Origin of the sequence: Pseudomonas chlororaphis (assembly GCF_001921865.1) — a bacterium.
GTDB lineage: Bacteria > Pseudomonadota > Gammaproteobacteria > Pseudomonadales > Pseudomonadaceae > Aquipseudomonas > Aquipseudomonas chlororaphis_D.
Map to the genome: position 1 here is coordinate 57672 of NZ_MSCT01000019.1, position 228428 is coordinate 286099.

General features: G+C 61.2%; 214 protein-coding genes, 4 tRNA genes and 1 pseudogene (2 of these 219 cut by a window edge). 102 read left to right on the forward strand and 117 right to left on the reverse strand.

Annotated features, from left to right (window positions below):
- The 6 genes from atuC to BTN82_RS20405 all read left to right on the forward strand — a co-directional run.
- A protein-coding gene (atuC, locus tag BTN82_RS20380) for a geranyl-CoA carboxylase subunit beta (RefSeq protein ID WP_075120914.1) crosses the window boundary here: on the forward strand, positions 1-710 show its final stretch. 907 nt of this gene lie to the left of the window's left edge; only the last 710 of its 1617 coding nucleotides appear in the window; the start codon falls outside the window, past its left edge; it ends in the stop codon at positions 708-710.
- Positions 711-871: 161 nt separating this feature from the next.
- Positions 872-2029 carry a citronellyl-CoA dehydrogenase gene (atuD, locus tag BTN82_RS20385; protein ID WP_075120915.1) on the forward strand — a complete coding sequence of 386 codons (1158 nt, stop codon included), beginning with the start codon at positions 872-874 and terminating at the stop codon, positions 2027-2029.
- Positions 2026-2823 carry an enoyl-CoA hydratase/isomerase family protein gene (locus BTN82_RS20390; RefSeq protein ID WP_075120916.1) on the forward strand — a complete coding sequence of 266 codons (798 nt, stop codon included), beginning with the start codon at positions 2026-2028 and terminating at the stop codon, positions 2821-2823. The genes atuD and BTN82_RS20390 overlap by 4 nt, the downstream gene beginning before the upstream one ends.
- 73 nt (positions 2824-2896) lie before the next feature.
- Complete coding sequence (locus tag BTN82_RS20395; RefSeq protein ID WP_075120917.1) at positions 2897-4858, forward strand: acetyl/propionyl/methylcrotonyl-CoA carboxylase subunit alpha; 1962 nt, start codon at positions 2897-2899, stop codon at positions 4856-4858.
- Between the two features lie 69 nt (positions 4859-4927).
- The gene (locus BTN82_RS20400) at positions 4928-5470 is read left to right on the forward strand and encodes an exonuclease domain-containing protein (protein WP_075120918.1); all 543 of its coding nucleotides are present in this window, start codon (positions 4928-4930) and stop codon (positions 5468-5470) included.
- An 81-nt stretch (positions 5471-5551) separates the two neighbouring features.
- The gene (locus tag BTN82_RS20405; RefSeq protein WP_003226701.1) at positions 5552-5836 is read left to right on the forward strand and encodes a pyrimidine/purine nucleoside phosphorylase; all 285 of its coding nucleotides are present in this window, start codon (positions 5552-5554) and stop codon (positions 5834-5836) included.
- Between the two features lie 79 nt (positions 5837-5915).
- Here the strand turns inward: BTN82_RS20405 and BTN82_RS20410 are convergent, their stop codons facing one another.
- A complete protein-coding gene (locus tag BTN82_RS20410; protein WP_075120919.1) occupies positions 5916-6719 on the reverse strand; it encodes an MOSC domain-containing protein in 804 nt (267 codons plus the stop codon).
- Positions 6720-6805: 86 nt separating this feature from the next.
- Complete coding sequence (locus BTN82_RS20415) at positions 6806-7741, reverse strand: chemotaxis protein CheV (RefSeq protein WP_075120920.1); 936 nt, start codon at positions 7739-7741, stop codon at positions 6806-6808.
- A gap of 568 nt (positions 7742-8309) precedes the next feature.
- Between BTN82_RS20415 and BTN82_RS20420 the strand changes: the two genes are divergently transcribed.
- From BTN82_RS20420 to BTN82_RS20430, 3 genes are all read left to right on the forward strand, one after another.
- Positions 8310-8777, forward strand: a complete 468-nt coding sequence (locus tag BTN82_RS20420; RefSeq protein WP_075120921.1) for a hypothetical protein — start codon at positions 8310-8312, stop codon at positions 8775-8777.
- 497 nt (positions 8778-9274) lie between these two features.
- Complete coding sequence (locus BTN82_RS20425; RefSeq protein WP_075120922.1) at positions 9275-10168, forward strand: sensor histidine kinase; 894 nt, start codon at positions 9275-9277, stop codon at positions 10166-10168.
- Complete coding sequence (locus BTN82_RS20430) at positions 10165-10824, forward strand: response regulator transcription factor (protein WP_075120923.1); 660 nt, start codon at positions 10165-10167, stop codon at positions 10822-10824. Before BTN82_RS20425 ends, BTN82_RS20430 begins: the two co-directional genes overlap by 4 nt.
- On the opposite strand, the gene yegS is transcribed toward BTN82_RS20430, so the two are convergent.
- Positions 10821-11723, reverse strand: a complete 903-nt coding sequence (yegS, locus tag BTN82_RS20435; RefSeq protein ID WP_075120924.1) for a lipid kinase YegS — start codon at positions 11721-11723, stop codon at positions 10821-10823. The two genes, BTN82_RS20430 and yegS, sit on opposite strands and share 4 nt — an antisense overlap.
- A gap of 223 nt (positions 11724-11946) precedes the next feature.
- On the opposite strand from yegS, the gene BTN82_RS20440 reads away from it, so the two are divergent.
- Positions 11947-12210, forward strand: a complete 264-nt coding sequence (locus tag BTN82_RS20440; RefSeq protein ID WP_075120925.1) for a hypothetical protein — start codon at positions 11947-11949, stop codon at positions 12208-12210.
- A gap of 59 nt (positions 12211-12269) precedes the next feature.
- On the opposite strand, the gene glp is transcribed toward BTN82_RS20440, so the two are convergent.
- Positions 12270-13496: a gephyrin-like molybdotransferase Glp gene (gene glp, locus BTN82_RS20445; RefSeq protein ID WP_075120926.1), complete on the reverse strand. Its 1227-nt coding sequence runs from the start codon at positions 13494-13496 to the stop codon at positions 12270-12272.
- Positions 13480-14019, reverse strand: a complete 540-nt coding sequence (gene moaB / locus BTN82_RS20450) for a molybdenum cofactor biosynthesis protein B (RefSeq protein WP_075120927.1) — start codon at positions 14017-14019, stop codon at positions 13480-13482. The genes glp and moaB overlap by 17 nt, the downstream gene beginning before the upstream one ends.
- Positions 14020-14098: 79 nt before the next feature.
- On the opposite strand from moaB, the gene mobA reads away from it, so the two are divergent.
- Together mobA and BTN82_RS20460 are read left to right on the forward strand one after the other, a co-directional pair.
- Positions 14099-14707: a molybdenum cofactor guanylyltransferase MobA gene (gene mobA, locus BTN82_RS20455; protein ID WP_075120928.1), complete on the forward strand. Its 609-nt coding sequence runs from the start codon at positions 14099-14101 to the stop codon at positions 14705-14707.
- 71 nt (positions 14708-14778) lie between these two features.
- Complete coding sequence (locus BTN82_RS20460; protein WP_075120929.1) at positions 14779-15000, forward strand: YgdI/YgdR family lipoprotein; 222 nt, start codon at positions 14779-14781, stop codon at positions 14998-15000.
- 82 nt (positions 15001-15082) lie between these two features.
- Here BTN82_RS20460 and BTN82_RS20465 read toward each other — a convergent pair whose 3' ends face one another.
- The 4 genes from BTN82_RS20465 to BTN82_RS20480 all read right to left on the reverse strand — a co-directional run bounded on the left by BTN82_RS20465 (position 15083) and on the right by BTN82_RS20480 (position 17200).
- Complete coding sequence (locus tag BTN82_RS20465; RefSeq protein WP_075120930.1) at positions 15083-15973, reverse strand: pseudouridine synthase; 891 nt, start codon at positions 15971-15973, stop codon at positions 15083-15085.
- An 87-nt stretch (positions 15974-16060) separates the two neighbouring features.
- Positions 16061-16381, reverse strand: coding sequence for a transcriptional regulator (locus BTN82_RS20470; RefSeq protein ID WP_075120931.1), 321 nt, complete (start codon positions 16379-16381; stop codon positions 16061-16063).
- A gap of 56 nt (positions 16382-16437) precedes the next feature.
- Complete coding sequence (locus tag BTN82_RS20475) at positions 16438-16866, reverse strand: S24 family peptidase (protein WP_075120932.1); 429 nt, start codon at positions 16864-16866, stop codon at positions 16438-16440.
- A 97-nt stretch (positions 16867-16963) separates the two neighbouring features.
- Positions 16964-17200: a glutaredoxin family protein gene (locus tag BTN82_RS20480; RefSeq protein ID WP_075120933.1), complete on the reverse strand. Its 237-nt coding sequence runs from the start codon at positions 17198-17200 to the stop codon at positions 16964-16966.
- 216 nt (positions 17201-17416) lie between these two features.
- On the opposite strand from BTN82_RS20480, the gene BTN82_RS20485 reads away from it, so the two are divergent.
- A complete protein-coding gene (locus tag BTN82_RS20485; RefSeq protein ID WP_075120934.1) occupies positions 17417-19375 on the forward strand; it encodes a monovalent cation:proton antiporter family protein in 1959 nt (652 codons plus the stop codon).
- Positions 19376-19419: 44 nt separating this feature from the next.
- Here the strand turns inward: BTN82_RS20485 and BTN82_RS20490 are convergent, their stop codons facing one another.
- Positions 19420-20628, reverse strand: a complete 1209-nt coding sequence (locus BTN82_RS20490; RefSeq protein ID WP_075120935.1) for an ammonium transporter — start codon at positions 20626-20628, stop codon at positions 19420-19422.
- 328 nt (positions 20629-20956) lie between these two features.
- Between BTN82_RS20490 and BTN82_RS20495 the strand changes: the two genes are divergently transcribed.
- The 10 genes from BTN82_RS20495 to BTN82_RS20540 all read left to right on the forward strand — a co-directional run bounded on the left by BTN82_RS20495 (position 20957) and on the right by BTN82_RS20540 (position 38623).
- Positions 20957-21271 carry a YqjD family protein gene (locus tag BTN82_RS20495; protein ID WP_075120936.1) on the forward strand — a complete coding sequence of 105 codons (315 nt, stop codon included), beginning with the start codon at positions 20957-20959 and terminating at the stop codon, positions 21269-21271.
- A 1-nt stretch (position 21272) separates the two neighbouring features.
- Complete coding sequence (locus tag BTN82_RS20500) at positions 21273-21659, forward strand: phage holin family protein (protein WP_075120937.1); 387 nt, start codon at positions 21273-21275, stop codon at positions 21657-21659.
- Complete coding sequence (locus tag BTN82_RS20505) at positions 21656-21997, forward strand: hypothetical protein (protein ID WP_075120938.1); 342 nt, start codon at positions 21656-21658, stop codon at positions 21995-21997. Before BTN82_RS20500 ends, BTN82_RS20505 begins: the two co-directional genes overlap by 4 nt.
- 132 nt (positions 21998-22129) lie before the next feature.
- Complete coding sequence (locus BTN82_RS20510) at positions 22130-23293, forward strand: EAL domain-containing protein (protein WP_075120939.1); 1164 nt, start codon at positions 22130-22132, stop codon at positions 23291-23293.
- Between the two features lie 134 nt (positions 23294-23427).
- Positions 23428-24759: a deoxyguanosinetriphosphate triphosphohydrolase gene (locus tag BTN82_RS20515; RefSeq protein ID WP_075120940.1), complete on the forward strand. Its 1332-nt coding sequence runs from the start codon at positions 23428-23430 to the stop codon at positions 24757-24759.
- Positions 24760-25456: 697 nt separating this feature from the next.
- Positions 25457-27181: a ShlB/FhaC/HecB family hemolysin secretion/activation protein gene (locus tag BTN82_RS20520; RefSeq protein ID WP_410002835.1), complete on the forward strand. Its 1725-nt coding sequence runs from the start codon at positions 25457-25459 to the stop codon at positions 27179-27181.
- A gap of 108 nt (positions 27182-27289) precedes the next feature.
- Positions 27290-32335 carry a hemagglutinin repeat-containing protein gene (locus BTN82_RS20525; RefSeq protein ID WP_075120941.1) on the forward strand — a complete coding sequence of 1682 codons (5046 nt, stop codon included), beginning with the start codon at positions 27290-27292 and terminating at the stop codon, positions 32333-32335.
- 302 nt (positions 32336-32637) lie between these two features.
- Entirely contained in the window at positions 32638-33264 is a 627-nt protein-coding gene (locus BTN82_RS20530) for a response regulator transcription factor (protein WP_075120942.1), read from the forward strand.
- 8 nt (positions 33265-33272) lie between these two features.
- A complete protein-coding gene (locus tag BTN82_RS20535) occupies positions 33273-35468 on the forward strand; it encodes an ATP-binding protein (RefSeq protein WP_075120943.1) in 2196 nt (731 codons plus the stop codon).
- 206 nt (positions 35469-35674) lie between these two features.
- Entirely contained in the window at positions 35675-38623 is a 2949-nt protein-coding gene (locus BTN82_RS20540; protein WP_075120944.1) for an HD domain-containing phosphohydrolase, read from the forward strand.
- Between the two features lie 6 nt (positions 38624-38629).
- On the opposite strand, the gene BTN82_RS20545 is transcribed toward BTN82_RS20540, so the two are convergent.
- Entirely contained in the window at positions 38630-39112 is a 483-nt protein-coding gene (locus BTN82_RS20545; RefSeq protein WP_075120945.1) for a GAF domain-containing protein, read from the reverse strand.
- A complete protein-coding gene (locus BTN82_RS20550) occupies positions 39109-39999 on the reverse strand; it encodes an ATP-binding protein (RefSeq protein ID WP_075120946.1) in 891 nt (296 codons plus the stop codon). The genes BTN82_RS20545 and BTN82_RS20550 overlap by 4 nt, the downstream gene beginning before the upstream one ends.
- Before the next feature lie 164 nt (positions 40000-40163).
- On the opposite strand from BTN82_RS20550, the gene BTN82_RS20555 reads away from it, so the two are divergent.
- Positions 40164-42485 (forward strand): response regulator, encoded by a 2322-nt coding sequence (locus BTN82_RS20555; protein WP_075120947.1) that lies wholly within the window; start codon positions 40164-40166, stop codon positions 42483-42485.
- On the opposite strand, the gene BTN82_RS20560 is transcribed toward BTN82_RS20555, so the two are convergent.
- The 3 genes from BTN82_RS20560 to msrB all read right to left on the reverse strand — a co-directional run bounded on the left by BTN82_RS20560 (position 42469) and on the right by msrB (position 43914).
- Positions 42469-42930, reverse strand: coding sequence for a MarR family winged helix-turn-helix transcriptional regulator (locus tag BTN82_RS20560; protein ID WP_075120948.1), 462 nt, complete (start codon positions 42928-42930; stop codon positions 42469-42471). The two genes, BTN82_RS20555 and BTN82_RS20560, sit on opposite strands and share 17 nt — an antisense overlap.
- Entirely contained in the window at positions 42927-43412 is a 486-nt protein-coding gene (locus BTN82_RS20565; protein WP_075120949.1) for a glutathione peroxidase, read from the reverse strand. The genes BTN82_RS20560 and BTN82_RS20565 overlap by 4 nt, the downstream gene beginning before the upstream one ends.
- A 109-nt stretch (positions 43413-43521) precedes the next feature.
- A complete protein-coding gene (msrB, locus tag BTN82_RS20570; protein WP_075120950.1) occupies positions 43522-43914 on the reverse strand; it encodes a peptide-methionine (R)-S-oxide reductase MsrB in 393 nt (130 codons plus the stop codon).
- Positions 43915-44138: 224 nt separating this feature from the next.
- Between msrB and BTN82_RS20575 the strand changes: the two genes are divergently transcribed.
- Both BTN82_RS20575 and htpX read left to right on the forward strand, forming a co-directional pair.
- Entirely contained in the window at positions 44139-45350 is a 1212-nt protein-coding gene (locus tag BTN82_RS20575; protein ID WP_075120951.1) for a pyridoxal phosphate-dependent aminotransferase, read from the forward strand.
- 287 nt (positions 45351-45637) lie between these two features.
- Positions 45638-46525 carry a protease HtpX gene (gene htpX, locus BTN82_RS20580; RefSeq protein WP_075120952.1) on the forward strand — a complete coding sequence of 296 codons (888 nt, stop codon included), beginning with the start codon at positions 45638-45640 and terminating at the stop codon, positions 46523-46525.
- A gap of 70 nt (positions 46526-46595) precedes the next feature.
- Here the strand turns inward: htpX and BTN82_RS20585 are convergent, their stop codons facing one another.
- Complete coding sequence (locus BTN82_RS20585) at positions 46596-47252, reverse strand: thiopurine S-methyltransferase (protein ID WP_075120953.1); 657 nt, start codon at positions 47250-47252, stop codon at positions 46596-46598.
- A gap of 101 nt (positions 47253-47353) precedes the next feature.
- Between BTN82_RS20585 and BTN82_RS20590 the strand changes: the two genes are divergently transcribed.
- Positions 47354-48121 carry a DODA-type extradiol aromatic ring-opening family dioxygenase gene (locus BTN82_RS20590; protein ID WP_075120954.1) on the forward strand — a complete coding sequence of 256 codons (768 nt, stop codon included), beginning with the start codon at positions 47354-47356 and terminating at the stop codon, positions 48119-48121.
- 197 nt (positions 48122-48318) lie between these two features.
- Here BTN82_RS20590 and BTN82_RS20595 read toward each other — a convergent pair.
- Positions 48319-50026 (reverse strand): annotated as a pseudogene (locus BTN82_RS20595) (DEAD/DEAH box helicase).
- Positions 50027-50112: 86 nt separating this feature from the next.
- On the opposite strand from BTN82_RS20595, the gene BTN82_RS31620 reads away from it, so the two are divergent.
- Positions 50113-50448 (forward strand): hypothetical protein, encoded by a 336-nt coding sequence (locus BTN82_RS31620; protein WP_261793005.1) that lies wholly within the window; start codon positions 50113-50115, stop codon positions 50446-50448.
- Entirely contained in the window at positions 50414-51205 is a 792-nt protein-coding gene (locus BTN82_RS20600; RefSeq protein WP_075120956.1) for a crotonase/enoyl-CoA hydratase family protein, read from the forward strand. Before BTN82_RS31620 ends, BTN82_RS20600 begins: the two co-directional genes overlap by 35 nt.
- 169 nt (positions 51206-51374) lie before the next feature.
- Here the strand turns inward: BTN82_RS20600 and BTN82_RS20605 are convergent, their stop codons facing one another.
- Positions 51375-52130 carry a spermidine synthase gene (locus BTN82_RS20605; RefSeq protein ID WP_075120957.1) on the reverse strand — a complete coding sequence of 252 codons (756 nt, stop codon included), beginning with the start codon at positions 52128-52130 and terminating at the stop codon, positions 51375-51377.
- Between the two features lie 161 nt (positions 52131-52291).
- Between BTN82_RS20605 and BTN82_RS20610 the strand changes: the two genes are divergently transcribed.
- Positions 52292-53638 (forward strand): class II 3-deoxy-7-phosphoheptulonate synthase, encoded by a 1347-nt coding sequence (locus BTN82_RS20610; RefSeq protein ID WP_075120958.1) that lies wholly within the window; start codon positions 52292-52294, stop codon positions 53636-53638.
- A gap of 81 nt (positions 53639-53719) precedes the next feature.
- On the opposite strand, the gene BTN82_RS20615 is transcribed toward BTN82_RS20610, so the two are convergent.
- On the reverse strand, positions 53720-54931 hold the full coding sequence (locus BTN82_RS20615; protein WP_075120959.1) for a winged helix-turn-helix domain-containing protein: 1212 nt from the start codon (positions 54929-54931) through the stop codon (positions 53720-53722).
- A 64-nt stretch (positions 54932-54995) separates the two neighbouring features.
- The gene (locus tag BTN82_RS20620) at positions 54996-55217 is read right to left on the reverse strand and encodes a DUF1127 domain-containing protein (RefSeq protein WP_075121364.1); all 222 of its coding nucleotides are present in this window, start codon (positions 55215-55217) and stop codon (positions 54996-54998) included.
- 97 nt (positions 55218-55314) lie between these two features.
- On the opposite strand from BTN82_RS20620, the gene BTN82_RS20625 reads away from it, so the two are divergent.
- Positions 55315-56169, forward strand: a complete 855-nt coding sequence (locus tag BTN82_RS20625; protein WP_186828432.1) for a LysR substrate-binding domain-containing protein — start codon at positions 55315-55317, stop codon at positions 56167-56169.
- Here the strand turns inward: BTN82_RS20625 and BTN82_RS20630 are convergent.
- Entirely contained in the window at positions 56159-56908 is a 750-nt protein-coding gene (locus BTN82_RS20630) for a sulfite exporter TauE/SafE family protein (protein ID WP_075120961.1), read from the reverse strand. The two genes, BTN82_RS20625 and BTN82_RS20630, sit on opposite strands and share 11 nt — an antisense overlap.
- A gap of 108 nt (positions 56909-57016) precedes the next feature.
- Between BTN82_RS20630 and BTN82_RS20635 the strand changes: the two genes are divergently transcribed.
- The 4 genes from BTN82_RS20635 (at position 57017) to BTN82_RS20650 (ending at position 60247) form a co-directional block, all read left to right on the forward strand.
- Complete coding sequence (locus tag BTN82_RS20635; protein WP_075120962.1) at positions 57017-57967, forward strand: LysR family transcriptional regulator; 951 nt, start codon at positions 57017-57019, stop codon at positions 57965-57967.
- Positions 57968-58042: 75 nt separating this feature from the next.
- Positions 58043-58504: a MarR family winged helix-turn-helix transcriptional regulator gene (locus BTN82_RS20640; protein ID WP_075120963.1), complete on the forward strand. Its 462-nt coding sequence runs from the start codon at positions 58043-58045 to the stop codon at positions 58502-58504.
- Positions 58505-58773: 269 nt separating this feature from the next.
- Positions 58774-59193, forward strand: a complete 420-nt coding sequence (locus tag BTN82_RS20645) for an organic hydroperoxide resistance protein (protein ID WP_075120964.1) — start codon at positions 58774-58776, stop codon at positions 59191-59193.
- Positions 59194-59233: 40 nt separating this feature from the next.
- Positions 59234-60247: an alpha/beta hydrolase gene (locus BTN82_RS20650; protein WP_075120965.1), complete on the forward strand. Its 1014-nt coding sequence runs from the start codon at positions 59234-59236 to the stop codon at positions 60245-60247.
- 85 nt (positions 60248-60332) lie between these two features.
- Here BTN82_RS20650 and BTN82_RS20655 read toward each other — a convergent pair whose 3' ends face one another.
- Positions 60333-60905 (reverse strand): elongation factor P, encoded by a 573-nt coding sequence (locus tag BTN82_RS20655; RefSeq protein ID WP_007931398.1) that lies wholly within the window; start codon positions 60903-60905, stop codon positions 60333-60335.
- Positions 60906-60953: 48 nt separating this feature from the next.
- Positions 60954-62087 carry an elongation factor P maturation arginine rhamnosyltransferase EarP gene (gene earP / locus BTN82_RS20660; RefSeq protein ID WP_075120966.1) on the reverse strand — a complete coding sequence of 378 codons (1134 nt, stop codon included), beginning with the start codon at positions 62085-62087 and terminating at the stop codon, positions 60954-60956.
- Positions 62088-62210: 123 nt separating this feature from the next.
- Between earP and BTN82_RS20665 the strand changes: the two genes are divergently transcribed.
- Both BTN82_RS20665 and BTN82_RS20670 read left to right on the forward strand, forming a co-directional pair.
- Entirely contained in the window at positions 62211-62606 is a 396-nt protein-coding gene (locus BTN82_RS20665) for a hypothetical protein (RefSeq protein WP_075120967.1), read from the forward strand.
- 2 nt (positions 62607-62608) lie between these two features.
- Positions 62609-63091: a transcription elongation factor GreAB gene (locus BTN82_RS20670; RefSeq protein WP_075120968.1), complete on the forward strand. Its 483-nt coding sequence runs from the start codon at positions 62609-62611 to the stop codon at positions 63089-63091.
- Between the two features lie 13 nt (positions 63092-63104).
- On the opposite strand, the gene cysB is transcribed toward BTN82_RS20670, so the two are convergent.
- The 5 genes from cysB to BTN82_RS20695 form a co-directional block, all read right to left on the reverse strand.
- On the reverse strand, positions 63105-64079 hold the full coding sequence (cysB, locus tag BTN82_RS20675) for an HTH-type transcriptional regulator CysB (protein WP_007931387.1): 975 nt from the start codon (positions 64077-64079) through the stop codon (positions 63105-63107).
- A gap of 112 nt (positions 64080-64191) precedes the next feature.
- Positions 64192-64692 (reverse strand): universal stress protein, encoded by a 501-nt coding sequence (locus BTN82_RS20680; protein ID WP_075120969.1) that lies wholly within the window; start codon positions 64690-64692, stop codon positions 64192-64194.
- A 93-nt stretch (positions 64693-64785) separates the two neighbouring features.
- A complete protein-coding gene (locus tag BTN82_RS20685; protein ID WP_075120970.1) occupies positions 64786-65691 on the reverse strand; it encodes a 5'-nucleotidase in 906 nt (301 codons plus the stop codon).
- A gap of 23 nt (positions 65692-65714) precedes the next feature.
- Entirely contained in the window at positions 65715-66671 is a 957-nt protein-coding gene (locus tag BTN82_RS20690; protein WP_075120971.1) for a putative 2-dehydropantoate 2-reductase, read from the reverse strand.
- Entirely contained in the window at positions 66671-67057 is a 387-nt protein-coding gene (locus tag BTN82_RS20695; protein WP_075120972.1) for a thioredoxin family protein, read from the reverse strand. Before BTN82_RS20695 ends, BTN82_RS20690 begins: the two co-directional genes overlap by 1 nt.
- Here BTN82_RS20695 and BTN82_RS20700 point away from each other — a divergent pair.
- Both BTN82_RS20700 and BTN82_RS20705 read left to right on the forward strand, forming a co-directional pair.
- On the forward strand, positions 67056-67499 hold the full coding sequence (locus tag BTN82_RS20700) for a PilZ domain-containing protein (protein WP_075120973.1): 444 nt from the start codon (positions 67056-67058) through the stop codon (positions 67497-67499). The two genes, BTN82_RS20695 and BTN82_RS20700, sit on opposite strands and share 2 nt — an antisense overlap.
- A 131-nt stretch (positions 67500-67630) precedes the next feature.
- Positions 67631-68707, forward strand: coding sequence for a 3-deoxy-7-phosphoheptulonate synthase (locus tag BTN82_RS20705; RefSeq protein ID WP_075120974.1), 1077 nt, complete (start codon positions 67631-67633; stop codon positions 68705-68707).
- Positions 68708-68767: 60 nt separating this feature from the next.
- On the opposite strand, the gene BTN82_RS20710 is transcribed toward BTN82_RS20705, so the two are convergent.
- Positions 68768-69049 (reverse strand): GNAT family N-acetyltransferase, encoded by a 282-nt coding sequence (locus BTN82_RS20710; RefSeq protein WP_007931380.1) that lies wholly within the window; start codon positions 69047-69049, stop codon positions 68768-68770.
- Between the two features lie 667 nt (positions 69050-69716).
- On the opposite strand from BTN82_RS20710, the gene oprI reads away from it, so the two are divergent.
- Positions 69717-69968, forward strand: a complete 252-nt coding sequence (gene oprI, locus BTN82_RS20715) for an outer membrane lipoprotei OprI (protein WP_003172710.1) — start codon at positions 69717-69719, stop codon at positions 69966-69968.
- Between the two features lie 126 nt (positions 69969-70094).
- On the opposite strand, the gene BTN82_RS20720 is transcribed toward oprI, so the two are convergent.
- The 3 genes from BTN82_RS20720 to BTN82_RS20730 form a co-directional block, all read right to left on the reverse strand.
- Positions 70095-71063 carry a L,D-transpeptidase family protein gene (locus BTN82_RS20720; RefSeq protein WP_075120975.1) on the reverse strand — a complete coding sequence of 323 codons (969 nt, stop codon included), beginning with the start codon at positions 71061-71063 and terminating at the stop codon, positions 70095-70097.
- Between the two features lie 118 nt (positions 71064-71181).
- Positions 71182-71475 (reverse strand): hypothetical protein, encoded by a 294-nt coding sequence (locus BTN82_RS20725; protein WP_007931378.1) that lies wholly within the window; start codon positions 71473-71475, stop codon positions 71182-71184.
- A 56-nt stretch (positions 71476-71531) separates the two neighbouring features.
- Positions 71532-72137 carry an arylesterase gene (locus tag BTN82_RS20730; protein WP_075120976.1) on the reverse strand — a complete coding sequence of 202 codons (606 nt, stop codon included), beginning with the start codon at positions 72135-72137 and terminating at the stop codon, positions 71532-71534.
- A gap of 10 nt (positions 72138-72147) precedes the next feature.
- Between BTN82_RS20730 and BTN82_RS20735 the strand changes: the two genes are divergently transcribed.
- Positions 72148-72831 (forward strand): ABC transporter ATP-binding protein, encoded by a 684-nt coding sequence (locus tag BTN82_RS20735; RefSeq protein ID WP_075120977.1) that lies wholly within the window; start codon positions 72148-72150, stop codon positions 72829-72831.
- A complete protein-coding gene (locus BTN82_RS20740; RefSeq protein ID WP_075120978.1) occupies positions 72831-75335 on the forward strand; it encodes an ABC transporter permease in 2505 nt (834 codons plus the stop codon). The genes BTN82_RS20735 and BTN82_RS20740 overlap by 1 nt, the downstream gene beginning before the upstream one ends.
- Before the next feature lie 12 nt (positions 75336-75347).
- Here the strand turns inward: BTN82_RS20740 and greB are convergent, their stop codons facing one another.
- Positions 75348-75821: a transcription elongation factor GreB gene (gene greB, locus BTN82_RS20745; RefSeq protein ID WP_075120979.1), complete on the reverse strand. Its 474-nt coding sequence runs from the start codon at positions 75819-75821 to the stop codon at positions 75348-75350.
- Between the two features lie 563 nt (positions 75822-76384).
- Between greB and BTN82_RS20750 the strand changes: the two genes are divergently transcribed.
- Positions 76385-77014 (forward strand): response regulator transcription factor, encoded by a 630-nt coding sequence (locus BTN82_RS20750; RefSeq protein ID WP_007931372.1) that lies wholly within the window; start codon positions 76385-76387, stop codon positions 77012-77014.
- Between the two features lie 73 nt (positions 77015-77087).
- Here the strand turns inward: BTN82_RS20750 and BTN82_RS20755 are convergent, their stop codons facing one another.
- The 3 genes from BTN82_RS20755 to BTN82_RS20765 form a co-directional block, all read right to left on the reverse strand.
- A complete protein-coding gene (locus BTN82_RS20755) occupies positions 77088-77396 on the reverse strand; it encodes a hypothetical protein (protein ID WP_075120980.1) in 309 nt (102 codons plus the stop codon).
- Between the two features lie 260 nt (positions 77397-77656).
- Positions 77657-78091, reverse strand: coding sequence for a DoxX family protein (locus BTN82_RS20760; RefSeq protein WP_075120981.1), 435 nt, complete (start codon positions 78089-78091; stop codon positions 77657-77659).
- Positions 78092-78192: 101 nt separating this feature from the next.
- A complete protein-coding gene (locus BTN82_RS20765) occupies positions 78193-79614 on the reverse strand; it encodes a transglycosylase SLT domain-containing protein (RefSeq protein WP_075120982.1) in 1422 nt (473 codons plus the stop codon).
- Positions 79615-79849: 235 nt separating this feature from the next.
- Between BTN82_RS20765 and BTN82_RS20770 the strand changes: the two genes are divergently transcribed.
- From BTN82_RS20770 to BTN82_RS20780, 3 genes are all read left to right on the forward strand, one after another.
- Positions 79850-80656 (forward strand): TatD family hydrolase, encoded by an 807-nt coding sequence (locus BTN82_RS20770; RefSeq protein ID WP_075120983.1) that lies wholly within the window; start codon positions 79850-79852, stop codon positions 80654-80656.
- Between the two features lie 85 nt (positions 80657-80741).
- Positions 80742-82223: a methyl-accepting chemotaxis protein gene (locus BTN82_RS20775; RefSeq protein ID WP_075120984.1), complete on the forward strand. Its 1482-nt coding sequence runs from the start codon at positions 80742-80744 to the stop codon at positions 82221-82223.
- A gap of 152 nt (positions 82224-82375) precedes the next feature.
- On the forward strand, positions 82376-82738 hold the full coding sequence (locus BTN82_RS20780) for an Mpo1-like protein (protein WP_075120985.1): 363 nt from the start codon (positions 82376-82378) through the stop codon (positions 82736-82738).
- 8 nt (positions 82739-82746) lie between these two features.
- Here the strand turns inward: BTN82_RS20780 and BTN82_RS20785 are convergent, their stop codons facing one another.
- The 3 genes from BTN82_RS20785 to BTN82_RS20795 all read right to left on the reverse strand — a co-directional run bounded on the left by BTN82_RS20785 (position 82747) and on the right by BTN82_RS20795 (position 84842).
- Positions 82747-83544, reverse strand: coding sequence for an acyl-CoA thioesterase (locus tag BTN82_RS20785; protein WP_075120986.1), 798 nt, complete (start codon positions 83542-83544; stop codon positions 82747-82749).
- A 107-nt stretch (positions 83545-83651) separates the two neighbouring features.
- Positions 83652-84419, reverse strand: a complete 768-nt coding sequence (locus tag BTN82_RS20790) for a CHAD domain-containing protein (protein ID WP_075120987.1) — start codon at positions 84417-84419, stop codon at positions 83652-83654.
- A gap of 144 nt (positions 84420-84563) precedes the next feature.
- The gene (locus tag BTN82_RS20795; protein WP_075120988.1) at positions 84564-84842 is read right to left on the reverse strand and encodes a hypothetical protein; all 279 of its coding nucleotides are present in this window, start codon (positions 84840-84842) and stop codon (positions 84564-84566) included.
- A gap of 241 nt (positions 84843-85083) precedes the next feature.
- Between BTN82_RS20795 and BTN82_RS20800 the strand changes: the two genes are divergently transcribed.
- Positions 85084-86124: a patatin-like phospholipase family protein gene (locus tag BTN82_RS20800; protein WP_075120989.1), complete on the forward strand. Its 1041-nt coding sequence runs from the start codon at positions 85084-85086 to the stop codon at positions 86122-86124.
- A gap of 126 nt (positions 86125-86250) precedes the next feature.
- On the opposite strand, the gene BTN82_RS20805 is transcribed toward BTN82_RS20800, so the two are convergent.
- From BTN82_RS20805 to kdpF, 6 genes are all read right to left on the reverse strand, one after another.
- Entirely contained in the window at positions 86251-86946 is a 696-nt protein-coding gene (locus BTN82_RS20805) for a response regulator (protein WP_075120990.1), read from the reverse strand.
- A gap of 113 nt (positions 86947-87059) precedes the next feature.
- Positions 87060-89711, reverse strand: a complete 2652-nt coding sequence (locus BTN82_RS20810) for a sensor histidine kinase (protein WP_075120991.1) — start codon at positions 89709-89711, stop codon at positions 87060-87062.
- A gap of 154 nt (positions 89712-89865) precedes the next feature.
- Positions 89866-90420 (reverse strand): potassium-transporting ATPase subunit KdpC, encoded by a 555-nt coding sequence (gene kdpC, locus BTN82_RS20815; protein WP_075121365.1) that lies wholly within the window; start codon positions 90418-90420, stop codon positions 89866-89868.
- 128 nt (positions 90421-90548) lie between these two features.
- Positions 90549-92648, reverse strand: a complete 2100-nt coding sequence (kdpB, locus tag BTN82_RS20820; RefSeq protein ID WP_075121366.1) for a potassium-transporting ATPase subunit KdpB — start codon at positions 92646-92648, stop codon at positions 90549-90551.
- A 10-nt stretch (positions 92649-92658) separates the two neighbouring features.
- The gene (gene kdpA / locus BTN82_RS20825; RefSeq protein WP_075120992.1) at positions 92659-94368 is read right to left on the reverse strand and encodes a potassium-transporting ATPase subunit KdpA; all 1710 of its coding nucleotides are present in this window, start codon (positions 94366-94368) and stop codon (positions 92659-92661) included.
- Between the two features lie 8 nt (positions 94369-94376).
- A complete protein-coding gene (gene kdpF, locus BTN82_RS20830) occupies positions 94377-94466 on the reverse strand; it encodes a K(+)-transporting ATPase subunit F (RefSeq protein ID WP_007899818.1) in 90 nt (29 codons plus the stop codon).
- Between the two features lie 339 nt (positions 94467-94805).
- Between kdpF and eat the strand changes: the two genes are divergently transcribed.
- Together eat and BTN82_RS20840 are read left to right on the forward strand one after the other, a co-directional pair.
- Positions 94806-96194, forward strand: coding sequence for an ethanolamine permease (gene eat, locus BTN82_RS20835; RefSeq protein WP_075120993.1), 1389 nt, complete (start codon positions 94806-94808; stop codon positions 96192-96194).
- Positions 96195-96334: 140 nt separating this feature from the next.
- Positions 96335-96502, forward strand: a complete 168-nt coding sequence (locus BTN82_RS20840) for a DUF2897 family protein (protein ID WP_075120994.1) — start codon at positions 96335-96337, stop codon at positions 96500-96502.
- Positions 96503-96569: 67 nt separating this feature from the next.
- On the opposite strand, the gene BTN82_RS20845 is transcribed toward BTN82_RS20840, so the two are convergent.
- Both BTN82_RS20845 and BTN82_RS20850 read right to left on the reverse strand, forming a co-directional pair.
- Entirely contained in the window at positions 96570-97421 is an 852-nt protein-coding gene (locus BTN82_RS20845) for an urea carboxylase-associated family protein (protein WP_075120995.1), read from the reverse strand.
- Positions 97422-97436: 15 nt separating this feature from the next.
- Entirely contained in the window at positions 97437-98090 is a 654-nt protein-coding gene (locus BTN82_RS20850) for a GntR family transcriptional regulator (protein WP_075121367.1), read from the reverse strand.
- 181 nt (positions 98091-98271) lie between these two features.
- Here BTN82_RS20850 and BTN82_RS20855 point away from each other — a divergent pair, with 181 nt between their 5' ends.
- On the forward strand, positions 98272-98838 hold the full coding sequence (locus BTN82_RS20855; RefSeq protein ID WP_075120996.1) for a TetR/AcrR family transcriptional regulator: 567 nt from the start codon (positions 98272-98274) through the stop codon (positions 98836-98838).
- A gap of 28 nt (positions 98839-98866) precedes the next feature.
- Here BTN82_RS20855 and BTN82_RS20860 read toward each other — a convergent pair whose 3' ends face one another.
- The 32 genes from BTN82_RS20860 to mtnA all read right to left on the reverse strand — a co-directional run bounded on the left by BTN82_RS20860 (position 98867) and on the right by mtnA (position 138375).
- The gene (locus tag BTN82_RS20860) at positions 98867-99661 is read right to left on the reverse strand and encodes an SDR family NAD(P)-dependent oxidoreductase (RefSeq protein WP_075120997.1); all 795 of its coding nucleotides are present in this window, start codon (positions 99659-99661) and stop codon (positions 98867-98869) included.
- 223 nt (positions 99662-99884) lie between these two features.
- The gene (locus tag BTN82_RS20865) at positions 99885-100229 is read right to left on the reverse strand and encodes a ComEA family DNA-binding protein (protein ID WP_075120998.1); all 345 of its coding nucleotides are present in this window, start codon (positions 100227-100229) and stop codon (positions 99885-99887) included.
- Between the two features lie 123 nt (positions 100230-100352).
- Complete coding sequence (locus BTN82_RS20870; RefSeq protein WP_075120999.1) at positions 100353-101375, reverse strand: MraY family glycosyltransferase; 1023 nt, start codon at positions 101373-101375, stop codon at positions 100353-100355.
- A gap of 253 nt (positions 101376-101628) precedes the next feature.
- Positions 101629-103623 (reverse strand): polysaccharide biosynthesis protein, encoded by a 1995-nt coding sequence (locus tag BTN82_RS20875; protein ID WP_075121000.1) that lies wholly within the window; start codon positions 103621-103623, stop codon positions 101629-101631.
- 165 nt (positions 103624-103788) lie between these two features.
- On the reverse strand, positions 103789-104964 hold the full coding sequence (locus BTN82_RS20880; protein WP_075121368.1) for a DegT/DnrJ/EryC1/StrS family aminotransferase: 1176 nt from the start codon (positions 104962-104964) through the stop codon (positions 103789-103791).
- A gap of 164 nt (positions 104965-105128) precedes the next feature.
- Complete coding sequence (locus BTN82_RS20885; RefSeq protein ID WP_075121001.1) at positions 105129-105725, reverse strand: sugar transferase; 597 nt, start codon at positions 105723-105725, stop codon at positions 105129-105131.
- Positions 105722-106939 carry a glycosyltransferase family 4 protein gene (locus BTN82_RS20890; protein ID WP_075121002.1) on the reverse strand — a complete coding sequence of 406 codons (1218 nt, stop codon included), beginning with the start codon at positions 106937-106939 and terminating at the stop codon, positions 105722-105724. Before BTN82_RS20890 ends, BTN82_RS20885 begins: the two co-directional genes overlap by 4 nt.
- A gap of 2 nt (positions 106940-106941) precedes the next feature.
- Positions 106942-108597 (reverse strand): heparinase II/III family protein, encoded by a 1656-nt coding sequence (locus tag BTN82_RS20895; RefSeq protein WP_261793006.1) that lies wholly within the window; start codon positions 108595-108597, stop codon positions 106942-106944.
- 170 nt (positions 108598-108767) lie between these two features.
- The gene (locus BTN82_RS20900) at positions 108768-110906 is read right to left on the reverse strand and encodes a bi-domain-containing oxidoreductase (RefSeq protein ID WP_075121004.1); all 2139 of its coding nucleotides are present in this window, start codon (positions 110904-110906) and stop codon (positions 108768-108770) included.
- A gap of 10 nt (positions 110907-110916) precedes the next feature.
- Positions 110917-111687 carry a glycosyltransferase family 2 protein gene (locus BTN82_RS20905; protein WP_186828426.1) on the reverse strand — a complete coding sequence of 257 codons (771 nt, stop codon included), beginning with the start codon at positions 111685-111687 and terminating at the stop codon, positions 110917-110919.
- A 113-nt stretch (positions 111688-111800) separates the two neighbouring features.
- On the reverse strand, positions 111801-112580 hold the full coding sequence (locus tag BTN82_RS20910; RefSeq protein WP_075121006.1) for an AglZ/HisF2 family acetamidino modification protein: 780 nt from the start codon (positions 112578-112580) through the stop codon (positions 111801-111803).
- Positions 112581-113189: an imidazole glycerol phosphate synthase subunit HisH gene (hisH, locus tag BTN82_RS20915; RefSeq protein ID WP_075121007.1), complete on the reverse strand. Its 609-nt coding sequence runs from the start codon at positions 113187-113189 to the stop codon at positions 112581-112583. It lies immediately after the preceding gene.
- Complete coding sequence (locus tag BTN82_RS20920) at positions 113186-114325, reverse strand: N-acetyl sugar amidotransferase (RefSeq protein ID WP_075121008.1); 1140 nt, start codon at positions 114323-114325, stop codon at positions 113186-113188. The genes hisH and BTN82_RS20920 overlap by 4 nt, the downstream gene beginning before the upstream one ends.
- A 92-nt stretch (positions 114326-114417) precedes the next feature.
- The gene (locus BTN82_RS20925) at positions 114418-115671 is read right to left on the reverse strand and encodes a hypothetical protein (protein WP_148169601.1); all 1254 of its coding nucleotides are present in this window, start codon (positions 115669-115671) and stop codon (positions 114418-114420) included.
- Positions 115672-115848: 177 nt separating this feature from the next.
- Positions 115849-117117 (reverse strand): UDP-N-acetyl-D-mannosamine dehydrogenase, encoded by a 1269-nt coding sequence (gene wecC / locus BTN82_RS20930; RefSeq protein ID WP_075121010.1) that lies wholly within the window; start codon positions 117115-117117, stop codon positions 115849-115851.
- Positions 117118-117164: 47 nt separating this feature from the next.
- The gene (wecB, locus tag BTN82_RS20935) at positions 117165-118307 is read right to left on the reverse strand and encodes a non-hydrolyzing UDP-N-acetylglucosamine 2-epimerase (RefSeq protein WP_075121011.1); all 1143 of its coding nucleotides are present in this window, start codon (positions 118305-118307) and stop codon (positions 117165-117167) included.
- A gap of 197 nt (positions 118308-118504) precedes the next feature.
- A complete protein-coding gene (locus tag BTN82_RS20940) occupies positions 118505-119065 on the reverse strand; it encodes a transcriptional activator RfaH (RefSeq protein ID WP_410002836.1) in 561 nt (186 codons plus the stop codon).
- Positions 119066-119387: 322 nt separating this feature from the next.
- On the reverse strand, positions 119388-120287 hold the full coding sequence (rfbA, locus tag BTN82_RS20945; protein WP_075121369.1) for a glucose-1-phosphate thymidylyltransferase RfbA: 900 nt from the start codon (positions 120285-120287) through the stop codon (positions 119388-119390).
- Complete coding sequence (gene rfbD, locus BTN82_RS20950; protein WP_075121013.1) at positions 120287-121180, reverse strand: dTDP-4-dehydrorhamnose reductase; 894 nt, start codon at positions 121178-121180, stop codon at positions 120287-120289. The genes rfbA and rfbD overlap by 1 nt, the downstream gene beginning before the upstream one ends.
- Positions 121177-122253, reverse strand: a complete 1077-nt coding sequence (gene rfbB / locus BTN82_RS20955; RefSeq protein ID WP_075121014.1) for a dTDP-glucose 4,6-dehydratase — start codon at positions 122251-122253, stop codon at positions 121177-121179. Before rfbB ends, rfbD begins: the two co-directional genes overlap by 4 nt.
- Positions 122254-122518: 265 nt before the next feature.
- Positions 122519-122740 (reverse strand): lipopolysaccharide assembly protein LapA domain-containing protein, encoded by a 222-nt coding sequence (locus BTN82_RS20960; RefSeq protein ID WP_075121015.1) that lies wholly within the window; start codon positions 122738-122740, stop codon positions 122519-122521.
- Positions 122741-122770: 30 nt separating this feature from the next.
- A complete protein-coding gene (gene ihfB / locus BTN82_RS20965; protein WP_075121016.1) occupies positions 122771-123061 on the reverse strand; it encodes an integration host factor subunit beta in 291 nt (96 codons plus the stop codon).
- Between the two features lie 1042 nt (positions 123062-124103).
- The gene (locus BTN82_RS20970) at positions 124104-125141 is read right to left on the reverse strand and encodes an LPS O-antigen chain length determinant protein WzzB (protein ID WP_075121017.1); all 1038 of its coding nucleotides are present in this window, start codon (positions 125139-125141) and stop codon (positions 124104-124106) included.
- Positions 125142-125684: 543 nt separating this feature from the next.
- Entirely contained in the window at positions 125685-125966 is a 282-nt protein-coding gene (locus BTN82_RS20975) for a hypothetical protein (protein WP_075121018.1), read from the reverse strand.
- 203 nt (positions 125967-126169) lie between these two features.
- The gene (gene rpsA, locus BTN82_RS20980) at positions 126170-127864 is read right to left on the reverse strand and encodes a 30S ribosomal protein S1 (protein WP_044464348.1); all 1695 of its coding nucleotides are present in this window, start codon (positions 127862-127864) and stop codon (positions 126170-126172) included.
- A gap of 121 nt (positions 127865-127985) precedes the next feature.
- Positions 127986-128675, reverse strand: coding sequence for a (d)CMP kinase (cmk, locus tag BTN82_RS20985; RefSeq protein WP_075121019.1), 690 nt, complete (start codon positions 128673-128675; stop codon positions 127986-127988).
- The gene (locus BTN82_RS20990) at positions 128672-130879 is read right to left on the reverse strand and encodes a bifunctional prephenate dehydrogenase/3-phosphoshikimate 1-carboxyvinyltransferase (protein WP_075121020.1); all 2208 of its coding nucleotides are present in this window, start codon (positions 130877-130879) and stop codon (positions 128672-128674) included. Before BTN82_RS20990 ends, cmk begins: the two co-directional genes overlap by 4 nt.
- Positions 130880-130907: 28 nt before the next feature.
- The gene (hisC, locus tag BTN82_RS20995) at positions 130908-132020 is read right to left on the reverse strand and encodes a histidinol-phosphate transaminase (protein WP_075121021.1); all 1113 of its coding nucleotides are present in this window, start codon (positions 132018-132020) and stop codon (positions 130908-130910) included.
- 10 nt (positions 132021-132030) lie between these two features.
- The gene (gene pheA / locus BTN82_RS21000; protein WP_075121022.1) at positions 132031-133125 is read right to left on the reverse strand and encodes a prephenate dehydratase; all 1095 of its coding nucleotides are present in this window, start codon (positions 133123-133125) and stop codon (positions 132031-132033) included.
- Entirely contained in the window at positions 133125-134210 is a 1086-nt protein-coding gene (gene serC / locus BTN82_RS21005; protein ID WP_075121370.1) for a 3-phosphoserine/phosphohydroxythreonine transaminase, read from the reverse strand. The genes pheA and serC overlap by 1 nt, the downstream gene beginning before the upstream one ends.
- A gap of 64 nt (positions 134211-134274) precedes the next feature.
- Positions 134275-136944, reverse strand: a complete 2670-nt coding sequence (gene gyrA, locus BTN82_RS21010; protein WP_075121023.1) for a DNA gyrase subunit A — start codon at positions 136942-136944, stop codon at positions 134275-134277.
- Between the two features lie 354 nt (positions 136945-137298).
- Positions 137299-138375: an S-methyl-5-thioribose-1-phosphate isomerase gene (gene mtnA / locus BTN82_RS21015; protein WP_075121024.1), complete on the reverse strand. Its 1077-nt coding sequence runs from the start codon at positions 138373-138375 to the stop codon at positions 137299-137301.
- Between the two features lie 108 nt (positions 138376-138483).
- On the opposite strand from mtnA, the gene BTN82_RS21020 reads away from it, so the two are divergent.
- From BTN82_RS21020 to BTN82_RS21040, 5 genes are all read left to right on the forward strand, one after another.
- Positions 138484-139815, forward strand: a complete 1332-nt coding sequence (locus tag BTN82_RS21020; protein ID WP_075121025.1) for a TRZ/ATZ family hydrolase — start codon at positions 138484-138486, stop codon at positions 139813-139815.
- A gap of 63 nt (positions 139816-139878) precedes the next feature.
- Positions 139879-140577 (forward strand): bifunctional 2-polyprenyl-6-hydroxyphenol methylase/3-demethylubiquinol 3-O-methyltransferase UbiG, encoded by a 699-nt coding sequence (gene ubiG, locus BTN82_RS21025; protein ID WP_075121026.1) that lies wholly within the window; start codon positions 139879-139881, stop codon positions 140575-140577.
- A gap of 4 nt (positions 140578-140581) precedes the next feature.
- Positions 140582-141253 carry an N-acetylmuramic acid 6-phosphate phosphatase MupP gene (gene mupP, locus BTN82_RS21030; RefSeq protein WP_075121027.1) on the forward strand — a complete coding sequence of 224 codons (672 nt, stop codon included), beginning with the start codon at positions 140582-140584 and terminating at the stop codon, positions 141251-141253.
- Between the two features lie 38 nt (positions 141254-141291).
- Positions 141292-142032: a YciK family oxidoreductase gene (locus BTN82_RS21035; RefSeq protein ID WP_075121028.1), complete on the forward strand. Its 741-nt coding sequence runs from the start codon at positions 141292-141294 to the stop codon at positions 142030-142032.
- Positions 142033-142398: 366 nt separating this feature from the next.
- Positions 142399-143325, forward strand: a complete 927-nt coding sequence (locus tag BTN82_RS21040) for a GGDEF domain-containing protein (RefSeq protein WP_075121371.1) — start codon at positions 142399-142401, stop codon at positions 143323-143325.
- A 38-nt stretch (positions 143326-143363) separates the two neighbouring features.
- Here BTN82_RS21040 and BTN82_RS21045 read toward each other — a convergent pair whose 3' ends face one another.
- From BTN82_RS21045 to BTN82_RS21075, 7 genes are all read right to left on the reverse strand, one after another.
- Positions 143364-144116: a TenA family transcriptional regulator gene (locus BTN82_RS21045; RefSeq protein ID WP_410002838.1), complete on the reverse strand. Its 753-nt coding sequence runs from the start codon at positions 144114-144116 to the stop codon at positions 143364-143366.
- A 78-nt stretch (positions 144117-144194) separates the two neighbouring features.
- Positions 144195-146654: an EAL domain-containing protein gene (locus BTN82_RS21050; RefSeq protein ID WP_075121030.1), complete on the reverse strand. Its 2460-nt coding sequence runs from the start codon at positions 146652-146654 to the stop codon at positions 144195-144197.
- Between the two features lie 204 nt (positions 146655-146858).
- Positions 146859-148685: an ABC transporter ATP-binding protein gene (locus tag BTN82_RS21055; RefSeq protein WP_075121031.1), complete on the reverse strand. Its 1827-nt coding sequence runs from the start codon at positions 148683-148685 to the stop codon at positions 146859-146861.
- Positions 148678-149313 (reverse strand): DsbA family protein, encoded by a 636-nt coding sequence (locus tag BTN82_RS21060; protein WP_075121032.1) that lies wholly within the window; start codon positions 149311-149313, stop codon positions 148678-148680. The genes BTN82_RS21055 and BTN82_RS21060 overlap by 8 nt, the downstream gene beginning before the upstream one ends.
- Positions 149314-149316: 3 nt before the next feature.
- On the reverse strand, positions 149317-150258 hold the full coding sequence (locus BTN82_RS21065) for a rhodanese-related sulfurtransferase (RefSeq protein WP_075121033.1): 942 nt from the start codon (positions 150256-150258) through the stop codon (positions 149317-149319).
- Between the two features lie 101 nt (positions 150259-150359).
- Positions 150360-150659, reverse strand: a complete 300-nt coding sequence (locus BTN82_RS21070) for a BolA family protein (protein ID WP_075121034.1) — start codon at positions 150657-150659, stop codon at positions 150360-150362.
- 12 nt (positions 150660-150671) lie between these two features.
- Positions 150672-151187 (reverse strand): DUF2059 domain-containing protein, encoded by a 516-nt coding sequence (locus BTN82_RS21075; RefSeq protein WP_075121035.1) that lies wholly within the window; start codon positions 151185-151187, stop codon positions 150672-150674.
- A 192-nt stretch (positions 151188-151379) separates the two neighbouring features.
- On the opposite strand from BTN82_RS21075, the gene BTN82_RS21080 reads away from it, so the two are divergent.
- Positions 151380-152774 (forward strand): class II fumarate hydratase, encoded by a 1395-nt coding sequence (locus BTN82_RS21080; RefSeq protein ID WP_075121036.1) that lies wholly within the window; start codon positions 151380-151382, stop codon positions 152772-152774.
- Between the two features lie 79 nt (positions 152775-152853).
- Here the strand turns inward: BTN82_RS21080 and BTN82_RS21085 are convergent, their stop codons facing one another.
- From BTN82_RS21085 to pap, 3 genes are all read right to left on the reverse strand, one after another.
- Positions 152854-153813, reverse strand: a complete 960-nt coding sequence (locus BTN82_RS21085) for a DMT family transporter (protein WP_075121037.1) — start codon at positions 153811-153813, stop codon at positions 152854-152856.
- 162 nt (positions 153814-153975) lie between these two features.
- Positions 153976-155160 carry a thiolase family protein gene (locus BTN82_RS21090; RefSeq protein ID WP_075121038.1) on the reverse strand — a complete coding sequence of 395 codons (1185 nt, stop codon included), beginning with the start codon at positions 155158-155160 and terminating at the stop codon, positions 153976-153978.
- Between the two features lie 148 nt (positions 155161-155308).
- Positions 155309-156820: a polyphosphate:AMP phosphotransferase gene (gene pap, locus BTN82_RS21095; RefSeq protein WP_075121039.1), complete on the reverse strand. Its 1512-nt coding sequence runs from the start codon at positions 156818-156820 to the stop codon at positions 155309-155311.
- 140 nt (positions 156821-156960) lie between these two features.
- On the opposite strand from pap, the gene mnmC reads away from it, so the two are divergent.
- The 5 genes from mnmC to BTN82_RS21120 all read left to right on the forward strand — a co-directional run bounded on the left by mnmC (position 156961) and on the right by BTN82_RS21120 (position 164501).
- Complete coding sequence (gene mnmC / locus BTN82_RS21100; RefSeq protein WP_075121040.1) at positions 156961-158958, forward strand: bifunctional tRNA (5-methylaminomethyl-2-thiouridine)(34)-methyltransferase MnmD/FAD-dependent 5-carboxymethylaminomethyl-2-thiouridine(34) oxidoreductase MnmC; 1998 nt, start codon at positions 156961-156963, stop codon at positions 158956-158958.
- A gap of 251 nt (positions 158959-159209) precedes the next feature.
- On the forward strand, positions 159210-160982 hold the full coding sequence (locus BTN82_RS21105) for an N-acetylglutaminylglutamine amidotransferase (RefSeq protein WP_075121041.1): 1773 nt from the start codon (positions 159210-159212) through the stop codon (positions 160980-160982).
- 3 nt (positions 160983-160985) lie between these two features.
- Positions 160986-162731, forward strand: coding sequence for an N-acetylglutaminylglutamine synthetase (gene ngg / locus BTN82_RS21110; RefSeq protein ID WP_075121042.1), 1746 nt, complete (start codon positions 160986-160988; stop codon positions 162729-162731).
- Positions 162732-162843: 112 nt separating this feature from the next.
- The gene (locus BTN82_RS21115) at positions 162844-164028 is read left to right on the forward strand and encodes an osmoprotectant NAGGN system M42 family peptidase (RefSeq protein ID WP_075121043.1); all 1185 of its coding nucleotides are present in this window, start codon (positions 162844-162846) and stop codon (positions 164026-164028) included.
- A 245-nt stretch (positions 164029-164273) separates the two neighbouring features.
- On the forward strand, positions 164274-164501 hold the full coding sequence (locus tag BTN82_RS21120) for a YheU family protein (protein WP_007932245.1): 228 nt from the start codon (positions 164274-164276) through the stop codon (positions 164499-164501).
- A gap of 18 nt (positions 164502-164519) precedes the next feature.
- On the opposite strand, the gene BTN82_RS21125 is transcribed toward BTN82_RS21120, so the two are convergent.
- Both BTN82_RS21125 and BTN82_RS21130 read right to left on the reverse strand, forming a co-directional pair.
- The gene (locus BTN82_RS21125; RefSeq protein ID WP_075121044.1) at positions 164520-164852 is read right to left on the reverse strand and encodes a YnfA family protein; all 333 of its coding nucleotides are present in this window, start codon (positions 164850-164852) and stop codon (positions 164520-164522) included.
- A 64-nt stretch (positions 164853-164916) separates the two neighbouring features.
- Entirely contained in the window at positions 164917-165732 is an 816-nt protein-coding gene (locus tag BTN82_RS21130; RefSeq protein WP_075121045.1) for an SDR family oxidoreductase, read from the reverse strand.
- Between the two features lie 306 nt (positions 165733-166038).
- Between BTN82_RS21130 and BTN82_RS21135 the strand changes: the two genes are divergently transcribed.
- A complete protein-coding gene (locus tag BTN82_RS21135; protein ID WP_003226960.1) occupies positions 166039-166191 on the forward strand; it encodes a DUF3309 family protein in 153 nt (50 codons plus the stop codon).
- 79 nt (positions 166192-166270) lie between these two features.
- On the opposite strand, the gene BTN82_RS21140 is transcribed toward BTN82_RS21135, so the two are convergent.
- The 5 genes from BTN82_RS21140 to BTN82_RS21160 all read right to left on the reverse strand — a co-directional run bounded on the left by BTN82_RS21140 (position 166271) and on the right by BTN82_RS21160 (position 172088).
- Entirely contained in the window at positions 166271-168364 is a 2094-nt protein-coding gene (locus BTN82_RS21140; RefSeq protein ID WP_075121046.1) for an LTA synthase family protein, read from the reverse strand.
- A gap of 301 nt (positions 168365-168665) precedes the next feature.
- Entirely contained in the window at positions 168666-168857 is a 192-nt protein-coding gene (locus tag BTN82_RS21145; RefSeq protein WP_075121047.1) for a PLDc N-terminal domain-containing protein, read from the reverse strand.
- Between the two features lie 90 nt (positions 168858-168947).
- A complete protein-coding gene (locus BTN82_RS21150; RefSeq protein WP_075121048.1) occupies positions 168948-169478 on the reverse strand; it encodes a hypothetical protein in 531 nt (176 codons plus the stop codon).
- A gap of 161 nt (positions 169479-169639) precedes the next feature.
- Positions 169640-170158 carry an ankyrin repeat domain-containing protein gene (locus tag BTN82_RS21155; protein ID WP_075121049.1) on the reverse strand — a complete coding sequence of 173 codons (519 nt, stop codon included), beginning with the start codon at positions 170156-170158 and terminating at the stop codon, positions 169640-169642.
- 97 nt (positions 170159-170255) lie between these two features.
- Positions 170256-172088, reverse strand: coding sequence for a long-chain-acyl-CoA synthetase (locus BTN82_RS21160; protein ID WP_075121050.1), 1833 nt, complete (start codon positions 172086-172088; stop codon positions 170256-170258).
- A 616-nt stretch (positions 172089-172704) separates the two neighbouring features.
- On the opposite strand from BTN82_RS21160, the gene BTN82_RS21165 reads away from it, so the two are divergent.
- On the forward strand, positions 172705-172983 hold the full coding sequence (locus tag BTN82_RS21165; protein ID WP_075121051.1) for a DUF3509 domain-containing protein: 279 nt from the start codon (positions 172705-172707) through the stop codon (positions 172981-172983).
- A gap of 126 nt (positions 172984-173109) precedes the next feature.
- Here BTN82_RS21165 and BTN82_RS21170 read toward each other — a convergent pair whose 3' ends face one another.
- From BTN82_RS21170 to aroC, 3 genes are all read right to left on the reverse strand, one after another.
- Positions 173110-173655, reverse strand: coding sequence for a 1,2-dihydroxy-3-keto-5-methylthiopentene dioxygenase (locus BTN82_RS21170; protein WP_075121052.1), 546 nt, complete (start codon positions 173653-173655; stop codon positions 173110-173112).
- Between the two features lie 124 nt (positions 173656-173779).
- Positions 173780-174928: an MFS transporter gene (locus BTN82_RS21175; protein WP_075121053.1), complete on the reverse strand. Its 1149-nt coding sequence runs from the start codon at positions 174926-174928 to the stop codon at positions 173780-173782.
- Positions 174929-174962: 34 nt separating this feature from the next.
- Positions 174963-176054 (reverse strand): chorismate synthase, encoded by a 1092-nt coding sequence (gene aroC / locus BTN82_RS21180; protein WP_075121054.1) that lies wholly within the window; start codon positions 176052-176054, stop codon positions 174963-174965.
- A 142-nt stretch (positions 176055-176196) separates the two neighbouring features.
- Between aroC and BTN82_RS21185 the strand changes: the two genes are divergently transcribed.
- Together BTN82_RS21185 and BTN82_RS21190 are read left to right on the forward strand one after the other, a co-directional pair.
- A complete protein-coding gene (locus BTN82_RS21185) occupies positions 176197-177150 on the forward strand; it encodes an alpha/beta hydrolase (RefSeq protein ID WP_075121055.1) in 954 nt (317 codons plus the stop codon).
- 98 nt (positions 177151-177248) lie between these two features.
- Positions 177249-178037 (forward strand): hypothetical protein, encoded by a 789-nt coding sequence (locus BTN82_RS21190; RefSeq protein WP_075121056.1) that lies wholly within the window; start codon positions 177249-177251, stop codon positions 178035-178037.
- A gap of 53 nt (positions 178038-178090) precedes the next feature.
- Here the strand turns inward: BTN82_RS21190 and prmB are convergent, their stop codons facing one another.
- Positions 178091-178999, reverse strand: coding sequence for a 50S ribosomal protein L3 N(5)-glutamine methyltransferase (gene prmB / locus BTN82_RS21195; protein ID WP_075121057.1), 909 nt, complete (start codon positions 178997-178999; stop codon positions 178091-178093).
- A 237-nt stretch (positions 179000-179236) separates the two neighbouring features.
- Between prmB and BTN82_RS21200 the strand changes: the two genes are divergently transcribed.
- The 5 genes from BTN82_RS21200 (at position 179237) to BTN82_RS21220 (ending at position 182004) form a co-directional block, all read left to right on the forward strand.
- Complete coding sequence (locus BTN82_RS21200; protein ID WP_075121058.1) at positions 179237-179827, forward strand: cysteine hydrolase family protein; 591 nt, start codon at positions 179237-179239, stop codon at positions 179825-179827.
- A gap of 127 nt (positions 179828-179954) precedes the next feature.
- The gene (locus tag BTN82_RS21205) at positions 179955-180275 is read left to right on the forward strand and encodes a hypothetical protein (RefSeq protein WP_007932271.1); all 321 of its coding nucleotides are present in this window, start codon (positions 179955-179957) and stop codon (positions 180273-180275) included.
- A 75-nt stretch (positions 180276-180350) separates the two neighbouring features.
- Positions 180351-180908: a Smr/MutS family protein gene (locus BTN82_RS21210; RefSeq protein WP_075121059.1), complete on the forward strand. Its 558-nt coding sequence runs from the start codon at positions 180351-180353 to the stop codon at positions 180906-180908.
- Between the two features lie 77 nt (positions 180909-180985).
- Positions 180986-181531, forward strand: coding sequence for a GTP cyclohydrolase I FolE (gene folE, locus BTN82_RS21215; RefSeq protein WP_003204506.1), 546 nt, complete (start codon positions 180986-180988; stop codon positions 181529-181531).
- 101 nt (positions 181532-181632) lie between these two features.
- A complete protein-coding gene (locus tag BTN82_RS21220) occupies positions 181633-182004 on the forward strand; it encodes a glutathione S-transferase N-terminal domain-containing protein (RefSeq protein WP_075121060.1) in 372 nt (123 codons plus the stop codon).
- Between the two features lie 129 nt (positions 182005-182133).
- Here BTN82_RS21220 and BTN82_RS21225 read toward each other — a convergent pair whose 3' ends face one another.
- On the reverse strand, positions 182134-182736 hold the full coding sequence (locus tag BTN82_RS21225) for a glutathione S-transferase family protein (protein ID WP_075121061.1): 603 nt from the start codon (positions 182734-182736) through the stop codon (positions 182134-182136).
- Between the two features lie 12 nt (positions 182737-182748).
- On the reverse strand, positions 182749-183915 hold the full coding sequence (locus BTN82_RS21230; protein WP_075121062.1) for a PLP-dependent aminotransferase family protein: 1167 nt from the start codon (positions 183913-183915) through the stop codon (positions 182749-182751).
- An 83-nt stretch (positions 183916-183998) separates the two neighbouring features.
- Between BTN82_RS21230 and BTN82_RS21235 the strand changes: the two genes are divergently transcribed.
- From BTN82_RS21235 to BTN82_RS21245, 3 genes are all read left to right on the forward strand, one after another.
- On the forward strand, positions 183999-184433 hold the full coding sequence (locus tag BTN82_RS21235; RefSeq protein WP_075121063.1) for a MarR family transcriptional regulator: 435 nt from the start codon (positions 183999-184001) through the stop codon (positions 184431-184433).
- A gap of 324 nt (positions 184434-184757) precedes the next feature.
- Complete coding sequence (locus tag BTN82_RS21240; RefSeq protein ID WP_075121064.1) at positions 184758-186107, forward strand: NCS2 family permease; 1350 nt, start codon at positions 184758-184760, stop codon at positions 186105-186107.
- 63 nt (positions 186108-186170) lie between these two features.
- A complete protein-coding gene (locus BTN82_RS21245) occupies positions 186171-186797 on the forward strand; it encodes a LysE family translocator (protein WP_075121065.1) in 627 nt (208 codons plus the stop codon).
- A 174-nt stretch (positions 186798-186971) separates the two neighbouring features.
- On the opposite strand, the gene uraH is transcribed toward BTN82_RS21245, so the two are convergent.
- The gene (uraH, locus tag BTN82_RS21250; RefSeq protein WP_075121066.1) at positions 186972-187325 is read right to left on the reverse strand and encodes a hydroxyisourate hydrolase; all 354 of its coding nucleotides are present in this window, start codon (positions 187323-187325) and stop codon (positions 186972-186974) included.
- 423 nt (positions 187326-187748) lie between these two features.
- On the opposite strand from uraH, the gene puuE reads away from it, so the two are divergent.
- From puuE to BTN82_RS21295, 9 genes are all read left to right on the forward strand, one after another.
- Positions 187749-188678: an allantoinase PuuE gene (gene puuE / locus BTN82_RS21255; RefSeq protein ID WP_075121067.1), complete on the forward strand. Its 930-nt coding sequence runs from the start codon at positions 187749-187751 to the stop codon at positions 188676-188678.
- On the forward strand, positions 188675-189190 hold the full coding sequence (gene uraD, locus BTN82_RS21260; protein ID WP_075121068.1) for a 2-oxo-4-hydroxy-4-carboxy-5-ureidoimidazoline decarboxylase: 516 nt from the start codon (positions 188675-188677) through the stop codon (positions 189188-189190). Before puuE ends, uraD begins: the two co-directional genes overlap by 4 nt.
- Before the next feature lie 79 nt (positions 189191-189269).
- On the forward strand, positions 189270-190265 hold the full coding sequence (alc, locus tag BTN82_RS21265) for an allantoicase (RefSeq protein ID WP_075121069.1): 996 nt from the start codon (positions 189270-189272) through the stop codon (positions 190263-190265).
- A gap of 142 nt (positions 190266-190407) precedes the next feature.
- On the forward strand, positions 190408-190911 hold the full coding sequence (locus BTN82_RS21270; RefSeq protein WP_075121070.1) for an ureidoglycolate lyase: 504 nt from the start codon (positions 190408-190410) through the stop codon (positions 190909-190911).
- 51 nt (positions 190912-190962) lie between these two features.
- The gene (locus BTN82_RS21275) at positions 190963-192273 is read left to right on the forward strand and encodes a urate hydroxylase PuuD (protein WP_075121071.1); all 1311 of its coding nucleotides are present in this window, start codon (positions 190963-190965) and stop codon (positions 192271-192273) included.
- Positions 192274-192449: 176 nt separating this feature from the next.
- Positions 192450-193808: a nucleobase:cation symporter-2 family protein gene (locus tag BTN82_RS21280; protein ID WP_075121072.1), complete on the forward strand. Its 1359-nt coding sequence runs from the start codon at positions 192450-192452 to the stop codon at positions 193806-193808.
- A gap of 144 nt (positions 193809-193952) precedes the next feature.
- The gene (locus BTN82_RS21285) at positions 193953-194738 is read left to right on the forward strand and encodes an outer membrane protein OmpK (RefSeq protein WP_075121073.1); all 786 of its coding nucleotides are present in this window, start codon (positions 193953-193955) and stop codon (positions 194736-194738) included.
- A gap of 381 nt (positions 194739-195119) precedes the next feature.
- Positions 195120-195905: an outer membrane protein OmpK gene (locus BTN82_RS21290; protein WP_075121074.1), complete on the forward strand. Its 786-nt coding sequence runs from the start codon at positions 195120-195122 to the stop codon at positions 195903-195905.
- A 142-nt stretch (positions 195906-196047) separates the two neighbouring features.
- Complete coding sequence (locus BTN82_RS21295; RefSeq protein ID WP_075121075.1) at positions 196048-196902, forward strand: pirin family protein; 855 nt, start codon at positions 196048-196050, stop codon at positions 196900-196902.
- Positions 196903-196993: 91 nt separating this feature from the next.
- On the opposite strand, the gene BTN82_RS21300 is transcribed toward BTN82_RS21295, so the two are convergent.
- A complete protein-coding gene (locus BTN82_RS21300) occupies positions 196994-198160 on the reverse strand; it encodes a patatin-like phospholipase family protein (RefSeq protein ID WP_075121076.1) in 1167 nt (388 codons plus the stop codon).
- Positions 198161-198210: 50 nt separating this feature from the next.
- Positions 198211-199143, reverse strand: a complete 933-nt coding sequence (locus BTN82_RS21305; RefSeq protein ID WP_075121077.1) for a lipid A biosynthesis lauroyl acyltransferase — start codon at positions 199141-199143, stop codon at positions 198211-198213.
- Between the two features lie 121 nt (positions 199144-199264).
- Between BTN82_RS21305 and minC the strand changes: the two genes are divergently transcribed.
- From minC to BTN82_RS21340, 7 genes are all read left to right on the forward strand, one after another.
- Positions 199265-200002 carry a septum site-determining protein MinC gene (gene minC / locus BTN82_RS21310; RefSeq protein WP_075121372.1) on the forward strand — a complete coding sequence of 246 codons (738 nt, stop codon included), beginning with the start codon at positions 199265-199267 and terminating at the stop codon, positions 200000-200002.
- A 176-nt stretch (positions 200003-200178) separates the two neighbouring features.
- Positions 200179-200991 carry a septum site-determining protein MinD gene (minD, locus tag BTN82_RS21315; RefSeq protein ID WP_007928664.1) on the forward strand — a complete coding sequence of 271 codons (813 nt, stop codon included), beginning with the start codon at positions 200179-200181 and terminating at the stop codon, positions 200989-200991.
- Positions 200991-201245: a cell division topological specificity factor MinE gene (gene minE, locus BTN82_RS21320; protein ID WP_019693048.1), complete on the forward strand. Its 255-nt coding sequence runs from the start codon at positions 200991-200993 to the stop codon at positions 201243-201245. Before minD ends, minE begins: the two co-directional genes overlap by 1 nt.
- A gap of 170 nt (positions 201246-201415) precedes the next feature.
- The gene (locus BTN82_RS21325; protein WP_007940846.1) at positions 201416-202051 is read left to right on the forward strand and encodes an RluA family pseudouridine synthase; all 636 of its coding nucleotides are present in this window, start codon (positions 201416-201418) and stop codon (positions 202049-202051) included.
- Between the two features lie 103 nt (positions 202052-202154).
- The gene (locus tag BTN82_RS21330) at positions 202155-203444 is read left to right on the forward strand and encodes a M18 family aminopeptidase (protein WP_075121078.1); all 1290 of its coding nucleotides are present in this window, start codon (positions 202155-202157) and stop codon (positions 203442-203444) included.
- Between the two features lie 192 nt (positions 203445-203636).
- On the forward strand, positions 203637-203813 hold the full coding sequence (locus BTN82_RS31405; protein ID WP_175540165.1) for a hypothetical protein: 177 nt from the start codon (positions 203637-203639) through the stop codon (positions 203811-203813).
- A gap of 78 nt (positions 203814-203891) precedes the next feature.
- Complete coding sequence (locus BTN82_RS21340; RefSeq protein ID WP_075121080.1) at positions 203892-206060, forward strand: mechanosensitive ion channel family protein; 2169 nt, start codon at positions 203892-203894, stop codon at positions 206058-206060.
- Between the two features lie 89 nt (positions 206061-206149).
- Here the strand turns inward: BTN82_RS21340 and phnR are convergent, their stop codons facing one another.
- Positions 206150-206863 (reverse strand): phosphonate utilization transcriptional regulator PhnR, encoded by a 714-nt coding sequence (gene phnR / locus BTN82_RS21345; RefSeq protein ID WP_075121081.1) that lies wholly within the window; start codon positions 206861-206863, stop codon positions 206150-206152.
- Positions 206864-207213: 350 nt separating this feature from the next.
- Here phnR and BTN82_RS21350 point away from each other — a divergent pair, with 350 nt between their 5' ends.
- The 6 genes from BTN82_RS21350 (at position 207214) to BTN82_RS21375 (ending at position 212523) form a co-directional block, all read left to right on the forward strand.
- Positions 207214-208281 (forward strand): ABC transporter substrate-binding protein, encoded by a 1068-nt coding sequence (locus BTN82_RS21350; protein ID WP_075121082.1) that lies wholly within the window; start codon positions 207214-207216, stop codon positions 208279-208281.
- A gap of 114 nt (positions 208282-208395) precedes the next feature.
- Positions 208396-209202, forward strand: coding sequence for an alkaline phosphatase family protein (locus BTN82_RS21355; RefSeq protein WP_075121083.1), 807 nt, complete (start codon positions 208396-208398; stop codon positions 209200-209202).
- Complete coding sequence (locus BTN82_RS21360; RefSeq protein ID WP_186828427.1) at positions 209181-210044, forward strand: ABC transporter permease; 864 nt, start codon at positions 209181-209183, stop codon at positions 210042-210044. Before BTN82_RS21355 ends, BTN82_RS21360 begins: the two co-directional genes overlap by 22 nt.
- On the forward strand, positions 210031-210831 hold the full coding sequence (locus tag BTN82_RS21365) for an ABC transporter permease (protein ID WP_075121085.1): 801 nt from the start codon (positions 210031-210033) through the stop codon (positions 210829-210831). Before BTN82_RS21360 ends, BTN82_RS21365 begins: the two co-directional genes overlap by 14 nt.
- Positions 210828-211832: an ABC transporter ATP-binding protein gene (locus tag BTN82_RS21370; protein WP_075121086.1), complete on the forward strand. Its 1005-nt coding sequence runs from the start codon at positions 210828-210830 to the stop codon at positions 211830-211832. Before BTN82_RS21365 ends, BTN82_RS21370 begins: the two co-directional genes overlap by 4 nt.
- 37 nt (positions 211833-211869) lie before the next feature.
- A complete protein-coding gene (locus BTN82_RS21375; protein WP_075121087.1) occupies positions 211870-212523 on the forward strand; it encodes an HAD family hydrolase in 654 nt (217 codons plus the stop codon).
- A 94-nt stretch (positions 212524-212617) separates the two neighbouring features.
- Here the strand turns inward: BTN82_RS21375 and BTN82_RS21380 are convergent, their stop codons facing one another.
- Positions 212618-213580, reverse strand: coding sequence for a zinc-binding dehydrogenase (locus BTN82_RS21380; protein WP_075121088.1), 963 nt, complete (start codon positions 213578-213580; stop codon positions 212618-212620).
- 138 nt (positions 213581-213718) lie between these two features.
- Here BTN82_RS21380 and BTN82_RS21385 point away from each other — a divergent pair, with 138 nt between their 5' ends.
- Complete coding sequence (locus BTN82_RS21385; protein ID WP_186828428.1) at positions 213719-215803, forward strand: carboxy terminal-processing peptidase; 2085 nt, start codon at positions 213719-213721, stop codon at positions 215801-215803.
- Between the two features lie 132 nt (positions 215804-215935).
- Positions 215936-217747 carry a bifunctional diguanylate cyclase/phosphodiesterase gene (locus BTN82_RS21390; protein WP_075121090.1) on the forward strand — a complete coding sequence of 604 codons (1812 nt, stop codon included), beginning with the start codon at positions 215936-215938 and terminating at the stop codon, positions 217745-217747.
- On the opposite strand, the gene BTN82_RS21395 is transcribed toward BTN82_RS21390, so the two are convergent.
- From BTN82_RS21395 to BTN82_RS21415, 5 genes are all read right to left on the reverse strand, one after another.
- Positions 217692-218114 (reverse strand): SEL1-like repeat protein, encoded by a 423-nt coding sequence (locus BTN82_RS21395; protein ID WP_075121091.1) that lies wholly within the window; start codon positions 218112-218114, stop codon positions 217692-217694. The two genes, BTN82_RS21390 and BTN82_RS21395, sit on opposite strands and share 56 nt — an antisense overlap.
- Positions 218115-218486, reverse strand: coding sequence for a hypothetical protein (locus BTN82_RS21400; RefSeq protein ID WP_003179080.1), 372 nt, complete (start codon positions 218484-218486; stop codon positions 218115-218117).
- Positions 218483-218824, reverse strand: coding sequence for a multiprotein-bridging factor 1 family protein (locus BTN82_RS21405; RefSeq protein WP_075121373.1), 342 nt, complete (start codon positions 218822-218824; stop codon positions 218483-218485). The genes BTN82_RS21400 and BTN82_RS21405 overlap by 4 nt, the downstream gene beginning before the upstream one ends.
- A 111-nt stretch (positions 218825-218935) precedes the next feature.
- On the reverse strand, positions 218936-219391 hold the full coding sequence (locus BTN82_RS21410; protein ID WP_075121092.1) for a YkvA family protein: 456 nt from the start codon (positions 219389-219391) through the stop codon (positions 218936-218938).
- Positions 219392-219678: 287 nt separating this feature from the next.
- A complete protein-coding gene (locus BTN82_RS21415; protein WP_075121093.1) occupies positions 219679-220392 on the reverse strand; it encodes an FKBP-type peptidyl-prolyl cis-trans isomerase in 714 nt (237 codons plus the stop codon).
- 269 nt (positions 220393-220661) lie between these two features.
- Between BTN82_RS21415 and BTN82_RS21420 the strand changes: the two genes are divergently transcribed.
- Together BTN82_RS21420 and BTN82_RS21425 are read left to right on the forward strand one after the other, a co-directional pair.
- On the forward strand, positions 220662-222470 hold the full coding sequence (locus tag BTN82_RS21420) for a di-heme-cytochrome C peroxidase (RefSeq protein WP_075121374.1): 1809 nt from the start codon (positions 220662-220664) through the stop codon (positions 222468-222470).
- Between the two features lie 28 nt (positions 222471-222498).
- Positions 222499-223635, forward strand: coding sequence for a catalase family protein (locus BTN82_RS21425; RefSeq protein WP_075121094.1), 1137 nt, complete (start codon positions 222499-222501; stop codon positions 223633-223635).
- 129 nt (positions 223636-223764) lie between these two features.
- Here the strand turns inward: BTN82_RS21425 and BTN82_RS21430 are convergent.
- The 4 genes from BTN82_RS21430 to BTN82_RS21445 form a co-directional block, all read right to left on the reverse strand.
- Positions 223765-223841, reverse strand: a tRNA-Asp gene (locus BTN82_RS21430).
- 15 nt (positions 223842-223856) lie between these two features.
- Positions 223857-223932: transfer RNA gene (locus BTN82_RS21435), tRNA-Val, on the reverse strand.
- 187 nt (positions 223933-224119) lie between these two features.
- Positions 224120-224196 (reverse strand) — tRNA-Asp (locus tag BTN82_RS21440).
- Between the two features lie 19 nt (positions 224197-224215).
- Positions 224216-224291, reverse strand: a tRNA-Val gene (locus tag BTN82_RS21445).
- A gap of 160 nt (positions 224292-224451) precedes the next feature.
- On the opposite strand from BTN82_RS21445, the gene rdgC reads away from it, so the two are divergent.
- From rdgC to sugE, 3 genes are all read left to right on the forward strand, one after another.
- Entirely contained in the window at positions 224452-225372 is a 921-nt protein-coding gene (rdgC, locus tag BTN82_RS21450) for a recombination-associated protein RdgC (protein WP_075121095.1), read from the forward strand.
- Between the two features lie 119 nt (positions 225373-225491).
- Positions 225492-226457: a bile acid:sodium symporter family protein gene (locus BTN82_RS21455; RefSeq protein WP_075121096.1), complete on the forward strand. Its 966-nt coding sequence runs from the start codon at positions 225492-225494 to the stop codon at positions 226455-226457.
- 118 nt (positions 226458-226575) lie between these two features.
- Complete coding sequence (gene sugE, locus BTN82_RS21460; protein ID WP_075121097.1) at positions 226576-226893, forward strand: quaternary ammonium compound efflux SMR transporter SugE; 318 nt, start codon at positions 226576-226578, stop codon at positions 226891-226893.
- A gap of 68 nt (positions 226894-226961) precedes the next feature.
- On the opposite strand, the gene BTN82_RS21465 is transcribed toward sugE, so the two are convergent.
- On the reverse strand, positions 226962-228428 hold the 3' portion of the coding sequence (locus BTN82_RS21465; RefSeq protein WP_075121098.1) for an MFS transporter. The gene runs 408 nt beyond the window's last position; only the last 1467 of its 1875 coding nucleotides appear in the window; the start codon falls outside the window, past its right edge; its stop codon occupies positions 226962-226964.

The following is a 228428-nucleotide window of genomic DNA, read 5'->3' on the forward strand; positions in this document are numbered from 1 at the left end:
CCCGGGAAATTGTCGCGCGCATCGCCGACGGCTCGAACTTCCTCGAGTTCAAGGGCGAGTTCGACCAGCAGACCCTGTGCGGCCACCTGCATATCCAAGGGCGCGCCTGCGGTTTTATCGGCAACAACGGGCCGATCACGCCGAAAGGCGCGAGCAAGGCCGCGCAATTCATCCAGCTGTGCGACCAGAGCGGCACGCCGCTGCTGTTTTTCCACAACACCACCGGTTTCATGGTCGGCACCGAAGCGGAACAACACGGGGTGATCAAGCACGGCTCCAAGCTGATCCAGGCCGTGGCCAATGCCCGGGTGCCGAAACTGACTATCGTGGTCGGCGGCTCCTACGGCGCCGGCAACTATGCGATGTGCGGCCGCGGCCTGGACCCGCGCTTCATCTTCGCCTGGCCCAACAGCCGCACCGCGGTGATGGGCGGCGCCCAGGCCGGCAAGGTGCTGCGCATCGTCACCGAGGCCAAGCATGCCAAGCAGGGCCAGGCGGCCGACCCGCAGATGCTGGATATGCTGGAACAGGTCACCGCGCAGAAACTCGACAGCCAGTCCACGGCCTTGTACGGCAGCGCCAACCTGTGGGACGACGGGCTGATCGACCCGCGGGATACCCGGACGGTGCTGGGCTATCTATTGGATATCTGCCACGAGGCCGAGCTGCGCCAGCTACAACCCAACAGCTTCGGCGTCGCACGGTTTTGATGTAGCCGCTACCGAAGGCTGCGATTAAGAGGGCCTCAAGAGCACGTCCCCTTCGGGGCCGATCGCAGCCTGCGGCAGCGGCTACAGGGATCGAGTAGCCCCCGGGGGGCCAGCAGTGAAATCCGGAAATTGTGTCACCCAATTTGAGGAGAACAATAAAAATGATCTTCACCCAGGAACATGAGGAACTGCGGCGCACGGTGCGCAACTTCGTCGAGCGCGAGATCAACCCGCACGTCGACGAATGGGAAAAGGCCGGGCGCTTTCCAATCCACGAGATTTTCCGCAAGGCCGGCGAGCTGGGGCTGCTGGGCATCTCCAAGCCGGAGAAATTCGGCGGCATGGGCCTGGACTACAGCTATTCGATCGTCGCCGCCGAAGAGTTCGGCACCATCCATTGCGGCGGCATCCCGATGTCCATCGGCGTGCAGACCGACATGTGCACCCCAGCCCTGGCGCGCTTCGGCTCCGACGAGTTGCGCGATGAGTTCCTGCGGCCCGCCATCACGGGGGAAATGGTCGGCTGCATCGGCGTCTCCGAAGTCGGCGCCGGCTCCGACGTGGCCGGGCTCAAGACCACCGCGCGCAAGGACGGCGACGACTATGTGATCGACGGCAGCAAGATGTGGATCACCAACTCCCCCAGCGCCGACTTCATTTGCCTCTTGGCCAACACCTCGGACGACAAGCCCCACGTCAACAAGTCGCTGATCATGGTGCCGATGAACAGCCCCGGCATCAGCCTCAGCCCGCACCTGGACAAGCTCGGCATGCGCAGCTCGGAAACCGCCCAGGTGTTCTTCGACAACGTGCGCGTGCCCCAGCGTTATCGCATCGGCCATGAAGGCGCCGGTTTCATGATGCAGATGCTGCAATTCCAGGAAGAGCGGCTGTTCGGCGCGGCCAACATGATCAAGGGCCTGGAGTATTGCGTCGACAGCACCATCGAATACTGCAAGGAACGCAAGACCTTCGGTAGCGCGCTGATCGACAACCAAGTGATCCACTTCCGCCTGGCCGAGCTTTCGACCGAGATCGAATGCCTGCGGGCCCTGGTGTACCAGGCTACCGAACAGTACGTGCGCGGCCAGGACGTGACCCGCCTGGCGTCCATGGCCAAGCTCAAGGCCGGGCGCCTGGGCCGCGAAGTCAGCGACAGTTGCCTGCAATACTGGGGCGGCATGGGCTTCATGTGGGACAACCCCGTGGCCCGGGCCTACCGCGACGTGCGCCTGGTGTCGATCGGCGGCGGCGCCGACGAAATCATGCTGGGCATCATCTGCAAACTGATGGGCATCCTGCCGGGGAAACGCAAATGAATGCCCTGCCCGCCTGCGAAACCCTGCTGCTCGCGCCCCAGGGCGGCGTCTTGCATATCACCTTGAATCGCCCGGACAGCCGCAATGCCATGAGCCTGCAAATGGTCGCCGAACTGCGCGCGGTGCTGGCGGCGGTGCGCGACGACCGCGACATTCGCGCCCTGGTCCTGAGCGGCGCCGGCGGGCACTTCTGCGCCGGCGGCGACCTCAAGGACATGGCCAACGCCCGCGCCCATGGCGCCGTGGCCTACCGCGAATTGAACCGGGTCTTCGGCGAGTTGCTCGAAGAAGCCCAGCACATCCCGCAAGTGCTGATCGCGATGTTGCAAGGCGCGGTGCTGGGCGGCGGCTTCGGCCTGGCCTGCGTCAGCGATATCGCCATCGCCGACCCACAGGCGCAGTTCGGCCTGCCGGAAACCAGCCTCGGCCTGCTGCCGGCGCAAATCGCCCCGTTCGTGGTCAAGCGCATCGGCCTGACCCAGGCCCGCCGCCTGGCCTTGACCGCCGCGCGCTTCGACGGCCACGAAGCCGGGCGCCTGGGCCTGGTGCATTTTGTCGAAAACGGTCCGCAGGCCCAGGCCGAGCGCCTCGAAGAGGTGCTGGCCCACGTGCTGTGCTGCGCCCCCGAAGCCAATGCGGCGACCAAGGCGCTGCTGCTGGCCAGCGATGAAGAGCCGCTGGCGCCCCTGCTCGATCGTGCGGCGCAACAGTTCGGCGCCGCCGTCACCGGCGCGGAAGGCATCGAAGGCACCATGGCCTTTGTGCAAAAACGCAAACCGGCGTGGGCGTCATGATTAGCCTCTTTGTAGGAGCGAGCTTGCTCACGATAAATCCGCCCAGCCACCACCGATCTCAGGAAGCGTTCCCATGCCCGCCTTCAGCAAGATCCTGATCGCCAACCGCGGCGAAATCGCTTGCCGTATCCAGCGTACCGCCCAGGCCCTGGGGTATCGCACCGTGGCGGTGTTCAGCGATGCCGACGCCGATGCGCTACACGTGCGGATGGCCGACGAGGCGGTGCATATCGGCCCGGCGCCGGTGCAGCAGTCCTATTTGAATATCCCGGCGATCCTCGACGCGGCCCGGCGCACCGGCGCCGATGCGCTGCATCCCGGCTACGGTTTTCTGTCGGAGAACGCCGGGTTCGCCAGCGCCTGCGAGGCCGCCGGCATCACCTTTATCGGCCCCGGCGCCGAGGCCATCGAGCTGATGGGCAGCAAGCGCCTGTCCAAGCTGGCGATGCTCACGGCGGGCGTACCCTGCATCGCCGGTTACCAGGGCGCGGAACAAGACGACGCCACGCTGCACCGCGAAGCCGAACGCATCGGCTACCCGCTGATGATCAAGGCCAGCGCCGGCGGCGGCGGACGCGGCATGCGCCTGGTACACCAGGCCGACGAACTGCCGGCCCAACTGCGCACCGCGCGCTCGGAAGCCTTGCATGCCTTTGGCAGCGACGAGCTGATTCTGGAACAGGCGCTGCTCGCCCCGCGGCATGTGGAGATCCAGGTATTCGGCGACCGCCACGGGCAGTTGATCTACCTCGGCGAGCGCGACTGTTCGATCCAGCGCCGCCATCAGAAAGTCATCGAAGAAGCGCCCTGCCCGGTGATGACCGCCGAGCTGCGCCAAGCCATGGGCGAAGCGGCGCTCAAGGCGTGCCGGGCGGTGAACTACGTGGGTGCCGGTACCGTGGAGTTTCTCCTCGATGCGCGCGGGCAGTTCTACTTTCTGGAAATGAACACCCGGCTGCAGGTCGAACACCCAGTGACCGAAATGATCACCGGGCTGGACCTGGTGGCCCTGCAACTGCAAGTGGCCGCCGGGCAGCCGTTGCCCTTGCGCCAGGAACAGGTCGAACTCAAGGGGCATGCCATCGAAGTGCGCCTGTACGCCGAAGACCCGGCGCAAGGCTTCCTGCCGCAAACCGGCCAGGTACGGCGCTGGGAACCGGCGTCGGGCACGGATGTGCGTATCGATCACGGTCTGCTGGAAGGCCAGCCCATCAGCCCGTTCTACGACCCGATGCTGGGCAAGCTGATCGCCCATGGCGCCACCCGTGAAGAGGCGCGTCGCAAGCTGTTGCGCGCGGTCGAAGACACGGTGCTGACGGGCGTGGCGAGCAACCAGCGGCTGCTGGCGAACCTGCTGCGCCATCCCGGGTTTGCCGGCGGCGAATTCAGCACCGCTTTTATCGCCGAACATTTCGCCGACGACCCGAGCCTGCGCCCGCAACCGCCGAGCAGCACCGAACTGGCCCTGGCCGCGGCGCTGTTTTATCAACAGGCCGCCCGCGGCCATGGCACGGCGTTGGCCGGTTGGCGCAACAATGCCAACGTGCCGCTGCGCTATCGCCTGGGCACCCATGAAAGCGCCTGGGATCTTGAGGTGAATCCCCAGGACAGCAAGACGCTGCGGATCCAACACGCCGACCACTCCTTCGAGGTCCAGCTGCTGGCAGCGAACGGCCGCTGGGCCAGCGTCACTATCGACGGCATCCGCCGCCGCTACGCCTATGACCTGGAGGCCGGGCAACTCTGGCTCTTTACCGGCCCGGGCAACGTGCACCTGCACGACCTGAGCCACGCGCCGGCCGCCAGCCAGGCCGGTGCCCGGGACGGCACGCTCAAGGCGCCCATGGATGGGGCCATCGTCGACGTGCTGGTCAGCGAGGGCGCGACCGTCAGCAAGGGGCAATTGCTGCTGGTGCTGGAGGCCATGAAGATGGAGCACCCGCTGAAGGCCGGGATCGATGGCGTGATCAAACGCCTGCAGGTCAACCTGGGCGATCAGGTGAAAAACCGCCAGGTGCTGCTGGAGGTGGAATAAGCCGCTAGGCGGATACGCCGGGTTTGGCTACGCTCAAGCCTCATCGGGATGTTGAAGCTGGAGCCTGTGATGCCCCACTGGTTGGTAATTGATCTGGAAGCCACCACGGATGAAGGAGGCTGGCCGGTGACCGATATGGAAATCATCGAGATCGGCGCCACCCTGGTGAACCGCGAAGGGCGCGAGATGGACCATTTCCAACGCTTCGTGCGGCCGCTGCGGCGGCCGATGCTGACCCCCTTCTGTCGTGAACTGACCCACATCACCCAAGCCCAGATCGACGGCGCGCAGCCGTTGAGCGAAGTCTGGCCGCTGTTCGAGCGCTGGCTGGGCCAGCATCAGGCGCGCCTGGAGGGCTGGGCCAGTTGGGGCGACTACGATCGCAAGCAATTGCTGCAGGAATGGCAACGCGCGCAGTTGCACAGCCTCCTTGCCCAACTGCCGCACATGAACCTCAAACAACGCTTCGCCAAGGCGCGCCGCCTCGAACGGCCGTTGGGCCTGAACGGAGCCTTGCAGCTCGCCGGGCTGCAGTTCAGCGGCCAGCAGCATCGTGCCCTGGAGGACGCCCGCAATACGGCGCGTTTATTGCCTCTGATTCTTCCCGGCTGATCCTTGAGCGCGACAGGTGACGCACCTTTAGGCCTTGTGCATACTGGCCGGCCTTTTTGACCCCTTTTTGAGGAATCGCCCATGTTTAAAGTCAACGAGTACTTCGACGGCACCGTCAAGTCGATTGCCTTCGGCACGGCCGAAGGTCCCGCCACTATCGGCGTCATGGCCCCGGGCGAATACGAGTTTGGTACGGCTCAACGGGAAATCATGCACGTGGTTTCCGGCGCCCTGACCGTCAAGCTGCCCGACAGCAGCGACTGGGAAACCTTTGCCGCCGGCAGCCAGTTCAACGTCCCGGCCAACAGCAAGTTCCAGCTGAAAGTCGCTGTCGACACCGCCTACCTGTGCGAATACCGCGGTTGATCCAAGCCTTTTCGGGCTGATCCTCGGCAATAAAAAATGCCCGTATCCTGCGATACGGGCATTTTTCGTGAGGCCTGCGTTATTCCAGCACGGTGACCGGCATGCCGACTTCCAGCCGGCCATTGCCATCGTTCACCAGGTTCTGCCCGAACATCGCCCCGTCCTCTTGCGCCCGGTACTGCTGCAACGTGGCCAGCGGCTCTCGGTCGGCACTGCGCTCGCCGGTCTTCGGGTCGATGGTGGTGAGAATGCAGCGCGAGCAGGGCTTGACCACCCGGAACTCGATATCGCCGATGCGGATGCGTTTCCAGCCGTCCTCGGCAAACGCCGGGCTGCCTTCGATCACCAGGTTGGGTCGAAAGCGCAGCATCTCCAGCGGCCGACCGACGCGACCGGACAAGTCGTCCAGGGAAGACTCGCCAATCAGCAGCAGCGGAAAACCGTCGGCAAAAGCCACTTGATCGTCGTCCCTGCCGTAACCGGCCTGGGTGGTGCGCGCGCGGTCCACGGGGATCTGTACCAGGCGAGTCGGCTTGCCGATGAAGTCGCTCAGCCAGGCCTGGGCTTCGGCACCGGCGTCCGGCACGCGCAGGGTATCGCGCCAGATCGTCACGCCGCGCAACTCGGCGTCCGCACCGGGCAAAGGAACGTCGAGGGACGAATGGCCAGGAGCGCTGAGGGTCAACCCGCCTTCGGCGTTCCAAAGCGCCGAGAGCTGGCTCATTTGCGGGACCGCGCGCTGGGTCAGGAAACGTCCGCTGGGTTCATCGACCAGCATCCAGCGCCGATCCCCCTCCAGCCCCAGCCTGTCCAGCGCAACCTGTTGCAGGGGCTCGCCCTTGCCGGATTTCAAGGGGTATCGATAAAGCGCGCTGAGACGCATGGCCAGCTCCCTGGAGGCAAAAAAGCAACCTTATACGAGCCGGCCCGCGAATCAAAGAAACACCTGTCGTACAGGCCAGGTTCCTGTCAGACAGGAATCTCGTCCAGCATCAGACGCTGACGCACCACGTCGACCAGCTTGTCCGGCTGGAATTTGGACAGGAAGTTGTCGCACCCGACCTTCTTCACCATCGACTCGTTGAAGCTGCCGGACAGCGAGGTATGCAGCACCACGTAAAGGCCGCGCAGACGGGGGTCGTTGCGGATCTCGGTGGTCAGGCGGTAGCCGTCCATTTCCGGCATCTCCGCGTCCGTGAACACCATCAACAGCTTCTCGGTCATGTCGAGCCCGCTGTCGGCCCAGGCCTTGAGCATCTTCAGGCCTTTCAGGCCGTCGCTGGCAATGTGCATCTTCACGCCCAACTGCCCCAGGGTGTCGCGCAATTGCGACAGCGCCACGTTGGAGTCGTCCACCAATAGCACTTCACGGCCGCGAGCCCGTTCGAGCACCGGATCGGCGAGTTTGTCGCGTGACACCTTGGCGTTGTACGGAACAATTTCGGCGAGGACTTTTTCCACGTCGATGATCTCGACCAACTGATCGTCGACCTTGCTGATCGCCGTCAGGTAATGCTGGCGGCCGGCGCTGGTCGGCGGCGGCAGGATGGCTTCCCAGTTCATGTTGACGATGCGGTCGACGCCACCCACCAGGAACGCCTGCACCGAGCGGTTGTACTCGGTGACGATAATGGTGCTGTTGGGGCCCGGCACCAGCGGCCGCATGCCGATCGCCTGGGACAGGTCGATGACCGGCAGGGTCTGCCCCCGCAGATTGACCACGCCACAAACGAACGGGTGGCGCTGGGGCATCAGCGTCAACTTCGGCAATTGCAGGACTTCCTGCACCTTGAACACGTTGATTGCGAACAACTGTCGCCCGGCCAGACGAAACATGAGGATTTCCAGGCGATTCTCACCCACTAGCTGGGTGCGTTGGTCTACCGTGTCGAGAATGCCGGCCATGTAATGACTCCTGGGCTTGTTCTGATGAATTCACTAACGAGGGTTATCGGCGGAATTCGCCGAACCTTGACCCGCATACAAAATGCCATGCAAAGGCATTGATGTCACATTAACATCATGCTTTACTGGCCTCGCCATTTCATCTGTTCAGCTTCCCCGTCCGCGACCGTAATTTCAGTGTTGGGTTCCCCTATATAAGGGATTCCCCTATCAACAATCAGGACCAACCTGATATTCGCAATATCCAATAGCCATTAATGTGACGCCATTCTCATTGCATGAATGGAGTCAGGCTTTTGTTTGTGATCGCAGGAAGATGGCCTGGTGCCCTTTCGAGCCCTCCCGCCTCCGCTGTCCAAGCGTTGCTGCCGATATTCCGTAGCCGGCTCAATACCGACCGCAGCTCCAGCACTTTTTGGAAACCCGGGTTAAACACATACCTGCGGTCTTCGTCCGTTAAGAACCAATCAGATTTGTCCTATATCCCACGGCTTAACCGTCGTAATACCTTACAGCCGCTCACAAAACGCACCATTCCATCATCTGACGTGGCGTCGTGGAGACAAGCATGCTGATCGACGATAAAGAGTGGCATCCGTCACCTGACTTTCTGCTTGAGGCAGAAGCACTGCTGGCCAAGTCAGTGGAATGCCTGAACCATCTCAACCTGATCAAGAACGATCGGGATGCCATCGATTGCATGTTGTCCACGCTGCTCAAATTGGCCGAGAAAACCGACACGCTGGCGCTGCGCAGCACCGCCGAATTCTCCCGCCAGGTTCACGCATTGCTGGATTACTCCCACGCTCATCCGGACATGAACCAGCAGATCCTCGACACGCTCGGCGATTGCTTCACCCTGATGGCCTGGCAACTCGAACTGGTCGACCCCGTGACCGGCCAACTGAACCTCGACGACAACGAACAAGTCACGCTCATCGAATCCCTCGCCGTGCAGATCGACCCTCTGTCCGCCCCCCTGCCCTGCCAACAACAGCCGTCCAACGTCTTTTCAATCGCCAAGAGAAACGCATAAACGCTCCCTCATTAGTCTTTAACTTCGGACATTAGTTTTGCTGACGCTTTGATCAGCATCATGTCGTTATTCACGATTTCATGCCTGTTAACGACAAACCAACTAGCACAACTAAGTATGCCGACATCAACTGTCCGCCATGTCGCCTGCTCGTTAGCTCGAGGCGCAATATAGCGACTGTTTCAACCTGGCCAATTAAAAACAAGAAACCTGAACATAGGTCCCAACGGTCAATATTCCTGACCGACTGGACATATATAGAGGCGCGACCAACGGTAGCGGAAGTGATACTATGCCGAGCATTAGACAGCGTACTTAATGGCACAGTGACTCCAGAGCAATCCTGTTACACACCGAATCAGTGCAAGGCTTGCTCCCAACGGCATAGATCGCGTTAATTGAAGCCACCTATTCAAACAATACCGTTTTTCAAACCGGGGCCCGTCAGTTGCCTTGACCGGTCTCCCCGCAGCGAACACTCATTGGCTCCATCCGCTATGTACGCCAGCCTCAAGTCATCCGCCACCTGGCTTCTTTCTCGGAAAAACCTGCGCTGGCTCAGCCTTTTGTTGTGCTCATGCGCGGCGCTTGCAAGCCTGGCGGTCTATTGCCTGTCGAACACCTTTCCCCTGAGCCTGTTGATCCTGCACCTGCTGGCATTGGCCAGTGTCTGGGCCTATTACGCTGCCTCGCGTAAATCGATCAAGCTGCAACCCCATGAACTGGCGGACCGATTGCTGCAAGTACAAGAGAACGAGCGCCATCGTCTCAGTCGTGAACTGCACGACGATATCGGTCAGTTGCTCACCGCCGCCAAGTTGCAAAGCGACTGGTTGAAGCGCCGCCTACCCGAAGACCTGCAAGCGCATTGCACGACACTGCATGGCACCCTGGAAGAAACCCTGACCAAGGTCCGCGACGTCTCGGCCATTCTCAATCCGCGCCAACTGGCCAGCCTTGGCCTGGAGGCCAGCCTGCGGGCCCACTTGCTGAAAACCCTGGAAAACACCTCGGTGCACTGGAGCCTGGAATGCCGGCAAGGGCTGGCGGGCATCCCCGAGGAGATGGCGGTGGCGGCCTTTCGCATCACCCAGGAAGCCGTCACCAACATGCTGCGTCACGCCCAGGCGGTGAATCTGCTAGTACGGTTGCAGCGCATGCCCGAGGGGCTTTCGTTGTTTATCAGCGATGATGGCCGCGGTTTTTCCCCCGCCGCCAATCCGGGCGAACAAGGACAGCGCGGCATGGCAGGCATGGCGGAGCGAATTGCCCAACTGGGCGGCACCCTGAAGGTCTCCAGCCAGCCCGACCAGGGCACACAAATCGAAGCTCTCTTCCCCTGGGCTCCTCGCGCACTCGAACGGGCCAGCACGAATAAGGTTTTACATTGACCTGCAACTTACTTCTGGTGGATGACCACTCGCTCATCAGGGCTGGCGTGCGTGCCCTGGTCATGGACATTCCCGGCTATGCCGTGATCGGCGAAGCCAACGATGGCGCGCAGTTGCTGGAAATGGTCGAAAGTCTGTTTCCAGACATCATCCTGCTGGATATTTCCATGAAGAACATCGGTGGCCTCGAAGCCCTGAAGCGGCTCAAGGCTGTCCGCCCGCACTGCAAAGTGCTGATCCTCTCGATGCATACCGATCCGGCGCTGATCATGCAGGCCCTGGAGTCCGGGGCCCACGGTTATCTGCTCAAGGACACCACCGCCAACGAACTCGAGCATGCGCTCGACGCCTTGCGCAACAACGAGCGCTACCTCAGCCCGGCCATTGCCCACACCGTAATCAACCAGGCGCTGATCCGCGTACAGAAGCCGCATCCGGAGCCGGTTGAAACCCATAATCTGACTGCTCGCCAACTGGAGATCCTGCGTCTGATCGTGCGTGGCAAATCAACCCGCGAAATCGCTCACGGGCTGGGCCTGAGTATCAAGACCGTGGAAACCCATCGTTCGCAAATCATGAAGCGCCTGCAGATCTATGACGTGGCCGGCTTGGTCCTGTTTGCCGTTCGCGAACAGATCATCAGCCTCGACGACTAAGGTGCCGAGCCTCCCAGCAATGGGGAGTCCTCCGGCAAGTGAACCCGCAACGCCCCCGCGAGTGCGCGAAAACGCAGGTTTTCGCCTTGTAGCGGTTCGCCGTCGAGATTGATGTCCAACCCTTCGGACACCTTGATTTCAACCCAGGGCAGTCGAGTACGCACAAACAGGTTGTCGATCCCCCAGCCTCCGGCCAACAAATCCTTCAAGGTGCCTACCAGCTCCTGAGGGGCCGGCAGAATACTGATGTCCAGCATCCCGTCGTCGGCCAGGGCCTCAGGACACAGCAGGTGGCCGCCGCCGGCCTGACGCCCGTTGCCGATTCCCAGCGCCAGCAGTTCGCCGCGCCAATGGAAATCCGGCCCCTGCAGCTCGCCGTAGGCCGCATGCAGCTCGCTGAAGCGGGACAACCCCGTAAACAGGTACGCGGCGCCCCCCAGAATCTTTTTCAGGTCCTCAGAGGTATTGGCGGTCACCTGGCTGCCGAACCCGCCCGTGGCCATGTTCAGAAATACCTGACCACCGACTTCGCCCAGGTCGATTGCCTGCGCCGGCACATCGAGCAGGCTCAACGCCTCCTGAGGCGACAAGGGCACACCCGCCGCCCGGGCAAAATCGTTGGCCGTTCCCAGCGGCAGCAACACCAGGCTGGCATCGTTGGCCTGCGCCGCCATGGCCTCGGCAATATCCCGCAAGGTGCCGTCGCCGCCCCCCGCGATCAAACGGGTATGCCCCGCCGCCAGCGCCTCGTCCACCAGACGCCGGGCATCGCCCGCCTCCCAGGTCAGGCGAACCGCCAGCTCCCACCCCTCTTCACGCTTACGCTCGACAGCGGCGCGGACCTCGTCGTTGAGGGCCTGCTTGCCGTGCAGTATCAGCATCGCCTTGCGTTCGCTCATCGTTCATCACTCCTGTTATCAGAGGGTCGTTGCAGAATGTTGACCCTCACCGGACGAGAAAAAGTCCGGCGCGCCACGATCAATTTGCCCTCGCAGGGCCGACTGTGGGCTGGTCGGTAACTTTTCTGACCGCAGATTGAGAATCACCTGAATTGACCCGAAACAGACAATCGGGGAATGTTCATCGCAGGCGAACAACGCCTTGAACAGGGAGCGAAACACCATGGATGACAAGAAATGCTTTGAACGTTCGAACGCCGCACTCAATCGGCTTGAGGGAAGCATCCTGCTCAACGCGGGCAAGCACCCGGAACTGAGTGCTCATCAAGGGCATACTCATGATCGCGAGCCACAGCCCGACAGCCGCTTGCATGGCTGGCTCAAAAAACTGGGGTGGGCATTGGCCTATGCCGGGTTTGTATCGGCCCTGCTGTCCTGGGGGCTGAACAGCCGTTTTGGCTTGCTGATCCTTTTACTGCTGCGTTGATGGACAGGGCCTCGGAGGATGGACCCGGCCGTTGCCGACCAGGTTCGCCTCCCCTGGAGTCAACCCAGGACTTCGCTCAATGGAATGAAGTTGACCCAGTCGCCTTCAACCAGCGTGCGATCCTCCAGCACCTCGACCAGGCCTTCTGCCCAGGCGGCACTGCGCAGGACACCGGAGCTCTGATTGCGATAGATAATGGCCTTGCCCTGCTCCAGGCGACCACGCAGGTACTCTCGCCGATTCCCGGGCTTCGGCCAGGCGAACCCGGCAGGAACCTGGAACTGCAAAGGCTGCAACTCCTTTACCCCCTGGCGCCGCAAAATATACGGCCGAGCCAGCAAGGCAAAAGTCACCAGTGTGGAAGCCGGGTTACCGGGCAAGCCGATGACTGGCACACCGCGAAAATGTCCGAAGGTCAGCGGTTTGCCTGGCTTGATCGCCAGCTTCCAGAGGGCCAGCTCACCCTCTTCCCTCAAGGCGACCCCCAGGAAGTCCGCCTCGCCCACCGACACACCGCCTGTGGAGAGGATCAGGTCCACATCCGCCAGTTCGGCAAGGCGTTGCCGGGTCATGGGCAGGTCGTCCGGCAGGATGCCGCCATCGACCACCTCGCAGCCCAGGCGCTGCAACCAGCTGCACAGCAGCACGCGGTTGCTGTTGTAGATCTGCCCGGGACCGAGTGCTTGCCCGGGCTCTATCAGTTCGTCGCCGGTGGAGAGCACGGCAACGCGCACCCGGCGCACGACATCCAGCTCCGCGCGGCCCAGCGAAGCCGCCAGCCCCAGTTCGATCGGCCCCAGTTGCGTACCAGCTACCAGCACACATTCGCCAACCGTGGTTTCCTGGCCTTGCGGACGAATATTCTGCCCGGCGCTGAGAGGCTCGGTAAAAGACACTCGCTCGTCAGCCTGGACGTGCGTGTTTTCCTGCATTTCCACGCAGTCCGCCCCTGCTGGAACCGGCGCGCCGGTAAAGATGCGGGCACAGGTGCCTGGCGCCAATGGCTCGGGCGCTTGCCCGGCGAAGATGCGCTGACTGACGACGAGGGGCTCGCCCGTCCAATCCGCGACGCGCAAGGCATAACCGTCCATGGCGCTATTGGGCCAAGGCGGAAGATCCAGGGTCGAAACCAGGTCCGCGGCCAATACCCGACCTTGGGCAGCCGCCAGCGACAGGCGCTCGCGTTCAAGGATGGGAGCAGCCCCGGCCATCTCCAGCAAACGGCCCAGCGCAACCTCGACCGGCATCAGGGCACCGGTCTTGCCTGGCTTACCCACGGGTTTCACACGCCTCGGCCTGCTTCAGATGAGCGACGAAATTGCACGGGCGGTGCCGCGAATCCAATTGCTCGGCCAGGATACCGTCCCAACCGGTCCGCACTGCGTTGGTCGAGCCCGGCAGACAGCACACCAGCGTGCCGTTGGACAAGCCGGCCAGGGCCCGGGACTGTACGGTGGAGGTGCCGATGTCGGCCACCGAGATCTGGCGGAACAACTCGCCAAAACCGTCGACCTGTTTGTCGAGCAGGCACGACACGGCTTCCGGGGTGCTGTCACGGCCGGTGAAACCGGTGCCGCCGGTGATCAGTACCACCTGGACCAGATCGTCGGCGATCCAGGTCGCCACCTGTGCACGAATCTTGTAGAGATCGTCCTTGAGCAGGACTCGCGCGGCCAGGTGATGGCCGGCTGCGCTCAGACGGTCGACGAAGACCTGGCCGGACGTATCGGTCTCCAGGGTCCGGGTATCACTGACAGTCAGCACCGCAATGTTCAAAGGTGCGAAAGGTACATCAGCCTTGGCTTTCATCGGCTCGATCCAGTTGTAGGAGAAACAGCCCGGTGTTATATCACAGCACTCTCTTTGACCGCCCCTGTGGAGACGTACCGTGACCTCGCACACCGATTTGCCCCCTTGCTCCATTCTGCTCCTGGCCGGCGGACGCGGCCAACGCATGGGCGGAAGGGACAAAGGGCTGATCGAGTGGCAAGGCCAGCCATTGATCGCCCACCTGCATCGGCTGACCCGCGACCTGAGCGATGACCTGATCATTTCCTGCAACCGTAATCGGGAACAATACGCCCCTTACGCCGACCAGTTGGTACAGGACGAAAGTACCGATTTCCCGGGACCGCTGGCCGGCATCCGCGCCGGCCTTGCCGCAGCCCGGCATAGCCATCTGCTGGTATTGCCCTGCGACGTGCCGCGCCTCGATAGCCAACTGCTCGACGCCATGCGCCAGGCCTCTCGCCAGCACCCGGACAAACCGCTGATGCTGCGCCATGGCGAGCACTGGGAACCGTTGCTGTGCATCATTCCGCGCGCCTTGCTCGGTGCCTTCGAGGATGCCTGGCAGAACGGTGAGCGCAGCCCGGGACGTATCATGCGCGGGCTGGGCGCCCAGGCCCTGCAATGCCCGGCCGACGATCCCCGATTGGCTAACCTGAATACGCCAGAGCTGTTAAGCCAGCACCATGGCGTGTCAGAATGCCCCTAATTCAAGGAACTTGCAGGCGTGGCATACGTCTCAAGAACAGCAATTAAAAGTATTCATCTCGGAGACACACAATGATTCAGCGGACTCTCGCCCCTCTCATGCTTGCACTGGGCCTTGCCACTCTCGCCGGCTGCGCATCGCCTACTGTGATCACCCTGAATGACGGTCGCGAAATCCAGGCCGTCGATACCCCAAAATATGATCGCGACTCCGGTTTCTACGAGTTCGAACAACTGGACGGCAAACAGACTCGCATCAACAAGGATCAGGTCCGTACCGTCAAAGAGCTGTAAGCCATAGCGTTACAGCCTTGAATGCATAAAGCCCGCTTTCGCGGGCTTTATCGTTTCTGGAGGCGGCCACAGGTTGCCGGGATTACCACTGCAAGGTGATCCGACTCTCGAACTCACGCTCTTCCCCTGTCAGCGGATCGCTGAAACGCAACCCCTGGGCCAGCAGCTTGAGGGGATTGGCGTAATCGTCCTCGGCATCCTTGAGCACCTCGGGATAAAACGGGTCGTTACAGATCGCCGCCCCCAATGCACTCATGTGCACGCGCAACTGGTGCTTTTTACCGGTCACCGGATACAGCCCATAACGCCAGAGCCCGCCGTTTTTTTCCCGAACGTCCAGCGCCGTTTCCGTGTTGCTGGTACCGGGCCCTTCCTGCATGCGGAAAAAGGGTTCGCCATCGACCAGACGGCTTTTATGCACGCGCGGAAACTCAAGATCAGGCAGGGCCGGCGCAATGGCTTCGTAGCGTTTGTCGATCCTGCGCGTCGGAAACAGCGACTGATACGCCGAACGGCTGTGGGGATTGGCCGAAAACAGCACCAGGCCCGCCGTATGCCGGTCGATGCGATGCAAAGGCACCAAGTGCGGGTTGTCCAGGCGGCGGATCAGGCGCCGCAGCAGGGTTTGCTCGACATACTCACCCGCTGGGGTCACCGGCAGGAAGTGCGGTTTGTCCGCTACCACCAGGTGCTCGTCGGCGTAGAGGATCGACTCCTGCACCGGGATGATCTTTTCGTCGGGCACTTCGCGGAAATAATGGATGCGCAGGCCTTCGCGATACGCCAGGTCGATATCGATCGGCTGTCCCTGGGCGTCGAGCACTCGCCCGCGAGCGATCCGGCTCAGCCACTGCTCACGGCTGATGGTACTGAAGTGTTCGCACAGACAGTCCAGCACGGTGGGCCATGAACCGGGGGGCAGATACAGGGTACTGGCCTGCTGCTGTGCGGCGGAAAAAGGTACGGAGGACATACAAAAGCTCAAGCGGACAATGCAGAGCGGCATTATCCAACATGGGGTCCCAAGGAGCCTAGGAGAGTTTCCCGAAGGCCCCGACAACTACGCGCGGGCGACCCCGGCTTGCGCCGCGGCGTCGGTAAACTCCTTCAGCCAGCGCAAGACATCCACCGCTTCCCAGCGGGTCGGGTCATACAGGGCATACAACAGCCCCTGATAGCCCACCACGTCCAGTTGCCGGTGATAACCCGCACGCTGGAACAGGGCTTCGATTTCCGCAAAGCAGGTATTGAAATGCAGTTTGTTGAACGGCGTCTTGCCTTCCGTAACCAGGCCATCCAGGCGCAGTTCGAGCACCGCTTCGCGTACCACATCGGCGGACATGCGGTTCACACTGCTTTTCAATTGTTCGACATTGACCATCATCCGTCCTTCTACCCTCTCGTTCATCCACTGAGCAGCTGCCCTGCGCATCGATATCAACCACGGCCGACATAACTGACGACCCACAACACCACGCCCCATATCTGCATCGCGTCCCTGTCATTCAAGGGGATAGGGGCAATCGAAGGTCGCGCCGCCTTGAGCAGCAGCCCACCCTTGGGATCGGGCGCCAGCAGGCGCACGCCATAGGTTTCTTCGCCATCGAGATGGACCATCACGTATTGATCCACGGCCGGGGCCGCCGAGCGGTCGACGATCAGCCGGTCGCCGGGATAGATACCGAAGCCCAGCAGGCTGTCGTCATCCACCAGCACCGCACGGATCTGCGGCGCTCCGAGCCCCACCGTGCGGTCCAGCGAAAAACCGCTTTCGCACTCGAGCCCGGCAGCCAATCCGTCGTGCCCTGCATGTTCGGGCGACAGATGCTGCAAACGCTCGGCGCGCGCGAGGATTGTGAGAGACATGACGGCCCTTCCTGATTGCTGTATGCATATACAGTAACCGAATAATCGGGAATGCGCCAAGGGAGTTGCAACGAAGGTCGACCAACGGAAAGCCGGGTCAGCGCAGAAAAGCCACCACCTGCTCGGCATCGAACGGCCAGCCCAGCTCGGCGCCGCTATCCACCCGGCGCAGCACCGGAATACGCAGGCCATAGGCCTCGAACAGGGTTTCGTCTTCCGCGATATCCACCAGCTCGACCATCAGCCCATGCTCCACCAGCGGCATCAATTCCGCCTCGGCGAGTTCGCACAGGTGGCAACCCAGGGTGCCGAACAACTGACATTCAGGAGGCATGAGATACAGACCGAAAAGAGACAGGCGCTTATTCTAGGCCCGCTGGAAAAAGCCGTCGACCGATGAGCAGCGCCCTTGGTCACCCTCGACGATCGTCGTCGAACATTCTGCCAGGCAGCTGACTCAGGTCAGCGCCGCGAAGCGTTGATTGCGCGATTCTCGCGGCTTTTTTTGCCTCTACGCTCTGTACACCCCATCCGCCGACCGGAGATATCTGTGTTCGCCAATCTGTTGATCATCCTCGCCTCGTCCCTGGTGGTGATTGCCCTGTTCCGGCGCCTGCGCCTGCCGCCGGTGCTGGGCTACCTGTGCGTGGGCCTGCTGGTGGGGCCGACCGCTTTCGGCTGGGTCAACGACAACGAAAACCTGCCTGACCTCGCGGAGCTGGGGGTGGTGTTCCTGCTGTTTTCCCTGGGCCTGGAGTTTTCCGTCTCGAAGATGCTGGCCCTGCGCCGGGTGGTGTTTGGCCTGGGCAGCCTGCAAGTGCTGTGCAGCGGCGCGGTCCTCGGCAGCCTGCTGATCCTGGCCGGCGTACCGTCGATCCCGGCCCTGCTGCTGGGCGCCGGGTTGGCGCTGTCGTCCACGGCCATCGTCAGCAAGGAGCTGGGCAGCCTCGGGGAAATCTTCAGCAGCCACGGGCAGAATGCGATCGGCGTGTTGCTGTTCCAGGATGTGGTGGCCGTGCTGTTGCTGACCCTGGTCCCGGTGTTTGCCGGCAGTACCGAACAGGCCTGGTACTGGGCGCTGCCCCTGACACTGGGCAAGACCGCCCTGCTGTTCGTCGGCCTGGCTCTGGCCAGCCGCTGGTTGCTGCCACGGCTGTTCCACGAAGTGGCGGCCTCGCACTCCGCCGAGCTGTTCGTGCTGCTGGCGCTGGTCATCGTCCTGCTGACCGCCTGGCTGACCCACCTGCTCGGCCTATCCCCGGCGCTCGGTGCCTTCCTCGCCGGCATGTTGCTGGGGGAAAGCCGCTACCGGCACCAGATCGAGGCCGATATCCGGCCGTTCCGCGACATCCTGCTGGGGTTGTTTTTCGTCAGCATCGGCATGCTGATCGACCTGCAACTGTTCGCCAGCGACGGCCTGCTGATCCTCGGCCTGACCCTGGCCCTGATGCTGATCAAGGGCGCCGTGGTGGCGCTGTTGCTCAAGCTGCGCGGCAGCGACGGCGAAACGGCCTGGCGCAGTGGCCTGGCCCTGGCCCAGGGCGGCGAGTTCTGTTTTGCGCTGATGGCGCAGATGCAGCAGAGCCAGTTGATGCCGGCCGAGCTGAGCGGCCTGCTGCTGGCCGCAACGTTCTGCTCGATGCTGCTGACGCCCCTGCTGCTGCGCGCCGCCCCAGGCATTGCCGCGCGCCTGCACCGCAAGCCGAACCAAGAGGCGCACCTGGAAGAAATCAGCGCCCTCAACGCCGGCCTGCAAGGGCATGTGGTGATCTGCGGTTACGGCCGCGTCGGCCAGTCGATCGGCCGCTTCCTGCGCCGCGAACAGCAGCGTTTCATTGCCCTGGACGATGACCCTGTGCGCGTCCAGGAAGCCGCGGCCGGCGAAAGCTGCGTGCATTACGGCGACTCCCGTCGCGCCGAGCTACTCGCCGCCGTCGGGCTCGAACGCGCGCGGCTGCTGGTGATTGCAGTCGACAAGACCGAAATCGCCCTCAACGTGCTGCACGGCGCCCGCCGGATCAACCCCAGGGTACCGATCCTGGTGCGTACTCGGGACGACAGCCAGCTGGCCGAACTGAAGGCCGCCGGCGCCAGCGAGGTGGTGCCGGAGCTGCTGGAGTCGAGCCTGATGCTGGCGTCCCACGCCCTGGTGATGCTCGGGCTGCCCGAGCACCAGGTACAGGCCAAGGTCGATGAAGTGCGGCACAACCGCTATCGCCTGCTACACGGTTTCTACCATGGCGCGCAGACCGACCTGCTGGACAATCGCGGCCAACCGCGGGTGCTGATGCACGCGGTGAACCTGGGTGCCGCCGCCCATGCCTGCAACCTGGCCCTGGGCGAGCTGGGGCTGGATCAGCTGGGCGTCGATGTGCAAGGCGTGCAGCGCGACGGCAACGACCTGGAGTTGGCCGACGGCACCCTGCTGCAGGCCGGCGATACGGTGTTGATGTCCGGCCCGCTGGCGGCCATCGAGGCGTCGGAGGCGCGCCTGCTCGGCGGCCAATGATCGACCGGGCCGCGGCTGGAGACGCCGGCCGCGGCCGCCTCGTTTCAGTCCTGGCTGACCGCGCCGATCTTGTGCAGCGACAGGTCGGCGCCGTAGTACTCCTGCTCCTGGGTCAGGCGCAGGCCGCAGCACGCCTTGAGCGCCCCGTACACCAGCAACCCACCCGCCAGCGCCACCACGACGCCCAGGCCGGTGCCGATCAACTGGCTGATCAGGCTGACGCCGCCCAGGCCGCCCAAGGCGCTCTGGCCGAAGATCCCGCAGGCGATGCCGCCCCACACGCCGCACAGCCCGTGCAGCGGCCAGACACCCAGCACGTCGTCGATCTTCCAGCGGCTCTGGGCCGCGATAAAGCACCAGACGAACAGCGCGCCGGCAATCGCCCCGGTGATCAATGCCCCCACCGGATGCATCAGGTCGGAGCCGGCACAGATCGCCACCAGCCCGGCCAACGGGCCGTTGTGCAGGAAGCCCGGGTCGTTGCGTCCGACGATCAGCGCCGCCACCGTGCCGCCGACCATAGCCATCAGCGAGTTCACCGCCACCAGCCCGCTGACCGCCTGCAACGTCTGCGCGCTCATGACGTTGAAGCCGAACCAGCCGACGATCAGGATCCACGACCCCAACGCCAGGAACGGAATGCTCGACGGCGCGAACGCCACCAGCTTGCCGTCGCGGTAGCGGCCGTTGCGCGGCCCGAGCAGCAGCACCGCCGCCAGCGCCAGCCAGCCGCCCATGGCATGCACCACCACGGACCCGGCGAAATCATGGAAGCTCGCGCCGAAGCTCTTCTGCAACCAGGCTTGCAGACCGTAGTTGCCGTTCCACACCAGGCCCTCGAAGAACGGGTAGACGAACGCCACGATCAGCGCCGTGGCGCAGAGCTGCGGGACGAACCGCGCCCGCTCGGCGATGCCGCCGGAGATGATCGCCGGAATGGCCGCGGCGAACGTCAGCAGGAAGAAGAACTTCACCAGCCCGTAACCGTGATCGGCACTGATCACCGCCGCCGGTTGCAGGAAGCTGACGCCGTAGGAAATCCAATAGCCTATAAAGAAATAGGCCAGGGTCGAGACGGCGAAGTCGCTGAGGATCTTCGACAACGCATTGACCTGGTTTTTCTGGCGTACCGTGCCGACCTCGAGGAACGCGAAGCCGGCATGCATGGCCAGGACCATGACCGCGCCGATCAGGATGAACAGAGTGTTGGAACCATGGACCAGAGTGTCCACAGCGCTTTGCAGATTTTCCATGGAATGGGCAGACCTGATATCAGGAACCTTCCTCGAGCCGCTCTAGCGTTTTTGCACCAATTTGGTCCCGCAGGCGTTCTCGGCCCGCGGATTTCGACCTGTTTTGGCGCAGCGCTTTTTCGAGTCGGTGCAGCGCTCGAGGGTGTTTCCATAAGTGTTGATTTTTTAGGGTAAGGTTTTACCGGCCATGCGCTGCGTCCTGCGCGCTTTCGGCGCAACCACCCGCGTTTACGCACCAGTACAAAGCAAAAGCTGTACCAGACAATTGCACTGAACCTTCGCGCAAGGCTCATACTCGAAACATTCGAACGCCACTACGGAGATAACCATGACCAGCAAAACCACCAAGACGGCTCAAGAAACACTGATGGCGGACTTTCAGGCACTGGTCAGTGACACGGAGCGTCTGCTGGAACACACCGCGACCCTGGCCGGCGATCAGGCGGACGAATTGCGCACGCAGATTCACGACAGCCTTTTGCGTGCCCGCGAGACCCTGCAACTGACCGAGCAATCCCTGCGCGAACGCGGCCAGGCAGCGGTCACCGCCACCGAAGACTATGTCCAGAGCAACCCCTGGCAAGCGGTGGGCATCGCCGCGGGCGTGGGCTTCCTGATCGGCCTGCTGGCGACCCGGCGCTGATATGGCTATCGACGAATCCGCCTCGTCCACGGCTCAAGGCTCCTCTCCACGGCGCCTGGGCGCTGCGTTCCTGGGCTTGCTGCACAGCCATGTGGAACTGTTCGGCATCGAGTTGCAGGAACAGAAAGCCCGCACCGTCAGCCTGCTGCTGTTCGCCGGGCTGGCCCTGGTGTTCGCCCTGCTGCTATTGGTAGGCCTGTCGGCCCTGGTGCTGATCCTGTTCTGGGACACCTATCGCCTGGCCGCCATCATCGGTTTGTGCGTCTTCTATACGCTGGCCGCGCTGTTCTGCGCCATGCGCCTGAAGGCCGCGATTTTCGATGAGTCCTCGCCCTTCCACGCCACCCTCGAAGAGCTGGCCAACGACCGGGAGCGCCTGCTGCCATGAGCCTGCCTGAAATCCCGCAAACCAACTCCCGACGCGAGATGCGCAAGGCGCTGATCCGCCTGCGCATGGAAATGCACCGCCAGAAAATCCGTCACGAATCCCAGCAACTGCTGCAACCCTTGCAGCGGGTACGCGGCCTGGGCCAGAGCTGGCAACAGGGGTTCGGCATCAAGCACGCGCCGTTGTGGGGCGTGGCCGCCGTGACCCTGCTGGGTTTTCTGACGGGCAAGGGCGCGAAGAGCGGCAGCGTCAAAAGCTTCGCCCGGCTGGTACGCCTCAGCGCCGGCCTGTTGCCGCTGATCAAACTGGTCATGCAAGGCACCTCGGGTAAAAACTGAGCGGCCGCCATCTGGCTGCATTCTTGCAATCGTTTCTTGAATAAGCCCCGCGCCCGACCTCTTGCCAGAGGTCGGGCCGTGCCTGTTCGCAGGTACCGGCACCAGGCCCACAAGACCAACCAAGGAGGCCCCGTGATCGACGGGCAACCGCTTGCCTGCTTTCAACCCTTCATCGACACCGCCACCGGCCGTATCGCCGGGGTCGAAGCCCTGGGCCGCCTGCGTCAACCCAACGGCCAGCTGTTGTCGGTGGGCCCGCTGTTCAGCGATCCGCGAAACTCCGCGACCAGCCTGCGGCGACTCGACCGGCTGATTCGCGCCGACGCCCTGAGCCGCCTGCACGCAGCGCCCGCGGAGTGGTTCCTGAGCCTCAATATCTCGCCGCGCTGGATCAGCCGCCTACGCGCCGGCCAACCCTTGCCCAGCCTCAAGCAATTGCAGCAGCACGGCGTCGATCCGCGGCGCGTGGTCTTCGAAATCACCGAACTGAGCGGCGACAGCCAACGCCTCAGCGAAGTGGTGGCGCGCTACCGCGAAGCCGGCGCGCGCATCGCCATCGACGACTTCGGCGCCGGCTACTCCCAGCTCGACCGCGTGCTGGCCCTGCAACCGGACATCCTCAAGCTCGACATGCGCCTGTTCCAGGCGGCGGCCCGTGGCGGTCCCAGCAGCGACGTGGTCAAGGCCCTGGCGCAGATGGCCGAGAAAACCGGCTGCTGGATCATCGCCGAGGGCGTCGAAAGCGAAAGCGAGCTCAACTTCGCCCTGGAATGCGGCTCGCGGTATGTGCAGGGTTTCCTGTTCGCCCGGGCCGAGCGGGAGTTCTTCGCCAGCGATGCCTTCGTCGCGCCCTTTGCCCGGCAGCGCGAACGCTATGTCCAGCAGAAACTCGCCGAACGCGGACGCCTGATGCAACTGCGCCAGCAACTGGCGGAGCTGATGAACCTCCTGCAGGACTGGGCTCAAGCCCAAGCGCCGATCGAGCGCCTGCCGCAGCTGGATGCCTTTCCCTGGTTGCTGCGTTTCTATCAGTGCGATCGTCACGGCACCCAACTGACGCCGAACCTGGAATGGCGCAACAAGCGCTGGCAGGCCGACCCCAGCTACGTCGGCCACAACTGGTCATGGCGTCCGTATTTCTATCACCTGCTGGCCGAAGGCTGGGACGAGCGGCGGCTGACCCTGTCGAACACCTACCGCGATGCCACCAGCAACCAGTACTGCCTGACCGCCGGGCAGTTCTTCGACCAGGGCCGGCGCCTGCTGCTGATCGATATCGACGCGGCCGGGCTCTAGCGGCCCGCGCGGTCGCCCCTGGCATTCGACGTCGACCAGCGCACGAACCCCGCGCGCCGGCCGTTTGTTCCACTTGCAGCGGCAGGCGCGAACCGGGAAGCTAGCCCATCAGTCATTCGACGGAGAGACCCGCCTTGGATTGGCATACCCTGCTTACCCGCGAACGCCTCGGAAAGCCGCTGCACAGCCCTGAAGAACTCGGCCGCAGCCCCTTCCACAAAGACCACGACCGCATCATCTTCTCCGGCGCCTTCCGCCGCCTGGGACGCAAGACCCAGGTGCACCCGGTCTCCAGCAACGACCATATCCACACCCGCCTGACCCACTCCCTGGAAGTCAGTTGCGTCGGGCGTTCCCTGGGCATGCGGGTCGGCGAAACCATTCGCGACGCCCTGCCCGACTGGTGCGAACCGAGCGATCTGGGCATGGTGGTGCAATCGGCCTGCCTGGCCCACGACATCGGCAATCCACCGTTCGGCCATTCCGGCGAAGATGCCATCCGCCATTGGTTCCAGCAGGCCGCCGGGCGTGGCTGGCTGGATGCGATGAGCGACAACGAGCGTAATGACTTCCTCAACTTCGAAGGCAACGCCCAGGGTTTCCGGGTACTGACCCAGCTGGAATATCACCAGTTCGACGGCGGTATGCGGCTGACCTACGCCACCCTCGGCACCTACCTGAAGTACCCCTGGACCGCGCGCCACGCCGACTCCCTGGGCTACAAGAAGCACAAGTTCGGCTGTTACCAGAGCGAACTGCCGCTGCTCGAACAGATCGCCGCCAAGCTCGGCCTGCCGCAACTCGAGGAACAACGCTGGGCACGCCATCCGCTGGTGTATCTGATGGAGGCCGCCGATGACATCTGCTATGCCCTGATCGACCTCGAGGACGGGCTGGAAATGGAGCTGCTCGAATACGCCGAAGTCGAGTCGCTGCTGCTCGGCCTGGTGGGCGACGACCTGCCGGAAACCTATCGCCAACTCGGCCCGGGAGACTCGCGCCGGCGCAAACTGGCGATCCTGCGCGGCAAGGCCATCGAACACCTGACCAATGCCGCGGCACGGGCCTTCGTCGAACAGCAGGACGCCCTGCTCAGCGGCACCCTGCACGGCGACCTGGTGGAGCACATGCACGGCCCGGCCAAGCGTTGCGTGCTCAACGCCAAGGACATCGCCCGCAAGAAGATCTTCCAGGACAAGCGCAAGACCCTGCACGAGATCGGTGCCTACACCACCCTGGAAATCCTCCTCAACGCGTTGTGCGGCGCCGCCCTGGAACAGCACGGCGGCCGCAGCCCGTCGTTCAAGAACCGGCGGATTCTCGATCTGCTGGGCAATAACGCGCCGAATCCGAACGGCTCGCTGCACGCTTCGTTCCTGCGCATGATCGACTTCATCGCCGGCATGACCGACAGCTACGCCAGCGAGATGGCCCGGGAAATGACCGGGCGCTCCAGCCCGCAATGAGCCGCCGTCGAACGGCCACCTCAATAAACGAGGTGGCCGTTCGAGGCTTTTTCATCAACCGACAACTAAGGGATTCCCCTAGTCGCTAATCAGGCGATAACTGAACATCTCCGTTACTTCAACTTCTCCGTTCCACCACTTCACACGACGTCATACTGTCGCTCACCCTCGAAAAGTTCATCGGACACACCCCTAGAGCACTTGCTCTATAACTAGCGACATTGACCGATACATGCCGACCGGCAGACAACCCGACTCGCCTGAATTAAACGGATCGTTAACGAAACAACCAAACATCCTACCTTTACCTTTCGATACACCTACCCCTCTCCCGGCTCCCTCCCCCTTCAAATACAAGGCCTTCGCTGGCCTCCGATGCTTACAAATGACGTACAAATCCATTTTGACGTTTCCGTTAGTCTTTTCAGACAAGTCTTATTCAGCTCAAGATAATTCCTCTTCAAACTGCCGAACAATCGGCACTAAATAAATAGCAAGCGAACTAACAAACCACATTGAAACTTCAATCTCGTCAGTTGGTTCAACAGCCATTTTCAAAATAATTTCGCCCTTCGCTGTAACAAAGAACGCTCCCAGGACTCAAGCGTCAAAATGGAAGTGATTACACGGAATACATCCGTGCCGATAAGTCGTTCCCGCACTTCCTCGTCCGTTTTCCACTATTTAAGGATGTCGAGTGCCTTACACGTCCTCAAGCCACCCAAGCTGTCACCCCGGCCTTGGCCGCTGGCTGCTGCTCTCGCTGCTGGCCGCGGCCCTGCCGGTGGCCGCCGCCGATATGCCGCAACCCGGCCAGGAAACCCTGCGCCTGCAACAGCAACAACAACGCGACCTGCAACAACTGCAACTGGAACAACGCCAGCGCCAGTTGCAGCGCGGCAGCTTCGGCGCGCCCGCGGTCACCCCCGACAAGGCCGTCGACAGCGCCGAGGATGAACAGTGCTGGGCCCTGAGCGGCACCCGGATCGCCGGGGTCACGCTGTTCAAGAAAGACCTGTTGAACCGCCAGCTCGAACCTTTTATCTCCCCCTGCATGGGGGTGAACGGGATCAACCGCCTGCTGGCGCAGATCACCCGGGCCTATGCGGACGCCGGCTACATCGCCAGCCGCCCCTACCTGAGCAGCGCCCCCGCCGACGGCCACTCGCTGGATATCGTGGTCGACGAAGGTTATGTCGAGGCCGTCGAGCTGGCCGACCAGAGCCTGCCGGTATCCCTGCGCGGCGCCTTTCCCGGGATGCTGGGCAAACCATTGAACCTGCGCGACCTGGAACAGGGCCTGGACCAGCTCAACCGCTTGCGCTCCGTCGACCTGACCGCCGACATCGCCCCCGGCAGCCAGCCCGGCGCCTCGCGGATCGTCCTGCGCCCGCGCGGCAGCGCCGCCTCGCGCTGGGCCTTGGGGCTGGGTGTGGATAACCTCGGCAGCGCCAGTACCGGGCGCGATCGCAACTCCGTCAACCTGGGCCTCGACAGCCCGCTGGAGCTCAACGACGCGCTCAACCTGAACTTCAGCGACACCCTCAATCACGGCCCGCGCTACAGCCGTACGGCCAGCGTTTTCTACTCGATCCCCTACGGCTACTGGACCTACAGCCTGTTCGCCAGCCACGCCGAGTACCGCGCACCGTTCAAGGTCAGCAGCACGACCCTCTACAACAGCGGACGCACCGACCAGCTCAGCCTGCGCGCCGACCGGGTGCTGTGGCGCGACCAGGGGCACCAGTTGAGCGCCAACCTGCAACTGGCCCACAAGGATGTCGACAGCTACCTGGAGAAAGTCCGCCTGGGCATCCAGAGCCCGACCCTGACCGTGGCCGAGGCCGGGCTCAATTTCTTCTGGCTCGACGGCGCGGTGTGGAACCTGGATGTCAACTATGCCCAGGGCCTGACCTGGCTCGGCGCCGACCGCGACTCGCAGCAGGTGCAGAGAAACCTGCCGCAAGCGCAGTTCCGCAAATACCGCTCCAGCCTCAGCCAATGGCGCAACGGCCGCATCGGCGACCAGCCCTGGCAGTGGCAGAGCCAACTGTCGCTGCAATACAGCCCGGACCCGCTGCCGGCCATCGAACAACTGCTGGGCACCGACGACTCCGCCGTGCGCGGCTATCGCGAGAACAGCGCCTCGGGCGCCATCGGCGGCATCTGGCGCAACACCCTGCGCCTGCCGCTGCAGAACGATCTGCCGGTCAAGCTGACCCCGCGCCTGGCCTTCGACCACGGTCGGATCAAGGCGCAAGAAGGTGCCAGCAGCGAACGCCTGAGCGGCGCCAGCATCGGCCTCAACCTGAGCTGGAAGAACCTGCAGGTCGATGTCGATTACCAGCAGAGCCTGGAAACGCCGCAACGTTTTCACCATGAGTCGCCCACCTGGCTGACCCGCCTGAGCCTACAGATCTGAGGCCCCCTAACCGTGCATCAGCCTGAAACAGCCGAGCCCGGACACGACACAGCAGCGTTGCAACGAACAGCGCGCACGGCCACTCGGCACACACATAGAGAGCTTTTTATGCCCGACTACATACCTGCGTTCCACCTGTCCCCCCGGGGCAAACTGCGCCTGGCCATTGCCGGCCTGCTCCTGCTGTCCCAGCTGCCGCAGGCGCTGGCCGGCGATATCATCGTGACCCAGGGCCCCGGCGGCCTGCCGCAACTGCAAAACCAGAACGGCGTACCGATCGTCAACATCGTCGCCCCCAACGGCAACGGGCTTTCCCATAACCAGTTCCTCGACTACAACGTCGGCGACAAGGGCGTGGTCCTGAACAATGCCTTGCAGTCGGGCGTGTCGCAGTTGGCCGGGCAACTGGCCAAAAACCCGCAGTTCCATGGCCAGGACGCCAGCGTGATTCTCAACGAGGTGATCAGCCGCAACGCCTCGACGATCAACGGCGCCCAGGAGATCTTCGGCCGCCCCGCCGACTATGTGCTGGCCAACCCCAACGGCATCTCGGTCAACGGCGGCAGCTTCATCAATGCTCCGAACGCCAGCCTGCTGGTCGGCAAGCCCGAGTTTCAGGACGGCAAGCTGAACGAGCTGAGCACCCGTGGCGCCGAGGGCCAGTTGACGATCCAGGACCGTGGCCTGCGCAACGACAAAGGCAGCATCAACCTGATCGCCCCGCGTATCGACAGCCGAGGCGAAATCACTGCCGAAAACCAGCTCAACCTCACCGTAGGGCGCAACGGCGTCGACCCGGCCAGCGGTAAGGTGAAGAACGTCGACCCGGCCGGCAACACGGCTGAACGGCGCATCGACGCCAGCCTGTTCGGCGCCATGCAGGCCGGACGCATCAACATCGTCAGCACCGCCGAGGGCGCCGGGGTGCGCGTCGGCGCGGTCCAGGTCAAGGGCCGCGACGGGGTCGATATCCGCTCCGCCGGCGATCTGCACATCAGCGGCCAGGCCCGGCCCGACAGCCTCGAGGCCGTCCGTGCCGGCGTGCACAGCAGCGAGGGCGACATCGAATTGCGCAGCGGCAAAGACCTGACCCTGGCCGCCACCGATGTCAGCGCCCGCGACATCAAGCTCGACGCCGGGCGCAACCTGACCCTGAGCGCCATCGAAAGCCGCAAGCTCCAGGAAAAGCGCGAGCAGTGGAGCAACAGCACCATCGGTATCACTTGGCAGACCTACGACCGCACCCTGACCGACAGCGACAGCCGCCAGCACGGCAACCAGTTGACCGCCCGGCGCGACGCCGAGCTCAAGGCCCGCGGCAACGCCGAACTCCAGGCCAGCCAGGTCAAGGCCGGCAACAACCTGAAGATCGACAGCGGCGCCGACCTGCGCCTGACGGCCGCCACCGAAACCCACGCGCAACGCGACCAGGGCAACCACCGCAAGCATCTGTGGAAAGCCAACTGGGACAAATCCAGCAGCGAACAACGCAGCATCATCAGCCAGCTGGAAGCCGGTGATCAGATCAACCTCGCCAGCAAACAGCAGCTGCAATTGCAGGGTGCCGAACTGACCAGCCCCGGCAATATCAAACTGACCGGTAGCCAGGTGGACATCGGCACCGTCAGCCGCACCCAGAGCAACAGCGACAAGTCTTATTCCGGCGACCTGGTCGGCGGCAGCTTCTTCGGCAAGAACGGCGACGGCGACAAGGGCAAGACCCTGAACAAGGGCAGCAAGGTCAACGCCCAGGGCGACCTGATCGTCAAGGCCGACGAGGTCCGCATCAGCGGCAGCCAGGCCCGCGGAGGCAAGCAGGCCAGCGTGATCAGCAACACCGGCTCGCTGACCATCGACGGCGTTCAGGACCGCTCCCACGACAACAGCTACAGCAAGGACAGCAAGTTCTTCGGCATCACCAAGGACGAAAACCGGCAGAACCTCAAGGGCAGCACCACCGTCACCAGCGACCTGCGTTCGGACAGCAACCTCGAACTCAAAAGCGCCAAGGACATCGCCATCAGCGGCGCGCACGTGGCCGCGAAAGGCGAACTCAAGGCCGACGCCAAGGGCGACATCAAGATCGACTCGACGCAAAACACCGCGCAGGGCGAGAGCACCAGCCACACCCGCGGCTTCGACGCCTATGCCAAGGAGAATGCCCCGGGCACCCGGCAATACCGTGCCGGGGTGCGTTACGAGGACCGCGAGCAAACCGTCAAGAGCGACGACACCCGGCAACAGGCGACAACCCTCAGCGGCGGCAGCCTGGAACTGGCCGCGGGCGGCGACCTGAGCGTCAAGGGCGCCAACCTGAAAGCCACCGGCGGCGACCCGAGCGTCAAGGGCGCCGACCTGAAGGCCACCGGCAGCGACCCGAGCGTCAAGGACAGCGACCTGAAAACCGCCAGCGGCGATATCAAACTCAGCGGCAAGCGGGTCGAGCTGCTGGCCGATCACGACACCCAGAGCAGCACCACCGACACCCGCACCACGGGCGGCGGTTTCTACTACACCGGCGGCCTGGACAAGGCCGGCAGCGGCGCGGAATTCTCCCACGGCACAACCCAGGACAGCCGCGACAGCAGCACTGCCAACACCACCGGTATCACCGCCACCGGCAACCTGACCATCAAGGCCGGCAATACCCTGGTGACCGAAGGCGCGCAAGTCAAAGCAGGCGGCAAGTTGCAAGTCAATGCCGAGCAAGTCGACAACCGCGCGGCGCACAACACCGAGTCCAGCAGCCACAAGGAAAACACCTGGAGCGCCGATGTCGGCGCCAACGTCGAATACAAAGGCCTTACCCGCCCGATCGAGAAAGCCATCGAAGGCGTGGCCCAGCGCAAGTTCCATCAACCGGGCCTGCTCGACGCCCTGGAACAGCCCAACGTCGGGCTGGACGTGGAAGTCGGCCATCAGAACAAACAGCGCACCGAGCAAAGCAGCACCGCGGTGGTCAGCCAGTTCACCGGCGGCCAGGTAGGTGTCGAGGTAACCGGCCAGTTGCAGGACGAAGGCAGCAGCTACAAGGCCACCAACGGCGCCCTGGACATCGACGCCGGCAGCCATCTGGCCAAGGCCGCCAGCAACACCCACAGCAGCAGCGAACAGGCTCTGGATGCCAAGGCTGGCGTGCGGGTCTACACCACCACCGGCGAAGACATCAATGTGCGTGGCAGCGGTGCCGGCGGCAGCAGCGACAAACGCAGCGACAGCAGCCAGGCAGTGGTCGGCAGCTATGCCGGCAGCCAGGGCGTGGACATCACGCTCAAAGGCGACGGCCAGTACGAGGGCAGCCGCTTCGACGGCGGCGCGGCCGGCGTCAAGCTGCACGCGGGCGGCGAACTGGCCCTGAACCAGGCCAACGACCGCCAGACCAGCAGCGACTCCAGCCTGCGCGGCGATGCCGCGCTCACCGTCGGCACCAGCCCGGGCGCCAACGGCAACAACCTCAACGTCGGCGCCGGGGTGCAACTGGACCACAAGCGCCTGGACCAACAAGACAGCCAGGCCCGGGTCGCGACGATCCAGGGCAAGGGTCCGATCGAGCTGTCCAGCGGCGGCGACCTGACCCTGCAGGGCACCACCATCGGCAGCGACACCGCCAAGGTCGGCGATATCAGCCTGAACGCCGGCGGCAAGCTCGACCTGCAAGCCGCGGTCGACAGCCACAGCAGCCAGGGCAGCAACCTGGGCGGCGGCCTGACCGCCGGGGCCGGCAAAACCAGCAGCGAGCAGAGCAGCGGCAAGAACGCCAGCCTGAGCGCCAACTTCAACATCGGCCGAGTGGCCGAACAGGACCAGAGCCAGACCGGCGGCCAACTGCACAGCACCGGCAAGGTCGTGCTCGCCAGCGGCTCCGACAGCGACACCGCGCTCCACCTGCAAGGCACCCAGATCAAGGCCGACAGCGTCGAATTGCGTGCCGACAAGGGCGGGATCTACCAGGAGTCGGCGCAATCGAGCCAGGCGCACAATAACTGGGGCCTGACCCTGGGCGCCGGCGGCACCGGCGGCAAGACCACCCGGGCCGACGCCGGCGAGCACGATTCGCCGAAAACCGATCGCGGCATCTATGCCCGGGCCAAGATCGACGTCGCACAGGTGCACAGCACCACCCAGCACAACAGCCTGATCAAGGCTAACGAGGTCGCCCTCAACAGTGCGCGCGACACCCATCTGGCTGGCGCGCTCATCGAGGCCAATCGGGTCAATGGGCGGATTGGCGGCGAACTGAACGTGGAAAGCCGCAAGGACCAACTCAGCAGCACCACGGTCAACCTCGACGCGCGCCTGGATGCCGAGAAGAACCAGCCGGGCGTAGTCAACAAGCTGACCAGGCAGACCGGCCCGCTCAAGGACAAGCTGCAAGCCAAGGCCGAAGGCGGTTTCGACAAGCATCGCGGGAAGCTGGAGAACGCCGTCGACAAAGGCACCGAGCACTTGGCCTCGGCCAAGGACAACCTGGTGAACAAGGCCGAGATCGCCAAGGAACGCCTGGGCGAGAAGCTCAGCCGCAGCGGCAGCTATGACGTCAACCCGGAACCGCGCGGCGCCTTCGGCCGCGGCGTGGACAAGGCCAAGGGCTACCTCGCCGACAAGACCGAGGCCCTGGGCGACCGCCTCTCCGGGCTGAAGCAGCGGGTCTGGCCGAAAACCAGCGACAGCTACGCCGTCAGCGAGAAAACCACCCCCGGCGCCAAAGTGGCCAACATCGCCGAAGGCGTGCTGTTCGGCGACAAGAGCGGCAACACCTCCTACACCCCGACCCTGAACCTGAATGTCAGCCGCCAGAGCAAGGACAGCGTGGCCCAGGCATCGGGCATCAGCGGTACCCAGGGGGTCAACCTGCAGGTGGCGCGCGACACCCACCTGAGCGGCGCGCGGATCAGCGCCAGCGAAGGCAAGGTCGACCTCGGCGGCTCGCAGGTCAAGCGCACCGACCTGGCCGGCACGGACTACCGCGCCGACGTCGGGCTCAACCTGTCGAAGTCGCCGCTCAACCTGGCGCTCGGGGCCAAGGATGAGCTGACCCGCAAGCAGGACGACGCGACCCGCCAGGATCAGTCGTTCAACGTGGGGCTGCTGCGCGTCGGCGGCCACAGCGACAGCCAGCTGCTGCAAGCCGGCATTGACGAAAAAGCGCCCTGAGGCAAGCGCTCGCTGATCGGCTGCCCCCCTTGACCGGGGGGCAGCCTGGCCTGGGCAGCGGTCAAGGCTCGCTCAACCTCTCGGATCGTCCGGCGGAAACAGTACGTTAAACGACCAACATCTCCTTACCTTTTACATAGTCGGACACTCATTCCTACTTCCAGCAGCCAAACAGCTGTAATCCGAACCCGTCTTTCATGTAAGAACTGCCTTATTGTCCCCAACCCCGCCTTAACCCGCATATATCCACTGCCCTGCCTGCGCTATGGTCCAGCCTTGTATCTACTTGCACGGGCTTGACCATGAGTTCTGTTTTCATCATCGACGACCACCCTGTTATCCGTCTGGCAATCCGCATGTTGCTGGAACATGAAGGCTATAAGATCGTCGGTGAAACCGATAACGGCGTCGATGCCCTGCAAATGGTGCGCGACAGCTTGCCGGACCTGATCGTGCTCGATATCAGCATTCCCAAGCTCGACGGCCTGGAGTTGCTGTTGCGCTTCGCCGCCTTGGACAAATCGCTGCGGGTACTGGTGCTGACGGCGCAATCGCCGGCCCTGTTCGCGGCACGCTGCATGCAGGCCGGGGCCTGTGGCTACGTGTGCAAGCAGGAAGACCTCAGCGAAGTGCTCAGTGCCATGAAGGCCGTACTCTGCGGTTACAACTATTTTCCAAGCCATGCCTTGCAAAACCCGCGTGAGGACGAAACTTCCAACAACGAACTGAACCGCTTGATGTTGCTCAGCGACCGCGAACTCATGGTCTTGCAACTGTTTGCCAAGGGCGGCAGCAGTACGCAAATAGCCAACAGCATCTTTCTCAGCGGCAAGACCGTCAGTACCTATAAAAAAAGAATCATGCACAAACTTCGCGCGCACTCCATGGCCGAACTTATCGAGTTGGCACAACGCCACGAACTGGTATGAGCCACAGGATGTTCAAACTCATCCCTTATTATTCGACGGCATTGGCCATGGTCTTTTGGGCCGCTCTTTTTCCTGCTCCGAGCGAAGCCGGGCAACGGCTACCCGCAACCCCGGAACTCCATGCCTGCGTCGGCACGACGCCCTGTGCCGAACCCGCCGCCACGCTCCCGGGCAGCGACCGCCAACCCGATCGCGGGCTGCTCCTGCTCGGCGGCCTCGGCATACCATTTCTGGCCTCCCTGGGCTGGAATGCCTGGTTGCACCGCTGCCGGACCCGCCAGCGCCAGGCCGAACAGGCCCTCAGGCAGCAGTTGGAACTGATGCAGGCCTGGGTCGACGGCCTGCCCCATCCGGCGTATGTCCGCGACCGCCAGGGCCTGCTGCTCTACTGCAACGCCAGCTACCTGGAACGGCTTGCCGTCCAGCGCGAAGAGATCATCGGCACAAGCGCATTGCAGGGTCTCCTGGACGATCCCGGGCAGGCTCGCGAACATCATGCCGACTACCAGCAAGCCATGGCGCAGGACCGCCCGCTGTCACTTGAACGGACCTTGCTCCTGAACGGGCAAATGCTGACCGTGCAGCACTGGGTCCGGCCCTACCGCGACGCCAGCGGCGAGGTCCAGGGCGTTGTCGCCGGCTGGATCGATATCAGCGCGCAACACGAGCTCGCCGACGGCCTCGCCGCCGCCACGCAACAGGCCGAAACCGCCAGCCGGAGCAACAGCGCATTCCTGGCCAGCACCCGCCAGCAACTGCGTGCGCCCCTGAATGCGCTGACCGGCCTGCTCGAACTGCTCCTGCAACGGGCCGACGGCCAGCCTGCGGAGCGCCCGCTCCTCGAGATGGCCCAGCGCTCGGCCCGGGAAATACAGACCCTGCTGGACGCTGCCCTGGATATCGCCCTCATCGAATCGGGACAGCTGCAGCTACTGCCCGAATGGCTGGACCCGCGCGAGCAGGTCGACGCCATCGTCGGGGCGTTCGCCAGCCAGGCCCGGCAAAAGCAGCTCAAGCTGCTGCCAACCTTTCGCTCCAGCATCGAACCGGCCGACGTCCTGCTCGACCCGCTGCGCTTCAAGCAGGTTCTCGACAACCTGCTGCGCAACGCCCTCAGGTTCACCGAACAAGGCCAGGTCAGGGTCCACCTCGAACTGCAACCGTCCACGCAGGCGCGGCATCTGCAACTGATATTGCAGGTGACGGACAGCGGCCTCGGCATCGACCCGCAGGATCAACAACGGCTGTTCACTGCCCTGCCCCGGGCCCGCCCCCTTTCAGGGCATGGCGGCGCGAATCGCCTGAGCATCTGCCGCCATCTCTGCGAGCAGATGCAAGGCACCCTGCAACTGACCAGCCAGCCGGGCATCGGCACCGAAGTACGGATGGTGCTGCAACTCGCCTGCCGGCCCGCGCAACTGCCCGCGACTCGCGCCGAGCGACTTGTCCCTCAGCCCGGCCAGGCGCTGAACGTGCTGGTGGTCGAGGATCATTCGGCCAGCCGCATGCTGTTCAGCGAGCAGTTGCGTTTCCTCGGCCACCGCTGCCGCACCGCCAATGACAGCGTGCAAGGCCTCGAGATCTGGCGCGCTGGGTTCTTCGACCTGCTGATCGTCGACTGCAACGTACCGGGCATGAACGGCTACGACCTGACCCGGGCCATCCGCGAGCGGGAGCGCCTGGAGTCCCGCGCCCCCTGCCGGGTATTCGGGGTGACCGCCAACGCCGACTCGCAGAGCAGGCAGCAGTGCGCACAGGCCGGCCTCGATGAATGCCTGTTCAAGCCCGTCGGGCTCGCGTCCCTCGGGCAGAAGCTGGCCGGCCTGCCAGCGCTGCCCTGGCACGGCGTATTCAGCCTGAAGGCGTTGTACAGCCTGTGCCGCGGCAAACCGCAGTTCATCCTGCGCATCCTCAGCGAGCTGTTGCATTGCAGCTACCGGGACCGCCAGCAACTGATGGACCTGCGCTGCGACCAGGCGCCACAGGCACTGGCCGAACTCGCCCACAAGATCAAGGGCTCGGCCCTGATGGTGCAGGCCAAGGACCTCGAAACGCAGTGCCAGGCCCTGGAACAAGCCAGCCTGCAAGGCGCGGACGAACACACCCTGACGCTGTGCCGAAGCACTCTGGAACAGGCCATGCTCACACTCGAACGCGCCTTGCTGTGGCAACTCGATCAACAGGACAACGCGATGCCGCACTGATGGCCAGGCACGGCCTTTCACAGGCTACTTGCGAGAAAAATATCAAAAGGCCACTATCCTGCCAGTCATTCCCACCCCCTTTGGCAAGCCCCTGCCGGGAGGGGTTTGGCGGCGGCCATCGAGCCGCCCCCTTGAGCACGATGCCCCTGCCTTAACTATGCTGAAAACGTTGAATTGCGCGTGACGCGCCCCTGGAGAGAGCTGCAATGCCGAGCATGCCGCCGTTCGATAAACGCCGATTGCCTCTCCATGTGCACATCAGTGCGATGTTTACCTGCCTGCTCCTGCTGACCGGCGTCGTACTCGGTGTTTTCAACTATCAGCAGACCACCCGCATCATCCTCTCCAGCAGCGAAAAACTGTTCCAGCGCATCGAACAAGACGTCCAGCTCGACCTGGAGGCGACCTACGAACCCATCCGCCACCTGCTCAGCCTGCTGGTGGATAACCCAGCCGTTCAGGCCACCGACCTCGGACAACGCCTGGCGCTGCTCAGGCCTTTCGCCCAATCGCTGAAAGACAACCCCGAACTGGCCTCCCTGTATGTGGGCTATACCGACGGCGATTTTTTCATGGTCCGCCCCCTGCGCAACCAGGCCTTGAAAGACCTCCGCCAGGCGCCCGCTGCCGCGGCCTATGAAGTCTGGAGCATCGAACGCGAGCGCAGCAGCGGGCAGTTGCGCTCGCAGTCGCTGTTCTACGATGCCGCCCTGGCCCTCGTCAGCCGTCGCGACAATACCCAGGAGGCCTACGACCCGAGCGGCCGCAACTGGTTTACCAACGCCAAGGACGACACCGAGCAGATCACCACCGAACCGTACGTCTTTTTCTCGACCCGCAATGTCGGGACTACCCTGGCGCGCCGCAGCGGCAACAGCGCGGTCATGGGCGCCGACCTGACCCTGGAACAACTGTCGGGCACCCTGGCCAAGCATCGGGTCACGCCCAACACCGAAATCGCCCTGGTGGACAGCCACGGCAATGCGGTGGCCTACCCGGACAGCCGCCGCCTGATCGTCGAGGCACAGAGCGCTCGGCTGATCCGCGCCAACGACCTGCACCCGGCCCTCGACGCCCTGTTGCAAGGCAAGGCCGAGGGCAATCGCCTGCGGCTCAAGGACCGCCAGTGGATAGTCGCCAGCCGCCATCTGCAGGAGGGCGGGCCACAGGGTTTGCAACTGGCGCTGCTGGTGCCCGAGGACGAACTGCTGGCGGACGCCTATCGCATGCGCTGGCAAGGCGCGCTGATCACCCTGAGCATTCTGCTGCTGTGCCTGCCGCTCGGCTGGCTGACGTCCCGCGCGCTGGTCAAGCCGCTGCGCGCCCTGGTGCAGGAGGCCGACGCGATTCGCAGCTTCGACTTCAACTACCCGCTGGCGCGCCGCTCGCCCGTGCTGGAGGTCGACCAGTTGAGTGTGTCGATGGCCCGCATGAAGGACACTCTGGCGAGCTTTTTCGAAATCACCGCCAGCCTGTCCGCGGAAACCCGCTTCGACCCGCTGCTGCAACGGGTGCTGTTTGAAACCATGAAGATCGGCCAGGCCCAGGCCGGGTTGATCTACCTGCGCGAAAACGAAGGCATGAGCCTGGAGCCCCATGGCCTTATCATCGCCGGCGACGTCCAGGACCCGCGGGCGTTCGACATCCAGGGCCAGGACACCCAGCACGGCACGGGGCCGGTCTGGCTGCAGCAACTGGCGAACGACGAAAACGTGGTCACCACCCTGGGGTTCGAGCACGCAGGCGACCTGCAAAGCGTGTTGCTGGCCATGCAATGCCCCAGCGTTCACCTGATCGGTATCCGCCTGCACAACCGTCATAACGAAACCGTCGGCGTTCTCGTCCTGCTCTTGGCCGACAGCGGCCAGGAAGCCGACCTGGACAAGCTGCGCCCGGATCGCATTGCATTCCTGCAGGCGGTTTCCGGCGCCGCGGCGGTGAGCATCGAAAGCCAGCGCCTGCAAAACCGGCAAAAGCAATTGCTCGATGCATTCATCCAGTTGCTGGCCGGCGCCATCGATGCCAAGAGCCCCTACACCGGTGGGCATTGCCAGCGGGTCCCGGCGCTGACCCTGATGCTGGCCCAGGCTGCCGCCGCCAGCCAGCAACCGGCGTTCAGCACCTACCAACCCACCGAAGAAGAGTGGGAAGCGCTGCATATCGCGGCCTGGCTGCACGATTGCGGCAAGGTCACGACCCCCGAATACGTGGTGGACAAGGCGACCAAGCTGGAAACCCTCAACGACCGCATCCACGAGATCCGCACCCGCTTCGAGGTGCTCAAGCGCGACGTCTGGATCGACTATTGGCAGGCGCGTGCCGCAGGCGGCGACGAAGCCTCACTGGCAGCGATCCGCGATGCCGGGCTGGCCGGGCTGGACGACGACTTTGCCTTTATCGCCCGCTGCAACCTGGGCAGCGAGGCCATGGCCGAGGACGATCTGCAGCGCCTGGCCAGGATTGCCCGACGCACCTGGAGCCGGACGCTGGACGACCGTCTGGGCGTGTCCTGGGAAGAAAACCGCCGCCAGCAACGCACGCCGACGCCGCCCCTGCCCGTCACCGAACACCTCTTGGCCGACAAACCCGAGCACCTGATCGAGCGCAACCCCGCCGAACTGATCCCCCCGGACAACCCCTGGGGCTTCAAGCTCGACGTACCGCCCAACAAGTACAACCGCGGCGAGCTGTATAACCTGAGCATCGGCAAGGGCACGCTGACCCGCGAAGAGCGTTATGTGATCAATCACCACATGGTGCAGACCATCCTGATGCTCAGCCACCTGCCCTTCCCCAGCCATTTGAACAACGTCGCCGAGATCGCCGGCGGCCACCACGAGAAAATGGACGGCACCGGTTACCCCCGGCAGTTGAAACGGGAACAGATGAGCCTGCCGGCGCGGATGATGGCGATCGCCGATATCTTCGAAGCCCTGACCGCGGCGGACCGCCCCTACAAGAAGGGCAAGACCCTGAGCGAAGCGCTGGGGATCATGGCCGCCATGTGCCGCGACGCCCATATCGATCCGGAGTTGTTCGAGCTGTTCATCCAGAACGGGATCTACCAGCACTATGCCGACAGTTTCATGGAGCCGCAGCAGATCGATGCGGTAGACCCCGGGGTCGTGCTGAACAAGGCCGGGCTCAGTGCCTGACAGGCTTCAGCAATCGCTCAGGCGCAGGAAGATCGCCGCCAGGCGCTCGATGCCAGCCTGGTCCTCGGCGGTGAAACGGGACAGTTTCGGGCTGTCCAGATCCAGCACGCCAATCAGCCGGTCGTCCTTGACCAGGGGCACCACCAGTTCGCTGTTGGAAGCGCTGTCGCAGGCGATATGTCCCGGAAACGCGTGCACATCCTCGACCCGCTGGGTCTGCCGGCTGGCCGCGGCCGCGCCGCACACTCCGCGACCGAAGGCGATCCGCACGCAGGCGATCTGGCCCTGGAACGGCCCAAGCACCAGCTCTTCGTTGCGGTTGAGATAAAAGCCGGCCCAGTTCAAATCGTCCAGCTGATTGAAGAGAAACGCCGAGAACTGTGCAGCGTTGGCGATGAAGTCGCGCTCGTCGGCCAGCAGCGATTCCAACTGCGCGCACAGCAAGGCATAGCCGTCCAGGCCGGTGCCAGTGTTCTGCAGATCGATCATGCTTTTTGCTCCAACAACTGCAACCCGACCCAGTAGCGGGCGAACTGATAGGCACAGCGGCCATTGCGGTTGCCGCGGCCGGTGGCCCAGCGCACGGCGAGAATATCCAGGGCGTCGTCGCGCTGCCATTGCAGGCCGGCCTTGCGGCCCAACTCGCCGATCCAGTGCTCGACCACGTTCAGGTAGTGCTCCTGGGTGAAGGGATAGAACGACAGCCACAGGCCGAAGCGGTCCGACAGGGCAATCTTGTCTTCCACCGCCTCGCTGGGGTGCAGCTCGCCATCGACCCGTTTCCAGTTCTCGTTGTCGCTTTCCTTTTCCGGCACCAGGTGCCGACGGTTGGACGTGGCGTACAGCAGCACGTTGTCCGGCGCCTGCTCCAGCGAGCCGTCGAGCACGCTCTTGAGTACCCGGTAGTCGCCCTCGCCCGACTCGAACGACAGATCGTCGCAGAACAGCACGAACCGTTGCGGCAACTTGCTCAGTTGCTCCACCACCCGCGGCAGGTCGGCCAGGTGATCGCGCTCGATTTCGATCAGGCGCAGGCCCTGCCCGGCATGCTCGGCCAGCAAGGCGCGCACCAGCGACGATTTGCCGGTGCCGCGCGAACCCCACAGCAGGGCGTGGTTGGCCGGCAGGCCGTCGATAAACTGCTGGGTATTGCGCCCCAGTTGTTGACGCTGGTTGTCGACCCCGATCAGGTCCGACAAGCGCATCTCCAGACTGACTTCCAGGGGCAGCAGGAAACCGCTGCGGCCTTCGCGCTGCCAGCGCGCAGCCAGGCAGCGGCTCCAGTCGATGGTTTGTCGCGGCGCGGGCAACAACGGCTCGATACGCGCCAGAACCGCATCGGCGCGCTCAAGAAAAGCATTCAATCGAGAATCCACGACTTTTCCTCGGGCAGGTTCACAGTAATGATGGCGCACGCAGACCCAACGACCTCGCGCATGCCGGGTCGACCGCAAGCGAACGGCACCGGGCCCTGCCGGCGCACACTGATGATCAGCTATGCTTGCCCAGCGAAGGGAAACGGAAATTGGTTCAACACCCCATGGACATCAAGTTCACCAACCGCCTGTCTTACAAGCAAGCCAGGCTCACTGTGCTGGTCGGTTTTGTCCTGGGGACGGCGCTCAGTCTGCTGCAGATCGGCATCGATTATGCCAGTGAAGACGCCTCCATCAACCGGGAAATCAATGCCCTCCTGGAAATCAGCCACAACCCGGCCTCGCGCATCGCCTACAACATCGACGCCGAACTCGCCCAGGAACTGACCCTCGGCCTACTGCGCTCGCCGGCGATCATCCGCGCCCGGCTGGTGGACAACAACGACACCCTGCTGGCCAACGTCACCCGCCCCGCCCAGCAAAGCTCCTACCGAATGCTCAGCGACTACCTGTTCGGCGCCAAACGGGAGTTCCAGGACCGCTTGTACCTCGACCACCTGCCCGCGGAATCCCTCGGCGTGCTGCACCTGGAAGTCGATACCTATGCGTTCGGCAGCCGCTTTCTGCGCCGCGCCGAAGTCACCCTGATCAACGGTTTCATGCGCAGCCTGATTCTTACCGGGCTGCTCCTGGTGCTGTTCTACGTGATGCTGACCAAACCCCTGGTCGGGGTCATCCGCGAACTCAGCGGCCGCGATCCGCGCAGCCCCGACCAGGCGCGGCTGGACTTCCCGCCCGGACACGAGCAGGACGAGATCGGCGTGCTGGTCAAGGTCGCCAACCAGCAGTTCGACAACATGGCCACCGAGATCCAGCAGCGGCGCAATGCGGAAAACCGCCTGACCGATTACCTGGGCCAGCTGGAGAACATCGTCTCGGCGCGCACCACCGAACTCAAGGCGATCAACGACCGGTTGAGCCAGTCCAACGAAGAACTGGAAATCGCCCGTCGGACCGCCCTCGACATGGCCCAGGCCCGCGCCGCTTTCCTGGCCAACATGAGCCATGAGATCCGCACCCCGCTCAACGGCCTGCTGGGCATGATCGCCCTGTCGCTGGACAGCCCGCTGAACGCCGAGCAACGCCAGCAGCTGTCGATCGCCCACGACTCCGGCAAAGTGCTGGTGGAACTGCTCAACGACGTTCTCGACATGTCCAAGTTCGACGCCGGCCAATTGGAGCTGGAGCGCATCCCGTTCGACCTCGGGGTGCTGGTGGAAGACACCGCCAACCTGCTGTCGCAGAACGCGGCGCCGAGCGTCGAACTGGCCTGCCTGATCGAACCGCAGTTCCCGGCGCTGGTGCTCGGCGACCCGACGCGGGTCCGGCAGATTGTCAGCAACCTGCTGTCCAATGCCCTCAAGTTCACCCGCTTCGGCCGCGTCGATGTGCGCCTGCGGACCCTCGACAACGGGGTCAGGATCGAAGTCTGCGACACCGGTATCGGCATCGCCCCCGAGGCCCAGGTGAAGATCTTCCAGCCCTATACCCAGGCCGGTGCCGGGATCACTCGCCAGTACGGTGGTACCGGCCTGGGCCTGGCGCTGACCTACAACCTCTGCGAAGCCATGCAGGGGCGCCTGAGCATCAGTTCGGAAGTCGGCTTTGGCAGCCAGTTCTGCGCCGACCTGCCGCTGCCCTGCCACACCCCCGCCAGCACACCGGCGGCGCTGCACGGCCAGGTGCTGGCCATCACCTCCGAGGGCAGCGGCCTGGCCGAACTGTTGAGCGTGCAATTGCCGTTCTGGGGGCTCGACTATCGGCGGTGCGATATCGACGACTCGCTGATCGGGCTCCAGCCGGACCTGCTGATCACCGACTGCCCGGAATGCCTGTTCGGCCTGCGCCCGACCATCGGCGCGCCGATCCTGCTGGTGACCGCCTATGGCAGTTTCCTGCCCAGTGAGGAAGCCGGCGCCCTGGCGCCGCTGCAACAACAGGCGCGACCGTTGGCGCGCAACGCCCTGTACCAGACCCTGCGCCGCGCCTTGCTGGCCGAGACCGCGGTGATCAACGAGGCCCAGTTGGAAACCCTGGCACCTCTGCGCCGCGCCCACATCCTGCTGGTGGAAGACAACCCGGTGAACCAACTGGTGGCCAAAGGCATGCTGAGCAAGCTGGGCTGCGAGGTGGCGGTCGCCTCACAGGGAGCTGAAGCCCTCGACCTGCTGGAGCACCAGCATTTCGACCTGGTCCTGATGGATTGCAACATGCCGGTCATGGACGGCTACGAGGCCAGCCGGCAGATCCGTCGCAGCGGTCGCTGGCCGGACCTGCCGATCGTCGCCCTGACCGCCAACGCCATGCCCGAGGAACGCGAGCGCTGCCGCGCCGCGGGCATGAACGACTACCTGGCCAAGCCCTTCCGCCGCGAAGAGCTGATTGCCCTGCTGGACCTCTGGGTGCCGACTACGACAGCGCTTTGACCTGGGCCAGCAGGCGGTCCAGGCCATTGCGCAGTTCGCTCAGGCTGTCGAGATCGACCCCGCTTTCACACAGCAGCGCCGCCTTGAGCGGCGGCACCCGGTCGCGCAAGGCCAGGCCGGCCGCGCTCAGGCTCAGGTGCACCTCGCGCTCGTCGCGCGACGAACGCTGACGCTGCACCAGTTGCAACTGCTCGAGGCGCTTGAGCAGCGGCGTCAGGGTCCCGGAATCCAGCGCCAGGCGCTCCCCCAGCGCCTTGACCGTCGGCAACTCGGGCGGCGTGGCCTGCCATTCCCAGAGCACCAGCATCGCCAGGTACTGCGGGTACGTCAGCCCCAACTGGTCGAGCATCGGCTTGTAGCCGCGCACCACGGCCCGCGAAGCGGCGTAGAGCTTGAAGCACAGCTGGCTGTCGAGTTTCAGCGCGTCCTCGGACAAGCCGGTCATTTGAGCAGGGCTTCGATCTCGCGGCTCAGGTCCTGGGGCTTGGTGGCCGGGGCGAACCGCTTGACCAGCGTGCCGTCCTTGCCGATCAGGAACTTGGTGAAGTTCCACTTGATGCCCTGGGAACCCAAGACCCCCGGCGCGCGTTTTTTCAGCTGTACGAACAGCGGATGCGCTTCAGCGCCATTGACCTCGATCTTCTTGAACAGCGGGAAGCTGACGCCGTAGTTCAACTCGCAGAACTCGGAAATCGCTCCTTCGTTGCCCGGCTCCTGCTTGCCGAACTGGTTGCAGGGAAAGCCCAACACCACCAGGCCCTGGTCCTTGTAGCGCTGCCACAGTTCTTCCAGGCCCTTGTACTGCGGGGTGAAACCGCACTTGCTCGCGGTATTGACCACCAGCACCGCCTTGCCGGCGAAGTCAGCCAGGGTCTTCTGCTCGCCCTTGATGGTGGTACACGGAATGTTCAGCAATGTGTCACTCATGGCGCGGACTCCAAGGATGGAAAGCGACAAAATAGCGATCAATTAAATTGTGTGCAATTTAATTGATCGAAAAGCGATTTCGAAAAATCGCTTCTGACGGCTGCCGCGATCAGCGCGGGACCAGGTCCAGGCACACCGAGTTGATGCAATAACGCAAGCCGGTCGGCGGCGGCCCGTCCGGGAATACATGCCCCAGGTGGGCATCGCACTTGGCGCAGACCACTTCGGTGCGAATCATACCGTGGCTCAGGTCGCGGATCTCGACCATCGCGCTCTCGCCGATCGGCTCGTAGAAACTCGGCCAGCCGCAGCCGGAATCGAACTTGGCCCTGGAGTCGAACAGCGGTTCGTTGCAGCAAATGCAGTGATACACGCCGTCGGTCTTGGTGGCGTTGTACTTACCCGAGAACGGCCGCTCGGTGCCTTTGAGGCGGCAGACGTTGTACTGCTCCGGATCGAGCATGGCACGCCATTCTTCGAGGGTTTTTTCCAGCTTTTCCATGGTCCTTCCTCTGCAACTGAAAAAGCCCGATCTGTATCTTTTCCACGGATCGGACGGCACGTATGATTGCGCCTCGTTAGACGCCAGTCTGGCAGCCGTGTTACGCGCGTTCAAACGGATTTTGCCGCCGCGAACACTGGCTTCAGGCCTGTGTGCAAACGCAGGATTCCCAGTACGGTAGCTCACCCATCGTCTGGATCGTTCATTTTCGGGAACACATCGCCATGCAGGTCAGCAAATCGAACAAGCTCGCCAACGTCTGCTACGACATTCGCGGCCCAGTGCTCAAGCACGCCAAACGCCTGGAAGAGGAAGGCCATCGCATCCTCAAGCTGAACATCGGCAACCCGGCGCCTTTTGGTTTCGAAGCGCCGGACGAAATCCTCCAGGACGTGATCCGCAACCTGCCGACCGCACAGGGCTACAGCGACTCCAAGGGCCTGTTCAGCGCGCGCAAGGCCGTCATGCAGTACTACCAGCAGAAGCAGGTCGAAGGCGTCGGCATCGAAGACATCTACCTGGGCAACGGCGTTTCCGAACTGATCGTCATGGCCATGCAGGCCCTGCTCAACAACGGCGACGAAGTCCTGGTGCCGGCCCCGGACTATCCGCTGTGGACCGCCGCCGTGAGCCTGGCCGGCGGTAACCCGGTGCACTACCTATGCGACGAGCAGGCCAACTGGTGGCCGGACATCGCCGACATCAAGGCCAAGATCACCCCGAACACCAAGGCCCTGGTGATCATCAACCCGAACAACCCGACCGGCGCGGTGTACCCCAAGGCAGTGTTGCTGGAGATGCTCGAACTGGCCCGCCAGCACAACCTGGTGGTGTTCTCCGACGAGATCTACGACAAGATCCTCTACGACGATGCCGTGCATGTCTGCACCGCCTCCCTGGCGCCGGACCTGCTGTGCCTGACCTTCAACGGCCTGTCCAAGTCCTACCGCGTGGCCGGTTTCCGTTCTGGCTGGGTGGCGATTTCCGGTCCGAAACACCATGCCCAGAGCTACATCGAAGGCATCGACATGCTGGCCAACATGCGCCTGTGCGCCAACGTGCCGAGCCAGCACGCCATTCAAACGGCGCTGGGCGGCTACCAGAGCATCAACGACCTGATACTGCCGCCGGGCCGCCTGCTGGAACAGCGCAACCGCACCTGGGAACTGCTCAACGACATTCCCGGCGTCAGTTGCGTCAAACCCATGGGCGCGCTGTACGCCTTCCCGAAAATCGACCCGAAGGTCTGCCCGATCCACAACGACGAGAAGTTCGTCCTGGACCTGCTGCTCTCGGAGAAACTGCTGGTGGTTCAAGGCACCGCCTTCAACTGGCCATGGCCCGACCATTTCCGGGTGGTGACCCTGCCGCGGGTGGACGACCTGGAACAGGCCATCGGCCGGATCGGCAGCTTCCTCAAGTCGTATCGCCAGTAAGCCTTGCAACGCCGTGCGACCGCTTCCGGTCGCACGGCGATTAATTCAGCAACACATCTGCACTCCCGGCTACGCCATCCCTTCTGTATCTTGGCAACTGCGCTCGCGACCACCCGCCCCTGAAGCGCCAACCACCCTTTGCGACCTGCGACAGAAAGCTCATGCAAGCGTCTGAAATCGGCCTGCAGGACACAGTTTGAAATAGTCACCCGGTTGAATAGGCCAGTGCCGCACCTTATATACCCCGCAGAACGCTACATCTTTAGCATGAGGAGATTTCTACAACCATGATGCGCATCCTGCTGTTCTTGGCCACTAACCTGGCGGTCGTGCTGATTGCCAGCATCACCCTGAGCCTTTTCGGCTTCAACGGGTTCATGGCGGCCAACGGGGTTGATCTCAACCTCAATCAGCTGCTGGTTTTCTGTGCGGTCTTTGGTTTCGCCGGTTCCCTGTTCTCGCTGTTCATCTCCAAGTGGATGGCGAAAATGAGCACCAGCACCCAGATCATTACCCAGCCTCGCACTCGTCATGAGCAGTGGCTGCTGCAAACCGTCGAGCAACTGTCCCGCGAAGCCGGGATCAAGATGCCCGAAGTCGGTATTTTCCCAGCCTACGAGGCCAACGCCTTCGCCACCGGCTGGAACAAGAACGACGCGCTGGTCGCGGTCAGCCAGGGTTTGCTCGAGCGTTTCTCGCCCGATGAAGTGAAGGCCGTGCTGGCCCACGAGATCGGCCACGTCGCCAACGGCGACATGGTCACCCTGGCGCTGGTCCAGGGCGTGGTGAACACCTTCGTGATGTTCTTCGCCCGCATCATCGGTAACTTCGTCGACAAGGTGATTTTCAAGAACGAAGAAGGCCAGGGCATCGCCTACTACATCGCGACCATCTTCGCCGAACTGGTCCTGGGCTTCCTGGCCAGCGGCATCGTCATGTGGTTCTCGCGCAAGCGCGAATTCCGTGCCGACGAAGCCGGCGCGCAACTGGCCGGTACCGCGGCGATGATCGGCGCCCTGCAACGCCTGCGCTCGGAACAGGGCCTGCCGGTGCACATGCCCGACACCCTGAACGCCTTCGGCATCAACGGCGGCCTCAAACAAGGCCTGGCTCGCATGTTCATGAGCCACCCGCCGCTGGAAGAGCGCATCGACGCACTGCGTCGTCGCGGCTGATAACCCGGGCGAAACACAAAAAAGGGCGACGCAAGTCGCCCTTTTTCATTGCCTGGCAACAGGTCGCCTCTCAGCGTTCCTGCAAACGATAGACCCGCTCCTCAAGACGGGTAACGCCGCCCTGGAGGAACTTCCAGCTTTCGCCAAGGATGTCCCTCTCCTCCTCCACCCGTAACTGCCAGCGCTTGCCGAGCAAAGCCTGGACCTCGTCGTCGAGCACCGCGAAGGGCGGACCGGCCATCAGCGCCTGGTCGTAATCCAGGGTGATCAGCAGCCCCTGGCAGCCCTGCGGCAGGATCGACAGCAAATGCGCGGTATATCGTTCGCGCATTTCCGCAGGCAAGGCGATCAACGCCGCACGGTCGTACAACGCCCCGCAATCGACCACATCCGCGGCCTCCAGGGCAAAAAAATCGCCGCACCAGAGCTCGATCGGGCCGTACCGGTAGGCCTTGAAGGCGCCTCGCTGGCTGACTTGCGGCTGCAGTTGCTGCTCGCTGAAAAAGTCCTCGACCGCCCTCTCCGACAACTCGATCCCCAGCACCTGATGCCCCTGGCTTGCCAGCCAGGCCAGGTCCAGGCTCTTGCCGCACAGCGGGACCAGTACCCTGGCCCCCTGCGCCAGCCCCAGCTGCGGCCAGTAGCGTTGTAAATAGGGATTCACCTCGGACAAATGGAAGCCGATCTGATTCTGCTCCCACCGCTTGTGCCAAAATTCCGGCTGCATAAATCACCCTGAAATTCGATCAAAAACCACAAGAACTTATATTAGATTTAGATCGATGATCTGATTGAAGATGGCGCATCTTAACGCTCAGGACCCTATTCATGCTCCCTAGCCTGTTTATCTCCCATGGATCGCCGATGCTTGCGCTGGAACCCGGTGCCAGCGGCCCGGCTCTCGCACGACTGGCGGCCGAGCTGCCACGGCCCAAGGCTATCGTGGTGGTCTCGGCCCACTGGGAAAGCCAGGATCTGCGAGTCAGCAGCAGCCCGCAACCGCAAACCTGGCACGATTTCGGCGGCTTCCCCGCAGCGCTGTTCGCCGTGCAATACCCGGCCCCCGGCCAGCCCGAGCTGGCGGAACAGGTCGCGCAATTGCTCAGGGCCGACGGTTTGCCGGCCCAGCTGGACGACCAACGCCCGTTCGACCACGGGGTCTGGGTGCCGCTGTCGCTGATGTATCCACAAGCCGACATTCCAATCGTCCAGGTTTCCCTTCCCAGCCGCCTGGGTCCGGCCTTGCAGACCCAGGTCGGGCACGCCCTGTCCAGCCTGCGGCAACACGGCGTGTTGCTGATCGGCTCGGGCAGCATTACCCATAACCTGCGGGAACTGGACTGGCGCGCCGGCCCGGAAAGCGTCGAACCCTGGGCCAGGGCCTTCCGCGACTGGATGATCGAAAAACTCGCCACCAACGATGAAGCCGCCCTGCACGATTACCGCCGCCAGGCGCCGAATGCGGTCCGCAGCCACCCCAGCGACGAACACCTGTTGCCTCTGTATTTCGCCCGTGGAGCAGGCGGCGACTTCAGCATCGCCCACCAGGGTTTCACCATGGGCGCGCTGGGCATGGATATCTATCGCTTCGACTGAGCTGTTCCGCCTGACAGGCGCATCGCGATGCAAGCTCGCTCCTGCAAAGACGATGCTGTACCTGTAGGAGCGAGCTTGCTCGCGATGGCGTTCCCCGGTCCGCCACGAGCCTGCTTCCACAACACCCCGAACGCCAGGCAAAAAAAATCCCCGCACCAGGCGGGGATTTTTCATTCAACCAATCAGCTCAGCGCCGATCAGTCCTCGCGGTAGCGACGCAGCTTCAGCTGTTTGCCGGCAACACGAGTGTCCTTCAGTTTGGTCAGCAGACGCTCCAGACCTTCCTCCGGCAGCTCGACCAGGCTGAAGCTGTCGCGCACCTGGATGCGGCCGATAGCTTCGCGGGCCAGGCCGCCTTCGTTGAGGATCGCGCCCAGCAGGTTCTTCGCGGCGATACCGTCACGCGCGCCCAGCGCGGTGCGGCAACGGGCACGACCTTCAGCCAGAGGCATCGGCGCGCGACGCTCGCGGTCGCCACGGTCAGGACGGTCGCCGGAACGCTCAGGACGATCACCACGCGGAGCGCTGTTAGGCACCAACGGACGCTCTTTCTCGATTGCCGCCAGGTTCAGCGCCTGGCCATTGGTGGCCTTGCGCAGCAGGGCCGCGGCCAGGGCACGCGGGCTGCAACCGATATCGGCGGTCAGGCGGTCCAGCAGATCGCCATGGGTCGATTCGGCATCAGCCACCAGCGGCGACAGGCTGTTGGTCAGCTTCTTGATGCGGGCATCGAGAACGGCTTGAGCGTCCGGCAGGCGAACCTCGGCAACTTTCTGCCCGGTCACGCGCTCGATCACTTGCAGCATGCGGCGCTCGCGCGGAGTCACCAGCAGCAGCGCGCGGCCTTCGCGACCGGCACGGCCAGTACGGCCGATACGGTGCACGTAGGATTCCGGGTCGTACGGCATGTCCACGTTGAATACGTGGGTGATGCGCGGTACGTCCAGGCCACGGGCGGCAACGTCGGTCGCCACAACGATGTCCAGGCGGCCATCCTTGAGGGAGTCGATCACGCGCTCACGCTGGTTCTGGGCAATGTCGCCGTTCAGCGCAGCGGCTTTGTAGCCTTTGGCTTCCAGGGCACTGGCCAGGTCCAGGGTGGCTTGCTTGGTGCGCACGAACATGATCAGGGCGTCGAAATCTTCCACTTCCAGCAGGCTGAGAACGGCAGAAGTCTTCTGGTCGGCGTGAACCAACAGGTGAGCCTGTTCGATCGCGGTGACGGTCTGGGTCTTGCTCTGGATCTTGACGTGTTTCGGGTCCTTCAGGTGACGCTCGGCGATCGCGCGGATCGACTGCGGCAGGGTGGCCGAGAACAGTACGGTCTGGCGGCTTTCCGGCATGGCCTTGAAGATGACTTCCAGGTCATCCATGAAGCCCAGCTTGAGCATCTCGTCGGCTTCGTCGAGAACCAGGTGGTTCACGGTGGCCAGGACTTTTTCGTCGCGACGCAGGTGGTCGCACAGACGGCCCGGGGTAGCGACAACGATCTGTGCGCCATTCCGGATTGCTTTCAGTTGTGGGCCCATCGGCGCACCGCCGTAGACAGCCACAACAGTTACGCCCGGCATTTGCTTGGCGTAGGTTTCGAAAGCGGTTGCAACTTGCAGCGCCAACTCACGGGTTGGGGCCAGGATCAGAGCTTGCGGCTCGCGCTTGGACGGATCAATGCGGTGCAGGATAGGCAGGGCAAAGGCAGCGGTTTTACCGGTACCGGTTTGCGCCTGGCCAATCATATCGTGACCGGCGAGGATGATCGGGATCGACTGCTGCTGAATGGCCGAAGGCTCTTCATAGCCGGTAGCGACTACTGCAGCGACAATATTGGGATGAAGTTCAAGAGCGGCGAAGCCGCCGATTTCCTGGGTCATGGGTCTGCCTCTAAGTGCATCCGCAAAGACCCATGCTTCAAAGCTGCGCATGCCGTGAAAGACTCGAAGAGTCACCCTGGCAGCTTTGTCGGCGGGGATTTGCGAAAACGATTGAAAGAAATGAACGTCAAGGATAGTCCGCGCAGCGGACAAGCAGCCGAAGCTGACTTCGGGGAATTGCATCACCTAAACGAGGCCCGGTTAAAGGCCGGCGCGCACTATACCGGAATTAGCAAAAAAAGGGAGTTTTTTTTATCGGAAAAACCCGCTGAACGCCTAGTTGTCACAGGCTTTGCGGATCATCCGGCAAAGGTCTATTTTGCACAGGCCCGCTCCTGTCGGGGGATGACGCTTAAACGTTTCACCTTGCCGATCGACACCGTCGGTCCGAGACATTCTTCGCCGTCCGAGGAAATACCCCATGAGTCAGCCCAGTTGCAGTCGCGTCAGTCGTGAACAGCGTGGTCATGTCTTCCTCATCGGCCTGGATCGGGTCGCCAAGCGCAACGCCTTCGATCTCGAATTGCTCGATCAGCTCAGCCTGGCCTACGGCGAGTTCGAGGCCAACAGCGAGGCGCGGGTCGCCGTGGTGTTCGGCCACGGCGAACATTTCACCGCCGGGCTGGACCTGGCCAATGTCGGCGCCAAGCTCGCCGAGGGCTGGCAGGCGCCGCCCGGCGGCTGCGATCCCTGGGGTGTCTTCGCCGGGCCGCGGGTCAGCAAGCCGGTGATAGTCGCCGTGCAAGGCTACTGCCTGACCATCGGTATCGAGCTGATGCTGGCCGCGGACATCAACCTGTGCGCCAGCAATACCCGCTTCGCCCAGTTGGAAGTGCAGCGTGGGATCTTTCCCTTTGGCGGCGCCACCCTGCGCTTGCATCGGATCGCCGGCTGGGGCAATGCCATGCGCTGGCTGCTGACCGGCGACGAGTTCGACGCCCATGAAGCCCTGCGCCTGGGACTGGTGCAGGAAGTGATGGCCAGCGAAGACTTGCTGCCCCGCGCCCTGGCCCTCGCCGAACGGATCGCCCGCCAGGCGCCGCTGGGGGTTCAGGCGACCCTGATGTCGGCCCGCCAGGCCCGACTCGAAGGAGAAAGTGCGGCGGCGCAGGGCCTGCCGCCGCTGGTGAAAAAACTGCTGAACAGCGAAGACGCCAAGGAAGGCGTGCGGGCGATGATCGAGAAGCGGCCCGGGGTGTTCAAGGGGCATTGATCCGGGTCGGGCATCAGCGCTGTAGGAGCGAGCTTGCTCGCGATCGACTGCCAGCACTCGTCATATAGACGTCGCATCTACCTGGGGATGGGTGACATGGGCAGGAGCGGCCTGCGGCCTATCGCGAGCAAGCTCGCTCCTACATAAGATCCGCGCAGCGGCCGTCCGCTCAGGTAGCAGGCCGCAGGCACTTGATCAACGATTGCAGCGAATACCCCAGGCGCGGCGCCAGAGCCTCGGCCCGGGCGCTCAGGGCGGCCATGTCCAGGTCCTGATCCAGATCGGACGGCACGATCAGGATCACATTGCCCTCCTTCACCGGCAGCTCCCAGTAATGCCGATGATAGAGCCCGCGCAGCAAGGCCGCGCCCAGCGGCTTGCCGTCGTCGGTGGCCCACTGGTTGATCACCAGCCAGCCGCCCGGATTGAGGCGCTTCTGGCAATTTTCCAGGAACCCCCAGGCCAGGTGCCCGACGCCCGGCCCGACGTCGGTGTACAGGTCGACGAAAATCAGGTCCGCCGGTTCCGCGCTGTCCAGCAATTCGAGTGCGTCGCCCACTCGGATATAAAGGCGCGGATCGTCATCCAGCCCCAGGTACTCGATGGCCAGGCGCGGCACGTCCGGGCGCAGCTCGATGGCCTCGACATCTTCCAATGGCAGGAACTTGAGGCAGGCCTGGGTCAGGGTGCCGGCGCCCAGGCCGAGAAACAGCGCGCTCTCGGGCTGCTCATGGCACAGCGCACCAATCAGCATGGCGCGGGTGTAGTCGTACTCCAACCAACTCGGGTCGGCGGTGAACACGCAACTCTGCTCGATGGCGTCGCCAAATTCGAGGAAGCGGTAATCGGCCACTTCCAGCACCCGGATCATGCCGAACTCATCGTGCACTTCGGCGAGCAGACGCTCGACGCGCTCCTCAGTCATCTCTTCTCCTAGCCGCGACGGGGCTCAAGCTCGCCATCGCGATAAACCGGCCGCTCGGCGCCGAGCGGGAAAGGCGCGATTGTCCGCGAACCGGCGGGAACAGGTCACGCACTAATTGCTGATAACATGCCTGCCCGACCTCAAAAACACCCGAGTCCACGATGAGCCAACCCTGGAGCCCCGACAGCTGGCGCGCCTTGCCGATCCAGCAACAACCCGCCTACCCCGACGCCGCGCATCTGTTGCAGGTCGAGCAGACCCTGGCCGGTTATCCGCCGTTGGTGTTCGCCGGCGAAGCCCGGGAGTTGCGCCGCCAGTTTGCCGAAGTCACCCAGGGCCGCGCCTTTCTGCTGCAAGGCGGCGATTGCGCCGAGAGCTTCGCCGAGTTCTCCGCGGCGAAGATCCGCGACACCTTCAAGGTCTTGCTGCAAATGGCCATCGTCATGACCTTTGCCGCCGGTTGCCCGGTGGTCAAGGTCGGGCGCATGGCCGGGCAGTTCGCCAAGCCGCGCTCGGCCAACGACGAAACCATCGATGGCGTGACGCTGCCGGCCTACCGCGGCGATATCGTCAACGGCATAGGCTTCGATGCGAAAAGCCGCGTACCGGACCCGGACCGCCTGTTGCAGTCCTATCACCAGGCCACCGCTACCCTGAACCTGCTGCGCGCCTTTGCCCAAGGCGGTTTTGCCGACCTGCACCAGGTGCACAAGTGGAACCTGGACTTCATCGCCAACTCCGCCCTGGCCGAGAAGTACAGCCAGTTGGCCGACCGTATCGACGAAACCCTGGCCTTCATGCGCGCCTGCGGCATGGACAGCTCGCCGCAACTGCGCGAAACCAGCTTCTTCACCGCCCACGAAGCGTTGCTGCTGAACTATGAAGAAGCCTTCGTACGCCGCGACAGCCTGACCAACGACTACTACGACTGCTCGGCGCACATGCTGTGGATCGGCGACCGTACCCGCCAGCTCGACGGCGCCCATGTCGAGTTCCTGCGCGGCGTGAACAACCCGATCGGGGTCAAGGTCGGCCCAAGCATGAACACCGAGGAGCTGATCCGCCTGATCGACATCCTCAACCCGGACAACGACCCGGGCCGCCTGAACCTGATCGTGCGCATGGGCGCGAACAAGGTCGGCGACCATCTGCCGCAGCTGATCCGCGCCGTGGAAGGCGAAGGCAAGAAAGTGCTGTGGAGTTCCGACCCGATGCACGGCAACACCATCAAGGCCAGCAGCGGCTACAAGACCCGGGACTTCGCGCAGATCCTCAACGAGGTGAAGCAGTTCTTCCAGGTCCACCAGGCCGAGGGCAGTTATGCCGGCGGTATCCATATCGAAATGACCGGGCAGAACGTCACCGAATGCATCGGCGGCGCGCGGCCGATCACCGAAGACGGCCTGTCGGATCGCTACCACACCCATTGCGACCCGCGGATGAACGCCGACCAGTCGCTGGAGCTGGCCTTCCTGATTGCCGAGACCTTGAAACAGGTCAAGCGCTGATTGTCAGACCGCTATCGCGAGCAAGCTCGCTCCTACAGGGATCGCATGACGCCGTAGGAGCGAGCTTGCTCGCGATGCTATTTAAAGGAAGCCACGCAACCGCTGGGCACTGGCCCTCGGACAATTGAGCTGGACGTCCGTCAGCCCCAACCACGCCGCCATCTGCCGCAAACTGGCCGCCAGCGCCTGCATCCCCTGCTCGTCCAGCCCCGGATCTTCTTCATGCACGGCATGCACCGCCAGGCGCCCCTGCGCGCGCTCCGCCCGCAAGTCGACCCGCGCGGCGATCCGCTCGCGATACAGGAACGGCAGCACGTAATAGCCGTACACCCGCTTGTGCTGCGGCGTGTAGATCTCCAGGCGGTAGTGGAAATCGAACAGGCGCTCGGTGCGGCTGCGCTCCCAGACCAGCGAATCGAAGGGTGACAGCAAAGCGCTGGCCGGTACGCTGCGCGGCACCTTCACCTCAGGCAGGCAATAAGCCGGCTGCTTCCAGCCCGCCACTGCGCAGGCTTGCAGCTGGCCGTCCTCCAGCAACTCCGCCAGGCGCGCCCGACTGTCCGTCGGCGCCAGGCGAAAGTAGTCGCGCAGATCCTTTTCGGTGGCGACGCCCAGGGCACCAGCGGCGTGCAACAGCAAATCGCGCTGGGCATCCGCCTCGCCGAGCACCGGCTGGCACAGGATGTCCGCGGGGATGACCCGTTCCGGCAAGTCGTACAGGCGCTCGAACCCACGCCGGCCGGCGACCGTCACTTCGCCCGCGGCGAACAGCCATTCCAGGGCATGTTTCTCCGCGCTCCAGTCCCACCAGGGGCCGGCGCGCTCCTGCCGGGTCGACAGGCTGCCCGCGCCGAGGGCGCCCTGCTCCTCAACCGCGGCCAATACCCGGCGAATCGTCGCTTGCTGCTCCTGGCCAAAACGCGCCAGCTGCTGGTAGATCCCCTGCCCCTGGCTGGCCCGCTGCATGCGCCAGCGCATCAGCGGGTACAGCGACAGCGGCAGCAACGACGCTTCGTGCCCCCAGTACTCAAACAGCGTGCGTCGGCGCCCCTGACTCCAGGCAGCCTGGTCCAGCAATTGCGCGGGATAGCCGCCGAGGCGGGAAAACAGCGGAAGGTAGTGCGAGCGCACCAACGCATTGACCGAATCGATCTGCAATACACCCAACCGTTCGATCAGGCGATTGACCTGCGCCGACCTGATCGTGGCTGGCGCCGCCCGCCCGGAAAAGCCTTGGGCGGCCAGCGCCAGACGCCGAGCCTGCTTGAGGGAGAAGGACAGTTCTGCGGGCATGGGAATCTCCTTGTCTGCCCGCAAACTACCTCAGGGAGAAGTGGCTTGTGTAGCGCTTTGGCACTCATTTATGCATCGGATCGTCCCAGAACGGCCGCACGGTTTCCCGTTCCACGTCCGCGCGACTGAGGCCGATATCCTTCAGCGCCTCGTCGCTCATGCCGGCCAGCATGACGCGTTCGCGATGCAGCTCGTAACCGCGGGCGATCTTGTGCAGCAGGTGCCGAAAAGAAAAGCCGTGAAACGAGAACCGGTGAGCCAGTACATAACCTTTTTGACCTTTCATCATCTTGTCCTCCGTTGGGGATGGCTCAAGTTTCCGCCTGGGACTAAGATCAATCCAACGAATGTTTCTTATGCAATACATCTCTGAGTTTGATGAATTGTCCAGCTACCCAAGCATCGATACCGAAGTGCTGCGCACCTTCGTCGCCATCGCCGACCAAGGCGGTTTCACCAAGGCCGGGGAGCAGGTCAACCGTACCCAGTCCGCGGTGAGCATGCAGATGAAGCGGCTCGAAGAAGACGTGCTGCAGCGCCAACTGTTCCAGCGCGACGGGCGCCAGGTGCGCCTGACCGCCGAAGGCCAAGTGCTGCTGGGCTATGCGCGGCGCATCCTGAAACTGCACAGCGAGGTGTTCAATACCCTGCGCGAACCGCACATGGTGGGCACCGTACGCATCGGTACGCCGGACGATTACGTGATGCGTTTTCTGCCGGGGATCCTGTCGCGCTTTGCCCAGGCCTATCCGTTGATCCAGATCGAAGTGCACTGCGAATCGTCCAAGCAACTGCTATTGCGCCAGGACCTGGACCTGTCCATCGTCACCCGCGAACCGGGCAGCGAAATCGGCCAGCTGTTGCGCAAGGAACGTTTCGTCTGGGCCGAGGCCCAGGGCTTCTGCCCCCACGAACAGACGCCCATCCCCCTGGCGATGTTCAACAGCGATTGCTTCTGCCGACAGTGGGCCTGCAATGCACTGGACGCCGCCGGCCGCGACTATCGCATCGCCTACAACAGCTCCAGCCTGTCCGCCCTGATGGCCGTGGTCAGCGCCGGACTGGCGATCACCGCGCAGCTGGAAAGCCTGATCACTCCGGACCTGCGTATTCTGGGGGACGCCGAAGAGCTGCCCTTGCTGCCCGAAGCCAGCATCATGCTGGTGCGCAACCTCAACACTCCCTCGCCCATCACCGAATGCCTGGCCGAGCACATCGTCGAAGGCTTCAAACTTTAAAGGCGAGCATCACCGCACAGACCACCAGGAAGCCGCAGAACAGCCCGCGCAACATCCGCTCGGGCAACGCATGGGCGATTTTCACCCCCCAACTGATGCTCAGCAGACCGCCCGCCGCCAGGGGTAGGCCGATCATCCAGTCCACCTCTTGATGGACGCCATAGGTCACCAGGGTCACCCCGGTGCTGGGCAGTGCCAAGGCCAGCGACAACCCCTGGGCCACCACCTGGCTGGTGCCGAACACACTGGTCAGCACCGGGGTGGCGACCACCGCGCCGCCGACGCCGAACAACCCGCCCATGGCCCCGGAAGCCGCCCCCAGGACTCCGAGCCAGGGCCAGGGATAACGCATCCGCGCCGATGCCGGGGCAGTGGCCAGGAACATGCGCAGCAGGTTGTAGGCGGACAGCGCCACCAGGAACGCGACGAAACCGATCCGCATGACCTGGGCATCGATGCCCACCGCCCAGATCGACCCGAGCCAGGCAAAGCAGAAACCCATCAGGGCCAGCGGCAGCGCATGGCGGGCCTCGATCCGATTACGCTGGTGATAACGCCACAACGCGAGCATCACATTGGGCACGACCATCACCAACGCCGTGCCCTGGGCGATCTGCTGGTCCAGCCCGAACAACACGCCCAGCACCGGAATCGCGATCAGTCCGCCGCCGATCCCGAACAGGCCGCCCACCGTGCCCAACACCGCGCCCAACAACAGGTACATCGCTAAATCGATCAAAGCCGTTCTCCTCGCCTCAGGCCTTGCATGCTACGCAGTCGACCCTGGCGCGGAAACGCACAGCAACGCACAATGGCTTTGCCAATTTCGCAAAGGCAATTGCCCGCCATGAACCCCAACGCCCTCACCGACCAGCTCGGCCTGTTCCTCGATGTGCTGGAAGCCGGGAGTTTTTCCGCCGCCGCCCGCCGGCATCCGCTGACCCCCTCAGCGGTGGCCCGCCGCATCGACAGCCTGGAAAACGCCGTCGGCAGCAAACTGTTCATGCGCACCACCCATGCCGTGGTGGCCACCGCGGCGGGCCAGGCCTTCGCCGAACGCGCCCGGCGCATCGTCGCCGAACTGCAACTGGCCCGGGCGGAAGCAGTGTCCTTGAGCCATGCGCCCGAAGGCCTGATCCGCATCGACGCCCCGGCGGCGTTCGGTCGCCGCCACCTGGCCCCGGCGATCGCCGATTTCCTGATGCTGTATCCGGGGCTGGATGTACAACTGCACCTGATCGACAGCTTCGTCGACATGCAGGGCTCGCACCTGGGCAAGGTCGATCTGGTGTTGCGCGCGGGGCAAAGGGTCGACACCCGCATGGTCGCGACGTCATTGGCGAGCATCGTGCGGATCGCCTGCGCCAGCCCGGCCTACCTCAAGCTGCGCGGCACCCCGACCCACCCCGCCGAACTGAGCCAGCACGACGGCCTCGACTGGGATGGCCTGGCCCCGCTGTTCGCCTGGCGCTTCGAACTCGACGGGCAAGTGCAGACCCACCGTCCGCAACGCATCCGCCTGAGCGCCAACAATGCCGAGGCCCTGTTGTCCGGTGCCCTGGCCGGCCTGGGCATCGCCCACCTGCCAACCTGGCTGGCCAGCGAATACCTGCTGCGCGGCGAACTGCTGCCGCTGTTCTGCGAAACGGGTCTGCCGAAACCGGAAAGCGCCGGCATCTACGCCCTGCGCCTGGAACAGCACACCAACGCCCGCAGCCGCCTGTTGCTGGAATACCTGAAGACCCGCTTCAGCCCGATACCGCCCTGGGACCTGGCCCTGCAAAGCGCCATGGGGTGAGGGCCGGCAAGAATTATCTGGCGCATTAAAGATTCGCCCGCTAGATTCAGGGCGAGTAACGACCAAGGCCTGACCATGACCACCAAACGCTCCACCCTGGATACCTGCGACGAGCTGCTGCTGGATAACCAGCTGTGTTTCGCCCTGCATTCGACTTCGCTGCTGATGACCAAAGTCTACAAACCCTTGCTGCAGGAACTGGGCCTGACCTACCCCCAGTACCTGGCGATGATGGTGCTCTGGGAACAGGACGGCCTGACCGTCGGCGAAATCAGCAGCCGCCTGCTGACCGATCCCGGCTCCTTGACGCCCTTGCTCAAGCGCCTGGAAGCCGAAGGCCTGTTGAGCCGGACCCGCAGCCGCGAAGACGAACGGGTGGTGATCATCGAGCTGACCGAGCAAGGCCGCGCCCTGCACAGCCGGGCGCGCAGCATTCCGCAGTGCATTCTCGGGGCCAGCGGCCTGACCCTGGAACAATTGCGCCAATTGCAGGGCGACCTGCTGAACCTGCGCGGCCACCTGCAAGACAGCCTTTAACAGCCCCAGCGCGAGCCAGCCCCCGCAGACATCGCAGTGCCTCTGCGGGAGCGAGCTTGCTCGCGGCTCGTCCCGCCTCCCGGCTCCCGCGCCGAAAAAGTTTTCTGAAAAAAAATATCCAAATCAGTCGCTTATCCAGAAACGAAGATTTTTTCGGTTTTTTTCAAAAAAATATCTTGCGCACAAAATATTTGAGCGATACATTTATTTCGCACTTACTTAGCGCGCAAATATTTAGCGCAATATTAAAACCCCAAGAGGCTCACACCATGCAAACTCTCTATACCGCTGTCGCAACCGCAACCGGTGGCCGTGATGGCCGTGCTGTTTCCAGTGACAACATCCTCGACGTCAAACTCTCCACTCCCAAGGAGCTGGGCGGGGCTGGCGGCCAGGCCACCAACCCGGAACAACTCTTCGCCGCCGGCTATTCCGCGTGCTTTATCGGCGCCCTGAAATTCGTCGCCAGCCAGAGCAAACGCAAGATTCCGGACAACGCCTCGATCACCGCCCATGTCGGCATTGGCCAGATCCCCGGTGGTTTCGGCCTGGACATCGACCTGCACATCAGCCTGCCAGGCCTTGAACAAGCAGACGCGCACTCCCTGGTCGAAGCGGCTCACCAGGTCTGCCCTTACTCCAACGCTACCCGCGGCAACGTCGACGTACGTCTGCACGTGACTGTCTAACCCGCTGCGCGCCAGCGCCCGCACCGACCAGGAGACACACATGAACACTTTCGGCAAAACCTTGACCGGCGGCCTGCTCGCCCTGTCCATCAACACCGCGTTCGCGCAAGGCGGGGTCGAGCACAACACCCAGGCGTTCCTCGACGCCCTGAATGCCGGTGGCGGCAAACCGATGGAACAGCTGAGTGCAAAAGAAGCGCGGGCCGTGCTGGTCGGCGCCCAGGCCGGGGTCAAGCTGACGCTGCCCAAGGCGGATGTCAGCCAGAAGACCATCGATGTCGACGGCCGGGCCATCGACCTGACCATCGTCAGGCCGGCCGGGGCCAAAGGCACGCTGCCGGTGTTCATGTTTTTCCACGGCGGCGGCTGGGTGCTGGGGGATTTCCCGACCCACGAACGCCTGGTGCGGGATCTGGTGGTAGGCTCCGGGGCGGCGGCGGTATTCGTCAACTACACACCGTCTCCGGAGGCGCATTACCCGGTGGCGATCAACCAGGCTTATGCGGCCACCCGCTGGGTGGCCGAGCATGGCCGGGAAATCAACGTCGACGGCAAGCGCCTGGCCGTTGCCGGCAACAGCGTCGGCGGCAACATGGCGGCCGTGGTCAGCCTGATGGCCAAGGACAAGGGTACGCCAGCGATCCGCTTCCAACTGCTGCTGTGGCCGGTCACCGATGCGAACTTCGAGACCGCCTCGTACAACCAGTATGCCGAGGGGCACTTCCTTACCAGAAACATGATGAAGTGGTTCTGGGACAACTACACCACCGACGCCCAGCAGCGTAACGAGATCTACGCCTCGCCGTTACGCGCCACCAGCGCCCAGCTCAAGGGCCTGCCGCCCGCGCTGATCCAGACTGCCGGCGCCGATGTGCTGCGCGACGAAGGCGAAGCCTATGCCCGCAAGCTGGACGAAGCCGGCGTGCCGGTCACCTCGGTACGCTACAACGGGATGATCCACGACTACGGCCTGCTCAACGTGGTCAGCCAGGTGCCCGCGGTTCGCTCGGCGCTGCTGCAAGCGTCCGAAGAGCTCAAGCAACGCCTGAAGTAAGGCCCGGCCTCAAGCAGGAACTCCAGGCACAAAAAAGCCCGACTCGATGGTCGGGCTTTTTTGTACGCGAGGATTCAAGCAGGGCTTAAACCTTGGCGCGGCCTTTGTAGGAGCCGCCTTCGCGAGTGTCGATCTCGATCATGTCGCCGATTTCGATGAAGTCGGCAACGCTCAGCTCGGTACCGTTCTTCAGTTTGGCAGGCTTCATCACCTTGCCCGAAGTATCGCCGCGAGCGGAACCTTCGGTGTAGTCAACCTGGCGCACGATGGTGGTCGGCAGGTCAACGGAAACCAGACGGTCTTCGAAGAACACGGCTTCGCAAACGTCGGTCATGCCTTCTTCGATGAACGGCAGAACGGCTTCGATATCTTCGGCGTTCAGCTCGTACATGGTGTAGTCGGTGGTGTCCATGAACGTGTAGGTGTCACCGCTGATGAACGACAGGGTCGCTTCTTTGCGATCCAGGATCACGTCGTCCAGTTTGTCGTCCGCACCGTAAACGGTTTCGGTCTTGTAACCGGTCAGCAGGTTCTTCAGCTTGGTCTTCATGATCGCGCTGTTACGACCGGACTTGGTGAATTCAGCTTTCTGAACCAGCCAAGGATCGTTGTCGATACGGATCACGGTACCGGGTTTGAGTTCTTTACCAGTTTTCATTGCGAATATCCGAATTTGGATGGGATTTACAAAAATCTAGGCCGCGTATCATATCCAATTTAGGTAAAACTGCACCAGCGCCGCAGCAAGATCGGGCTGCGAGCCCTGTTCCAGACACCATTTTTCGGCGTGGGCCGCCACTTCCGGCCAGTGTTCGAGCAGTTTTTTCCAGCCTTGGGCCATCTCGCCTCCGGCATTCCAGCCCCGCCACAAACCGATCAGCGCCGCCTTGGCCTCGGGCGACAGGCCTTGGGTATAGAGCTCGAGAAAGGCGTCGAGCTTGTCCAGATGGACGTCTTCGTCCTGTTGATAAATGTGCCAGAGCATCGGCCGGCCAGCCCACTGCGCGCGAACGAACGAATCCTCGCCGCGAACGGCGTTGAAATCGCACGCCCATAGCAGTTGGTCATACGCTTGTTGCCGGACGAACGGCAGCACCTGCACCGTCAAAGCGCCACGGACTTGCACCGCCCCCGCCGTCAACGCCTCGACACCCAGCCAGTTCTGCACATCGCCGAGAATCCGCCCCTCGGGCACCAGCAGATGAGTGGCCTGCGAATCGCCGGCCAGCGCCTCCAGCCAGCTGGCCAAGCCGGTGTTCTCATAGGCGAACAGCGACATCAGCCGCGCATCGGGCGCGGCAAAGACCCCCAGCCCTTCGAGAAAGCCGCGGCGTGCCAACGGGTCCTGCTGGAACGCTCGGCGCCGCTCTAGCAACCCCGTTTCCCGCAACAAGCCGCCCGTGCCGGCTTGAAACCCGGGAAAGAAAAAGTACTTCTGCACCCCTTTGAATTTCACCGAGGGCAGGCCATGGCACCCCGTCACCCAGGCCTCGGCGCTGAGGTAATCGAGATTCAGCCACAGCGGGGTACGCTCGCGCTCGGCCATGGCCTCCATATAAGCCGGCGGCAACTGGCAGGCAAAGGCGGCGATCACCACATCGGCGGCAGCCACCGGCAACCACTCGACCGGCCATTGGCGCACATCGACCCCTTCCTGCCACTGCTGGGGCGAAGCGGCGTCGATCGGCGGACACAAGCGCTCGAAGGCCCGCAGGTCATCCACCCACAGCCGCACCGCGCACCGATGTTCGGCCACCAGTTGCCGGGCCAGACGCCAGGTCACGCCGATATCGCCGTAGTTGTCGACGACGCTGCAGAAAATATCCCAGGTGGCTTTCATTCCGGGCTCCATTTGGCAAAGGCGCCGATTGTCCGCATAAATCGCCACTGACAGAAGGGCCAACGCCGATAATCTTCGTGCGACAATCGACGCTTGCCCGACACCGCCTGCCAGGAGGCTGCCATGCCCTATCGCCCGACACCCCGTCGCCCTTTACGTATCAGCGTAAACGTACTTCAACTCAGCGGCAGCATTGCCCTGGGATTGTGGCTGGGCTTTCTGGCGATCGCCCTGACCTGTTGGCTGGCCGGGCGTTTTGTCTTCGAGCAGCCGATGGCGCCCGTGGCCCAGGCGATGCAACGACTGGCCCAGCCGCCACGTGCCGAGCCGGAAGCGCCCAACCGCCTGTTCGAGCAGTATCAGGAAAACCTGCGCAAGAACGAGCAGCAACAGGCACTGGATAACGCCCGCAGCAACCTGCGCAACCAGTCCAACCCGAAATGCCAGTTCTGGTTGCAACAGGACCAGACGGCACCCAGCGAAAAAAGCCGGGCCAACGTCCTGCAATTCTGCGATTGATCATGCACAAGCCTACGGTCCACCAACTGATTCTCGATAAGCTGCGCAGCGACCTGGATATCGCCCAACGCGCCGCGCAAACCGCCTACGAGGCGGCGACCCATGAAGAGAACATTGCCGAGAACAAGTACGACACCCTGGGGCTGGAGGCGTCCTACCTTGCCGCCGGCCAGGCCAAGCGGGTCGAGGAAATCCGCCAGGCCCTGGCGCTCTGCCAGAACCTGACCCTGCGTCCATACGACGAACAGGTCGGTATCCAGGTCGGTGCGCTACTGGGTCTCGAGGACGGAAACGGCCACGAACAATGGCTGTTCCTGGCGCCAGATGGTGCGGGGTTGAAGGTCGACGTGGTGGGGCAACCGGTGACGGTCATCACCCCTCGCTCGCCGCTGGGCCAAGGCCTGCTGGGCAAGTTCGAGGGGGATGAACTGGAGATTGTCGTCGCCGGCGCTCGGCAACAGTTCGCTGTCACCGAGGTGAAGTGAGCCAGGCGAGGATTTAGTGGACCGGCAGTTCGACGCCGTCGAACAACTCTTCGAGTTCCTGCTTGTTGTGGCACTGAATGGCCTTGGCCATCACTTCGCGCGTCAGGTGCGGAGCGAACTTCTCGATGAAGTCGCACATGAAGCCCCGCAGGAAAGTACCGCGACGGAAACCGATCTTGGTGATGCTCGACTCGAACAACTCGCTGGCATCCAGCACCACCAGGTCGCTGTCGAGCTTGGTATCGACCGCCATCTTGGCGACGATGCCCACGCCCAGGCCCAGGCGCACGTAAGTCTTGATCACGTCGGCGTCGGCGGCGGTGAACACCACCTTCGGCGTCAGGCCGCGATGGCTGAAGGCTTCGTCGAGTTTGGAGCGGCCAGTGAAACCGAATACATAGGTCACGATCGGGTATTCGGCCAGGGTTTCCAGGGTCAGCTTCGGCAGCTTGGTCAGCGGGTGGCCTTGCGGCACCACCACGCAACGGTTCCAGCGGTAGCACGGCATCATTACCAGGTCGCCGAACAGTTCCAGCGCTTCGGTGGCAATGGCGAAGTCGACGGTGCCATCGGCGGCCATTTCGGCGATCTGCATCGGCGAGCCTTGATGCATGTGCAGCGCTACGTCCGGGTACTGCTTGATAAAGCTGCTGATCACCGGCGGCAGGGCATAACGAGCCTGGGTGTGGGTAGTGGCGATCGACAGGGTGCCCTTTTTCTCGTTGGAGAACTCCTGGGCGATCTGCTTGATGCTTTCGACTTTGCGCAGGATCTCGCCGGCGGTGGTGATGATGCGCTCGCCGGCCGGGGTGACGCGGGTCAGGTGCTTGCCGCTACGGGCGAACACCTCGACGCCCAACTCGTCCTCGAGCAGGCGGATCTGCTTGCTGATACCCGGTTGCGAGGTGTAGAGGCTTTGGGCTGTAGCGGAAACGTTGAGGTCGTGGTGCGCCACTTCCCAGATGTAGCGCAATTGTTGAAGCTTCATATGAATCCCTCAAAGCAGGTAGACGCCACGGGTATCAGCGACGGTATATAACTATATGAATGGTTTGACGAATAAATCTAGAACTTTTCCTCAGAAAATTCCAATAACCCCTTCAGATATCTCCGAGCCGCCGACGCTGCACCAAAGGCACCAGGTAAACCGGAACCTTGGCCAGTTGCAGGACCCTGGCTGCGGTCCTGCCCAGTGGAGTCTCACCGCCCGCCCCATGGCTGTGACTTCCTACGATCAACAAATCCACAGAGAGTTTCGACGCCTGCTCGAGAATGACGTGCGAGGGGTCCCCCTGGAACACCCTGACCGACTGAATCAAAGCCAGATCCTGCATGCCCTCCCCCAGCTCCTCGCGAAAACTGTCGAGCACCCGCTGTTCGATATTCGCCATCACCGTGTTCAGGCCCTGGCTGTGAAATTCGTTCAGCGCCTGCTCGTCGAGATAACTCTGCAACACCGATTCGGCAAACAGCCCCATGGGCTCCACTGCATGGACCACGTGCAAGTCGGCATTGAATGTTCGAGCCAGTTCCAGGGCATGCTGCATCACGTAGGGCGCGTACAGACCGAGGTCAGTGGCATACAGCATCGAACGAATCATATGACCTCCTCGACTGCCAATATGGCGGAGATTGACTCAGCTTAGCAGTGCCAAGGCCACCACGACGCCCCACGCGAGCCCGTGGATATTGAGCTAAACCTTGGTTTCGTTGCTGATGCCGTGGGGTACATGGCCAGTGGCGACCACTTCCCGCGCCAGCTCGCAATGACCGGCCTGATCGTCGAAAAACACATCGGCGGCGAAAGCCTCGAGAAAGGCAGCTTTCTCCAGCCCGCCCAGGAACAGCGACTCGTCCAGACGGATATCCCATTCGCGCAGGGTACGAATCACCCGCTCATGGGCCGGTGCCGAACGCGCGGTCACCAAGGCGGTGCGGATCGGACAGCCATCGTCGGGGAACTCGCGCTGCAACAGATTGAGCGCCGCGAGGAAGCCTTTGAACGGCCCGCCCCGCAACGGCTCGCGAGCGGACTCACGCTCCTTGGCCTGGAAAGCCTCCAGGCCACCCAGCTGATAGACCCGCTCCGACTCGTCGGAAAACAGTACCGCGTCGCCATCGAAGGCGATCCGCAGTTCGGCGCTGGCGGCGCGACGAGCACCGCCGGAAAGAATGGTCGCCGCGGCAAAACCGGCATCCAGCGCACTGCGCACGTCTTCGGCGTGGGTGGAAAGAAACAGGTCGCAGCCAAAGGCCGCGAGATAGGGATAAGGGCTGCGCCCTCCGACAAAAGCGGCCCGGGAAATGTCCAGGCCATAGTGTTGAATCGAGTTGAAAACCCGCAGGCCGGTGTCGGCGCTATTACGTGAAACCAGCACCACCTCGACCCGCGCTCGGCCAAGGCTGGCATTGAGGCTCAGGAGCTTTTTCACCAAGGGGAACGCATCGCCCGGCTCGAGGGTTTCCTCCTCGTGATCGATCTGATACTTGCGGTAGGCCTCGACCCCCTCGGCCAGATAGACCTTATGGCTATCGCTCAGATCGAACAGGGCCCGCGACGAGATCGCCACCACCAGTTTACCGCCCAAGCCCTTTGCCATATCGCTTCCCCCCGATGCTGCAATCAACCGTTATGCCGGTCGATAAATCTCAACGCCTGATACAAGGCTTCCATTTTCGGCAGCTCGCACCCCACAGCCTTGGCCGCGGCCAGTGGTGCGGCGTAAATCGCCGACAACTCCAACGCGCGCTTGTGCTGGTAGTCGTGGTACATGCTTGGCCAATAGTCCGGCATGCTTTCGGTCATCTTGAACAAGTGCTCAGCATAGCCGTCCGGCATGCTGTGGCCACAGGCCTGAGCTCCCCTTACCACTTCCTGCATCAAGGCCTGGATCAACTCGCGACTGTCGGCGTCGGCCATCAGCGGCGTGGTACTGGCCTTGAGCAACACCGACAAACCGTTATAGGGCACGTTCCACACCAGCTTCTGCCAGCGCGCCTGTTGCAGGTTGGCCATGGCCTGGGAACCGATACCGGCCTTGCGGAACAATGCCGCGCCCTCTTCCACCAGCGCCTGGCGCTGCGCCTCGTCCTGCGCGGCCGGGCCGCTGTGATAGCCCAGGTTCACCGCCCCCAGCGCCTGATGCTCGATCACCCCCGGCCCGGCACGGTGCACGCAGATAAAGCACAGGCCGCCCAACACGTGCAGTGAATCGGGAAGCAGGTCGCGCAAGCTGTCTTCCACATCCAGGCCATTCTGCAACACCAGCACCTTGGCGCCTGGAGCCGCGGCGCGCAGGATTGCCGGTGCCAACTCGGCGTTGCTGGTGGTCTTGGCGCCCACCAGCAGCCAGTCGCAGGGCGGCATGTCTTCGGCGCTGGCATAGGCCTGGACCGGATTCAAGGTCAGCGCGCCATGCACCGCGCTGTTGAGCTGCAAGCCACGCTCGGCCACTGCCGAGAACTCGCTGCGCAACAGAAAGTGCACATCCAGTCCGGCTCGGGCCAGCAACATGCCGTAGAAACCACCGATCGCACCGGTACCGATAATGCCGATTCGTGGCGTATGAACTGCTTCCATCAAGGCAACTCCTCTGGAATTCGATTCAACGCCTGAGCCAGATGCTCGCTGAGCTCGCCGGGTGTCAGGCGCGACTGTAAGGCCCCATAAAACTCGCCGTCGCGCACCACGAACAGTGCCGGCAAGTGAAATACCTGATAACGCTCGACCGCCCCGCCATTGTTCCCGGCATCGATCCAGCACAACCGCTGGACCGGCAGAGCGAACCCGGGCAACTGTTGCCTGGCCCAACGGCAACTGGCACAGCCGACGCTGGTGAACACCACCAGCGAGACACCGCTCATCGCCAGCAGCCGTTGATCGATATCGAAATCAGTCAGCTCCAATTCGACCACTATACTGGGGGAAACAATGTCACATAGCCGACACTCGGAGTCCGCGTTCATGGGACGTTTCATTCCTCATCCTGACGATGTTCCGGTTGAGCTGACCCTGCGCAAGCACGCCTGCATTTCGCGTCAACGGTTGCACACTATCAGCCTCGGGGGCATGGCTTGCAATTATCACCGCGCCTGGCGCCGCGGCACCGCTCTGGAAGTACGCATGCCCAGCCTCGGAGAAAACGCCTGCTACAACGGCTACGTGGCCTGGTGCCTGCGCCGCAAGCGCGGCTATCTGGTGGGGATCGCCTTCATCGACGAACAGACGCTGTTTCGTGCGCGCATGAGCGAGCAGGTCTGTCAGATCGCCCGCTACTGCCATCTGCATGAACCCCAGGCCGAGCAACAGCAAATCGAAGCCCTGGCTCAACAATGGGTCGAACAGCACGCCGCCGAGTTCTCTCACGACCGGGTTCACCAGGCTTTTATGCAGCCAGCACTGGATTAAACCCACCTCTGCCCATTGTCGAGCCCCGGTGTAACGCGCTAAGGTTCGGCTCCCCGACGCGCTTAAATCCGCTGTGCTCCGCCGCGCGGGGATCGCTGGCGGCCGGCACCCGTGACCTGACGAGTAACACGATGGCTGATTTACCGATCAACGACCTTAACGTCGCCTCCAACGAAACCCTGATCACTCCCGACCAGCTCAAGCGCGACATTCCGTTGAGCGACGTTGCCTTGCGCACCGTGACCAAGGGTCGCGAAGTGATCCGCAATATTCTCGATGGCACCGACCATCGCCTGTTCGTCGTCATCGGCCCTTGCTCGATCCACGACATCAAGGCAGCCCACGAGTACGCCGAGCGCCTGAAAGTCCTGGCCGCCGAAGTCTCCGATACCCTGTATCTGGTGATGCGCGTGTACTTCGAGAAACCGCGGACTACCGTTGGCTGGAAAGGCTTGATCAACGACCCGTATCTGGACGACTCGTTCAAGATCCAGGACGGCCTGCACATCGGTCGCCAACTGCTGCTGGACCTGGCGGAAATGGGCCTGCCGACCGCCACCGAAGCGCTCGACCCGATCTCCCCGCAGTACCTGCAGGACCTCATCAGCTGGTCGGCGATTGGCGCGCGTACCACCGAATCCCAGACGCACCGCGAAATGGCTTCCGGCCTGTCCTCGGCGGTGGGTTTCAAGAATGGCACCGACGGCGGCCTGACCGTTGCCATCAACGCCCTGCAATCGGTTTCCAGCCCTCACCGTTTCCTCGGTATCAACCAGGAAGGCGGTGTGTCGATCGTCACGACCAAGGGCAATGCCTACGGTCACGTGGTTCTGCGCGGCGGCAACGGCAAGCCGAACTATGACTCGGTCAGCGTTGCCCTGTGCGAACAGGCACTGAGCAAGGCGAAGATCAAGCCGAACATCATGGTCGACTGCAGCCACGCCAACTCCAACAAGGACCCGGCCCTGCAGCCTCTGGTCATGGAGAACGTGGCCAACCAGATTCTCGAAGGCAACCAGTCGATCATCGGCCTGATGGTCGAAAGCCATCTGAATTGGGGCTGCCAGGCGATTCCCAAGGACCTGGCCGAACTGCAATACGGCGTATCGATCACCGATGCCTGCATCGACTGGGAAAGCACCGAGAAGACCCTGCGCGGCATGCACGCCAAGCTCAAGGATGTCCTGCCGAAACGGGTTCGCAGCTGATCCCGTATTGCACACACAAAAACGCCGGGCCAAGCCCGGCGTTTTTGTGTGTGTCCCCGCTCAGAGTTTCGCGGCGTGACGCTGATGGCGTTCCATATAGCGCTCCACGTATGAGCACGATGGAATGACTGTGTAGCCCATGCGATCAGCGTATTCCAAGGCCTGCTCGGTCAGTGCCGCGGCAATGCCACGGCCGCGCAGCGCGTTAGGTACGAACGTCCGATAAATATCCAGGGTCTGCTTACCCAGGTCCATATAGGTCAGGTAGGCACGATGACCGTCCACATTGGTCTCGAACTGATGACCAGCCTGGTCATGGTGGATGGACAACGCCTCGCTCATCACTACTCCTCGCGGGTCTTGGATTCTGACCCCTACCTTACCGATGTTTTTCCGGCGAAGGAACAACTACTACGCCACCCCGTGCCTGTCTGGACACCGAGGAGAGCCTACCGCTCTCGCATGACCGAGCACGTTTCAGATAGTAAGCACCATTGGCGCCAATGCTCAAGGGACGCTTGTGGTTTAGCTACTGGCACCGGGCCAGTTTGTTTCCTCGAGCCTGTTCCCAATACATGCAAAGCGTTCGGTCAAATTGCTTGACGATCAACAACCTGAACATCGCCGGATGTTGAAATTTAAGACGACCTCACCTGTTTAAAGTCACCTCAACATGGACAAAGATGCGTGAGACGCCCCACAGATTCTGAACAAAAGTGTAGACGAATCGATATAGATGGACTTTGACCTACACTCCGCAAACGCCGTGCGAAGGGGTTCTACGACCGTTGTGGTTAACAAGCCCACCCTGAGAACAGGGCGACAAGGTTGCATATTTTTTATACAGCACGATAAAAAGTTGCTCGAAAAAGATTCAACGCCTAGAATTTTTTTTGCTTCTTGCGCTACGTCAGTTTACTTACTACAAGTAATGGGTAGTATGTACGCCGGCCATTTCATCACTCGGATGAGATAGCTACTTAATAGAAAGTCCTTGAAGGGGAACACGATGAACAACGTTCTGAAATTCTCTGCTCTGGCTCTGGCCGCAGTTCTGGCTACCGGTTGCAGCAGCGTATCCAAAGAAACCGAAGCTCGTCTGACTGCAACTGAAGACGCAGCAGCTCGCTCCCAGGCTCGTGCAGACGAAGCCTACCGTAAAGCTGATGAAGCTCTGGCTGCTGCTCAAAAAGCACAACAGACTGCTGACGAAGCTAACGAGCGCGCTCTGCGTATGCTGGAAAAAGCTAGCCGCAAGTAATAGTCCTTCGGGATTGTTATCGAAGCCGACCCATTTATTGGGTCGGCTTTTTTATTGCCTGCTTTTCTTCCGGCAATAAAAAACCCGTCGACGCCCTGGAGCCTCGACGGGTTGCTGTTCCAGCTGTTACTGCTGCATATCGATAGGCAGCGCCGACACCACCGGTGCATTGGTCGGCACGGCAATTTCTACCGGCAAGCCGTCTTCCGCCGCCACAACGTCGCGCACCACATCCCAGTTCATTCGCAGGTTATTGGCCAAGTCTTCACGCTTGAGCAAAGCGTTGATCACCGCCGTGTGTTTGTCGACAACCGACGGGTTGCCTTTGTCGTCCAGCGGCGTGTGGGCTTCCAGATAGACCTTGCCAGCGCTGATACCGAACTTGTACGGATCGTTGAGGATCCGCACCGATGTTCCCACCGGCACCATGCTCGCCATTTCCAGGACGTTGTTGTTGAACATCCGGAAGCAGCCGTGACTGGTACGCATGCCGATACCGAACTTCTTGTTCGAGCCGTGGATCAGGTAGCCCGGAGTCCCCAGGGTGAACTTGAAGGGCCCCAAGGGGTTGTCAGGTCCTGCCGGAACGACGTTTGGTAATGGATCGCCGTCAGCCGCGTGCTCGGCCTTGATCGAGGCCGGCGGCGTCCAGGTCGGATTCGGGGTCTTCGCGACAATGCTGGTATGGGCAATCGGCGACCCCCACCCCTCACGGCCAATACCCAGCGGGAAGGTGTACACCACGTTCCGCCCTTTCGGGTAGTAGTACAGGCGGTATTCGGCCAGGTTGATCACGATGCCTTCGCGAGGCCCTGGCGGCAGGATGAAGCGCGTCGGCAACACCACTTCGGTACCGGCGCCCGGCAACCATGGGTCGACGCCCGGGTTGGCCGCGACCATCTCGTAGTAACCCAGGTCGTAGGTCGTCCCCAGGTCGGCGAAGGTGTCTTCGTACTTGGCCTTGATCACCTGCACCTGGCCGACGATATCTTCGCCCGGCGGAGGGAGAGGCAGTTCCAATGCGGCAACGGGGCCAGCCACACAGAGTGCGGCAAGCGTCAGGCAGCGGGTAACGACAGGAAAGCGCGGCAACATCCGGAAAATCCTTCGCATGATCAACGAGTGAAAAAGTGATTGTACACCCGCCCCCGCGGCTGCGGGAGCGACAGCTGCGCCAGCGCAAGGAAGCGGGTCAGGGCAGAAACTTGCGGTCTTACAGCTCGAAACGCAACTCTGGCCAGATCGGTGGCGTGCCACGCTTCTGCGATTCGAGGATCGCCCGACACAACGGGCACAGACGCTGATCCTGAAAAATGGTCCGGTCGACGCTCGACCAGCGTGGTTGTGCAGGCAGCAAGGTGCCGCACAACGTGCGATCGGCAGACCCGCCCAACTCCAGTTGACGCGTCACCAGATGCACCCGGACTTCCTGGCAGGCGAACAGATCCAGCTGCTCGTCAGGCTCGATCAGTTGGTAGGCAAACAGGGACCAGGCGGGACGCGGCATCGGGGGCTCCAAATCGGGGGCGCCACATTAGCCGAAACACTGCCGGTAGAAAAGCGTCAAAGCAGCGGTTTTAGCGTCGGCCAGACATTTTCCAGCAACTGGCCCTGAGCACTGGCCGCGGGGTGGATGCCATCGGCCTGCATCAGCTCGGGATGGCCGCCAACGCCCTGCAGAAAAAATGGTACCAAGGCGACATTTTTTTCGTTGGCGAGCGTGCTGTACACCTCGGCGAACGCCTTGGTATAGCGCACGCCGTAATTGGGCGGCAGTTGCATGCCAAGCAGCAACACCTTGGCGCCGCTGGCCCTGGAGCTGTCGATCATCGAAGCAAGATTTTGTTGCAATTGCGTGGGCAACTGCCCGCGCAGGCCATCGTTGCCTCCCAACTCGAGAATCACCAGCTCCGGCTTATGCTCTGCAAGCAGCGCCGGCAGCCGCGCCTGGCCTCCTGCGCTGGTATCTCCGCTGATGGAAGCATTGATCACCTTATCGTTGAAACCTTCGCTCTTGAGCCGCTGTTCAAGCAAGGCCACCCAACCCTGCCGGGTATCCAGGCCGAAAGCGGCGCTGATACTATCGCCAACGATCAGGACTGTACCCGCCGCTGCGTTCTGGGCCATGCACATCAGGGCCAGGCCAGCACTCAAAAACCACACACGCATCGGATTCTCCATGGGCGCAAGCATTCTCACTGCGCGGAACCTTAGCAAAGTGGTTCCCAGCGCGGAAGGTGAACTGACCATCCTGCACGAACTCAGCCTGGAACTGAACAAGGGCGACAGCCTGGCCATCGTCGGTAGTTCCGGCTCCGGAAAATCGACCCTGCTCGGTCTGCTGGCCGGGCTCGACCTGCCCAGTAATGGCGACGTCATCCTGGCCGGTCACACCCTGAACACGCTGGACGAAGACCAGCGTGCCCGAGTCCGCGCAGAGCACGTAGGCTTCGTGTTCCAGTCGTTCCAACTGCTCGACAGCCTCAACGCCCTGGAAAACGTCATGCTGCCCATGGAGCTGGATGGCCGCCGCGATGCCCGCGAGCGGGCCACGGAACTGCTCCAGCGGGTAGGACTCGGGCAACGCCTGAGCCACTCGCCCCGCCAGCTCTCCGGTGGCGAACAACAGCGGGTAGCCATCGCCCGCGCCTTCGCTGCCGAGCCGGATGTACTGTTCGCCGACGAACCGACCGGCAACCTCGACAGCCACACCGGCGAGCGCATCAGCGACCTGTTGTTCGAACTGAACAAGGAAAGCGGCACGACCCTGGTCCTGGTCACTCACGACGAACGCCTGGCCCATCGTTGCCGGCGCCTGATCCGCCTCGAAGCCGGCCTGCTGGTCGCCCCCCTGGAGCCTTGATGGCACGCCTGCCGCTGTTGCGCCTGTTCAGCCTTGCCGTTCGCCAGCTGCTGCGCGATGCCCGCGCCGGAGAACTGCGGGTATTGTTCTTCGCCCTGGTGGTGGCGGTAGCCGCCAGCACGGCCATCGGCTACTTCGGCGCGCGCCTCAATGGCGCAATGCTGTTGCGCGCCACGGAGTTTCTCGGCGCCGACCTGCTGCTTGAAAGCAGCTCGCCGGCAAGGCCGGAACAGATCCAGAGCGGCCGGGAGCTCGGCCTGCAACATGCGCAAGTGGTGGAGTTCTCCAGCGTGATCGCCACCGACAATGGCATCCAGCTCTCCAGTATCAAGGCCGCGGACGATGCCTACCCGCTGCGTGGAGAACTGAAAAGCGCCCCGGCCCCTTACGCAGCCGAAGAAACCGGTGGCGGTCCGCGCCCCGGCGAAGCCTGGGTCGAAGCCCGTCTATTGACTGCGCTGGATCTGAAAATCGGCGACAGCATCGATGTCGGCATGAAAACCCTGCGCCTGAGCCGGGTGCTGACTTACGAGCCGGATCGTGCCGGTAACTTCTACAGCCTGACTCCCCGCGTACTGATCAACCTGAGCGACCTGGACGCCACCGGCGTGGTGCAACCGGGTAGCCGGGTCAGCTACAAGGAGCTCTGGCGCGGGCCCGGAGCGGCCCTGGAAACCTACCGTCAACTGATCAAGCCGGGCTTGGCGGCCAATCAACGCCTTCAGGACGCCCGCGATGGCAACCGGCAGATCGGCGGCGCCCTGGGCAAGGCCGAACGCTACCTGAACATGGCCAGCCTGGTGGCGGTTCTGCTGGCTGGCGTCGCCGTAGCCCTGTCCGCGGCGCGCTTCGCCTCCCGGCGCTTCGACGCCAGCGCCCTGTTGCGCTGCCTGGGCCTGTCCCGTCGGGAGACCATGCTGTTGTTCACCCTGCAACTGGCGCTTCTGGGCATCCTGGCCAGCGTTGTCGGCGCGCTGCTGGGCTGGCTCGCCCAACTCGGGCTGTTTTATCTGCTGCACGAACTGCTGCCAAATGACGTACCTCCTGGCGGCCTGCTCCCGGCCGTCGCCGGTATCGGTACCGGGCTGGTGGCCCTTGGCGGCTTCGCCTTGCCGCCTCTCGCAGCGCTGGGACGTGTCCCGCCGTTGCGAGTATTGCGCCGCGACCTGCTGCCAATCCCGTCAAGCACCTGGATGGTCTACGGCGCGGCATTGCTGGCCCTGGGCCTGATCATGTGGCGCCTGAGCCTGGATCTGCTGCTGACCTTCGCCTTGCTTGGCGGCGGCGTCATCGCCGCGCTGCTCCTGGGCGGTTTACTGCTGCTGGCCTTGCAGAGCCTGCGTCGCCTGCTGGCCAAGGCCTCGCTGCCGTGGCGCCTTGGCCTGGGCCAATTGCTGCGACATCCATTGGCCGCCGCCGGGCAATCCCTGGCCTTTGGCCTGATTCTGCTGTCGATGGCCTTGATTGCCCTGTTGCGTGGAGAACTGCTCGATACCTGGCAAAACCAGTTGCCCAAAGACGCCCCTAATTACTTTGCGCTGAATATCCTGCCTGCGGACAAACAAGCCTTCAGCGACAAACTGATGGCGCTTTCCGCCCCTTCCGCGCCCCTGTACCCGGTGGTGCCGGGACGACTGATCAGCATCAACGGCGAACCGGTCCAGGCTATCGTCAGCAAGGACTCCAGCGGCGACCGAGCGGTGCAGCGGGACTTGAGCCTGACCTGGGCTGCGGATCTGCCGACAGGCAACAAAATCACCAGCGGCTCGTGGTGGACACAACAACCAGAGGGGGATTTGCCCGGCGTCTCAGTCGAATCCAAGGTGGCCGAAAGCCTGAAGCTCAAGCTCGGCGACCAGCTAACGTTCAGTGTCGGTGGGGTCAATCGCGAGGCCCGAGTGACCAGTCTGCGGGAAATCAATTGGGATAACTTCCAACCCAACTTCTTCATGATCTTCCAGCCCGGCACCCTGAAGGACCTGCCGGCCACTTACCTGACCAGCTTTTATCTGGCCGCCGGTCACGACCAGCAGGTGGTGGAGCTGTCCAGGGCGTTCCCCGCGGTGACCATCCTGCAAGTGGAAGCGCTGCTCGAACAACTGCGCAGCATTCTGGCCCAGGTCACCCTGGCCGTGGAGTACGTGCTGCTGTTTGTCCTGGCCGCAGGTATGGCCGTACTGTTTTCCGGACTGCAAGCCACTCTGGACGAACGCATTCGCCAGGGCGCCCTGCTGCGTGCACTGGGAGCGGAGCGACAGTTGCTGGTCAAGGCCAGACGCATCGAGTTCGGACTGTTGGGAGCTGTCAGCGGATTGCTGGCAGCACTGGGATCAGAATTGGTCAGCCTGGTGCTGTACCGGTTTGCCTTCGACCTGCCTTGGCAGCCCCATCCCTGGCTACTGCTTTTGCCCGTTATCGGGGCTTTGCTGGTCGGTGCTGCCGGCGTCTATGGAACACGCCGGGCATTGAACGCCAGCCCACTGACCGTACTGCGCGAGGGGTAAGCCCCTCGCTGCTTATTTCACGTAGTCGATCTGATTGATCCACCAGCACATTTCCCCGCCCGGGGTCTGTACCAGCGCTTCGTCGCCGACTTCTTTTTTCAACAGCGCCCGGGCCATGGGCGAATCGATAGAAATGTAGTCCTTCTGTCCATAGATCTCGTCGTAACCCACGATACGGAAGCGCTTGGTTTCACCCTCTTCGTTCTCGATATCGACCCAAGCACCGAAAAACACCCGCCCCTCCTGTTCCGGCGAATAAGACACGACCTTCATGTCTTCGAGGCGCTTGCGCAGGTAGCGGACCCGGCGGTCGATTTCCCGCAAGAGCTTCTTGTTGTACTGGTAATCGGCGTTTTCGCTTCTGTCCCCCAGGGACGCCGCCCAGGTGACTTTTTGTGTCACATCCGGGCGTTTCTCCCGCCACAGGTAATCCAGCTCGCTTTTCAGAGCCTCGAAGCCTTCCTGCGTAATGAGCTTGGTACTCAATTGGTCAAATTCCCCGTGCGACGCCTATCGGCCGTTCAGCATTGTTGGATAAATGGCGCCAGCCTCGCCCTCTCTGGCGCCATGATAAAGGAACCCATTCGCCCCGCTCTACCTCGTTAGCGACAACACAAGACAGGGCTTCTATAAAAGCACATAAGTAAATACCCTACGGCCCAACCAAACCGAATTAGAACTTAAAACACAAAAAACAACCCACCAAAAGAACAAATAAAAGTACACAAAAACCAATACCCACCCGCCATTTACCTTTAACTTTTCAAAGTACCAAATTCACTCCCTGCACCAAATCAACCAGATGCTTCCCCAGAGAAAGCCAGTACCCTTGACACATCAACGACGGCCCCTCTTCGAGAAGGCAAACAAAAAACCTCTCCTTACAAACCCTCCAAGCCCAGGAAAACAAGGTCTGCGACTGACTCTGACGCGTGCAGGCAAAAGCTTATTCAGCAGTCCACCGCAACTATAAGATTCGTCTGATTTGTTTTTCAGATGGGGTGGATAATATGCCTAAAGATAATCCGCCAAATATCGAGACAGCTTGCATGGGAAGTATCATTATCGTCGACGACCATCCGTTGATTCGACTTGCTATCAGAACCGTCCTGGAACCTCACGAACACAACATCGTCGCAGAGGCAGACAATGGCGCCGATGCCGTCCAGCTGGTGCGCAAGCATCTTCCTGACCTACTCATCCTGGACCTGAACATACCCAACCTCGACGGTTTTTCCGTTATCTCCCATATAAAGTCTGCAGGGCTGCCGATAAAGACCCTGGTGCTGACTTCCAGCAACTCCAAGAACTTCGCACTGCGCTGCCTACAAGCCGGTGCGGCAGGTTTCCTGTGCAAGAACGACAACCTGAACGAACTGGCCAATGCCGTAAAGGCCATATTGTCGGGGTATAGTTACTTCCCCGAAGACACCATCAGCACCTTGCAACAAAACACCAATGCCGCCTGCCAGGAAAGTGTGTTGATTGCGCAACTGACCGATCGGGAAATCACCGTACTGAAACTGCTGGCAAGCGGTCTCAACAACCAGAAAATCGCAGATGCGCTCTTGATCAGTCACAAGACGGTCAGCACCTATAAAGTCAGGTTGCTAAAACGATTCAACGTATCCAACCTGGTAGCGCTGGCGGAACTGGCCAAGCGCAACTCCGTAGTCTAAGGCTGCCGAATGAGGGGCCTTTAGCCAGGACTCACGCGTCAGTAAATACCCGCTTCGACAGCCAGGTTGATCACTACCGACGGGTGATCAACCCCTGTCGAGCAACACGGGTCAGATGCTTGATGACTTCGGCGGCATTTTCCGAACTGGGTGCCTGTATCACCGCGAGATCAAAACTATCGTTGGCAAAACGCGCCAGGGATTCGCCGTCTTCGATGAACTGGATCAGGAATGCCGAAGGACCAGCGCTGCGGCGTGGCCAGCCATCGAGATAGCGCAACAACGTCGGCTGGTGTGTACCGCAAAGAAGAATTTTTGGATTGCGCTGGACAAGGTTCGCCGTGATCGGCGCAAGACGTACAGGAGGGTGAAGTGCATTCATCGTGTCGTGTCTCAGCCTCAATTTTCTGCCGGGCAGGTGAGAGGCAACACCGAACCAGCGCTTTAGCGGTATTTCGAAGCTTGCTTGAAGCTTCTATCGGCGATGTTCCTGATCACCTGGCGCCCCGCAAGTAGCTGTTTAAATCGGCGCATGGGCAACAATCCTAGAGAAGCCGATGGGGTAGTGTCAAGAATCCCCAATCATGAAATCAGCAACGAAAAAGGCCCGCTACAAGCGGGCCTTTGGGCATCTACCGGAGGTTACTTGGCAATTGCCGCATCAAGGGAGAGTTTGCCCGCGCCTTCAAGCAAAACCGCAACGGTGCCACCGAGCAACGCCAGGGCGAACTCGTAACCGTTGTTCGCCATGAACAAGCCATTGCTGATATGCACGGAGAAAATCGCTACCAGCAAGGTGAAGCTCAGCCCCAACGCGGCAGGGCGCGCCAACAGGCCGACAATCAACGCCAGGCCACCAAAGAACTCGGTACCGCCCGCCAGCAATGCCATCAGATGACCTGGCGCCAGGCCGATGCTTTCCATCCACTGCGCCGTTCCTTCCAACCCATAACCACCAAACAGGCCAAAAAGCTTTTGTGCGCCGTGGGCGGCGAAGATGATGCCGACAAAAACTCGCAGGACAGTCAGGCCATAGCCTGCACGGGTGCTCAGTACGGTTTTGATCAATGTGCTCATGCTGTGTAGTCCTTTGTAGTGTTGGGAATTGGTCGCTATATTAATCACAAAAATTCATGTTAAAAGTGCAAAAATAGCAGCATAACAATCTATTTTATCGATTATTTCCGTGAGACGACCTTGCGCGCTTGCGGCTCCAACGACTCCCGCTCCCGGTCAAACGCCAGATAGTACTTGTTGACGCTATTAACATAGCTGACAGCGCCCATCCCGACCTGCTCCATGGCAATGCGCTCGACCTGGAAAAACCATTGATTGGGATTCAAACCGCGCCGCCGGGCTTCGGTCCGCATCCCCTGCACCCGTTCCGGCCCCATGTTGTAAGCCGCCAGGACGAACGCCATGCGCTCGCGCTCGTTGAGCTTGGGGCTGGCAAAAAATTTGCGCCGGATCAGCGCCAGGTACTTGGCTCCGGCCAGCACATTATTGTCGAGCGTCTGAACATTGTTGACCCCCACTCGCTGGCCAGCTGACGGGGTAATCTGCATCAGGCCTGTCGGGCCGCTGCCGCTTCGGGCGTTGGGCTGCAACGACGACTCCTTGAAGGCCAGGGCTGCCAGGTTCAACCAGTCCATACCCTGGGCATCGGCATGTTTTTGCAACACCGGACGCAGCTTTTCCAGGCGCTGGCGATCGGCGCGCGTCAACGGGTTATGCACCTGATACAGGCGTCGATAGATACGCAAGAAGGCAACGTCTTGATCCGCCGGCGCCTTGTAGACCTTGAGGAAACGATCGATGCTCGCCCGCAGCATAGAAGCATCGCGCCGCACGAACCAGTGCTCCTCGCCAGGCTCGCTGATGACCAGCTGCCGATCGAAACGCAGCTTCGGCAGGACCTTGCCCCAGCGTTCGGCGATAGGTTTTTCGACGATGGTCAGGTGAAAGATTCCGCCCTGGACCATTTCCAGGACATCTTCGACTGCCAGGCTCGGGTCGACCCATTCGACCTTGATCGGCGCCAGCTTGTGCAACGCCAACTTCTGGTTGAGCTGGCTCACCGCGTCCCCGGCGGCACTGCCCGTGGTCAGGGTCAGGGTCTTGCCGGAGAGTTGTTCGGGACGCGTGTAGCGCCGTTCGCCCTTGACCCCCACCAGTAGCAACGGCACGTTACTGGCGACCGGCTCACTGGGGCTTACCGCCTGGCCCGGCAAGGCCTCCAGCAGCTCTCCCGGCGCGACCAGGTCGCCCTCGCCGCGCTGCAGCGCACCGAGCAATTGATCCTTGGCTTTGGGGATGATCTTGAGGCTGATTTCCTGGCCGTCGCGGGCATGGCCGTTGAGGTATTGCTCAAAAGCACGCAGACGATGGTACTCGACACCAATGGCCTGGCCCTGGACTTCCCCGGAGCTGTTACGACTCTGGTTGACCAAGACCCGCAAGACCCGGCTGCCGCGAATCTCCGCCAGGTCGCGAACCTTGCCCGCGGCAGCCGCTTCCGGAGGGCCAGCCAAGCGCGCTACCGCCGGCAGGGGCAGCAGCAACGACAAGCACAACGCTAGCAAAACCGAGGGTCGCGTCATCCGCTCTCCGGGAAGAATACTGTCCGGTTTCTTGCTCACGGGCGAGAAATCGGGCGACAGAAACAGAGCGCCTAGAGCGCTGACAAGATGCAAAAAACTGGCATGAACACGTCAGGCAAACCTGTCGTTACCTGTCTCAGGCATCAAGAGACAGCTTCAACTCGTTGTAGTTCTTCGCTTTTCTTATAAATCTACAGCTCTGATATGCTTTCCGGCCGCAGGCGGAGATAGCACCATGCAACTCATCGATATCGGCGTCAACCTGACCAACCCGAGTTTCGCCGAAAAACATCGCGCTGTCCTGGACCGTGCCTATGCCGCCGGCGTCTGCCAATTGGTGCTCACCGGTACCAGCGTCGAAGGCAGCGAACAGGCGCTCGAGTTGTCACGAGAACTGGACGAAAGCGCTCGCCAATTGTTCTCTACCGCCGGTATTCACCCCCACTGCGCCAGCGACTGGAATACCGATAGCGCACAGCGCCTGCGCAGCCTGCTCCTGGAGCCCAGCGTCAAGGCCGTGGGCGAATGCGGCCTGGACTTCAACCGGGACTTCTCCCCTCGCGCCCAGCAGGAAAAAGTGCTGGAGGAACATCTGGCCCTCGCCGCTGAACTGCAACTGCCGGTTTTCCTCCACGAACGCGACGCCAGCCAGCGCCTGCTGGAAATAGTCCGCGATTTCCGCGACCGCTTGCCCGCCGTAGTCGTGCATTGTTTCACCGGCGAGCAGCGCGCCCTGTTCAGCTACCTGGACCTCGACTTGCACATTGGCATCACCGGGTGGATCTGCGACGAACGCCGCGGTACTCATCTGCACCCGCTGGTACGCGAGATTCCCCGCGGCCGCTTGATGCTCGAAAGCGACGCCCCCTATCTGTTGCCACGCAGCCTGCGCCCCAAACCGAAGAACGGCCGCAACGAACCGGCCTACCTGACCGAAGTGTTGCGCGAGGTAGCCCTGCATCGCGGCGAAAGCCAGGAAGAGCTGGCGGCCCACAGTACCGCCTGTGCCCGCGCCTTCTTCGCCTTGCCCGAGATTGCTTGACGCATATCAAGATTTTCCTCTCTGCATAGCGGCACAATAATGGCACCTTGCCAATACTGTTCCGCTTAATCAGAGAAGACCTTCCATGGGTGCCTGGCTCAGCAATATCTCACTGAAATACAAGTTCTGGGCGGTCAATGCAGTTGCCTTCGTGACCACCCTGTTGCTGGTCCTTTACGCTGTCCAACTGGAACAGCAGGCACGTAACCAAGCCTCGCAAAACGCGGCCCAGCTCCAGGCGACCTTGCTTGGCGCATGGCCTTCGGGGCAACCGCTGCCCAGCGCCGAAAACCTGCTGAGCTTCACCGCCGGCCAGACTCCCAGCCTCGACGGACACCCCCTCCCGGAATTGAACAATGCCAATGGCTGGGTAGCGTTCAAGCAGATGTCGCTGCTGGGCGACAACCCATTGATCGGCGCGCACGTGCTGTCCCGAGCCGATGGCCAACGGCTCGCGATCCTCGCCCATGGGCCAAGCCTACGCCAGGTCTTCAGCGAGCGCTTCAGCCAATACGCCGTGGCGGTGTTCGTACTGATGCTGGCGATGCTCTGCGCCTCGCAACTGCTGATCCGTTTTCTACTTAGCCAACTCAACACCCTCAAGGATGTGATGCTGCATGTGGAGGAGACCGGCGACCTATCGGCCCGGGTCCCGTTGTCGTGCGCCGACGAAGTCGGCCAGATGGCCAGCGCCTTCAATGCGATGCAGGCCGGGTATCAACGGGTGGTCAACACAGTCGCCAACACCGCCCGACAACTGGATATCGGCGCCGCACGCCTGGCGTCGAGCATGAACGACGTGCGTCACGGCATGCTCGGCCAGCAAAGCGAAACCGATCAGGCGGCAACAGCGATCAACGAAATGTCCGCCACGGTCTATCACATTGCCCAACATGCCGGTGCGACCCGGGACCGTTCGCAGACCGCGGACACCCTCGCCGGCAGCGGCCAGGAAGTGGTGGGCCGTGTGCAGAAGTCCATCTCCGGGCTCTCCACCGGCGTGCAACAGACCGCCGAAATGATCCAGCGCCTGGCCGAGGACAGCCAGAAGATCAACGGGGTGGTCAATGTGATCCACAGCATCGCCGAACAAACCAACCTGCTGGCGCTCAATGCCGCGATCGAAGCCGCGCGTGCCGGCGAAATGGGGCGCGGGTTCGCGGTGGTTGCCGATGAAGTGCGTAACCTCGCCAAACGGGTACAGACCTCTACCGACGAAATCACCCAAATGGTCGCCGCGCTGCAGGCCGGTACCCGCGACGCGGTGGACTTCATGCAGGAAAGCTCGTTCAAGGCAGATGATTGCGTACAGCAGGCCCAGGAGGCCGGCGAGGCGCTGGCGGAAATCACCGCAGCCGTGGCCCAGATGCGCGAAAGCAATACCCAGATTGCCGTGGCGGCCGAACAACAGAGCCAGGTGGCGGAAGAGATGAATCGCGCGGTGGTGAGTATCCGCGACGTCACCGAGAATACCGTGCAACAGACCGTCGATTCGGCCACCACCAGCAACGAACTGGCGACCCTGGCTGGAGAGCTGAGCAAGGCCATCGGTCAATTGAAGCTGTAACCCCCAACGCCCTTTCGCTCCGGCAGAAACCCGCCTGGCTGCCAGCGCTCCCCTCACGGACCTATCGCCCTGATAGCCAGCCTTGATTCGCCGAGGAACCGCGTGCGGCCTATCCTTCACGCATCGGTTTCTATGAATCAAGGATCATCGTCATGGGCAAACGTCACCCCAACCTCCCCGCCTGGCAATGGCGCGCCTACCCGCATAACCACCGCAACCCGACCAATCTGGTGTTGCACCTGATCGCCGTGCCACTGTTCATCGTCGGTTTTCTGTTGCTGGTATCGGGGGTGTTCGGCTTGAGCTTCGCCAACATCGCCATCGGTGTGGTCGGCCTGCTGGCCGCGCTGGGCCTGCAGCGTCACGGCCATAGCCTGGAAGCACAGGCCGCCGAACCGTTCAGCGACCGTAAAGATGCGGTCCAGCGCCTGCTGGTGGAACAGTTCGTGACCTTTCCACGCTTCGTGCTCAGCGGCGCCTGGTGGCGTGCCTGGCGGGAACGCCACCGGCACTGAGAGTGCTTTCAGCCGAAGATGGTGACCGTCTGGCGGCTCAGGGCGATCAACCGGCCGTCCGCACTCCAGAGTGCCGCGGCCGCATGCCCATAACCGTCGCGGGCATGTTCGATGTTCACCCGATACTTGCACCAGTCCAGGGTGCTCAGCGCCAGCAGCGGCTGCACGAATTCGATGGTCCAGGTCAGCGTACTGCCGGGTGCCGGGCTGGTCAGGTGGGGTAACAGGGCCGGCGGCCAGGCGTCCACCAGCGCCAGGATATGCGCCTCGGTCACCGGCTCTTCCTTGACGTCGCCACGCAGGCGCACCCAACCGCCCATGTCCCGCGACTTGTTGCCGCTGAACGGCATGCCGCCGATGCCCCAGCGCATCGCCAGATGGCGCATGAATTCCGGCATTACCCCCGCAACGTAAGGCAGCTCCGGGCACTCGTCCCAGTGTTTCATGGCAGGTGCCTCCTCGGCGTCGACCGTCACCGCGGAGGAGCGAGACGCGCCAAAGCTGCCCTGCACCAGAGTCACCACCTGGCCGTCCTGCACCGCACGGCCCAGCACTTGGCTGACCGCCTTGCCCTCGCGCAGCACGTCGACCTCGAAACGGATCGGCACATCGGGGGTGACCGGCCCCACAAAGGTGATCGCCAGCGAACGCACCGGACGCTCGGCAGGAACCTTGGCGCGCATGGCCTCATACTGCAAAGCCGCTACCAAGCCGCCGAAACAGGCACGCCCCTGCGCCCACTCGGCCGGGATAGACAGCTCCAACGGACTGCTGCGTACAGCATCGAGCAAATCGCAAAAGCGCATGAGAACCTCTGATCAAAAAAACGATTCGAGGATCTTAACCAGCAACGCATGACCGTAAAGCACTTATTCCCGCCAAAAAAGCTGACAGATAAGCCGCCAGCCGCTTTTCAGCGGCGAAAGCAGGCAGCGCTCAGTTTGTCGAGACTTCGATCGGCCCGCCCTTCGGCTTTGTGCATGGTGGCGTGCCAAACCGGAACGCAAGGCAACAGATCCGCCTGCGACTCAGCCTGGGCCAGCCATTGCCAACAGTCATGCCAGTCACCCAACGCGCCCTGGGCAGCCTTCAAGCCAGAAACCGCCTTGGGCGACAGCGCGGCAAGCTCGGGGTAGGCCTCGGCGGCGTAACGCACCCGCTTGATCAGCAGACGCAAGCGGTGCCGGTCATGGGCGGGATCGTGCAGCGCCTGATCCAGTGCCCGCCACTGCTTGGCCAGACGCTTTTCGATACGCTTGGACAAATCGTGCAACAGCTCCTGGCGCTGCGCCGCCCGCAGGAACCGCGGAAACGCATCGAGCACCAGCAACAATTGCTTGAGCTCGGCCCCCGCCGCCACCTTCCGATACTCGTCCGCCAACCCCGCGGTGCGACGTTGCGCGGCAGAGTGGTAGGCATACTGATGCAGATACGCGGCCAGGACCTCACGGTCGCGCAATGGCGTCGTCAATTGCCCGACCGCCGAAGCAGCGGCTTCCAGTTGCTCGACCCCTGGCAACCCGCGCAACGCCCGCAACAAGCTGCGCAAGCGCCGTACCGTGGTGCGCAGATCATGTAGCGCCTCGGCATCGGTCACCGCCTGCAATCGTGCCTGGCACGCCAGCAAGCGCACCTCCAACCCCAACACCTGTGCCACCAACCGATTGACCAAGGCAGACATCATTGACTCCCAAAACGAATGACCCGGCCTGCAGCACAAAGACTGCAGCCGGGCCCTGGCATGCCTGGCAGGCGCGATCACGACACCGGCGAGGCGGAAACTGAAGAGCGTTCTTCAGTCTAGCGGTAAACCGCGCGATGGCGATCAGCGGCCGGCACGCGACTCACGAATATAGAAACGGGCCTTCTCGGCCTTCTTGGTGCAGCCCTCGAAAGCTTCGAACTGCTGCTGGGTCTTGGCACCGGTCAACAGCGACAGGGCCTTGGAGTAGCTCACGGTGCCGGCAAAACCTTCGGCCTTGGCCAGGTCCAGCTCGTGCCAGGCCGCATCCAGTTGCGTGCCGCAGCTGTCGCGGTAGGCGGTCTTGCCGGCACAACCAGCGAGTACCAATGCAATCAACGGCAGACAGATCCAGGCTTTCATCAATGACACCTCAAGATAGGGAAAACAGTCGTGAACAATAAGAACAGTCGTAGCGGTAAGACGATCGCCACCGCAAAAAGTGCCTTGATCCGTCCAGGGAAAATATAGCCGCGCGAGCATAACGCTATGCCGCAGCGTATTGGAAAAATCCCTTCGGCCAAAGGTCGCGCCGGCAGTCAGAGATTGAACCCCGACCCTCGATGGGTGCATTGTGCGGATCTGTCTGGCGAAGGATCGAGTCATGAAGAAGCGTGTTGCACTGGTCCTGGGCTCTGGTGGCGCCCGGGGTTACGCCCACATCGGGGTGATCGAGGAAATCGAAAAACGCGGTTACGACATTGCCTGCATCGCAGGCTGCTCCATGGGGGCGGTGGTCGGTGGCATCTACGCCGCCGGCAAGCTGGACGACTATCGCAGCTGGATCGAAAGCCTCGACTACCTGGATGTGCTGCGACTGGTGGACGTCAGCTTTCGCCTGGGGGCGATACGCGGGGAAAAGGTGTTCGGCCAGATCCGCAAGATCGTCGGCGAAATCAATATCGAAGACCTGCGCATTCCGTACACCGCGGTGGCCACCGACCTGACCAACCAGCAGGAAATCTGGTTCCAGGAAGGCTGCCTGCATCAGGCCATGCGCGCTTCGGCGGCGATTCCCAGCCTGTTCACCCCGGTCATGCAAGGCAACCGCATGCTGGTGGATGGCGGCCTGCTCAATCCGCTACCGATCGTGCCGGTGGTCTCCAGCCACTGCGACCTGATCATCGCCGTCAACCTCAACTCGACCAACCAGCGCCGCTATCAGTTGCCGGTCATCCAGCGCCCTGCCGCGTTCAAGAGCCGCTTCGACAGCCTGATCAACTCACTGGGCTCGCACCTGCCCTTTCGCCGCAAGCAAGCCGAACAACTGTTGCTGCTCGAGCAGGAAGCCTTGCGCAGCGAGGCGGCCGACATCGGCAATGCCTGGATCGACTCCGCGGAGCCCGAGGCACAGCAACCGGCCGCGGCTCCGGAGGCCGATGGCGCGCCGAAGTCGGCCACCGGTTCGTTCATTATCGACAACGTCGGCCCTGCGTCCCTGCTGGACCTGATCAACCAGAGTTTCGAGGTGATGCAAACCTCGCTGGCGCAGTACAAGATCGCCGGCTACCCGCCGGACATTCTGATCAACGTGCCCAAGCGAGTGTGCCGTTTCTTCGAGTTCTACAAGGCGCCGGAGCTGATCGCACTGGGGCGGGAGATTGCCAGCGACACGCTGGACCGCTATGAGAGCGAGTTGAACTGAAGGGGGCGTGGCGAACCCACTATTGCTATCGCGAGCAAGCTCGCTCCTACAGGGAACGTGACAGCACTACCGTCACGGTAGCAGCGAGCCTGCTCGCGATAGAGGCATACCAGGTGCCTCGCCTCTTCACTCCTCGGCGCCCAGCAAGCGGTAGCCCACCCCGGCCTCGGTCAGGATAAAACGCGGTCGGGTCGGGTCGTCCGCCAGTTTCTGTCGCAGGTGCCCGACCACGATCCGCAGGTAGTGGCTGTCCTCGGTGTGCGTGGGGCCCCAGATATCCTTGAGCAGTTGCTGCTGGGTAATCACCCGCCCCGGGTGCCGCGCCAATTGCGCCAACACCGCGTATTCCTTGCGGGTCAGCGCGACTTCGGCACCGTCGAGCAAGACCCGCCGATACGCCAGGTCCACGGTCAGCGGGCCGAAGTTCAAGGCCGCCTCCTGCGCCTCGCCGGCCGGCGCCTGGCGCAGCAACGCACGGATCCGCGCGAGGAACTCCTGGATGCCGAAAGGCTTGGTCACGTAGTCGTTGGCCCCGCCATCCAGCGCTTCGACCTTCTGCCCTTCGCTGGCCCGCACCGACAACACCAGCACCGGGACGCTCGACCATTCGCGAAACTCGCGCAGCACCTGTTGGCCGTCCATGTCCGGCAGGCCGAGGTCGAGCACCAACAGGTCCGGCTTGTTCAACGCCGCCTGGGCCAGGCCCTCGTTGCCGGTGCCGGCCTCGAGCACCCTGTAGCCCTGGGAGGCCAGGCTGATACGCAGGAATTTACGGATCTGCGGTTCGTCGTCGATGACCAGGATGGTCGCGGTCTGGCTCATGGTTTGGGTTCAAGACAAATAGGTCGCGCAAGAGTAGCGCAGACGGCAGCGTGGATCGCCTGGAACATATATGGCCCTCCTGGCCTCATTGGATTGACGCGCAGCACCGACACTCAGGCTTCTCCTTCAAGCTCGGGTTGCGCCTGCAACGGCAGGCACAGAGTGATGCAGGTGCCGCGACCCTCTATGCCCTCGCCCACCGTGATCCGCCCGCCATGGGCGCCGACCATGCCCTGACAGATCGCCAGCCCCAGCCCGGTGCCCTGCCCGCCGCGATCGCCGCGAGCAGCGGTGTAGAACATATCGAAAATCCGCGGCCGGTCTTCCAGTGGAATCCCCGGACCCTCGTCGCTCACCGCAAACAGCAGTTCGTTATCGCGGGTATCGACACTGAGTTGCAAGCGGCCGCGGACCGGCGAAAAGCGTGCGGCGTTTTCCAGCACATTGATCAGCGCCTGTTCGATCAGCGCCGCATGCACGTAAAGCAGCGGCAGTTCGGTCGGTAGCTCGGTGCTGACCTGCAGCGGCGCCAGCACCACCCGCAGGCGATTCAGCGCGCTGCCGACGATGTCGGCTGGCGCCACCCAGTCCCGCGCCAGCTTCAGCGACCCGTGCCCGAGGCGGGTCATGTCCAGCAGATTCTGGATGTAGCGATCCAGGCGCTCGGCCTCGTCCCGCGTGCCTTCGAGCAACTCGCGACGATCCGCCAGCGGAATCGCTTCCCCCAGCGCCAGCAGGCTGTCGATGCTGCCGCGCATCGAGGTCAGCGGCGTGCGCAGGTCATGGGACACCGACGCCAGCAGCGCGCTGCGCAATTGTTCGGTTTCGCCGTGCAGGCGCGCCGCTTCCAGGTCCTTGGCCAATTGCGCCCGGGCCAGAGCCTGGGCCAGGGGCTGGCTCAAGGCGCTCAACAAGCGACGACGCTGGGCACTCAACTCCTCGCCTTCCTTCGGGCACACCCCGAGCAACCCCAGCGGGCCCTCGTCGACGGATAACGGCCACCACCACCAACGCCCGAACGGCAGCGTCCCGGTGCCCATCCCCGCCGGCTGGTCGTGTTGCCAGGCCCAGTCGGCGGCGGCCCGCTCGGATTCGGAGAACTGCAGCGGCCCGCCCGTCTCGACCTTCCAGCCGCCCTGCCCGTCGCGGTCGAGCAGGCACAATTGCAACTCCTTCCAGCCGTCCAGATGCTGCGCCGCGGCGCTGACCACCGCCTGCCGGTCGGTCGCCGCCGTGAGTTTGCGCGACAGGTCCAGCAGCTCGCTGGTTTCTTCCTGGGTATCGCGCAGGGCCTGCAGCTGGCGCCGCTGACGGGCCGCCAAGTTGCCGGTCAAGGCCGCCATCAACAGGAAGAACAAAAGCGTCAGCACGTCCTCCTCGCGCTGGATGGCGAAGGAAAAGTTCGGTGGAATGAACAGGAAGTCGTACGTCAGGAACGACAAGGCCGCGCAGACCAGCGCCGGGCCGAGGCTGCTGCGCACCGCCACCAGCAGCACCGCGGCCAGGAACACCAGCGAAATGTTCGGCAACGGCAATACGCTCGCGACCGCCCACGACAGCCCGGAGGCCAGGACCGTGGCCAGCACCGCCAAGGCATAATCGAACCAGACCAGCGAGCGCTCGGCTCGCAGGCGCGGTTGCCCGGGCTCGTCCTCGCTGTCGAGCACGTTGATCTCCAGGCCCTCGGCATTACGCAACAGGCGGGCCGCCAGGCCACCGCCGAACAGACGACGGCGCAGGCGCTTGCGTGACTGCCCCACCAGCACCAGGCTGGCACGCCGCTCCGCGGCATGCTGGATCAGGGTCTTCGCCACTTCGCCGGCCCGCAGCAGAACCACTTCGCCGCCCAGCCGCTCGGCCAGTTGCTGGGCGCTTTGCAGACGCTGGCGGGATTGCTCGTCGGGCACCCGGCCATCGTCCACATGCACCAGGCTCCAGGGCAGGTGCCGGCGCCTGGCGACGTGGCTGGCGTGGCGCACCAGGCGTTCGGCCTGGGCGTCGCCGTCGACGCCGACCAGGAGCCGCCCCCGCACCGCCGGCGCGGCCTGTCCAAGCTTGCGATATCCCTGGGCCAGGTCGTCATCCACTTGCGCCGCCGCGGCCTGCATCGCCAGCTCGCGCAGGGCAGTAAGGTTGGTCTGGGTGAAGAAGGCATCGATCGCCGCCCGGGCCTGCTCCGGCACGTACACCTTGCCTTCGCGCAAGCGCTCCAGCAGCTCTCGCGGCGGCAGGTCCACCAGGAGCAATTCGTAGGCTTCCTGCAGCACCCAGTCGGGCAGGGTTTCGCGAACCTGCACGCCGGTAATGCCGCGGACCTGGTCGTTGAGGCTTTCCAGGTGCTGCACGTTGACCGTGGTGAAGACATCGATGCCGGCCGCCAGCAACTCCTGAATATCCTGCCAGCGCTTGGCGTGCCGGCTGCCCGGGGCATTGGTGTGGGCCAGTTCGTCCACCAACACCAGCTTGGGCCTGGCCTTGAGCAGGCCGTCGAGGTCCATCTCTTCGAGCATCACCCCGCGGTACTCGGAACGCACCAGGGGCTGTTGCGGCAAGCCGCCGAGCAAGGCTTCGGTCTCGGCCCGGCCGTGGGTTTCCACCACCCCGGCCAGGACCTTCACCCCCTGGCGCAATTGCGTGTGCGCCGCCTGCAGCATGGCGTAGGTCTTGCCGACACCCGGAGCGGCGCCGAGGAAAACCTTGAGCCGGCCGCGGCCGTCATGGGGCAGGTCAGCTAACAATGCGTCGGCGCGGCCGGAATCACTCATGCATTTTTCTCTCTGAACTCAAAAGACATCTCATCTGCAATCTAGCCGCTGACAACGGCGGCGACCGACCGCCAACCCAGTAGAGGCGCTCCGCGGCGCCTGATCTTACAGCCGCCGCGCAGCCGATCGCAGGCTGCGCCAACGGTTATAGCAGTCAGTTCACGGCGAGTTTTTCCAGCGCCATGTTCAGGGCCAGCACATTCACCACCGCCGGCCCCACCAGAGGCTGCTCGGTATGCGCCGACACCAGTTGCTGCAAGGTGGCGACCGGCAGGTTGCGCGCCGCCGCGACCCGCGCCAGTTGATAGTTAATCGCCGCCGGAGGCAAGTGCGGGTCCAGGCCACTGCCCGAAGTCGTCAGCAGCGCCAACGGCACCGCGCCTTGTCCGGGCACCGCCAGCTTGTTGGCATCGTCGATCACACGGGTCGCCAGGGCCGGATTGCTCGGCGCGAGGTTGCTCGCCCCGCTGGACACGGTGGCGAACGCCCCGGCCGATGGTCGCGAGTGGAACCAGGCATCGCCGCTGAACTCCTGGGCGATCAGGGCCGAACCACGGACCTTGCCCTCGGCATCCTGCACCAGGCTGCCATTGGCCTGCTCGGGAAAGGCCACCTGGGCCACGCCAGTGACCACCAGCGGATAAGCCACGCCGGTAATCAGGGTCATCAAGACAATCAGGCTCAAGGCCGGACGCAATACAGTGGACATCATCAAATCCTCGATTCGGTTAACAAAACCATCATGTCCCCTGTAGGAGCGAGCTTGCTCGCGAGGCGTCGAACCTGACGCACTGCGTCGGGCCTATCGCGAGCTCGCTCCTACATACAGGGATGCGGTTACGCCAGGTGCAGAGCGGTCAGCAGCATGTCGATCAGCTTGATGCCCACGAACGGCACCACGATCCCGCCCACGCCATAGATCAGCAGGTTGCGGCGCAGCAAATGGGCCGCACTGGCCGCCTGTACCCGCACCCCACGCAAGGCCAGCGGGATCAACACCACGATGATCAGGGCGTTGAACACGATCGCCGACAGGATCGCGCTCTGCGGACTGCTCAATTGCATGACGTTGAGTACGCCCAGCTGTGGATAAATCGCCGCGAACAGCGCCGGCAGGATCGCGAAGTACTTGGCCACGTCGTTGGCGATGGAGAAGGTGGTCAGGGCGCCACGGGTCACCAGCAATTCCTTGCCGATCTGCACCACGTCCAGCAGCTTGGTCGGGTCGCTGTCGAGGTCGACCATGTTCGCCGCCTCACGCGCCGCCTGGGTGCCGTCGTTCATCGCCATGCCGACGTCGGCCTGGGCCAGCGCCGGCGCGTCGTTGGCGCCGTCGCCGCACATGGCGACCAGGCGGCCGTCGTTCTGTTCGTGGCGAATGCGCGCCAGTTTCTTCTCCGGCGTGGCTTCGGCCAACACGTCATCCACCCCGGCCTCAGCGGCAATGGCGGCGGCGGTCAGCGGGTTGTCGCCGGTCACCATCACCGTGCGGATCCCCAGCTTGCGCAGCTCGGCGAAACGCTCGCGGATCCCCGGCTTGACCACGTCCTTGAGGTGGATGGCGCCCAACAACTTGCCCTCGGCGCAGACCAGCAACGGCGTGCCGCCGCTCTGGGCGATCTTGTCGATCTCCCGCGATAGCGCCGGCGCCAGATCGCCGCGTTGCAACCCGACGAAAGCCAGCACCGAATCCACCGCGCCCTTGCGATAGATCCGCCCCTGATAGTCGACACCAGACAAACGGGTCTCGGCAGTGAACGGCACGGCGGTCAATACATCGGCGGCCGGCTCGGGCTGTGGATAAAGTCCGCGCAGGTATTCGACGATGGATTTGCCTTCCGCGGTGTCGTCCGCCAGCGAAGCCAACAAGGTGGCCTCGGCCATTTCCGGGTTGGTGACGCCAGGCGCCGCGTGGATGGCCGCGCAACGACGGTTACCGAAAGTGATGGTGCCGGTCTTGTCCAGCAGCAGGACATGCACGTCGCCCGCCGCTTCCACGGCGCGACCGGATTTGGCGATCACGTTCAGCCGCACCAGGCGATCCATCCCGGCAATCCCGATGGCCGACAGCAAGCCGCCGATGGTGGTCGGAATCAGGGTCACCAGCAGCGCCACCAGGAACACCAGCGGCAGGCTGCCATTGGCAAAGTGGGCGAACGGTTGCAGGGTCACGACCACCATCAGGAAGATCAGCGTCAGGCCGATCAGCAGGATGTCCAGGGCCACCTCGTTCGGCGTCTTCTGGCGCTTGGCGCCCTCCACCAGCGCGATCATGCGATCGAGGGTCGACTCGCCGGGATTGCTGGTAATGCGCACCAGCAACCAGTCGGACACCAGGCGTGTGTTGCCGGTCACTGCCGAGCGGTCGCCACCGGACTCGCGGATGACCGGGGCCGACTCGCCGGTGATCGCCGCTTCGTTGACCGCCGCAATGCCCTCGATGACCTCGCCGTCGCCAGGGATCATTTCCCCCGCTTCGACGCGCACCACATCGCCTTTGCGCAGATTCGCGGCCGGGATCACCTGGAAGCTGCCGTCGACCTTTTTCAACCGCGCGCTCAAGCCTTCGCTACCGGCCTTGAGGCTGTCGGCGCGGGCCTTGCCGCGACCTTCGGCCAAGGCTTCGGCGAAGTTGGCGAACAGCACCGTGAACCACAGCCAGAGGGCGATCTGCGCAGCGACGAAAGTCGGCACCGCGGTATCCGGCACGAAGCACAGTACCGTGGTCAAGATCGCCGTCAGCTCGACCACCAACATCACCGGCGAGCGCTGCAGCTGGCGCGGGTCGAGTTTGACGAAGGCCTGCACCAGCGCCGGACGCCACAGGGCCGCGATCGAGGTTTTAGGTTGCTCGCCAGCACCGTGCTTGACCGCGGCGTTCTGGTCACCCGCGGTATCGGTTGCTGCCTTCTTGGAGGCAGGAACATGCATATTCATCATTAAGTCCTCAGCCCTTCATTCCAAAGGCAGCCATGCTCAAGTGTTCGGCAATCGGGCCCAGCGCCAGGGTCGGCAGAAAGGTCAGGCCGCCCACCAGCAAAATGGTCACGGTCAGCAGCGTGACGAACAGCGGACCATGGGTCGGGAAGCTGTTCTGGCCGATCGGCGCGGTCTTTTTCAACGCCAGGCTACCGGCCAGCGCCAGCACCGGCAGGATGTAGCCGAAACGACCGATCAGCATGCCCAGGCCCAGCATCAGGTTGTGGAACGGCGTGTTGGCACCGAATCCGGCAAAGGCCGAACCGTTGTTGGCGCTGGCCGAGGTGTAGGCGTACAGCAACTGGCTGAAACCATGGGCGCCAGGGTTGCTCACAGCAGCCACCGGCCCCGGCAGGCTGGCGGCGATGGCGCTCAGCACCAGCACGCCGACCGGCATCACCATCAGGGTCACCACCAGCAACTGCACTTCCTTGGCCTGGAGCTTCTTGCCCAGGTATTCCGGGGTACGCCCGATCATCAGGCCGGCGAGGAACACCGCGATCAGCACGTTCAGCAACATGCCGTAGAGACCCGCGCCGACGCCGCCGAAGATCACTTCGCCGACCATCATGTTGATCAGCGCGACCATGCCGCTCAGCGGATTGAGGCTGTCATGCATGCCGTTGACCGAGCCGTTGGAGGCCGCGGTGGTGGTCACCGACCAGAGCACGGTGGCGGTGGTGCCGAACCGCGCTTCCTTGCCTTCGAGCGGCGCGGTCTGCTCGACCGCGACGTTGTCCAGGGCCGGGTTGGGCTGGTACTCGGCCCACAGCGAGGTCGCGCCGCCGATCAGGAACAGCGCCAGCATGCAGGCGATGATCGCCCGGCTCTGGCGCAGGTCCTTGACGTAGTGGCCGAAGGTGAACACCAGGGCCACCGGAATCAGGATGATCGACGCCACTTCGAACAGGTTGCTCCAAGCCGTCGGGTTCTCGAACGGGTGCGCCGAATTGACGCCAAAGAAGCCGCCGCCGTTGGTGCCCAATTGCTTGATGGCGATCTGGCTGGCCGCCGGGCCCAGCGGAATCACCTGGTCGACGCCCTGCAGGGTCACGGCATGGACATAGTTGGCGAACGTCTGCGGCACGCCCTGCCAGACCAGGAACAACGCCAGCAGCAGGCACAGCGGCAGCAGGCCATAGAGCGTGGCGCGGGTCATGTCGACCCAGAAGTTGCCCAGGGTCTGCGCGGAACGCCGACCAATGCCGCGGCACAGGGCGACCAGAACGGCCAGCCCGGTGGCGGCGCTGACGAAGTTTTGCACGGTCAGGCCGGCCATCTGGCTCAGGTAGCTCAGCGAGGCCTCGCCGCTGTAGGCCTGCCAGTTGGTGTTGGTCATGAAGCTGACAGCGGTGTTGAACGCCAGCGTCCACTCCTGCCCCGGCAGGTTCTGCGGGTTGAGCGGCAAATGGTCCTGGAACAACAGAATGGCGAACAGCAGCAGAAAACCGGCCAGGTTGAACGCGAGCAAGGCCAGGGTGTACTTCTGCCAGCTCTGTTCGCTTTGCGCATCGACGCCCGAAAGCCGGTAGCAGGCACGCTCGACCGGCCCCAGCACTGGCGTCAGCCAGGTGCGCTGGCCCTCCATCACCTTGTAGTAGAACCGCCCCAGGAACGGCGCGGGCAGCAGCACCAAGGCAAAGAAGCCGAGGATCAGCCAATAGTCATAACTGTGCATAGCCGCTCCTAGTTCCGGTCCGCGCGCAACAGCGCAACCAGTAGATAGATGAACAGTCCCACTGCCAGCAGCAGGGACACCCCGTCCAGAACGCTCATGGAATCTCTCCGTGGTACGGCAATCGCCGCGTGTAGGAGCATTGTCCGCAGGGAAGCTGTAAAGGAACGAGATCGAGGGAGTGGGCGGTGCATAAAGAAAGCGTAAAGAATGGCTTTACGCGGGGTTTACGCGGAGGCGGCGAGCCTTGGCAGGGCTGCCCGGGCGGGCAGCACCGCCCCCTTGTGGCACGCTCGTGCACCATTGCGAGATCCCTTGCTCGCGAAATAATCGCAAACATTCCCGATACGACAGCTTTGGGTCCTTTACGACACCCCTTCCCTGGCTGGCATGAGCGCTGCACAACGCCTTCGAGCACTTCATTCCGTTCGGAGCCACGCATGAACACACAACTCAAACCAACGCTGGGCACGCTGCATTTATGGGGAATCGCGGTGGGGCTGGTGATCTCCGGGGAATACTTCGGCTGGAGTTACGGCTGGGGCGTCGCCGGCACCCTGGGCTTTCTGCTGACCTCGCTGATGGTCGCGGCGATGTACACCTGTTTCATCTTCAGCTTCACCGAACTGACGACCGCCATTCCTCATGCCGGCGGGCCCTTCGCCTATAGCCGCCGGGCGTTCGGTGAAAAAGGCGGGCTGATCGCCGGACTGGCGACCCTGATCGAATTCGTCTTCGCCCCACCGGCCATTGCCCTGGCGATCGGTGCCTATCTGAACGTGCAGTTCCCGGCCCTGGACCCGAAACACGCAGCCGTCGGCGCCTACCTGGTGTTCATGGGCCTGAACATCCTCGGGGTCAAGCTCGCCGCCACCTTCGAGCTGGTGGTCTGCGTATTGGCGGTGGCCGAACTGCTGGTGTTCATGGGCGTAGTCGCGCCGGCCTTCAGCTTCAGCCGCTTCGCCCTCAATGGCTGGGCAGGCTCGGACACCTTCGGCGCGCCGGCGATTGCCGGGATGTTCGCCGCCATTCCGTTCGCGATCTGGTTCTTCCTCGCCATCGAAGGCGCGGCCATGGCCGCCGAAGAAGCCAAGGACCCGAAGCGCACCATTCCCAAGGCCTATATCAGCGGCATCCTGACCCTGGTGTTGCTGGCCATGGGGGTGATGTTCTTCGCCGGCGGCGTGGGCGACTGGCGCACCCTGGCGAACATCAACGACCCGCTGCCCCAGGCGATGAAAGCCGTGGTCGGGGACAACTCCGGCTGGCTGCACATGTTGGTCTGGATCGGTCTGTTCGGCCTGGTCGCGAGCTTCCACGGCATCATCCTTGGCTACTCGCGGCAGTTCTTCGCCCTCGCTCGCGCCGGCTATCTGCCGGCCTCGCTGGCCAAGCTGTCGCGCTTCCAGACCCCGCACCGCGCCATCATCGCCGGCGGCCTGATCGGTATCGCGGCGATTTACAGCGATGGGCTGATCAACCTGGGTGGCATGACCCTGACCGCGGCAATGATCACCATGGCCGTATTCGGCGCCATCGTGATGTACATCATGAGCATGCTCAGCCTGTTCAAGCTGCGTAAGGCCGAACCGCTCCTGGAGCGCACCTTCCGCGCGCCCGGCTATCCGCTGGTGCCGGCCATCGCCCTGGTGCTGGCCGTGGTCTGCCTGGTGGCCATGGCTTGGTTCAATAGCCTGATCGGCCTGATCTTCCTCGGTTTCATGGCGGCCGGTTTCATCTACTTCCAGTTGACCGCACAGCTACGCGCCGCTGCGCCGGCGGACGCCATGCTGACCGGGCTGATGGGGGACGATGCCTCTGCCGCATAACCTTCGGCGGCGACAAGGAGCTGATACGAAAAAGCCTGCAGGGCCTACAATGGAACCACTGCCAAACGCTGTCACTCGAAGTGGTATGGCAACTGGCGGACGAACCCCTCGCCCGCCGGTATGCCCTCAAGGAGAGTCCTATGCCCTGGTATGCCTGGTTGATTCTGGTCGTTGCAATCGGCTCGATCATTGGCGGTTTGATGATGCTGCGCGATACCGCCAACAAGGTGGAACTGACCGACGAACAACGCAAACGCGTTGCCGAACGCAACGCGGAAGCAGACGCCAAGGACGCGCAAAACCGCTGAGCGGATCATCCGATTCAACAGCCCTGCCACTCATGAAGTGGCGGGGCTTTTTTAGGGGCTTGCGGCGTTACTTTTCCCACGCCGCCTTGGCAATATGCAGGCCGTGCTGACCCTTGTAGGCGGCGCGTTCAGGCTGGCTCCAGCCGTCGAGCAGCGCCGCGTCGAGCCGGTAGATTTCCACGCCCAGCGGCCGACAGACGCTGAGCGGGTCCTGAGCGTCCGGCCCCCACATGGGCAGCGACAGATCACCGCCCGGGCAGGTCGACAACGCACACAGCAGGTCGATTTCAGCAAAGAACTCCAGGTAGTCGCCCTTCTGCGCGGGGCAAGCCTTCATGAAATACATGTCGTCATGATTGAGCCCTGTGCACTGAAAGATGTTCAGCACGTCATGCACATCGAACTCGGTCAGGCCATGGGGCAGGACCGCGCGCGTCAGGTTGGAGTGGCAATGGTGATGAAAGTCTTCCCCCGTGAGCATCCTGTTCACATAAGGGTCGCAGCGCGTACCGAGCAGATCGTGCAAACGCCCACCGTGCTCATCGATGCCATAACCGGCCAGGCTGTCATCGGTGATGGTCACCAGCGGCCGTAGGAACGGCAGGTTCGACCACAAGCGATCGTGGGTACTGACGTGCGCGCCCTGCAACTGTCGGGTACGGGCCGCCCACAGCCGCTCCCGCGGATCGTTGGCGTTCCAGACATTGAAATCCCCCACCTGCGGGCCGGCCGGCGTGGTCACCCGAAACACATGCCCAGCCGGCACATGCCAGGCCCGTCCGGTGCGAATCGGTACCTCGAACTGCTCGATCAGCCTACGCCCATGCGGCGTATCGCGAACCCGTTCGTAAAAGGCCGTGTCCACCTGCAGGGCCGAGCCTTTGCTGACCTGATAAGCCGCGGGATAGTCTTTGTACATGGTTTGAACCCTCGATCAGTGGCAGGAAGAATGGTTGAGGATGTCGAGCAGCAGGCGCTCGGAGTCGTCCAGGTAAATGCCCAGGGTTTCGCCGGCGGCGCGCTTGTCGCCATCGGCGAGCAAATCGTGGATCTGCCGGTCCCGAGCCAGCCAGGGCGCCTGAAAACGCTGTTCGTCGGGGGCCGCGCAAAACACCAGGCGCATCTGCGCCACGACGTTAGTGAAGAACTCATCAAACAAGGGGCTGTGCATCAAACCGACGATGTGCTGATGAAACGCCAGGCTGTGGGTGCCCACCGCTCGCCAATCCTCGCGCTCGCGTGCCAGTTCGCTGGCCTCCAGGGCCTCGAGCATGCGATCGGACTGGTATTCGCGCAGCGGCTTGCTGGAGGCGACGGCCTGCAATTCCAGGGTACGTCGCACCTGAAACAGATCGCGTACGTCAGCGATCCCCAACCGGCGCACGGTCACGCCCTTATGGCGTGTATAGCGGGCCAGCCCTTCCTGCCCGAGACGATGCAGGGCCTCGCGAATGGTATTGCGCGAGGCGTTGTAGGCAGCCACCAGATCGTTTTCCACCAGGGCTATGCCCGGCAGCAGGCGACCGCCGATGATATCGGCGCGCAATTCAAGGGTGATCTGATCGGCCAGGGACAATGCGCTGCTCATGAATATCGCCTTGTGATTGTTGAACAATCCATTGATATCCAATAATCACTATTCATGCCAATCTTCGAGCCGAGGGCTGGACCACGGCTTTGCCAAGGCGTGAACGAGAGAAGGTTCAAAAGTCCAGCCACCCTCCCGCCACCTTGGTTAAAATGGTTTCCTCGTTGTGGAGACCTTCCCGATGCGTTATTCGCAAGACCATAAAGCCCAAACCCATCAACGCATCATCAAGGAAGCTGCCGAACGCTTTCGACGAGACGGCATCGGCGCGACAGGCCTGCAACCACTGATGAAAGCGCTGGGGCTGACCCATGGCGGCTTCTACTCGCACTTCAAATCCAAGGATGAGCTGGTCGAAAAAGCCTTGCAGGCCGCCGCCGCGGAACTCGATACCCACTGCGCCACGCTGTTTGCCCAGGAACAGCCACTGCACGCCTTTATCGACAGCTATCTGTCCGAATGGCATCAGACTTCCCCCGGCCAGGGTTGCCCCCTGCCCACCATGTCTTCGGAACTGGGCCTGCGCGGACAAGCCAGCCCCACCACCGACGCGGTGCTCAATGCCCGGCTGTCCCAGGTAGAGGCCAGCCTCGAAGGAGACAACGTCAGCGATCAGGGCCTGGTGATCATGTCGACCCTGGTCGGGGCCCTGATGCTGTCGCGCAGCGTCGAGGACCCGGACCTGGCCAAGCGGATACTGGAAGTCACCCGCGGGCATTTGAAAAAGCAGGATGAGCCACCAAGATAATCCCTGGCCCCATCCTGCGTCGGCATTGCTACTTGTAACGGGCGGCGGCGCTGCTTTTCGACAGATTCGGTCCAAGGGCAAAACGTGCAGCCACGAAGGCCTCCCAATCGGCCGCGTCGGGCAGCGAAGGGATAGTGATCAACTCCCCTTGATCGAAGCCAGCCAGCGCCGCGTCCACCATCTCAGTGGCCTCCATGACCATCTCGGGCGGAATCCCACGGGCATCGATGCCCGCGCGCTCCCAGATCTCGGTACGAGTCACCCCTGGCAATACGGCCTGCACCTGTACGCCTTTGCCGTTCAACTCTGCAGCGAGCGATTGGGTCAGGCTCAGGACATACGCCTTGGTCGCGCTGTAGGTCGCATTGAAGCGCTCGGGAATCAACGCCACCACCGAAGCGATGTTGATGATCGTCCCTCTTCCTTCCAGCGAAAAGCGGGCAGCCGCCGCAGCCGCCAGGCGAGTGAGCGCAACCACATTGAGCTGGATCATCGACTCCAACTGCTCGGTGTCGGCAACAGCCAGGCTGCCGTCCGCCGCGATGCCCGCGTTGTTCAGCAACAGGCTGATCTTCGAGTCGGCACGCAAACGCTGCTCGACCTTCAACACATCGGCCTTGAGTGTCAGGTCGGCCTTCAATACTTCAACCTGGACCTTGTACGCAGCCTGCAAACGGGCGGCGGCCACTTGTAGACGCTGCTCGTCTCGGGCAACCAGCAACAGATCGTAACCACGAGCAGCCAGACGCTCGGCGTAAACCGCACCGATACCGGATGAAGCACCGGTAACAAGTGCCAGGCCCTTGGGCGAAATCGAATTCATAACAACTCTCCAGAAAAGTGCTTGAGAAGTGGACGACAAGGAATCGGTACGCTGCTTGGGAAGCGATTTGATTATAGTCATAATTCAATAAAATATTACGATCATAATTTTATCGGCGCGATAGAAAATATCGAATGGCGCAACCTGCGCTAAGCGTGTTGGCGTGCCGCTAGCCAGAAAAAAAGGCCGGTCAAATGACCGGCCTTGTGGATGAATTGAAGCCTTAGTTGACCTTCAATTTTTCACGGTTGCTTTCCAGAATCGCCTTGCCGATTCCCTTGACCTCCAGCAGTTCGTCCACCGACGAGAAAGCTCCATTAGCTTCACGATATGCAACAATTGCCTTGGCTTTCACCTGACCGACTCCCGACAGTTCTCGCTGCAGAGTCGCGGCATCAGCGCTATTGAGGTCGACCATTGGCGTTTTCGGCGCAGCCACTACAGGCGCAGTCGAGTGCGCGTCCGCCAGCGCCGGCTTTGCCGCAGGAGCCGAGGGAGCCGCAACTACGCTGACGGAGACACTGGTCAGCAAGGCCAGAAGCAAAGAATGGAAATAACTTGCACGCATAAATGACACTCCATGACATCGTTGATTGAGAAGCAGCTTTTCCGAAGCTGCTCCTCAAACTTAGGCCATGGGGATGCACTGTCAAAAATGGATTATTTACAGATCATGTAATAGTCGAGCCTCTCAAGCTGCTCGCTGCTCCGACGCACCGGCGCGGTATTTCAGCGCCAGAATGAGCAGGGGCACATAGGCCACGATCACTCCCAGCGCCCCATCAAGCTTCTGCAACGCGACGCACAGACCGATGGGTAACAGCCAGAGCAGATTGATCATCGCAACGCCCAAGGTCACTGGAACATGGCTTCCCAGTTGGCGTGAAGCGAACTGATAACCGTGGCTGCGGTGAGCCTCGTAGATGCGCTCGCCACGGAAAAAACGCCGGAGCAGGGTAAAGGTCGCATCAACGATGAACACCCCAAGCAAAATGCACCACACCCAGAGAAAATCGGCGTTTTTCCAGGCGGCCTGCAGCGAAAGAATACCCAGCACAATGCCCAGGAATCCGCTGCCGATATCCCCCATGAAGATTTTCGCCGGCGGGAAGTTCCAATAAAGAAAACCCAATGCGCAGGTGGCGAGCAGCAAGGGCGGCCAGATCAGGTCGTCATATCCTGAGACCCAATAGATCAGACAGATGCCCAGGCAAGAGGTCACCGCCTCGACACTGGCGATCCCGTCGATACCATCCATGAAATTGTAGAGATTCAACATCCAGACCAGATAGATCACGGCCAGCCCATGCCCTATCCAGCCAAGGTCCAGGATCGTCCCGAACACCTCGAGCGGCGGCAAGCCTCCCAGCCAGAACAGGGCCCAGAGGCTGCCGGCAAAATGTCCCAGCAAGCGCCAGCGGGCCGCGATGGGCCGGTGATCATCGATGAACCCAAGCAAGGCGATGCCGGCGCCGGCGCCTGACAGGCTCCAGACCAGGCTGGAGCTGATGACTCCAAGCGTTCCGGCCAGAGGCAAGGCAATAAGGAAAGTCAGGACGATCCCTACTCCGCCACTGCGCGGCGTAGGAATGGAATGGGAACTACGAGCGTTTGGAATCTCCATCAGCCTGTGGGTCAGCGCATAACGAAGAAAAGCTCCAGTCACCCCCAGCGAGAGAACGGCAATGATCGGTAGCGACCACAGCAACCCCATCCAGGGAAACCAAAGGTCAGACGATGCTTGAGAGTTCAAGGTGTCGACTCCAACGGCATGTCGTGGCAGCGAAGTCTGGAACCATCACGCGGTCCCGGCTGACCACTTCATTGTGTTTTTATTTTTGTAGTTGCAGAGCAGAACATTTACAAATGCATCAGAACGCTGGCCATCCAACAGCGTTCGTTCTGCGGTAACGCCCCTCGGTACCAGGCAGCAGTCCTGGAACTCCGAGGGGTCTATCTCGTACAACTTAGGGCTCGAGCCGACGCTGCTGATAAATCCAGTCGACGATCTCGCTGTCCGGAGTGTAGCCACTCACGGTGTCACGCAACAGTTGTCGGACCCTCGAATAATCGTCCTGGTCGACAGCCAGCAGTAATTCGCCCAACCTGGCCTTCAGTACTTCCCACGGCAGATAGTCTTCGTTGGCACTCATGATCATCGGGTGCTGGGTCGCCACGACATTGTCACCGATCAACAGTTCTTCGTAGAGCTTTTCGCCCGGACGCAGCCCGGTGAATTCAACAGCGATATCGCCATGGGGGTTCTTTTCGGAGCGCAGGCTCAACCCGGACAGGTGAACCATCTTCTCGGCCAGTTCGACGATCCGCACCGGTTCGCCCATATCCAGCACAAACACATCGCCGCCCTGCCCCATGGAACCTGCCTGAATCACCAGTTGAGCGGCCTCCGGGATGGTCATGAAATAACGCGTGATGCGCGGGTGGGTGACCGTCAGTGGCCCGCCCGACTTAATCTGCTTGTGAAACAACGGAATGACTGAACCTGAAGAGCCCAGCACATTGCCGAAACGCACCATGGTAAAGCGGGTTTTATTCACCCGGGAAACATTGGCATGCTCCCCGAACAAAACCGGCGCCACTTCACGGCTCAGGGCCTGCAGGGTCATCTCAGCCAGGCGCTTGGTACTGCCCATGACATTCGTCGGGCGTACTGCCTTATCCGTTGAAATCAACACGAAGTTCGCGACATTCGCCCGAAGAGCGGCCTGTGCCGTACTCAATGTGCCTATCACATTGTTCATCAGGCCTTCAGCGATATTGTGCTCGACCATGGGGACATGCTTGTAGGCTGCGGCGTGATACACCGTATCCACGTGCCAGGTTTGCATGATGTCGAGCAATTTTTCCTGATTGCGCACGGAACCAAGGATCGGCAACAGCTTCACCGACAGCGACTCACGCACGATGCGCTGCTCGAGTTCCTGCAGGATGCTGTAGAGATTGAACTCACTGTGCTCATAGAGCAGCATCGTGGTCGGGCGCAACGCAAGGATCTGCCGACACAGTTCCGAGCCGATCGAACCACCCGCTCCCGTGATCAGGACCGATTGTTCCTTGATGCAATGCTCGAGCAGTTCTTCCTGAGGAGGGACCGAATCGCGCCCCAGCAGGTCGGCGATATCGACCTCCTGAATATCATCGACCTTGACCCGCCCGCTCGCCAGATCCATGAAGCCCGGCACACTTTGCACATGCAGGCCGAAACCTTCGAGGAAACTCAGGATCTCTCGGCGCCTGGTCCGGTTCGCAGAGGGAATGGCCAGCAGGATTTGTTGCGCGCCGGTCGCATCGAGCATTTGCTGAATATGCTTGGGCTTATAGACATGCAGTCCGGAAATCACTCGCTCGGCAATATTGCTGTCGTCGTCGATGAACGCCACCGGACGCATCAGGCGGCCCATCCGCAAAGCCGCGACCAACTGGTTGCCGGCCGCCCCAGCACCGTAAATGGCTACCTTCGGCAGGCCATCATCCCGACTGGTGAAGGGAACATGTTGCGCCGCCGTGAACCAGTCGCCCAGAAAATATTGACGCATCGCCAGGCGCAAGCCGCCAATCATCACCAGGCTCAACCACCAGTAATTAAAAATGATCGACCTGGGGACCAGCGGCTGACGGCTGCTGCTCCAATACACAATCAGAGCAAGTATCAACGCCGACAGACTGACGGCCTTGATGATGGTTATCAGCGCATCGTTGCCGAAATAACGCATGACCGCACGGTACATGCCAAAACGGATGAACAACGGAATGGCGACAACAGTGGCACTCAAAAATAACCAGAGGTAATCGGCAAAGGGATTGACCAGATCATCAACGCCTAAACGAACGACAAAGGCCATCCAGAGAGCAAACCAAACAAGAACAACGTCAGTCACTACCTGAAAGGCGCGCTTCTGCCGACGCGTTAATCCCAGTAAAAAGGCTCTCAACTTATCCATAACACCTTGAACACCTCTATTACTCCTGAAATATATCTGGTGCCACGCTGGGTGATCCCGAGAAGTTCCATTTTATGACAACACACCAGCCCGCTTTTACCGTCCGGCAAACAAATCTTTTGTGCAGGGGCGAAAACGCGCCTCTGCACAAATCTGCGCTGATTGTCAGCGCACGGCCAGTTGCATGACCTCTTTGAGCACCGAGCACGTTTTCTCGATTTCAGCAGCCTTCAGCGTAGGGTGTACCAGGAACATCAGGCTGGTTTCGCCCAGCTCCCGAGCGATCGGCAAGCGGGTTGCGGGGCGCCACTCAGTGTTATCAAAGGCCTTTTCCAGATAGACCTCGGAACAGGAGCCGGAATAGACCGGGACTTGCCGCGCCGTAATCTCCGCGAGGATACGATCCCTGTCCCAGCCGTCCTTGAGTTGTTGAGGCTCGACGAAGACGTAGCACTTATAGGCCGCGTGCACGCTGCCTTCAGGTATGGCCGGTGTGCGCAGGCCATTGAGCTGGCGAGCGCACTCCCAGATCTGCTGCGAATTCGCCAGACGGCTGGCCTGCCAATCAGCCATGCGCTTGAGCTGAATCCGGCCAATCACAGCCTGGACTTCCAGCATTCTCCAGTTGGTGCCGAAGCTTTCGTGCACCCAGCGAAATCCCGGAGGATGCTCACGCTCATAAACAGCTTCCCAGCTTTTGCCGTGATCCTTGAAGGCCCACATATCCGCCCACAACTGACGATCATTGGTGGTGACCATGCCGCCCTCGCCACCCGTGGTCATGATTTTGTCCTGACAGAAAGACCAGGCGCCGACATGACCGATCGAGCCGACCGGACGCCCCTTGTACCAGGCGCCATGGGCCTGGGCACAGTCTTCGATCACCTTGAAATCGAATTCCTGCGCCAGGGCCATGATCGGGTCCATATCGCATGGCCAGCCGGCCAGGTGCACGCAAATGACCGCACGAGTGCGTGGAGTCATCACCGCGCGAATGGTCTGCGCAGTGAAGTTCTGCGAGTCGCGATCCACATCGGCGAAAACCGGAACCGCTCCGGCATTGACGATACTCGACACCGACGCCAGGAACGTACGCGAGGTAACGATGACTTCATCACCCGCGCCAATCCCCAGGGCCTTAAGGGCCAGGTCCAGGGCGACCGTGCCGTTGGCTAGCGCAATGGCGTATTGAGTGCCCGCCCATGCCGCGAATTCCTTTTCGAACTCACGTCCTTGGGTGCCGGTCCAGTAATTGACTTTATTGGACAGGATCACATCACGTACAGCATCAGCCTCTTCGTCGGAGAAAGAAGGCCAGGGAGAAAAAGGTGAATTCAACACAACCAATACCTGTCAGTTTTCATTCGAAATATGGAGAGCTCTCACTGAGCTCCTGCTGTCTACAAAAAGCCTGGGCATCGCATCAGCATTCACGAGCGCCGCAGCAAACACAACCGACCCTTTACCGGGGTAAATGCCGAAGACTTACAGTGCCGCCAACCGGTTCAGCGCCTGGTCCCAGTAAACTTGGCGGCAGTCACTTCACCTTCCGCACTGATACCGTCACGAATAACGACCTTTTTGACCGTCAGGAAGATGACCTTCAAGTCAAGCCACAAAGACTGGTTATCCACATACCAGACATCCAGCTTGAACTTTTCTTCCCACTCCAAGGCATTACGACCATTGATCTGGGCCCAGCCGGTCACCCCAGGGCGCAGCTCATGACGACGATACTGTTCGCTATCGTAGAGTGGCAAATATTCCATCAGCAGAGGTCGCGGTCCTACCAGGCTCATGTCCCCTTTCAATACATTCCACAACTCAGGCAATTCATCCAGGCTGCTCGAACGTAAAAAACTGCCAAACGGTGTCATGCGCTCCGAATCCGGCAACGGGTTGCCCATGGTGTCATGGGCATCACGCATCGTACGGAACTTGACCATCTCGAAGGGCTTGCCATCCTTACCCGGACGAACCTGACGAAACAATACCGGTGAACCGAGTTTCTTGCGGATCTGCCAGGCAACCACCGCCATGACTGGTGCCAGTAACAACAGGCCCAGTGCCGAAGCGAACAGATCGAACCCACGCTTAATCATCGAGCCACACCCTCCAGCCAATCAACAAATTGGTCCGCCAGCTGACGTCGGTCAAACTCTCTGACCGCCAGCTCTCGACCTCTCACCCCCTTGGCCTTCAACGCCTCACGGGAGTCGGCGGCCTGGATCAGAGCATCGGCGAACAACGAAGGGTTTTCCGGCGGGACGACAAAACCGCAGTCTTCCTTGGCAATCATTTCAGCCAGCCAGCCCGGATAGTTGTTTAGCACGGGTAGCGCCGAGGCAATGTAGTCAAAAAACTTGTTGGGCGAAGTGCCGTAATAAAAAGCCGGAACATTGGCAAGCAACTGCAGACCAAGATCCGCACTGGCCATCAGGCCGGACAACTTGGCCTTGTTCACCGGGTCGTGAAAGATCACATTGTCCAACCCTTCCCGCACTGCCCGCTGCTGCAGCGCCGGCTTCAACTTGCCCTGTCCGATCAGCACCAAACGGATATCGTCGCGTTGACGAAGCTTTAGTTCCTTCGCCGCGTCCAGTACCGAGTCCAGTTTATTGGCAACACCGTGAGTACCGGCAAAGACCGCCATCAGTTGGTCTTTTTCCACACCGACAGGCCGCCATGGTTCAGTGGGCGCACTGAAAATTTCAAGGTCGCAACCATTGGGGATCATGCTGATTCGCTCCCGTGCGACACCACGATGGGCGATACCGTCGACAATCCCCGGGGAAAGCCCGATGACCCGATGCGCAGAACGGTAGCTCGCCCATTCGAGCAGAGACAGGGCAGAAAGAACCAGCGGGTTGCGAATGACGCCCATTGCTTTGGGCAGTTCGGGCCAGAGATCACGAACCTCGAATACGAACGGTTTATTGCGCAACCAACGGGCAAAGATGCCGGGAATCCCTGCGGTCAGTGGTGTAGTGGTGGCAAAGACCAGATCGTAACGCTCGGTCAATGCAAGGCCGATACTGCGAAACGCAAACTTCAGAAAACTAAGGGCTCGAGTGAACAGGCCGTCACTGTTGGAGTACGCCAGATCGAATTCAATGATTTCGATTCCATCGACAATGCCTTTGCGTTTCCCGCCTACAAAAGGTCCTTCAAGTCCGGTCTGGCCGCCACCGTAGCTACCGCAGACCATGGAAACCTGATGCCCGCGAGCAATCAGGCGACGGGCCATTTCGTAGGACCGGATACCGACAGCTCCTTTCGGAGTAGAAAAATGCTGATGAAAATAAAGAATTTTCATGTTTACCAGTGATACTCCGTAATCAAAACGCCCGCCGAATCCACTTCCACTTCAAGCACCGGTACCTCAGTCTTCTGTAAGTAATAACGAGACTCCCAGCCTTGAACCAGCTCCTGCCGAACAATCGGCATGCTTCCCATTACCACGATCCGGTGCGAACCATTGCTCAGCACACCATCCGACATCTGCCAATCGCCTGGTTGCAAACGCCAACGTAGAACCGCGCCGCGTTTGAATCCACCGATCTCGTCCCGGACCTGCAACCCGTTATCGCTGAGGGACACCTGGCGTGCGTGAACGACACCCGTGCTATCGCCGTAGGTGGCGCCGCAGGTTGTGCCCTCGAGGGTTTCGCTCAAGCCATCAACCTTACGCGTACGCAGCCAGTCGCCAAACAGAAAACGGCTGAGCCGTGGCATCTGGTCACGTCCATCGAATTGCAGGGTGTTATGGCTGGCGGTACCCGGGAAATAACTCAACCATTGAGCCGAGGTGTTATAGCTGTAGCTTCCCGCGTCCCGTAGCAGATTGAGCCCCGAGCGCCAGAGGTCCACGTGCAGGGCATCGGCCTGGCTGGGACGAAACCGAAAACGTGGATAACGCAGCACGGCGAAAGCGGCCTTGCGTCGCAGCAATGCATAGCCACCCTGATCGAACAGCTGGCTGCTCGGGCGTTCGGCAACAGCCGATGGCATCGCCAATTGCAGCCATTGCACAGGCAAATCCCACGCGCCAGGCGCCGTATAAGCCCTTTTTCCGCAGAACAGCGCCATAGCCAACTGAACGGCTGGCCTGAAGTCGCGGTAGTCCGTATCCGTCAGCGGCAGCAGGCGCGCACCATCATTGGCACCGATATTCGGCGCATCTCCAGTGCCCTCGTCAACCATGGAGAACAGCCAATTGGCAGCAGCCCGGGCCCTGGATTGAAACGTTGCAGAGAAGGCTTCAAGCCCCGCCTTGATACGCCAGACTTCAACCATGGAAAACGTGTCGAGCATGACCCGATGATAATTGACCGAGTACTGGCTGAAACTGCCATCCGACTCGATCAGTCGAGCGGCACGGTTCTCCAGCCATTTACGCCCCAGTCGCTGCCAACGCTGGCCTTCCGGATGATTGCACAGCGCCAGCCAGCTACCGCCGACGAACAAGGCCGCGGCTTCCGAGGTGCCGTGATTGTTATCCTGAGCCATCGCATAACTCAGTGTTGGCTCAATGCGTTTGAGGTGCGCCCGGACAAGATCCATCAACCCGGGCAAAGGCGTCGCCGACTGCTCAAGAATGATTGCAGTCATCGCCAGATGCAGAACACGAATGGAGGACTCTTGACCGCACTTCCAATTCGGACCGCAATAAGGAGGGTTATTCTTGCACCAGTCCGTCAGCCACAGATTCAGCCGCTCCATCTGCGAGGCATCGTCTGAACAGGCCCGCTGGGCGAATGCCAGCGCCCAGTCCAGGCGCGACGCTTCCCAGATGTTCTTGATGTCGCCAACAGCAGGGTCAAAGTCAGGGATGCGCCACCACTCCCTTTCGGGCTCAGGAACCCGAACCCCACTGAGCGGGTTCAGGTGCCAGTCAGGTGCCTTGTCCGAAACAGGAATCTCCCAGCATCCGTAATAGCGGGCCTGGGTATCCCATTGGGTACTGACGGGCAATGAGTTGGCACGCCTGGCACTGGGCGCAAAAAAGGGCCCCTGTGGCATGTCGGCGCAAAGACGTCTGACAGGGTTTAACCCCGTCTTGACTCCAAGCCGATACGTCACTGCGCGTACCAGATTGCCGCCCCCTAGAGCGACGGCAGTTCTGGCTTTAGTAATAAAAAGGCTCATTGCTCACGCAGGATCCGCGAAACCTCGATACTCACCCGCGCCACTTCGAAGATTTCCTCGGAAGAAATCGGCGTAGCCGCACCAGACTCCACGGCAGCAAGGAATGCAGCCGCACACTCGCTTTGCCCCTTGTTCTGTTTCCACAGATTGAGTTTGTTGAAGCCGGGCCAGCCGAAGCCCTTCAACTTGCGGAAGTTATCCAGTTGCAGGACACGGCCCGCGGCAAAGACTTCCACACGCTCTTTTGGAAAACTCGATGCGCCATTGGCCAGGTAATGAATGGTACCGAAAGAACCGTCTTCAAACCCCAGAATGATCGCAGCCTTGTCTTCGGTGATTTCCACTGCGTCCGTATCGCCCATTCTACGGGCCTGGATCGAAACGATTTTACTGCCGGCTAGAAAGCGCATCAGATCGATGAAGTGGCAGGCCTCACCAATAATACGTCCGCCGCCAACCGCCGGATCCTGCGTCCAATGACTCGCGGGAATAGCGCCAGCATTCATCGTCATGACAAAGGACTTCGGCTCTTTTACCGCTGCAAGCAAGGCTTTCATCTTCTGCACTTGTGGCGAAAAACGTCGATTGAAGCCGACCATCAGATGAGGCCCTTTGCCTCCCGAATGGGCCTTGGTATAGGCAGTGTGCACATCTTCCAGTTCTGAATCGGTGATTGCCAGCGGTTTCTCGACGAAGACGTTTTTTCCTGCAGTCAACGCCTTACTCACAAAATGTGCATGACTATCATGACGAGTAACAATCGCTACCGTGTTTATCGTCGAGTCAGCCAGCACTCCATCCAGATCGGTGGAAGCAGCTGCGAAACCGGCTTTTGCTCCGTGAATGACGCCGTTCACCCCACCAGCGGTAACAATTGTATGGAACTGCGCTCCGGCATTTTTGAACGCGGGGATCAACACGCGCGAAGCGTAGTTTCCAGCACCAATGAACCCCATGACCGGACGCTGCGCGTTAAAGGAGATGGATGAGTCAAGTACAACGGTTCTGATACCTCGTTCAGCAACATCGGATGTATATTCCAGGCAAATCCCTAAACCTGATTTGTCTTCAATAAGCATGCTGTAAGCTTCGGCTGCGTCCTCAAACGCAAATCGTTGGCTGACGAGAGGTTTCACGTCCAACTGCCCTGCGGCAAGCATATCGAGGATAGCCTCGAAGTTACGTTGTTCAGTCCAACGAACAAAACCTATCGGGTAATCCTGACCTTTCTCTTCATACAGTGGGTCATAACGACCTGGGCCGTATGAACATGAAACCTGAAAACTTAACTCTTTTTCATAAAAGTCAGCGCGATTAAGCTCCAATCCGGTTACGCCAACCAATATGATGCGCCCACGCTTGCGAGCCATTCGAGCGGCATGAGTTACCGGATCACTGGTTTTTGTCGACGCCGTGATGATGACTCCGTCAACCCCGTTACCACGACTGAACGCCATTCCCGCAGCAACCGGGTCTTCACCTTTAGCCGGATTACAGGTGCTCGCTCCGAACTGACGTGCAAGAGCAAGTTTTGATTCGTCAAAATCAATAGCCAAGACTCTGCAGCCTTGTGCCCTCAACAACTGCACAGTCAGAAGACCGATTAAACCAGCCCCAATGACGACGAAAGCTTCTCCCAAAGAGGGCTCAGCGAGCCGAATACCTTGCAGACCGATACTCGCGACAACGGTAAACGAAGCTTCGATATCACTAACTTCATCGGGAATAAGAGCGCACAGATTCTTCGGCACCTTGACTACGTCGGAGTGAGGTCCGTTGGAGACGACTCTATCGCCGACTTTGAACCCCTCAACTCCTGCACCTACCTCATGCACGACACCTACGTTGCAATACCCTAAGGGCAAAGGTTGTGAAAGTTTGGATTGAACAGCCTCGAGCGTAGTGACAAGGCCATCAGTCTGAATTTTCTCCAATACCATCTTGACCTTTTCGGGCTGCTGGCGAGCTTTCTCCAAATAGGAAGCTTTGCCAAATCCAACCAAGCTGCGCTCGGTACCCGCCGAGATCAGCGATACGCGCGTGTTGATAACAAGGCTACCACGTGAAACCTGCGGTGAAGGGGCCTCAGCAATAGTGGTTCCGCCCTTCGCCATGTCCTGCAAAATCTGTTTCATAAAACCACCGTCAAGAATGATAAGTGTCGACAATGTACTTGAGGGACTTTACATGTTCGCTCGCAATAAACTCGAGTTTCTCGCGGGAAGTAGAGCCATGGTCATCATCGATAATCGTGATACTGGGCTGGTATTGAACCTTTAAACCGATTCTAAGGCATTGTTCAGCGACAAAATCCTCCTCACCAAACAAAAATTGGGGGTAGTCAACCGAGCCGCCCTGTAAAAAATACTGTTTCGTGAATAAAATAAATGACCCATGGGGAGAATAGAAGCTTTCACCCGCGGCCAGAGAACCAGCGGAGTTTTTAACTTTCAAATCCGAGAGCTTTCGATACAACCTAAACAGCCAGAGATGTTTGAAAATAAAAATATTTTTCAATAGGGAAAAGCGCGTTGGCCTGTATAAGGTCTTAGGATTCAAATCACCTCCTCGCCCCTTAGAAAGGATGGCAGGCGCTATAATTCCAACCTCATCAGAAACAATATCGATTTGAGCTTTTAGCGTCTCAAAAAAGTCTGCACGTACGGTTAAGTCGACATTTGAAATAGCAACGCAGTCGAAATCAAGCAAAGAACTTAACAACTCGACTCCCTTCTTGAACCCTGGAAAGTAACCCACATTATCTGACTTCAAATAGTGCGTTTTAAAGTTCATGGCAGAAACGCCCGCCAACACTTGCTCATTCCTTTCCTTTGTCGAATTATCAACAACAACAAAGGTAAAATCTACGTTTTCCGCACGAGAAAGCGATTCGCTTAGAGAGGTTGCGAGAGTCAAGAGATGATCATACGCATTATAACAAATACAAACTATCGCTATTCTCATGCCAGCCTGCTTAAATTAAATTTTCGGGTCAATTTTATCTGTGCACACCAATGAAAATATAGAGTCTATTGTGGAAAGTAACGATCCAGCAACAAATCCCTCTCAGCAAATGTCGGGTAGTTGATCAGCACAGCTTTATACACCCCCTTGAATACAAAAAGGCTGCCCGCTGCAGCGCCCACCACTCCAAATTTGTTAATCAAAACCCCTACATCATCGATTGAGCCAGCTCCGCCCAATATTGTCAGTGGCACATGAACCTTGTCGTAGACTTTTCCGGCAACATCCAGATTATAGCCTTTCATAACCCCATCATAATCGATGGAGTTAATTACGATTTCTCCAACCCCAAGCTCCTGTAATTCATCACACATATCCAGCAGGCATTTTCCAGTGTTCTTTTTTCCATTGTTGATCCAAATATCATATCGCCCACCCAAGAGCTTTTTCTTGACATCCAGAACGACAACAACACTTTGACTACCAATTTCCTCGGCAATTTCCCTTACTAGAGTAGGGTTTGCGATCGCTGCCGAACTAATAGCAATTTTCTCAACGCCCAGTCCAATGATCTTGCGTGCCTGCTCAGCCGTGGAAATCCCTCCACCATAGCAAAATGGCATGCGGCACTCCATCGCCATTCTCTTTATTAAAGCGTAGTCAGGCTCACGCCCTTCTGTTGTCGCATCAATATCTAGAACGATCAGTTCATCAACTTCTTTTTCATTGAAGATCTTCACTGCATTGAGAGGATCGCCAATATATTTTGAGTCTTTAAACTTTACAGTTTTGACAAGACCCTTATTACGAATAAGCAGGCACGGAATTATTCTAGGCCGTAGCATTTATGACAACTCCGAGAAATTTTTCAGCAAGTTAACACCAAAGTGATGGCTCTTTTCTGGATGAAACTGCACTCCAAACACCGAACCGGAATTAACCGCGCAAGTAAACTCCTCACCATACGTAGAGGACGCAAGTGCATGAGCTTGGTTAGCACATTCAAAATAGAAAGAATGCAAAAAATAATACTTCGGGGTTTCCGAGAAGTCCTTGAATAGCCCGCTTGCGTGCAATGGCACAACATCGTTCCACCCCATATGAGGTAGTTGCTTTACTTTCTCGACGTCAAATTTTTTGACAGTACCAGGCACCCAACCCAACCCAGGCAATTCGCCTTCATCACTGGAGTTAGCCAGCATTTGCATACCTACACAAATACCCAACACCGGAACTTTTTTGTCTACTACCAAATCATCCAATGCTTCGCGCATCCCCGAACGGTTAAGACTGATCATAGCGTGATCAAACGAACCAACGCCCGGCAGTATTATTTTACTAGCTCCGACAAGGTCCTGATAGGACGTTGCAACACAACATTCGATATTCAACCGTTTATAAAGATTAATAAACGATAGAATATTACCAATACCGTAATCAATGACAGTAATCATCTCTTAACTGCCCTTTCCATCCCCAACAAATGCATGACTTTAGCCCCAAGATCAAACAGATAGCGCTGGGACTTATAATCGCGATAGGATTTATTCGGCAACGCCATTAATGCCTTCAACTCGGAAACAGTCATATCCAGCTTGTTCGCGATATATTCAAAATCCTGATCCACTGTCGCCGGATCGTATGCTGGTTGGGCCAGGTTATTCAACGCCTCCTCCCGAGTCATCTGCCCGGTAAGAATAAGACTCGAATATTGAATCTTCCTGGTGTCGTAACCGAACTTGGTTGGCAACCAATAACCTTCATAGAACTTCGTAAATCTCGATTCGTCATGCTTGCGAGGATACGACTTCCAGCCATATTCCCTAGACAGCGTCTCGATCGCCTCGGAACGAATGTAAGGGACATAGTTCAAAGGCTTAATCACTTTGACACCTTTGAAGAAACGTAAATAAACCTTGTGAAACCAGATACTGCTCAGTGGATAATCCACCAACGGTCGCTCGCCGAATTTTTTATGAATATCTTTCAGCTGCCACATATCAGTGCCGTAGTACATCCACTCCAATGGATTTCTAACACACTCTGTTGAATAGTTTCCGCCATTCAGAATGTACTTGATCCCATGCTTGTTGGCGAAGTGATATAGGGTCGCGATGAAAGCATGGTCCTGAGGGATATCTAGATGTGGAACGGAGGCCTTGAAAAATGCTCTCTGAAAATCCTTCATTTCTTCCCAGTTGATAACCTCGGTGTACAGATCAAGGCCCAATTTCTCAACGATAACCTCAATGTTATGCACTGCTAACTGAGAGTTCCAGCCGCCATCTACGTGAAAAACTAGCGGACGCAAACCAAACTCTTTAACAGCAATGTGCAACAGATACGAACTGTCCAGCCCGCCGCTCATACCCATGATGCAATCGAATGGCTTCCCTTTGCTATCTGCTTTGATTTTCTCGAAGATATCGGTTATTTGTTGCCTTCCCTTAGGCCCCGTATCCCAATGAGGAAGCAAATCACGATAGTAACCGTTACAGTGATCACAAACCCCTTTGTCATCAAATACAATATTTTCGTCTGTCGTATCCATCACACAGTTAGTGCAAATCTGGTAAGCTCTTTTACTCATGATAACTCCGCGCACACTTGTCAATTTCGACATATCACATGTCCGAATCAAATTTCGAAACACAAAAAGACTTTGTCAAGTCAATTTCAGCCTCAAGCTTTTAGGTATTTTATTGCAATCAGGGTAAACAATATAAGCTCACCTAAAACAAAACTGACTGCTGTGCCATAAACTCCCCAGAGGCTTGTCATTATCACACAAGCAGAAACCGCTACAATGCCCGTCAATATCAAAGCCTTCGCGTAATACTTCTTCGAACTCAAATTGTTCAAGCCCGCTGTTCCCAGCATAAAATTGGAAACTCCAAAGAAGACTCCAATCGTCATAAACAAGAACAACCCGGCCATAAGCTGTTTGTTTGGATAGGTTTTCAAAAACTCCAAATATTCATTAAGCAGCAGCCATAGGATAATAATCCCCGAAAGAATCGTCGCGAGAGTAGCCAACTGTATCCAAGTCAACCTCATTACCTTGACAAAAGCGCTTGGACTCGGTGTTTTTTCGTCACGCAACGATTGAATCGCCTTGGTGAAAAAAAACTGATTGAGCGGCCTGATAAGCGCCTGGAAAGCCTTGATGAGTTTCTCGACCACGGAATAGCTTGCTATGGCGGCAGGGCTCACCGAAAAAAGACTCAACACCAGCAAATTGGAGTCCCTGAACAAAACAACGGCAATATTCCCGAAGAAAATTTCTTTGCCCTCAAGTAAACACTCCCAGAGGCGGGAGAATGACACACTGAGGTATTTCACACCCAGCACCGTTTTCAAATAGAACGATGAGGCAAGCCCACCTACCAGATAGCATCCACCTACTATCAACGGTAGGAAGTAGACTGGGTCTTCCGCTTTCAAAAAGAGAAACACAATCAAACAGCAGGCCACACGACTTATCAATGTAAAAACTGCGACCGGCAGATTGTTCTCTATCGACTGATAAAAATAGGTTGACTGAAAAATAAAACTCAATGGCACCAACATCCAGCACAGCAATGAAAAGAAAAACTGTTCCTGTAGAAAAAATCCGGACATTAACACTACGGTAGCGCAGACGATCCAAATCATGAGTCTTGAAAAAAGTATCTCACAATACACATCAGACGCTGCCGTAACTCCACCATGCGCATACGAAGTCACGACTCGAGAAACACCGTTGACTTCATAGCTGTAAAGCACGACAGCAAGAACAATGAGCGACACAGCTTCGGATACAACAAGATCTGCAAACTTAGCTGAGCCAAACAGGTGCAATACATAGGGAAAAATAAAGATAGGCAATACTGCGTTTGCGCCTTGAATACATGCTAGCGAGGCTATATTTGTTAGATCTTTACGCAACAATGTCATATCTCGATCAAAAGTAAGTTATTTACAATTTATTTTTGCTCATCAACTAAAGATCAGTCACCCGCTTGATCGCACATCAACTCTTAAACTTGAAAAAAAACAGCGAGCAGCACCCGCCAAGGCACTGCCCACACTGATTATTACAGCCTCTGTAGCAAACCACGACAGTATACTAATTCATTTACTCCATACACCGCGCGTATCAATTAACTTGATTGCACTCAAGCGGGCAGAAGGTACTTCCTTGAAGACTTTGTGATCAACCAACATTAATACAATAGTGGCTTCGCTCAACGCCTCTTCTACCGACTTGAAAGTCACAACGTCAACGAGCGTAGCTGGCAGCTCCGAGATATTGGGCTCTACTGCAAATACACGTCCAGGGTGCTCGTGAGCAATGCGTTTGGTGATCGCTACTGCTGGGCTTTCTCGCAAATCGTCAATATCAGGTTTAAAAGCGAGCCCGAAACACGCCACAGTGACTTCTCTTGCGGTCTTTTCTGGATTGGACTGCAGGTATTCCGCAACAGCCAGTTTGACCTTGTTGATTACCCATTCAGGCTTTGTATCATTCACTTCTCGGGCACAACGAATAATTCTAGCGTCTTCAGGGGTTTTACTTACAATGAACCAAGGGTCTACAGCAATACAGTGCCCACCGACACCCGGACCTGGCTGAAGAATATTTACCCTCGGATGGCGATTCGCCAATCGAATTAGTTCCCATACATCGATATTCAGCTTATCGCAAATCATCGAAAGCTCATTGGCAAACGCAATATTCACATCTCGAAAGCTATTTTCGGTAAGTTTACACATCTCGGCTGTTCGAGCGTTGGTGATTACACACTCCCCCTCTACAAACAACTGATAAAGTTTGGCCGCATGCTCCGAACATTTAGCGGTCATCCCACCAATGACACGGTCATTCTGTACCAGTTCTCGCAACACATGTCCTGGCAAGACGCGTTCGGGACAATGAGCAACGCGGATATCGGACGACTCTCCATGAGTCTGAGGGAAGGTAAGATCGGTGCGCATTTCAGCCAGCCAATCTGCCACTTGCTCTGTCGCGCCAACAGGAGAGGTGGATTCCAGGATCACCAAGTCTCCGGCCTTCAGTACTGGTGCTATGGCCTTGCACGCCGACTCAATATACGAAAGGTCGGGTTCGTGGTCGCCCTTGAACGGAGTTGGCACCGCAATCAGAAACGCATCAGCTGGCTCTGGGGTCTGGGTCGCACGCAGGTAACCCTCCGTAACCGCAGCATGAACCACAATATCCAGGTCCGGCTCAACAATATGAATCATCCCTTTGTTGATGGTATCAACTGCGAGCTTGTTCACATCCACCCCAATTACTTTGACTTTTCGCGATGCGAAAACGGCAGCAGTGGGTAAACCGATATAACCTAAACCGATAACTGAAATAGTCTTGAACACAATGCCCGCCCTTCAATTCCTGGGAGTTAAAATATCCCAATTCCGTGATATTAGTGTTTTACAGCACCGGAAAAATTAGCCAACACTTCAATTATACGCTGGCAAGCCTTACCATCTCCGTATGGATTATGGGCAAAACTCATGTTTTCGTAAGCGGCTGTATCTGAAAGCAACAACTCCAGATGCTGAGCAATTGTAAGCGCCTCAGTACCAACCAGTTTCACGGTGCCAGCCTCAACAGCTTCGGGACGCTCAGTTGTCTCTCGCATGACAAGTACTGGCTTTCCAAGCGATGGGGCCTCTTCCTGAATTCCACCAGAGTCTGTCAGAATGATAAAGGACCGATTCATCAAATAAACGAACGGTAAATAGTCTAGTGGCTCAATCAGGTGAATGTTATCAAGGCCTGACAACAACCTGTTGATTGGCTCTCTAACATTGGGATTCAGATGCACAGGATAAACAATTTCCACGTCAGGAAATGCTTTAGCCGTATCCAGCAGCGCATGGCAGATACGCTCAAATCCGCCCCCAAAGCTTTCTCGGCGATGCCCAGTCACTAGGACCACCTTTTTTCCACTTCGAATGAACGAAAACTGCTCTTCCAGACCAGCCCTCAAAGAACTGGACTCTTCAAGTTTTTTTACCACATCGAGCAAGGCGTCAATAACCGTATTACCAGTTACATATACGCTCTCTGGATTGACTCCTTCCTTGAGAAGATTATTCTCTGAATTCTCCGTCGGGGCAAAATGTAGTGCAGCCAATGCACCAGTCAGTTTGCGATTCCCTTCTTCCGGCCACGGAGAATAGAGATTTCCAGTTCTCAAACCAGCTTCAACATGAGCCACTGGAATTTGCTGGTAATAGGCGGCCAAAGCGGTTGCAAAGGTTGTAGCAGTATCACCGTGAACCAAAACAATATCGGGTTTGAAATCATCAAAAACGTTTTTCATACCCTGCAGAATCGCGGTTGTCACCGTATTCAAATCCTGCCCCGGTTGCATTATGTTCAAATCATATTCAGGTGTCAGGGCAAACAAGTCTAAGACTTGATCGAGCATCTGCCGGTGCTGCGCGGTGACGCAAACTTTCGACTCAAAACGTCCGTCCTCTGCAAGCGCTAGCGCGAGAGGAGCCATCTTTATTGCTTCTGGCCTAGTTCCAAACACAGAAAGTACTTTTAAAGACATTTTTTTACCAACGCTTATGAAAAATTTAAATTAGTTCATGCTAACGAGCTTAGTTTGCCGCTGATAATTTTTATAAAATCGACCGCACCAACACTTGAAGTATCTCAAACACGCTACCGCCCCAAGATTTGACGTCAGCTTCCTGAGGACGATGTGTACCGCTATGTCAAGCGTCACCAACATTCTAGATGTGAGTATCAACGCTTTGTCGAGCTTGCCACCCGTCCGCTTTTTAGGCAGATCTGCTGGCGAGTAACGAAATCGATGAAGAGCAGTGTGCGTTTTTTTACGTCATCCGTCAAAAAAATGACATCCAATTCAGAAAAAGTACTGCTGCAATTGCTCAGTTTATCATCGACGTTTGACGTTGATGTAAAAGCTTTTGCCGAGCGGTACTGAAGTTCGACGATGAGCGAATCACTGACTGGTAAAGGCCTACCACCAAAGCCAACTACTCTGCTAACACCCCGAGTCGAGCGTAAAGGGACCCAATTTGCATTGTCAGGCAGGTTGACAAATAGATAGCCTGGAAAAAGAGATTCGGTCAGCCGCTGGCGCTGCCCGCGCACCGATCTTTCACTGCGGCAGGTAGGTCGGGAGCATTGGTAACCTTGGCGAATCAAGTGCTCCTCTGCACGTTCATCCTGGCGAGGCTTGCATTGAATCAGATACCAGGTCCGTTCTCGAGGAGCGTTTGAGTCGCTCGTCGCACTATGAATGTTCATATCCATACACACATCACAAATGGTCGCCTCCATGGGGCAGCCTCACCCACACAAGGTCGATGAAAGCCAAGCACCTTATCTGGAGCCAAGCCCATTCTCGCTTATCATCACAAGGCTTTGAACTCCCATCTCGTCAACGGGCAAAAAATGATACCGGGGCAGGGACCATTCTCCGGTCGTAACCTTGCAGATCTCTCGACATTCTACTCATAACGGCCCGAACTACAAAAATCGACGATCGGTTATTCAGCGACTGCATCACCGAAACAGCAAATCTTGTGCTATCAGGTCAAAAGCACCGCAGGCTACATTTTTGTGCCAGACTCTCACTTATTGCTGTCTTTCATCACCAAACTCATTGACCCAAACCAAGCGCCGCCTGTGCGAGATTGTGCAAATACTGCCCATAGCCGGTTTTTTTCAACCGATCAGCCTGAAGGCTCAGATGTTCGGCGGTGATCCATCCATTATTAAACGCGATCTCTTCGAGACAGGCGACTTTTAACCCCTGGCGTTTTTCAATCGTATGTACGAAATGACTGGCTTCGAGTAGAGAATCATGGGTTCCCGTATCCAACCAAGCGAAACCGCGCCCCAGCATTTCGACGTTGAGAGCCCCCTGCTCCAGGTAAGCACGATTGATGTCAGTTATTTCCAACTCACCCCGCGCGGATGGTTTGATGTTCTTCGCTATCTCAACGACTTGGTTATCGTAAAAGTACAAACCAGTCACCGCATAATTGGATTTGGGCTTAAGAGGTTTTTCTTCGATACTCAAGGCTCGACCCGAAGCATCGAACTCGACCACGCCGAAACGCTCAGGATCGGATACGTGATAGCCGAAAACGGTGGCGCCATGTTCTTGAGCACTGGCCGAACGTAGATTGTCTGAAAAGTGCTGGCCGTAGAAGATGTTGTCACCCAGGATCAGACAGCAAGAATCCTGGCCAATAAATTCCTCACCGATGATGAAAGCCTGCGCCAGACCGTCTGGACTTGGCTGCTCAGCGTAAGTCAGCTTAATACCGTACAGACTGCCATCACCCAACAGCTTGCGAAAGCATGGCAAGTCTTCTGGAGTGGAGATGATCAGAATTTCACGCATACCTGCAAGCATCAGCACCGACAGCGGATAAAAAATCATCGGTTTGTCGTAGATAGGCAGCATCTGCTTGGACACGCCGAGGGTTAACGGGTGCAAACGCGTACCCGAACCACCAGCAAGAATGATGCCTTTGCGATTTGTCGTGTTGATCATTTTTTCAGAACTTCCATAAGCATTCGGATTACGCCACTTTGCCAATCCGGCAAGCGCAGAGAAAAATTTTCTTGCAACTTCCGAGTATTCAGACGTGAATTCAATGGCCGGCATGCGGGCGTTGGGTAGGCCGTCGTATTGATCGGATCGATATCCGTTACCGCTAGTTGTTCGCCATGGCTGCGGGCAAACTCGATTACATAACTAGCATAACCGTGCCAAGAAACTTCGCCGGTAGCCGCCAAGTGATACACACCACCCAACTCAGGATGCTCGGCGATTTTCTGAATCGCTAAAGCTGTTACGTCTGCAATCAGATCTGCCCCCGTAGGCGCACCAATCTGGTCTGCAATGACACTAAGGGTTTCGCGCTCTTTGGCCAGCCTCAACATGGTCTTGGCAAAGTTGTTGCCATGTGCACCGTAGACCCAACTGGTACGAAAGATCAGGTGCTTGCAGTTCGAAACCGCAATAGCCTGCTCGCCAGCAAGCTTACTCGCGCCGTAATGATTCACTGGCGCAACTAAGTCATCCTCTTGCCATGGCACTTGTCCACGCCCGCTGAACACATAGTCGGTGGAGTAGTGAATCAACCAGGCATCAAGGGACAACGCCTCTTCAGCCATGACCTGGCTTGCCAGCGCATTTACGCGAGTTGCAAGCTCAGGCTCTGATTCGGCTTTATCCACCGCAGTGTAAGCCGCAGCGTTGACAATAACATTGGGCTTGACCTGACGAATCGTTGCTCGTAGTGAGTCAAGATCAGACAAATCTCCACACAACCCATTGATACTTTGACGGTCAAGAGCTATGAGCTCCCCAAGGGGGGCAAGGGAGCGCTGCAGCTCCCAGCCGACCTGGCCATTCTTTCCGAGTAGAAGAATTCTCATGCCTGGCTCGAGCGCGCGCTGTAGTTCTTGTCGATCCACTGCTGGTAGCTGCCACTTTTTACGTGTGCGACCCACTCAACATTATTGAGGTACCACTCGACAGTTTTACGAATTCCGGTTTCGAAGGTTTCCTCAGGCACCCAGCCCAATTCACGCTGGATCTTACTCGCATCGATGGCATAACGCTGGTCATGGCCAGGGCGATCCTGAACATAGGTAATCAAGCTTGCGTGTGGACGATGCGCGGAGTCTGGACACAACTCGTCAAGAAGGGCGCAGAGAGTATGCACTACTTCGATGTTTTGCTTTTCATTATGGCCTCCGATGTTGTACGTCTCGCCGATCACGCCATCGGTCGCCACTTTGTACAGTGCCCGGGCGTGATCTTCGACGTAGAGCCAGTCGCGAATCTGATTGCCTTTACCGTATACCGGTAGCGGCTTGCCTTCCAAGGCATTGAGAATGATCAGTGGGATCAACTTCTCAGGAAAATGATATGGACCATAATTGTTCGAACAATTAGTGATCAATGTCGGCAAGCCGTAAGTACGGTTCCAGGCTCGAACCAAGTGATCGGAACTGGCTTTACTGGCTGAATACGGCGAGCTTGGCTGGTAAGGCGTAGTTTCAATGAAGAGATCTTCCGGGGCCTCAAGGTCCCCATAGACTTCGTCGGTAGAAATATGATGGAAGCGGAAATTGGCTTTGCACTCATCATCCAGCCCCCCCCAATAGTGGCGAGCAGCCTCCAGCAAATTATAAGTGCCAATGATGTTGGTCTGTATAAACTCGGAAGGCCCGGAGATCGAACGATCAACGTGGGACTCAGCCGCAAGATGCATGATCGTATCAGGCCGATGCTCACGTAGGACTCGATCCAGCTGATCCCTATCGCAAATATCCACATGCTCGAAAACATAGCGCTCACTCTGAGCAGCTTCTGCTACAGACTCAAGGTTACCAGCGTAAGTAAGCTTATCCAGATTCACTACAGAGTCAGCAGTATTGAAAATGATATGACGAATGACTGCGGAGCCAATAAACCCGGCGCCACCGGTAACTAGAATTTTCACGCGAAAACCATACCCTTGAGTGTGCTGACAAGGCTACATACTGAGCGCTGTCTAATCCATGAATGTAAAAACTATCGCATCAGCCGTAGCCTCTGACGAGTGATCCATCCGTACCAGTACCGAGACCCTTATGAAATCTACGATCTCTCAGACAGATGCAGCATTTTACAGTTTAAAGAAGGATTTACTAATGGATATAGATAAATGAGGCATAGAAATTCGGTATACACCCTCCCCTTGCAAGCTATCACACCAAGCGCTTGCGCTACCCTCTTGTGGTGCGATTGACGAACCAGCTGATCACAGGTCCAACCAGCATCCCTATCAACAACGCAACTACCATGACAAGCGATACAGGCAACTGCGGCCCGGCCCAGCCCAGGAACAGCAAGGAAACTGATTGCTGGTTCTCAAGCACAAAAGCCAAAACGGCCAACATCAGGAAAAGCACAGCAACCAAGAGAAATACACGCTTCAGGCTACGCATGAATTACTCCTTGAGCCGACGCCGACGCTATCAATTCTCCTCCTCCTCGTTCACCCGATCCCGGAGCTCTTTGCCCGGTTTGAAGTGGGGAACAAATTTACCGTCGAGGCTGACCGACTGGCCGGTCTTGGGATTACGTCCCACGCGCGGAGCACGATAGTGCAATGAGAAACTGCCAAAGCCACGGATTTCAATGCGATCGCCGGTAGCCAAGCACTGGGACATTTGCTCAAGCATAGTCTTGATGGCCAACTCGACATCTTTGGATGAGAGCAGCCCTTGATGGGTGACAATTCGTTCGATCAACTCCGACTTCGTCATATTTTTCCCTTCTTTTTCAAGCAGCTAGATCAGCGCTTCAAAGGTTTTAGCATGCTCGGAGGGTTTTGAACAGCCCATGCATTGACTTATCTGCTCGGCGCTTGAGATAGCCCGTACAGGCCTCAGCTGCGGCCCTTATCGAGGTCGTAAGTTCTGACCTTGCACTCATAACTGACTCAAGCATCAGCTACCGCTCTCGTTACTGGCTCAATTCCGCGCCGGAGACCGCAGAACCAGCACTTGGATCAGGAGAACTGAGTACGGACCAAATCCTGAATATAGTGGCTTGACTTTACATCAACACAAGCACTCCCTTCAGTTGACCGACTTACACCTGGAGCTACCGCCCCATGGGCATGATCAATGCTGAGCACCTTAGGAGAGGCATTCACCCTACCCAATAAATGTGCGCACCCATAATATCCAGTCGACCTAGCCATCCTATTGGAATGAGAAAAATTGCTGGCAGGCTAGCCGAATCAAATCACTCAAGGGACTGCCCTGAATCGACCCACTCATATCTATAGCTACCCCTCAGCCAAGCCGGTACTGCTCTGCTATAACAAGCGCACCAGCATTTGATACCACCAACCTCGGCATCTCGGAACGCTTGGGAATGTCAAACTGGCCACTGCGACGCCGGATTGCCTGACAAACCACTGCCACACCACCGACACGGGTAACAAATCCTATTACCGAAAACACAACAGCTTGATTGATCAGGTGAAAATCAAGCCACGCAAAGATATAGGAACGACGTTGATACAGAGGAGAGCAAGCCATCTTGGCTGTTGTTGAGCCCTCTCCCCTATGAACGTCACTATAGTAAATCCTCCACAACTCACATCATCGGCAGACAGCTCCACAATTACTGATATTGAATCAGCAACCTTCCCTACGCCCTGCCCCTACTCACCTAATACCGCATATTTATAAATTAACCGCTAACAACACAATCACAATTACTAGTGCTTAACAGTACTAATGCACAAAAACCGACAGACTAAACGCCTTGAAACCTTCAAGCTCCCACCCTGCCAATTCATACCTTTCGAAATGAAATCCGCAGCAATGCAATACCAAAACCTGCAATACTTCCCAAAATAAAACCCATCAATACAATCATCATTTTTTGAGGCTTAATTGGTTTAGCAGCGGGTTTTATAACACCATCCATTCGATACACTTCAACATCGCTAGGAGCGAACTCTGCCAAGGACATATAAAAACCATAACGAGCCTCAAGCTCTCTCAAGGAGCCTGTAAATGGATCCTGAGATGCCCGTGCCTCAAGGTTACTGATCTCAGCCCTTAGCGCCTTAGCACCTCGCATATACAGCTCCTGCCCTACTCCTTCTTTTTGCATTTCAAACAGAATCCCGCCCGTCATAACAGGTGAAACCTCAAGTCCTATCTTCTCTGCAACAGTAAGCGCTTCGCGTAACTGAGCAATGGAGTCCTCTCGCTTTTTCTCAGCACTTTCACGCAACACTGAAATTTGCTGCCTGATATCCTGAGCACGCACTTCAGCATCTCGAGTAATATTTCTTACTATTTCTAACCTGGCGGACTTAGCAGCTCCGACCACATACTCCCTCAACCAAAGCGCTACCTTGTCCGGATCAGTACCTTGAATAGCAACCTGATAACGGTCAGACCCACGACCGGACACTGCGACCGTCAACGCCTTAACGAAATCAGCATACAACGCATCTTCTGAACGATCCTGCTCCTCAGCACCTAATCCCGGCAAGTACACCTCGTTAAAAAATTTCTGCTGCCGAGACTCAGACTGTAAATTAATGAGGAATACAGAGTAAATGTCTTTTACAGAAAAAGCAGAAAGCCCCACCTCGTTAATTCGACCATAATTAAAATTCGAAATATCACTTTGAGTTGGCGGAACCACATAAACCTTTGACTCATATATTGGGCTAACAAGAAAGGCATAACACAAAGCGATCAGAGTTACGAAAATTGCAACACTGACAATCAACCACTTCTGCAACCAGAGAGCACAAAACAACACCCGCAGATCCACATCTTCAGACACCACAGGCGAACTAGAATTACTAGACATAACGATTAGTTCCATTTTAATTATAGATTTTCCTCACCCACCCTATAACAAAAATTACTCCAGACACCTCCCACCTGCGCAAAATAAGCTCAAAATAACGTTACCACTAACAAGATAGTAACAAGTTCAAAGACAAGCAACTGCGACACCACTTATGCGCCAAACAAAAATCCAATCAGCCACTGCATTTCAAATAAAAAAGTAAGCCCAGCCACTAACATTATCGACCCACATAAATCTCGATCCAACTACTGATTGCCAGCCCCCGAATCACTTGCCCAAGTATAGCCTTGACGGCCAACTCCTGCCCCTGGATGTAGGCACCTCTTAACGGGCGACAATCCGCTTGATCGACTCCGCTTCTTTTAAATTTTTCCATTATCTTTCAATACTATAGAAAAAAAGACTTAGCATGCATGAGGAATTTTGAGCAGCCTACGCATCGACTCGTCCATACCTTGCAAAAACACCACAAACGAGGGCATTCAGCAGTAAATAGAACAAGAAACCCACGGCAACCTGGCCACCCACTACGCCACCCTACTAGCGGCATATGACAAGCATGGTACGCGAGAGGTAACCCGCAGGATTCCAACCAAAGGGATAGTCACCCTCTTCATCCTTGGCATCACTGGATCTAGTGATGACCTTGTAGCCATTTCCCTTGCATTCACGCTCAGCGCGCTTGTAGCACTTGTCCCATCCCATTCCAAGACCAGAACAATCGACCTCAATACCGCTGACACCCCGAACCGCATGGACCTTGGCATTGCTCGTACAACCCACCAAGACCAGAACCGCGAAAACCACAATGAGATCTTTCATCTGCTTCCTTATGCCGGGCAAACGCCTCACCTTCATCCAGCTCAGGTAAGTCTAGCCCTGAATAGGTTATTGATCCGCTTAAGAAAACAGACATCCAACTGGCCTTGTTGGTTTCCCCCTCTTGATGGATACAGGCCAAACCCCAAATTGCGGGCACAAAAAAGGGCGACCGGAGTCGCCCTTTTTTCATGGTCCGACAGAACTTAGTTCTGCTTTTCCATTTGTGCACGCAGCAGGTCGCCCAAAGTGGTAGGACCAGCAGCGATATCCGAAGCAGCTGGCTTGTCGCGCAGGCTCTGGATAGCTTCTTTCTCGTCTTCAACGTCTTTCGACTTGATCGAGAGCTGGATTACCCGGCTCTTGCGGTCAACGCTGATGATCTTGGCTTCTACTTCTTCGCCTTCTTTCAGGACGTTACGAGCATCTTCGATGCGGTCACGGCTGATTTCGGAGGCTTTCAGAGTCGCTTCGATATCGTTGGCCAGGGTGATGATGGCGCCTTTAGCGTCAACTTCTTTTACAACACCCTTAACGATTGCGCCTTTGTCGTTCTCTTGAACGTACTCGGAGAACGGATCGCTTTCCAGTTGCTTGATACCCAGGGAGATACGCTCACGCTCTGGGTCAACCGACAGGATAACGGTGTCCAGCTCATCGCCCTTCTTGAAGCGGCGAACGGCTTCTTCGCCCACTTCGTTCCAGGAGATGTCGGACAGGTGAACCAGGCCGTCGATGCCACCGTCCAGACCAATGAAGATACCGAAATCGGTGATCGACTTGATGGTGCCGGAGATTTTGTCACCTTTGTTGAACTGGCCAGAGAAATCTTCCCAAGGGTTAGATTTGCACTGTTTGATGCCCAGGGAAATACGACGACGCTCTTCGTCGATGTCCAGAACCATAACTTCCACTTCGTCGCCGACTTGTACGACTTTCGAAGGGTGGATGTTCTTGTTGGTCCAGTCCATTTCCGAAACGTGCACCAGACCTTCAACGCCTTCTTCCAGCTCAGCAAAGCAGCCGTAGTCGGTCAGGTTGGTTACGCGAGCGGTAACGCGAGTGCTTTCTGGGTAACGGGCTTTGATAGCAACCCATGGATCTTCGCCCAGTTGCTTCAGGCCCAGGGAAACACGATTGCGCTCGCGATCGTACTTCAGAACCTTGACATCGATCTCGTCGCCAACATTGACGATTTCGGAAGGATGCTTGATGCGTTTCCAAGCCATGTCGGTAATGTGCAGCAGGCCATCGACGCCACCCAGATCGACGAATGCGCCGTAATCGGTGAGGTTTTTGACGATACCTTTGACTTGCTGACCTTCCTGCAGGGATTCCAGCAGAGCTTCGCGCTCGGCGGAGTTCTCGGCTTCGAGGACGCTGCGACGGGAAACGACAACGTTGTTGCGCTTCTGGTCGAGTTTGATGACTTTAAACTCGAGCTCTTTGCCTTCCAGGTGCGTGGTATCGCGCACTGGACGGACGTCAACCAGAGAACCTGGCAGGAACGCACGGATGCCGTTAACGTCGACAGTGAAGCCGCCTTTAACCTTACCGTTGATAACGCCCTTGACCACTTCTTCAGCTGCGAAGGCTGCTTCCAGAACGATCCAGCATTCAGCGCGCTTGGCTTTTTCACGGGAGAGCTTGGTTTCACCAAAGCCGTCTTCAACCGAATCCAGAGCAACGTGAACTTCATCACCAACATTGATGGACAGGTCGCCAGCATCGTTGTAGAACTGCTCAAGCGGGATAAGCGCTTCAGATTTCAGACCAGCGTGAACGGTTACCCAACGCGCTTGGTAGTCGATGTCGACGATAACACCGGTGATGATGGAGCCTGCCTGAAGGTTCAGGGTTTTTAGGCTTTCTTCAAAGAGTTCCGCAAAGCTTTCGCTCATTTTAATTCCTGTTGATAAGGGCGAAGAATACGCCCATCTGCCACATCCCAGACAATGTGGGTTACGTTCATATAAAAGAAAGACCGCAGGACTATGACTGGTCCCCTGCGCTCTTCCTTGGTCATCCGGCGATATCGCGAAGGGCGATTTCGCTCAAGATGCGTTCCAACACCTGCTCGATGGACAGCTCCGTGGAATCCAGCTGTATAGCGTCAACCGCCGGCTTGAGCGGGGCGACTGCTCGCTGGGTGTCACGCTCATCGCGCGCACGAATCTCATCTAGCAGACTCGACAGACTAACACCATCGACTTTTCCCTTCAACTGCAAGTAGCGGCGGCGCGCGCGCTCTTCGGCACTTGCAGTGAGGAATATCTTCAGAGGTGCATCGGGAAACACCACGGTTCCCATATCACGCCCATCGGCTACCAGCCCTGGTGGCTCCTGAAACGCCCGCTGACGCTGCAACAGCGCATCACGCACTGCCGGCAGCGCCGCGACCTGGGAGGCCCAGGCGCCGACCTGCTCGTTGCGCAGATCATCCGTAACGTCGTCGCCTTCAAGAATGATGCGTTGCGGGTGACCTTCGGTCGCACCGACGAACTGCACATCCAGATGCGCCGCCAACAGCTTTAGCGACTCCTCGTTGGTCAGGTCGACCCCATGATTGCGCGCAGCAAAAGCCAATAGGCGGTACAAAGCACCGGAATCCAGCAGGCACCACCCCAGGCGCTTGGCGAGAATGCCAGCAATAGTGCCCTTGCCCGAACCGCTCGGCCCATCGATGGTGATGACTGGCGCCTTGATGTTCACGACTGAGCCTCTTGCGCTACGCGAATGCCAACCTGCGCGCACAACGCGAGGAAGTTCGGGAAGGACGTGGCCACATTGGCGCAATCATGGATGCGGATCGGCGCATTGGCGCGCAGCGATGCCACACTGAAGGCCATGGCGATACGATGGTCACCGTGCCCGTGGACTTCGCCGCCGCCGATCTGGCTGCCATCGATGATGATACCGTCCGGAGTCGGCTCACACTTGACGCCCAGGGCCAGCAAACCGTCCGCCATCACCTGGATGCGATCGGACTCCTTGACCCGCAGCTCTTCGGCGCCACGCAGCACGGTGCGCCCTTCGGCACAGGCCGCAGCAACGAACAACACCGGGAACTCATCGATCGCCAGCGGAACCAGCTCTTCCGGAATCTCGATCCCCTTGAGCTTCGCCGCACGAACACGCAGGTCCGCCACAGGCTCGCCACCGACTTCGCGCTGGTTTTCCAGGCTGATATCGGCTCCCATCAGACGCAGGATATCGATAACCCCGGTACGAGTCGGGTTGATGCCAACGTGCTCGAGCACCAACTCGGAACCTTCGGCGATGGATGCAGCCACCAGGAAAAAGGCTGCGGAGGAAATATCCGCAGGCACTTCAATATGGGTTGCCTTCAGCTTACCGCCAGATTCGACCGAGGCCGTGGCGCCTTCGACCGTCACCGGGTAACCGAAACCACGCAGCATGCGTTCAGTGTGATCACGGGTTGGCGCAGGCTCGGTCACCGTGGTTTTACCCTCGGCGTACAAGCCGGCCAACAGCAGACAGGACTTAACCTGGGCGCTAGCCATCGGCATGGTGTAAGTCAGGCCCTTGAGCTTGCTACCACCACGAATGGTCATCGGCGGACGCCCTTCCGCGGCGGTTTCAATGACCGCGCCCATCTCACGCAGTGGATTGGCTACGCGATTCATCGGACGCTTGGACAACGAAGCATCGCCCGTCAGCACGCTGTCGAAGCTCTGCGCGGCCAGCAGGCCGGACAACAACCGCATCGAGGTACCGGAGTTGCCCAGATAGATCGGTCCCGGAGCCGGCTTCAAGCCATGCAGGCCGACACCGTGGATGGTCACGCGACCATGATGTGGACCTTCGATCACCACGCCCATGTCGCGGAATGCCTGCAACGTTGCCAGGGCATCTTCGCCCTCGAGGAAACCTTCGACCTCGGTCGTACCTTCGGCCAGGGAGCCGAGCATGATCGAACGGTGAGAAATCGACTTGTCGCCTGGTACACGAATCCGCCCAGTCAGGCGGCCACCAGGATTTGCCAGGAAAATCAGATTATTGGAGTTCATAGCGTCCACATAGGCCCGGCGGGCCAGGATTTTACTGAAATGCTCGCGAGCAACCCGGGCGCGCGTGAACACGCCCAACAACTGATGCCCATCCCCTGCATCGACCGCGTCGCGCAAGGCGTCGAGGTCATTGCGAAATGTATCGAGTGTGCGCAGGACAGCTTCACGATTGGCGAGAAAGATGTCATGCCACATGACCGGGTCGCTGCCGGCGATTCTTGTGAAATCACGGAAACCGCCCGCAGCGTAACGGAAGATATCCAGATTTTCACTGCGCTTGGCCAACGAATCGACCAGGCCGAAAGCCAGCAGATGCGGCAGATGGCTGGTGGCTGCCAGCACCTCATCGTGACGCTCGACCTGCATGTGCTCGACATCAGCCCCCAGTTCACGCCAAAGCCTGTCGACCAGCGCCAGCGCCGCCGAATCGGTCTGCTCCAGCGGCGTCAGGATCACCTTATGGCGACGAAACAACTGACCATTGGAGGCCTCAACGCCACTCTGCTCGGAGCCGGCGATTGGATGGCCCGGAACGAAGCGTGGCGGCATCCCGCCAAAAGCCTCGGTCGCGGCTCGTACCACGTTGCCCTTGGCACTGCCAACGTCAGTCAGAATCACCTGCCCCAGATCCATGCCCGCCAGGATCGCCAGCAGCTTTTCCATGGCCAGAATCGGCACCGCCAACTGAATGACATCGGCTCCCCGGCACGCCAGCGCCAGGTCTTCCTCGCAGCGATCCACCACACCCAGCTCAACAGCCAGCTTGCGTGATTGCGGGTCAAGATCCACGCCGACCACTTCGCGGCATGCGCCACTTTCACGCAGCCCCTTGGCAAAGGAGCCGCCGATCAACCCCAGACCGACCACCACCAGGCGACCGATCATAGGTGCCGCAGATTGCACTGGAATGACATCAACCACGGGCCAGAACCTTGGCCAGAGCCTCAAGGAAACGGGTGTTTTCAGCCGGCAGGCCAATGGTCACGCGCAAATGGTTCGGCATGCCGTAGTTGGCCACCGGACGCACGATCACCCCTTCGCGCAACAAACCCTGGAACACCGGCGCGGCAACCCGCCCGACATCCACGGCAATGAAGTTGCCCCGCGAAGGAATCCAAGCCAGACCCAGTTCACGGAAACCAGATTCCAACTGCTGCATGCCCGCCTCGTTCAGACGACGACTCTCAGCCAGGTATTCATCATCCTGCAGGGCCGCACAGGCCGCCGCCAGGGCCAGGCTGTTGACGTTGAACGGCTGGCGAACGCGATTGAGCACATCAGCCACGGTCGGAGTCGACAAACCATACCCCACACGCAGCGCCGCCAAGCCATAAGCCTTGGAAAAGGTCCGCGACACCAGCAGGTTCGGATACGCCGCCAGGAAATCCAAGCCGTCCGGCAGATCGCTGCCCTCGGCATATTCGATGTAAGCCTCGTCCAGCACCACCAGCACATGCGCCGGTACATCCTGGAGGAACTCGTCCAGCGCCTCAGCACTGAACCAGGTACCGGTCGGGTTGTTCGGGTTGGCAATGAAGACCACCCGGGTATCAGCGTTGATGGCCTGCAACATGGCCGGCAGGTCATGCCCCCAGTCCTTGGCCGGAATCACCTGGGCTTCGGCACCCACGGCCTGGGTAACGATCGGATAGACCGCAAAGGCGTGTTCGCTGAACACCGCATTCAGACCCGGCGCCAGATAGGCACGAGCGACCAGCTCGAGAATGTCGTTGGAGCCGTTGCCCAAGGTGACCTGTGCCAGCTCGACGCCACAGCGCTCGGCCAGCAGAGTCTTGAGCGCAAAACCATTGCCATCCGGATAACGGGTCAGCTCAACCAGCTCTTCGCGAATCGCCGCCAAAGCCTTGGGGCTTGCACCCAACGGGTTTTCATTGCTCGCCAGCTTGACGATTTTCGCCGGATCGATGTCCAGCTCGCGCGCCAGTTCGTCCACAGGCTTGCCCGGAACGTAAGGCGAAAGTTGTTGCACGCCCGGCTGCGCCAGAGCGAGGAAGTCGCCACTCATTGTTAAAGCCTCAGAGAACCGCTTTCGGGTAGGAACCCAGCACCTTGAGTGCCACTGCTTCCTGACTGATCTTTTCCAGCACGCCCTTGATCAACGGATCGCGGTGATGGCCGATGAAGTCGATGAAGAACACATAGGTCCACTTGCCGCTGCGCGAAGGCCTAGTTTCGATGCGCGTCAGGTCGATGCCGTTGTCATGGAAAGGCACCAACAGCTCATGCAGGGCACCGGGCTTGTTGCTCATGGAAACAATGATCGAGGTCTTGTCGTCACCGGTCGGTGGCACTTCCTGGCTGCCGATCATCAGGAATCGCGTGGAGTTGTCCGGACGATCCTCGATTTTCTCGGCCAGACGAGTCAGGCCGTACAAGCCCGCCGCCATGTCGCCGGCGATGGCCGCCGAGTTCCACTCGCCCTTGACCCGCTTGGCCGCTTCGGCGTTGCTGGAAACCGCCACGCGCTCGACATTCGGATAATGGGCGTCCAGCCATTTGCGGCACTGCGCCAGGGACTGGGCATGGGAGTAAATGCGACTGATGCTGTCGGTCTTGGTATTTTCGCCGACCAGCAGATGGTGGTGGATACGCAGCTCGACCTCGCCGCAGATCACCATGTCGTGCTCCAGGAAACTGTCGAGGGTGTGGTTCACCGCGCCCTCAGTGGAGTTTTCCACAGGCACCACGCCAAAGTTCACCGCGCCCGCCGCCACCTCGCGGAACACCTCGTCGATGGCCGCCATCGGCTTGCTGATCACCGCATGACCGAAGTGCTTCATGGCCGCGGCCTGGGTAAAGGTGCCTTCCGGGCCGAGATAGGCCACTTTCAACGGCTGCTCGAGCGCCAGGCAAGACGACATGATTTCACGGAACAGCCGCGCCATCTCCTCGTTGCCCAGCGGCCCCTGGTTGCGCTCCATCACTCGCTTGAGCACCTGAGCCTCCCGCTCAGGACGATAGAACACCGGCACTTCACCTTCGGCCAGCGAGGCCATCTTTACTCGCGCGACTTCCTGGGCGCAGCGCGCGCGTTCGCTGATCAACGCCAGGACTTTCTCGTCCAGGGCATCGATGCGCAAACGCAGCGCCTTGAGTTCTTGCTCAGACATTAGCCATGTTCCTTCTCGAACTCTGCCATGTAGGCCACCAGGGCGTTCACCGCGTGGATATCGACGGCGTTGTAGATGGAGGCACGCATGCCGCCTACCGAACGGTGGCCCTTGAGGTTCAATAGACCGCGCGCTTCGGCACCAACCAGGAACGGCTTGTCCAAACGATCGTCGGCCAGACGGAACGGTACGTTCATCCACGAGCGGTCCGACTTGTTGATCGGGTTGCTGTACAGGCCACTCGCATCGATGAAGTCATACAGGGTGCGCTGCTTGGTCTCATTGAGTTTGGCGATGGTTTCCACCCCTCCCTGCTCCTTGAGCCATTCGAACACCAGTCCGGACAGGTACCAGGCGAGGGTCGGCGGCGTGTTGTACATCGAGCCGTTGTCCGCCGCGACCTTGTAGTCGAGCATGGTCGGGCACAGCGAACGCGCGCGACCCAGCAGGTCCTCGCGAACGATATTGACCAGGATGCCGCTCGGACCGATGTTTTTCTGCGCGCCGGCATAGATCATGCCGAAACGCGAGATATCCACAGGGCGCGAAAGGATGTCGGAAGACATGTCGGCCACCAGCGGAACATCACCGGTTTCCGGAATCCACTGGAACTCCAGACCGCCGATGGTTTCGTTCGGCGCGTAATGCACGTAGGCGGCATCTTTCGACAACTGCCATTCGTTCTGACCGGGGATGGCGAAGTAATCGTAGGGTTTGGCGGTAGCAGCCACATTGACATGACCGTAGCGCGACGCTTCTTCAATAGCCTTCTGCGACCAGATACCGGTGTCGATATAGTCGGCAGTGCCATTTTCCGGCAGCAGGTTCAGTGGAATCTGAGCAAACTGCTGGCTGGCGCCGCCTTGCAAAAACAGCACTTTATAGTTCGAGGGGATATTCAGCAGATCACGCAGATCCTGCTCGGCCTTGGTGGCAATGGACACGAACTCATCGCTGCGATGGCTCATTTCCATGACCGACAAACCCTTGCCATGCCAGTCCAGCAATTCGGTCTGGGCGCGCAACAGGACAGCTTCAGGTAGCGCAGCGGGACCTGCGCAGAAGTTATAGGCTCGTTTGCTCACATCCACTCTCGCTATGCATTCACGGTAGCGGACAGAGCAAACACTCTGCCCTGCTACGATTTATTTAGTCTTGCGACTCTTCTTCGCCTGCGGCGTCAGCCTGCTGGTTCTCGACGGCGTCGTCCGAATCATCCAGCGCATCCAGCACGACGCCCTCGAGCACCTCGCCTTCTTCGCCTTCGAACTCATCACCTTCGACTTCGGATGGCTCCTGCACCCGCTCGAGGCCTACCAGCGTTTCGTCGCTGGCCAGCTTGATCAGGGTCACGCCCTGGGTGTTACGACCCAGGCTGGAAACTTCGTCGACCCGGGTACGCACCAGGGTGCCCTGGTCGGAAATCAGCATGATTTCCTCGCCGTCGAGCACCTGGACCGCTCCGACCAATCGGCCGTTACGATCGTTGCTGACCATGGCGATAACGCCTTGGCCGCCACGCTTGTACTCAGGGAACTCGGTGATTGCCGTACGCTTGCCATAACCACGCGCCGAGGCGGTAAGGATCTGGCTGCCTTCCTCCGGAATCAGCATGGAGATCAGCTTCTGCCCTTCCGGCAGACGCATGCCGCGCACACCGCGGGCAGTACGGCCCATGGCACGAACATCGGATTCCTTGAAGCGAGTCACCTTGCCGCCATCGGAGAACAGCATGACTTCGCGCTCGCCATCGGTGATCGCCGCGGAAATCAATACATCGCCCTCGTCCAGCTCCAACGCGATCAGACCGACGCTGCGCTGACGGCTGAAGGATTCCAGCGGCGTCTTCTTCACGGTACCGTTGGCGGTGGCCATGAAGATGTAGTGACCTTCGGTGTACTCCTCGACCGGCAGCATGGTGGTGATGTACTCACCCTCGTCCAGCGGCAGCAGGTTGACCAGCGGGCGACCGCGGGCAGCACGGGAAGCTTCTGGAATCTCGTAGGTTTTCAGCCAGTAGACCTTGCCTTTGCTGGAGAACAGCAACAACGTGGTATGGCTGTTGGCCACCAGCAGGTGAGCGATGTAATCCTCATCCTTGACGCCGGTCGCCGACTTGCCTTTACCGCCACGGCGCTGGGCCTGGTACGCAGCCAGCGGCTGGGTCTTGGCATAACCACCGTGGGAAATGGTCACGACGCGCTCTTCTTCCGGAATCATGTCGCCCAGGGTCAGGTCGAGACGGGCATCGAGGATCTCGGTGCGACGCACATCGCCATATTCGGCACGAATGACTTCCAGTTCTTCGCGAATCACTTCCATCAGGCGCGTGGCGCTGTTGAGGATGCGGATCAGCTCGCCGATCTGGTTGAGGATCTCTTGGTACTCGGCCAGCAGTTTTTCGTGCTCGAGACCAGTCAGGCGGTGCAGGCGCAACTCCAGAATGGCTTGTGCCTGCTCTGGCGACAGGAAGTACTTGCCGTCGCGCAGGCCGTATTGCGGATCGAGATTCTCCGGACGGCAAGAATCGGCGCCGGCGCGCTCGACCATGGTCATCACCGCGCTGGATTCCCAAGGTGTGCTGACCAGCGCTTCCTTGGCTTCCGACGGGGTCGGCGAAGCCTTGATCAGGGCAATGACCGGGTCGATGTTCGACAGGGCTACAGCCTGGCCTTCGAGGATATGGCCGCGTTCACGAGCCTTACGCAGCTCGAATACGGTACGCCGGGTCACCACTTCGCGGCGGTGGCGGACGAAAGCTTCCAGCAGATCCTTCAGGTTGAGGATCCGCGGGCGACCATCGATCAGCGCAACAATGTTGATACCGAACACGCTCTGCAGCTGGGTCTGGGCGTAGAGGTTGTTGAGGATCACCTCTGGCACTTCGCCACGACGCAGCTCGATCACTACGCGCATACCGTCCTTGTCGGACTCGTCGCGCAGCTCGGTGATGCCTTCGAGCTTCTTCTCCTTGACCAGCTCGGCGATCTTCTCGATCAGACGCGCCTTGTTCAGCTGGTAAGGCAGCTCGGTGATGACGATCTGCTGACGGCCGCCGACCTTGTCGATGTCCTCGATGATCGAGCGGGCACGCATGTAGATACGACCGCGACCAGTACGGTAGGCCTCGATGATGCCTTCACGCCCGTTGATGATCGCAGCGGTCGGGAAGTCCGGACCGGGGATGTACTGCATCAGTTCGTCGACAGTCAGCTCGGGATTGTCGATCAGCGCCAGGCAACCGTCGATGACTTCGCCGAGGTTGTGCGGCGGAATGTTGGTCGCCATGCCCACGGCGATACCGCTGGAACCGTTGACCAGCAGGTTGGGGATCTTGGTCGGCATGACCGCGGGGATCAGCTCGGTGCCGTCGTAGTTCGGCACCCAGTCCACGGTTTCCTTGTGCAGGTCGGCCAGCAGCTCGTGCGCCAGCTTGGTCATGCGCACTTCGGTGTATCGCATGGCCGCCGCGTTGTCGCCGTCGACCGAACCGAAGTTACCCTGGCCGTCTACCAACAGGTAGCGCAGGGAGAATGGCTGGGCCATACGAACGATGGTGTCGTACACCGCGGTATCACCGTGCGGGTGATACTTACCGATCACGTCACCGACAACACGGGCAGATTTCTTGTACGGCTTGTTCCAGTCGTTACCGAGCTCGCTCATCGCGTACAGCACACGCCGGTGCACGGGCTTCAAGCCATCGCGCGCATCAGGCAGTGCCCGCCCGACGATTACGCTCATCGCGTAGTCGAGATAGGACTGTTTCAGCTCGTCTTCGATATTGACCGGGAGGATTTCTTTGGCCAGTTCGCCCATGAGAAGCCTGATTCCTTTTTCTGGTGAAACTTCGTCACATCCATATGGGACGAACGAAGCTCGCCGCTGCAGGCCTAGTGCCATGCACCGACTTACGACAAATCAACAAGTTAAGCCATGGATTTGCGCAGTGAAGGCAGCCACTTCGGACCACCTTGGAAACCGCCGGATGTTATCACAATCGCCGCCACGCACCTATCCCCCAGACGCGCATGGAGCATAGTTAGTTGACCAGTGACAGGCTGATAAGAGACGAGAGAAGCTCAGAGGCGGTTTTCGCTCGCAAATGCGGATTTTTTCCGGACTGACAGCCGCCCCGCGGCAACCGTCAGCAACACTTCCTGCGAAACGGCTTCAATGCAGGCGCTTGCGGCACATCAATTGGGCCAGTTTCGCGGTATCGGGACGCTCGACTATGCCTTTCTCGGTGACGATGGCATCGATCAAGTCCGCCGGAGTGACGTCGAAGACCGGATTATAGGCCTCCACACCTGCACCTACCTGCTTGCCGCCAAACTCGAGCAGTTCCTTGCCGTCGCGCTCTTCGAGCAGGATGTCTTCGCCCCCGGCCAGGGCCATGTCGATGGACGAGCTGGGTGCGACCACCATGAAGCGCACGCCATGATGCATGGCATTGACCGCCAACTGGTAAGTGCCGATCTTGCTCGCCACATCGCCATTGGCGGTAATGCGGTCAGCCCCGACGACCACCCAGGTCACACCCTTGGTCTTCATGATGTGCGCGGCAGCGGAATCGGCATTCAATGTCACTGGAATACCCTCGCTGGCCAGTTCCCAGGCGGTCAGCCGCGAGCCTTGCAGCCAGGGACGGGTCTCGTTGACATATACCCGCTCGACCATCCCCTCGATAAAGGCCCCGCGAATCACCCCCAGGGCCGTGCCGAAACCACCGGTCGCCAGGGCACCGGTATTGCCGTGGGTGAGAATGGCCTGGGCGTTGCCCTGATGCCGGCGAATCAGGTCGACGCCCAACTGCGCCATGGTCAGATTGGCTTCGCGATCGCTTTCATGAATGGCCAGGGCTTCGGCCTCCAGTGCCGCCAGCGGATCGGCGTGCTCACGCAAGCGTTCCAGACGCTCACGCATGCGGTTCAGCGCCCAGAACAGATTGACCGCGGTCGGACGCGAATCGGCGAGCAGTGCGAAATCCTCTTCCATCGCCGCCTGCCAATCGCCACCGGCGGCAAAACGCGCGCGTGCCGCCAGGACCACGGCGTAAGCGGCGCTGATGCCGATCGCCGGCGCACCACGCACGACCATTTCGCGAATGGCCTCTGCGATGCCGGCCGCGCTGGTATAGGCGATCCAGTTTTCTTCGGACGGTAAAATGCGCTGATCGAGCAGATACAGGGCGTCATCCCGCCAATCGATGGCCTTCACCTTCTCCGCAGCCAGCAGTCGATCGCGCATCCCTCACCCCGCACTCATGAACAAAAGCCGCCGATTATAGCGATCCCCCGGCGAAGGCGCTCGGGTATACTTCGCCATCCTCCACAAACGCCCTGGAACCGATCTTCGATGCCGAACCCTGTCGTGGCCCTCGACTTACTCCTGCTGCCGAGCTGGCTGGTGCCTGTGGAACCAGCCGGCGTGGTGCTCAGAGAGCATGGCCTGGGCATCCGCGACGGACGCATCGCCTTCATCGGCCCGCGCGCCGACGCCTTGAAGCTACAGGTCGCCGAGGTCCGCGAATTGCCCGGCATGCTGCTCAGCCCCGGGCTGATCAACGCCCACGGCCATGCGGCGATGACCCTGTTCCGCGGCCTGGCCGACGACCTGCCGCTGATGACCTGGCTGGAAAAGCATATCTGGCCCGCCGAAGCCAAATGGGTCGATGAAGCCTTCGTCCGCGATGGTACCGACCTGGCGATCGCCGAACAGCTCAAAGGCGGCATCACCTGCTTCTCCGACATGTACTTCTTCCCGAAGGTTGCCAGCGAGCGGGTGCACAACAGCGGCATTCGGGCACAGATCGCCATTCCGATCCTCGACTTTCCGATTCCGGGCGCCAGCAATGCCGACGAAGCCATCCGCCAGGGCGTAGAGCTGTTCGGCGACCTCAAGCACCATCCGCGCATCAAGATCACTTTCGGCCCCCACGCGCCCTACACGGTCAGCGACGAAAACCTGGAGAAAGTCCGGGTAATCGCCGAAGAGCTCGATGCCTCGATCCATATGCATGTCCATGAAACCGCCTTCGAGGTGCAACAGGCCGAAGCCCGACACGGCGAACGCCCCCTGGCCCGCCTGGCGCGATTGGGCCTGCTCGGACCGCGCTTCCAGGCCGTACACATGACCCAAATCAGCGATGATGACCTGGCTTTGCTGGTAGAAACCAACAGCAGCGTCATTCATTGCCCGGAGTCGAACCTGAAACTGGCCAGTGGCTTCTGCCCGGTGGAACGGCTGTGGCAGGCCGGCGTCAATGTTGCGGTGGGGACCGACGGGGCCGCCAGCAACAACGACTTGGACCTGCTCGGCGAAACCCGCACCGCCGCCCTGCTGGCCAAGGCCGTGGCAGGCTCGGCCACCGCGCTGAACGCCCACCAGGCGCTGCGCATGGCCACGCTCAATGGCGCGCGGGCCCTGGGCCTGGACAGCGAGATCGGCTCGCTGGAGCTGGGCAAGGCCGCGGACCTGGTGGCCTTCGACCTTTCCGGCCTGGCGCAGCAACCGATCTACGATCCGGTTTCGCAGCTTATATATGCCACCGGCCGCGATTGCGTGAAACACCTTTGGGTCGCCGGCAAGCAATTGCTCGACGACCGGCGCCTGACGCGCCAGGACGAACAACAGTTGCACGCCACGGCGACAGCCTGGGGCCAGCGCATCAGTGGCCATCACGAATAGCAGGAACCCTCGGGCCCCGGCCCGAGACCGACAGCAAAATCTTTCAGATTCAGAGGATCAGCCATGAGTAACGTCGACCACGCCGAAATCGCCAAATTCGAAGCCCTCGCCCATCGCTGGTGGGACCGCGAAAGCGAGTTCAAACCGTTGCACGACATCAATCCGCTGCGGGTCAACTGGATTGACGAACGCGTCAACCTGGCCGGCAAGAAAGTCCTCGACGTCGGTTGCGGCGGCGGCATCCTCAGCGAAGCCATGGCGCAACGTGGCGCCACGGTTACCGGTATCGACATGGGCGAGGCGCCGCTGGCGGTGGCTCAGTTGCATCAGCTGGAGTCCGGGGTCAACGTCGAGTACCGGCAGATCACCGCCGAAGCCCTGGCCGAAGAAATGCCCGAGCAATTCGACGTGGTCACCTGCCTGGAAATGCTCGAGCACGTACCGGACCCGTCTTCGGTGATCCGCGCCTGCTTCCGCATGGTCAAGCCCGGTGGCCAGGTGTTCTTCTCCACCATCAACCGCAACCCGAAGGCTTATCTGTTCGCCATCATCGGCGCCGAATACATCATGAAGCTGCTGCCGCGCGGCACCCATGATTTCAAGAAATTCATCCGCCCTTCCGAACTGGGAGCCTGGAGCCGCTCAGCCGGCCTGACCGTCAAGGACATCATCGGCCTGACCTACAACCCGCTGACCAAGCACTACAAGCTGGCCGCCGACGTCGACGTCAACTACATGATCCAGACCCTGCGAGAGGAATAAACCCATGCGTATCAGAGCAGTTCTCTTCGACATGGACGGCACCCTGCTCGACACCGCGCCGGACTTCATCGCCATCTGCCAGGCCATGCGTGCCGATCGCGGCCTCGCGCCGATCGTCGACAAGCATATCCGTGACGAAATCTCCGGCGGCGCCCGGGCGATGGTGGCGGTTACCTTCTCGATGGACCCCGAATCCCCGGGCTTCGAAGAGCTGCGCCAGGAATTCCTGGAGCGCTACCTCCAGCATTGCGCCGTGCACAGCAAGCTGTTCGATGGCATGGCCGAGTTGCTGGCCGATATCGAGAAGGCCAACCTGATCTGGGGCGTGGTCACCAACAAGCCGGTGCGTTTTGCCGAGCCGATCATGCAGCAGCTGGGCCTGGCCGAACGCTCCGCCCTGCTGATCTGCCCGGACCATGTGAAGAACAGCAAACCCGATCCGGAGCCGTTGATCCTGGCGTGCAAGATGCTCGACCTCGATCCGGCCAGCGTGCTGTTCGTCGGCGACGACCTGCGCGACATCGAATCGGGGCGCGATGCCGGCACCAAGACCGCGGCCGTGACCTACGGCTATATCCACCCGGATGACAACCCCAAGCACTGGGGCGCCGACGTGGTGGTCGACCACCCGCTGGAACTGCGCCAGGTCCTGGATCATGCGCTGTGCGGCTGCTGATCCGCCCAGGCTTTCGCTTCTGATTTCCCGAGGTTTCTATGTTTGATTATTCCGCCCGCCCCGAACTGCTCAAGGACCGGATCATCCTGGTCACCGGCGCCGGACGCGGCATCGGGGCTGCCGCCGCCAAGACCTACGCCGCCCATGGCGCCACCGTATTGCTGCTGGGCAAGACCGAAGCCAACCTGACTCAGGTCTACGACGAGATCGAAGCCGCCGGCCATCCCCAGCCCGTGGTAATTCCGTTCAACCTCGAAACCGCCCTGCCGCACCAGTACGACGAATTGGCGGCGATGGTCGAGGCCGAGTTCGGCCATCTCGACGGCCTGCTGCACAACGCCTCGATCATCGGGCCGCGCACGCCGCTGGAACAGCTGTCGGGCGAGAACTTCATGCGGGTGATGCAAATCAACGTCAACGCTACGTTCATGTTGACCAGTACCCTGCTGCCGCTGCTCAAGCTGTCCCCGGATGCCTCGGTGGTGTTCACCTCCAGTAGCGTTGGCCGCAAGGGTCGTGCCTATTGGGGAGCCTACGGCGTCTCGAAGTTCGCCACCGAAGGCCTGATGCAAACCCTGGCCGACGAAGTCGACGGCGTGGCGCCAGTGCGCGCCAACAGCATCAACCCGGGCGCCACCCGCACCAGCATGCGCGCCCAGGCCTATCCGGGGGAAAACCCGAGCAACAACCCAATCCCCGAGGACATCATGCCGGTCTATCTCTACCTCATGGGCCCGGACAGCACCGGGATCAACGGCCAGGCCTTCGACGCCCAGTAATGCCTTTCCCCGGCCGCGGCGGAATCCCGTCGCGGCACCTCTTTCCGGCCGACTTGCGCCGCGTCACTGCCAGACAAATACCGCCCTGCGACTTCACTGCGCCCGGTCACGTCAGTCAACCCCATGAATTAAAAAGCATTTTGTCCAAATGAACAAAATGGCACGACTTTCGCTCTAATTTCCCTCAGATACGCAGCGTACTGACGAAACTCAGCGGCGATTGAGTCGGGGCTTATAACGGCCCCCAAAGCGGATTAGACTGTTGGTTCTCGTCCTATGGGACTGATGGAACAGTACGACGTGCAGCCCCAAGCCGCCCTCACCCAGCCAGTCACACTGCATTACGTGCCCAGGGGCTCACGCCATATGAAAACACCGACCCAGACCAACGCAATTGACTTCGACAGCGCCAAATTGCAACGCCTGGGCTTTGGCCAGCAATCGCCGCTCCTGCAGCGCCCGGTGAGCCTCGCCCAACTGCGCCAGCAATTGAGCCTGCAATTGCAGACCAGCCTGGAGCCGCAACGCATACTCGGCCTGTTCTACCGCGCAACCCAACGCCTTGTTCCCCTCGATGCCCTGGTTTACCAGCACAAGCCCAGCGACCTGCGCCTGGAGTTCGGCCAACGCGGCCACCACTCCGTCAGCTACAGCCTGAGCCACGAAGGCGAACCCATGGGCGAATTGGTGTTTCGTCGCAACCAGCGCTTCAGCGACCAGGAACAGAGCCATCTGGAGTCGCTGTTGTCTGCCCTGCTGTATCCGATGCGCAATGCCCTGCTCTATCGGGCCGCCACCCGCAGCGCCCTGCGCGACCCCTTGACCGACACCGGCAACCGGATCGCCATGGATCAGACGCTGCAACGGGAAATTGACATGGCCCGTCGCCACCTGCACCCGCTGTCACTGCTGATGCTGGATATCGACCACTTCAAGAGAATCAACGACAGCCACGGTCACAGCGCCGGCGACCAAGTGCTCAAGGCCGTTGCCGCAGCGATCAAGGCGCAGTTGCGCAATGTCGACATGGTGTTTCGTTTTGGCGGCGAGGAGTTCCTGATCCTGCTGTCCAACACCGGCCGCGATGCCGCGGCCATGGTGGGAGAACGGCTGCGCCAAGCCACGCAGGCCAAGGAGTATTGGGCGGATGACACCTTGATTGAACTGACGGTCAGCCTGGGTTGTTCGACCCTGCTGCCGGGGGAGTCGGCCGAGAGCCTGTTACGCCGCGCGGACAGCGCGCTGTATGTGGCCAAGCGTGAAGGCCGGAACCGCCTGGCGATGGCTGGCTGAGCGAGTTGCCCTGAAGCGGCCTGCGTCTCAGGCACTCCTCAACCTTCGGCCAGCGCCAACCGCTCACGCGCAACCACTGCCTTTTCCTGCTGCATGCAACGCTCCAGGAACAGGTACATGTAGTCATAACTCTTGCAGATCGCCTGACGCAGCTCGCCCTGCAACGTTTTGCTCGGGTTGATTCCAGCCAGGGTACAGATGATTTCCAGCGCCTCCCAAGGGTGTGCGTCGTCGTACTGGGCATGCATTTTCAGCCACTTCATCGCCCGCTTGCGCTCTTCTTCGGGAAAGGCCGCGGCATACACACCAGTGGAACAGACCTGCGCCGACCACTCGCCCGTCGCGCCCTCGATCGCATAGTTGGTCGCGGCGATCGCCACGATCAGCGCATCGGCGGAACTGGTATGCCAGCACCAATGACTCAAGGCATGCAACTCCGGCGGGACCTGCTGCGCTTGCAGGTCCTCCAGGCTCACGCCATGGGCGCGGCTCCAGTTCACCCAGTAATCGGCATGGTTGAGCTCAACCCGGATATTGCGCATCAACCAGCGTCGCGCCATGTCTTCGCCGGGATGCCGGGCAAAGCGGGTCTTGGTCAGGTTCTGCGCCATGTACAGGGCGAACTGCTCGACCACCGGCCAACCGCCAATCAGGTACAGGCGCATGGTCTTGTTGCTGAGTTTGTTATCACGCATGCGCTGATACAGTTCGTGATCGACCACACGGCGCTTGCTCTCGCTGCAATCCTGGATCAGTTGCTGGGCCCAGGCGGGATAACTGGCGGCGTCCATGAGCGGGCCAGTTCTGTTGAATACGTCGATCACTGTCGGGGCTCCTTTTGAGGGTGATGGTACGGATCAGCGAGAGATTCAACGGAACGTGCCGGGAGCCTTGAATAACAGAGGCTGTGGTCGCGAAGGCCGACACTGCAGACTGTCACAGGTAAAGAGTTGCGGGCGCTCGATCAGGTAGCCCTGAGCGTAATCCACGCCGATTTCCAGCAATGCCTGTTCAATTTGCGGTGTTTCGACAAACTCGGCAATCGTGCGTTTGCCCATCACATGACCGATATGGTTGATCACCTCGACCATCGCGCGATTGATTGGGTCGTCCAGCATATCCTTGACGAAACTTCCATCGATCTTCAGGAAGTCTACAGGCAAATGTTTGAGATAAGCGAATGACGACATTCCCGCGCAAAAGTCGTCCAGGGAGAAATGACACCCCAAGCCCTTGAGTTCGTTAATGAAGCGAATGGCACTGCCGAGGTTGGAAATGGCGCTGGTTTCGGTGATTTCAAAACAAATCATGTCCGGCGGAACGCCATGGACACCGAACTGCTCGCGCAGGAAGCCCAGGAAAGCCTCGTCGCCGATGGTCGCGCCCGACAGGTTGATCGCGCACATCGCCAAGGGCCCTTCCCGTTCTTCGCGAATGCATTCGGCAATGATCTTGAACACATTCTCCACGACCCAACGGTCCAGGGACGTCATCAGCCCATAGCGCTCGGCGGCCGGGATGAAACTGTCGGGCAGAATCATCCGCCCGGCCTCGTCATGCAGGCGCAGCAGGATTTCGATGTGCCCGCCAAGCCGTCCGGCATGCCCCAGCGCGGCGATTTCCTGGGCATACAGACAGAAACGGTTCTCCTCCAGCGCCATGTGCAGGCGCTGTACCCAGGCCATTTCACCAAACCGCAGAGACAACTCCGAATCGTCCGCGTGGTAGACCTGCACCCGATTACGCCCCTTCTCCTTGGCCATGTAGCAGGCCATGTCCGCGGCCCGCAGCGAAGCCTCGAGGGTGGTCGGGGTTTGTGCCACATGCACCAGGCCGATGCTGACGGTGGTGACGAAGGGCCGGCCTTTCCAGACAAAGTGCAGGTTCTGCACAGTCTGGCGCAGGCCTTCGGCGATCTTTTCCGCTGCGTCCGGCGAACAGTTCTCCAGCAGGATGCCGAATTCGTCGCCCCCCAGCCGCGCCAGGGTATCCCCCTCGCGCAAGCCCGACTGGAGCAAGGCGCAGATATGCCGGAGCAATTCGTCCCCCGCCGCATGGCCGCAGGTATCGTTGACCAGTTTGAACTGGTCCAGGTCGAGGAACATCAGCGCATGCCGCCCCGGTTGCCGGATCAGGTTATGCAGCGCCTGCTCCAGCCGATGCTCGAACTCGCGGCGGTTGGCCAGGCCGGTCAAGGCATCGTGGGTCGCCTGCCAGGACAGATTGGCGATGTACTGGCGTTCCTGGGTCATGTCATGCAGCACCAATACCGTACCGCTGACTTTACCAGCGTTCTGGATGGGCGCGCCGACCAGGGTCACCGACACCGTGCTGCCATCCAGGCGCTGGATCAGCTTCGAGTGCTCGCTGCCGCCGCTGAGCTGGCCACTGAGGATGTGCTCGATCAGGGTGAAGCCGTCGGCCTGGGCATTTTCATCCAGCAGGTTGAACAACGCGGCCAGCGGCAACCCCACGGCCTGTTCGGCCTTCCAGTGAGTCATTTCCTCGGCGGCCGGGTTCATATAGGCAATGGCGCCGTCCACATCGGTGGTGATGACGCCGTCGCCAATGGACTGCAAGGTGATCTGCGCCCGCTCCTTTTCCAGCTGCAGGGCGCTGGCAAAGGCATGACGCTGCGCCAGCAACTTATGGGTCCGCAACAACGCCAGGACAATCAGCCCCAGCGCGGTGGCCAGGTTGGTGATCAGCAGCAGCCGCAGAATCACCCGCGACCCCTCGCCCAAGGCATCGCTGAACGCCTTGGCCGCGGGCGTCACACCGTCGTTGATGGCAAATATCTGGTTTTTCCAGCGCTGGATATCGGCATCGGTCGCCTGATTGCTGGTAATGCCGCGATGCATATCATGGGCCACGTTATCCAGTTGCACCAGGTAACTGTCGCCCACGGTCCACAGGTCGATGGCTTTTTCCAGGTAGCTGAAATGACGAAAATTCAGGTACAGCCAGATCACGCTGTCGCTGTCGTCGGGGTGATTGCCGCCTTTGAGAATCCCCGCCCGGGCGGCCTCCAGGTCAGGCGGCTGCCGATCCAGGGCCACCCGCAGCTCATGCCCGCCCTGGGGCACGGCAATAGCATTCTGGTATTTCAGAAAGATCGATTCGTCGCGACTGTCGGCGTAGAGGTTGAGGTAGTAGATAGCGTCCTTCTGGCCCTTGGACCACAGGCTTTCCCCCGCCACGTAGCCACGTACCGCCGAAAGCACATACAAGCTGAGGCCACCCAACAGCGCTTGAAACGTCACCACCGCGATAAATGGCCAGACAATGCCCAATAGCCGTGGCGTTCCGAGAGTCCGCTTTTGCTTCATGAGGTCCCTTGCATAAGCACTGCCAGATGAACACCCGAGAAAGTACCGCTCCTGACAGCTCAGACTAGGCTAATTTCCGCGGCTTCGAGCGTACCGCTCGCGACGCTCAAGCCTCCAGCCCATCGAAACACGGCCACGCCGTGCTGCAAGAAAGCGGTTTCCCCCAGGGAATTCAAGCACTAAGCACAGAAAACCGGACAAAACTCAAGGTTGTTGGACTTGCTGCAAATGCCCATAAAGCTTGGCGTAAAGGCCACCATCGGCGATCAGCTGCTGATGGTCGCCATCTTCGGCAATCTGCCCACCATCGAACACCAGCACCCGATCCGCCTGTTTTACTGCGGACAGGCGGTGGGCAATGATCAGCGTGGTGCGCCCATGCAGGAAACGCGTCAGCGCCTGATGCAGGTTGTACTCGGTGGCGGCGTCCAGGGCGGAGGTGGCTTCGTCGAGGATCACCACCTTGGGTTCGGCCAGGACCATCCGCGCGATCGCCAGGCGCTGACGCTGGCCGCCGGACAGGCGCACACCGGAACGGCCGACGACGCTGTCCAAGCCGTTGGCCAGGGCGCGTACGGTCGAGTCCAGCTGGGCAATCTCCAACGCTCGCCAGCAGGCTTCGTCGCTGCGTTCGCGGCCCATGGTCAGGTTGGCGCGAATGCTGTCGTTGAACAGCGCCGGATGCTGCAACACCACCGCGACGTTTTCGCGCAGGGTTTCCAGGCCGATCTCCTGCTGGGTCGAGCCGCCAAAACGAATGACGCCCGCCTGCGGCGTATAGAGCCCCAGCAGCAGTTGCACCAGGGTGCTCTTGCCGCCGCCGCTGGCGCCGACGATCGCCACTTTTTCGCCAGGTTCGATCGACAGGTTCATCTGGTCGAGCACCGGTTCGTCGCCATAACCGAAACTCAGGCCGCTGACCTCGATACCCACGGTCTCGCGCCCCTGGAACGGATCGACGCCCCCGGCATACTGCGGTTCGTCGGCGCGCGACAGCAGCTCGTTGATGCGCGACAGCGCGCCACCGGCGGCGTAGTAGGCGTATTGCAGGTTCAACAGTTGCTCGACCGGGCCGATCATGAACCACAGGTAGCTGAACACGGCCAGCATCTGGCCAATCGACAGGTCGGAAAACAGCACGGTCAGCATGGCCGCCGCGCGAAAGATATCGATCCCGAACTGGAACAGCAGCCCGCTGGCCCGGTTGGAAGCATCGCTCTTCCATTGCGAGGCCACCGCGTAGTCCCGCACATCCCGGGCGCGCTGGCCGAGGCGGCCGAGGAAAAAGCCCTGACGGTTGCCGGCGCGTACTTCCTGGATCGCGTCCAGGGTTTCGGTCAACGCCTGGGTGAAACGCGAGGTGCTGTCGTTCTCGAGCTTCTTCAGGTGCTTGACCCGTTTGCCCAACTGCACCGTGGCGTAGATCACCAACGGGTTGAACAATAGGATCAGCAGCGCCAGCTGCCAGTGCATCCACATCAGGATGCCCGCGGTGCCCACCAGTGTGAGCATGGCCACCAGGAAACGGCTGAGGGTCTCGCCGACAAACTTGTCGAGGGTGTCGAGGTCGGTGACCAGGTGGGTGGTCACGGTGCCGCTGCCCAGGCTTTCGTACTCGCCCAGGGAAATGCGCTTGAGGCGCTCGATCAACCGCAGGCGGATGCGAAAGACGATGTCCTTGGCCAACCCGGCAAACAAGCGAGCCTGCAGGACGTTGAACAGCAAGGCCGCGCAACGCAGCATCAGGGTGACCAGCAACATCAGGCCGATGTAGCCGGCTGCGCTCTGCCAGCCCGCGGGCAACGCTTGATTCATGACCTTCAGTGCGGCATCGCCGTGCCCCAGCAGCACTTCGTCCACCAGCAGCGGCAGCAGCAACGGAATCGGCACGCTGCACAGCGTCGCCAGGACGGCCACGCCGTTGGCGATCCACAGGGCTTTCTTATGTTGCAGTGCCAGCCGGCGGACTTCCGCCCAGCTCAGGCGGTCGACGGGTTCCGGTGCTTGTGGATCACGAACCCGATCACGCACAGGCAGCACGCTCCAGCCAGCGACCGAGCAATGGCGCGAGTTCGTTCAAGGGCTGATAACCATTGGTCAGCAACGCCAGCTGGCCGTTACGCTCGGCCAACAGGGTCGGGAAACCAGCGATGCCCAGGTCCTGGACCCAGGTGAAGTCCGCGGCGGTAGCCGCATGCTGTTCGGCGCGGTCGAAGGCCTCGGCGAACTCGATGCGCGGCACGCCCGCCTGTTCGGCCAACTCCACCAAAACGCTGGCGCGCGTGACATCGCGACCCTCGGCGTAAAACGCCCGCTGGATCAGGCCCAGGAGTTTCCAGGCGCAATCCGGCGCCAGCCCGCGCGCCGTGACGATGGCGCGGCATGCAGGTTCCGTGTCGTAGACAAAACCTTCGGGCAAGGCGCCCTCGAACTTGAACGGCTGGCCAGTGGCCTCGGTGACCGCCTGCCAGTGCTCGAAGATATAGCGCCGGGTGGTCGGCTCCAGCGCCGCGCCGCTGCCGGTGCGCAGGCCGCCCACCACCAGATGCAACTCGACGCCCGCCACCCGAGCCTGCTCGACCAGAGCCTCGGCCACTGGCGCAAAGCCCCAGCACCACGAACACATCGGGTCCATCACATAGAGCAGGCGGGCGGACATGGCTCAGGCCTCGGAAGAAGATTGCTTGTAGTTGTAACCAATCGGATGCGGCATGTTGCGAGCCTTGGCCAGTTCAATCTGCTTCTGCCGGTCGATGGCGCTGCGGCGGGTTTTCTCGCTCAGCGTGTCCCAGCAATGCGGGCAACTGATACCCGGCACATAGTGCTCGCTGGCGCGGTCCTCGACGCTGACCGGCGTGCGGCAGGCATGACATTGATCGTAGTCGCCTTCGCTCAGGTCGTGACGCACGGTGACCCGATTATCAAAGACGAAGCAGTCGCCCTGCCATTTACTCTCCTGCTGCGGCACCTCCTCGAGGTACTTGAGGATACCGCCCTTGAGGTGGAAGACCTCGCCGAAACCTTCGCTGAGCATGTAGCTCGAGGCCTTCTCGCAGCGGATGCCGCCGGTGCAGAACATCGCGACTTTCTTGTGCTTGCTCGGGTCGAAGTGGGCTTTGATGTAGTCGGGGAACTCGCGAAAACTGGTGGTTTTCGGATCGATGGCGCCTTCGAAGGTGCCGATCGAGACTTCATAGTCGTTACGGGTGTCGATCAGCAGCACTTGCGGGTCGCTGATCAAGGCATTCCAGTCTTGCGGCTCGACGTAGGTACCGACCTGCTTGTTCGGGTCGACGCCGGGTACACCCAGGGTCACGATCTCTTTCTTGAGCTTGACCTTGGTGCGGTAGAACGGCTGCTCGTCGCAGTAGGATTCCTTGTGGTCGATATCGACCATGCGCGGATCGTTGCGCAGCCAGGCCAGCAGCCCGTCGATGCCTTCACGGCTGCCGGAAACGGTGCCATTGATGCCTTCTTCGGCAATCAGCAGGGTGCCCTTGATGCCGTTGTCGAGCATCGCGTTGAGCAGCGGCTCGCGCAGGGAAACGTAGTCTTCGAGGGTGACGAACTTATACAGTGCCGCCACGACAATCGGTTGTGTCATGGGTGATTCTCCAGGTGGCTACCCTCGCAAAGGGTGAACCGGATGCAAAAAAAACGCGCCGACTGAGCGGCGCGTTGCGGATTCTAGCAAAAAACCTGGGGTTAATGCTTGCTGCCGCCGGCGCAGGTCGGCGAGGCCGGGGCCGCGCCGATCTTTACCCACTCTTGCGGGGTGTAGGTATGCAGCGCCAACGCATGGAACTGGCCCATCAACTCGCCCAGGGTCGCGTAGACCTTCTGGTGGCGTTTGACGCTATTGAGCCCGGCGAACTGCTCGCTGACCAGCACGGCCTTGAAGTGCGTCTGCAGACCGCGGCTGTGCATGTGGCTTTCGTCCAGCACCTGCAAATGCTCAGGCTGCAAGGCGCCCAGGGCCGCTTCGATACGTTGTTGCATGGTCATTCCTGGCTCCGCTTACTTCTTCTTCGCCGGTGCGGCCTTAGGCTCGAGCTCGGCGGTCATGTCGGCCAGCAGTTTATTGACCACCGGTACCGCGCTTTCCAGCTTGCCCTGGGTCATCTGCGCCGATTGCTGGGTCAGCTGAGGCATTTTTTCCAGGACTTTCTTGCCCAGCGGCGACTGGTAGAACGCCACCAGGTCCTTGAGTTCGGATTCGCTGAAGTTGCTGGTATAGAGCTTGACCATGTCCGGCTTCAGCTTGTTCCAGCCGATGGCCTGGTCCAGGGCGGCGTTGGCCTTGGCCTGGTAGGTTTCCAGCACGGCCTTTTTCGACTCAGGGGCTTTGGTCTGTTCAAAACGCTGAGCGAACATTTGCTGCACTTGCATGTACACCGGAGTGCCCAGCTTGTCAGCGTGCGCCAGGGTCAGGAAAGCTTCGGCACTGGCGTTGTGGCTGGCGGTATCGGCAAGCACCTGGCCGCTGGCGCAAACCAGAGCAACCGCGGTACAGATGGCGCGAAGACGAGTCATCGAGTTTCCTTTTCTAGCAGGCGAGGTATAACCCCAAGGGCGCTCATTCTGCGCCTAAAAATCTCCGCCGCTCAACCCCAACCCTTGTCCTACCTGCATTTGCTCGACCAAACGACACAAAAGGCGCTTTATGGAACCCCGGCCGTGGATCACGGCCTAAACTGCGCAATCAGACCTACAGGAGTGAGCACGATGAGCCGAATCGAAACCGACAGCCTTGGCCAGGTTGAAGTCCCGGACGACGCCTACTGGGGCGCCCAGACCCAGCGTTCGCTGATCAACTTTGCCATCGGCAACGAGCGCATGCCGCTGTCGGTCCTGCATGCCCTGGCGTTGATCAAGAAGGCCGCCGCCCGGGTCAACGACCGCAACGGCGACCTGCCCGCCAATATCGCCCGGCTGATCGAACAGGCCGCCGACGAAGTGCTGGACGGCCAGCATGACGACCAGTTCCCGCTGGTGGTCTGGCAGACCGGCAGCGGCACCCAGAGCAACATGAACGTCAACGAGGTGATTGCCGGGCGGGCCAACGAACTGGCCGGCAATCCGCGGGGCGGCAAGACGCCCGTCCATCCCAACGATCATGTGAACCGCTCGCAAAGTTCCAACGATTGCTTCCCCACGGCAATGCATATCGCCGCGGCCCAGGCGGTACAGCAGCACCTGCTGCCGGCGATCGCCGAGCTGTCCGGCGGCCTGGCCGAACTCTCGGCGCGCCACATGAAGCTGGTGAAGACCGGTCGCACCCACATGATGGACGCCACGCCGATCACCTTCGGCCAGGAACTCTCGGGCTTCATCGCGCAGCTGGACTATGCCCAGCGCGCCATTCGCGCGGCCCTGCCGTCGGTGTGTGAACTGGCCCAGGGCGGGACCGCCGTCGGCACCGGGCTGAACTCGCCCCACGGTTTCGGCGAGGCGATCGCCGCCGAACTGGCGGCCTTGTCCGGATTGCCGTTCGTGACCGCACCGAACAAGTTCGCCGCCCTCGCCGGCCACGAACCCCTGACCACCCTTTCCGGGGCCCTGAAGACCCTGGCCGTGTGCTTGATGAAAATAGCCAACGACCTGCGCCTGCTGGGCTCCGGACCGCGCGCCGGGCTGGCCGAAGTCCGCCTGCCGGCCAACGAACCGGGCAGTTCGATCATGCCGGGCAAGGTCAACCCGACCCAGTGCGAAGCCCTGTCGATGCTGGCCTGCCAGGTGCTGGGCAACGACGTCGCCATCGGCTTCGCCGCGAGCCAGGGCCATCTGCAACTGAACGTGTTCAAGCCGGTGATCATCCACAACCTGCTGCAATCGGTGCGCCTGCTCGCCGACGGCTGCAGCAACTTCCAGCAGCACTGCATTGCCGGCCTGGAGCCCGACCCGGTGCAGATGGCCGCCCACCTGGAACGCGGGCTGATGCTGGTGACCGCGCTCAACACCCATATCGGCTACGACAAGTCCGCCGAGATCGCCAAGAAAGCCTACGCCGAGAACCTCACCTTGCGTGAAGCGGCGCTGGAACTGGGGTATCTGACGGACGCGGAGTTCGATGCCTGGGTACGGCCGGAGAATATGCTCGAGGCCGGGAAGCAGGGGTAAACCCGGAAGGTACTATCGCGAACAAGCTCGCTTCTGCAGAAGAGCCCCGCGCCCCTGTAGGAGCGAGCTTGCTCGCGATTCACTCTTGCGCCATGCGCATCCGCCGGGCTTTGAGCCCGGCCATCAGCGACGGCCCCAGGGCCGTCAACGCCGACCCCAGCACCACCAGGATCGCCCCGCCATACCCCAGGGCATTGATCTGCTCGGCATGCACATATTGCGGCCACAACCAGGCCGCCAGCGCCACCGCGCCAAAGGTCACCAGCGGCGTGATCGCCAGCGTGGCACTGACCCGCGACGCTTCCCAATGGGCCAGTGCTTCGGCGAAGGCACCGTAGGCAATCAGGGTATTCAGGCAGCAGGCCAGCAGCAGCCAGCCTTGCAAGGGGCTCAGTTCGAGCGCTTCCAGCGGATGGGCCCACGGGGTGAGCAGCAAGGCGCAGGACAGGTAGATCACCATCATCACCTGCAACGAATTCCACACCGTCAGCAGCTGTTTCTGGCCCAGGGCGTAAAAGGTCCAGACCGCCGAGGCCGCGAGCACCGTCAGCACGCCGGCGGTGTAGTTGCTCAGGGAGGTCAGCAGCTCGCTCAGGCGCTGGTTGAAAAACAGTCCGAAACCGATCAGCAGCACGGCCAGGCCAATCCCCTGCCCCAGGCTGAAACGCTCCTTGAAGACAAAGAGGCTGGCGATCAGCAGCAGGATCGGCCCCATCTGCACCACCAGTTGCGCGGTGCCGGGGCTCAACAGGTTGAGCCCCATCAGGTACAGCACGTAGTTGCCCACCAGCCCGCAAACGGCCATCAGCACCAACCAGCCGCCGCGCGGCCCGAGCGCCCGCCAACTGGGTAAGCGCTTGACCGCCGCCAGGTAGACCAACAAGAAACCGCCGGAGACCAGCAGGCGAAACCAGGTCACGGTCACCGGGTCCATCACCGTCAGCACTTGCTTGAGTTTGATCGGCAGGATGCCCCACAGCAGCGCCGTGAGCAGCGCGAGGAACAATCCATACACCCAGCGACCGGTTGAGACGTGCATGCGAACCCCGAAAACCTGACAGGCGAGTGCAGGCATTCTAGGTCCGGACCTGAGACTTACACAGAGACAGTTGGAGGGTTAACGCGAATAGGATTGTGCAGGTCGTAAAAAGCATCGCGAGCACGCTCGCCCCTACAGGGAGCGAGCGTGCTCGCGATAGGTTCAGCGCACCGCTTCGAACAGCCCGGTCGCGCCCATGCCGCCGCCCACGCACATGGTGACGATGCCGTAGCGCAGGTTGCGCCGTTGCAGCTCACGCACCAGGTGGCCGACCTGGCGCGAACCGGTCATGCCGAACGGGTGGCCGATGGAGATCGAGCCGCCGTTGACGTTGTATCGGGCATTGTCGATCTCCAGCCGGTTACGGCTGTACAGGCACTGCGAAGCGAACGCCTCGTTCAACTCCCAGAGATCGATGTCGGCCACTTGCAGGCCCTTGGCCTTGAGCAGCTTGGGCACCGAGAACACCGGGCCGATGCCCATTTCGTCCGGCTCGCAGCCGGCTACGGTGAAGCCGCGAAAGAATGCCTTGGGCTTGAGCCCCAGGGCCAGGGCGCGCTCCAGGCTCATGACCAGGGTCATGGACGCGCCGTCGGACAGTTGCGAAGAGTTGCCCGCGGTCACCGAGCCGTCTTCGGCGAACACCGGCTTCAGGCTGGCGAGGTTTTCCAGGGTGGTGTCCGGCCGGTTGCAGTCGTCGCGATCGACCACGCCGTCGAGGATCTGCACCTGGCCGCTGTGCTTGTCCTCGACCTTGTACTGCACCGCCATCGGCACGATCTCGTCGTCGAACAACCCGGCCGCCTGGGCCGCCGCGGTGCGCTGCTGACTTTGCAGGGCGTACAGGTCCTGCTCTGCGCGGCTGACGTTGTAACGTCGAGCGACCACTTCGGCGGTCTGGCCCATGGGGAAATAGATCCCCGGCACCTGCTCCTTGAGCAGCGGGTTGATCAGGTTGTCGGTGTTGACGCTTTTCATCGTCAGGCTGATGGACTCGACGCCGCCGGCAACGATGATGTCGCTGCAACCGGACGCGATCTGGTTGGCCGCGATGGCAATCGCCTGCAGGCCGGAAGAGCAGAAACGGTTGAGGGTCATGCCCGCGGTGCCAGTGCCCAGTTGGGACAACACCGCGACGTTGCGCCCGATGTTGTAACCCTGGGCACCTTCGTTGGAGCCGGCGCCGACGATGCAGTCCTCGACGCTGGCTGGGTCGATGCCGTTGCGGGCGAGCAGCGCATTGACGCAATGGGCGGCCATGTCATCCGGACGGGTCTGGTTGAACTTGCCGCGAAAGGACTTGGCCAGGCCGGTCCGCACGCTATCGACGATCACCACTTCACGCATGGCATACCTCATTGTTGTTGTCGGTTGTGAGTGGCCCGAGCATAGATCCAGCCTTGGCAGGCGGCGACGATCATTCACCCGCCGTATGCAAAACCATCGGGTCCATGGCGTGGTATCGCGCCCCGCCTGCAAGTCGGCGGTGCGCAGGTTATTTCTTGCGCTTCTTCTCCTTCTTGTCGGACTTGTCGAACGCCGCTTCCAGTGCCCGGTTGAGGGTGCGCAGGACCTTGACCCGCGCCCAGCGCTTGTCGTTGGCCTCCACCAGGGTCCAGGACGAAACCTCGGTGCTGGTGCGGTCGACCATGTCGCCGACGGCGGCGCGGTAGGCGTCCCATTTGTCGCGGTTGCGCCAGTCGTCCTCGGTGATCTTGAAGCGCTTGAACGGGATCTCTTCTCGGGCCTGGAAACGTTCCAGTTGGGTCTGTTTGTCGATCGCCAGCCAGAACTTGACCACGATCACCCCGGCGTCCTCGAGCTGCTCCTCGAAATCGTTGATCTCGCCATAGGCGCGCAGCCAGTCGGCCGGGCTGCAAAAGCCCTCGACCCGCTCCACCAGCACCCGGCCGTACCAGGAGCGGTCGAACACGGTGAACTTGCCGCGCGCCGGAATATGCCGCCAGAACCGCCACAGATAGGGCTGGGCGCGCTCCTCCTCGGTCGGCGCGGCAATCGGCACGATGCTGTATTGGCGTGGGTCCAGCGCCGCCGCCACCCGGCGGATCGCCCCGCCCTTGCCCGCGGCATCGTTGCCCTCGAACACCGCCACCAGGGCGTGGCGGCGCATGCGCTTGTCGCGCAGCAGCCCGGCCAGGCGCGCCTGCTCGGTAATCAGCTGCTCCTCGTAGTCGTCCTTGTCCAGGTGCTGGGTCATGTCCAGGCTGTCGAGCAGGGTCAGCTTGTCGACCGCCTCGGCCAGCGGCGCCACATGGGGCTCGGCTTCGAGCGCCGGCCGGCTGAGCGCGTTCTGCAGGCCTTCGAGAAGAATCTTGCCCACCGCCAGGCTGCGGTAATGCGGGTCCACGCCCTCGATCACATGCCAGGGCGCATAGTCGCGGCTGGTGCGGCGCAGCACGCGCTCGCCGTATTTGACGAACTTGTCGTAGGTCTCCGACTGCTGCCAATCCAGCGGGCTGATGCGCCAGCTGTGCAGCGGGTCGTCCTGCAACGACTTGAGGCGGGCCTTCATTTGCTTCTTGGACAGGTGGAACCAGAACTTGAAGATCAGCGCGCCTTCGTCGCACAGCATCTTTTCCAGGCGCTCGGCGCCGGTGATGGCCTGGTCGAAACGCGCGTCCTTGAACAGGTCGTGCACGCGCCCCTGGAGCATCTGGCTGTACCAGTTGCCGAAAAACACCCCCATGCGGCCCTTGGCCGGGAGCATCCGCCAGTAGCGCCAGGCCGGCGGTCGGGACAGTTCTTCGTCGGTCTGCTGATCGAACGTACGCACCTCGATCAGGCGCGGGTCCATCCATTCGTTGAGCAGTTTCACCGTCTCGCCCTTGCCGGCGCCCTCGATCCCGTTGATCAGCACGATCACCGGAAAGCGGGCTTTCTGCTGCAACTCGAACTGGGCTTCGAGCAGCGCTTCGCGCAGGGCCGGGACTTCGGCATCAAAGGTCTTTTTGTCGATGGCGTGACCGATTTCGGCTGATTCGAACATGAGCGACTCCCTGGCAAGATGGAGCAAGACTAGCGGATCGACACACGATTTGTCTGGACCCAAGCGCCCGCCATTGCCATGGATCATGACGGCCTGTGTCGATCGGCTAGAATGGCCGCCTTGCCGCGACCGAGCCGAACATGACTGCCGAATTGCCTCCCTGCCCGCCTTCCCATGCCCAGCTCGACTGGGACGACCAGGGCCGCCCGCACTCGCGGGTCTTCGACGATGTGTATTTCTCCACCGAATCGGGCCTGGACGAAACCCGCCATGTGTTTCTCGAACAGAACCGCCTGCGCGAACGGTTTGCCGCGCTGGCGCCGGGCGAGCGGTTTGTCATCGGTGAAACCGGCTTCGGCACCGGGCTGAATTTCCTCTGCGCCTGGCAGTTGTTCGAGCAACAGGCCGACGCCAGCGCGCGCCTGCATTTCATCAGTGTGGAAAAGTACCCGCTGAGCCCCGCGGACCTGCAGCGCGCCCTGGCCCTGTGGCCGGAGCTTGCGCCCCTGGCCGCCCGCCTGCTGCGCGCCTATGTCGCCGTGCACCAGGGCTTCCAGCGCCTGGTGCTGGACGCTGGCCGGGTCACCCTGACCTTGCTGGTCGGCGATGCCCGCGAGCAGTTGCCGCAACTCGACGGCCAGGTCGATGCCTGGTTCCTCGACGGTTTCGCCCCGGCGAAAAACCCGGAGATGTGGACCGCCGAGCTGTTCGCCGAACTGGCACGCCTGGCGGCGCCGGGCTCGAGCATCAGCACCTTCACCAGCACCGGCTGGGTTCGCCGCCTGCTCAATGCCGCGGGCTTCAAGATGAAGCGCACCCCGGGCATCGGCCACAAGTGGGAAGTGCTGCGCGGCGCGTTTCTCGGCTGGCCCGAAGACGCCCCACCGCCCGCCGCAAACAAGCCCTGGTTCGCCCGCCCGCCGCAACGCGTCCAGGACAAACACGCGCTGGTGATCGGCGCCGGCCTGGCCGGTTGCGCCAGCGCCGCCAGCCTGGCCGCGCGGGGTTGGCAGGTCAGCCTGCTGGAGCGTCACGGGCAATTGGCCCAGGAGGCCTCGGGCAACCCGCAGGGGGTGCTGTACCTGAAACTCTCGGCCCACGGCACGGCCCTGTCGCAGATGATTCTCAGCGGCTTCGGCTACACCCGGCGCCTGCTCGAACAGCTGCAACGGGGCATCGACTGGGATGGCTGCGGCGTGCTGCAACTGGCCTTCAACGCCAAGGAAGCCGAGCGCCAGGCGCAGTTGGCCGCAGCCTTCCCCGCAGACCTGCTGCAGCAGCTGGACCAGCCCCAGGCCGAGGCCCTGGCCGGCATCGGCCTGGAACACGGCGGGTTGTTCTACCCGGAAGGCGGCTGGGTCCACCCGCCGGCCTTGTGCCAATGGCAAGCCGCGCACCCGCAAGTCCGCCTGCTGCCCCATCACGACGTGCTGGAGCTGCGCCGGGTCGACGGCCAGTGGCAGGCCTGGGACGGCGAGCGCCTGCTGGCCAGCGCCGAGGTGGCGATCCTTGCCGGCGCCGCCGAGATCAAGCGTTTTGCGCCCAGCGCCGAGCTGCCGCTCAAGCGCATCCGCGGGCAGATCACCCGCCTGCCGCAAACCGCACGCAGCCAAGCCCTGGCCACGGTGGTCTGCGCCGAAGGTTATATCGCCCCCGCGCGCCTGGGCGAACACACCCTGGGCGCCAGCTTCGACTTCAAGAGCGACGACCTCACGCCCACCGCCGCCGAGCACGCGGGCAACCTGGCCATGCTCGAGGAAATATCCCAGGACCTGCGGGCACGCCTGGAGGCCCAGCGGCTGCAACCTGAAACCCTCGAAGGCCGCGCCGCCTTCCGTTGCACCAGCCCGGACTACCTGCCGATCGTCGGCCCCCTGGCCGACCAGGCCGCGTTCGCCGAGGTCTATGCGGTACTGGGCAAGGACGCGCGCCAGGTCCCGGACCTGCCCTGCCCCTGGCTCGACGGCCTGTACATCAACAGCGGCCACGGCTCGCGCGGCTTGATCACCGCGCCGCTGGCGGGCGAGCTGCTGGCCGCCTGGCTAGACGACGAGCCGTTGCCCCTGCCCCGCGCCGTGGCCGAGGCCTGCCACCCCAACCGCTTTGCCTTGCGTCGGTTGATTCGCGGCAAAGCCTGAAACCAGGCAGCGATGCCAGGCACCCTGGCATCGCTTCGCCACCTCGGCGCAAACGCCCACGGGCCCTGCCGGCGTGGCAAAACTCCAGGCATATCAAGACCTTCAGCACGCCCCGCAACGCACTACCAGCCCGCCGCTTATAACCCATCGGTCTAAAACTCCAGGGTTTCACCTGGGTCAGTTTCCGGGTACCTGCCGTTTTCTGGCGGTACGGCTTGACCCCTCCCCAACGGAAAAACCGGTAAGGACTTATGTGCGGATTAGCTGGAGAACTACGTTTTGATCATCAACCCGCCGACCTGGCAGCGGTTGAACGAATCACCCACCACCTCGCCCCTCGCGGCCCCGATGCCTGGGGTTTCCACAGCCAGGGACCCATCGCCCTCGGCCATCGACGCCTGAAAATCATGGACCTGTCGGATGGCTCGGCCCAACCGATGATCGACAACCAATTGGGCCTGTCCCTAGCGTTCAACGGCGCGATCTACAACTTCCCCGAACTGCGCGCCGAGCTGGAAAGCCTGGGCTACGCCTTTTATTCCGGCGGCGACACCGAGGTGCTGCTCAAGGGGTATCACGCCTGGGGCGCCGAGCTGCTGCCCCGGCTCAACGGCATGTTCGCCTTCGCCATCTGGGAGCGCGACGCCCAGCGCCTGTTCCTCGCCCGCGACCGGCTGGGGGTGAAACCGCTGTACCTGTCGCGCACCGACCAGCGCCTGCGTTTCGCCTCAGCCTTGCCGGCGCTGCTCAAGGGCGGCGACATCAACCCGCTGCTCGACCCGGTGGCACTCAACCATTACTTGAATTTCCACGCCGTGGTGCCGGCGCCGCGCACCCTGCTGGCGGGCATCGAAAAACTGCCGCCGGCCACCTGGATGCGCGTCGAGGCCGACGGCAGCAGCGAGCAGCACACCTGGTGGACCCTGCCCTACGGCCCACGCGCCGATGAAACCGGGCTGAGCCTGGAGGACTGGCGCGACCGGGTGCTGGACAGCACCCGCGAAGCGGTGGCGATCCGCCAACGGGCGGCGGTGGATGTCGGCGTGCTGCTGTCCGGCGGCGTCGATTCGAGCCTGCTGGTCGGCCTGCTGCGGGAAGTGGGTGTGGATAACCTGTCGACCTTCTCCATCGGCTTCCAGGATGCCGGCGGCGAACGCGGCGACGAGTTCCAGTATTCGGACCTGATCGCCCGCCACTACGCCACCGACCACCACCAGTTGCGCATCGACGAGCGCGAGATCATCGAACAGCTGCCCACGGCGTTCCGCGCCATGAGCGAACCCATGGTCAGCCACGACTGCATCGCCTTCTACCTGCTGTCCCGGGAAGTCACCAAGCACTGCAAGGTGGTGCAAAGCGGCCAGGGCGCCGACGAACTGTTCGCCGGTTACCACTGGTACCCGCAAGTGGATGGCGCCAGCGACCCTTACGCGGCCTACCGCGAGGCGTTCTTCGACCGCGACTACGACGACTACGCCGCCACCGTGCAGCCGCAATGGCTGATCGACCACGATGCCGCCGGCGACTTCGTGCGCGAGCATTTCGCCCAACCCGGCGCCGCCGCGCCTGTGGATAAAGCCCTGCGCCTGGACAGCACGGTGATGCTGGTCGACGACCCGGTCAAGCGTGTGGATAACATGACCATGGCTTGGGGCCTGGAGGCGCGCACGCCGTTCCTCGACTACCGGCTGGTGGAGTTGTCGGCCCGGGTGCCGGCCAGGTTCAAGCTGCCCGACGGCGGCAAGCAGGTGCTCAAGGAAGCCGCGCGCCAGGTGATTCCCAGCGAGGTGATCGACCGCAAGAAAGGCTATTTCCCGGTGCCGGGCCTCAAGCACTTGCAGGGCAACACCCTGGATTGGGTGCGCGAACTGCTGCTCGACCCAAGCCAGGACCGCGGCCTGTTCAACCCGGCGATGCTCGACCGCCTACTGACCGACCCACAAGGCCAGCTGACGCCCCTGCGCGGCTCCAAGCTCTGGCAACTGGCCGCGCTGAACCTGTGGCTCAGCGAACAAGGAATCTGACCCATGAAACCCCATGCCACGGCTTACAGCCAACGCTTGCTGCGCGGCCAGGCCCCCTCCTACGAGCGTCTGCAGGCCCGTTTTGCCGAAGACCGCAGCGCCCTCGGCACCGCCCCCATCGCCGTGCACTGCGGCTGGGGCCGGTTGCTGATCGGCCACACCTTTCCCGACCCGACGAGCCTGGCCGAGGAGTTGCTCAACGAAAACCCCGGCGAACGCGACATCGCCCTGTATGTCGCCGCGCCCCAGCAGATCCTCGGCCTGGAGCCGACCCAACTGTTCCTCGACCCGTCGGACACCCTGCGCCTCTGGTTCAGCGACTATCGCCAGGCCACCCGGGTGTTTCGCGGCTTCCGCATCCGTCGGGCGCAGAGCGCGGCGGACTGGCAAGCCATCAACCAGCTGTACCTGGCCCGCAACATGCTGCCGGTCGACCCGGAGCTGCTGACCCCGCGGCATGCCGGCGGGCCGGTGTACTGGCTGGCCGAAGACGAGGACAGCGGCGCGGTGATCGGCAGCGTCATGGGCCTCGACCACCAGAAGGCCTTCCATGACCCGGAGCACGGCAGCAGCCTGTGGTGCCTGGCCGTGGACCCGCACTGCACCCGGCCCGGGGTCGGCGAAGTGCTGGTCCGGCACCTGATCGAACACTTCATGAGCCGCGGCCTGAGCTACCTCGACCTGTCGGTGCTGCACGACAACCGCCTGGCGAAGAACCTCTACGCCAAGCTGGGATTCCGCACGCTGTCGACCTTCGCCATCAAGCGCAAGAACGGCATCAACCAGCCGCTGTTCCTCGGCCCCGGGCCCCAGGCGGAATTCAACCCGTATGCGCGGATCATCGTCGAGGAGGCCCATCGCCGGGGTATCGACGTGCAAGTCGACGACGCCGCGGCGGGCCTGTTCACCCTCAGCCATGGCGGGCGCCGGGTACGCTGCCGCGAATCCCTGTGCGACCTGACCAGCGCCATCAGCATGAGCCTGTGCCAGGACAAGAGCCTGACCCACAAGGTGCTGGCCAATGCCGGGCTGAACCTGCCGGCGCAGCAATTGGCGGGCAACGCCGACGACAACCTGGCGTTTCTCGACGAGCACGAACGGCTGGTGGTCAAGCCGCTCGACGGCGAGCAGGGCCAGGGGGTGGCCGTGGACCTGCGCACCCTCGAAGAAGTGCAGCAAGCCATCGACAGCGCCCGGCAGTTCGACAGCCGGGTATTGCTCGAAAGCTTCCACGAGGGGCTCGATCTGCGCATCCTGGTGATCGGCTTCGAGGTGGTCGCCGCGGCCATTCGCCGCCCGGCCGAAGTGATAGGCGACGGCCAGCACGCCATCGGCGCGTTGATCGAAGCGCAGAGCCGACGGCGCCAGGCCGCCACCGACGGCGAAAGCAAGATCCCCCTGGACCTCGAAACCCAGCGCACCCTGCATGCCGCCGGCCATGACTACAGCAGCATCCTGCCGGCCGGCGAGCGGCTGTTCGTACGGCGCACCGCCAACCTGCACACCGGCGGCACCCTGGAGGATGTCACCGACGTCCTGCATCCGCAGCTGGCGGACGCAGCGATCCGAGCGGCGCGGGCGCTGGATATCCCGGTGGTCGGCCTCGACTTGCTGGTGCCGGCGGCGGACCAGCCGCAGTACGTGTTCATCGAGGCCAACGAACGCGCCGGCCTGGCCAACCATGAACCGCAGCCGACCGCCGAGCGTTTTGTCGATCTGCTGTTTCCTCACAGTCAACCGGCGGTCTGACGGGGCTCATCGCGAGCACGCTCGCTCCTGCAGGGATCGCAACCTTATCTGTAGGAGCGAGCTTGCTCGCGATAGCGATCCCCCGACACCCTCGCCGTCCCCAGGAGTTTCCATGACCCGATCTCTTCCCGAACCGGACCTCAACTACCTGCAGAAAGTCCTCCTGGAAATGCTCGCCATTCCCAGCCCCACCGGCTTCACCGACACCATCGTGCGCTACGTGGCCGAGCGCCTGGAAGAACTGGGCATTCCCTTCGAACTGACCCGCCGCGGCACCATTCGCGCCACCCTCAAGGGCCAGAAGAATAGCCCGGACCGCGCCGTGTCGGCGCACCTGGACACCATCGGCGCCAGCGTGCGCGCGGTGAAAGACAACGGTCGCCTGACCCTGGCCCCAGTGGGCTGCTGGTCCAGCCGCTTCGCCGAGGGCAGCCGGGTCAGCCTGTTCACCGACAACGGCGTGTTGCGCGGCAGCGTGCTGCCGCTGATGGCTTCCGGGCATGCCTTCAACACCGCGGTGGACGAGATGCCCATCAGTTGGGACCACATCGAACTGCGCCTGGACGCCTACTGCACCACCCGCGCCGACTGTGAGTCCTTAGGGATAGGCGTCGGCGATTTCGTGGCGTTCGACCCCTTGCCGGAGTTCACCGAAAGCGGCCATATCAGCGCCCGCCACCTCGACGACAAAGCCGGGGTCGCGGCGCTGCTGGCCGCCCTCAAGGCAATTGTCGACAGCGGCGAGCCCTTGATGATCGACTGCCACCCGCTGTTCACCATCACCGAGGAGACCGGCAGCGGCGCGGCGGCGGCCCTGCCCTGGGACGTCAGCGAATTCGTCGGCATCGACATCGCCCCGGTCGCCCCCGGCCAGCACTCCAGCGAGCACGCGGTGAGCGTGGCGATGCAGGACTCCGGCGGGCCTTACGACTATCACCTGTCGCGGCACCTGCTGCGCCTGGCCACGGAACACGAACTGCCGGTGCGCCGCGACCTGTTCCGCTATTACTTCAGCGACGCCCATTCGGCGGTCACCGCCGGCCACGACATCCGCACCGCCCTGCTGGCTTTCGGTTGCGACGCCACCCACGGCTACGAGCGCACCCACCTCGACAGCCTGGCGGCCCTCAGCCGCCTGTTGGGCGCCTACATCCTCAGCCCGCCGGTGTTCGCCAGCGACGCGCAGCCGGCCCAGGGCTCCCTGGACCGCTTCAGCCACCAGCTGGAGCACGACGCGCAAATGGAAAGCGACACCCGGGTACCGTCGGTGGACAGCCTGGTCGGGCAGAAATCCTGAAACGAAAAACCAGGCCCAGGCATAACGCTTCCACTGTAGGAGCGAGCTTGCTCGCGATGAGAGCGCAAAGCGCTCGAATGCTCGATCCACACGTACTCACAGGTCAGTACGCGGGGCCTTCAAGGCGAGCGCTGCGCGCGCTCATCGCGAGCACGCTCGCTCCTGCAGATGATCCTGCGCAAGGTTTACCTGGCCCCCGCGGGGCCCGGCGCAGTAGGATCCGGGATTGTTTGCCGGAGGCCCCCATGCTGATTCCCCACGACCAACTTGAAGTCGACACCCTGACCCGCCTGATCGAAGACTTCGTCACCCGCGACGGCACCGACAATGGCGACGACACTCCCCTGGAAACCCGCGTCCTGCGGGTGCGCCAGGCACTGACCAAGGGTCAGGCAGTGATCGTCTTCGACCCGGACAGCGAGCAGTGCCAGCTGATGCTCAAGCACGACGTGCCCAAGGAACTGTTCGACTGAGCCCCGGCCGGGCGCGCCTCAACCGTTGCTAAAACGCGGCCCGAACAGAATGATGCTGGCGCCGATCACGCACAACGCCACCCCCAGCCAGTCCGAACTCAGCGGTCGCACCCGCTCCACCACGCCCAGCCAAGCGATCGAGGCAACGATGTAGATCCCGCCGTACGCCGCATACGCACGGCCGGCGTAGGTCGCTTCGATCCGGGTCAGCAGCAGGGCGAAGAGTGTCAGGCTGAGCAGCGCCGGCACCACCCACCAGGCGCTCTTGCCCTGGCGCAACCACATCCAGAAGGCATAGCAGCCGGCGATTTCGAACAGCGCGGCGAGAAAAAACCACAGGTAATTGAGCATGCGAGGTCTCGTCAGGGATGCCAGAAGCTGGCAACCCTAACGACGCACGGGGGCAGGATCAAGCTCAGCTGGCGCTTTGCCTGGCCTTGGCGCGCATCTTGTCGGCCATGAGGGTCATTTCGTTGTACAGCAGCTGCGGGTTCTTCTGCTTCAGGGCCCAGGCCATGCGTCCCTGTTCGTGGGGCAGGATCATGAACTCGCCTGCCGCGACCTGGGTGTAGATATAGTCGGCGATGTCCGCCGCGCTGATCGGCGAGCTTTCCAGCAACTTGCCGACCTGGGCCTTCATCGCCGGGGTCGGGCCGCGGAACGAGTCCAGCAGGTTGGTCTGGAAGAACGATGGGCAAACCACATGCACGCCGATTTCTTCCTGGGCCAGCTCGATCAGCAGGCTTTCCGACAGGGCCACCACGCCAGCCTTGGCCACGTTGTAGTTGCTCATGGCCGGGCCCTGCATCAGGGCCGCCATCGAGGCGATGTTGATGATCTTGCCTTTGCTCTTTTCCAAGAGCGGCAGGAACGCCTTGCAACCCTTGACCACGCCCATCAGGTTGATCGCGATCTGCCAGTCCCAGTCCTCCAGGGACAGTTCGCTGAAGAAGCCGCCGGACGCCACGCCGGCGTTATTGACGATCACATCGATGCCGCCGAGCTTGACTTCGCAAGCCTGGGCGAAGGCGGTCAACTGACTGTAGTCGCGCACGTCGCAACGCTGGATAAAGCCATCGCCGCCGGCTTCGCGCACTAATTTCAGGGTTTCCTGCAGGCCGGGCTCGCTGACATCCGACAACGCCAACTGCCAGCCTTCGCGCGCCCAGCGCAAAGCGATTTCGCGACCCAGGCCGGACCCGGCGCCAGTGATCATGATGCGATTTTGCATAGGAGTTGCCTTGTTGTTCCGGGGAAGATGAGCCGCAGTGTAGCGAAGGAATTTGCCCCACCCATGCACCATCAGAATGCTGAATGCCCCAGGCAAACCGCGGCCCCGGTGGGACTTGCAAGGGTAATTGCCTCGGCCACTCGGCCGCCCCTGGCCCCCGTCGCGGGGAGAAACGGACCGGCAGTCGAAAAGGCCCGGAAAAACTTGGAATCATCCGGCCACGGCCGAAGTCCGAATCAATAAGCGGTTCGGATCAATGCCATTCGAGCCTGGCCGCCTCTTCGATCATCCAATAAGGACAACGACATGGGCACAATCCTGATCATTATTCTGATTCTTCTGCTGATCGGTGGTCTTCCGGTCTTTCCGCACTCCAGAAGCTGGGGCTACGGCCCGTCCGGCATTATCGGCGTGGTGTTGGTGGTGTTGCTGGTCCTGCTCTTGCTGGGCCGGATATAACCGACCCCACGGCTCGCGCGGTAGGGCCGCGGCATAAAAAAAGAGGCCCATGGGCCTCTTTTTTCATCACCGGGATCGATCAATCCGGCGTGCCGTGCTCCACGCCCGCGGTGTTATCCAGCAGGCTCTTGGTGGCGGTTTGCAGGAAAGCTTCCAGCTTGTGCTTCAACTCGGCGGTACGCGGGGCGTCCGGCACGACTTCGGCATGCGGGTTGGCGCCCAGTTCGTACTGGTAGATCTTCGGCGCCATTTCCTTCTCGCGCGGCAGTACCAGGATCTGGTCGGCGGTGACGATAGCAGTGGTCTGCTCGCTGCCCGACGGCTTGATCACGCCGAAGCCGGTGTCGCCTTCCGGCAGGTTGAGCAGGTCGCGGCCCCAGCACTGGTGGCGCACTTCGCCGCCGAGGCGGCCCATGATGGTCGGCACGATATCGACCTGGGTGCCGACGGTGTGGTTGCGCTGGCCGAATTTTTCCTGGATGCCCGGCGCGATCATCAGCATCGGCACGTTGAAGCGGCCCAGGTCCATTTCGGTGATCTGGCGCTCGTTGCCGAAACCGTGGTCGCCCACGATCACGAACAGCGTCTCCTTGAAGTACGGCTCCTTGCGCGCCTTCTCGAAGAACTGGCCCAGGGCCCAGTCGGCGTAGCGCATGGCGGTCAAGTGCTCGTTCAGGCTACCGCGGTCGGTGACCTTCTCCACCGGCAACGGCGTCGGCAAGGCGTACGGGGTGTGGTTGGACAGGGTCTGCAGCAAGGCATAGAACGGCTTGCCGTTTTCCCGCGCCTTCAACTCTTCCAGGCCGCGGTTGAACATGTCCTGGTCGGACACGCCCCAAGTCGGGTCGGAGAACACCGGGTCGACGAAGTCGTTGCGCCCGACGAAGTTGGTCATGCCCTGGTTGCTGAAGAAGCCCGACTGGTTGTCCCAGGCGAAATCGCCGTTGTAGACATACACGTCGTCATACTTGCGCGCACTCAGCACCTGCGGCAGGCCGGACAGCTTGTGGCTGCCTTCCGGAGTCTGCATCAGGTATTCGAAACCCGGCAGGTTGGGGAAGCAGGCCATGGTGGCGAACATGCCCTGGTGGGTATGGGTGCCGTTGGAGAAGAAGCGGTCGAACAGCAGGCCTTCCTTGGACAGCTTGTCCAGGTACGGCGTGATGTTGCCCGGCGCGCCCAGGGCGCCGACGGAGTGCCCGGCCATGCTTTCCATCAGGATCACGACCACGTTCTTGATCGGCAGGGTCTTGTCGGCCGGCGGCGTGTAGTCGCGGCGCACGGCGGCGATATCGGCGTCCACCAGCTTGTCGTCCGGCATCACCAGCAGGTCGCGCACCACTTGCTGCGCTTCAGGCTGCGGCAGGGTGGCTTTCCAGATATTGCTGCGGTCCTCGCCCATCCGGCTCTTCGCCGCTTCGACCAGCGACAGCGTGCCGTTGAGGCCCAGCTGGTTGGCGAAGTTCGATTCGGTGGTGTAGACATCGCCCCAGCGCATCGGTGGTCCCTGACGCAGGGTGCCACGCACGGCGACCACGCAGATCAGCAGGCAGACCACGAACACGCCGGCACGCGCGTACCACGGTGCGACCTGACGGGTGCCGATGCTGCCGCCGCTGAACGGGCCGCGTGGCCGGGTCGCGCGGTCGGCGCCCTTGAACGCCAGGCTCAGCAGCCAGGTGCCGATGACCCAGGCCAGCAGGTAGCGCACGACCGGGAAACCGTACCAGAGCATGCTCATCACGGTTTTCGGGTCTTCCTTCACATACTGGAAGACCAGGCCGTTGAGGCGCTGGTGGAACTCACGGTAGAAGTCCATCTCCATCAGGCCGAGAAACAGCGCGATGCTCGAGACAATGGTCAGCCAGAAACGGAAGAAGCCGCGGGCCGCCATGGCCCGGGCGCTGAACAGCGCCAGCAGCAGCGGCACGCAGAGGAAGACCACCAGACGCAGGTCGAAACGCAGGCCGTTGGCGAAGGCTTCGAGAAAGGTCGAGGCCGGCGTGTCGAGGATCATCTCGCGGTTATAGACCAGCAGCGCCAGGCGCAGCAAAGACAGCATGACCATGATGACCAGCGCGCAGAGCAGCGTATAAGCCAGGTGCGACTTGACGGTCGGTTGCAGCAGGCGACTCGAGGCTCGCTGCTGACTCAGGGCGTCCGGGTTTGCCATATCGTTTTAGGACCCAATGGAAGTTGAAGTTTTAAATGCAGCTGCGCTTTACCCTCTGTGTAGCCACTGCGGGCTGGGGATCGCGCGGTGCGCAAATGTTGCACGATCAGCGGCGGCATTGCCATTGATTACTGGCAGGCGCCCTCGCCCGGCCGACGGCTCTGGAACCGGGGATCGCACGGGGTATCGCGGAAAAACAGCGCCGGCGGATTGTCATGGAGGCTTTGTGAAAATTTCGTGCAGCGCATATTTGGTCACATAAAAAAGGGCCTGGCGGCCCTTTTCCAATCCGCGCCAGCCTTCAAAGCCGCACGTTGCCCCGCGGCCCGGCAATCGCCCAAATGATCAGGCCCAGGACCGGCAACAGGATGATCAACAGCACCCAGAGGATTTTCATCCCGGTTTCGGCACTGCTTTTAAGCACATTGATGATCGCCCAGATGTCCAGCGCGAGGATGATCAGGCCGACCAGGCTATTGAAGGTGGAACCCATGATGTCGCTCCTAAGTGAGGGCTTGCCCACTTAGGATAGCCGGCCCTCGCCAGGGTTCCTTTTTATTGCGCGTGCCCGCAGGCCCTGCGGCTAGACGTGGATCGCGACCTTGAGCGCTTCCAGCGCCGGCGCGGCGGCAATGCCGACCTCGGCGCACAGCTCCAGCACCCGCGGCACGTCGTTGCCGTAGACCAGCACCACTTGCAATTCGTCGTCCAGCAACTGGCTGAAGTTCATCAGCACATAGCCGCCGTTTTCCGGGTTCATGCTGCCCATCTGGATCTGGATGCGATTGAGCGCGGTCAGGGCTTCGGTCTTGGCCAGTTGCTTGGGCTTGATGTTGAACGCCACGCCCGGGCCGAAGGAGGCGACGATCTGGGCGAACAGGTCCATGTAGGTGTCGGCCTGGAACAGCACGGTTTCCGGCAGGCTGCCGACCACCACCCATTCGCCCAGCGGTATCGGGAAGCCGTCGTCGTAGTTGATATCGGGGTTGGCGGCCAGGAAGGCCTGGGGATCGGCGTAGGCCTGGGCGGCTTCGTCGGCGACCCGCAGGATTTCTTCTTCGCCCATGCAGCCGGAGCTGATCCTGGTGATGAGTTCGGCGAGGGCGGTTTTCATGGGCGAATCCTGATACGGGGGAAATGTGAAGGGCGCGAAGGATAGCGTAAAGCGCAGCCGCCAGCGAATCGGCCGGCTTGCTGGCGATTGAGGCCGTGTGCGGTGTCAGCGAGGGCCTATCGCGAGCAAGCTTCGCTCCTACAGATAGAGCAGCGGTGCGATCACGCCAGCAGCTTTTCCAGCTGCGCGGTGGTGTCGAGGGCGCCCATGGTCTTGGCCGCGTCCAGCGCGCTCACGCCGTTGGCGTCAGTGGCCCGCGGATTGGCCCCCTTGCCGATCAGGTAGTCGACGATTTCCGGGCGGTTGAACATCGCCGCCATCATCAGCGCCGTGCGCCCGTCGAACGACGAACCCTCCACCTCGGCGCCCCCTTCCACCAGCGCCTTGACCACTGCCAGGTCGCCCTTGAAGGCCGCGCCGGCGATCGGGCTCTGGCCGTTGTCGTTGCGGATTTCGGGGTCGGCCTTGTGCTTGAGCAGGACCTGCACCGCCTCCACATGCCCGTAGTAGCTGGCGAGCATCAGCAGGGTGTCGCCCTTGTGATTGCGCAGGTTGACCGGCAGACCGCTGCTCGCCAGCTTGTCGAGCATCTGGGCGTCGCCGGAACGCGCGACGTTGAAAACCTGCTCGGTAAACTCGGCGGCTTCTTCTGCGGTCATCTGGCGGCTGTTGTCTGACATCGGGAACTCCACTTTCGGCGAATCGGAAAGCCGCTAGTGTCCCCAAGCGGCCCCGGCCCTGTCATCCCTTTTTTCTCAAGGGCGGCCATAGCCAGAATCAATAGCGGTGCCGACCGGCGCAGATCTCCGCCAGCAACGCGTCCGTCACCTGGACGTAAGTCGCCGACCCCGGCAACCAGGCGTATACCGGGTCGCCGCCGGTTTTCGACGGGTCGAAGGCTTCTTCCTTGAGCCGGGTCTTCTGGTACTTGAAGGTGCCGGTGGTTTCCATCTTCACCTTGACCCGCAGGAACAACGGCACCGCATACCCCGGCAGATGCTGGCGGACGAACTGCAACAGCTCGGTGAAATCCAGGGTCGCCAGGGATTCGGCCGGAGTGATCGCCGCCATCCCCGCGCGGCCGTTGGTGTTGTGCACCTCCACGCCATAAGCCACCGCCTCGGCCACCTGCGGATGGCGCAGGAGAATGTTCTCCACCTCGGTGGTGGAGACGTTTTCGCCCTTCCAGCGATAGGTATCGCCCAGGCGGTCGATGAATTGCGCGTGACCGAAGCCGATGTCACGCAGCAGGTCGCCGGTATTGAAATAGCGGTCGCCCTTCTCGAACACGTCGGTGAGGATCACCTTCAGGTTTTTTTCCGGCTCGGTGTAGCCGTCCAACGGCGCCTTGTCGTCGATCTTCGCCAACAGCAGGCCCTGCCCGCCCCGGGCGACCTTCTGCATGAAGCCCGCGTCATTGCGCAGCGGCGCACAGCTGTCGTGGGCGTACTCCACCAACGCCCAGGGCGCCAGGGAAAACCCCACGGTGTTGTCGAAATTGAGCACGTTGGTAAAGCCGATATTGCCGTCGCTGGCGGCATACAGCTCACAGACATGGGCCACGCCGAAACGCTGCTTGAACGCTCCCCACACGCCGGGCCTCAGGCCGTTGCCGACCATCTTCAGCACCTGGTTGTCGCGATCCTGCTCGCTGGCGGGCTGGTCGATCAGGTAACGGCACAACTCGCCGACGTAGCCGATGGTGGTCGCCTGGAAGCGCCGCGCGTCTTCCCAGAAACGGCTGGCGCTGAATTTGCGGCGAATGGCGAAGCCCGAGGCGCCGCTGATCGCCGAACCCCAGCACACGCACAACCCAGTGGCGTGATACAGCGGCAAGGTGCAGTAGAGAATATCGCTGGGCCGCATGTCCAGGGCGATCATGCCGAAGCTGGCCGAGCTGCGCATCCAGCGGCCGTGCTTGAAAATCCCGGCCTTGGGCAGCCCGGTGGTGCCGGAGGTGTAGATATAGAAGCAGGGATCGTCGAGGTAGATCCGGTCGGTGCTACCGGGGTTGCTCGAATCGCTGTCGGCGCTGGCGGCCATCAAGTCGGTATAGCTGGCGGGGGCCGGCGCGGACGCGACATCCGGGTCGGCGACGAACCAGGTGCGCGCCTCGTCGATAGCGACCTGCTCGCGCACCGCCGAGTAGGCGTCCAGCAACTCACCGCCGACGACTATCGCCACCGGTTTCACCAGGTTCACGCTGTGCACCAGCACACTGCCGGTCTGCGCAGTGTTGAGCATGGCGCAGATGCCGCCGAGCTTGGCCACCGCCAGCACGCTGACCAGCAGTTCGGGACGGTTTTCGACGAAGATCGCCACCACGTCGCCCTTGCCGATGCCCTGGCTCGCCAGGTAGTGGGCGATCCGGTTGGCCCACTGGTTGGCCTGTGCATAACTGAGTACCCGATCGCCGTACAACAGTGCCGGGCCGTCGGGGTTGCGCCGGGTCGCTTGTTCGAAGGTCCAGCCCAGGCCGCAGGGCTGATCGGCACGCTTGACGTTGGCGACCCGCATGCCCTTGATGACCCGGGGCAACGCCCGGGCGATGGCGGGCAACTTTCGCAGCATCATGCCCCAGGTGATCATGTCCGGTTGGTGAGTGCTCATGGCGGCTCCTGTTCGACGCAAAAGACCCTGCACGGACCCACCCGCACAGGCGCAGACAAAGGTCGACGAGGTCGTTCAGCTGGGCGCCGAACGCGGGGCAGAACCGTAGACAGGAGGAACGACAGAGGGCGTGCTACCCGCGGTAGCGCAGAGCATGGCATTCATGGATGACGTCCTATTTTCTTATTATCAGGCGCCTGCGACCCAAGGGGCATGACGCATGACTGTCCATGTCGATGAAGCGTCTGGTTGACCGGTACAGCCTGGAACATCGAGGCTTGGGGCCTTGCGCAAAGGGCTTGGCGAAAATTCGTGGCAAGGCCTGCTGCTGGCAAAAAAATACGTCAGCGCTTCTCGGCCTGTACACGGAGTTTTTGCAAAGTTTTGTATCTCCCCAAGCCTGGATTCGCCGTTGCGCGCCCTGCCCGCGCGCACGGCTGCGATCTCGCAAAATGCAGGATGCACGATGGCCATTCATGCAAATTGCACGGACCCGAAAACAACATAAAATTATAACTAATTGATTTTAAACAAATTAATTAAAAAACAATGCTGGCACAATCGCTGCACCTATCCCTCCAGGTTTGCCATTCAAGAACCCATGGAGCTGATAGACATGAGCCTGATCCAAGAAAAATTCGCTTCCCTGTTCTCCAACTACGAAGTGACCACTCAGCCACGTCCCGATGGCGGCATCCTGCTGACGCTGCGCAACAGCGAAGGCAAACAGCTCAAGCGTTCGATTTCCTATGCCCAACTGCACGCTGGCGATCAGCTGTCGTGGGTGATCAGCGCACTGCGGCGCGACCTGGCCGAACAGGCCAGCGAACTGCCACAGATTTCCCTGCTGCAGAGCCAGAACCGCTTTGCCCTGCCGTCGTATCACTCGGTGTAACTCCGACAGCCGCCTCTCGCGGCCTTGACGGATAACCCCATTCAGGCCGTGCCAGCCTTGCGCTGACACGGCCTGAATGCTTTCGCAAGTCGCCCTTTTCCGGAGGGATAGCCGAGCGGAACTCGCTCAGTCGTCCAGCCGCGGGAATTGGCTGGCGAGATCGGAACCGGTGAACTCGGCAGCCCAGCCGTGGGCATTCTTGAACAGGCGGATCGCCAGTAGATAAGGGTTCTCGCCGATATCGAACCAATGCGCGGTGCCGGCCGGCAGCAAAATCAGGTCGTGCTTCTCGCAGAACACGGCGTACACATAGTCGTCGATGTGCAGGTTGAGCAGACCGCGACCGGCGACGAACAGGCGCAGTTCATCCTCGGCCTGCCGGTGTTCGTCGAGAAAACGGCCGCGCAACTCGGCCTTTTGCGGGTGATGCTCGTCGACACTGATGACATCCGCGCTCAAGTAGCCACGCTCGGTCATCAAACGATCGATCTGCTCCTGATAGGCCGCCAGCACCTCCTCCTGGCTGGCGCCGGGCACGATCCGGGTCGCGGCTTGCCAGCGCTCGAAACGTACACCCTGCTCGGCGAGGGTTGCGGCGATATCGTCGAAGTGGGTCAGCACCTTGTTCGGCAGGTCCGGGCTGGATAGGTGGTAGACGGACAAGCTGCTCATCGTGGCAATTCCTCGTGATCGACAGTGCCCTGCGGCTGTTCCAGGCCGGCCGGGCATCATCGGGCGGTGGCGGCTTCGATCGAAGCACGCCTTGACGGTTTATGCAGGCACTCGAAGGCGAGGCTCACGGCCTGTCTTCATGCATGCGGGTGGCAATGATAACGGCTGCCGCCAGCGCGGCGAGGCTGGCAATACTAAAGGTCAATGTCGCGCCCAGGGCGTTCCAGCTGTAGCCGGAATACAACGCGCCCAGCGCGCCGCCGGTACCGGCCAGGGCGGCGTACAAGGCCTGGCCCTGGCCCTGTTGACGGGCACCGAAACTGCGCTGCACGAAATGAATGGCCGCGGCATGAAAGCTGCCGAAGGTCGCGGCGTGCAACACCTGGGCGAACAACAGCACCCACAGGTGCTCGGCGAAGGCCCCCAGCAGCAGCCAGCGCAACGCCGCCAGGAGGAAACTCGCCAGCAGCACCCGGCGTACCGAAAAGCGCGAGAGGATCCAGCTCATCGCCAGGAACATCAACACTTCGGCGACCACCCCCAGCGCCCACAGCAGGCCGATCAGCCCGCGGCTGTAGCCCAGGTGTTCCAGGTGCAGGGTGAGGAAGGTGTAGTAAGGGCCGTGGCTCATCTGCATCAGCGCCACGCACATATAAAAGGCCAGGACACCGGGGCTGCGCAGTTGGCTGAGAAAACCTCCAGCGGCCGCGCGACTGCCCTGGGTCGCCGGCTGGGCGTTGGGCACCCAGGCGCTGCTGAGCACGATCCCGGCCATGATCAGCACCAGCGCCACCGGGTAGATATCCAGGCTCAGCCACTCGAACAGGCGCCCCAGCGCCACCACCGTGAGAATGAAACCGATCGAGCCCCACAGGCGGATCTGGCTGTAGCGGCTGGTCTGGCCTTGCAGGTGCGCCAAGGTGATCACTTCGAACTGCGGCAACACCGCGTGCCAGAAGAACGCGTGCAAAGCCATGACCATCGCCAGCCAGGCGTAGCTCTTGCTGACGAAAATCAGCGAAAAGCTCAGCAGCGTGCAGATCGCGCCAAACCGCACAATGGCCAGGCGCCGGCCGCTGTAGTCGCCGAGCCAGCCCCAGATGTTCGGCGCCACGCAGCGCATGAGCATGGGAATGGCCACCAGCTCGCCGATGCGCGCGCTGGAAAACCCCAGGTGGTCGAAATACAGCGCCAGAAACGGCGCGGTCGAACCCAGCAGCGCGAAATAGAACAGGTAGAAACTGGAGAGCCGCCAGTACGGCAGTGCCGCCACGGCCGTCAGACCGTGGCGACTGGCAGGAGCGGCATTACAGCTGGCCCAGCACCGGCGTGCCCACACGCACGTCGGCGTTCTGTGCGCGATGGCGCAGCAGGTGGTCCATCAGCACGATGGCCATCATGGCTTCGGCGATCGGCGTGGCGCGAATCCCAACGCACGGATCGTGACGACCCTTGGTGATGACGTCCACCGGGTTGCCGTCGACATCGATCGAACGCCCCGGCGTCGTGATGCTCGAGGTCGGCTTGAGCGCCAGGTGCGCGACGATCGGCTGGCCGGAGGAAATCCCGCCGAGGATGCCGCCGGCGTTATTGCTGAGGAAACCTTGCGGGGTCAGCTCGTCGCGATGCTCGGTACCACGCTGGGCGACACTGGCGAAACCGGCGCCGATCTCCACGCCCTTGACCGCGTTGATGCTCATCAGTGCGTGGGCCAGCTCGGCGTCGAGGCGGTCGAAGATCGGCTCGCCCAGGCCCGGCATTACACCCTCGGCGACCACGGTGATCTTCGCGCCCACGGAGTCCTGATCGCGGCGCAGCTGGTCCATATAGGCTTCCAGTTCCGGGACCTTGTCCGGGTCGGGGCTGAAGAAGGCGTTGTCTTCCACCGAATCCCAGCTCTTGAACGGGATTTCGATCGGGCCGAGCTGGCTCATGTAGCCGCGAACCACAATGCCCTGGCTGGCCAGGAACTTCTTGGCGATGGCCCCGGCCGCCACGCGCATCGCGGTTTCCCGCGCCGAACTGCGACCGCCGCCGCGGTAATCGCGGATGCCGTACTTGTGGTGATAGGTGTAGTCGGCGTGGGCCGGGCGGAACAGATCCTTGATCGCCGAGTAGTCCTTGGACTTCTGGTCGGTATTGCGGATCAGCAGGCCGATGGAGCAGCCAGTGGTCTGGCCCTCGAACACGCCGGAGAGGATTTCGACTTCATCGGCTTCCTGGCGTTGGGTGGTATGACGGCTGGTGCCAGGCTTGCGCCGGTCCAGATCGCGCTGCAGATCGTCCAGCGACAACGCAAGACCCGGAGGGCAGCCGTCGACAATGGCGACCAACGCCGGGCCATGGCTTTCGCCCGCGGTGGTGACAGTGAACAGCTTGCCGTAGGTATTGCCGGACATGCGGGGCGCTCCGTGAAATCAGCCGAAATAACTCAGTTGTGATTGCTGAGCGCGCCAGTATACGCAGGCTACCCAACTAGTTCATCCTCGAACCTTATCCATGTCCGGAAGTCCAACCGGCACCTTCTTTCATGATGGCGTGATGATGCTGCGAGTTCTTCTCTTGAGCCTTACCCTGTTCACCGGCCTGGTCCAGGCGGCCGTGCTGCAACGTCCCATCAGCCTGGACACCGGCCACGGCGAGCTGTACGGCTCGCTGCTGCTGCCCAAGTCCGACAGCCCGGTGCCGGTGGTACTGATCGTCTCCGGCTCCGGCCCCACCGACCGCGACGGCAACAACCCCGACGGCGGGCGCAATGACAGCCTCAAGCGCCTGGCCTGGGTGCTGGCCAAGCACAACATCGCCAGCGTGCGCTATGACAAGCGCGGCGTCGCCGCCAGCCTCGCCGCCACTCCGGACGAACGCAACCTGACCCTCGACGCCTACGTCGCGGACGCTGTGGCCTGGGGCAAGCAACTCAAGACCGACCCGCGCCTGGGCCCGCTGATCCTGCTCGGCCATAGCGAGGGCGCGTTGATCGCCACGCTGGCAGCGCCCCAGGTCGATGCGGCAGCGGTGATTTCCATCTCCGGCACCGCTCGCCCGGTGGACCAGGTATTGCGCCAGCAACTGAGCTATCGCCTGCCGGCGCCGCTGATGCTGCGCAGCAACGAACTGCTCGACAGCCTCAAGGCCGGCCGGGTCGATACCGACGTGCCACCGCCCCTGGAAGTGATCTTCCGACCCAGCGTGCAGCCGTACCTGATCACCCTGTTCAAGGAAGATCCGGCCGCTGCCTTCGCCCGTCTGAAGATGCCGGCCCTGATCGTCCAGGGCAGCAACGATATCCAGGTCGGCGTCGACGATGCGCTGATGCTCAAGGCCGCCAAACCGGACGCCCAACTGGCGCTGATCGAAGGCATGAACCATGTCCTGCGTATCGTGCCCAACGACGTCAAGCGGCAACTGGCCTCCTATAAGGACCCGCAACTGCCGCTGGCCGCAGAACTGGGGAGCCGCATCATTCGTTTTATTGACGGACTTCACGCCCGTTGACGCGTTTTCCCCTCCAGTCCTGAAAAAAACGGCCGATAAGCCTTTGCCGGCCGTTTCCTTGCCGCCGGCAAGCAGCGCTTGGACAGGATCTCGCCGTTATGACCGATACCCAGAACCCTCCCGAAACCGCGGTTGAACCCCCCGCTCCCGAAGCCGTGGCGTTGCCTTGGGCGGACGTGCATGCCGAGCACCACCGGATGCTGCGCCTGGCGCCGCTGCAAGTCGATCGTGCCACTGGCGGGCGGCCTCTGCGGTTTGTCGAGTTCGGTTACGCCGAGCGTAGCAACAAGGAACTCAGCCTGTTGCGCCTGGTGATCCAATTGCCGGGCCAACGCGTGCGCAAGGAGCAGAACCACCTGGATGTCTGGGTCGACCATGCCACCCGTCGCGTGCGCTTCGAGCCACAAAACCTGCAGATCGAACCGGCAAACCGCGGCATCGGCCGTTTCCTGCTGGCCCAGGGGACAAGTTGGGCCCAAAAGAAGTGGCCGCACTACCGCGTGGACGGTTTCGAACTGGCGAACAAAGATGCGTTGAACGAAGCCACGCGCTTGCGCCGCGACCATTTCCTGCGGATCCAGGGTTTCGATGTGGCCTACGCCGATGCCCAGCACCTCAAGGGCAGTGTCAAGGACGTGCAGGTCGGTCAATTGCTGGCCAACTGGAACACCGAGAAGCTGCAGTTCGTCGAAATCCTCGAAGCCGCGCAGATGCTGCAGCAGGCCGAGCAGAACCTCGTGGAACAGGAAGTCAAACTGCGCAAGCACGAAGAGAAGGTCGCCAAGTACCAGCGCGAAGACACCGGGCTGCGCTTCACCATCACCTGTCTGGTGGCGTTCGCGGTGTTCCAGGCCGGGTTGCTGATCTGGATCGCCACCCACCGCTGATAACAAAAAAGCCCGCCAATTGGCGGGCTTTTTTGTGGTTCTTCGCTTGTTGCTCAGACCCGCGAGCTGAACAACGCCTGGTGCTGCCGGCACTGCTCGGCGGTGAGCATGAACACGCCATGGCCGCCGCGCTCGAAGTCCAGCCAGGCGAAATCGACTTCCGGGTACAGCGCCTCGACATGCACCTGGCTATTGCCGACCTCGACAATCAGCAGGCCCTTCTCGGTCAGGTGATCGGCCGCCTCGGCGAGCATGCGCCGCACCAGGTTCAGGCCGTCATCGCCGCAGGCCAGGCCCAGCTCCGGTTCGTGCTGGTATTCCTCAGGCATGTCGGCGAAGTCTTCGGCATCCACATACGGTGGGTTCGACACGATCAGGTCGAAACGCTGGCCCGGCAACCCCTCGAAACCATCGCCCTGCACCGTGAACACGCGCTCGTCGACGCCATGGCGCTCGATGTTCTGGTTCGCCACCTCAAGGGCCTCGAACGACAGATCGGCCAGCACCACTTCCGCGTCCCGGAACTCATAGGCGCAGGCAATGCCGATGCAACCGGACCCGGTGCACAGATCGAGAATCCGCGCCGGCTCGGCGCCCAGCCAGGGTTCGAAACGTTTTTCGATCAGCTCGCCAATCGGCGAACGCGGGATCAGTACACGCTCGTCGACAATAAACGACAGGCCGCAGAACCAGGCTTCGCCCAGCAGATAGGCGGTCGGCACGCGCTCTTCGATACGACGCTTGAGCAAGCGTTGCAGGTTGTCCAACTCGTCGTCTTCCAGCGCGCAATCCAGATAGCTGTCGGCAATTTCCCAAGGCAGGTGCAAGGCGCCCAGGACCAATTGACGGGCCTCGTCCCAGGCATTGTCGGTCCCATGGCCGAAAAACAGATCCTCCCCATGAAAGCGGCTGACAGCCCAACGGATATGGTCGCGCAGAGTGCGCAGGCGGGAAGTGATCACGGGACAGACTCCTGAAAAAACGACTGGCGATTCTAACAGCCAAAACGTCTGAGGACGACGCATGAAAAATCTGAGTCTGCGGGGCGTCCAGGCCGTTTTCCGTGCATTCGGCCCGATTCCCCATAGCCCTTGACACGGCTGTAGGCCAGCAACCACGCCCCTTACGTTAGTAGCGATTCACAGAAGCGCTCCGCCAGAGGACAATGTCGCAAAAGCCCCACTCACAGGAGCCCCAGAATGTCCGTTCCAAAGACGATGTTTCAACTCAGCGGTCGTGGTTATGCAGCGGCTAATTTGAGCCACGCGACCCTTGTGATCATCGACGCGCAGAAAGAATACCTCAGCGGCCCGCTGGCCCTGTCCGGCATGGACACCGCGGTCGCCAACATCCGGCAACTGGTCGCTGCCGCCCGTTCCGCCGGCCGCCCGGTCGTGCACGTACGCCACCTCGGCACTGTCGGCGGCCTGTTCGACCCGCAGGGCGAACGCGGCGAGTTCATCCCGGGCCTCGAACCCCTGGACGACGAAACCATCATCGGCAAGTTGCTGCCGAGCGCCTTCCATGGCACCGAACTGGAAAAGCGCCTGCAGGACCTGGGCTCCCTGGACCTGATCGTCTGCGGTTTCATGAGCCATTCCAGCGTCAGCACCACCGTGCGCGCGGCGAAGAACCTGGGCTTTCGCTGCACCCTGGTGGAAGACGCCTGCGCCACCCGCGACCTGCCGTACAAAGGCGGCATCCTGACGGCCGAGCATGTCCAGCAGACCGAAATGGCCATCATGGCGGACAACTTCGCCACCCTTGCCACCACCAAAGATCTGATCTGATCGACCCGACTGAGCGGCCGCTGGCCGCTCATCCGTAAAAGCCTCTCATTTGCTGCAATTGCCTTAGCCTCAGGAACCACCCGGTCATCTTTCGGTCGAAGGCCGATACCCATTGAGGAAGGTCGGAATGAAGATATCCGATGGTTTTGACGCACGTCGTCTGCGGCCCAAAGGCCCGCGGAACTGGCGTTTGCGCCTGGGCGCGGGGTTCTCCGCGTTGCTGGCGACCTTCGGTGTGCTGCTGGCGATGGCCGGGGCTGCCAGCCTGTTGGGGCGCCCTCCGGCGCTGGGCGAACTGAATGCCAGTCCGGCGGGCTCGGCGGTGATTTTAGCGGTCGGCCTGTTACTGCTGTATGTCGGCGTCTGGCTGTGGCGGCGCTGCCGGCGGCGCATGCGCCAGCCGCAAACCCTGAACATGGCGCCGCACCTGATGAAGAAACATGACTGAGTCGACGGCAACGCGTTTTGTCCCGCCCCTCTCCCGCCGAGTTGGGTAAACTGCTCGGTCTTCGCGGAGACTGACATGCAAGACGACGATTTTTCCCTGTTCAAAAGCGCGATCCAAGGCGTCAAGCCGATCAAGCACGATCGCGCCGATACCGGCAAACCCAAGGCTGACCGCGCGCAAATCGCCAAATTGCGCCAGTCCGCTACCGTGCGTACCGACACCACCGCCGTCGATGGGCTGTCCGATCAATTCGTGATCGATGTCGGCCCGGAAGACGATCTGATGTGGGCCCGCGACGGTGTCCAGGAAAGCCAGATGCGCAAGCTCAAGGTCGGGCAGATTCCTTTCGAGGGTAGCCTCGACCTGCACGGCATGAGCGTAGAGAAAGCCCGGGAAACCCTCTGGGCCTTTCTCGCCGAAGCCACAAAATTCGAGATCCGCTGCGTGCGCGTCACCCATGGCAAGGCCGTGCGCCTGGATGGCAAGCGACCGATGATCAAGAGCCACGTCAACACCTGGCTGCGCCAGCATCCCCAGGTGCTGGGTTTCACCTCGTGCCAGGCCCGGCACGGCGGCGCGGGGGCGGTCTACGTGATGCTCAAGCGCACCATGATGGAAGGTCGCGACGAGTAAAGCCGCTTCGTCGCGCTTGCAGCGTCGAGTCCGCCACCGTACCCTTGCCCTTTGCGTAAAATCCCACAGGTAGTTTCATGTCCCTGGAACAGAATTACACGGCGATCCTCGGCCAATTGGGCGAAGACGTCTCCCGCGAGGGCCTGCTCGACACGCCAAAACGTGCCGCCAAGGCCATGCAGTATCTCTGCCGCGGTTATGAGCAAACGCTGGAAGAGGTCACCAACGGTGCCTTGTTCAGCTCCGACAACAGCGAAATGGTGCTGGTCAAGGACATCGAGCTCTACTCGCTGTGCGAGCACCACTTGCTGCCTTTCATCGGCAAGGCCCACGTCGCTTACATCCCAAGCGGCAAGGTGCTGGGCCTGTCGAAAGTCGCGCGTATCGTCGACATGTACGCGCGCCGCCTGCAGATCCAGGAGAACCTCAGCCGCCAGATCGCCGACGCGGTCCAGCAGGTGACCGGCGCCCTGGGCGTCGCGGTGGTGATCGAGGCCAAGCACATGTGCATGATGATGCGCGGCGTGGAAAAGCAGAACTCGTCGATGATCACGTCGGTGATGCTGGGCGAATTCCGCGAAAACGCAGCGACCCGCAGCGAGTTTCTCAGCCTGATCAAGTGATACGGCTGCCTGAAAGAACCGGCGTTCATCGCCGGTTTTTTTTCGCCTGGCAAAAATCAGGTAAGCTGCCGCCCCTTCTCTCATGGGCAAGAGGCAATATCGTGATCGTCAAAGCGCTTCGAGTCGGCCTGGGCCAGCTCATCATCTTCATCGACTTCATCACCCGCCCACGCAAGCAGCAGCGCCCTGCCGCGGCTCAAGCCCAGGTCGAACAGGCCGCAAAGGGCCTGACCCTGTATCAGTTCCACGCCTGCCCGTTCTGCGTGAAAACCCGCCGTACCCTGCACCGCCTGAACGTGCCGGTGGCGCTGCGCGATGCGAAAAACAACGAGCAGGACCGCCAGACCCTGCTGGAGCAAGGCGGCAAGATCAAGGTGCCGTGCCTGCGTATCGAAGAAAACGGCCAGACCACCTGGATGTACGAGTCCAAGGTGATCATCGATTATCTGGACCAGCGATTTGCGGCGGCCTGAGAGGCCTCATCGCGAGCAAGCTCGCTCTGTGTAGGAGCGAGCTTGCTCGCGATAGCGCCACGACAGGCACCCCAAATCCAGCGTAAAAAAAACCGACCCTAGGGTCGGTTTTTTATTACCCGCATAGGCTCAATCCAGCATCCCGACATGCCGCGGATGGCTTGCCACCCGTTGCATCCAAGCCTGAATGCCCGGGTAGCGTCCGAGGTCGAAACCGCCCTCATCGGCGACATGGGTGTAGGCATAGAGCGCGATATCGGCAATCGAATAGTGCTCGCCCACCAAATAAGGCGTGCGGCTCAATTGCTTCTCCATGACGTCCAGCGCCTTGTAGCCACGCTTGTGCAGCTTCAGGTATTCCTCGCGGCGCGCCTCGGGCAAGCCCTCATACAGTTCGATAAAGCGCGCCACGGCAATGTACGGCTCATGGCTGTATTGCTCGAAAAACTGCCATTGCAGCACCTGCGTGCGCAAACGCGGCTCGCTCGGCAGAAATTCGCTGCCGTCGGCGAGAAAATTGAGAATCGCGTTCGACTCCCACAGGCAAGTGCCGTCTTCCAGCTCCAGCACCGGGATCTTGCCGTTGGGGTTCTTCGCCAGAAACGCTTCGGTCTGTGTATCCCCGTTCAAGATATCCACGGCCTGCCACTCGTAAGGCTGGCCCAGCAGACTGAGCATCAGCTTGACCTTGTAGCAGTTGCCGGACCGGTAATCCCCATAAACCTTGTACATGGCCTTCTCCTCTCAGGCTGCCTGTGCAGCCTGCGCTTGACGTACCACGGTGGCCAGCCGCTTGAGACCTTCGTCCAGACGCGCTGGATCGATATGACTGAAATTCAACCGCAGGTGACCTGGATTGCGGTCCGGCTCGGAGAAGAAGGGTTCGCCCGGCATGAATGCCACGTCCTGCTCCAGCGCCGCTTTCAACAAAGTGCGGGTGTCCAGCGGCTGTTTCAAGGTCAACCAGAAAAACAACCCGCCTTGGGGTACCTGCCAATCGGCCAGATCGCCGAAATGCTGTTGCAAGGCAACCTGGAAACCGTCGCGGCGTGCCCGGTAGAAATCGCGCAACTCGCTCAGATGCTGTTGGTACTTCTCGGTACCGATCCATTGCAACGCCTGCCACTGGCCGACACGGTTGGTGTGCAGGTCCGCCGACTGCTTCAAGCGCAGCAGATGAGGGAACAGATCCGGGCTGGCGATCAGGTAACCGACCCGCAGCCCGGGCAACAGCGTCTTCGACACGGTGCCGGTGTAGATCCAGCTGGCCTTGCGCAAGCGGCCGACAATCGGCATGGCGCTGCCGCCGTCGAACGTCAGCTCGCAGTACGGTTCGTCCTCGATCAGGGTCACCCCGAACTCATCGAGCAACGCGGCCACGGCATCGCGCTTGGCCTCGCTGTAGCGCACCGCCGAAGGGTTCTGGAAGGTCGGGATCAAATAGATGAACGCGGGACGATGCCGTTCCAGGCGCACGCGCAGTTGCGCCAGATCGGGTCCGTCGGCCTCCAGCGGTACGGTCAGGCAATCGGCGCCGAACAGCTGGAAAATCTGCAACGCCGCAAGGTAGGTCGGCGCTTCCAGCATGATCTGCGTGCCCTTGTCGATGTACAGCTTGGCCGCCAGGTCGAGGGTCTGCTGCGACCCGCTGACCACCAATACCTGGCTGGCCTCGCACGGCACGCCCAACGTCCGCGCCTGCGCCGCCAAGGCCTCACGCAGTTGCGGCTCGCCTTCGCTCATGCCGTATTGGCCCATGGCGACCGGCATTGCCTGCCAATCGACTGTCGGCAGCATGGCCTCGGCGGGCAACCCGCCGGCGAACGACATCACCTCCGGACGCTGCGCGGCCGCGAGGATTTCACGGATCAGTGAGCTTTTAAGACGCGAAACACGTTCGGAGAAGGCCATGAGGGTCACCCGGTAGCAAAGGCGGAGAAAAATACGTCAAACTGCTTGACCGAAATTACGCCCACCTGCGCAGATACGTCAATATGCTTGACCTTAAAAACCAAAGCACCCAGCAAGCCGCCATGGAAGCCTTCTTCTTTGGCTACCAGGCATTCACCGCCAAGGCCGACGAAATGCTCGAGCGTCGCGGCTTGAGCCGCGTGCATCAGCGCATCGTGTTTTTCATCGCCCGCTATCCGGGGCTGAGCGTCAAAGAGCTGCTTGCGGCGCTGGGCGTAAGCAAGCAGGCGCTGAATATTCCGCTGCGCCAGTTGATGGAAATGCACCTGGTCAACAGCGTCGCCCCCGAGAGCGACAAGCGCAAACGCCTGCTGGAACTGACGGAGGACGGCGCCCGTTTCGAGCAATCGCTGCGGCGCGAGCAGGTGAAACTGCTGCAACGGGTATTTGCCGAGGCCGGCGAAGCGGCAGTGGATGGCTGGCTGGCGGTGAACAAGGCCCTCGGCGAAAACCGCTGATACCCGCAGCCTGCGATCCAGCGCCGGTAAACCTGCTGCCTCGATATGCCTGACTAGCCGCGCTGGCCGAAGACCACGGCTGTGCAGCCGATCCCAGGCTGCGCCAGCGGCGACAGGCATATAGCCGTTCCGGCGAACTTTTCGCACACAAACTCAAAAACATTATTTGCTTTCTTTGTATACAAAAGCATAATTCGCCACGTGCGAGTTCTTGACCCATAGGTCAATAAAAGCCCGCAAGCCTTACCTGCCTCAAAGAGCCGCTGCCCACCCTCCCGTGTCCGGCTCTGGAAAAAATAATAAAACTCTTGAGGAGTACTCGCTGTGGAAAGCCGTAAATCCGAAGCCCCCACGCTGGAACTTTCGCCGCCGCTGAACAATGGCTGGCTGGAGCGCATCTTCAAACTCAGGGTGCATGGCACCACGGTGAAGACCGAGTTGATTGCCGGTCTGACAACCTTCATCACCATGGCCTACATCATCTTCGTCAACCCCAACATCATGGCCGATGCCGGCATCGACCACGGCGCGGCCTTCGTCGCCACCTGCATCGCCGCCGCCTTGGGCTGTCTGTTGATGGGGCTGTACGCCAACTGGCCGGTGGGCCTGGCGCCTGGCATGGGGCTCAACGCCTTTTTCACCTACACCGTGGTCGGAACCATGGGCTACAACTGGGAAACCGCCCTTGGCGCGGTGTTCGTGTCCGGCGTGCTGTTCATGTTCCTGACCTTTTCGCGGATCCGCGAATGGCTGCTCAACAGCATCCCGGTGAGCCTGCGCTTTGCCATGGGCGCCGGCGTGGGCCTGTTCCTCGGGCTGATCGGCCTGAAAACCGCAGGCATCGTGGTCGATAGCCCGGCCACCCTGATCAAGCTCGGTTCCCTGCGCGAACCCGGCCCGCTGCTGGCGGCCGTCTGCTTCCTGATGATCGCCGTGCTCAGCTACCACAAGGTCTTCGGCGCGATCCTTATCAGCATCATTACCGTGACGCTGGCCGGCTGGGGCCTGGGCCTGGTGCACTACGAGGGCATCATGTCGGCCCCGCCGAGCCTGGCGCCAACCTGGATGGCCATGGACGTGGCCGGGGTGTTCAACGTCAGCATGATCAGTGTGGTGCTGGCCTTCCTCTTCGTGCACATGTTCGACACCGCCGGCACCTTGATGGGCGTGGCCCAGCGCGCCGGCCTGGTCAACCCCGAGGGCAAGATCGAGAACCTTTCCCGCGCCCTGAAGGCCGACAGCGCCTCCAGCGTATTCGGCGCCGTGGTGGGCGTGCCGCCCGTCACCAGCTATGTGGAAAGTGCCGCGGGCGTTGCCGCAGGTGGTCGGACTGGTCTTACCGCCGTGACCGTAGGTGTGCTATTTATCGCGGCCATGTTCTTCGCTCCGCTGGCTGGCATGATCCCCGCTTATGCCACCGCCGGGGCGCTGATCTATGTGGCGATGCTGATGATGGGCGGCATGGCCCACATCGAATGGGACGAGGCCACCGACAGTATTCCGGCGATCGTCACGGCGATCATGATGCCGCTGACCTTTTCGGTCGCCGACGGTATCGCCCTGGGCTTCATCACCTACGTGGCCCTGAAGGCCGGGACGGGCAAGTACAAGGAAATCTCCATCAGCCTGTGGGTGCTGTGCGCGATCTTTATCGCCAAGTTCGTTTTCTTGTAGGCACATCGGTTTCAAACGGCCTCACCCCGTCGGGTGAGGCTTTTGCACATAAGGAGAAAGGCAATGAGCGTGGAAACCTGGCTGCTGTTCAGCGGCGCGGCACTGGTGGTGATCCTGATTCCCGGGCCGCTGTCCCTGCTGATGATCAGCAACAGCCTGAATTACGGTTTGCGCAGGTCGTATCCGGCGTTTCTCGGCGGCGTGTTTGCCTCGATCTGCCTGCTGAGTGCCTCGGCCCTGGGCCTGGGCGCCCTGCTGCTGGCATCGGAACAGCTGTTCAGCGCCTTGAAAATCGTCGGTGCGCTGTACCTGTTCTACCTGGCCTGGCAGAGCTGGCAGCAATCCCGCCAGCCCTCCCACGGCGCCGAAGTGCCCGAGGCCGCACCGAAACCGCGCTTTCGCGCCCTGTTCGGGCGTGCCTTCGTGCTGGGCGCGAGCAACCCGAAAGACATTCTGTTCTTTGCCGCGTTTCTGCCGCAGTTCCTCAGCGCCGAACAGCCGTTCCTGCCGCAATTGCTGATCATGATCGCCACCTGGACCGTGCTCGACCTGCTGTGCAAGCTGGCCTACGGCCTCGGCGCCCACGGCGCGGCGCGCTACCTGCGCAGCGGCAAGGGCCAGAGCTGGTTCAACCGGATCAGCGCCGGGCTGTTCAGCGGCGCGGGAGCGGCGTCGCTGCTGAGCCGCTGAACGCATCACGAGCTAGCTCGCTCCTACAGGTTGCCGCGGCTTCCCTGTAGGAGCGAGCCGGCTCGCATAGCACCCTTGCAAACACCACCTTTTTGCGAGACGAAAAAAAGCCCGCAGTGTGAGCGGGCGAAAGACCAAAGAAGCTATTTGCGCAGGCTTCGTGGGGGGAAAGTCCTAGCTTCCTCTATAGGTCGAATAACTGTAGGGCGAAATCAGTAACGGCACGTGGTAATGCTCCTGCTCGGCCGAGATGCCGAAACGCAGCACCACCACATCGAGAAACGCAGGCTCGGGCAGCTGTACGCCGCGAGCGCGGTAGTAATCGCCGGCGTGGAATTGCAGCTGGTACACCCCGCTGCGGTAATCGTCGCCCTGCAGCAGTGGCGCATCACAACGGCCATCGCTATTGGTCAGGGTGCTGGCAACGAGTTCCAGTTGCGCTCCTTCGACCCGGTACAACTCGACCTTGATGGCGCTGCCGGGGCAGCCATGTGCGGCATCCAAAACGTGTGTGGTCAAACGTCCCATTGATTCTGCGTGCCCGTACGCGCTTGCGCAGCCAGGCCTCGCGCCTCCTGAAGTCAGTTGATAAGGAGACCGCACCGTTCCAGAGCACGAAAGGATGCGGCGAGGAATTTATTAAGACACTTTTCAAAAAAATTGTACACAATAAAAATCACCCATTTCTCACGACTTCGCCCAAGCCGCCGTATTCCGTCGATCGGCGGTCAACCCATGAGGGCAGAAGACTTTTCATCCATTAGCTGACCAATCAGGCAGGTTTCTTGCAACACCCAGGGATGAGCACCGTTGATGAAAAATGCAAAAAAACGGGCTTACAAAGCGCAATAAAAGTTGTATACAATCAGCCCATCGCAGTGACGCCAGCCTGTCCTTCTCCCCCCAGGCCCCGCCACGCCACCGTTATCACGAACAAGAAGGAAGACTGCAGTGAGCGCTGACTACCCACGCGACCTGATCGGTTACGGCTCCACCCCTCCTCATCCTCACTGGCCGGGCAATGCCCGCATCGCCTTGTCGTTCGTGCTCAACTACGAAGAAGGCGGCGAGCGCAACATCCTCCACGGGGACAAGGAATCCGAAGCCTTCCTCTCGGAAATGGTCGCCGCCCAGCCCCTGCAGGGCGAACGCAACATGAGCATGGAATCGCTGTACGAATATGGCAGCCGTGCCGGCGTCTGGCGGATCCTCAAGCTGTTCAAGGAATTCGACATTCCGCTGACCGTCTTCGCCGTCGCCATGGCCGCCCAGCGCCATCCGGACGTGATCCGCGCCATGGTCGCCGCCGGACACGAAATCTGCAGCCACGGCTACCGCTGGATCGACTACCAGTACATGGACGAAGCCCAGGAACGCGAGCACATGCTCGAAGCGATCCGCATCCTCACCGAAATCGCCGGCGAGCGCCCCCTGGGCTGGTACACCGGCCGCACCGGCCCGAACACCCGGCGCCTGGTGATGGAAGAAGGCGGTTTCCTCTACGACTGCGACACCTACGACGACGACCTGCCCTATTGGGAAGCCAACAACCCGACCGGCAAGGCGCACCTGGTGATTCCCTACACCCTGGACACCAACGACATGCGTTTCACCCAGGTCCAGGGCTTCAACCAGGGCGACGACTTCTACCAGTACCTCAAGGACGCGTTCGACGTGCTCTACGCCGAAGGCGCCGAGGGCGCGCCGAAGATGCTGTCCATCGGCCTGCACTGCCGCCTGATCGGCCGTCCGGCACGCCTGGCCGCCCTCAAGCGGTTTATCGAATACGCCAAAGGCCACGAGCAGGTCTGGTTCGCCCGCCGCGTGGACATCGCCCGCCACTGGCAGCAGACCCACCCATTCCCGGGGGTTTCGCAATGAGCACTTTCCAGAGCCTGAAACCCTCGACCCTGGGCCGCGACGCCTTCGTCAACGCCTTCGCCGACATCTACGAACATTCGCCGTGGGTCGCCGAGAAGACCTTCGACCTGGGCCAGGATGCCTCGATCGACGAGATCGAAACCCTGCACCAGCGCATGAGCGACATCCTGTTGAGCGCCGATCAGCAAAGCCAACTGGCCCTGATCAACGCTCACCCGGACCTGGCCGGCAAAGCCGCCGTCCAGGGACAACTGACCGCAGCCAGTACTGAAGAACAGTCCGGCGCCGGTATTCACCAATGCACGGCCGAAGAGTTCCAGCGCTTCACCGAGCTGAACGACGCCTACAAGGCCAAGTTCAAGTTTCCCTTCATCATGGCGGTAAAAGGCAGCAACCGGCATCAGATACTTGCCGCGTTCGAAACGCGCATCCACAACTCGGTAGACACCGAGTTCCGCTGCGCGCTGGCAGAGATCAACAAGATTGCCCTGTTCCGATTACTGACTCTTTAAGCAGACCTGGCCCGAGCGCTCATGACGCCCAGGGCCTGGCGAGCATCCCAAGCCACTCAACTCAAGGCAGACAAGAAGAATGAAAGCTTACGCCGTACCTTTCGAGAAGTTCGTCAACCTGGCCGACGCCCGCCTGGGCACCAAGATCCTCTCGGTGACCGATGACTGGTTCGCTGACGCCAACCGTCTGTTCCAGCCGACCCCGGCCGTATGGAAGGAGGGCGTTTTCGATGACAACGGCAAGTGGATGGACGGCTGGGAGTCGCGCCGCAAGCGCTTCGAAGGCTACGACAGCGCAGTGATCCGCCTGGGCGTGCCCGGCCAGATCAAGGGCGTGGACATCGACACCTCATTCTTCACCGGCAACTTCCCGCCGTCGGCGTCCCTGGAAGCCTGCTTCCTGGCCGAAGGCGAACCGAACGAAAACACCCAGTGGGTGGAAGTGCTGTCGGCCGTCGAGCTGCAAGGCAACAGCCACCACTACCACGAGATCAGCAACGACCAGGCGTTCAGCCACCTGCGCTTCAACATCTACCCTGATGGCGGCGTGGCCCGCCTGCGCGTGTATGGCATTCCGTACCGCGACTGGTCGGCGGTCGGCGACAACGAACAGGTCGACCTGGCCGCCGCGCTCAACGGCGGTCGCGCCCTCGCCTGCTCCGACGAACACTTCGGCCGCATGAGCAACATCCTCAACCCGGGTCGCGGCATCAACATGGGCGACGGCTGGGAAACCGCGCGTCGTCGTACCCCAGGCAACGACTGGGTGATCGTCGCCTTGGGCCATCCGGGCGAGATCGAGAAAATCGTCGTCGATACCCTGCACTTCAAGGGCAACTACCCGGACAGCTGCTCGATCCAGGGCGCCTTCGTCAAGGGCGGTACCGACAGCCAGATCGAAACCCAGTCGCTGTTCTGGCGCGAACTGCTGCCGAGCCAGAAGCTGGAAATGCACGCCGAACACACCTTCGCCGAGCAGATCAAGGCCCTGGGCCCGATCACCCATATCCGCCTGAACGTGTTCCCGGACGGTGGCGTCAGCCGCCTGCGGATCCTGGGCAAGGTCGCAAAATAATGCCGAACCTGTAGGAGCGAGCTTGCTCGCGATGGCGTCCGACCGGGCGTAGGTGAACACCGGCAAGCGCATCGCGAGCAAGTTCGCTCCTACAAGGCGGCACGATACGACAACTACGAATTCACAGATCAAGAAGAACAGCATGCGCACATTGATGATTGAACCGCTGACCAAAGAAGCCTTCGCCCCCTTCGGTGACGTGATCGAAACCGACGGCAGCGATCACTTCATGATCAACAACGGTTCGACCATGCGCTTCCATCGTCTGGCTACCGTGGAAACCGCCACGCCGGACGATAAGGCGATCATCAGCATCTTCCGCGCCGACGCGCTGGACATGCCCTTGACCGTCCGCATGCTGGAGCGCCATCCGCTGGGCAGCCAGGCTTTCATTCCGCTGCTCGGCAACCCCTTTCTGATCGTGGTCGCGCCACTTGGCGATGCACCTGTATCAGGCTTGGTCCGCGCCTTTGTCAGTAATGGCAGGCAGGGCATCAATTACCATCGCGGCGTCTGGCACCACCCGGTGCTGACGATCGAAAAGCGGGATGACTTCCTGGTGGTTGATCGCAGTGGCACAGGCAATAACTGCGATGAGCATTTCTTTGAAGAGGATGAGCGTTTGATCCTCGCCCCCCACCAATAAGAGAAGGTCTGATCACCCGACGACAAGGGTGACAGGCGAGAGGTAAAGACTGTGGAAGCACATCTGTTGGAATGGCTCAACCTGAGCGTGCGTTGGGTTCACATGATCACGGGCGTGGCCTGGATCGGCGCGTCGTTCTACTTCGTCTGGCTGGAAAACAACCTTAATCGCGTCAACCCCAAGGACGGCCTGTCGGGCGACCTCTGGGCGATCCACGGTGGCGGTATCTACCACCTGGAAAAATACAAGCTGGCCCCGCCGTCCATGCCGGAGAACCTGCACTGGTTCAAGTGGGAAGCCTACTTCACCTGGATGTCGGGGATTGCCCTGCTGTGCCTGGTGTTCTATTACAACCCGATGCTGTACCTGGTTGCCCCCGGCAGCGGCCTCACCGGCCCTGAAGCCGTGGCCATCGGCATCGGCGCGCTGATCGCCGGCTGGTTCGTCTACGACTTCCTCTGCGACTCGCCCCTGGGCAAGAAACCCGCCCTGCTCGGTTTCATCCTGTTCGTGCTGTTGATCGCCGCAGCTTATGGCTTCAGCAAGGTGTTCAGCGGTCGCGGAGCCTACCTGCATGTGGGTGCGATCATCGGCACCATCATGGTCGGCAACGTGTTCCGTATCATCATGCCGGCCCAGCGCGCGCTGGTCGCCGCCATCGCGGAAAACCGCACGCCGGACCCGACCCTGCCGGCCAAGGGCCTGCTGCGTTCGCGCCACAACAACTACTTCACCCTGCCGGTGCTGTTCATCATGATCAGCAACCACTTCCCGAGCACCTACGGCAGCCAGTACAACTGGCTGATCCTGGCCGGGATCGCGGTGCTGGCGGTGCTGGTGCGCCACTACTTCAACACCCGCCACGACAGCCACAAATTCGCCTGGACCCTGCCCGTCGCCGCGCTGGGCATGATCTGCCTGGCGTACGTCACCGGCCCCGCGCAAATGGCCAACGGCCCGGAAGTGGCCAAGGCGCCGGCGAAGATCGAGTACCAGCCGCTGCCGGAAACCGCCCTCGGCGGCGGTGCCAAGCCCGCGGCCGCGCAAGCTCCGGTCGAGGCCCCCGCGGCACCCGCACCGGCGCAAGCGTCGAACGCAGGCCCGGCCTTCGACAAGGTGCATAGCGTGATCCAGGAACGCTGCGCGGTCTGTCATTCGGCCAAGCCCACCAGCCCGCTGTTCAGTGCCGCGCCAGCCGGCGTGATGTTCGACACACCGGAGCAGATCAAGCTCCAGGCCCCGCGGATCCAGGCCCAGGCAGTCGCCAGCCAGATCATGCCGCTGGGCAACATCACCCAGATGACTCAGCAGGAACGCGACCTGATCGGCGCCTGGATCAACCAGGGGGCGAGTACTAACTAGTACTGCGGTGCCTGACGACCGCTATCGCGGGCAAGCCTCGCTCCTACAGCTCATGCAATACCTGTAGGAGCGAGCGTGCTCGCGATCAACCGCAACACGTTTGGCCTGCTGTAAAAAAGCTGTTCGCAACCACACAGCTTTCAAATCACAAGAATAAAAAAGATCCGAGGTGTTGCATGTCCGTGTTAACCGAACCGCGCATCCCCGACGCACCCGCCATCCAGCGACTGCCCCTTTTGCAACTGATCCTGGTCGGTTTGCAGCATGTCCTGCTGATGTACGGAGGCGCCATCGCGGTGCCGCTGATCATTGGACAGGCCGCGGGTCTGAGTCGTGAAGAAATCGCCTTCCTGATCAATGCCGACCTGCTGGTCGCCGGCATTGCCACCATTGTGCAGTCCCTCGGTATCGGCCCCATGGGTATCCGCATGCCAGTCATGATGGGCGCCAGCTTTGCCGCGGTGGGCAGCATGGTGGCCATGGCCGGCATGCCTGGCATCGGCCTGCAAGGCATTTTCGGCGCGACCATCGCCGCCGGTTTCTTCGGCATGCTGATCGCGCCCTTCATGTCCAAGGTGGTGCGTTTCTTCCCGCCGCTGGTCACCGGCACCGTCATCACCTCCATCGGCCTGTCGCTGTTCCCGGTCGCGGTCAACTGGGCCGGCGGCGGCAGCCACAATGCCGAATTCGGCTCCCCCATCTACCTGGCCATCGCCGCGCTGGTACTGGGCACCATCCTGCTGGTGCACCGTTTCATGCGCGGTTTCTGGGTGAACATTTCCGTACTGATCGGCATGGGCCTGGGCTACGTGCTCTGCGGCCTGATCGGCATGGTCGACCTCAGCGGCATGGCCCAGGCGCCCTGGTTGCAAGTCGTCACCCCGCTGCACTTCGGCATGCCGCAGTTTCATCTGGCGCCGATCCTTTCCATGTGCCTGGTGGTGGTGATCATCTTCGTCGAATCCACCGGCATGTTCCTCGCGCTGGGGAAAATCACTGGCCAGGAAGTCACCCCGCGCATGCTCCGCCGCGGCCTGCTGTGCGATGCCGGCGCCTCGTTCTTCGCCGGTTTCCTCAACACCTTCACCCACTCCTCGTTCGCCCAGAACATCGGCCTGGTGCAGATGACCGGTGTGCGTTGCCGCTCGGTGACCCTGGTCGCCGGCGGCCTGCTGATCATCCTCAGCCTGCTGCCCAAGGCGGCCTTCCTGGTGGCCTCGATTCCTCCCGCGGTGCTGGGCGGCGCGGCCATCGCCATGTTCGGCATGGTGGCCGCGACCGGGATCAAGATCCTCCAGGAAGCCGACATCGCCGACCGACGCAATCAACTGCTGGTGGCGGTGAGCATCGGCATGGGCCTGATTCCCGTGGTTCGTCCGGAGTTCTTCGCCCACCTGCCACTGTGGATGAGCCCGATCACCCATAGCGGCATCGCCATGGCGACCCTCAGCGCACTGGCCCTGAACCTGCTGTTCAACATCCTCGGCGGCACCGAGCGGGCCGCCGCCAACGCCTGCCCCGCCCACCCGCACTGAGGCCCGAACGGGGCGGCCTGGCGGTCGCCCCTGCTTGACCGTCGACACCCGAACTACCCGTACGACAGACAGGCCCGACACACCCCGGGCCGCGGTCGGCGGCTGCCTGCGCCTTGAAAATAAAAACAAACAGGGAGCAACACGATGAGACATGTACACCCACGCCTGCTGCTCGGCGGCGGACTGCTGGCAACGACCCAGGCCATGGCCGGCGACCTGCTGCTGTGGCAGACCAACAGCCTGACGTATCTATACGGCAAGAACTTTGCCATCAACCCGTCGATCCAGCAGACGGTGACGTTCGAGCACGCCGATAAATGGAAATACGGCGACACCTTCCTGTTCATCGACAAGATCTTCTACAACGGCAAGGAAGACCGTAACAAAGGCCCCCACGCCTTCTACGGCGAGTTCAGCCCCAGGCTGTCGTTCGGCAAGATCTTCGATCGCTCGCTGGCCTTCGGCCCGGTCAAGGATGTGCTGCTGGCCATGACCTACGAATACGGCGAAGGCGACAGCGAGACCTACCTGATCGGCCCCGGCTTCGACCTCGCCGTTCCCGGCTTCAACTACTTCACCCTGAACCTCTACCGCCGCCAGACCGAAGGCCCGCGCCCCGGCGACGGCGTCTGGCAGGTTACCCCGAGCTGGTCCTACAGCATCCCGCTCGGGCGCTCGAACCTGTTGATCGACGGTTACCTGGACTGGGTCGTGGACAACGATCGCAACGAGCGCGGCACCTACCACGCCAACCTGCACCTCAACCCACAGATCAAATACGACCTGGGCAAAGCGCTGAAGCTGGGCGAGAAGCAACTGTACGTCGGCCTCGAATACAGCTACTGGAAAGACAAGTACGGCGTCCCCCACAGCGCGAGCCTGGACACCAACCAGAACACCGCCAGCCTGCTGGTGAAGGTGCATTTCTAGGATGGCCGGCCAGCGTGCCCCACAGTTGTCGCAAGTGCGCTATTGCAGAGCACTTGAGCAAGGTCGCGGGAGTCAGTATTCTCCGCGGCCGCCCGCATCCGGCGAAAAAAAAAGCCCGGATGAAAAAACTGACCTGAGAGCCAACTTATCCCGGCCCTGGGCAGTATCACGGCGCAGCGAAATGACGCAGAAATCGACTCTCCCTCGACTGTCCCGTACAGCCGAGCGGGAGTCTTTTCGCTTTTTTTCGCCTTGGCTCAGATCTTGCCAACAGCAAAGAAGCTGACCGAATGGATAACTTTTCCAGCAGCCAAAAAAGGCGCCACACCAGAGCGCCGATGTTTAAAAAACGTAGAACCACTTACTTTTGGGAGCAACCGAATGAACCGCATCTGTAAAGGCCTGATGCTTGCCGCGACCTTGCTGGCTGGGGCCCAGGCCACCGCCGGCGACCTGCTGCTATGGCAGAACAACAGCCTGACCTACCTATACGGCAAAGACTTCGCGATCAATCCGGAGATTCAACAAACCGTTACTTTCGAACATGCCGATGCCTGGAAGTACGGCGACAACTTCGTGTTTGTCGACCGCATCTTCTACAACGGTAAAAAAGACGGCAATATCGGCCCCGACACTTACTACGGCGAAATCAGCCCGCGTCTTTCCTTCGGCAAGATCTTCGATCAGAAGTTGGAGTTCGGCCCGATCAAGGATGTATTGCTGGCCATGACTTACGAGTTCGGCGAAGGCGATAACGAGTCCTACCTGATCGGCCCGGGTTTCGACCTGGCGATCCCCGGTTTCGACTACTTCCAGTTGAACTTCTACAACCGTCAGACCGAAGGCAGCCGCGCCGGCGACAACGTCTGGCAGATCACCCCGGTCTGGGCCTACACCATTCCCGTGGGCAAGTCGGACATCCTGATCGACGGTTTCATCGACTGGGTGGTGGACAACGACAAGAACGCCAAGGGCGAATACCACGCCAACCTGCACATCAACCCGCAGATCAAGTACGACCTGGGCAAGGCATTGAACCTGGGCGCCAAGCAGTTGTATGTCGGTATCGAATACGACTATTGGAAGAACAAGTACGGGGTCAAGGACACCCCATACTTCGACACCGACCAGAACACCGCCAGCCTGCTGCTCAAGTACCATTTCTGATGCGTTGAAAGCCGTTCCCGTGCTGGCCACGGGAACGGCTTTCATCGAATAAACCGATAACAACCCCTCGATATTCGCAACCATCGATCAACCTGACTGGCATAGCATGGCGCTCATTCCAACCTGATCAGGAGTTGCCTCGATGACTCAGTTTCGCAAAGTACTCAGCGTCCATACCGGCCAGCCCGCCTCGGACGGCGCCGGCGTCAGACTGACCCGGGTCTTCGGTGGCCAGGGCGTCGAGCGTTTCGACCCGTTCCTGATGCTCGACGAATTCGGCTCGGAAAACCCCCACGACTACATCGCCGGCTTCCCGCCCCACCCCCATCGCGGTTTCGAAACCGTCACCTACATGCTCGAAGGGCGTATGCGCCATGAAGACCATCTGGGCAACGTCGGCCTGCTGGAAGGCGGGGGCGTGCAGTGGATGACCGCCGCCAAGGGCATCATCCACAGCGAAATGCCGGAGCAGGAAGAAGGCGTGATGCGCGGCTTCCAGCTCTGGTTGAACCTGCCGGGCAAGCACAAGCTCGACAAGGCCGGCTACCGGGACATCCAACCGCAGGACATCCCGCGCCTGACCACCGCCAATGGCGTGGACGTGGTGGTGATCGCCGGCCGCTTCGACGACGGCCAACAGCAGCAAATGGGCGCTGTCGAGCGGCCGCACACCGAGCCCCACTATTTCGACCTGCGCCTGCCGGCGGGCAGCAGCATCAGCCCGCGCCTGCCCGAGGGGCACCGGGCGCTGCTGTATGTCTATGAAGGCCAGGTCGACCTGCCCGGGCATCCGCAGCCGGTCGCCAGCAGCAAGCTGGTGCGCCTCTCCGACCAGGGCGAGATCCAGCTGAGCAGCGCGGCCGGGGCCCGCGTGTTGTTGATCGCCGGCAAGCCGCTGGGCGAGCCGATCGTGCAATACGGGCCATTCGTGATGAACACGCGGGACGAGATCGAACAGGCGCTGCGGGATTTTCGCGATGACAAGCTGACAGCCTGAGTCTTTCTCTTCAGAAACCCTATCGCGAGCAAGCTCGCTCCTACACGGATGCTGCATTCCCTGTAGGAGCAAGCTTGCTCGCGATGCTCTTTCAGACGCTCGCAGCCGTCAGCCCCAGGAACCGACACAACTCGTCGCGCTTGGCCAAGGCATCGCTGCGCCCCAACTCGATCAATTCGCTGCAATACCCCGCCTCGAACAACAGGTAACTCAGGACCCCGGCGCCGCTGGTCTTGGTCGCCCCCGGCCCGCGCAGAAACAGGCGCAATGCCGCCGGCAACTCATGCCGATGGCGAGCAGCGATTTCATCGATCGGCTGGCTGGGCGCGATCACCAACACCTCCACCGGGGCCACGCCCAGGGTCCGCACCGGCGTGTCCGGCGGCAGCAGGTGGCTGAACTGGTTCAGGCGCTGCAAGAGCTCGATGTCGCTCTCCAGGCTGTCGATGAAAGTACTGTTGAGCATGTGCCCGCCGATCTGCGCCAGCGTCGGCTGCTGCCCGGTGTAGGTGCGTTGCAGCGGCGCCTGGGGATCGACGCCCCGGGGGTTGCCGCTGACCCCGACCACCAGCACCCGGCTGGCCCCCAGGTGCAAGGCAGGGCTGATGGGCGCCGACTGCCGTACCGCGCCGTCGCCGAAAAACTGCTGGTCGATTTTCACCGGAGCGAACAACAACGGAATCGCCGAGCTGGCCAGCAAGTGTTCGACCGTGAGTTCGGTCGGCAGGCCGATACGCCGATGGCGCAGCCAGGCATCGATGGTGCCGCCGCCCTGATAGAAGGTCACCGCCTGGCCCGACTCATAACCGAAGGCCGTGACCGCCACCGCTTTCAGGTGCTTCTGGGCAATCGACTGGCGAATACCGGACAGCTGCAGTTTTTCGTTCAACAAATGCCGCAGCGGTGAGCTGTTGAGCAGCGCCACCGGCACCTGCGCGCCCAGGCCCAACAGGCTGTGGCCGACGAACCGACTGGCCTGGCGGATCACTCCGGGCCAATCGCTGCGGATCACCTGATGGCTGCGAAAGCCCTGCCAGAATGCGGTGAGGCGCTCGATGGCGGCGGTGAAATCCAACGCGCCGCTGGCCAGGCTGACCGCATTGATCGCCCCGGCCGAGGTCCCGACTATCACGGGGAACGGATTGCTCGCACCCGCCGGCAACAGCTCGGCAATCGCCGCCAGCACGCCCACCTGGTATGCCGCACGAGCCCCGCCGCCGGAAAGAATCAATCCTGTGACCGGTTCCGCTGGGCTCATCGCAACACTCCATGGCGCTGTTTAAAGGGTTTGAATCTGGCGCAGTAACGTCAACCGCGCTTCTTGTACAGCTTCGGCTCGCCCGGCGGCCGGCTCTTGAAGCGCCGGTGCGCCCACAGGTACTGCTCCGGGCATTCGCGCAGCACGCCTTCGATCCACTGGTTGATGCGCAGGCAATCGGCCTCTTCGGTCTCGCCCGGGAAGTCGCTCAGCGGCGGGTGAATCACCAGGCGATAACCGCTGCCGTCGGCCAGCCGCTCCTGGGTGAACGGTACCACCAGGGCCTTGCCCAGCCGGGCGAACTTGCTGGTGGCGGTGACCGTCGCCGCCTGGATGCCAAACAACGGCACGAACACGCTTTGCTTGGCGCCGTAGTCCTGGTCCGGTGCGTACCAGATGGCGCGTCCGGCGCGCAGCAGCTTGAGCATGCCGCGCACATCCTCGCGCTCCACCGCCAGGGAATCCAGATTATGCCGCTCGCGTCCGCGGCGCTGGATGAAATCGAACAACGGGTTCTTGTGCTCGCGGTACATGCCGTCGATGGTGTGCTGCTGGCCCAGCAATGCCGCACCGATTTCCAGGGTAGTGAAGTGCAGGGCCATGAGGATCACGCCCTTGCCGTCCAGCTGCGCCTGCTTGAGATGCTCCAGGCCTTCGACATGGGCCAGGCGCGCCAGGCGCGGTTTGGACCACCACCAGCTCATGGCCATTTCGAAAAAGGCAATGCCGGTGGAAGCGAAGTTTTCCTTGAGCAGGCGCTTGCGCTCGGCCGCGGACTTCTCGGGGAAACACAGCTCCAGGTTGCGTTTGGCAATCCGCCGCCGCTCGCCGGCCACTCGGTACATCAGCGCGCCCAGGGCACGGCCGATCCACAGCAGCAGCGGATAAGGCAGCTGGACCACCAGCCATAACAGGCCCAGGCCCAGCCACAGCGGCCAGAAACGGGGAGAAAGAAATGCAGCTCGAAAACGCGGGCGATCCATTACAGATTCCGGACAGACAACAGGGTCGCGCATTCTACATCGGTTCGCCCCGGCTTGCGGCCCGCGGGCGTTCTCGTTATAAGTCTCGGCACTTTTAGTGACAAGCCGCTTTATGCCGACCATGAGCCAAACCGAATCGCAAGACCTGGATCCTGTGTTCCAGTTGAAGGGCAGCATGCTGGCCATCACCGTGCTGGAACTGGCCCGTAACGACCTCGAAGGCCTTGATCGCCAGTTGGCGGCGAAGGTCGCGCAAGCCCCGAATTTCTTCAGCAACGCCCCTCTGGTGCTGGCGCTGGACAAACTCCCGGCCAGCGAAGGCGCGGTCGACCTGCCGGGCCTGATGCGCGTCTGTCGTCACCATGGTCTGCGTACCCTGGCGATCCGCGCCAGCCGCATCGAAGACATCGCCGCCGCCATCGCCGTCGATCTGCCGGTGCTGCCGCCCTCCGGCGCCCGCGAACGGCCGCTCGAACCACAGGAAAACGAAGCCCGGAAAAAACCGGAAAAGCCGCCTGAGCCGACGATCAAGCCGACCCGGATTATCACTTCGCCAGTACGTGGCGGGCAGCAGATCTATGCCCAGGGTGGCGATCTGGTAGTGACCTCCTCGGTCAGCCCGGGCGCGGAACTTCTCGCCGATGGCAACATCCATGTATACGGCCCGATGCGCGGCCGGGCGCTGGCCGGGGTCAAGGGTGATACCAAGGCACGGATTTTCTGCCAGCAACTGAGCGCTGAACTGCTGTCCATCGCCGGCCAATACAAGGTTTCCGAGGACCTGCGGCGCGATCCGTTGTGGGGTGCCGGAGTCCAGGTCAGCCTGTCGGGTGATGTGTTGAACATCACACGTCTTTAACGGATACTGCCGCATTTTCCAAGCATCTCTAAAACGTAGCGAAAACGGCTCAAACGAAGTAGGAGCAGGTCATCAGCAATGCTGGCCGACCTCCAGCCAAGGCTGTCCGACTGCAGTAGTTTTCAAGAGATGTTTTTCAGGGGCTCCAAGTCCTTTTTCCTTAGGGGTGAAACACCTTGGCCAAGATTCTCGTGGTTACATCCGGCAAGGGTGGTGTGGGTAAGACCACCACCAGCGCCGCTATCGGTACCGGCCTCGCTCTGCGCGGCCATAAAACAGTCATCGTCGACTTCGACGTCGGCTTGCGTAACCTCGACCTGATCATGGGTTGCGAACGCCGCGTGGTGTACGACTTCGTCAATGTGGTCAACGGCGAAGCCAACCTGCAGCAAGCCCTGATCAAGGACAAGCGCCTGGAAAACCTCTACGTCCTGGCCGCCAGTCAGACCCGCGACAAAGACGCGCTGACCCAGGAAGGCGTGGAAAAAGTGCTGATGGAGCTCAAGGAGACCTTCGAATTCGTGGTCTGCGACTCCCCGGCCGGTATCGAGAAAGGCGCGCACCTGGCGATGTACTTCGCCGACGAAGCGATTGTCGTGACCAACCCGGAAGTGTCCTCGGTCCGTGACTCCGACCGCATGCTCGGCCTGCTGGCCAGCAAGTCCAAGCGCGCCGAGAACGGCGAAGACCCAATCAAGGAACACCTGCTGCTGACCCGCTACAACCCTTCGCGCGTCAGCAACGGCGAAATGCTTGGCGTCGAAGACGTCAAAGAGATTCTTGCCGTAACGCTGCTGGGCGTGATTCCAGAATCCCAGGCAGTACTCAAGGCTTCCAACCAAGGCGTTCCGGTGATCCTCGATGACCAGAGCGATGCCGGCCAGGCGTACAGCGATGCTGTCGATCGCCTGTTGGGCAAAACCGTGGAACACCGGTTCCTTGATGTTGAGAAGAAGGGATTCTTCGAGCGCCTGTTTGGAGGTAGGTAATGAATCTTTTTGACTTCTTTCGTGCCAACAAAAAAGTAAGCACCGCGTCGGTAGCGAAAGAGCGTCTACAGATCATCGTGGCGCATGAACGCGGCCAACGCAGTACCCCCGACTACCTGCCAGCCTTGCAGAAGGAACTGGTGGAGGTCATCCGCAAGTACGTCAATATCGGGTCCGACGACGTGCACGTCGCTCTGGAAAACCAGGGCAGTTGCTCGATCCTGGAACTCAATATCACCCTGCCTGATCGCTGATCGATCAAGCGGGAGCCACGGCGGCTCGATCCCTCGGATTCGTCTGTAGGAGCGAGCTTGCTCGCGATCGCATCACCCTCTACACCGGGTGTTCGCATCGCGAGCAAGCTCGCTCCTACAGGGGCCGGGTTGATCGAGCCGCCGTTGGCGTTTGTTACGAGGCTGTTTTAATGCCGCTGTCGAATATCCGCATCATTCACCAGGACGCTGCTGTTCTGGTGGTGGACAAACCCACCTTGCTGCTCTCCGTGCCCGGCCGGGCCGACGACAACAAGGATTGCCTGATTACCCGCCTGCAGGAAAACGGCTACCCGGAAGCCCGGATCGTCCATCGATTGGACTGGGAAACCTCCGGCATCATCCTGCTGGCCCGCGACCCCGACACCCACCGCGAGCTGTCTCGCCAATTTCACGACCGGGAAACCGAGAAGGCCTACACCGCGTTGTGCTGGGGCCAGCCGGAACTGGACAGCGGCAGCATCGACCTGCCCCTGCGCTACGACCCGCCGACCAAGCCGCGGCACGTGGTGGACCACGAATTCGGCAAGCACGCCCTGACCTTCTGGCGCGTGCTGGAGCGCTGCGGCGACTGGTGCCGCGTCGAGCTGACCCCGATCACCGGGCGTTCGCACCAACTGCGCGTGCACATGCTGTCGATCGGTCATCCGCTGCTGGGCGACGGCCTCTACGCCCATCCCCAAGCGCTGGCCGCCTGGCCGCGCCTGTGCCTGCACGCCAGCATGCTCAGCTTCACTCATCCGCAGAGCGGCGAGCGCCTGCGCTTCGAGTGCCCGGCGCCGTTCTGATGCCGGTCGTCGCGGGAACCGGCCTGCCGGTTTCTGCCGCTTTGCCGCCGCCAATTCCGTGGCCGATACGGTAAACTCGCGCCACTGCTGTCTGGAGTTACTTATGCGCGAAGAGTTGAACCAGGGCCTGATCGACTTCCTCAAGGCCTCCCCTACCCCTTTCCATGCGACCGCCAGCCTCGTTCAACGCCTGGAGGCGGCAGGCTACCAGCGTCTCGACGAGCGCGAGCCGTGGACCACCGAAGCCAACGGCCGCTACTACGTCACCCGTAATGACTCCTCCATCGTCGCCTTCAAGCTGGGCCGGCATTCGCCCCTGCAAGGCGGTATCCGCATGGTCGGCGCCCACACCGACAGCCCCTGCCTGCGGGTCAAGCCACAGCCGGAGCTGCAACGCCAGGGCTTCTGGCAACTGGGCGTGGAAGTCTACGGCGGAGCCTTGCTCGCGCCCTGGTTCGACCGCGACCTGTCGCTGGCCGGCCGCGTCACCTTCCGCCGCGACGGCAAGGTCGAAAGCCAGCTGATCGACTTCAAGGCGCCTATCGCGATCATTCCCAACCTGGCCATTCACCTCAACCGCGAAGCCAACCAGGGCTGGGCCATCAATGCGCAGACCGAACTGCCGCCGATCCTCGCGCAGTTCGCCGGCGACGAGCGAGTCGACTTCCGCGCGGTGCTGACCGACCAGCTGGCCCGCGAACACGGCCTGAACGCCGACGTGGTGCTCGATTACGAGCTGAGCTTCTACGACACCCAGAACGCCGCGGTCATCGGCCTGCACGGCGACTTCATCGCCGGTGCGCGCCTGGACAACCTGCTGTCCTGCTACGCCGGCCTGCAAGCCTTGCTCAACGCCGACACCGAGGAAACCTGCGTCCTGGTGTGCAACGACCACGAAGAAGTCGGTTCCTGCTCGGCCTGCGGCGCCGACGGCCCGATGCTCGAGCAGACCCTGCGCCGCCTGTTGCCCGAAGGCGACGAGTTCGTGCGGACGATCCAGAAGTCGCTGCTGGTTTCGGCCGACAACGCCCACGGTGTGCACCCCAACTACGCCGACAAGCACGATGCCAACCATGGCCCGAAACTCAACGCCGGCCCGGTGATCAAGGTCAACAGCAACCAGCGCTACGCCACCAACAGCGAAACCGCCGGCTTCTTCCGCCACCTGTGCATGGCCGAGGAAGTCCCGGTGCAAAGCTTTGTGGTGCGCAGCGACATGGGGTGCGGCTCGACCATTGGCCCGATCACCGCCAGCCACCTGGGCGTACGCACCGTGGATATCGGCCTGCCGACCTTCGCCATGCACTCGATCCGCGAACTGTGTGGCAGTCACGACCTGGCGCATCTGGTGAAGGTGCTGGGCGCGTTCTACGCCAGTCGCGACCTGCCGTAATGCCCCTTGTAGGAGCGAGCTTGCTCGCGATGAAGCATGACGTGGTCGTCCTGCACCTTCGCGTCGCGCCTATCGCGAACAAGCTCGCTCCTACAGAACACCCAGGCGCTGAAGCATTTCTGATACGCATCAACCCGAACTGCGCCAAAGCCGCCTAAACTGCTCCGTATCCTCTCCGACAAGGCTGTCACCATGATCTCGATGTCTTCGTTCCACTCCATGCTCATTCCCATTCTCACGGGGATGATCCTGCTGGCCATCGGCTTCAACTTCCGCGACAAGAACGCCGGTGTATTCAGCATGTGGATCGGTATGCTGCTGATCCTCGGTACCGTGGTATACAAAATCCTCGCCAAACTCGCCGAATAAATGCGTCGCCCAGGCTCGCATTGGCATTAGCTGCCTCGTACACTCGGTCGATCCGCTTTTTCCGAGGTTGACCGCCCAGTGTTCGCTCGTCTTTCCGCTCTGCGCTATTGCCTGTTTCTTTGTCTTCTGACACTGCTGCCGCTGTCATCGGCCCAGGCGGTGGGTTTGCCGGGGCTGCTCAATACCGGCAAGGCCCAGCCACAAGCCGAGCAACCCTTGGGGCAATCGCTGGACGAGGTGATCAAGTCCCTGGAAAACGACCAGCAACGCACCCAGTTGCTGAACGACCTGAAAAAACTCCGCGACGCCTCGAAAAAAGCCCAGACGCCTGCCGAAGAAGGCGTGCTCGGCCTGATCGGCGGCACCCTGTCCAGCTTCGAAAAACAGTTCTCCGGCGCCGACAGCCCGATCACCCGCTGGTCGAGCGAGTTCGACCAGGCCCAGGACGAGCTGTCGGCCCTGATGCTGCCAGCCAGCGAATGGCTGCCGATCATCTTCGCCTTCGCCCTGATCCTGATGGTCTGGAGCCTGCTGGCCGCCGCGCTGATCTGGCTCAGCCACCGCGTGCGCGAGCGTTTCGGCCTCACCGAGGAATTGCCGCAACACCCCAAGACCTGGGACCTGCTGCGCTTTGCCCTGCGCAAACTGGGGCCCTGGCTGATCGCGCTGATCATGACCGTGTACATGACCTACAAACTGCCGTCGTCCCTGGGCAAGGACCTGGCCATGGTCCTGGCGTATGCGCTGGTGGTCGGCACCTGTTTCTCGGCGATCTGCGTGATTGCCTTTTCCGTGCTGGATGGTCCCAATCGCCACCGCGCGCTGTATATCCTGCGGCGCCAGGCCTTCCGCCCGCTGTGGCTGATCGGCAGTTTCGCCGCCTTCGGCGAAGCCTTGAGCGACCCGCGGCTGATCGCCAGCCTCGGCAGCCACCTGGCGCATACCGCGGCCACCTTCGCCAATGTGATGGCGGCCTTGTCCACCGGGGTGTTCATCCTGCGTTTTCGCCGGCCGATCGCCCACCTGATCCGCAACCAGCCGCTGTCGCGACGCCTGACCCGCCGCGCCCTGAGCGACACCATCGAAATCATCGGCACCTTCTGGTACCTGCCGGCGCTGGTGCTGGTCGGCATTTCGCTGTTCGCCACCTTCATCTCCGCCGGCGACACCAGCACCGCCCTGCGCCAGTCGCTGATCTGCACCGTGCTGCTGGTGTTGTGCATGGTGATCAACGGCTTGGTACGCCGCCACGCCCTCAAGCCGCAGCGCGGGCACAAGCGCCACGCCCTGTATTCCGAGCGCCTGAAAAGCTTCTTCTACACCCTCGCCCACCTGCTGGTGTGGCTGGTGTTCATCGAGCTCGGCCTGCGGGTCTGGGGCCTGTCGCTGATCCGCTTCACCGAAGGCGACGGCCATGAAATCAGCGTCAAGCTGTTCGGCCTCGGCGGCACGCTGCTGTTCGCCTGGCTGGTCTGGATTCTCAGCGACACCGCGGTGCACCACGCCCTGACCCGCTCGCGCAAGGGCCTGGCCAACGCCCGGGCGCAAACCATGATGCCGCTGATCCGTAACGTGCTGTTCGTGGCGATCTTCATCATTGGCCTGATCGTCGCCCTGGCGAATATGGGCATGAACGTCACGCCGCTGCTGGCCGGTGCCGGTGTGATCGGCCTGGCCATCGGTTTTGGCGCGCAGTCGCTGGTGGCGGACCTGATCACCGGCCTGTTCATCATCATCGAAGACTCCCTGGCCATCGACGACTACGTGGACGTCGGCGGCCACCTGGGCACCGTCGAGGGCCTGACTATCCGCACCGTGCGCCTGCGCGACATCGACGGCATCGTGCACACCATTCCGTTCAGCGAAATCAAGAGCATCAAGAACTACTCCCGGGAGTTCGGCTACGCGATCTTCCGGGTGGCCATTCCGTACAACATGGACATCGACGACGCCATCAAGCTGATGCGCGATGTCGGCCAGAAGATGCGCAGCGATCCGCTGCAACGACGCAATATCTGGTCGCCGCTAGAGTTCCAGGGGGTGGAAAGCTTCGAGTCCGGCAACGCGATTCTGCGCGCCCGCTTCAAGACCGCGCCAATCAAGCAATGGGAAGTGTCGCGGGCCTTCAACCTGTCCCTCAAGCGTCATCTCGACGAAGCCGGGATGGACCTGGCCACGCCGCGCATGAGCGTGCAGGTGATCACCGCCGGCGGCGGCGCGGAAAAAGACGTCCCACCGCCGCTGTAGGAGCGAGCGTGCTCGCGATTACGGTGGTGAATCCGCAAGGCGGCCTGCGGCCTATCGCGAGCAAGCTCGCTCCTACAGAAGAGGCGATGTCAGATGACGTCGACACCGACGTGGATCGCGTCGTGGCGCCAGAACTCGATATCGCAGTCGATCAGCCGCTCGTGCTGGTCGTAATTGACCCGGGCGATCCGCAGCCCGGGGCTGCCCGTCGAAACCCTCAACGCTGCCGCGGCCTCCATCGGCAGGGAGGTCGGCACGATCTCGAAGCGCACCCGGCCGTAATGCAGGTCGTAGTGGCGCGCATACAGCTCGGTAATCGACTGGTTCAGATCGAATTGCAGGATCCCCGGAAAGTACTGCGGGTTGAGGTAATGCTCGACATACAGCACCAGGCGCTCGTCGATGCGCCGCGCCCGGCAGATCTGGATCACGCTGGACAACGCCGGCAGTTGCAACCAGGCACAGACCGCCGCCGAAGCCGGTTGCAGGCGCGCTGAAAGCACCTCGGTGGACGGCACCCGCCCCTGGGCGCTGACCATCGCGTGGAAATGGCTGCGCTGCATCAGGTTATAGGCCAGGCGCGGCGGCGAGACGAACCAGCCGCGCCGCTCCTCGCGGTAGATCTGCCCCTGGGCCTCCAACTGCAACAAGGCTTCGCGCACGGTGATCCGGGTGGTGTCGAACAACTCGCTGAGCTTGCGCTCGGCCGGCAGCTTGCTGCCAGGCGCCAGCAGCCCGTGGTCGATCTGTTCTTGCAGGACCTGCCCAATGGCTGTCACCGCCTTGACTGCCTCTTCGCGCATCAACGTTACCTATCTGGACTAGACCAGCACCATTTCAGGGCAAATCTCGCCTGAAAAGGGCCTTCATATTTCATCGCCAGCCTAGGCAATGCATATGACTGACAGATGACAAAGCCGCCGAACGGCCGCGCCAGACGCCTGCAATTCGCTGGCCAAGTCCTTTCATATCAGCTGTTTAGCCTTGGTCTACGCTTATCTCGCCAGCCCTGGCCTGCCGCCCGAAAGCTCATTGCGGGAGTGATACCGACATCAAAGTGTCATCCAGCCGGCTTAAATTGGCTCAGGTATTGCTGACCTAGACCAATAACGTAAAACACACGCAGCGTTGAACACGCCCAAAGGAGCTTCGGATGAAACAGCTTTTCCTAGCATCACTGTTAGGCTCGACCATCGCCCTGTGCACTGCCGCCATGGCCGCTGATACCGACTTGAAGACCCTCGAAGCCGCGGCCAAGGCCGAAGGCGCCGTCAACAGCGTCGGCATGCCCGACGACTGGGCCAACTGGAAAGGGACCTGGGAAGACCTGGCCAAGCACTACGGCCTCAAGCACATCGACACCGACATGAGCTCGGCCCAGGAGATCGCCAAGTTCGCCGCCGAGAAAGACAACGCCAGCGCCGATATCGGCGACGTGGGAGCGGCCTTCGGCCCGATCGCGGTCAAGCAGGGCGTGGTCCAGCCGTACAAGCCGAGCACCTGGGAACAGGTCCCGGCCTGGGCCAAGGACAAGGACGGCAACTGGGCCCTGGCCTACACCGGCACCATCGCCTTCATCATCAACAAGAAGCTGCTGCACGGCTCCGAAGCGCCGAAAAGCTGGGCCGACCTGGAGAAAGGCAAGTACAAGGTTTCCATCGGCGACGTGAGCACCGCCGCCCAGGCCGCCAACGGCGTGCTGGCCGCGGCCATCGCCAAGGGTGGCGATGAAAAGAACATCCAGCCCGCGCTGCTGATGTTCGCCGAAATCGCCAAGCAGGGTCGCCTGTCGCTGGCCAACCCGACTATCGCCACCATGGAAAAGGGTGAAGTGGAAGTCGGCGTGGTCTGGGACTTCAACGGCCTGAGCTACCGCAACAAGATGGTCAACAAGGACGACTACATCGTGCTGATCCCGTCGGACGGCTCGGTGATCTCCGGCTACACCACCATCATCAACAAATACGCCAAGCATCCCAACGCGGCCAAACTGGCTCGCGAATACATCTTCAGCGATGCCGGCCAGATCAACCTGGCGCGCGGCAATGCCCGGCCGATCCGCGCCGAGCACCTGACCCTGCCGGCCGATGTCCAGGCCAACCTGCTGCCCAACGAGCAATACAAGAAAGTCACCCCGATCAAGGACGCCGACGCCTGGGAGAAAACCTCCAAGGGCCTGCCGCAGAAGTGGCAGGAAGAAGTGATCATCAACATGCAATAAACCCCCGCCCCCTGTAGGAGCCAGCTTGCTCGCGATCGCGTTCTGTCAGCCACAACGCTTCGCGAGCAAGCTCGCTCCTACAGGTGTTTTATTGCCTTGCGGAGTCCTCGCCCCATGCCCCACAACGTCATCCTTGTCGTGCTCGACGGCCTCAACTACGAGGTCGCCCGCCATGCCATGGGACATCTTCAAGCCTACGTCGGCGCAGGACGCGCAGCGCTGTACACACTGGAATGCGAACTGCCGGCCCTGTCCCGACCGCTCTACGAATGTATCCTCACCGGGGTGCCGCCGATCGACAGCGGCATCGTGCACAACAACGTCTCGCGCCTGTCCAACCAGCGCAGCATTTTCCACTACGCCCGCGCCGCCGGGCTCGGCACCGCCGCCGCGGCCTACCATTGGGTCAGCGAGCTGTACAACCGCTCGCCGTTCGAGGCCGACCGGGACCGCCACACCGACGACCCTGCGCTGCCGATCCAACACGGGCATTTCTACTGGGACGACCATTACCCCGATTCCCACCTGTTCGCCGACGCCGAACACCTGCGGCTGCGCCACGCGCCGAACTTTCTGCTGGTGCACCCGATGAACATCGACGACGCCGGGCACAAGCACGGCCTCGACAGCGCGCAATACCGCAACAGTGCCCGCTCGGCCGACATCGCCCTCGCCCACTACCTGCAAGGCTGGCTCGACGCCGGCTACCAGGTGCTGGTGACCGCCGACCACGGCATGAACAACGATCGCTCGCACAACGGCTTGCTGGCCGAGGAACGGCAAGTGCCGCTGTTCGTCCTTGGCGACGCCTTCAGTTTCAGCGCCGCCGCCACGCCGAAGCAGACCGAACTGTGTGGCACGGTCTGCGAGTTGCTCGGCGTGCCCCACGACAAACCTGCATGCCGGGAGTTGCTGAAGTGAATGCACTCACCCGCGGCAAATGGCTGGCGATCCTCTGCCTGCTGCCCTTTGCCCTGTTCTTTATCGTGTTCCAGATCGCCCCGCTGTTCTGGGTACTGGTCAACAGCCTGCAATCGGAAGAGTTCGGTTGGGGCCTGGCCAACTTCACCAAGATCTTCAGCTCGAAGTTCTACCTGCAAGCCATCCAGTACAGCCTGGAAATCAGCTTCTGGTCGAGCGTGTTCGGCATCGTCATCGCGATTCTCGGCAGCTACTCGCTGCGCCGGGTCGACTCGAAGCTGCGCAACTTCGTCAACGCCTTCGCCAACATGACCAGCAACTTCGCCGGCGTCCCCCTGGCGTTCGCCTTCATCATCCTGCTGGGCTTCAACGGCAGCATCACCATCCTGCTCAAGCAGGCGGGGATCATTCAGGACTTCAACCTGTACTCCAAGACCGGCCTGATCATCCTCTACACCTACTTCCAGATCCCCCTGGGCGTGCTGTTGCTCTACCCCGCCTTCGACGCCCTGCGCGAAGACTGGCGCGAGTCCGCCGCACTGCTCGGCGCCAGCGGCTGGCAGTTCTGGCGGCATATCGGCCTGCCGGTGCTGACCCCGGCGTTGCTCGGCACCTTCGTGATCCTGCTGGCCAACGCCCTGGGCGCCTACGCCACGGTCTATGCGCTGACCACCGGCAACTTCAACGTGCTGCCGATCCGTATCGCCGCCATGGTATCCGGCGACATCTCGCTGGACCCGAACATGGCCAGCGCCCTGGCCGTGGTCCTGGTGGCGCTGATGACCCTGGTGACCATCGTCCATCAGTTGCTGCTGAAGAGGAGCTACCATGTCTCGCGCTGAACCCGGCTCCGCCGCCCTCTACCACCGAATCGTGGTCTACCTGCTGTTCGCCATCCTGTTGCTGCCCCTGGCCGGCACCCTGGTCTACTCCATCGCCAGCAGCTGGTCGGCGACCATCCTGCCCAGCGGCTTTACCTTCAAGTGGTACATCCAGCTGTGGAGCGACCCGCGCTTCCTCAATGCCTTCGGCCAGTCGCTTCTGGTCTGCGTCGGCGCGCTGATCCTCTCGGTGGTGCTGATCCTGCCACTGCTGTTCGTGGTGCATTACCACTTCCCGCGGCTCGACGCGCTGATGAACATCCTGATCCTGCTGCCGTTCGCGGTCCCGCCGGTGGTGTCCTCGGTGGGCCTGTTGCAACTCTACGGCTCGGGCCCGTTCGCCATGGTTGGCACGCCGTGGATCCTGGTCGGCTGCTACTTCACCGTGGCCCTGCCCTTCATGTACCGGGCGATCACCAACAACCTGCAGGCGATCAACCTGCGCGACCTGATGGACGCCGCCCAATTGCTGGGCGCCAGTACCTGGCAGGCGGCGTTCCTGGTGGTGCTGCCAAACCTGCGCAAGGGTCTGATGGTCGCCCTGCTGCTGTCGTTTTCGTTCCTGTTCGGCGAGTTCGTGTTCGCCAATATCCTGGTCGGTACCCGCTACGAGACCCTGCAGGTCTACCTGAACAACATGCGCAACAGCAGCGGCCATTTCACCAGCGCCCTGGTGATTTCCTACTTCTTCTTCGTGCTGGTCCTGACCTGGGCCGCCAACATCCTGAACAAGGACAAGAGCCAATGAGCTACGTCAGCGTCCAACACCTGCAGAAGAGCTACGCCGCCTCGGGGCATGCCGGCACCCCGGTATTCAGCGACATCAACTGCGAAATCCACAAAGGCGAATTCGTCACCCTGCTCGGCCCGTCCGGCTGCGGCAAGTCCACCCTGCTGCGCTGCATCGCCGGCCTGACCTCGGTGGATGCCGGCCAGATCCTCCTCGACGGCCACGACATCGTGCCGCTGAGCCCGCAGAAGCGCGGGATCGGCATGGTGTTCCAGAGCTATGCGCTGTTCCCCAACATGACCGTGGAGCAGAACGTGGCGTTCGGTTTGCGCATGCAGAAGGTCAATGCCGACGAGAGCCGCAAGCGCGTGCTCGAAGCCTTGCGCCTGGTGGAACTGCACGACTTTGCCAGCCGCTATCCCCATCAACTGTCCGGCGGCCAGTGCCAGCGCGTGGCCCTGGCCCGCTCGCTGGTGACCCGTCCACGGCTGTTGCTGCTGGACGAACCGCTGTCGGCGCTGGACGCACGGATCCGCAAGCACCTGCGCGAGCAGATCCGGCAGATCCAGCGCGAATTGGGCCTGACCACAATTTTCGTGACCCACGACCAGGAAGAAGCGCTGACCATGTCCGACCGCATCTTCCTGATGAACCAGGGCCGGATCGTCCAGAGCGGCGACGCCGAGACGCTCTACACCGCGCCGGTGGATGTGTTCGCCGCCGGCTTCATCGGCAACTACAACCTGCTGGACGCCGAAAGCGCCAGCAAGTTGCTGCAACGGCCGGTCAGCGGGCGCATCGCGATTCGCCCCGAAGCCATCGAGCTGCGCAAGGACGGCGAAGCCGACGCGCAGATCCGCAGCCACAGCCTGCTGGGCAACGTGATCCGCTACCGGGTCGAGGCTCGCGGTGTGGAGCTGGTGGTGGATGTGCTGAACCGTTCGCCCGACGACTTGCATCCCGACGGTCAGCGCCTGGCACTTTCCATCGATCCCACGGCCCTCTGTGAGGTAGCCTGATGACTTTGACGCCAACGATTAAGAGAGAGCGGTACTAATGGCCCTGGCAATTTTTGATCTGGACGAAACCCTGATCCACGGCGACTGCGCCACCCTCTGGAGCGAACAGATGGCGCGACTGGGCTGGGTCGACGGCGAGTCGTTCATGCGCCGCAACAACGAACTGATGGACGCCTACAGCCACGGCAAGCTGAAGATGGAAGAGTTCATGGCCTTCAGCCTGGAACCGCTAGCCGGCCGCACGCCCGAAGAGGTCGAACATCTGGTCGGCCCCTGGGTCGAGGACGTGATCGAACCGATCATTTTCAGCGAAGCCTGCAAGGCCATCGCCGAACACCGCAAGGCCGGCGACCGGATCCTGGTGATTTCGGCCTCGGGTACTCATCTGGTCAAGCCCATTGCCGAACGCCTGGGTATCGACGAAGTCCTCGGCATCGAGCTTGAAGTGCTGCACGGCGTCTATAGCGGCCATACCCTGGGCACCCTGACCTACCGCGAAGGCAAGGTCACCCGCCTGCTGGAGTGGCTGGATGCCGAAGAAGAAAATCTCGAGGGCGCAAGCTTCTATTCCGACTCGCGCAACGATTTGCCGTTGCTGCTGAAGGTCGACTACCCGCACGTCGTCAACCCGGACCCGGTGCTGCGCGAGCACGCGGAACAGGCCGGCTGGCCGATTCATCAATGGAAATAGGTTGCGCCTGATGAACCTGATCGCGAGCAAGCTCGCTCCTACATAAGGCGAATCCCTGTAGGAGCGAGCTTGCTCGCGAGAGCGCTCTAAACCATCACACCAACGTCTCGTCGATCACCAGCACCAGCTTGCCCGACACCTGATTGGTCGCCAGCTCGGCGAAGGCCGCCTCGGCGTCCTTGATCGGGAAGGTCACGGCCAGTTGCGGGCTCAGGCGCCCTTCGGCGAACAGCGGCCAGACCTGCTGGCTGAGATCGCGGAACAGATCGGCCTTGAACTGCTCGTCGCGACTGCGCAGGGTCGAGCCCAGCAACTGGATGCGCTTGCCGAGGATCTGCGCCAGGTCCAACTGGGCCTCGCGCCCGCCCATCAACCCAATCAGCACCCAGCGCCCATCCACGGCCAACAGCTTGACGTTCTGCGCCGCATAGTTGGCGCCGACCGGGTCGAGGATCACGTCGAACGGCCCGAAGTCCCGCAGGCTTTCCAGGCCGTCGGTACGCACCACGCCGCCCTGGGCGCCCAGCGCTTCGCAGTAGGCCAGGCGGTCGGCGGAACCGACGCTGACCCAGCACGGGTTGCCGAACGCCTTGCACAGCTGGATCGCCGCCGAACCGACGCCGCTGGCACCGGCATGCAGCAAGACCTTTTCCCCCGGCTTGAGGGCCGCCAGTTGAAACAGATTCAGCCAGGCGGTGCTGTAGACCTCGGGCAAGGCCGCCGCTTCCGCCAGGGACAAGCCTTCAGGCACCGGCAGCACATGGCGCGCGTCGACCACCACTTCCTCGGCCATGCCGCCGCCAGCCAACAGCGCGCAGACCCGATCGCCGATCTGCCACGCGGAACCCGGGCCAACCTCGCTGATAACCCCGGAGCACTCCAGGCCCAATACCTTGCTGGCACCGGGTGGTGGCGGATAGAGCCCGGCCCTTTGCAACAGGTCGGCCCGGTTCAGCCCCGCAGCCGCCACACGAATTCGGACTTGTCCTACGTCGCACGTCGGACTCGGCTCTTCAACCCACTCCACATGACCTTCAACGCCTTGCAATGCTTTCACAGTGCCTCCATAGTGAGTCTGGACTGAGCCCGGAGCTGTAGCACCGGGCTTTTTGCATTATGCGACCGGCCCTTGTGGAACCGGCGACTTCAAAGACGGCCTAATATGCGTTATCAATTGCCCCCGCGTCGAATCAGCATGAAGCATTTGTTCCCCAGCACCGCCCTCGCTCTTTTCATTGGTCTCGGCCTGTTGCCGATGTCGACCAATTCGTTCGCAGCCAATAGCTGGGACAAACTTCAGCCCGATCGCGACGAGGTGATTGCCAGCCTGAATGTCGTCGAGTTGCTCAAGCGTCATCACTACAGCAAGCCACCTCTGGACGACGCGCGCTCGGCGATCATCTACGACAGCTACCTGAAGCTGCTGGACCCGTCGCGCAGTTACTTCATGGCCAGCGATATCGCGGAATTCGACAAGTGGAAAACCCAGTTCGACGACTTCCTCAAAAGCGGTGACCTGAACGCCGGCTTCACCATCTACAAGCGCTATCTGGACCGCGTCAAGGCGCGCCTGGACTTCGCCCTGGCCGAGCTGGACAAAGGCGTCGACAAGTTCGATTTCACCACCAAGGAAACCCTGCTGATCGATCGCAAGGACGCGCCGTGGCTCAAGACCACCGCCGAACTCGACGATCTGTGGCGCAAGCGCGTCAAGGACGAAGTCCTGCGCATGAAGATCGCCGGCAAGGAACCCAAGCAGATCCAGGAAACCCTGACCAAGCGCTACAAGAACCAGTTGGCGCGCCTGGACCAGACCCGTGCCGAAGACATCTTCCAGGCCTACATCAACACCTTTGCCATGTCCTACGACCCGCACACCAACTATCTGTCACCGGATAACGCGGAAAACTTCGACATCAACATGAGCCTGTCGCTGGAAGGCATCGGCGCCGTGCTGCAAAGCGACAACGACCAGGTCAAGGTCGTGCGCCTGGTGCCGGCCGGCCCTGCGGACAAGACCAAGCAAGTGGCCCCGGCGGACAAGATCATTGGCGTAGCCCAGGGCGACAAGGAAATGGTCGACGTGGTCGGCTGGCGCCTGGACGAAGTAGTCAAGCTGATCCGCGGCCCGAAAGGCTCGGTGGTACGCCTGGAAGTCATTCCGGCGAGCAACGCGCCGAACGACCAGACCAGCAAGATCGTCTCCATCACCCGCGAAGCGGTGAAGCTCGAGGAACAGGCGGCGAAGAAGTCGATCCTCAACCTCAAGCAGGACGGCAAGGACTACAAGCTCGGGGTGATCGAGATCCCGGCCTTCTACCTGGACTTCAAGGCCTTCCGTGCCGGCGATCCGGACTACAAGAGCACCACCCGCGACGTGAAGAAGCTGCTGACCGAGTTGCAGAAAGACAAGGTCGACGGCGTGGTCATCGACCTGCGCAACAACGGCGGCGGCTCCCTGCAGGAAGCCACCGAGCTGACCAGCCTGTTCATCGACAAGGGCCCTACCGTACTGGTGCGCAACGCCGACGGCCGGGTCGATGTACTGGAAGATGAAAACCCCGGCGCCTTCTACAAGGGCCCGATGGCGCTGCTGGTCAACCGCCTCTCGGCGTCGGCTTCGGAGATTTTCGCCGGGGCGATGCAGGACTATCACCGCGCGCTGATCATCGGTGGCCAGACCTTCGGCAAAGGCACCGTGCAAACCATCCAGCCACTGAACCATGGCGAGCTGAAACTGACCCTGGCCAAGTTCTACCGGGTTTCCGGGCAGAGCACCCAGCATCAGGGCGTACTGCCGGACATCGATTACCCGTCGATCATCGACACCAAGGAAATCGGCGAAAGCGCACTGCCCGAAGCCATGCCGTGGGACACCATCCGCCCAGCCATCAAGCCGGCGGTGGATCCGTTCAAGCCGTTCCTCGCGCAACTGAAATCCGAGCATGACCTGCGCTCGGCCAAGGACGCCGAGTTCGTCTTCATCCGCGACAAGCTGGCCCTGGCCAAGAAGCTGATGGCCGAGAAGACCGTCAGCCTCAACGAAGCCGAGCGTCGGGCGCAGCATGCCGACATCGAGGCCAAGCAACTGGCGCTGGAAAACATCCGCCGCAAAGCCAAGGGCGAAGAGCCGCTCAAGGAACTGAAGAAGGAAGACGACGACGCCATCGCGGCCGCCGATCCGGACAAGACCAAGCCGGAAGACGATGCCTACCTGAGCGAAACCGGGCGTATCCTTCTCGATTACCTGAAGCTCAACACTGCGGTTGCCAAGCACTGACGCAATGGCAATTTAATGCCGACGCTCCTCGGAGCGTCATCATACAGTCATCATTCTGTCGTGAAATAAAGGACCGGGCGCAGCTCTAGAACCAAGAGCTCGCCCGGTCCTTTTTTATCGACAGAGATCACCATGACCACGACCGAACAGCTGAGTGCCTTGAGTTCAATCCTGGCTCAAAGCGGTTTGCACAGCCTGTTCCAACCGATCATCTGCCTCTCCGAACGGCGCATCCTCGGCTACGAAGCCCTGAGTCGCGGCCCGTCCAACAGCCCCCTGCACTCCCCCGTCGCCCTGTTTGCCGTGGCCCGCCAGGCCGGACGCCTCAGCGAGCTGGAAATCGCCTGCCGCCAGAGCGCCTGCAAGCACTTCAGCGAGCAGCAACTGCCCGGCAAGCTGTTTCTCAACGTCTCTCCGGAATCCCTGCTGGAGACCACCCACCAACCCGGTCGGACCTTGCAACTGTTGCAAGACTTCGGGATTCCACCAAGCCAGGTGGTGATCGAACTCACCGAGCAAACACCGATCGACGACTTCCAATTGCTGCAAAACGCGCTGCACCATTATCGGGACATGGGGTTCTCGATCGCCCTGGACGACCTCGGCGCCGGCTATTCGAGCTTGCGCCTGTGGTCCGAGCTGCGCCCGGACTACGTGAAGATCGACCGACACTTCATCGACGGCATCCATCAGGACGCCCTCAAGCGCGAGTTCGTCGGCTCAATCCTGCAAATAGCCAAGGCTTCGCGCGCCCAAGTCATCGCCGAAGGGATCGAAGTCATGGAAGAACTGGAGGTGCTCACGGAAATGGGCGTCGACCTGCTGCAAGGTTACCTGCTCTGTCGCCCTCAGGAGCAACCGCCCCGCGATGGTCGCGGCCTGCTGCCCAGACGCGAAAACACCAGCACAACGCTCAACGACGAAGGCAGCGACCTCAGCGCCCTGCTCAACGAACAACCGGCGGTAACCCGGGACACGCCGACAGCCACGGTGCTGGAGGCCTTCCGACGCCAGGCCAACCTCAACTCCCTGGCAGTACTCGACCCGCAGGGACAACCTTGTGGCATCGTGCATCGCCATTCGCTGTCAAACGCCCTGCTCAAACCCTTCGCCACCGACCTGTTTGCCCGCAAACCCATCAGCCGCCTGATGAACGATGACTTCCTGGCGGTGGAGCTCAGCCAGTCCCTGCAGCAGGTCAGCCGATTGATCACCAGTCGTGCCAGGCAACGGATCGAAGAGGATTTCATCATTACCCTCAATGGCGGTTACCTGGGCCTGGGGCGGGTGATCGACGTACTCAAGTTGATTACCGAACTGAAGATCCAGCAGGCACGCTACGCCAACCCCCTGACCCTGCTGCCTGGCAACGTGCCAATCCAGCAATGCCTGACCCACCTGCTGCAACAAGGGCGCGAGTCGCTGATCTGCTATGTGGATATCGACAGCTTCAAGCCCTTCAACGACATCTATGGCTACGGCCGTGGCGATGAGGTGCTGTTGTGCCTGGCGCAGTGCCTGAATGACCGGGTGGACCCGAGCCGCGACTTCGTCGGCCATATCGGCGGCGACGACTTTCTCCTGGTGCTGGGTCCCGAGGATTGGCAAAAACGCTTGAGCCAGCTGCTGGACGACTTCCATAGCCAGTGCCGGCGCTTCTACCGCAGCGAACACCTGGAAGCCGGGTGCTTCATCGCCCCCAACCGCCAGGGCGTCCGCCAGGAGTTCGCCTTGCTATCACTGTCCATCGGCGTGGTGCACCTGTATCCCCAGGCCTGTGGACAACTCGACGCCAGCCACCTGGCCGAACTGGCGTCGCAAGCCAAGCACCACGCCAAGAACGTGCCGGGGTACAGCATTCATGTGATCGACAGCCGAGAAGTAGCCTTTACCGCTGATGAGGCTCGTGTAGCGGACCCGACGGATTCAGCTGCGCCAGCTTGACCTCGGCCAAGGGATGACCGGCCTTCGCCGCCAGCGTCCACCAACGGGCTGCTTCGGCAGGGTCCGCAGCCTTGCTGGGCGAACCGGCCAGGCTGATGACGCCCACCTGGTAGGCCGCCTTGCCGTCCCCGGCGAGCGCCGCCAGACGCAACAGGCGTATGCCTTCCTCGCGAGCTCCCAGGCCCTGGCCCCGAAAGGTCAGGATATGCCCATAAAAGCTCTGCGCACCGACATCACCCAGGTTCGCCATGCGCGCCAGCTGTCCCTCCAGCCAGTGCCAGCCTCGGGGTTGGCGGACAAACCAGGACCAATGAAACAACCGACGGGCCAGCCAGTAACCGACCCGTGCCTTGAGGCGCCAGAACATTCAGGCCTCCGCCGATTCGGGGTATTCGTACTCGAACACACGCACCACTTCCGAGGCGTGCCACGACGCGGCCGCCACCCCGTCGGACGGTCCGGAAAAACGCCCGAGGCGCTCCACACACTCGAAAAAACCGGTGCGCGGCAAACGGCTCGCCCCCTGGCTGATCACCAGCGAGCTGCGCAGTGGCTGCTCCGCACGGGCATCCAGCGCGGCCAGGTGTTCGAGGGCCGCGGTGAGGGTCTGCATGGCGGGGCTGGGTAGCTGCAAGCGCTCAAGCAGAGCGCGATAGGTCAAAAGATGGCGTTGCCGACGGGCCTGGTCGAGTTCACCCAACAGGCCGTCCCAGTGTTGACGACTGATCCTTACGCTCACGATTCATCCCTCCAACCCGGAACCGTCAATTCCCAGGCCAGGCTGCGGCGTATCGCGGCGTCCGGTTGACGCTCACCGCTTTCGATCATGGCCAGATAAGACGGACTGATACCTACCGTACGGGCAAGCGCCTCGATGGCGATCCCCTTGGCTTCACGCAAACTGCGGAGTTGATCCAGACCGGGAAGCGGCTGGTCGGTTGTGGTCGCGATAGGTGCCTTGGCTTCTCGCGAAGATTGATCGGTGATACCTGCTGCTTTTAGCAACGCCTGATACTGAGCCCATGGCAGCACCGCGTACTCGGGCTCGCCATCGCGTGCAATTATCTGAATATCCATTACTACCCCGTAGGACAACGACACATAACGAGTCGGACTTTTCCTTATGAAGTGTAATCCTAACAGTCACTAAGGTCGCGGGGGCATCGATGTGTTGGATCCCGATTTATCTCAGTTTCTTTTCGGGCCTTCCAGTTGCAGTTGTTCCCGGGTATCGGGCAGTCGCTCGACCACCGCCAGCTTCTGCGGACTCTGGCGATTGCGCCAGGCACGAAACGCACTGAGCTCGCCATCCAGGGTTTTCATGATCCAGGCCAGAACGGCAATATCGTCGAGCATGCCGAACATCGGCAGGAAGTCCGGAATGGCATCCACCGGGCTGAGGAAGTACATCAGGCCGGCGACCACCGACAACAACGCCTTGGGGCTGATGGCACGATACTCGCCGCGCCAGTAGGCCAGGCACAAGGCTTGCAGCAGGCGCAGGTCGTCCTTGAGCTTGCCAAGCCGGCCACCCTGCTGGGTGCCCTTGCTGGCCACGGCGAACAACAGCGTAGGCAGCCGGCCACGGCTGAGCAGGCGGCCGGCCAGGGGTAGGAAACGGGCAAAATTCCAGGGCGCTTTCATCGTCACTCCCACTGAAATGTTATCCACACAAATTGTGGATAACCTTGTGAACAGAGCCGCTTTTCACAGCTGAAAGCCCCGTTTTACAAGGGCTCGGCTCAGATCGGGCGTTTTTTACTCACATAAAAAAACCCATTATTTCATTGACTTGGCAGCCTCGTGCGGCTAGCCATGGCGCGTCCTGTTAAGACTATGCCCTCTGCCGCCAGTTCGCATTTTTTCCCGCCGACACGCAGATACGACAACGCCCCGTGAGGACGGGGCGTTGTCGTTGAACCAGCCAAACGTTACTTGGCGTCGTCTTGTTTCGCTGGATCCTTGATACCCAGCAGTTCCAGCTCGAACACCAGAACCGAGTTGGCCGGAATGGCCGGGCTCGGGCTCTGTGCGCCGTAGGCCAGATCGCTTGGGATGTACAGCTTGTACTTCTCGCCGACGTGCATCAACTGCAGGCCTTCGACCCAACCTGGGATCACGCCGCTGACCGGCAGATCGATCGGACTGCCGCGCTCGACCGAGCTGTCGAATACGGTGCCGTTGGTGAGGGTGCCGGTGTAGTGGACAGTCACCACGTCGGTTGGCTTGGGCTGGGCGCCATCGGCTTTTTTCAATACTTCGTATTGCAGGCCGGAGGCGGTAGTGGTCACGCCAGCCTTCTTGCCGTTTTCTTCGAGGAATTTCTTGCCGGCGGCTGCCGACTCTTCGCTGACCTTGGCCATGCGCTCTTCGGCACGCTTTTGCAGCGCCGCGAAGGCTTCGACCAGTTCGTCGTCTTTCAGCTTCTGTTCTTTCTTGCCGATGGCATCTTCGATGCCCTGGGCTACCGCTTTGGAATCCAGGTCATCCATACCTTCCTGGGCAAGGCTTTTGCCCATGTTCAGGCCGATACCATAGGAAGCTTTCTGCGCCGGGGTTTTCAGCTCCACGCTGGTCTGCGAGTCACAACCCGCGAGTACCAGGCTAACCAGGGCTACCGCCGCCGCTAACCGATGCTGTTTCATGCTATTTCCTTGTTCATGCGCCTAAAGGGCAATCGAGTAAAGCCGCGAGCTTATCAGGCCGCCACGACCAATGGCTACCGGCATGAGAGCCGGATTAACCCGATAAGTTCACGTGTTTAAAAGCATTTCGCCAGCCATGGCATCGCGTGCGAAAAGCCACCCCTGCGGACACGCGGAATGAGGCTCGGCTGACATCTGACGTAATGGCCACTTGTCCGGCAGTTTGCCCTGAGGCATAACGGAGCCATAACTCGACAAGGATGTTTATCTTGCGCCTCTTATCCCGTGTTCTGCTCCTGATCCTCGCCCTGGCCGGCATTGCCCTGGCGGCGGCCCTGTACTACGTCGCCAACCCGACATTGCCCGACTACGTGCCTCCCCAACAGGTGCACTACCAGGATCAATGGAGCGCCGCCGACCGCCAGACCTACTACTTCACGCCTCAAGGCACTCAAGTGAAGGGCCTGCGGTACGAGTGGTTCGCCGCCCTGGAGCTACCCTTCTCCACCGAACGCTTCGCCGCGCCGCAGTACCTGGCCCGCTTCGGCTTCCTGGTCGACCCGGCGCAGCAGGCCAGCGTCGACAATCCGGCGAACCTGCCGGTCGGCTTCACCCGTCATCAGAACCCAGGCGAGACACAGCAGTACCTGGACATCACCTGCGCCGCTTGCCACACCGGCGAACTGCGCTACAAGCAGCAAGCGCTGCGGATCGACGGCGGTTCGGCGCGACATGTCTTGCCTTCCAGCGTGCCCACATTGCGCGGCGGCAGCTTCGGCCAGGCCCTCGTCGCCAGCCTGGCGTCGACCTACTACAACCCATGGAAATTCGAGCGCTTCGCCCGCACCGTGCTGGGCCAGAACTACGACGCTGAACGCGAACAACTGCACAAGGACGTCAAGACGTCGCTGGACACCTTCCTGCGCGTCGCCTGGAACGACACCCATCGCGGCCTCTACCCCACCGAGGAAGGCCCCGGACGCACCGACGCCTTTGGCCGGATCGCCAATGCCAGCTTCGGCGACGCCATTTCCCCCGACAACTATAGGGTGGCCAACGCGCCGGTGGACTACCCCCAGCTGTGGGACATCTGGACCTTCGACTGGGTCCAGTGGAACGGCTCGGCCCAGCAGCCCATGGCGCGCAATATCGGTGAGGCGTTGGGGGTCGGCGCGACCCTGAACTTCTTCGATGCCCAGGGCCAGCCGCTCAAGGGCGATGCCCGGTACCCGTCGAGCGTGCGGGTGCGCGACCTCAATCGCATCGAAGAAACCTTGCAGCGACTGAAACCGCCGAGCTGGCCCGAAGCACTGTTCGGCAACATCGACAAAACCCTGGCCGCCAAAGGGCGAACGCTGTTCGCCGAAAACTGCGCGGGCTGCCATGTCCCGGCAATTACCGAAAGCAACGGGCGGCCCGTACAACAACTGAAGATGCTGCCAGTGGCGGTGATCGGCACCGACCCCAACACCGCCAACAATATTGCCGACCAACGCTACGACCTGAGCGCATTGCAATGGGATGCCGCCGAGCTGGCCCAATCGAACGTCCAACTGCACCCTGCGCCCGGCGAACCGCTGGACATGCGCCAACTGTCCGCGGCCAAGGGCCTGGCCTATGTCACGGCCTTCGTCGAGGAACGCGCCTACCGCGACGCGAAGGTGACTCCTGCAGAACGGCCGCGACTCGACGGCTACGGCCTGCCGATCGGCGTGCGCGAATTGCGCGCCTACAAGGCACGTCCCCTGGCCGGGGTCTGGGCCACCCCGCCGTTCCTGCATAACGGTTCGGTTCCCAGCCTTTACCAATTGCTTTCGCCTCAAGCCGAACGCGCCGGCACCTTCTATAAAGGCACCTTCGAATACGACCCGCAGCACCTGGGCTACCGTACCGAACCGTTCAAGAACGGCTTCCTGTTCGATACCCGGATCAGCGGCAACCACAACAGCGGCCATGAATTCCGTGCCGGCAAACGCGGTAACGGAGTGATCGGCCGCCTGCTGCTGCCCGAGGAGCGCTGGGCGCTGCTGGAGTACCTGAAAGTCCTGGGCGGCCCGCTGGAGGCGCAATTGCCATGACCGTGGCATTCATCAAGAGGAGCGTTTCATGCTGATCGCCCTGTGGCTGCGCCTCGGCGCCCTGCTGCTCAAGACACTCCTGCTGCTGGCACTCGTTGCCCTGCTCGGCTGGGCGCTGAACAGCGCCTGGTCGATCTGGCGCTATCAGGGACCGGTCTCGACCGAAGAACAGATCCCGCCCGGCGAAGCCGCCATGACCCAGGACATCATCCAGACCGCTGTCCGCATCGTCGATCAGCACCGGGATAACACCCGTTACCTGCGCGACGCCCATGCCAAAGCCCATGGTTGCGTGAAAGCCGAGGTCCAGGTGCTCGACCCGCTGGCAGCGCCGCTGCGCCAAGGCGTGTTCGCCGAACCCGGCAAGACCTGGCAGGCCGTGGTGCGGCTCTCCAACGGCAATGCCTATCCGCAGTTCGACAGCATTCGCGATGCCCGCGGGATGGCGATCAAGTTGTTGAACGTGCCCGGCCCTCAGTTATTGAAAGACCAACAGAGCCGTGGCGAACAGGATTTCGTGATGTTCAACCATCCGAACTTCTTCGTCAGCGATGTCGCCGAGTACCGGCAGAATATCGCCGCACAGGCGGACGGGAAAAAGATCGGGGCGTTTTTCCCCGGCTGGGATCCACGCACCTGGCAGGTCCGTCACCTGTTCATTGCCCTGGCGACGCTGGCGCCGCCTCCGGCCAGCCCGACGCAAACCCGCTATTTTTCGGTATCGCCTTACAAGCTCGGCACCGCCAACGCCAAGTTCCGCGTCGTACCTGATCCGGACAGCTGCCCGGCCTACACCCTCCCCGCACAAAACCAGGCCCTGCCCAACTTCCTGCGCAATGCCCTGAACCAGCAATTGTCGACCGATCGTGTGCCGGCCTGCTTTGTATTGCAGGTACAACGCCAGGACCCAAGCCGCTACATGCCCATCGAAGACACCAGCATCGAATGGCGAGAAAGCGATGCGCCCTTCGAAAGCGTGGCACGGATCAAGGTCCCCGCCCAGGACTTCGATACCCCGCAGCAGAACCTGCAATGCGACAACCTGTCCTTCAACCCCTGGTTCGGGCTGGAAGCGCATCGCCCTGTCGGCGGTATCAACCGCCTGCGCAAGGCGGTCTACGAAGCAGTCAGCGACTACCGCCACAGCCGCAACGCCGAGCAGTGATCCATAAACGAAAAAAGCGGCCACCAGGGCCGCTTTTCCAGGGAGCATTCATCCCCCCAGACAGCAAAAAGCCCGCGTTAGCGGGCTTTCTGTGATGAGTTGGCGTTCAGTATTCCAACTCATCGAATATGGCGCAGCGGACGGGACTCGAACCCGCGACCCCCGGCGTGACAGGCCGGTATTCTAACCGACTGAACTACCGCTGCGCGTAGCGCTGAAAGTGGTGGGTGATGACGGGATCGAACCGCCGACATTCTGCTTGTAAGGCAGACGCTCTCCCAGCTGAGCTAATCACCCTTTACCTTCGTTGCGGGGCGCATTATTACACAGAAATTCATAACGTGCTGATTTAAATAATAAAATTATCAAAAAAAGCTGAATTTCGATGCGCCATGTACCCACGCAATAAACACAGGCACAAAAAAGCCCGCGTTAGCGGGCTTTCCGTGATGACCTGGCGTTCAGTGTTCCAGATCATCGAATATGGCGCAGCGGACGGGACTCGAACCCGCGACCCCCGGCGTGACAGGCCGGTATTCTAACCGACTGAACTACCGCTGCGCGTAACACTGAAAGCGAATGGTGGGTGATGACGGGATCGAACCGCCGACATTCTGCTTGTAAGGCAGACGCTCTCCCGGCTGAGCTAATCACCCTTCACGTTCGGTGTGGCGCGCATTCTACGGAGCGTCCCCTACTCTGGCAAGCACTTTTTAAAATAATTTTTTCAGGCCTTCCAAAGGCTTAGCGGAGGGTTGGCCTATGGAGCTGCGCGGAGAATAATGCCCCCCTTTGTATAAAGGAGAGACTCACCCCATGTGGTTCAAGAACCTGCTTGTCTATCGACTGACCCAAGATCTGCCTGTTGATGCGCAGGCGCTGGAAACCGCACTCGCCACCAAACTGGCGCGTCCATGTGCAAGCCAGGAGCTGACCACTTACGGTTTCGTCGCGCCGTTCGGCAAAGGCGAAGATGCCCCGCTGGTCCATGTCAGCCAGGACTTCATGCTGGTGGCAGCGCGCAAGGAAGAGCGCATCCTGCCGGGCAGCGTGGTACGCGACGCCGTCAAGGAAAAGGTCGAAGAGATCGAAGCCGAGCAGATGCGCAAGGTCTATAAAAAGGAACGCGACCAGATCAAGGACGAAATCATCCAGGCGTTCCTGCCGCGCGCCTTTATCCGCCGCTCCTCGACATTCGCCGCCATCGCGCCGAAACAAGGGCTGATCCTGGTCAACTCGGCCAGCCCGAAACGCGCCGAAGACCTGCTCTCCACCCTGCGCGAAGTGCTCGGCACCCTGCCTGTGCGGCCGCTGACCGTAAAAACTGCGCCGACCGCGATCATGACCGACTGGGTGAAGACCCAACAGGCCGCCGACGACTTCTTCGTGCTCGACGAGTGCGAGCTGCGCGATACCCACGAAGATGGCGGCATCGTCCGTTGCAAGCGCCAGGACCTGACCAGCGAAGAAATCCAGCTGCACCTGAGCACTGGCAAAGTGGTCACCCAGCTGTCGCTGGCCTGGCAGGAAAAACTGTCCTTCATGCTCGACGACAAAATGACCGTCAAGCGCCTGAAGTTCGAGGACCTGCTGCAGGATCAGGCGGAACAGGACGGTGGCGATGAAGCCCTCGGCCAGCTGGATGCCAGCTTCACCCTGATGATGCTGACTTTCGGCGACTTCCTCCCGGCGCTGTTCGAGGCCTTGGGCGGCGAGGAGATTCCGCAAGGTATCTGACGCCTGTCATCCCCCTGCTGGGCGGCCACTGACGCTATCGCGAGCAAGCTTCGCTCCTGCAGGGGTATTTCGGACGCCACCGCTTTTCGGTGGCGTTTTCATACAAGAAGGAACAGGCCATGCGTGCACTGGCAGCATTGAGTCGTTTTGTCGGCAATACCTTTGCCTACTGGGTACTGATTTTCGCGGTGCTGGCGTTCTTGCAACCGGGCTGGTTCATCGGCCTCAAGGGCGCCATCGTGCCACTGTTGGGCCTGGTGATGTTCGGCATGGGCCTGACCCTGAAACTCGAAGACTTCGCCGAAGTCGCTCGCCATCCCTGGCGCGTGGCCCTGGGCGTGGTCGCGCACTTCGTGATCATGCCGGGCATGGCCTGGTTGCTATGCCAGGTTTTTCAACTGCCGCCGGAAATCGCCGTCGGCGTGATCCTGGTCGGCTGCTGCCCGAGCGGCACGTCGTCGAATGTCATGACCTGGCTGGCCCGTGGCGACCTGGCGCTGTCAGTGGCGATCGCCGCCGTCACCACCCTGCTTGCCCCGCTGCTGACGCCGGCGCTGATCTGGCTGCTGGCCTCGGCCTGGCTGCCGGTTTCGTTCATGGAGTTGTTCTGGTCGATCCTGCAAGTGGTGCTGCTGCCGATCGTGCTCGGCGTCGTGGCCCAGCGCGTGCTTGGCGCACGGGTACGACATGCGGTGGAGGTATTGCCGCTGGTGTCGGTGGTCAGCATCGTGATCATCGTCGCCGCCGTGGTAGCCGCCAGCCAGGCGAAAATCGCCGAATCCGGCCTGCTGATCATGGCCGTGGTGATGCTGCACAACAGCTTCGGTTACCTGCTGGGGTATTTCACCGGCCGCCTGTTCAAGCTACCGCTGGCGCAACGCAAGTCCCTGGCCCTGGAAGTCGGCATGCAGAACTCCGGCCTCGGCGCCGCCCTGGCCAGCGCGCACTTCTCGCCCCTGGCGGCGGTACCCAGCGCGCTATTCAGTGTCTGGCACAACATTTCCGGGGCGCTGCTCTCGACCTGGTTCCGCCGCATGAGCGAAAAGAACGAACCCGCCCCAGCCGCTCAGCCAACCGGCGACTGAGATGAGTGCTTGATCCCCGGATTAATGATGGGCACTATACTGCGCAACGCGGGGACGACCTCGCGGCTCGATCGAGTCATTAACCTGGGGACGACCCCGTCAATCGATGGAGGTCATCATGTCCTGGATCATTCTGTTTTTTGCCGGCCTGTTTGAAGTGGGCTGGGCCGTCGGCCTCAAGTACACCGACGGTTTCAGCCGCCCTCTCCCTACTGTCCTGACCGTTGCCGCCATGGCGGTCAGCCTCGGCTTGCTGGGGCTGGCCATGAAGGAACTGCCGCTGGGCACGGCCTATGCGATCTGGACCGGTGTCGGCGCGGTCGGCACCGTGATCGCCGGGATCATTCTGTTCGGCGAGTCCATGGCGCTGTTCCGCATCGCCAGCGTGGCGCTGATCATTGCCGGTTTGATCGGCTTGAAGGTCAGCGCGAGCTGATCTTCCAGGTAGAACGCCCCTGAAAAAACGCCCACGACTCCGTGGGCGTTTTTGTATCCGCGAAAAATCTAGCGAACCGCGCCGCGCAATTCGCCTACCAGGGCTTGCAAGCGAGCCGGTTCGGCGGCATCGGCCGCTACCGCCGGGCCGGCCACCAGGGTCACCCGCGACCACAGGCGATGGAACCACCCCTTGTTCGGATCGCGACTGAAAAAACTCCCCCACAGCCCTTGCAGCGCCAGCGGAATTACCGGCACCGGGGTCTCTTCGAGAATCCGCGTCAGACCGCCCTTGAACTCATTGATCTGGCCATCGGCGGTCAACTTGCCCTCCGGGAAGATGCACACCAGCTCGCCGTCCTTGAGGTAGCGAGCGATTTTCGTGAAGGCCTTTTCGTAGATCTGGATGTCTTCGTGGCGCCCGGCAATCGGAATGGTCCCGGCGGTACGGAAGATGAAGTTGAGCACCGGCAGGTTGTAGATCTTGTAATACATCACGAAACGAATCGGCCGCCGCACTGCCCCGCCGATCAGCAAGGCATCGACGAACGACACGTGATTGCACACCAGCAGGGCCGCGCCTTCATCGGGAATCGCCTCCAGGTTGCGGTGCTCGACCCGGTACATGGAATGGCTGAGCAGCCAGATCATGAAACGCATGCTGAATTCGGGAACGATCTTGAAGATGTAGGCGTTGACCAGGACGTTCAGCAGCGACACCACCAGGAACAGTTGCGGGATCGACAGTTTGGCCAGGCTCAGCAAGACGATCGAAACGATCGCCGACACCACCATGAACAGCGCATTGAGAATGTTGTTCGCGGCAATCACCCGCGCCCGCTCATGCTCCGGGGTGCGCGACTGAATCAGCGCGTACAGCGGCACGATATAGAAGCCGCCAAAGATCCCCAGCCCGAGAATATCGATCAGCACCCACCAGGCGTGGGCGAACCCCAGCACCTCGATCCAGCCGTAACCCGCTTCGCTCGCCGGGATCCCGCCGGAATGCCACCACAGCAGCAGGCCGAACACCGTCAGGCCGAACGAGCCGAACGGCACCAGGCCGATTTCGACCTTACGCCCCGAGAGCTTCTCGCAGAGCATGGAACCGGCGGCGATCCCCACGGAGAACACGGTGAGAATCAGCGTGACCACCGTCTCGTCGCCATGCATCCACTCCTTGGCGTAGGCCGGGATCTGCGTCAGGTAGATGGCGCCGACGAACCAGAACCAGGAGTTGCCGACGATCGAGCGCGATACCGCGGGCGTCTGCCCCAGACCCAGGCGCAGGGTGGCCCAGGACTGGCTGAAGATATTCCAGTTCAGGCGCAGATCCGGGGTGGCCGCCGCGGCCCGGGGGATGCTCCGGCTGGCGAGGTAGCCGAGCACCGCGACGCCGATGATCGCGGTCGAGACCACCGGTGCGTAATGCGCGGAGGACATCATGATTCCGGCACCAATGGTCCCGGCGAGAATCGCCAGGAACGTGCCCATTTCCACCAGGCCGTTGCCACCGACCAACTCTTCCTCGCGCAG

What these genes read in the sequence shown, in the direction of transcription:
- BTN82_RS21135 (WP_003226960.1), top strand. Translation starts at nt 166,039, where the DNA reads ATGGGCACAATCCTGATCATTATTCTGATTCTTCTGCTGATCGGTGGT.
- BTN82_RS20700 (WP_075120973.1), top strand. Translation starts at nt 67,056, where the DNA reads ATGGGACGTTTCATTCCTCATCCTGACGATGTTCCGGTTGAGCTGACC.
- BTN82_RS20475 (WP_075120932.1), bottom strand. Translation starts at nt 16,866, where the DNA reads ATGTCTCTCACAATCCTCGCGCGCGCCGAGCGTTTGCAGCATCTGTCG.
- BTN82_RS21365 (WP_075121085.1), top strand. Translation starts at nt 210,031, where the DNA reads ATGTCTCGCGCTGAACCCGGCTCCGCCGCCCTCTACCACCGAATCGTG.
- BTN82_RS21235 (WP_075121063.1), top strand. Translation starts at nt 183,999, where the DNA reads ATGCTTGACCTTAAAAACCAAAGCACCCAGCAAGCCGCCATGGAAGCC.
- earP (WP_075120966.1), bottom strand. Translation starts at nt 62,087, where the DNA reads ATGAAAGCCACCTGGGATATTTTCTGCAGCGTCGTCGACAACTACGGC.
- mupP (WP_075121027.1), top strand. Translation starts at nt 140,582, where the DNA reads ATGCGTATCAGAGCAGTTCTCTTCGACATGGACGGCACCCTGCTCGAC.
- kdpC (WP_075121365.1), bottom strand. Translation starts at nt 90,420, where the DNA reads ATGTCCACTGTATTGCGTCCGGCCTTGAGCCTGATTGTCTTGATGACC.
- BTN82_RS20735 (WP_075120977.1), top strand. Translation starts at nt 72,148, where the DNA reads ATGGGCGCAAGCATTCTCACTGCGCGGAACCTTAGCAAAGTGGTTCCC.
- BTN82_RS20560 (WP_075120948.1), bottom strand. Translation starts at nt 42,930, where the DNA reads ATGACCGGCTTGTCCGAGGACGCGCTGAAACTCGACAGCCAGCTGTGC.
- moaB (WP_075120927.1), bottom strand. Translation starts at nt 14,019, where the DNA reads ATGAAAGCCAAGGCTGATGTACCTTTCGCACCTTTGAACATTGCGGTG.
- BTN82_RS31620 (WP_261793005.1), top strand. Translation starts at nt 50,113, where the DNA reads ATGAACGTCAAGGATAGTCCGCGCAGCGGACAAGCAGCCGAAGCTGAC.
- BTN82_RS20525 (WP_075120941.1), top strand. Translation starts at nt 27,290, where the DNA reads ATGCCCGACTACATACCTGCGTTCCACCTGTCCCCCCGGGGCAAACTG.
- alc (WP_075121069.1), top strand. Translation starts at nt 189,270, where the DNA reads ATGAAAGCTTACGCCGTACCTTTCGAGAAGTTCGTCAACCTGGCCGAC.
- BTN82_RS21035 (WP_075121028.1), top strand. Translation starts at nt 141,292, where the DNA reads ATGTTTGATTATTCCGCCCGCCCCGAACTGCTCAAGGACCGGATCATC.
- BTN82_RS20925 (WP_148169601.1), bottom strand. Translation starts at nt 115,671, where the DNA reads ATGACATTGTTGCGTAAAGATCTAACAAATATAGCCTCGCTAGCATGT.
- BTN82_RS20720 (WP_075120975.1), bottom strand. Translation starts at nt 71,063, where the DNA reads ATGTTGCCGCGCTTTCCTGTCGTTACCCGCTGCCTGACGCTTGCCGCA.
- ubiG (WP_075121026.1), top strand. Translation starts at nt 139,879, where the DNA reads ATGAGTAACGTCGACCACGCCGAAATCGCCAAATTCGAAGCCCTCGCC.
- uraH (WP_075121066.1), bottom strand. Translation starts at nt 187,325, where the DNA reads ATGGGACGTTTGACCACACACGTTTTGGATGCCGCACATGGCTGCCCC.
- BTN82_RS20750 (WP_007931372.1), top strand. Translation starts at nt 76,385, where the DNA reads ATGGGAAGTATCATTATCGTCGACGACCATCCGTTGATTCGACTTGCT.
- BTN82_RS21160 (WP_075121050.1), bottom strand. Translation starts at nt 172,088, where the DNA reads ATGAGCACTCACCAACCGGACATGATCACCTGGGGCATGATGCTGCGA.
- BTN82_RS21045 (WP_410002838.1), bottom strand. Translation starts at nt 144,116, where the DNA reads ATGGACGCCGCCAGTTATCCCGCCTGGGCCCAGCAACTGATCCAGGAT.
- BTN82_RS21205 (WP_007932271.1), top strand. Translation starts at nt 179,955, where the DNA reads ATGAAGATATCCGATGGTTTTGACGCACGTCGTCTGCGGCCCAAAGGC.
- BTN82_RS20870 (WP_075120999.1), bottom strand. Translation starts at nt 101,375, where the DNA reads ATGGGGTTGCTGTGGTCGCTACCGATCATTGCCGTTCTCTCGCTGGGG.
- BTN82_RS20465 (WP_075120930.1), bottom strand. Translation starts at nt 15,973, where the DNA reads ATGTCCTCCGTACCTTTTTCCGCCGCACAGCAGCAGGCCAGTACCCTG.
- BTN82_RS21140 (WP_075121046.1), bottom strand. Translation starts at nt 168,364, where the DNA reads ATGGCAAACCCGGACGCCCTGAGTCAGCAGCGAGCCTCGAGTCGCCTG.
- BTN82_RS20555 (WP_075120947.1), top strand. Translation starts at nt 40,164, where the DNA reads ATGGACATCAAGTTCACCAACCGCCTGTCTTACAAGCAAGCCAGGCTC.
- minC (WP_075121372.1), top strand. Translation starts at nt 199,265, where the DNA reads ATGAGCCAAACCGAATCGCAAGACCTGGATCCTGTGTTCCAGTTGAAG.
- pap (WP_075121039.1), bottom strand. Translation starts at nt 156,820, where the DNA reads ATGTTCGAATCAGCCGAAATCGGTCACGCCATCGACAAAAAGACCTTT.
- BTN82_RS20540 (WP_075120944.1), top strand. Translation starts at nt 35,675, where the DNA reads ATGCCGAGCATGCCGCCGTTCGATAAACGCCGATTGCCTCTCCATGTG.
- atuD (WP_075120915.1), top strand. Translation starts at nt 872, where the DNA reads ATGATCTTCACCCAGGAACATGAGGAACTGCGGCGCACGGTGCGCAAC.
- minE (WP_019693048.1), top strand. Translation starts at nt 200,991, where the DNA reads ATGAATCTTTTTGACTTCTTTCGTGCCAACAAAAAAGTAAGCACCGCG.
- BTN82_RS21075 (WP_075121035.1), bottom strand. Translation starts at nt 151,187, where the DNA reads ATGACTCGTCTTCGCGCCATCTGTACCGCGGTTGCTCTGGTTTGCGCC.
- BTN82_RS20575 (WP_075120951.1), top strand. Translation starts at nt 44,139, where the DNA reads ATGCAGGTCAGCAAATCGAACAAGCTCGCCAACGTCTGCTACGACATT.
- BTN82_RS20440 (WP_075120925.1), top strand. Translation starts at nt 11,947, where the DNA reads ATGGATGACAAGAAATGCTTTGAACGTTCGAACGCCGCACTCAATCGG.
- wecB (WP_075121011.1), bottom strand. Translation starts at nt 118,307, where the DNA reads ATGTCTTTAAAAGTACTTTCTGTGTTTGGAACTAGGCCAGAAGCAATA.
- BTN82_RS20910 (WP_075121006.1), bottom strand. Translation starts at nt 112,580, where the DNA reads ATGCTACGGCCTAGAATAATTCCGTGCCTGCTTATTCGTAATAAGGGT.
- BTN82_RS21040 (WP_075121371.1), top strand. Translation starts at nt 142,399, where the DNA reads ATGAAAACACCGACCCAGACCAACGCAATTGACTTCGACAGCGCCAAA.
- BTN82_RS21065 (WP_075121033.1), bottom strand. Translation starts at nt 150,258, where the DNA reads ATGACACAACCGATTGTCGTGGCGGCACTGTATAAGTTCGTCACCCTC.
- BTN82_RS20960 (WP_075121015.1), bottom strand. Translation starts at nt 122,740, where the DNA reads ATGCGTAGCCTGAAGCGTGTATTTCTCTTGGTTGCTGTGCTTTTCCTG.
- BTN82_RS21270 (WP_075121070.1), top strand. Translation starts at nt 190,408, where the DNA reads ATGCGCACATTGATGATTGAACCGCTGACCAAAGAAGCCTTCGCCCCC.
- rdgC (WP_075121095.1), top strand. Translation starts at nt 224,452, where the DNA reads ATGTGGTTCAAGAACCTGCTTGTCTATCGACTGACCCAAGATCTGCCT.
- BTN82_RS21200 (WP_075121058.1), top strand. Translation starts at nt 179,237, where the DNA reads ATGTCCGTTCCAAAGACGATGTTTCAACTCAGCGGTCGTGGTTATGCA.
- aroC (WP_075121054.1), bottom strand. Translation starts at nt 176,054, where the DNA reads ATGTCCGGCAATACCTACGGCAAGCTGTTCACTGTCACCACCGCGGGC.
- BTN82_RS20810 (WP_075120991.1), bottom strand. Translation starts at nt 89,711, where the DNA reads ATGAGTGATTCCGGCCGCGCCGACGCATTGTTAGCTGACCTGCCCCAT.
- BTN82_RS21155 (WP_075121049.1), bottom strand. Translation starts at nt 170,158, where the DNA reads ATGTCAGACAACAGCCGCCAGATGACCGCAGAAGAAGCCGCCGAGTTT.
- BTN82_RS21245 (WP_075121065.1), top strand. Translation starts at nt 186,171, where the DNA reads ATGAGCGTGGAAACCTGGCTGCTGTTCAGCGGCGCGGCACTGGTGGTG.
- BTN82_RS21185 (WP_075121055.1), top strand. Translation starts at nt 176,197, where the DNA reads ATGATGCTGCGAGTTCTTCTCTTGAGCCTTACCCTGTTCACCGGCCTG.
- BTN82_RS21330 (WP_075121078.1), top strand. Translation starts at nt 202,155, where the DNA reads ATGCGCGAAGAGTTGAACCAGGGCCTGATCGACTTCCTCAAGGCCTCC.
- BTN82_RS20640 (WP_075120963.1), top strand. Translation starts at nt 58,043, where the DNA reads ATGACCACCAAACGCTCCACCCTGGATACCTGCGACGAGCTGCTGCTG.
- BTN82_RS20800 (WP_075120989.1), top strand. Translation starts at nt 85,084, where the DNA reads ATGAAGAAGCGTGTTGCACTGGTCCTGGGCTCTGGTGGCGCCCGGGGT.
- BTN82_RS20690 (WP_075120971.1), bottom strand. Translation starts at nt 66,671, where the DNA reads ATGGAAGCAGTTCATACGCCACGAATCGGCATTATCGGTACCGGTGCG.
- BTN82_RS20765 (WP_075120982.1), bottom strand. Translation starts at nt 79,614, where the DNA reads ATGACGCGACCCTCGGTTTTGCTAGCGTTGTGCTTGTCGTTGCTGCTG.
- uraD (WP_075121068.1), top strand. Translation starts at nt 188,675, where the DNA reads ATGAGCACTTTCCAGAGCCTGAAACCCTCGACCCTGGGCCGCGACGCC.
- BTN82_RS20545 (WP_075120945.1), bottom strand. Translation starts at nt 39,112, where the DNA reads ATGATCGATCTGCAGAACACTGGCACCGGCCTGGACGGCTATGCCTTG.
- BTN82_RS20650 (WP_075120965.1), top strand. Translation starts at nt 59,234, where the DNA reads ATGAACACTTTCGGCAAAACCTTGACCGGCGGCCTGCTCGCCCTGTCC.
- sugE (WP_075121097.1), top strand. Translation starts at nt 226,576, where the DNA reads ATGTCCTGGATCATTCTGTTTTTTGCCGGCCTGTTTGAAGTGGGCTGG.
- BTN82_RS20405 (WP_003226701.1), top strand. Translation starts at nt 5,552, where the DNA reads ATGTTTAAAGTCAACGAGTACTTCGACGGCACCGTCAAGTCGATTGCC.
- BTN82_RS21070 (WP_075121034.1), bottom strand. Translation starts at nt 150,659, where the DNA reads ATGACCATGCAACAACGTATCGAAGCGGCCCTGGGCGCCTTGCAGCCT.
- BTN82_RS21115 (WP_075121043.1), top strand. Translation starts at nt 162,844, where the DNA reads ATGACCCGATCTCTTCCCGAACCGGACCTCAACTACCTGCAGAAAGTC.
- yegS (WP_075120924.1), bottom strand. Translation starts at nt 11,723, where the DNA reads ATGAGCGAACGCAAGGCGATGCTGATACTGCACGGCAAGCAGGCCCTC.
- BTN82_RS21370 (WP_075121086.1), top strand. Translation starts at nt 210,828, where the DNA reads ATGAGCTACGTCAGCGTCCAACACCTGCAGAAGAGCTACGCCGCCTCG.
- phnR (WP_075121081.1), bottom strand. Translation starts at nt 206,863, where the DNA reads ATGCGCGAAGAGGCAGTCAAGGCGGTGACAGCCATTGGGCAGGTCCTG.
- BTN82_RS20535 (WP_075120943.1), top strand. Translation starts at nt 33,273, where the DNA reads ATGTTCAAACTCATCCCTTATTATTCGACGGCATTGGCCATGGTCTTT.
- rfbD (WP_075121013.1), bottom strand. Translation starts at nt 121,180, where the DNA reads ATGAGAATTCTTCTACTCGGAAAGAATGGCCAGGTCGGCTGGGAGCTG.
- BTN82_RS21405 (WP_075121373.1), bottom strand. Translation starts at nt 218,824, where the DNA reads ATGGATATTCAGATAATTGCACGCGATGGCGAGCCCGAGTACGCGGTG.
- BTN82_RS20890 (WP_075121002.1), bottom strand. Translation starts at nt 106,939, where the DNA reads ATGAAAATTCTTTATTTTCATCAGCATTTTTCTACTCCGAAAGGAGCT.
- BTN82_RS21425 (WP_075121094.1), top strand. Translation starts at nt 222,499, where the DNA reads ATGCTGATCGCCCTGTGGCTGCGCCTCGGCGCCCTGCTGCTCAAGACA.
- BTN82_RS21395 (WP_075121091.1), bottom strand. Translation starts at nt 218,114, where the DNA reads ATGTTCTGGCGCCTCAAGGCACGGGTCGGTTACTGGCTGGCCCGTCGG.
- BTN82_RS20710 (WP_007931380.1), bottom strand. Translation starts at nt 69,049, where the DNA reads ATGAGCGAGGCGTTGTCCATCCACCATGACCAGGCTGGTCATCAGTTC.
- BTN82_RS21390 (WP_075121090.1), top strand. Translation starts at nt 215,936, where the DNA reads ATGACCACGACCGAACAGCTGAGTGCCTTGAGTTCAATCCTGGCTCAA.
- BTN82_RS21455 (WP_075121096.1), top strand. Translation starts at nt 225,492, where the DNA reads ATGCGTGCACTGGCAGCATTGAGTCGTTTTGTCGGCAATACCTTTGCC.
- BTN82_RS20420 (WP_075120921.1), top strand. Translation starts at nt 8,310, where the DNA reads ATGCTGATCGACGATAAAGAGTGGCATCCGTCACCTGACTTTCTGCTT.
- kdpB (WP_075121366.1), bottom strand. Translation starts at nt 92,648, where the DNA reads ATGAATATGCATGTTCCTGCCTCCAAGAAGGCAGCAACCGATACCGCG.
- BTN82_RS21125 (WP_075121044.1), bottom strand. Translation starts at nt 164,852, where the DNA reads ATGCTCAATTACCTGTGGTTTTTTCTCGCCGCGCTGTTCGAAATCGCC.
- BTN82_RS20725 (WP_007931378.1), bottom strand. Translation starts at nt 71,475, where the DNA reads ATGCCGCGTCCCGCCTGGTCCCTGTTTGCCTACCAACTGATCGAGCCT.
- BTN82_RS21190 (WP_075121056.1), top strand. Translation starts at nt 177,249, where the DNA reads ATGACCGATACCCAGAACCCTCCCGAAACCGCGGTTGAACCCCCCGCT.
- BTN82_RS21150 (WP_075121048.1), bottom strand. Translation starts at nt 169,478, where the DNA reads ATGAAAACCGCCCTCGCCGAACTCATCACCAGGATCAGCTCCGGCTGC.
- BTN82_RS20410 (WP_075120919.1), bottom strand. Translation starts at nt 6,719, where the DNA reads ATGCGTCTCAGCGCGCTTTATCGATACCCCTTGAAATCCGGCAAGGGC.
- BTN82_RS20565 (WP_075120949.1), bottom strand. Translation starts at nt 43,412, where the DNA reads ATGAGTGACACATTGCTGAACATTCCGTGTACCACCATCAAGGGCGAG.
- BTN82_RS20645 (WP_075120964.1), top strand. Translation starts at nt 58,774, where the DNA reads ATGCAAACTCTCTATACCGCTGTCGCAACCGCAACCGGTGGCCGTGAT.
- BTN82_RS20685 (WP_075120970.1), bottom strand. Translation starts at nt 65,691, where the DNA reads ATGGCAAAGGGCTTGGGCGGTAAACTGGTGGTGGCGATCTCGTCGCGG.
- BTN82_RS20805 (WP_075120990.1), bottom strand. Translation starts at nt 86,946, where the DNA reads ATGAGCCAGACCGCGACCATCCTGGTCATCGACGACGAACCGCAGATC.
- BTN82_RS20740 (WP_075120978.1), top strand. Translation starts at nt 72,831, where the DNA reads ATGGCACGCCTGCCGCTGTTGCGCCTGTTCAGCCTTGCCGTTCGCCAG.
- BTN82_RS20490 (WP_075120935.1), bottom strand. Translation starts at nt 20,628, where the DNA reads ATGGAAAATCTGCAAAGCGCTGTGGACACTCTGGTCCATGGTTCCAAC.
- BTN82_RS21225 (WP_075121061.1), bottom strand. Translation starts at nt 182,736, where the DNA reads ATGTACAAGGTTTATGGGGATTACCGGTCCGGCAACTGCTACAAGGTC.
- BTN82_RS21145 (WP_075121047.1), bottom strand. Translation starts at nt 168,857, where the DNA reads ATGGGTTCCACCTTCAATAGCCTGGTCGGCCTGATCATCCTCGCGCTG.
- folE (WP_003204506.1), top strand. Translation starts at nt 180,986, where the DNA reads ATGTCCCTGGAACAGAATTACACGGCGATCCTCGGCCAATTGGGCGAA.
- BTN82_RS20400 (WP_075120918.1), top strand. Translation starts at nt 4,928, where the DNA reads ATGCCCCACTGGTTGGTAATTGATCTGGAAGCCACCACGGATGAAGGA.
- BTN82_RS20850 (WP_075121367.1), bottom strand. Translation starts at nt 98,090, where the DNA reads ATGAGCAGCGCATTGTCCCTGGCCGATCAGATCACCCTTGAATTGCGC.
- ihfB (WP_075121016.1), bottom strand. Translation starts at nt 123,061, where the DNA reads ATGACGAAGTCGGAGTTGATCGAACGAATTGTCACCCATCAAGGGCTG.
- BTN82_RS20425 (WP_075120922.1), top strand. Translation starts at nt 9,275, where the DNA reads ATGTACGCCAGCCTCAAGTCATCCGCCACCTGGCTTCTTTCTCGGAAA.
- BTN82_RS20760 (WP_075120981.1), bottom strand. Translation starts at nt 78,091, where the DNA reads ATGAGCACATTGATCAAAACCGTACTGAGCACCCGTGCAGGCTATGGC.
- BTN82_RS21105 (WP_075121041.1), top strand. Translation starts at nt 159,210, where the DNA reads ATGTGCGGATTAGCTGGAGAACTACGTTTTGATCATCAACCCGCCGAC.
- BTN82_RS20920 (WP_075121008.1), bottom strand. Translation starts at nt 114,325, where the DNA reads ATGAGTAAAAGAGCTTACCAGATTTGCACTAACTGTGTGATGGATACG.
- msrB (WP_075120950.1), bottom strand. Translation starts at nt 43,914, where the DNA reads ATGGAAAAGCTGGAAAAAACCCTCGAAGAATGGCGTGCCATGCTCGAT.
- BTN82_RS21020 (WP_075121025.1), top strand. Translation starts at nt 138,484, where the DNA reads ATGCCGAACCCTGTCGTGGCCCTCGACTTACTCCTGCTGCCGAGCTGG.
- BTN82_RS20530 (WP_075120942.1), top strand. Translation starts at nt 32,638, where the DNA reads ATGAGTTCTGTTTTCATCATCGACGACCACCCTGTTATCCGTCTGGCA.
- BTN82_RS20415 (WP_075120920.1), bottom strand. Translation starts at nt 7,741, where the DNA reads ATGGCCGGCATTCTCGACACGGTAGACCAACGCACCCAGCTAGTGGGT.
- BTN82_RS21060 (WP_075121032.1), bottom strand. Translation starts at nt 149,313, where the DNA reads ATGTCCGCCCGCCTGCTCTATGTGATGGACCCGATGTGTTCGTGGTGC.
- BTN82_RS20505 (WP_075120938.1), top strand. Translation starts at nt 21,656, where the DNA reads ATGAGCCTGCCTGAAATCCCGCAAACCAACTCCCGACGCGAGATGCGC.
- BTN82_RS21355 (WP_075121083.1), top strand. Translation starts at nt 208,396, where the DNA reads ATGCCCCACAACGTCATCCTTGTCGTGCTCGACGGCCTCAACTACGAG.
- BTN82_RS21090 (WP_075121038.1), bottom strand. Translation starts at nt 155,160, where the DNA reads ATGCGTGAAGTGGTGATCGTCGATAGCGTGCGGACCGGCCTGGCCAAG.
- mtnA (WP_075121024.1), bottom strand. Translation starts at nt 138,375, where the DNA reads ATGCGCGATCGACTGCTGGCTGCGGAGAAGGTGAAGGCCATCGATTGG.
- BTN82_RS20500 (WP_075120937.1), top strand. Translation starts at nt 21,273, where the DNA reads ATGGCTATCGACGAATCCGCCTCGTCCACGGCTCAAGGCTCCTCTCCA.
- BTN82_RS20855 (WP_075120996.1), top strand. Translation starts at nt 98,272, where the DNA reads ATGCGTTATTCGCAAGACCATAAAGCCCAAACCCATCAACGCATCATC.
- BTN82_RS20460 (WP_075120929.1), top strand. Translation starts at nt 14,779, where the DNA reads ATGATTCAGCGGACTCTCGCCCCTCTCATGCTTGCACTGGGCCTTGCC.
- BTN82_RS21415 (WP_075121093.1), bottom strand. Translation starts at nt 220,392, where the DNA reads ATGAAACAGCATCGGTTAGCGGCGGCGGTAGCCCTGGTTAGCCTGGTA.
- BTN82_RS21295 (WP_075121075.1), top strand. Translation starts at nt 196,048, where the DNA reads ATGACTCAGTTTCGCAAAGTACTCAGCGTCCATACCGGCCAGCCCGCC.
- BTN82_RS20665 (WP_075120967.1), top strand. Translation starts at nt 62,211, where the DNA reads ATGCCCTATCGCCCGACACCCCGTCGCCCTTTACGTATCAGCGTAAAC.
- BTN82_RS20390 (WP_075120916.1), top strand. Translation starts at nt 2,026, where the DNA reads ATGAATGCCCTGCCCGCCTGCGAAACCCTGCTGCTCGCGCCCCAGGGC.
- BTN82_RS20885 (WP_075121001.1), bottom strand. Translation starts at nt 105,725, where the DNA reads ATGATTAAGCGTGGGTTCGATCTGTTCGCTTCGGCACTGGGCCTGTTG.
- BTN82_RS20775 (WP_075120984.1), top strand. Translation starts at nt 80,742, where the DNA reads ATGGGTGCCTGGCTCAGCAATATCTCACTGAAATACAAGTTCTGGGCG.
- BTN82_RS20600 (WP_075120956.1), top strand. Translation starts at nt 50,414, where the DNA reads ATGAGTCAGCCCAGTTGCAGTCGCGTCAGTCGTGAACAGCGTGGTCAT.
- mnmC (WP_075121040.1), top strand. Translation starts at nt 156,961, where the DNA reads ATGACTGCCGAATTGCCTCCCTGCCCGCCTTCCCATGCCCAGCTCGAC.
- BTN82_RS21120 (WP_007932245.1), top strand. Translation starts at nt 164,274, where the DNA reads ATGCTGATTCCCCACGACCAACTTGAAGTCGACACCCTGACCCGCCTG.
- BTN82_RS21085 (WP_075121037.1), bottom strand. Translation starts at nt 153,813, where the DNA reads ATGCACGTCTCAACCGGTCGCTGGGTGTATGGATTGTTCCTCGCGCTG.
- BTN82_RS20875 (WP_075121000.1), bottom strand. Translation starts at nt 103,623, where the DNA reads ATGGATAAGTTGAGAGCCTTTTTACTGGGATTAACGCGTCGGCAGAAG.
- BTN82_RS20615 (WP_075120959.1), bottom strand. Translation starts at nt 54,931, where the DNA reads ATGCCCGCAGAACTGTCCTTCTCCCTCAAGCAGGCTCGGCGTCTGGCG.
- BTN82_RS21290 (WP_075121074.1), top strand. Translation starts at nt 195,120, where the DNA reads ATGAACCGCATCTGTAAAGGCCTGATGCTTGCCGCGACCTTGCTGGCT.
- BTN82_RS20610 (WP_075120958.1), top strand. Translation starts at nt 52,292, where the DNA reads ATGAGCCAACCCTGGAGCCCCGACAGCTGGCGCGCCTTGCCGATCCAG.
- BTN82_RS20635 (WP_075120962.1), top strand. Translation starts at nt 57,017, where the DNA reads ATGAACCCCAACGCCCTCACCGACCAGCTCGGCCTGTTCCTCGATGTG.
- ngg (WP_075121042.1), top strand. Translation starts at nt 160,986, where the DNA reads ATGAAACCCCATGCCACGGCTTACAGCCAACGCTTGCTGCGCGGCCAG.
- BTN82_RS21050 (WP_075121030.1), bottom strand. Translation starts at nt 146,654, where the DNA reads ATGAAGCAAAAGCGGACTCTCGGAACGCCACGGCTATTGGGCATTGTC.
- hisH (WP_075121007.1), bottom strand. Translation starts at nt 113,189, where the DNA reads ATGATTACTGTCATTGATTACGGTATTGGTAATATTCTATCGTTTATT.
- rpsA (WP_044464348.1), bottom strand. Translation starts at nt 127,864, where the DNA reads ATGAGCGAAAGCTTTGCGGAACTCTTTGAAGAAAGCCTAAAAACCCTG.
- kdpA (WP_075120992.1), bottom strand. Translation starts at nt 94,368, where the DNA reads ATGCACAGTTATGACTATTGGCTGATCCTCGGCTTCTTTGCCTTGGTG.
- BTN82_RS20845 (WP_075120995.1), bottom strand. Translation starts at nt 97,421, where the DNA reads ATGTACAAAGACTATCCCGCGGCTTATCAGGTCAGCAAAGGCTCGGCC.
- hisC (WP_075121021.1), bottom strand. Translation starts at nt 132,020, where the DNA reads ATGAGTGGCGACTTCCTCGCTCTGGCGCAGCCGGGCGTGCAACAACTT.
- BTN82_RS20785 (WP_075120986.1), bottom strand. Translation starts at nt 83,544, where the DNA reads ATGCGCTTTTGCGATTTGCTCGATGCTGTACGCAGCAGTCCGTTGGAG.
- BTN82_RS20705 (WP_075120974.1), top strand. Translation starts at nt 67,631, where the DNA reads ATGGCTGATTTACCGATCAACGACCTTAACGTCGCCTCCAACGAAACC.
- BTN82_RS20795 (WP_075120988.1), bottom strand. Translation starts at nt 84,842, where the DNA reads ATGAAAGCCTGGATCTGTCTGCCGTTGATTGCATTGGTACTCGCTGGT.
- BTN82_RS20840 (WP_075120994.1), top strand. Translation starts at nt 96,335, where the DNA reads ATGCCCTGGTATGCCTGGTTGATTCTGGTCGTTGCAATCGGCTCGATC.
- oprI (WP_003172710.1), top strand. Translation starts at nt 69,717, where the DNA reads ATGAACAACGTTCTGAAATTCTCTGCTCTGGCTCTGGCCGCAGTTCTG.
- BTN82_RS20495 (WP_075120936.1), top strand. Translation starts at nt 20,957, where the DNA reads ATGACCAGCAAAACCACCAAGACGGCTCAAGAAACACTGATGGCGGAC.
- BTN82_RS21165 (WP_075121051.1), top strand. Translation starts at nt 172,705, where the DNA reads ATGAGCCTGATCCAAGAAAAATTCGCTTCCCTGTTCTCCAACTACGAA.
- BTN82_RS21325 (WP_007940846.1), top strand. Translation starts at nt 201,416, where the DNA reads ATGCCGCTGTCGAATATCCGCATCATTCACCAGGACGCTGCTGTTCTG.
- BTN82_RS20395 (WP_075120917.1), top strand. Translation starts at nt 2,897, where the DNA reads ATGCCCGCCTTCAGCAAGATCCTGATCGCCAACCGCGGCGAAATCGCT.
- BTN82_RS21280 (WP_075121072.1), top strand. Translation starts at nt 192,450, where the DNA reads ATGTCCGTGTTAACCGAACCGCGCATCCCCGACGCACCCGCCATCCAG.
- BTN82_RS21360 (WP_186828427.1), top strand. Translation starts at nt 209,181, where the DNA reads ATGCCGGGAGTTGCTGAAGTGAATGCACTCACCCGCGGCAAATGGCTG.
- BTN82_RS21130 (WP_075121045.1), bottom strand. Translation starts at nt 165,732, where the DNA reads ATGCAAAATCGCATCATGATCACTGGCGCCGGGTCCGGCCTGGGTCGC.
- eat (WP_075120993.1), top strand. Translation starts at nt 94,806, where the DNA reads ATGAACACACAACTCAAACCAACGCTGGGCACGCTGCATTTATGGGGA.
- BTN82_RS20585 (WP_075120953.1), bottom strand. Translation starts at nt 47,252, where the DNA reads ATGCAGCCGGAATTTTGGCACAAGCGGTGGGAGCAGAATCAGATCGGC.
- BTN82_RS21305 (WP_075121077.1), bottom strand. Translation starts at nt 199,143, where the DNA reads ATGGATCGCCCGCGTTTTCGAGCTGCATTTCTTTCTCCCCGTTTCTGG.
- BTN82_RS21285 (WP_075121073.1), top strand. Translation starts at nt 193,953, where the DNA reads ATGAGACATGTACACCCACGCCTGCTGCTCGGCGGCGGACTGCTGGCA.
- BTN82_RS20605 (WP_075120957.1), bottom strand. Translation starts at nt 52,130, where the DNA reads ATGACTGAGGAGCGCGTCGAGCGTCTGCTCGCCGAAGTGCACGATGAG.
- BTN82_RS20590 (WP_075120954.1), top strand. Translation starts at nt 47,354, where the DNA reads ATGCTCCCTAGCCTGTTTATCTCCCATGGATCGCCGATGCTTGCGCTG.
- cysB (WP_007931387.1), bottom strand. Translation starts at nt 64,079, where the DNA reads ATGAAGCTTCAACAATTGCGCTACATCTGGGAAGTGGCGCACCACGAC.
- BTN82_RS20655 (WP_007931398.1), bottom strand. Translation starts at nt 60,905, where the DNA reads ATGAAAACTGGTAAAGAACTCAAACCCGGTACCGTGATCCGTATCGAC.
- BTN82_RS20860 (WP_075120997.1), bottom strand. Translation starts at nt 99,661, where the DNA reads ATGAATTCGATTTCGCCCAAGGGCCTGGCACTTGTTACCGGTGCTTCA.
- BTN82_RS21170 (WP_075121052.1), bottom strand. Translation starts at nt 173,655, where the DNA reads ATGAGCAGCTTGTCCGTCTACCACCTATCCAGCCCGGACCTGCCGAAC.
- BTN82_RS20990 (WP_075121020.1), bottom strand. Translation starts at nt 130,879, where the DNA reads ATGATCGGTCGCCTGGTGGTGGTCGGTCTGGGGTTGATCGGCGGCTCC.
- kdpF (WP_007899818.1), bottom strand. Translation starts at nt 94,466, where the DNA reads ATGAGCGTTCTGGACGGGGTGTCCCTGCTGCTGGCAGTGGGACTGTTC.
- BTN82_RS20680 (WP_075120969.1), bottom strand. Translation starts at nt 64,692, where the DNA reads ATGATTCGTTCGATGCTGTATGCCACTGACCTCGGTCTGTACGCGCCC.
- htpX (WP_075120952.1), top strand. Translation starts at nt 45,638, where the DNA reads ATGATGCGCATCCTGCTGTTCTTGGCCACTAACCTGGCGGTCGTGCTG.
- BTN82_RS21350 (WP_075121082.1), top strand. Translation starts at nt 207,214, where the DNA reads ATGAAACAGCTTTTCCTAGCATCACTGTTAGGCTCGACCATCGCCCTG.
- BTN82_RS21230 (WP_075121062.1), bottom strand. Translation starts at nt 183,915, where the DNA reads ATGGCCTTCTCCGAACGTGTTTCGCGTCTTAAAAGCTCACTGATCCGT.
- BTN82_RS20940 (WP_410002836.1), bottom strand. Translation starts at nt 119,065, where the DNA reads ATGGAGGCGACCATTTGTGATGTGTGTATGGATATGAACATTCATAGT.
- BTN82_RS20770 (WP_075120983.1), top strand. Translation starts at nt 79,850, where the DNA reads ATGCAACTCATCGATATCGGCGTCAACCTGACCAACCCGAGTTTCGCC.
- BTN82_RS21210 (WP_075121059.1), top strand. Translation starts at nt 180,351, where the DNA reads ATGCAAGACGACGATTTTTCCCTGTTCAAAAGCGCGATCCAAGGCGTC.
- BTN82_RS20780 (WP_075120985.1), top strand. Translation starts at nt 82,376, where the DNA reads ATGGGCAAACGTCACCCCAACCTCCCCGCCTGGCAATGGCGCGCCTAC.
- BTN82_RS20975 (WP_075121018.1), bottom strand. Translation starts at nt 125,966, where the DNA reads ATGAAAGATCTCATTGTGGTTTTCGCGGTTCTGGTCTTGGTGGGTTGT.
- gyrA (WP_075121023.1), bottom strand. Translation starts at nt 136,944, where the DNA reads ATGGGCGAACTGGCCAAAGAAATCCTCCCGGTCAATATCGAAGACGAG.
- BTN82_RS21385 (WP_186828428.1), top strand. Translation starts at nt 213,719, where the DNA reads ATGAAGCATTTGTTCCCCAGCACCGCCCTCGCTCTTTTCATTGGTCTC.
- BTN82_RS21080 (WP_075121036.1), top strand. Translation starts at nt 151,380, where the DNA reads ATGAGCCGAATCGAAACCGACAGCCTTGGCCAGGTTGAAGTCCCGGAC.
- BTN82_RS20695 (WP_075120972.1), bottom strand. Translation starts at nt 67,057, where the DNA reads ATGAACGCGGACTCCGAGTGTCGGCTATGTGACATTGTTTCCCCCAGT.
- BTN82_RS20790 (WP_075120987.1), bottom strand. Translation starts at nt 84,419, where the DNA reads ATGTCTGCCTTGGTCAATCGGTTGGTGGCACAGGTGTTGGGGTTGGAG.
- BTN82_RS20970 (WP_075121017.1), bottom strand. Translation starts at nt 125,141, where the DNA reads ATGTCTAGTAATTCTAGTTCGCCTGTGGTGTCTGAAGATGTGGATCTG.
- BTN82_RS20620 (WP_075121364.1), bottom strand. Translation starts at nt 55,217, where the DNA reads ATGAAAGGTCAAAAAGGTTATGTACTGGCTCACCGGTTCTCGTTTCAC.
- BTN82_RS20755 (WP_075120980.1), bottom strand. Translation starts at nt 77,396, where the DNA reads ATGAATGCACTTCACCCTCCTGTACGTCTTGCGCCGATCACGGCGAAC.
- BTN82_RS21410 (WP_075121092.1), bottom strand. Translation starts at nt 219,391, where the DNA reads ATGAAAGCGCCCTGGAATTTTGCCCGTTTCCTACCCCTGGCCGGCCGC.
- BTN82_RS20865 (WP_075120998.1), bottom strand. Translation starts at nt 100,229, where the DNA reads ATGCGTGCAAGTTATTTCCATTCTTTGCTTCTGGCCTTGCTGACCAGT.
- BTN82_RS20900 (WP_075121004.1), bottom strand. Translation starts at nt 110,906, where the DNA reads ATGAAACAGATTTTGCAGGACATGGCGAAGGGCGGAACCACTATTGCT.
- BTN82_RS20670 (WP_075120968.1), top strand. Translation starts at nt 62,609, where the DNA reads ATGCACAAGCCTACGGTCCACCAACTGATTCTCGATAAGCTGCGCAGC.
- BTN82_RS21375 (WP_075121087.1), top strand. Translation starts at nt 211,870, where the DNA reads ATGGCCCTGGCAATTTTTGATCTGGACGAAACCCTGATCCACGGCGAC.
- BTN82_RS21300 (WP_075121076.1), bottom strand. Translation starts at nt 198,160, where the DNA reads ATGAGCCCAGCGGAACCGGTCACAGGATTGATTCTTTCCGGCGGCGGG.
- BTN82_RS20480 (WP_075120933.1), bottom strand. Translation starts at nt 17,200, where the DNA reads ATGCCTCCTGAATGTCAGTTGTTCGGCACCCTGGGTTGCCACCTGTGC.
- BTN82_RS20470 (WP_075120931.1), bottom strand. Translation starts at nt 16,381, where the DNA reads ATGGTCAATGTCGAACAATTGAAAAGCAGTGTGAACCGCATGTCCGCC.
- BTN82_RS20730 (WP_075120976.1), bottom strand. Translation starts at nt 72,137, where the DNA reads ATGCGTGTGTGGTTTTTGAGTGCTGGCCTGGCCCTGATGTGCATGGCC.
- pheA (WP_075121022.1), bottom strand. Translation starts at nt 133,125, where the DNA reads ATGTCTGAGCAAGAACTCAAGGCGCTGCGTTTGCGCATCGATGCCCTG.
- BTN82_RS31405 (WP_175540165.1), top strand. Translation starts at nt 203,637, where the DNA reads ATGATCTCGATGTCTTCGTTCCACTCCATGCTCATTCCCATTCTCACG.